Origin of the sequence: Neobacillus piezotolerans (genome assembly GCF_003362805.1) — a bacterium.
In the GTDB taxonomy this organism is placed as follows: Bacteria; Bacillota; Bacilli; order Bacillales; family Cytobacillaceae; genus Bacillus_D; species Bacillus_D piezotolerans.
The window spans coordinates 1-230,686 of record NZ_QNQT01000007.1; the positions used below are offsets into that span (position 1 = coordinate 1).

The 230,686-nt window shown below is 46.2% G+C and carries 226 protein-coding genes, 3 pseudogenes and 1 riboswitch (1 of these 230 cut by a window edge); of the genes and pseudogenes, 57 read left to right on the forward strand and 172 right to left on the reverse strand.

The features are described from left to right. Positions 1–272: 272 nt before the first annotated feature. Positions 273–1,136, reverse strand: a complete 864-nt coding sequence (locus DRW41_RS14855) for a nucleotidyltransferase-like protein (RefSeq protein ID WP_115452804.1) — start codon at positions 1,134–1,136, stop codon at positions 273–275. A 156-nt stretch (positions 1,137–1,292) separates the two neighbouring features. Here DRW41_RS14855 and DRW41_RS14860 point away from each other — a divergent pair, with 156 nt between their 5' ends. Beyond that, positions 1,293–1,640 (forward strand): YgzB family protein, encoded by a 348-nt coding sequence (locus tag DRW41_RS14860; RefSeq protein ID WP_115452805.1) that lies wholly within the window; start codon positions 1,293–1,295, stop codon positions 1,638–1,640. A 50-nt stretch (positions 1,641–1,690) separates the two neighbouring features. Here the strand turns inward: DRW41_RS14860 and perR are convergent, their stop codons facing one another. From perR to DRW41_RS15010, 30 genes and pseudogenes are all read right to left on the reverse strand, one after another. Then, on the reverse strand, positions 1,691–2,131 hold the full coding sequence (gene perR / locus DRW41_RS14865) for a peroxide-responsive transcriptional repressor PerR (RefSeq protein ID WP_115452806.1): 441 nt from the start codon (positions 2,129–2,131) through the stop codon (positions 1,691–1,693). A gap of 106 nt (positions 2,132–2,237) precedes the next feature. Continuing rightward, positions 2,238–2,792: a cob(I)yrinic acid a,c-diamide adenosyltransferase gene (locus tag DRW41_RS14870; protein ID WP_115452807.1), complete on the reverse strand. Its 555-nt coding sequence runs from the start codon at positions 2,790–2,792 to the stop codon at positions 2,238–2,240. Between the two features lie 2 nt (positions 2,793–2,794). Continuing rightward, complete coding sequence (locus DRW41_RS14875; protein ID WP_115452808.1) at positions 2,795–3,742, reverse strand: D-2-hydroxyacid dehydrogenase; 948 nt, start codon at positions 3,740–3,742, stop codon at positions 2,795–2,797. 196 nt (positions 3,743–3,938) lie between these two features. Then, positions 3,939–4,406 (reverse strand): thioredoxin-dependent thiol peroxidase, encoded by a 468-nt coding sequence (gene bcp, locus DRW41_RS14880; protein WP_115452809.1) that lies wholly within the window; start codon positions 4,404–4,406, stop codon positions 3,939–3,941. A 115-nt stretch (positions 4,407–4,521) separates the two neighbouring features. Continuing rightward, complete coding sequence (locus tag DRW41_RS14885; protein WP_245959454.1) at positions 4,522–4,932, reverse strand: potassium channel family protein; 411 nt, start codon at positions 4,930–4,932, stop codon at positions 4,522–4,524. Between the two features lie 255 nt (positions 4,933–5,187). Beyond that, the gene (locus tag DRW41_RS14890) at positions 5,188–5,895 is read right to left on the reverse strand and encodes a sigma-70 family RNA polymerase sigma factor (protein WP_181884569.1); all 708 of its coding nucleotides are present in this window, start codon (positions 5,893–5,895) and stop codon (positions 5,188–5,190) included. A gap of 62 nt (positions 5,896–5,957) precedes the next feature. Continuing rightward, entirely contained in the window at positions 5,958–6,827 is an 870-nt protein-coding gene (locus tag DRW41_RS14895) for a MinD/ParA family protein (protein ID WP_115452811.1), read from the reverse strand. Beyond that, positions 6,787–7,968: a flagellar biosynthesis GTPase FlhF gene (gene flhF / locus DRW41_RS14900; RefSeq protein ID WP_115452812.1), complete on the reverse strand. Its 1,182-nt coding sequence runs from the start codon at positions 7,966–7,968 to the stop codon at positions 6,787–6,789. Before flhF ends, DRW41_RS14895 begins: the two co-directional genes overlap by 41 nt. Then, positions 7,965–9,995: a flagellar biosynthesis protein FlhA gene (flhA, locus tag DRW41_RS14905; RefSeq protein ID WP_115452813.1), complete on the reverse strand. Its 2,031-nt coding sequence runs from the start codon at positions 9,993–9,995 to the stop codon at positions 7,965–7,967. Before flhA ends, flhF begins: the two co-directional genes overlap by 4 nt. Positions 9,996–10,006: 11 nt before the next feature. Then, a pseudogene (flhB, locus tag DRW41_RS14910) lies at positions 10,007–11,089 on the reverse strand (flagellar biosynthesis protein FlhB). Positions 11,090–11,101: 12 nt separating this feature from the next. Then, on the reverse strand, positions 11,102–11,866 hold the full coding sequence (fliR, locus tag DRW41_RS14915) for a flagellar biosynthetic protein FliR (protein ID WP_181884570.1): 765 nt from the start codon (positions 11,864–11,866) through the stop codon (positions 11,102–11,104). 13 nt (positions 11,867–11,879) lie between these two features. Beyond that, a complete protein-coding gene (fliQ, locus tag DRW41_RS14920; protein WP_115452815.1) occupies positions 11,880–12,149 on the reverse strand; it encodes a flagellar biosynthesis protein FliQ in 270 nt (89 codons plus the stop codon). Between the two features lie 11 nt (positions 12,150–12,160). Continuing rightward, entirely contained in the window at positions 12,161–12,922 is a 762-nt protein-coding gene (fliP, locus tag DRW41_RS14925; RefSeq protein ID WP_115452816.1) for a flagellar type III secretion system pore protein FliP, read from the reverse strand. Beyond that, positions 12,919–13,494: a flagellar biosynthetic protein FliO gene (locus DRW41_RS14930; RefSeq protein ID WP_181884571.1), complete on the reverse strand. Its 576-nt coding sequence runs from the start codon at positions 13,492–13,494 to the stop codon at positions 12,919–12,921. Before DRW41_RS14930 ends, fliP begins: the two co-directional genes overlap by 4 nt. Before the next feature lie 14 nt (positions 13,495–13,508). Then, positions 13,509–13,856, reverse strand: coding sequence for a flagellar motor switch protein FliN (gene fliN, locus DRW41_RS14935; RefSeq protein ID WP_115452818.1), 348 nt, complete (start codon positions 13,854–13,856; stop codon positions 13,509–13,511). 60 nt (positions 13,857–13,916) lie between these two features. Then, entirely contained in the window at positions 13,917–14,363 is a 447-nt protein-coding gene (gene fliJ / locus DRW41_RS14940) for a flagellar export protein FliJ (protein ID WP_115452819.1), read from the reverse strand. After that, entirely contained in the window at positions 14,360–15,685 is a 1,326-nt protein-coding gene (gene fliI, locus DRW41_RS14945) for a flagellar protein export ATPase FliI (protein ID WP_115452820.1), read from the reverse strand. The genes fliJ and fliI overlap by 4 nt, the downstream gene beginning before the upstream one ends. Continuing rightward, a complete protein-coding gene (locus DRW41_RS14950) occupies positions 15,678–16,349 on the reverse strand; it encodes a FliH/SctL family protein (protein WP_181884572.1) in 672 nt (223 codons plus the stop codon). Before DRW41_RS14950 ends, fliI begins: the two co-directional genes overlap by 8 nt. A gap of 70 nt (positions 16,350–16,419) precedes the next feature. Next, a complete protein-coding gene (gene fliG / locus DRW41_RS14955; protein WP_115452822.1) occupies positions 16,420–17,421 on the reverse strand; it encodes a flagellar motor switch protein FliG in 1,002 nt (333 codons plus the stop codon). Between the two features lie 11 nt (positions 17,422–17,432). Next, the gene (gene fliF, locus DRW41_RS14960) at positions 17,433–19,019 is read right to left on the reverse strand and encodes a flagellar basal-body MS-ring/collar protein FliF (RefSeq protein WP_115452823.1); all 1,587 of its coding nucleotides are present in this window, start codon (positions 19,017–19,019) and stop codon (positions 17,433–17,435) included. Positions 19,020–19,050: 31 nt separating this feature from the next. Then, the gene (gene fliE / locus DRW41_RS14965) at positions 19,051–19,344 is read right to left on the reverse strand and encodes a flagellar hook-basal body complex protein FliE (protein WP_115452824.1); all 294 of its coding nucleotides are present in this window, start codon (positions 19,342–19,344) and stop codon (positions 19,051–19,053) included. A 15-nt stretch (positions 19,345–19,359) separates the two neighbouring features. Continuing rightward, positions 19,360–19,794: a flagellar basal body rod protein FlgC gene (gene flgC, locus DRW41_RS14970; protein ID WP_115452825.1), complete on the reverse strand. Its 435-nt coding sequence runs from the start codon at positions 19,792–19,794 to the stop codon at positions 19,360–19,362. Positions 19,795–19,801: 7 nt separating this feature from the next. Next, entirely contained in the window at positions 19,802–20,194 is a 393-nt protein-coding gene (flgB, locus tag DRW41_RS14975; RefSeq protein ID WP_245959455.1) for a flagellar basal body rod protein FlgB, read from the reverse strand. Positions 20,195–20,227: 33 nt separating this feature from the next. Further along, positions 20,228–20,596 carry a flagellar export chaperone FliS gene (fliS, locus tag DRW41_RS14980; protein WP_222928852.1) on the reverse strand — a complete coding sequence of 123 codons (369 nt, stop codon included), beginning with the start codon at positions 20,594–20,596 and terminating at the stop codon, positions 20,228–20,230. A gap of 14 nt (positions 20,597–20,610) precedes the next feature. Then, positions 20,611–20,979, reverse strand: a complete 369-nt coding sequence (gene fliT, locus DRW41_RS14985; RefSeq protein ID WP_115452828.1) for a flagellar protein FliT — start codon at positions 20,977–20,979, stop codon at positions 20,611–20,613. Continuing rightward, positions 20,976–21,239 (reverse strand): annotated as a pseudogene (fliN, locus tag DRW41_RS14990) (flagellar motor switch protein FliN); the annotation flags it as partial. The gene fliT and the pseudogene fliN (DRW41_RS14990), both read right to left, overlap by 4 nt. A gap of 85 nt (positions 21,240–21,324) precedes the next feature. Further along, a complete protein-coding gene (fliM, locus tag DRW41_RS14995; RefSeq protein WP_115452830.1) occupies positions 21,325–22,296 on the reverse strand; it encodes a flagellar motor switch protein FliM in 972 nt (323 codons plus the stop codon). 109 nt (positions 22,297–22,405) lie between these two features. Continuing rightward, a riboswitch (cyclic di-GMP riboswitch) is annotated at positions 22,406–22,494 on the reverse strand. 231 nt (positions 22,495–22,725) lie between these two features. After that, positions 22,726–23,517, reverse strand: a complete 792-nt coding sequence (locus tag DRW41_RS15000) for a flagellar hook-basal body complex protein (RefSeq protein WP_115452831.1) — start codon at positions 23,515–23,517, stop codon at positions 22,726–22,728. Positions 23,518–23,532: 15 nt separating this feature from the next. Beyond that, complete coding sequence (locus DRW41_RS15005; protein ID WP_115452832.1) at positions 23,533–23,946, reverse strand: flagellar hook capping FlgD N-terminal domain-containing protein; 414 nt, start codon at positions 23,944–23,946, stop codon at positions 23,533–23,535. 12 nt (positions 23,947–23,958) lie between these two features. Next, positions 23,959–25,281, reverse strand: coding sequence for a flagellar hook-length control protein FliK (locus tag DRW41_RS15010; RefSeq protein WP_181884573.1), 1,323 nt, complete (start codon positions 25,279–25,281; stop codon positions 23,959–23,961). A 136-nt stretch (positions 25,282–25,417) separates the two neighbouring features. Here DRW41_RS15010 and DRW41_RS15015 point away from each other — a divergent pair, with 136 nt between their 5' ends. Then, positions 25,418–26,113, forward strand: coding sequence for a glucosaminidase domain-containing protein (locus DRW41_RS15015; protein WP_115452834.1), 696 nt, complete (start codon positions 25,418–25,420; stop codon positions 26,111–26,113). Positions 26,114–26,187: 74 nt separating this feature from the next. Here the strand turns inward: DRW41_RS15015 and fliD are convergent, their stop codons facing one another. The 11 genes from fliD to DRW41_RS15070 all read right to left on the reverse strand — a co-directional run bounded on the left by fliD (position 26,188) and on the right by DRW41_RS15070 (position 39,741). Continuing rightward, positions 26,188–27,738, reverse strand: coding sequence for a flagellar filament capping protein FliD (gene fliD, locus DRW41_RS15020; protein ID WP_115452835.1), 1,551 nt, complete (start codon positions 27,736–27,738; stop codon positions 26,188–26,190). A gap of 141 nt (positions 27,739–27,879) precedes the next feature. Next, positions 27,880–32,712 carry an OmpL47-type beta-barrel domain-containing protein gene (locus DRW41_RS15025; protein WP_115452836.1) on the reverse strand — a complete coding sequence of 1,611 codons (4,833 nt, stop codon included), beginning with the start codon at positions 32,710–32,712 and terminating at the stop codon, positions 27,880–27,882. Positions 32,713–32,840: 128 nt separating this feature from the next. Next, a complete protein-coding gene (locus DRW41_RS15030) occupies positions 32,841–33,692 on the reverse strand; it encodes a flagellin N-terminal helical domain-containing protein (RefSeq protein ID WP_115452837.1) in 852 nt (283 codons plus the stop codon). 98 nt (positions 33,693–33,790) lie between these two features. Then, complete coding sequence (locus DRW41_RS15035) at positions 33,791–34,288, reverse strand: PilZ domain-containing protein (RefSeq protein WP_181884574.1); 498 nt, start codon at positions 34,286–34,288, stop codon at positions 33,791–33,793. Between the two features lie 124 nt (positions 34,289–34,412). Next, the gene (gene flgL / locus DRW41_RS15040) at positions 34,413–35,291 is read right to left on the reverse strand and encodes a flagellar hook-associated protein FlgL (protein ID WP_115452839.1); all 879 of its coding nucleotides are present in this window, start codon (positions 35,289–35,291) and stop codon (positions 34,413–34,415) included. Positions 35,292–35,315: 24 nt separating this feature from the next. After that, positions 35,316–36,782, reverse strand: coding sequence for a flagellar hook-associated protein FlgK (gene flgK / locus DRW41_RS15045; protein ID WP_115452840.1), 1,467 nt, complete (start codon positions 36,780–36,782; stop codon positions 35,316–35,318). Between the two features lie 11 nt (positions 36,783–36,793). Then, entirely contained in the window at positions 36,794–37,261 is a 468-nt protein-coding gene (locus DRW41_RS15050; protein WP_115452841.1) for a flagellar protein FlgN, read from the reverse strand. Beyond that, entirely contained in the window at positions 37,254–37,520 is a 267-nt protein-coding gene (gene flgM / locus DRW41_RS15055) for a flagellar biosynthesis anti-sigma factor FlgM (RefSeq protein ID WP_115452842.1), read from the reverse strand. The genes DRW41_RS15050 and flgM overlap by 8 nt, the downstream gene beginning before the upstream one ends. 142 nt (positions 37,521–37,662) lie before the next feature. Further along, positions 37,663–38,442 (reverse strand): flagellar hook-basal body protein, encoded by a 780-nt coding sequence (locus DRW41_RS15060; RefSeq protein WP_115452843.1) that lies wholly within the window; start codon positions 38,440–38,442, stop codon positions 37,663–37,665. A 6-nt stretch (positions 38,443–38,448) separates the two neighbouring features. Beyond that, complete coding sequence (locus tag DRW41_RS15065) at positions 38,449–39,288, reverse strand: flagellar hook-basal body protein (RefSeq protein ID WP_115452844.1); 840 nt, start codon at positions 39,286–39,288, stop codon at positions 38,449–38,451. Positions 39,289–39,303: 15 nt separating this feature from the next. Beyond that, positions 39,304–39,741: a YaaR family protein gene (locus DRW41_RS15070; RefSeq protein ID WP_115452845.1), complete on the reverse strand. Its 438-nt coding sequence runs from the start codon at positions 39,739–39,741 to the stop codon at positions 39,304–39,306. Positions 39,742–39,865: 124 nt separating this feature from the next. Between DRW41_RS15070 and motA the strand changes: the two genes are divergently transcribed. Next, a complete protein-coding gene (gene motA / locus DRW41_RS15075; protein ID WP_115452846.1) occupies positions 39,866–40,666 on the forward strand; it encodes a flagellar motor stator protein MotA in 801 nt (266 codons plus the stop codon). Continuing rightward, on the forward strand, positions 40,663–41,388 hold the full coding sequence (locus tag DRW41_RS15080) for a flagellar motor protein MotB (RefSeq protein WP_115452847.1): 726 nt from the start codon (positions 40,663–40,665) through the stop codon (positions 41,386–41,388). The genes motA and DRW41_RS15080 overlap by 4 nt, the downstream gene beginning before the upstream one ends. Before the next feature lie 271 nt (positions 41,389–41,659). Here the strand turns inward: DRW41_RS15080 and DRW41_RS15085 are convergent, their stop codons facing one another. From DRW41_RS15085 to DRW41_RS15095, 3 genes are read right to left on the reverse strand one after another with little or no spacing between them, the layout of a single operon-like run. After that, positions 41,660–42,445 (reverse strand): ABC transporter permease, encoded by a 786-nt coding sequence (locus DRW41_RS15085; protein WP_115452848.1) that lies wholly within the window; start codon positions 42,443–42,445, stop codon positions 41,660–41,662. 2 nt (positions 42,446–42,447) lie between these two features. Continuing rightward, positions 42,448–43,239, reverse strand: a complete 792-nt coding sequence (locus DRW41_RS15090; RefSeq protein WP_115452849.1) for an ABC transporter permease — start codon at positions 43,237–43,239, stop codon at positions 42,448–42,450. A 10-nt stretch (positions 43,240–43,249) separates the two neighbouring features. Further along, positions 43,250–44,263 carry an ABC transporter ATP-binding protein gene (locus tag DRW41_RS15095; RefSeq protein WP_115452850.1) on the reverse strand — a complete coding sequence of 338 codons (1,014 nt, stop codon included), beginning with the start codon at positions 44,261–44,263 and terminating at the stop codon, positions 43,250–43,252. A 214-nt stretch (positions 44,264–44,477) separates the two neighbouring features. Between DRW41_RS15095 and DRW41_RS15100 the strand changes: the two genes are divergently transcribed. Together DRW41_RS15100 and DRW41_RS15105 are read left to right on the forward strand one after the other, a co-directional pair. After that, a complete protein-coding gene (locus DRW41_RS15100; protein ID WP_115452851.1) occupies positions 44,478–45,773 on the forward strand; it encodes a glutamate-1-semialdehyde 2,1-aminomutase in 1,296 nt (431 codons plus the stop codon). 255 nt (positions 45,774–46,028) lie between these two features. Continuing rightward, complete coding sequence (locus tag DRW41_RS15105) at positions 46,029–47,111, forward strand: FUSC family protein (RefSeq protein ID WP_115453017.1); 1,083 nt, start codon at positions 46,029–46,031, stop codon at positions 47,109–47,111. A 324-nt stretch (positions 47,112–47,435) separates the two neighbouring features. Here DRW41_RS15105 and DRW41_RS15110 read toward each other — a convergent pair whose 3' ends face one another. The 6 genes from DRW41_RS15110 to fabL form a co-directional block, all read right to left on the reverse strand. Beyond that, positions 47,436–47,687 (reverse strand): hypothetical protein, encoded by a 252-nt coding sequence (locus tag DRW41_RS15110; RefSeq protein ID WP_142752238.1) that lies wholly within the window; start codon positions 47,685–47,687, stop codon positions 47,436–47,438. A 48-nt stretch (positions 47,688–47,735) separates the two neighbouring features. Then, a complete protein-coding gene (locus DRW41_RS15115; RefSeq protein WP_115452853.1) occupies positions 47,736–49,496 on the reverse strand; it encodes an ABC transporter ATP-binding protein in 1,761 nt (586 codons plus the stop codon). A gap of 90 nt (positions 49,497–49,586) precedes the next feature. Then, a complete protein-coding gene (gene ntdP / locus DRW41_RS15120; protein WP_115452854.1) occupies positions 49,587–50,117 on the reverse strand; it encodes a nucleoside tri-diphosphate phosphatase in 531 nt (176 codons plus the stop codon). Positions 50,118–50,296: 179 nt separating this feature from the next. Then, positions 50,297–50,545 (reverse strand): YgaB family protein, encoded by a 249-nt coding sequence (locus tag DRW41_RS15125; protein WP_439330878.1) that lies wholly within the window; start codon positions 50,543–50,545, stop codon positions 50,297–50,299. A 214-nt stretch (positions 50,546–50,759) separates the two neighbouring features. After that, entirely contained in the window at positions 50,760–51,035 is a 276-nt protein-coding gene (locus DRW41_RS15130) for a gamma-type small acid-soluble spore protein (RefSeq protein ID WP_115452856.1), read from the reverse strand. 74 nt (positions 51,036–51,109) lie between these two features. Next, on the reverse strand, positions 51,110–51,859 hold the full coding sequence (gene fabL / locus DRW41_RS15135) for an enoyl-[acyl-carrier-protein] reductase FabL (protein ID WP_115452857.1): 750 nt from the start codon (positions 51,857–51,859) through the stop codon (positions 51,110–51,112). Between the two features lie 112 nt (positions 51,860–51,971). On the opposite strand from fabL, the gene yfhS reads away from it, so the two are divergent. Continuing rightward, positions 51,972–52,196, forward strand: a complete 225-nt coding sequence (gene yfhS, locus DRW41_RS15140; RefSeq protein WP_115452858.1) for a mother cell protein YfhS — start codon at positions 51,972–51,974, stop codon at positions 52,194–52,196. A gap of 86 nt (positions 52,197–52,282) precedes the next feature. Here yfhS and mutY read toward each other — a convergent pair whose 3' ends face one another. After that, positions 52,283–53,374 (reverse strand): A/G-specific adenine glycosylase, encoded by a 1,092-nt coding sequence (gene mutY, locus DRW41_RS15145; protein WP_115452859.1) that lies wholly within the window; start codon positions 53,372–53,374, stop codon positions 52,283–52,285. 168 nt (positions 53,375–53,542) lie between these two features. Here mutY and DRW41_RS15150 point away from each other — a divergent pair, with 168 nt between their 5' ends. Further along, on the forward strand, positions 53,543–54,523 hold the full coding sequence (locus DRW41_RS15150; RefSeq protein WP_115452860.1) for a metal-dependent hydrolase: 981 nt from the start codon (positions 53,543–53,545) through the stop codon (positions 54,521–54,523). Positions 54,524–54,672: 149 nt separating this feature from the next. On the opposite strand, the gene DRW41_RS15155 is transcribed toward DRW41_RS15150, so the two are convergent. Continuing rightward, entirely contained in the window at positions 54,673–54,942 is a 270-nt protein-coding gene (locus DRW41_RS15155) for a YfhJ family protein (protein WP_115452861.1), read from the reverse strand. A 115-nt stretch (positions 54,943–55,057) separates the two neighbouring features. Between DRW41_RS15155 and DRW41_RS15160 the strand changes: the two genes are divergently transcribed. Then, the gene (locus DRW41_RS15160) at positions 55,058–55,231 is read left to right on the forward strand and encodes a small, acid-soluble spore protein K (protein WP_115452862.1); all 174 of its coding nucleotides are present in this window, start codon (positions 55,058–55,060) and stop codon (positions 55,229–55,231) included. Between the two features lie 54 nt (positions 55,232–55,285). Here DRW41_RS15160 and DRW41_RS15165 read toward each other — a convergent pair whose 3' ends face one another. Continuing rightward, positions 55,286–55,609, reverse strand: coding sequence for a YfhH family protein (locus DRW41_RS15165; RefSeq protein ID WP_181884575.1), 324 nt, complete (start codon positions 55,607–55,609; stop codon positions 55,286–55,288). Positions 55,610–55,704: 95 nt separating this feature from the next. Here DRW41_RS15165 and DRW41_RS15170 point away from each other — a divergent pair, with 95 nt between their 5' ends. Continuing rightward, positions 55,705–56,379 (forward strand): SDR family NAD(P)-dependent oxidoreductase, encoded by a 675-nt coding sequence (locus tag DRW41_RS15170; RefSeq protein WP_115452864.1) that lies wholly within the window; start codon positions 55,705–55,707, stop codon positions 56,377–56,379. Between the two features lie 11 nt (positions 56,380–56,390). On the opposite strand, the gene recX is transcribed toward DRW41_RS15170, so the two are convergent. Beyond that, complete coding sequence (recX, locus tag DRW41_RS15175) at positions 56,391–57,200, reverse strand: recombination regulator RecX (protein WP_115452865.1); 810 nt, start codon at positions 57,198–57,200, stop codon at positions 56,391–56,393. Between the two features lie 102 nt (positions 57,201–57,302). Here recX and DRW41_RS15180 point away from each other — a divergent pair, with 102 nt between their 5' ends. The 3 genes from DRW41_RS15180 (at position 57,303) to DRW41_RS15190 (ending at position 58,720) form a co-directional block, all read left to right on the forward strand. Then, positions 57,303–58,205, forward strand: a complete 903-nt coding sequence (locus tag DRW41_RS15180) for a TIGR01777 family oxidoreductase (RefSeq protein ID WP_115452866.1) — start codon at positions 57,303–57,305, stop codon at positions 58,203–58,205. A gap of 67 nt (positions 58,206–58,272) precedes the next feature. Further along, positions 58,273–58,401: a YfhE family protein gene (locus DRW41_RS15185; RefSeq protein WP_115452867.1), complete on the forward strand. Its 129-nt coding sequence runs from the start codon at positions 58,273–58,275 to the stop codon at positions 58,399–58,401. A 130-nt stretch (positions 58,402–58,531) separates the two neighbouring features. After that, positions 58,532–58,720 carry a YfhD family protein gene (locus DRW41_RS15190; protein WP_053365267.1) on the forward strand — a complete coding sequence of 63 codons (189 nt, stop codon included), beginning with the start codon at positions 58,532–58,534 and terminating at the stop codon, positions 58,718–58,720. 191 nt (positions 58,721–58,911) lie between these two features. On the opposite strand, the gene DRW41_RS15195 is transcribed toward DRW41_RS15190, so the two are convergent. Further along, the gene (locus tag DRW41_RS15195; RefSeq protein WP_115452868.1) at positions 58,912–59,403 is read right to left on the reverse strand and encodes a DoxX family protein; all 492 of its coding nucleotides are present in this window, start codon (positions 59,401–59,403) and stop codon (positions 58,912–58,914) included. 528 nt (positions 59,404–59,931) lie between these two features. On the opposite strand from DRW41_RS15195, the gene DRW41_RS15200 reads away from it, so the two are divergent. Next, the gene (locus DRW41_RS15200; protein ID WP_342771998.1) at positions 59,932–61,011 is read left to right on the forward strand and encodes a M20 family metallopeptidase; all 1,080 of its coding nucleotides are present in this window, start codon (positions 59,932–59,934) and stop codon (positions 61,009–61,011) included. Between the two features lie 70 nt (positions 61,012–61,081). On the opposite strand, the gene DRW41_RS15205 is transcribed toward DRW41_RS15200, so the two are convergent. The 8 genes from DRW41_RS15205 to DRW41_RS15240 all read right to left on the reverse strand — a co-directional run bounded on the left by DRW41_RS15205 (position 61,082) and on the right by DRW41_RS15240 (position 68,999). Beyond that, entirely contained in the window at positions 61,082–61,756 is a 675-nt protein-coding gene (locus DRW41_RS15205) for a GNAT family N-acetyltransferase (protein ID WP_115452870.1), read from the reverse strand. Further along, entirely contained in the window at positions 61,746–62,435 is a 690-nt protein-coding gene (locus DRW41_RS15210) for a GNAT family N-acetyltransferase (RefSeq protein ID WP_115452871.1), read from the reverse strand. Before DRW41_RS15210 ends, DRW41_RS15205 begins: the two co-directional genes overlap by 11 nt. Before the next feature lie 5 nt (positions 62,436–62,440). After that, positions 62,441–63,316: a carbon-nitrogen hydrolase family protein gene (locus DRW41_RS15215; RefSeq protein WP_115452872.1), complete on the reverse strand. Its 876-nt coding sequence runs from the start codon at positions 63,314–63,316 to the stop codon at positions 62,441–62,443. Positions 63,317–63,476: 160 nt separating this feature from the next. Then, the gene (gene argH / locus DRW41_RS15220; RefSeq protein ID WP_115452873.1) at positions 63,477–64,850 is read right to left on the reverse strand and encodes an argininosuccinate lyase; all 1,374 of its coding nucleotides are present in this window, start codon (positions 64,848–64,850) and stop codon (positions 63,477–63,479) included. Between the two features lie 99 nt (positions 64,851–64,949). Next, positions 64,950–66,161 (reverse strand): argininosuccinate synthase, encoded by a 1,212-nt coding sequence (locus DRW41_RS15225; RefSeq protein WP_115452874.1) that lies wholly within the window; start codon positions 66,159–66,161, stop codon positions 64,950–64,952. Between the two features lie 52 nt (positions 66,162–66,213). After that, a complete protein-coding gene (gene argF / locus DRW41_RS15230; protein WP_115452875.1) occupies positions 66,214–67,185 on the reverse strand; it encodes an ornithine carbamoyltransferase in 972 nt (323 codons plus the stop codon). A 404-nt stretch (positions 67,186–67,589) separates the two neighbouring features. After that, complete coding sequence (locus tag DRW41_RS15235; RefSeq protein ID WP_115453018.1) at positions 67,590–68,564, reverse strand: glycerophosphodiester phosphodiesterase family protein; 975 nt, start codon at positions 68,562–68,564, stop codon at positions 67,590–67,592. A 57-nt stretch (positions 68,565–68,621) separates the two neighbouring features. Further along, complete coding sequence (locus DRW41_RS15240) at positions 68,622–68,999, reverse strand: VOC family protein (RefSeq protein WP_115452876.1); 378 nt, start codon at positions 68,997–68,999, stop codon at positions 68,622–68,624. A 308-nt stretch (positions 69,000–69,307) separates the two neighbouring features. Here DRW41_RS15240 and DRW41_RS15245 point away from each other — a divergent pair, with 308 nt between their 5' ends. Next, on the forward strand, positions 69,308–70,465 hold the full coding sequence (locus tag DRW41_RS15245) for a metallophosphoesterase (RefSeq protein WP_115452877.1): 1,158 nt from the start codon (positions 69,308–69,310) through the stop codon (positions 70,463–70,465). Positions 70,466–70,577: 112 nt separating this feature from the next. On the opposite strand, the gene DRW41_RS15250 is transcribed toward DRW41_RS15245, so the two are convergent. The 6 genes from DRW41_RS15250 to DRW41_RS15280 all read right to left on the reverse strand — a co-directional run bounded on the left by DRW41_RS15250 (position 70,578) and on the right by DRW41_RS15280 (position 77,793). Next, entirely contained in the window at positions 70,578–71,600 is a 1,023-nt protein-coding gene (locus DRW41_RS15250; protein ID WP_115452878.1) for a nuclease-related domain-containing protein, read from the reverse strand. A 535-nt stretch (positions 71,601–72,135) separates the two neighbouring features. After that, positions 72,136–73,035 (reverse strand): nickel transporter permease, encoded by a 900-nt coding sequence (nikC, locus tag DRW41_RS15260; protein ID WP_115452880.1) that lies wholly within the window; start codon positions 73,033–73,035, stop codon positions 72,136–72,138. A gap of 18 nt (positions 73,036–73,053) precedes the next feature. Next, the gene (locus DRW41_RS15265; protein ID WP_115452881.1) at positions 73,054–74,058 is read right to left on the reverse strand and encodes an ABC transporter permease; all 1,005 of its coding nucleotides are present in this window, start codon (positions 74,056–74,058) and stop codon (positions 73,054–73,056) included. A 100-nt stretch (positions 74,059–74,158) separates the two neighbouring features. Next, positions 74,159–75,778, reverse strand: coding sequence for an ABC transporter substrate-binding protein (locus DRW41_RS15270; protein ID WP_115452882.1), 1,620 nt, complete (start codon positions 75,776–75,778; stop codon positions 74,159–74,161). Beyond that, positions 75,762–76,799 (reverse strand): ABC transporter ATP-binding protein, encoded by a 1,038-nt coding sequence (locus DRW41_RS15275; RefSeq protein WP_115452883.1) that lies wholly within the window; start codon positions 76,797–76,799, stop codon positions 75,762–75,764. Before DRW41_RS15275 ends, DRW41_RS15270 begins: the two co-directional genes overlap by 17 nt. Continuing rightward, complete coding sequence (locus DRW41_RS15280; RefSeq protein ID WP_115452884.1) at positions 76,780–77,793, reverse strand: ABC transporter ATP-binding protein; 1,014 nt, start codon at positions 77,791–77,793, stop codon at positions 76,780–76,782. Before DRW41_RS15280 ends, DRW41_RS15275 begins: the two co-directional genes overlap by 20 nt. Positions 77,794–78,017: 224 nt before the next feature. On the opposite strand from DRW41_RS15280, the gene DRW41_RS15285 reads away from it, so the two are divergent. Next, entirely contained in the window at positions 78,018–80,246 is a 2,229-nt protein-coding gene (locus tag DRW41_RS15285; RefSeq protein WP_115452885.1) for an MMPL family transporter, read from the forward strand. A gap of 158 nt (positions 80,247–80,404) precedes the next feature. Beyond that, positions 80,405–81,202, forward strand: a complete 798-nt coding sequence (locus DRW41_RS15290) for a YhcN/YlaJ family sporulation lipoprotein (protein WP_115452886.1) — start codon at positions 80,405–80,407, stop codon at positions 81,200–81,202. A 58-nt stretch (positions 81,203–81,260) separates the two neighbouring features. On the opposite strand, the gene DRW41_RS15295 is transcribed toward DRW41_RS15290, so the two are convergent. Both DRW41_RS15295 and DRW41_RS15300 read right to left on the reverse strand, forming a co-directional pair. After that, positions 81,261–82,172 (reverse strand): EamA family transporter, encoded by a 912-nt coding sequence (locus tag DRW41_RS15295; RefSeq protein WP_115452887.1) that lies wholly within the window; start codon positions 82,170–82,172, stop codon positions 81,261–81,263. 287 nt (positions 82,173–82,459) lie between these two features. Continuing rightward, the gene (locus DRW41_RS15300) at positions 82,460–83,224 is read right to left on the reverse strand and encodes a MerR family transcriptional regulator (RefSeq protein ID WP_115452888.1); all 765 of its coding nucleotides are present in this window, start codon (positions 83,222–83,224) and stop codon (positions 82,460–82,462) included. 171 nt (positions 83,225–83,395) lie between these two features. On the opposite strand from DRW41_RS15300, the gene pepF reads away from it, so the two are divergent. Next, a complete protein-coding gene (gene pepF / locus DRW41_RS15305) occupies positions 83,396–85,225 on the forward strand; it encodes an oligoendopeptidase F (RefSeq protein WP_115452889.1) in 1,830 nt (609 codons plus the stop codon). A gap of 50 nt (positions 85,226–85,275) precedes the next feature. Here the strand turns inward: pepF and DRW41_RS15310 are convergent, their stop codons facing one another. From DRW41_RS15310 to DRW41_RS15320, 3 genes are all read right to left on the reverse strand, one after another. Beyond that, positions 85,276–86,700: a PAS domain-containing sensor histidine kinase gene (locus DRW41_RS15310; RefSeq protein ID WP_245959456.1), complete on the reverse strand. Its 1,425-nt coding sequence runs from the start codon at positions 86,698–86,700 to the stop codon at positions 85,276–85,278. 282 nt (positions 86,701–86,982) lie between these two features. After that, the gene (locus DRW41_RS15315) at positions 86,983–90,195 is read right to left on the reverse strand and encodes a M36 family metallopeptidase (RefSeq protein ID WP_245959457.1); all 3,213 of its coding nucleotides are present in this window, start codon (positions 90,193–90,195) and stop codon (positions 86,983–86,985) included. 169 nt (positions 90,196–90,364) lie between these two features. After that, complete coding sequence (locus DRW41_RS15320; protein ID WP_115452891.1) at positions 90,365–92,323, reverse strand: LTA synthase family protein; 1,959 nt, start codon at positions 92,321–92,323, stop codon at positions 90,365–90,367. 232 nt (positions 92,324–92,555) lie between these two features. Between DRW41_RS15320 and DRW41_RS15325 the strand changes: the two genes are divergently transcribed. Then, on the forward strand, positions 92,556–93,338 hold the full coding sequence (locus tag DRW41_RS15325) for an SDR family oxidoreductase (protein ID WP_115452892.1): 783 nt from the start codon (positions 92,556–92,558) through the stop codon (positions 93,336–93,338). Positions 93,339–93,385: 47 nt separating this feature from the next. On the opposite strand, the gene DRW41_RS15330 is transcribed toward DRW41_RS15325, so the two are convergent. From DRW41_RS15330 to DRW41_RS15355, 6 genes are all read right to left on the reverse strand, one after another. Further along, positions 93,386–94,102 (reverse strand): toast rack family protein, encoded by a 717-nt coding sequence (locus tag DRW41_RS15330; RefSeq protein WP_181884577.1) that lies wholly within the window; start codon positions 94,100–94,102, stop codon positions 93,386–93,388. 238 nt (positions 94,103–94,340) lie between these two features. Beyond that, positions 94,341–94,871, reverse strand: a complete 531-nt coding sequence (locus tag DRW41_RS15335) for a methylated-DNA--[protein]-cysteine S-methyltransferase (protein WP_115452894.1) — start codon at positions 94,869–94,871, stop codon at positions 94,341–94,343. Positions 94,872–94,898: 27 nt separating this feature from the next. Further along, positions 94,899–96,569 carry a glycoside hydrolase family 13 protein gene (locus DRW41_RS15340; protein WP_115452895.1) on the reverse strand — a complete coding sequence of 557 codons (1,671 nt, stop codon included), beginning with the start codon at positions 96,567–96,569 and terminating at the stop codon, positions 94,899–94,901. Positions 96,570–96,977: 408 nt separating this feature from the next. Further along, complete coding sequence (locus DRW41_RS15345; protein ID WP_115452896.1) at positions 96,978–97,238, reverse strand: metal-sensitive transcriptional regulator; 261 nt, start codon at positions 97,236–97,238, stop codon at positions 96,978–96,980. 17 nt (positions 97,239–97,255) lie between these two features. Beyond that, on the reverse strand, positions 97,256–97,603 hold the full coding sequence (locus tag DRW41_RS15350) for a sulfurtransferase (RefSeq protein WP_115452897.1): 348 nt from the start codon (positions 97,601–97,603) through the stop codon (positions 97,256–97,258). A 164-nt stretch (positions 97,604–97,767) separates the two neighbouring features. Next, complete coding sequence (locus DRW41_RS15355; protein ID WP_115452898.1) at positions 97,768–99,279, reverse strand: DHA2 family efflux MFS transporter permease subunit; 1,512 nt, start codon at positions 99,277–99,279, stop codon at positions 97,768–97,770. 179 nt (positions 99,280–99,458) lie between these two features. On the opposite strand from DRW41_RS15355, the gene DRW41_RS15360 reads away from it, so the two are divergent. The 4 genes from DRW41_RS15360 to DRW41_RS15375 all read left to right on the forward strand — a co-directional run bounded on the left by DRW41_RS15360 (position 99,459) and on the right by DRW41_RS15375 (position 104,269). Then, positions 99,459–100,379, forward strand: a complete 921-nt coding sequence (locus DRW41_RS15360) for a TetR/AcrR family transcriptional regulator (protein ID WP_245959458.1) — start codon at positions 99,459–99,461, stop codon at positions 100,377–100,379. Positions 100,380–100,530: 151 nt separating this feature from the next. Next, positions 100,531–102,042, forward strand: a complete 1,512-nt coding sequence (locus tag DRW41_RS15365; protein ID WP_115452900.1) for a spore germination protein — start codon at positions 100,531–100,533, stop codon at positions 102,040–102,042. Beyond that, complete coding sequence (locus DRW41_RS15370; RefSeq protein WP_181884578.1) at positions 102,014–103,144, forward strand: Ger(x)C family spore germination protein; 1,131 nt, start codon at positions 102,014–102,016, stop codon at positions 103,142–103,144. Before DRW41_RS15365 ends, DRW41_RS15370 begins: the two co-directional genes overlap by 29 nt. 18 nt (positions 103,145–103,162) lie before the next feature. After that, on the forward strand, positions 103,163–104,269 hold the full coding sequence (locus tag DRW41_RS15375; protein WP_181884579.1) for a GerAB/ArcD/ProY family transporter: 1,107 nt from the start codon (positions 103,163–103,165) through the stop codon (positions 104,267–104,269). Here DRW41_RS15375 and DRW41_RS15380 read toward each other — a convergent pair. The 7 genes from DRW41_RS15380 to yunB all read right to left on the reverse strand — a co-directional run bounded on the left by DRW41_RS15380 (position 104,266) and on the right by yunB (position 109,720). Continuing rightward, on the reverse strand, positions 104,266–104,733 hold the full coding sequence (locus tag DRW41_RS15380; protein ID WP_115452903.1) for a CBO0543 family protein: 468 nt from the start codon (positions 104,731–104,733) through the stop codon (positions 104,266–104,268). The genes DRW41_RS15375 and DRW41_RS15380 overlap by 4 nt on opposite strands. Before the next feature lie 218 nt (positions 104,734–104,951). Continuing rightward, positions 104,952–105,938: a proline dehydrogenase family protein gene (locus DRW41_RS15385; RefSeq protein ID WP_115452904.1), complete on the reverse strand. Its 987-nt coding sequence runs from the start codon at positions 105,936–105,938 to the stop codon at positions 104,952–104,954. A gap of 213 nt (positions 105,939–106,151) precedes the next feature. Then, complete coding sequence (locus DRW41_RS15390) at positions 106,152–106,493, reverse strand: YkgJ family cysteine cluster protein (protein WP_115452905.1); 342 nt, start codon at positions 106,491–106,493, stop codon at positions 106,152–106,154. A 38-nt stretch (positions 106,494–106,531) separates the two neighbouring features. Next, positions 106,532–107,086, reverse strand: a complete 555-nt coding sequence (locus tag DRW41_RS15395) for a DJ-1/PfpI family protein (RefSeq protein WP_115452906.1) — start codon at positions 107,084–107,086, stop codon at positions 106,532–106,534. A gap of 157 nt (positions 107,087–107,243) precedes the next feature. Then, a complete protein-coding gene (locus DRW41_RS15400; RefSeq protein WP_115452907.1) occupies positions 107,244–108,221 on the reverse strand; it encodes a ring-cleaving dioxygenase in 978 nt (325 codons plus the stop codon). Positions 108,222–108,315: 94 nt separating this feature from the next. Beyond that, entirely contained in the window at positions 108,316–108,813 is a 498-nt protein-coding gene (locus DRW41_RS15405) for a DUF1259 domain-containing protein (RefSeq protein ID WP_115452908.1), read from the reverse strand. Positions 108,814–108,892: 79 nt separating this feature from the next. Next, a complete protein-coding gene (gene yunB / locus DRW41_RS15410) occupies positions 108,893–109,720 on the reverse strand; it encodes a sporulation protein YunB (RefSeq protein ID WP_342771999.1) in 828 nt (275 codons plus the stop codon). Positions 109,721–109,845: 125 nt separating this feature from the next. Between yunB and DRW41_RS15415 the strand changes: the two genes are divergently transcribed. Then, positions 109,846–111,762, forward strand: coding sequence for an alkaline phosphatase family protein (locus DRW41_RS15415; protein ID WP_181884581.1), 1,917 nt, complete (start codon positions 109,846–109,848; stop codon positions 111,760–111,762). A 53-nt stretch (positions 111,763–111,815) separates the two neighbouring features. Here DRW41_RS15415 and DRW41_RS15420 read toward each other — a convergent pair whose 3' ends face one another. From DRW41_RS15420 to atoD, 5 genes are all read right to left on the reverse strand, one after another. Beyond that, on the reverse strand, positions 111,816–113,210 hold the full coding sequence (locus DRW41_RS15420; RefSeq protein ID WP_245959459.1) for a sigma-54 interaction domain-containing protein: 1,395 nt from the start codon (positions 113,208–113,210) through the stop codon (positions 111,816–111,818). A gap of 143 nt (positions 113,211–113,353) precedes the next feature. Further along, positions 113,354–114,136, reverse strand: coding sequence for a 3-hydroxybutyrate dehydrogenase (locus tag DRW41_RS15425; RefSeq protein ID WP_115452912.1), 783 nt, complete (start codon positions 114,134–114,136; stop codon positions 113,354–113,356). A gap of 34 nt (positions 114,137–114,170) precedes the next feature. Then, complete coding sequence (locus tag DRW41_RS15430) at positions 114,171–115,607, reverse strand: GntP family permease (protein ID WP_115452913.1); 1,437 nt, start codon at positions 115,605–115,607, stop codon at positions 114,171–114,173. 260 nt (positions 115,608–115,867) lie between these two features. Continuing rightward, positions 115,868–116,515, reverse strand: a complete 648-nt coding sequence (locus DRW41_RS15435) for a 3-oxoacid CoA-transferase subunit B (RefSeq protein WP_281272320.1) — start codon at positions 116,513–116,515, stop codon at positions 115,868–115,870. Further along, positions 116,515–117,174, reverse strand: a complete 660-nt coding sequence (gene atoD, locus DRW41_RS15440; RefSeq protein ID WP_281272321.1) for an acetate CoA-transferase subunit alpha — start codon at positions 117,172–117,174, stop codon at positions 116,515–116,517. The genes DRW41_RS15435 and atoD overlap by 1 nt, the downstream gene beginning before the upstream one ends. Positions 117,175–117,363: 189 nt before the next feature. Here atoD and DRW41_RS15445 point away from each other — a divergent pair, with 189 nt between their 5' ends. Beyond that, positions 117,364–118,221: an MBL fold metallo-hydrolase gene (locus DRW41_RS15445; RefSeq protein WP_115452915.1), complete on the forward strand. Its 858-nt coding sequence runs from the start codon at positions 117,364–117,366 to the stop codon at positions 118,219–118,221. Positions 118,222–118,297: 76 nt separating this feature from the next. Here the strand turns inward: DRW41_RS15445 and DRW41_RS15450 are convergent, their stop codons facing one another. From DRW41_RS15450 to glsA, 3 genes are all read right to left on the reverse strand, one after another. Beyond that, positions 118,298–118,522 (reverse strand): hypothetical protein, encoded by a 225-nt coding sequence (locus DRW41_RS15450; RefSeq protein ID WP_115452916.1) that lies wholly within the window; start codon positions 118,520–118,522, stop codon positions 118,298–118,300. Between the two features lie 323 nt (positions 118,523–118,845). Beyond that, positions 118,846–120,897: a catalase gene (locus DRW41_RS15455; protein WP_115452917.1), complete on the reverse strand. Its 2,052-nt coding sequence runs from the start codon at positions 120,895–120,897 to the stop codon at positions 118,846–118,848. Between the two features lie 296 nt (positions 120,898–121,193). Further along, positions 121,194–122,123, reverse strand: coding sequence for a glutaminase A (gene glsA, locus DRW41_RS15460; protein ID WP_115452918.1), 930 nt, complete (start codon positions 122,121–122,123; stop codon positions 121,194–121,196). Between the two features lie 646 nt (positions 122,124–122,769). Between glsA and ilvE the strand changes: the two genes are divergently transcribed. The 10 genes from ilvE (at position 122,770) to DRW41_RS15515 (ending at position 135,246) form a co-directional block, all read left to right on the forward strand. Next, positions 122,770–123,678: a branched-chain-amino-acid transaminase gene (ilvE, locus tag DRW41_RS15470; RefSeq protein WP_115452920.1), complete on the forward strand. Its 909-nt coding sequence runs from the start codon at positions 122,770–122,772 to the stop codon at positions 123,676–123,678. Between the two features lie 12 nt (positions 123,679–123,690). Next, positions 123,691–125,358: a dihydroxy-acid dehydratase gene (ilvD, locus tag DRW41_RS15475; protein WP_115452921.1), complete on the forward strand. Its 1,668-nt coding sequence runs from the start codon at positions 123,691–123,693 to the stop codon at positions 125,356–125,358. 500 nt (positions 125,359–125,858) lie between these two features. Next, entirely contained in the window at positions 125,859–127,583 is a 1,725-nt protein-coding gene (gene ilvB, locus DRW41_RS15480; RefSeq protein WP_439330877.1) for an acetolactate synthase large subunit, read from the forward strand. Then, positions 127,580–128,101 carry an acetolactate synthase small subunit gene (gene ilvN / locus DRW41_RS15485; RefSeq protein WP_115452922.1) on the forward strand — a complete coding sequence of 174 codons (522 nt, stop codon included), beginning with the start codon at positions 127,580–127,582 and terminating at the stop codon, positions 128,099–128,101. Before ilvB ends, ilvN begins: the two co-directional genes overlap by 4 nt. A 45-nt stretch (positions 128,102–128,146) precedes the next feature. Further along, positions 128,147–129,157, forward strand: a complete 1,011-nt coding sequence (gene ilvC / locus DRW41_RS15490) for a ketol-acid reductoisomerase (RefSeq protein WP_115452923.1) — start codon at positions 128,147–128,149, stop codon at positions 129,155–129,157. Positions 129,158–129,511: 354 nt separating this feature from the next. Then, complete coding sequence (locus DRW41_RS15495; protein WP_115453022.1) at positions 129,512–131,056, forward strand: 2-isopropylmalate synthase; 1,545 nt, start codon at positions 129,512–129,514, stop codon at positions 131,054–131,056. A 40-nt stretch (positions 131,057–131,096) separates the two neighbouring features. Next, positions 131,097–132,203, forward strand: coding sequence for a 3-isopropylmalate dehydrogenase (gene leuB, locus DRW41_RS15500; protein ID WP_115452924.1), 1,107 nt, complete (start codon positions 131,097–131,099; stop codon positions 132,201–132,203). A gap of 14 nt (positions 132,204–132,217) precedes the next feature. After that, positions 132,218–133,636 carry a 3-isopropylmalate dehydratase large subunit gene (gene leuC / locus DRW41_RS15505; protein WP_115452925.1) on the forward strand — a complete coding sequence of 473 codons (1,419 nt, stop codon included), beginning with the start codon at positions 132,218–132,220 and terminating at the stop codon, positions 133,634–133,636. Then, complete coding sequence (gene leuD, locus DRW41_RS15510) at positions 133,637–134,218, forward strand: 3-isopropylmalate dehydratase small subunit (RefSeq protein ID WP_115452926.1); 582 nt, start codon at positions 133,637–133,639, stop codon at positions 134,216–134,218. Positions 134,219–134,235: 17 nt separating this feature from the next. After that, complete coding sequence (locus DRW41_RS15515; RefSeq protein ID WP_245959460.1) at positions 134,236–135,246, forward strand: threonine ammonia-lyase; 1,011 nt, start codon at positions 134,236–134,238, stop codon at positions 135,244–135,246. A 175-nt stretch (positions 135,247–135,421) separates the two neighbouring features. Here the strand turns inward: DRW41_RS15515 and DRW41_RS23050 are convergent, their stop codons facing one another. Then, positions 135,422–135,883, reverse strand: coding sequence for a CD3072 family TudS-related putative desulfidase (locus DRW41_RS23050; RefSeq protein WP_181884582.1), 462 nt, complete (start codon positions 135,881–135,883; stop codon positions 135,422–135,424). After that, positions 135,873–136,451 carry a CD3073 family putative ECF transporter S component gene (locus tag DRW41_RS15525; protein ID WP_115452927.1) on the reverse strand — a complete coding sequence of 193 codons (579 nt, stop codon included), beginning with the start codon at positions 136,449–136,451 and terminating at the stop codon, positions 135,873–135,875. Before DRW41_RS15525 ends, DRW41_RS23050 begins: the two co-directional genes overlap by 11 nt. Positions 136,452–136,662: 211 nt before the next feature. Here DRW41_RS15525 and DRW41_RS15530 point away from each other — a divergent pair, with 211 nt between their 5' ends. Then, the gene (locus DRW41_RS15530; RefSeq protein WP_115452928.1) at positions 136,663–136,857 is read left to right on the forward strand and encodes a hypothetical protein; all 195 of its coding nucleotides are present in this window, start codon (positions 136,663–136,665) and stop codon (positions 136,855–136,857) included. A gap of 1 nt (position 136,858) precedes the next feature. Then, the gene (locus DRW41_RS15535) at positions 136,859–137,059 is read left to right on the forward strand and encodes a YwbE family protein (RefSeq protein WP_115452929.1); all 201 of its coding nucleotides are present in this window, start codon (positions 136,859–136,861) and stop codon (positions 137,057–137,059) included. A 144-nt stretch (positions 137,060–137,203) separates the two neighbouring features. Here DRW41_RS15535 and DRW41_RS15540 read toward each other — a convergent pair whose 3' ends face one another. The 3 genes from DRW41_RS15540 to DRW41_RS15550 form a co-directional block, all read right to left on the reverse strand. Beyond that, positions 137,204–138,592 (reverse strand): MATE family efflux transporter, encoded by a 1,389-nt coding sequence (locus DRW41_RS15540; protein ID WP_245959461.1) that lies wholly within the window; start codon positions 138,590–138,592, stop codon positions 137,204–137,206. Between the two features lie 191 nt (positions 138,593–138,783). Continuing rightward, positions 138,784–140,511 (reverse strand): ABC transporter ATP-binding protein, encoded by a 1,728-nt coding sequence (locus DRW41_RS15545; RefSeq protein ID WP_115452931.1) that lies wholly within the window; start codon positions 140,509–140,511, stop codon positions 138,784–138,786. A gap of 276 nt (positions 140,512–140,787) precedes the next feature. Beyond that, entirely contained in the window at positions 140,788–141,378 is a 591-nt protein-coding gene (locus tag DRW41_RS15550; protein WP_115452932.1) for a vWA domain-containing protein, read from the reverse strand. 97 nt (positions 141,379–141,475) lie between these two features. Between DRW41_RS15550 and DRW41_RS15555 the strand changes: the two genes are divergently transcribed. Further along, positions 141,476–142,006, forward strand: a complete 531-nt coding sequence (locus DRW41_RS15555; protein WP_115452933.1) for a hypothetical protein — start codon at positions 141,476–141,478, stop codon at positions 142,004–142,006. Between the two features lie 48 nt (positions 142,007–142,054). Here the strand turns inward: DRW41_RS15555 and DRW41_RS15560 are convergent, their stop codons facing one another. The 6 genes from DRW41_RS15560 to DRW41_RS15585 form a co-directional block, all read right to left on the reverse strand. Continuing rightward, on the reverse strand, positions 142,055–142,435 hold the full coding sequence (locus DRW41_RS15560; RefSeq protein ID WP_115452934.1) for a RidA family protein: 381 nt from the start codon (positions 142,433–142,435) through the stop codon (positions 142,055–142,057). 205 nt (positions 142,436–142,640) lie between these two features. Next, complete coding sequence (locus tag DRW41_RS15565) at positions 142,641–143,264, reverse strand: GNAT family N-acetyltransferase (RefSeq protein WP_115452935.1); 624 nt, start codon at positions 143,262–143,264, stop codon at positions 142,641–142,643. A gap of 195 nt (positions 143,265–143,459) precedes the next feature. Further along, the gene (locus DRW41_RS15570) at positions 143,460–145,142 is read right to left on the reverse strand and encodes a glycoside hydrolase family 13 protein (RefSeq protein ID WP_115452936.1); all 1,683 of its coding nucleotides are present in this window, start codon (positions 145,140–145,142) and stop codon (positions 143,460–143,462) included. Between the two features lie 183 nt (positions 145,143–145,325). Continuing rightward, the gene (locus DRW41_RS15575) at positions 145,326–146,576 is read right to left on the reverse strand and encodes an ATP-binding protein (RefSeq protein WP_115452937.1); all 1,251 of its coding nucleotides are present in this window, start codon (positions 146,574–146,576) and stop codon (positions 145,326–145,328) included. Between the two features lie 209 nt (positions 146,577–146,785). Further along, positions 146,786–146,941: a DUF1540 domain-containing protein gene (locus DRW41_RS15580; RefSeq protein ID WP_115452938.1), complete on the reverse strand. Its 156-nt coding sequence runs from the start codon at positions 146,939–146,941 to the stop codon at positions 146,786–146,788. Between the two features lie 74 nt (positions 146,942–147,015). Next, complete coding sequence (locus DRW41_RS15585) at positions 147,016–148,650, reverse strand: glycoside hydrolase family 13 protein (protein ID WP_115452939.1); 1,635 nt, start codon at positions 148,648–148,650, stop codon at positions 147,016–147,018. Between the two features lie 248 nt (positions 148,651–148,898). Between DRW41_RS15585 and DRW41_RS15590 the strand changes: the two genes are divergently transcribed. Beyond that, on the forward strand, positions 148,899–149,387 hold the full coding sequence (locus DRW41_RS15590) for an STAS domain-containing protein (protein WP_115452940.1): 489 nt from the start codon (positions 148,899–148,901) through the stop codon (positions 149,385–149,387). Between the two features lie 150 nt (positions 149,388–149,537). Here the strand turns inward: DRW41_RS15590 and DRW41_RS15595 are convergent, their stop codons facing one another. From DRW41_RS15595 to DRW41_RS15630, 8 genes are all read right to left on the reverse strand, one after another. Further along, entirely contained in the window at positions 149,538–150,266 is a 729-nt protein-coding gene (locus DRW41_RS15595) for a response regulator transcription factor (protein ID WP_115452941.1), read from the reverse strand. 82 nt (positions 150,267–150,348) lie between these two features. Beyond that, entirely contained in the window at positions 150,349–151,368 is a 1,020-nt protein-coding gene (locus DRW41_RS15600; RefSeq protein ID WP_115452942.1) for an ABC transporter ATP-binding protein, read from the reverse strand. A gap of 5 nt (positions 151,369–151,373) precedes the next feature. Continuing rightward, positions 151,374–152,375, reverse strand: a complete 1,002-nt coding sequence (locus DRW41_RS15605; RefSeq protein ID WP_115452943.1) for an ABC transporter ATP-binding protein — start codon at positions 152,373–152,375, stop codon at positions 151,374–151,376. A 14-nt stretch (positions 152,376–152,389) separates the two neighbouring features. Then, positions 152,390–153,307 carry an oligopeptide ABC transporter permease gene (gene opp4C / locus DRW41_RS15610; RefSeq protein WP_115452944.1) on the reverse strand — a complete coding sequence of 306 codons (918 nt, stop codon included), beginning with the start codon at positions 153,305–153,307 and terminating at the stop codon, positions 152,390–152,392. Positions 153,308–153,322: 15 nt separating this feature from the next. After that, complete coding sequence (locus DRW41_RS15615; RefSeq protein ID WP_115452945.1) at positions 153,323–154,285, reverse strand: ABC transporter permease; 963 nt, start codon at positions 154,283–154,285, stop codon at positions 153,323–153,325. Positions 154,286–154,451: 166 nt separating this feature from the next. Further along, on the reverse strand, positions 154,452–156,059 hold the full coding sequence (locus DRW41_RS15620; protein ID WP_115452946.1) for an ABC transporter substrate-binding protein: 1,608 nt from the start codon (positions 156,057–156,059) through the stop codon (positions 154,452–154,454). A 16-nt stretch (positions 156,060–156,075) separates the two neighbouring features. Beyond that, a complete protein-coding gene (locus DRW41_RS15625) occupies positions 156,076–157,293 on the reverse strand; it encodes an S-layer homology domain-containing protein (protein ID WP_115452947.1) in 1,218 nt (405 codons plus the stop codon). Positions 157,294–158,207: 914 nt separating this feature from the next. Continuing rightward, positions 158,208–158,555 (reverse strand): hypothetical protein, encoded by a 348-nt coding sequence (locus DRW41_RS15630; RefSeq protein ID WP_115452948.1) that lies wholly within the window; start codon positions 158,553–158,555, stop codon positions 158,208–158,210. Positions 158,556–158,675: 120 nt separating this feature from the next. Between DRW41_RS15630 and DRW41_RS15635 the strand changes: the two genes are divergently transcribed. Next, positions 158,676–158,876 carry a hypothetical protein gene (locus DRW41_RS15635; RefSeq protein WP_115452949.1) on the forward strand — a complete coding sequence of 67 codons (201 nt, stop codon included), beginning with the start codon at positions 158,676–158,678 and terminating at the stop codon, positions 158,874–158,876. A gap of 106 nt (positions 158,877–158,982) precedes the next feature. Here the strand turns inward: DRW41_RS15635 and DRW41_RS15640 are convergent, their stop codons facing one another. From DRW41_RS15640 to DRW41_RS15675, 8 genes are all read right to left on the reverse strand, one after another. Beyond that, positions 158,983–162,420 carry a trypsin-like peptidase domain-containing protein gene (locus DRW41_RS15640; RefSeq protein ID WP_115452950.1) on the reverse strand — a complete coding sequence of 1,146 codons (3,438 nt, stop codon included), beginning with the start codon at positions 162,418–162,420 and terminating at the stop codon, positions 158,983–158,985. A gap of 187 nt (positions 162,421–162,607) precedes the next feature. Continuing rightward, complete coding sequence (gene xylF, locus DRW41_RS15645; RefSeq protein WP_115452951.1) at positions 162,608–163,702, reverse strand: D-xylose ABC transporter substrate-binding protein; 1,095 nt, start codon at positions 163,700–163,702, stop codon at positions 162,608–162,610. Beyond that, on the reverse strand, positions 163,686–165,263 hold the full coding sequence (locus tag DRW41_RS15650) for a response regulator (protein WP_115452952.1): 1,578 nt from the start codon (positions 165,261–165,263) through the stop codon (positions 163,686–163,688). The genes xylF and DRW41_RS15650 overlap by 17 nt, the downstream gene beginning before the upstream one ends. Before the next feature lies 1 nt (position 165,264). Then, positions 165,265–166,701, reverse strand: coding sequence for a sensor histidine kinase (locus DRW41_RS15655; protein WP_115452953.1), 1,437 nt, complete (start codon positions 166,699–166,701; stop codon positions 165,265–165,267). Further along, on the reverse strand, positions 166,698–167,675 hold the full coding sequence (locus tag DRW41_RS15660) for a sugar ABC transporter substrate-binding protein (protein WP_115453025.1): 978 nt from the start codon (positions 167,673–167,675) through the stop codon (positions 166,698–166,700). Before DRW41_RS15660 ends, DRW41_RS15655 begins: the two co-directional genes overlap by 4 nt. Before the next feature lie 216 nt (positions 167,676–167,891). Beyond that, a complete protein-coding gene (locus DRW41_RS15665; RefSeq protein WP_115452954.1) occupies positions 167,892–169,067 on the reverse strand; it encodes a sugar ABC transporter permease in 1,176 nt (391 codons plus the stop codon). Between the two features lie 13 nt (positions 169,068–169,080). Beyond that, positions 169,081–170,601 (reverse strand): ATP-binding cassette domain-containing protein, encoded by a 1,521-nt coding sequence (locus DRW41_RS15670; RefSeq protein WP_115452955.1) that lies wholly within the window; start codon positions 170,599–170,601, stop codon positions 169,081–169,083. Positions 170,602–170,690: 89 nt separating this feature from the next. After that, entirely contained in the window at positions 170,691–171,806 is a 1,116-nt protein-coding gene (locus DRW41_RS15675; RefSeq protein WP_115452956.1) for a sugar ABC transporter substrate-binding protein, read from the reverse strand. A gap of 242 nt (positions 171,807–172,048) precedes the next feature. Between DRW41_RS15675 and DRW41_RS15680 the strand changes: the two genes are divergently transcribed. Both DRW41_RS15680 and DRW41_RS15685 read left to right on the forward strand, forming a co-directional pair. After that, positions 172,049–172,273, forward strand: coding sequence for a YuzF family protein (locus tag DRW41_RS15680; protein WP_115452957.1), 225 nt, complete (start codon positions 172,049–172,051; stop codon positions 172,271–172,273). Positions 172,274–172,362: 89 nt separating this feature from the next. Next, positions 172,363–173,253, forward strand: a complete 891-nt coding sequence (locus DRW41_RS15685) for a manganese catalase family protein (protein ID WP_115452958.1) — start codon at positions 172,363–172,365, stop codon at positions 173,251–173,253. Between the two features lie 71 nt (positions 173,254–173,324). Here DRW41_RS15685 and DRW41_RS15690 read toward each other — a convergent pair whose 3' ends face one another. The 3 genes from DRW41_RS15690 to DRW41_RS15700 all read right to left on the reverse strand — a co-directional run bounded on the left by DRW41_RS15690 (position 173,325) and on the right by DRW41_RS15700 (position 175,589). Beyond that, positions 173,325–174,008, reverse strand: a complete 684-nt coding sequence (locus tag DRW41_RS15690; RefSeq protein ID WP_115452959.1) for an LrgB family protein — start codon at positions 174,006–174,008, stop codon at positions 173,325–173,327. Between the two features lies 1 nt (position 174,009). Further along, a complete protein-coding gene (locus DRW41_RS15695) occupies positions 174,010–174,390 on the reverse strand; it encodes a CidA/LrgA family protein (protein ID WP_281272323.1) in 381 nt (126 codons plus the stop codon). A 254-nt stretch (positions 174,391–174,644) separates the two neighbouring features. Further along, a complete protein-coding gene (locus DRW41_RS15700; protein ID WP_115452960.1) occupies positions 174,645–175,589 on the reverse strand; it encodes a hypothetical protein in 945 nt (314 codons plus the stop codon). Positions 175,590–175,977: 388 nt separating this feature from the next. Between DRW41_RS15700 and DRW41_RS15705 the strand changes: the two genes are divergently transcribed. Together DRW41_RS15705 and DRW41_RS15710 are read left to right on the forward strand one after the other, a co-directional pair. Continuing rightward, entirely contained in the window at positions 175,978–176,766 is a 789-nt protein-coding gene (locus DRW41_RS15705) for a CAP domain-containing protein (protein WP_115452961.1), read from the forward strand. Between the two features lie 336 nt (positions 176,767–177,102). Then, positions 177,103–177,801 carry a class I SAM-dependent methyltransferase gene (locus DRW41_RS15710; protein ID WP_181884583.1) on the forward strand — a complete coding sequence of 233 codons (699 nt, stop codon included), beginning with the start codon at positions 177,103–177,105 and terminating at the stop codon, positions 177,799–177,801. 92 nt (positions 177,802–177,893) lie between these two features. Here the strand turns inward: DRW41_RS15710 and DRW41_RS23055 are convergent, their stop codons facing one another. The 11 genes from DRW41_RS23055 to DRW41_RS15765 form a co-directional block, all read right to left on the reverse strand. Next, positions 177,894–178,127 (reverse strand): LSm family protein, encoded by a 234-nt coding sequence (locus DRW41_RS23055; protein WP_181884584.1) that lies wholly within the window; start codon positions 178,125–178,127, stop codon positions 177,894–177,896. Positions 178,128–178,362: 235 nt separating this feature from the next. Then, a complete protein-coding gene (locus DRW41_RS15720) occupies positions 178,363–179,148 on the reverse strand; it encodes a GNAT family N-acetyltransferase (RefSeq protein ID WP_115452963.1) in 786 nt (261 codons plus the stop codon). Further along, complete coding sequence (locus DRW41_RS15725; RefSeq protein ID WP_115452964.1) at positions 179,117–180,166, reverse strand: polysaccharide deacetylase family protein; 1,050 nt, start codon at positions 180,164–180,166, stop codon at positions 179,117–179,119. Before DRW41_RS15725 ends, DRW41_RS15720 begins: the two co-directional genes overlap by 32 nt. Positions 180,167–180,236: 70 nt before the next feature. Continuing rightward, on the reverse strand, positions 180,237–181,607 hold the full coding sequence (locus DRW41_RS15730) for an O-antigen ligase family protein (RefSeq protein ID WP_115452965.1): 1,371 nt from the start codon (positions 181,605–181,607) through the stop codon (positions 180,237–180,239). Then, the gene (locus tag DRW41_RS15735) at positions 181,601–182,353 is read right to left on the reverse strand and encodes a GNAT family N-acetyltransferase (RefSeq protein ID WP_115452966.1); all 753 of its coding nucleotides are present in this window, start codon (positions 182,351–182,353) and stop codon (positions 181,601–181,603) included. The genes DRW41_RS15730 and DRW41_RS15735 overlap by 7 nt, the downstream gene beginning before the upstream one ends. 55 nt (positions 182,354–182,408) lie before the next feature. Continuing rightward, the gene (locus tag DRW41_RS15740; protein ID WP_115452967.1) at positions 182,409–183,725 is read right to left on the reverse strand and encodes a lipopolysaccharide biosynthesis protein; all 1,317 of its coding nucleotides are present in this window, start codon (positions 183,723–183,725) and stop codon (positions 182,409–182,411) included. A gap of 74 nt (positions 183,726–183,799) precedes the next feature. Beyond that, entirely contained in the window at positions 183,800–184,906 is a 1,107-nt protein-coding gene (locus DRW41_RS15745; RefSeq protein WP_115452968.1) for a glycosyltransferase family 4 protein, read from the reverse strand. After that, positions 184,903–185,724 carry a glycosyltransferase gene (locus DRW41_RS15750; protein WP_115452969.1) on the reverse strand — a complete coding sequence of 274 codons (822 nt, stop codon included), beginning with the start codon at positions 185,722–185,724 and terminating at the stop codon, positions 184,903–184,905. The genes DRW41_RS15745 and DRW41_RS15750 overlap by 4 nt, the downstream gene beginning before the upstream one ends. A 28-nt stretch (positions 185,725–185,752) precedes the next feature. Continuing rightward, a complete protein-coding gene (locus DRW41_RS15755; RefSeq protein ID WP_115452970.1) occupies positions 185,753–186,448 on the reverse strand; it encodes a sugar transferase in 696 nt (231 codons plus the stop codon). Between the two features lie 306 nt (positions 186,449–186,754). Continuing rightward, positions 186,755–187,441, reverse strand: coding sequence for a CpsD/CapB family tyrosine-protein kinase (locus DRW41_RS15760; RefSeq protein ID WP_115452971.1), 687 nt, complete (start codon positions 187,439–187,441; stop codon positions 186,755–186,757). Beyond that, on the reverse strand, positions 187,428–188,171 hold the full coding sequence (locus tag DRW41_RS15765) for a YveK family protein (protein ID WP_115452972.1): 744 nt from the start codon (positions 188,169–188,171) through the stop codon (positions 187,428–187,430). The genes DRW41_RS15760 and DRW41_RS15765 overlap by 14 nt, the downstream gene beginning before the upstream one ends. Before the next feature lie 258 nt (positions 188,172–188,429). Here DRW41_RS15765 and DRW41_RS15770 point away from each other — a divergent pair, with 258 nt between their 5' ends. Further along, positions 188,430–188,885 carry a GNAT family N-acetyltransferase gene (locus tag DRW41_RS15770; protein WP_181884587.1) on the forward strand — a complete coding sequence of 152 codons (456 nt, stop codon included), beginning with the start codon at positions 188,430–188,432 and terminating at the stop codon, positions 188,883–188,885. Positions 188,886–188,952: 67 nt separating this feature from the next. Here the strand turns inward: DRW41_RS15770 and DRW41_RS15775 are convergent, their stop codons facing one another. Further along, positions 188,953–189,564, reverse strand: coding sequence for a class I SAM-dependent methyltransferase (locus DRW41_RS15775; protein WP_181884588.1), 612 nt, complete (start codon positions 189,562–189,564; stop codon positions 188,953–188,955). A 61-nt stretch (positions 189,565–189,625) separates the two neighbouring features. Further along, the gene (locus tag DRW41_RS15780) at positions 189,626–190,594 is read right to left on the reverse strand and encodes an NAD(P)-dependent alcohol dehydrogenase (protein WP_115452975.1); all 969 of its coding nucleotides are present in this window, start codon (positions 190,592–190,594) and stop codon (positions 189,626–189,628) included. Between the two features lie 189 nt (positions 190,595–190,783). On the opposite strand from DRW41_RS15780, the gene DRW41_RS15785 reads away from it, so the two are divergent. The 9 genes from DRW41_RS15785 to DRW41_RS15825 all read left to right on the forward strand — a co-directional run bounded on the left by DRW41_RS15785 (position 190,784) and on the right by DRW41_RS15825 (position 195,222). Further along, entirely contained in the window at positions 190,784–191,599 is an 816-nt protein-coding gene (locus DRW41_RS15785; RefSeq protein ID WP_181884589.1) for a CPBP family intramembrane glutamic endopeptidase, read from the forward strand. A gap of 167 nt (positions 191,600–191,766) precedes the next feature. Continuing rightward, positions 191,767–192,249 carry a hypothetical protein gene (locus tag DRW41_RS15790; RefSeq protein WP_115452977.1) on the forward strand — a complete coding sequence of 161 codons (483 nt, stop codon included), beginning with the start codon at positions 191,767–191,769 and terminating at the stop codon, positions 192,247–192,249. A gap of 31 nt (positions 192,250–192,280) precedes the next feature. Next, complete coding sequence (locus tag DRW41_RS15795) at positions 192,281–192,526, forward strand: hypothetical protein (RefSeq protein ID WP_115452978.1); 246 nt, start codon at positions 192,281–192,283, stop codon at positions 192,524–192,526. A 134-nt stretch (positions 192,527–192,660) separates the two neighbouring features. Next, positions 192,661–193,077 (forward strand): Hsp20/alpha crystallin family protein, encoded by a 417-nt coding sequence (locus DRW41_RS15800; RefSeq protein WP_181884590.1) that lies wholly within the window; start codon positions 192,661–192,663, stop codon positions 193,075–193,077. Further along, complete coding sequence (locus DRW41_RS15805) at positions 193,058–193,279, forward strand: hypothetical protein (RefSeq protein WP_115452980.1); 222 nt, start codon at positions 193,058–193,060, stop codon at positions 193,277–193,279. The genes DRW41_RS15800 and DRW41_RS15805 overlap by 20 nt, the downstream gene beginning before the upstream one ends. After that, positions 193,257–193,637, forward strand: a complete 381-nt coding sequence (locus DRW41_RS15810; RefSeq protein WP_115452981.1) for a hypothetical protein — start codon at positions 193,257–193,259, stop codon at positions 193,635–193,637. Before DRW41_RS15805 ends, DRW41_RS15810 begins: the two co-directional genes overlap by 23 nt. Beyond that, on the forward strand, positions 193,630–193,971 hold the full coding sequence (locus DRW41_RS15815; RefSeq protein WP_142752244.1) for a hypothetical protein: 342 nt from the start codon (positions 193,630–193,632) through the stop codon (positions 193,969–193,971). The genes DRW41_RS15810 and DRW41_RS15815 overlap by 8 nt, the downstream gene beginning before the upstream one ends. Positions 193,972–194,110: 139 nt before the next feature. Then, positions 194,111–194,464 (forward strand): hypothetical protein, encoded by a 354-nt coding sequence (locus DRW41_RS15820; RefSeq protein WP_115452983.1) that lies wholly within the window; start codon positions 194,111–194,113, stop codon positions 194,462–194,464. A gap of 524 nt (positions 194,465–194,988) precedes the next feature. Next, entirely contained in the window at positions 194,989–195,222 is a 234-nt protein-coding gene (locus tag DRW41_RS15825) for a hypothetical protein (RefSeq protein ID WP_115452984.1), read from the forward strand. 182 nt (positions 195,223–195,404) lie between these two features. On the opposite strand, the gene DRW41_RS15830 is transcribed toward DRW41_RS15825, so the two are convergent. From DRW41_RS15830 to DRW41_RS15975, 30 genes and pseudogenes are all read right to left on the reverse strand, one after another. Further along, complete coding sequence (locus tag DRW41_RS15830) at positions 195,405–196,739, reverse strand: TldD/PmbA family protein (RefSeq protein WP_115452985.1); 1,335 nt, start codon at positions 196,737–196,739, stop codon at positions 195,405–195,407. A 2-nt stretch (positions 196,740–196,741) separates the two neighbouring features. Then, positions 196,742–198,130 (reverse strand): TldD/PmbA family protein, encoded by a 1,389-nt coding sequence (locus DRW41_RS15835; protein WP_115452986.1) that lies wholly within the window; start codon positions 198,128–198,130, stop codon positions 196,742–196,744. Positions 198,131–198,306: 176 nt separating this feature from the next. Then, the gene (locus DRW41_RS15840; RefSeq protein ID WP_115452987.1) at positions 198,307–198,756 is read right to left on the reverse strand and encodes a hypothetical protein; all 450 of its coding nucleotides are present in this window, start codon (positions 198,754–198,756) and stop codon (positions 198,307–198,309) included. 13 nt (positions 198,757–198,769) lie between these two features. Beyond that, a complete protein-coding gene (locus DRW41_RS15845) occupies positions 198,770–199,747 on the reverse strand; it encodes an ABC transporter ATP-binding protein (RefSeq protein ID WP_115452988.1) in 978 nt (325 codons plus the stop codon). Further along, positions 199,740–200,738 carry an ABC transporter ATP-binding protein gene (locus DRW41_RS15850; RefSeq protein ID WP_115452989.1) on the reverse strand — a complete coding sequence of 333 codons (999 nt, stop codon included), beginning with the start codon at positions 200,736–200,738 and terminating at the stop codon, positions 199,740–199,742. The genes DRW41_RS15845 and DRW41_RS15850 overlap by 8 nt, the downstream gene beginning before the upstream one ends. A 35-nt stretch (positions 200,739–200,773) precedes the next feature. Beyond that, a complete protein-coding gene (locus DRW41_RS15855; RefSeq protein ID WP_115452990.1) occupies positions 200,774–201,628 on the reverse strand; it encodes an ABC transporter permease in 855 nt (284 codons plus the stop codon). A gap of 4 nt (positions 201,629–201,632) precedes the next feature. Continuing rightward, positions 201,633–202,583, reverse strand: coding sequence for an ABC transporter permease (locus DRW41_RS15860; RefSeq protein ID WP_115452991.1), 951 nt, complete (start codon positions 202,581–202,583; stop codon positions 201,633–201,635). Between the two features lie 110 nt (positions 202,584–202,693). Further along, entirely contained in the window at positions 202,694–204,292 is a 1,599-nt protein-coding gene (locus DRW41_RS15865) for an ABC transporter substrate-binding protein (protein ID WP_115452992.1), read from the reverse strand. Between the two features lie 485 nt (positions 204,293–204,777). Continuing rightward, positions 204,778–205,125: an MmcQ/YjbR family DNA-binding protein gene (locus tag DRW41_RS15870; RefSeq protein ID WP_115453028.1), complete on the reverse strand. Its 348-nt coding sequence runs from the start codon at positions 205,123–205,125 to the stop codon at positions 204,778–204,780. Between the two features lie 41 nt (positions 205,126–205,166). Further along, entirely contained in the window at positions 205,167–205,562 is a 396-nt protein-coding gene (locus DRW41_RS15875; RefSeq protein WP_115452993.1) for a VOC family protein, read from the reverse strand. A gap of 200 nt (positions 205,563–205,762) precedes the next feature. Continuing rightward, entirely contained in the window at positions 205,763–206,296 is a 534-nt protein-coding gene (locus tag DRW41_RS15880; protein WP_115452994.1) for a YehS family protein, read from the reverse strand. 135 nt (positions 206,297–206,431) lie between these two features. Beyond that, complete coding sequence (yiaA, locus tag DRW41_RS15885) at positions 206,432–206,902, reverse strand: inner membrane protein YiaA (protein WP_115452995.1); 471 nt, start codon at positions 206,900–206,902, stop codon at positions 206,432–206,434. A 179-nt stretch (positions 206,903–207,081) separates the two neighbouring features. Next, positions 207,082–207,645: a DUF4256 domain-containing protein gene (locus DRW41_RS15890; RefSeq protein ID WP_115452996.1), complete on the reverse strand. Its 564-nt coding sequence runs from the start codon at positions 207,643–207,645 to the stop codon at positions 207,082–207,084. A gap of 66 nt (positions 207,646–207,711) precedes the next feature. Next, positions 207,712–208,566, reverse strand: coding sequence for a malate synthase (locus DRW41_RS15895; protein WP_115452997.1), 855 nt, complete (start codon positions 208,564–208,566; stop codon positions 207,712–207,714). 389 nt (positions 208,567–208,955) lie between these two features. Next, complete coding sequence (rlmD, locus tag DRW41_RS15900; protein WP_115452998.1) at positions 208,956–210,335, reverse strand: 23S rRNA (uracil(1939)-C(5))-methyltransferase RlmD; 1,380 nt, start codon at positions 210,333–210,335, stop codon at positions 208,956–208,958. Positions 210,336–210,432: 97 nt separating this feature from the next. Beyond that, entirely contained in the window at positions 210,433–211,296 is an 864-nt protein-coding gene (locus DRW41_RS15905) for a DNA-3-methyladenine glycosylase family protein (protein ID WP_181884591.1), read from the reverse strand. Positions 211,297–211,421: 125 nt separating this feature from the next. Beyond that, positions 211,422–212,477 carry a hypothetical protein gene (locus DRW41_RS23440; RefSeq protein ID WP_245959462.1) on the reverse strand — a complete coding sequence of 352 codons (1,056 nt, stop codon included), beginning with the start codon at positions 212,475–212,477 and terminating at the stop codon, positions 211,422–211,424. Between the two features lie 109 nt (positions 212,478–212,586). Further along, positions 212,587–213,174: a uridine kinase family protein gene (locus DRW41_RS15915; RefSeq protein ID WP_115452999.1), complete on the reverse strand. Its 588-nt coding sequence runs from the start codon at positions 213,172–213,174 to the stop codon at positions 212,587–212,589. Positions 213,175–213,283: 109 nt separating this feature from the next. Further along, positions 213,284–213,826, reverse strand: coding sequence for a DUF4871 domain-containing protein (locus DRW41_RS15920; RefSeq protein WP_181884592.1), 543 nt, complete (start codon positions 213,824–213,826; stop codon positions 213,284–213,286). 52 nt (positions 213,827–213,878) lie between these two features. Beyond that, on the reverse strand, positions 213,879–214,475 hold the full coding sequence (locus DRW41_RS15925; protein ID WP_115453001.1) for a hypothetical protein: 597 nt from the start codon (positions 214,473–214,475) through the stop codon (positions 213,879–213,881). 163 nt (positions 214,476–214,638) lie between these two features. Further along, on the reverse strand, positions 214,639–215,424 hold the full coding sequence (gene pdaA, locus DRW41_RS15930; protein WP_115453002.1) for a delta-lactam-biosynthetic de-N-acetylase: 786 nt from the start codon (positions 215,422–215,424) through the stop codon (positions 214,639–214,641). A gap of 193 nt (positions 215,425–215,617) precedes the next feature. Next, on the reverse strand, positions 215,618–217,165 hold the full coding sequence (locus tag DRW41_RS15935) for a fumarate hydratase (RefSeq protein ID WP_115453003.1): 1,548 nt from the start codon (positions 217,163–217,165) through the stop codon (positions 215,618–215,620). A 151-nt stretch (positions 217,166–217,316) separates the two neighbouring features. Further along, a complete protein-coding gene (locus tag DRW41_RS15940; protein ID WP_115453004.1) occupies positions 217,317–217,502 on the reverse strand; it encodes an SE1561 family protein in 186 nt (61 codons plus the stop codon). 63 nt (positions 217,503–217,565) lie between these two features. Continuing rightward, positions 217,566–219,187: pseudogene (gene ggt, locus DRW41_RS15945) on the reverse strand (gamma-glutamyltransferase). A 198-nt stretch (positions 219,188–219,385) separates the two neighbouring features. Beyond that, a complete protein-coding gene (locus tag DRW41_RS15950) occupies positions 219,386–219,784 on the reverse strand; it encodes a PH domain-containing protein (protein WP_115453005.1) in 399 nt (132 codons plus the stop codon). 120 nt (positions 219,785–219,904) lie between these two features. Continuing rightward, on the reverse strand, positions 219,905–220,723 hold the full coding sequence (locus DRW41_RS15955) for a hypothetical protein (protein ID WP_115453006.1): 819 nt from the start codon (positions 220,721–220,723) through the stop codon (positions 219,905–219,907). A gap of 213 nt (positions 220,724–220,936) precedes the next feature. Beyond that, positions 220,937–221,704 carry a YfkD famly protein gene (locus DRW41_RS15960; RefSeq protein ID WP_115453030.1) on the reverse strand — a complete coding sequence of 256 codons (768 nt, stop codon included), beginning with the start codon at positions 221,702–221,704 and terminating at the stop codon, positions 220,937–220,939. Between the two features lie 92 nt (positions 221,705–221,796). Beyond that, entirely contained in the window at positions 221,797–222,432 is a 636-nt protein-coding gene (locus DRW41_RS15965) for a YczE/YyaS/YitT family protein (protein ID WP_115453007.1), read from the reverse strand. 318 nt (positions 222,433–222,750) lie between these two features. After that, a complete protein-coding gene (cax, locus tag DRW41_RS15970) occupies positions 222,751–223,806 on the reverse strand; it encodes a calcium/proton exchanger (RefSeq protein WP_115453008.1) in 1,056 nt (351 codons plus the stop codon). 61 nt (positions 223,807–223,867) lie between these two features. Continuing rightward, positions 223,868–224,257: an OsmC family protein gene (locus tag DRW41_RS15975; RefSeq protein ID WP_115453009.1), complete on the reverse strand. Its 390-nt coding sequence runs from the start codon at positions 224,255–224,257 to the stop codon at positions 223,868–223,870. A 156-nt stretch (positions 224,258–224,413) separates the two neighbouring features. Between DRW41_RS15975 and DRW41_RS15980 the strand changes: the two genes are divergently transcribed. Both DRW41_RS15980 and DRW41_RS15985 read left to right on the forward strand, forming a co-directional pair. Next, positions 224,414–225,601 (forward strand): MFS transporter, encoded by a 1,188-nt coding sequence (locus DRW41_RS15980; RefSeq protein WP_115453010.1) that lies wholly within the window; start codon positions 224,414–224,416, stop codon positions 225,599–225,601. A gap of 177 nt (positions 225,602–225,778) precedes the next feature. Further along, complete coding sequence (locus DRW41_RS15985; RefSeq protein ID WP_115453011.1) at positions 225,779–227,692, forward strand: heavy metal translocating P-type ATPase; 1,914 nt, start codon at positions 225,779–225,781, stop codon at positions 227,690–227,692. A gap of 349 nt (positions 227,693–228,041) precedes the next feature. Here the strand turns inward: DRW41_RS15985 and DRW41_RS15990 are convergent, their stop codons facing one another. Together DRW41_RS15990 and DRW41_RS15995 are read right to left on the reverse strand one after the other, a co-directional pair. Further along, positions 228,042–228,860 (reverse strand): YihY/virulence factor BrkB family protein, encoded by an 819-nt coding sequence (locus tag DRW41_RS15990; RefSeq protein WP_115453031.1) that lies wholly within the window; start codon positions 228,858–228,860, stop codon positions 228,042–228,044. A 34-nt stretch (positions 228,861–228,894) separates the two neighbouring features. Further along, positions 228,895–229,335, reverse strand: a complete 441-nt coding sequence (locus DRW41_RS15995) for a YtxH domain-containing protein (protein WP_181884594.1) — start codon at positions 229,333–229,335, stop codon at positions 228,895–228,897. 228 nt (positions 229,336–229,563) lie between these two features. Here DRW41_RS15995 and DRW41_RS16000 point away from each other — a divergent pair, with 228 nt between their 5' ends. Further along, positions 229,564–229,788, forward strand: a complete 225-nt coding sequence (locus DRW41_RS16000) for a DUF1128 domain-containing protein (RefSeq protein ID WP_115453012.1) — start codon at positions 229,564–229,566, stop codon at positions 229,786–229,788. Positions 229,789–229,970: 182 nt separating this feature from the next. Here DRW41_RS16000 and map read toward each other — a convergent pair whose 3' ends face one another. Beyond that, on the reverse strand, positions 229,971–230,686 hold the 3' portion of the coding sequence (map, locus tag DRW41_RS16005) for a type I methionyl aminopeptidase (protein WP_115453013.1). The gene runs 34 nt beyond the window's last position; the window shows 716 of its 750 coding nt (coding positions 35–750); its start codon lies off the right edge, out of view — the gene reads right to left on this strand; its stop codon occupies positions 229,971–229,973.

Here is a 230,686-nt window from a genome sequence, read left to right on the forward strand (position 1 = left end):
ACTATATTATTGTTTGTTGACGCTTGTTTGTTTAGTTTTCAAAGAACAATATTGCCTTCACTGTGAATTTCATTTTACTAGCAAATTCACCGTATCGCATTGAGGCGACTTTTATAATATATCATAACCTCGTATGCTGTGTCAATAATTTTTTTATCCGCCGCCAGCGAACTTTTAAGTTGTTCGTTTCGCAGCGACGGATATTAATATAACAAGATTCCACATAAAGGTCAATACCTTTTTACTTTTTTAAAATAATAATTTCCCCTTCATTAAACAACCTTGTAATATCTATGATACAAACCAGGGCTTTTTGTTTCAACCGGAACAGTTTCAATCATATGCTTTTCAGCGAGGTATTCGAGAAGGACGCTTAAATCAACCGAATAGTGAATGAGTTCCTCATCCTTCATGATTTCCCCGATTGTCCAAGTATCCTTCTTTTTAAGAACACTCAACAGATGGCTCGCCCCCACCTGTGTCCGGGAGTGTATCAGAAATTCACTCGCGAGGAACAAAAGCTCAAGCCGTTTCTCCATTGTCTCTTCGCTTGTAACCAGTTCTTCATAAAGCTTGAACAGCTGTGGGTCAATTTGCTTCACCTGGTTCCATACAGTCAATTCAGGATGGAGGCCGCTTTCGATGACCGCTAGCCGTGCTAGGTGGTGAAGTGAATGGACAACATGATTATAGGCGTCAAGGTATTGGCCATTTTCAAAGAATGCCTTGCCGTCCAAATAGCGGCGGATCAGCTTTGCAAATTCTATTCCCATTTTTATCTTGCGGCCATAAAAAGGAAAGTCCCTGAATTCCGTTAGCAAATTTTTAATGTACTCATTTCTGTCAAAAACAACTTTGGCGCTGTATAGCCATTCGAAAATTTTCCGGTTCGTGCCAAGGAGCATCCACTCCCTTAACTTATCCTCGGTTATTGTATGAAGGGCGGCTTTTTCTTCCTTATAGGAATAATGTTTTATCGTTATTGGTTCTTCTGCTTCATTGACAATCACGAGAAGGATTGCGTCAAAAAAATCGGTGGAAGGGCTGTACTTTTCTTTTTTTTCCACCAATAAAATCCCAAGTGTATTCGATTGGCTGGCCCTTTCCTGGTAAATGGGGCGAAGGATATCTTCCATGGTCTTTCCTCCAAAACATTGATAGCTATAGTTTCGACAATTATTTCTTTTTTTCCTTCCACAAATATAAACCAATTTTCCTTCTTCCTAAAAAGCTTATCCCAAGTTCCGCCAAATGAGCTTGTATGGTATAGTTAAGAATCGGGAGGGAATCGTATGGGGAAGTATTCAAGTAAAATCAATAAAATTCGCACTTTTGCGCTTAGCCTTATTTTCATAGGATTTATTGTCATGTATGGCGGCATCTTTTTCCGGACATCACCGGTTATAATGACAATATTTATGCTTGTCGGCTTTTTATTTATTATCGCGAGTACAATTGTCTACTTTTGGATCGGGATGCTTTCAACAAAAACAATCCAGGTTGTTTGTCCGAATTGCGGAAAACATACGAAAATGCTCGGCAGGGTTGACATGTGCATGTACTGCCGCGAGCCGCTTACTCTTGACCGGGATCTCGAAGGAAAAGAATTCGATGAAACCTATAATAAAAAGAAGCTTTAAAAAACAACGCCCGGATCTGCTGATCCGGGCGTTTAAGTATGGATTTGGAATTAGTGCGCTTCCTTAGCGGAGCATTCAGGGCATTCCCCGTAAATCTCCATCCTGTGGTGGGCGACTTTAAAGCCTGTCACATGGGAAGCGAGATGTTCGACCTCGTCCAGGCCAGGATAATAAAAGTCGACGATTTTATTGCATTTTTCGCAAATGATGTGATAATGTTCGGATGTTTTAAAATCGAACCTGCTTGAAGCATCGCCGTATGTCAATTCCTTGACGAGCCCCACTTCCTTGAAGACGCGGAGGTTATTGTAAACCGTCGCGACGCTCATGTTCGGGAATTTTCCTTCAAGCGCTTTATAAATGTCATCGGCAGTCGGGTGCGACATGGATTGAATTAAATATTCCAGTATTGCATGACGCTGTGGAGTCATTCGTACACCAGTTTCTTTTAAAACTTCCAATGCTTCCTTTAGATGTTGCGGCACCGACATGCACCTCTCTTCTATACATAAATTCTTAAATTATAATTGTTATAATTAGTTTATATGCAAAAGGGCGCATTTGTCAATATGCCTGCTCCGATAGGCCTATATCCAATCACTGCGATTGATGCAATGTTTTTTCCTCCGCCCCAAGCTTCATGTTCACGTATCTGGCCGTCACAAAAAGGAAATCGGAAAGCCTGTTTAAATAAGCGAGCACCAAAGGATTCACTGAATCACCCAATGAAACAGCCGCCCGTTCTGCCCGCCTAGCTACAGTCCTCGCAACATGGAATGCCGCGCCAGCCGGATGGCCGCCCGGAAGGATGAAATTCGTTAGCTGCGGCAGTTTCGCATCCCATTCATCTATCTGTTTTTCCATTATTTCAATATCATCCCCGGAAAGTGACCATTTTACTTCCTTTCCTTCAGGAGTCGCGAGTTCCGCGCCAACATGAAATAGCTGCGTCTGAATCTTGTGGTACACGGCAACGATTTCATCCTTGCCTTCAAAAAATTCATTTTGTAAAAGCGAGAGGGCGAGGCCAATCGCGGAGTTCGTTTCATCACATGTTCCGTAAGCTTCCACCCGCGCATCATCCTTAGAGACCCTGCTTCCATAAATGAGGGATGTCGTTCCTTTATCCCCGGATTTCGTGTAGATCTTCAACCTTAATACCCCCTCGACAAATCAATTACATTTATATAGCTACCGTGGTTATTCCGGTAAGCTTCGAAATTATGCCTGAAAATTTCGAGCGACCGAGGCAGATAGTTTTCCGTAATGCTTGAAATGTGCGGTGTAACTGTAACATTATCCATTTTCCAAAAAGGATGGCCTTTAGGCAGCGGCTCGGTCTGAAAAACATCGAGATAAGCGTGCGCGATAATCCGCTCCTTCATTACTTTAAGAAGAATTTCTTCCTCTACGAGATTCCCCCTGCCAATATTGATGAAGACTGCCGTTTCCTTCATCAACCGGAAATGCTCTTCATTCAGCAAATGGTATGTTTCGTCCGTGCTTGGCAGGACGGAAACGATGAAATCGGCGTCAGGCAGATACGCTTCAATATTTTGAAATGTATCGGTTTGGTCTGCATCTTTATGTTCTCTGCCGCTTCGGTTGATTCCTGTGACCTTCATTCTGAATGCTTTTGCCAGTCTGGCCGTTTCTCCGCCGATGGCGCCAATCCCAAGGACGAGGAGATGCTTTCCGGCAAGTTCGCCGACTTTGACCTTTCTGTCCCATTCTTCCCGTTCTTCATTTCTCCGGATTGCCGGGAACTGCTTGACATGCTGGAGCATCGTGCCGATTGTAAATTCAGCCATCGGGATCTTATGGATTCCCCTAGCGTTAGTCACTAGGATTCCCCGCCTGGCGCAGGCTTCGAATGGCATTTTTTCCATACCTGCCGACATGATCATAATCCATTTCAGCTTTCTAGCTTTTTCAATATAGTCCTCATTTAAATCTTCCCCGTATGTAACGATAATTTCAGCTTCCGGTAGAAAATCCGCTGCTGAACCAATCCTGCTGAAGTGAATCGCAAAATCGGAATATTCTTGGCGAATGCCTTCCTGGACGGTTTCAGGCGGTACGAATGTAAACAATATGTTCATAAAAACACCCCTGTTTTTTCTCAATCATACCATTCCCAGGTGATTTCTTGAAATATTCAAAACGATTGCAAAATAAAAAAAGAGAGCCGGATTATCCGGCTCTAAAGCTATTGATCTGAGGAGGTATGCCCTACTATAACGTATTCGCTTACAGTCAAATTGCATGGACAGTAGCCTTTTCCTGTAAAAATAGGCCTCAGGCGTTTGCCCTGACAAATTCGAGCGCTTCCTCAACATGTCCCTTCACCTTGACTCCGCGCCACTCCTTGGCAATCCTGCCTTCTTTATCAATTACAAACGTGCTTCTTTCGATACCCATATATTCTTTGCCAAAGTTTTTCTTGAGCTTCCAAACGCCAAATGCCTCCGCCACACTGTGGTCCGTATCGGCCAGCAGCAGGAATGGCAAATCGTATTTGTCGATGAATTTCTTATGGCTTTCGACCGGGTCGGGGCTGATGCCGATGACCACTGCATTCACATCTTCGAAACTTTTGTGATAATCGCGGAAATCACATGCCTGCGTCGTGCATCCAGGTGTCATGTCTTTTGGGTAAAAATAAAGGACTACATTCTTCCCCTTGAAATCCTCCAGGCTTACCTGGCTGCCATCCACTGATGAAAGGCTGAAATTCGGTGCTGCTGCTCCTGTCTGGACAGTCATCACATTCACTCCATTCAAAAATGATTCTGCCTTTAGACTAACCAAATAGAAGTATTTGTACAACTTTGATGCCTTTGAGGCCAGGAAATCCAATTCAAAGAGAATTCATTGTCCCCTATTCCCTTTCCAAAACCGCCCTTGCCACAAAAGCGGCTGGAATCGTATAGCCAACAAGTGCTTCGAGGATTGCAATAAACCGGCCAGCGCCAAGAGGCACCACATCGCCATGGCCAACGGAAAAGAGGGTCATGGCGCTAAAATACACGGCCATTCCCGCTTTTTGCAAAAAGCTGACGCCGCCATTACCGTTCGCCTCCGTTATGACCGGTTCAGCATACAGGCCGAATATGAGGTACACCATCCCAAATCCGACCAGGACCGTAAAATATACCATCCCTAGATAGAGGAAGTTTTCAAGCGATAGGAAATTTCCGCCCCTCATCCTGTTTGGAACGAACAATGTCCGAAGGCTCATAAACAAGCAAACCCCCGTCCCGACCATCAGTGCAAAATACAATAGGTCCACCACCCCAAAATTCTTCAGCCACTTTATCCCACTCTTAAGGGACAGTAAGCCCTAAAGGGCAACTGTCCCTAAAGGTCCGATTGGTTCACCTAACCATCAGCGGAAAAACATCGCTGATGGAAGGTTCACTTTATCCTATGCAAACTTGTCCGGGATTAGAGCCGTTATGGAAGCATAATGGCCAACACAATCAAAGAAAAGCAAAAAGCCCGTTTCCGCCTAAAGCGGAAACAGGCCAACGTCATCCTGTTCATATTACCAATCAAACCCTTGTTGCTCCATCTGCTTGCGAAGGCGCTTGATGGCCTGCTGGTGCAGCTGGGAAGCCCTGGATTTATGCACCCCTAGAACGACGCTCACATCCGTTAGGCTCAGGTTTTCATAATAAACAAGCGCGAGGGTAAGCTTTTCCCTTTCAGGCAGAGAGTCGATCATCGAAGCCAAAATCTGTTTGCGTTCCTTTGACTCGACCCACTCATCCTGCCTGACCATTGATTGGTCTTCAACTTGCCGGAGAGGAGCGTCCTCGTCCCGGTCGGACGGCTCGTCCAATGATTCTTGGTTGATGAAGGAAAGCTGCATTTGGGTTTGTTCAAATTCCTGCTGGCTGATGCCGAGATACTTGCTGACTTCCGTTGTTGTCGGCCTGCGCAAATATACCTGTTCCAATTCCTCGACCGCCTTGCGGATTTTCTTTTCTTTCGTTCTTAAAGTACGTGAAACATGGTCCGTCTGCCGAAGCCCATCAAGGATTTCGCCTCTTATTCTTTGTACGGCGTATGTTTCAAACTTCACGCCCTGCCCCGGGTTATATTTCAGCCCCGCATCCCAAAGCCCTGTCATTCCAAAGGAAAACAGTTCACTTTCATCCGCTTTGTCCGATAATTTCCTCTTCATTTGGGATACAACCATATGAACCAATGGAATATATTGATTTAATTCCTTTTCCGCATTCCAAGTCAATATGCTTCCCCCTTTCCATTGATTCCGAGAGTCCATTGTCTTCAAAGTATGTTTAGCCATCATTAGTGCAGTAATTTTGAGAGGCTTCGGATAAAGCCTTTTATGCCGCCGCTTTCCTGCTGATCAGGGATTCCGTTAACAAACCGTTCAGCAAGCTTCTTTAGCATAGCCGAAGCTGGGGAGCGGGGATATTCTAGATAAAATGGCACCTGCTTCAACACCGACTTGGTAACATGGGAGTCATCCGGCATGGCACCGAAGATTTTTAATTCTTTATTTAAAAAGGATTGGACAGCCATCTTGAATTTTCCGGCTGCTTCCATCCCTTCCCTTTGATGTGAAACCCGATTGACAAGAAGGTGGAAAGATAGGGATTTTTTTTGGCTGTGCAGGATTTTAACGACCGAATAGGCATCCGCCATGGAAGTCGGTTCCGGAGTCGTTATCAGGATGATATCATCGGCCGCCAGATGGCATCGCTGCGCTTCGATAGTCAGACCCGCTCCTGTATCTATTAAAATGACATCAGCATAGCCATGAAGTTTTCCGAGCTCTTCGAAAAAATAGTCCCGTTCTTCGCCTGTCATTTGGAAAAGGCTATGGAAGCCTGAACCACCAGCCAAATATTCAAGCCCAAGCGGGCCTTTCTCCAAAACGGACCAAATGCTTTTGCGCTCTCTGATCATGTCCATCAAATTGGCCTTTGGCGCGGCTCCCATTAAAATGTCCAGATTTGCCATCCCGATATCGAGGTCGATGACGACAACTTTTTGCCCGAACTCCATCAGGGACAAGGCAAAGTTCAACGTAAAATTGGATTTTCCGACTCCGCCTTTTCCACTCGCAATCGTTACAACCCTGGAATGTTTCTCTTTTCCGGGCTTGAGGGTATTAGACAATCGCCTTAAATGATACGCCTGGTCCTGCAGCATTCTCTTCGACCCCCAACAATTTTTTCGCCATAAACTCCGCTTCGGCGGGCACAATGTCCTGCGGAACTTCCTGTCCTGTGCAAATAAAGGCTAAAGGGTACGGATAATGGTATGCCATATTGAGGGCTGCCCCGTAACAGGCCGTTTCGTCCCATTTCGTTAAAATCAATTTATCGATAGGGACTGCTTTCATTTGTTCAACGATGTTCTTCATATCTCTCCACCTTGATGTCATGCTTAAAACCAAGTAATTTTCCTGGCGGGTATCGTAACGCAAAAACTGGCTTACTTCATTAATATATTGTTTCTCCAAATAGTTCCGCCCCGCGGTGTCCATGAAGACAACATGGCGGCCTTTCATCGCTTTCATCGCGGTTTCAAGCTCATCTTCCTTCATGACCACTTCAAGAGGGATATTCAGAATATCGGCATAGGTCAAAAGCTGTTCCACCGCCGCGATCCTGAACGTATCCGATGTCAACAAGCCGACCTTCTGTTTTTTCTGGAAGGCGCGGGCGGCGGCCAGTTTGGCAATGGTCGTTGTTTTTCCTACTCCGGTCGGGCCGACTAGCGTGATTAATGACGGCTGGCCCGCGGTGGCGCCTTTTTCAGGTTCAGTCGCCAATCCTTCCCGTAATAGCTCTGTGACGATTTTGAAAACCAGCCTTCCCATCTCTTCCTCACTGGCTTTTTTACCCGTCTGTTCCGCTTTTTTTACGATATACTGGATAACCTCCCGATCGACTTCCTGGTCCTCCAAGTGTTGCACCCACTTATCGAGGGGCCCTGGCGCCTTTTTCTCTTCGGGAGCATTTTTTATCATGGAATGAATGAGGCCCTTCATCTCGGAAATTTCCCTCAGCACTTCCTTTTCCGGGGGAATTTCCGTTTTGGCGGTATCCGCCGCCATAAAGAAATCCATTCGCTGGGACTCATGTTGCGGTTTTTCCTCAGCGGTAGGGGTTTCTTTCGAAATGTCCGCGGCAGCGACAACCTCGACTTGCTTCCTGCCAAACCATCCAAATATGCCTCCTGACCTGATTTCCTTTGAATTCAGGATGAATGCGCTTGTGCCGAGGTCTTTAAAAATAAGCGGATAAGCCTCAGTCAGATTATTGACGATATACGTTTTTATTTTCATGCCTTCACCACTCCAACACTTTTCACTTCAACGGTCGGCTCGAGTTCATTGTAAGATAGGATCGGAATATCATGGAATGCCCGTTCAAGCAGCTGCCGGACATACATCCTGATTCCCGACGATGACAAGATCACCGGGCGGATGCCCATTTCCGCCATTTGCTGGATTGATTCCGTGAATGTCCCAATCAACTGATTCGCGGATTCCGGATCGATTGCCAGAATGTCTCCCTGCTCGGTCCGCTGAATCGATTCAGCAAGCTTTTTCTCGATTCCCGCCCCGACCTGGATCGCATGGATTACCCCATTTTGAACATGCTGGTAGGTCAGCTGGCGGGACAGCGACTGTCTTACATATTCAGTCAGGATATCAGTGTTTTTCGTATAGGACGCATATTCGGCAAGCGCCTCGAAAATAACGGAAAGACTCCTGATCGAAACATTTTCCTTCAACAGCTTTTGAAGAACCTTTTGCACATCCCCAATGCTAAGGACATTCGGGATTAGCTCCTCAATTAGCGAAGGATGCGTTTCCCTCACATGGCTGATCAGCTGGCTCGTTTCTTCCCGGCCCAAAATTTCATGGGCGTATTTTTTAATCGTTTCAGACAGATGGGTACTAATAACGGAAGATGGGTCAATGACCGTGTAACCGAACAATTCAGCCTCTTCCTTCTGATCTTCCGTGATCCACAAGGCGGGTAGCCCGAATGTTGGCTCTGTTGTTTCAACTCCTATGATTCCATGTTCCTCATCAGCCGGGTTAAGCATGAGGAAATGGTCGAGGAGTATTTCTCCACTTGCAACCTGGTTGCCTTTTATTTTTATTACATATTCATTGTGCTGAAGCTGGATATTATCGCGGATGCGGATGACTGGGACGACGAGTCCAAGCTCCATCGCGATCTGCCTGCGGATGGCCACCACCCGGTCTAGCAAATCGCCTCCCTGGTTTGCATCGGCAAGCATGATCAGCCCAATTCCAAATTCGAATTCAATTGGGTCCTCGCGCAAAAGGTTGAAGACGTTTTCCGGCTTCCGAACTTCTTCAAGTTCCTGTTCAACCTGGTGGCCTTCCAGTTCCGTCTCCCCATTCATCTGGCGTTTTTGGATTTTATAGCCGGCGAACGCAAGCAGACCGGCCATCCCCCATGTAAGGATAATCCCGATTGGCGTCAGCAATCCGAGTAGGGCGATGACCCCCGCTACGATGTAAAGAAGGAAAGGGTAGGAAAACATTTGCTTCGACAAGTCGTCTCCAAGGCTTCCTTCCGATGCTGCCCTTGTGACCATGATTCCCATCGCTGTTGAAATGAGCAAAGCGGGAATCTGGCTGACGAGTCCGTCCCCGACCGAGAGAAGTGTATAGGTGCTTGCCGCTTCCGATAAATCCATACCGTGGGTTGTCATGCCGATTGCAAATCCAGCCGTAATATTAATAATCAGGATGATGATCCCGGCAATGGCGTCGCCTTTTACAAACTTGCTGGCCCCGTCCATTGACCCGTAGAAATCCGCTTCCTGTTCAACTTTCTTGCGGCGCGCCCTTGCTTCCTGGTCATTGATCATTCCCGTGTTCAAGTCGGCATCAATGCTCATCTGCTTCCCCGGCATTGCGTCCAGGGTAAACCTGGCCGCAACCTCCGCGACACGTTCCGATCCTTTTGTTATAACAATAAATTGAATGATTACAAGAATAAGAAAAACAATGAATCCAACAACCGGTTTTCCGCCGATGACGAAATTCCCAAATGCTTCAATGACCTTCCCCGCGTGGGCCTTATCGAGAATCGACCTCGTGCTCGATACGTTCAAGGCGAGACGGAACAAGGTGGTCAGCAAGAGAATGGATGGGAAAATTGAAAAATCCAGCGGTTCCTTCGTGTTCATCGTAATCAAAAGGATCATGATGGCCATCGAAAGATTCAATATAAGCAATATATCCAGCATAACTGTTGGTATCGGGATAACCATCATTACTACAATCAGTATGACAGCCACCAGGACACCCAGGTTTTTCATCGTCATTCCGTCACCCTCTACTTGCTTAAAGTTCCTTTAACCCGATAGACGTAGGCCAATACTTCCGCTACTGCCTTGAAAAGTTCTTCCGGTATTTCTTCGCCGACTTCGACCCCCGCGTAGAGCGACCTTGCCAGCGGCTTGTTTTCCATAATGGTTACACGATGTTCTTTGGCTATTTCCCTTATTTTTAAGGCAAGAAAGTCGGTGCCCTTGGCCACAACGACCGGAACGGCCATTTTTCCGGCTTCATAGGCAATCGCAACCGCGTAGTGGGTAGGGTTCGTGACCACTACCTGCGCTTTCGGAACATCCTGCATCATCCTCGCGCTCGCGATTTGCCTTTGCTTTTCCTTGATTTTCTGCTTTATTAACGGATCGCCTTCTGTTTTCTTGTGTTCATCCTTGATGTCCTGTTTTGACATCCGAAGGTTTTTCGCATGCTCATACCTTTGATAAACAAGGTCCGCCACCGCGAGCACCAAATAAACGGACGACACAATCATTCCCATCTTGAAGGTTAGGCTGGCTAACGTTGAAACAACCAAAAACGGATCCATCTGCGGGAGTTTCAGCACGACTCCCCGCTGATTCCAAAGGTACATCCCGGCAACAGACGCGATCAACACAACTTTAAGGATCGACTTTAACAGTTCGACAAGGCTTCTCATTGAAAAAATCCGCTTCGCCCCGGAGATGGGATCGATTTTTTTCAGGTCGAACTTAATCGACTCTCAGGTAATCAAAAAACCTACCTGGGATATGGTTGAAACGATAGCGGCAAGCCAGGCGATAAACACTATCGGCGCCGCAATCAAAACCGCATCGACCAGGATGTTTTTAAAAAGAAGGGCGGTCGATTCTTCAGTTAAATCCCAAAGAAGGCCGTCTGATAACCCGCTCGTGAAAAGTCTGAGTATCCTTGGCCCCGCGAGTTCCCCATAGAAGGACAGGAATGAAAATGATCCCAGCAGCACCAGGGCATTGGATAAATCCGTACTCTTGGCAACCTGGCCTTTTTTCCTGGCATCCTGCTTTTTGCGGGGTGTTGCTTTTTCGGTTTTCTCGGCGAAACACTGCAAATCAAGCCGTAGGAGCATGATGACCTTCCTTTAAGTGCCCAGGATTTTGAAAATACTTTCAATTGAATGGGTCATGGTGCGGATTAGCTTTCCCATTACAAAAAAGAATACGGGCATGGTTATGAATAACACTATATAGTGGACAAGAAGTTTTATCGGGATGCCGACAACAAACAGATTCATCTGCGGCACCATTTTTGAGAGCATGCCAAGCGCGATATCGACCATGAAAATCGTTCCCATGACCGGGGAAGCAATCAAGACAGCTATCCAAAACATGTTTTTCGTAATGGAAATAGACAGTGCCGCCATGCTTCCCGCCGCTCCCGCCGGCAGCCAAAGCTCCGCCGGTATCCATTGGAAACTTGCCACCGCGCCTTTCAAAAGAATATGGTGGCCGTCGACCGACAAAAAGAACAACATCGCCATGGCATAATAGAAACGTCCTGTAATAGGTTCCTGAACCCCCGTCTGGGGATTGAAGAGCGTTGACATCGCAAGCCCGCTCTGAAGGTCGACAAAGCTTCCCGCGAGCTGGATGGCGTAAAGCAGGAAAGCAGTTAGCATGCCGAGGGATATCCCAACCACGGTCTCTTTCAATACAAGCAGAAGGTAGACTGAATCCAAATCCGGTATATGGGCCGGCTCCACTGTCCCCGCAACCATGACGGTTACAAAAAACGCAAACCCGATTTTAAACTGCGGCGGAATTTGCCGATCCCTCCAGACAGGCGCCGCCAGAAAGAAACTGGCCAGCCGGACAAATACCAGGAGCCAAAAAGGTAGATAATTCATCATTTACACATCACTACCCTATATAACTTGTCAGGTTGGACAGGATATTCCTCGTAAAATCCACCAAATGGGTCAGCATCCATGGACCAAAGAAAAGAAGGCTTACAAATACGGCAACGATTTTCGGCGTGAAGGCGAGCGTCTGCTCCTGGATTTGGGTGACCGCCTGGAAGATGCTGACCGCCAATCCGATAACCAGCGCCACCCCCAAAACGGGCGCCAAAATCATCAATGTCAGGTAAATCGAGCTTTGGGCAAGCCCCATGATGCTGTCAGGTGTCATAGCAATTCTCCTTAACTAAAACTAACAAACAATGATTTTACGACCAGATGCCAACCGTCGACAAGGATGAAGAGGAGGATTTTAAACGGCAGGGAAATGAGTGAAGGCGGGACCATCATCATCCCCATCGCCATTAAAACGCTGGCAACGATCATATCAATTATGATAAATGGAATAAAAATCAAAAAACCCATCTGGAAAGCTGTTTTCAATTCGCTAATGGCGAATGCCGGGACAAGGGATGTAAGGGGTATATCCTCGATGCTGTCAATCTTTCCTGTATCCCTGTATTCAAGAAAAAGCTTAAGGTCGGTTTCCCTCGTTTGCTTTGCCATAAAGACCTTAATTGGGCCGGACGCTTTTTCGAACGCCTCTTCCTGGGGCATGTCTCCGGCCAAAAAAGGCTGAAATGCTTCCTTGTTGATTTCCTGGAATGTCGGCCCCATGATGAAAAACGTCAAAATCATGCTCAGGCCCATGATGACCTGTGCGGGCGGCATAGTCTGCGTCCCAATCGCGGTCCTAACGAAGGACAGGACAATCGCGATCCTCGTAAATGAGGTCATCAACAACAGAATGCTCGGCGCCACCGAGAGGACGGTCAGCATAAGCAAAAGTTTTATGGAAGTCGCGGCGCCGTCCTCGGCCCCTGATCCGCCTATCTCCAAATTGATTCCTGGAATTGGTGTCTGAGCAAAAGCAGTATGCTGAACCAGAAAAAATAGGCACGGGACGAGAATAGCAGCTTTTTTAAAAATTCCTGTTGTATTCATTTTTCGCCGTTCCCCTTGCCTGAATTTGGCTTCCCATCCTTCAGCTGTTTAAGAAGGAGTTCATTCCATTTTTCCTGTGATGTCTTTTTCAGCTTCGCTCCCCAATCAGCAATCGGGTCGCCCTGTTTTTCGGCCACCATTTCAAGCAGGCGTTTTTGTTCCTCACCGGGAGGAACCATCCTTAACAGATTGATAGATTCTCCGACCCCTAGAATGTAGAGCGTGTCCCCTACCATCAATAACTGGACAGAACGGTTGTTGCCAAGGGAATGCCCTCCGATCCCATGGAAGGGCCCTCCCTGGTTAAACTGATTCGTCTTTTTTGAAAGGTACCTTAATACGAAATAAAGAAGGGCTATTATTAATAAGAAAGAAAAGATAAATTTCAAAGCATATGGAAGCACGGATGTTTCTTCCGGCTCATTTATTTGAACACTTTCATTATTTTCATCGTTAGATTTCTTTTCCAACACATCATAAATGCTTTTTTCCTTGGCTGATGCTTGGCTTAACGGCACAAGCAGGAAGAGCAGGCCCGCTGCCAGCAATAAAATCGTTTTTCTCCAACTCACAAGTCCTGATCCTCTCACCTGATCTTTTTCTCTTTATCACGTTCTGAAATGACTTCGGTTATCCTTACTGCAAATTTGTCATCCATTACGACGACTTCACCTGTGGCAATCCGCTGATTGTTTACCAATACATCGACATATTCTCCGGCCAGCTTGTTCAGGCCGACGACCGAGCCTTTCTTGAGCTCGAGTATTTCCCTTACCGTTTTTGTCGTCCTTCCAAGTTCGAATCCCAATTGAAGCGAGACATCGGTAAGCATTTTGATTTCATTATTTCCCGCGGCAGCCTGAGGCTGTTCAATGATCGGCGAGAATTGGACTGATTGAACAGAGCCGTATTGGCCTTTTCTTTTTTCCGCCATGCTCCTTTTCTCCTTTCGCCCATGGGCCTTGCCCAACCTGAATCAGGCTTCCCCTTTTTCTTATAAAGATAGTCTTTGGTGATAATGCCGGATAGCGGCTATTTCATCTAGCGAATCCTGTTCGATTTTTTTCTGTTGTTCCATGTATGAATCCAATGACTTTTCCCGGAGGAGATGCCAGGTTTTTTCTTCCTTTTGCTTTAAAAGAAGCTCTTCCTTCTGTTCGGCAATATCCTGTTCGACTGCCTTTAATTCCGCTTCCAATCGGGTGATTTTCAAATCAAGGAAATCAAGGTATTCATTTTGCTGGAGGATATCCGAAATGAAAGTGCCCCCCTCGACCTGCTCCCATTGGGAGATGCAATCATGCCGCTTTTGCGCGAGGGAATGGAGCTCCTTCTCGATTCCTTCTTTTTTGATTATCAGTAAACCCATCTCGGATAAGGAAAGGTCCTTCTCCCTTTCTTTAAGCGAAAGAATATGCTCGTATGGAAAATGGAACGTCATTGGCTATTCACCCCGAATTGATATAGTAGCTGATTGATCGTCGAATCCATGCTTGAGTTTTCATCGGTCCCCTGTTTAAGGAAACCGTCGATCCAGCCTTTTACATCGATGGCCTGATCGATTTCGCGGTCCGTTCCCCGTTTATAGGCGCCAATCTGGATTAAATCCTCCGCCTTCCGGTAAACGCTCATATGCTTTTTTAACGTTTCAGCGGCGCTCAGATGTTCCTTGCCGACAATATCTTTCATGACGCGGCTGATGCTTGATAAAATGTCAATGGCGGGATAAATGCCTTTTTGGGCAATCTTCCTGTCAAGTACGATATGACCATCCAAAATACCCCTGACCGTGTCAGCGATTGGCTCATTCATGTCATCCCCATCAACAAGAACTGTATAAAACGCGGTGATGCTCCCGTTTGCGTTTGTACCCGCCCGTTCGAGAAGGCGCGGCAGCAAGGCGAATACAGAAGGTGTGTAACCCTTTGTTGTCGGAGGCTCGCCAATCGCCAGCCCGATTTCACGCTGGGCCATTGCGAACCGTGTGACCGAATCGAGCATAAGATTTACATTCATTCCCTGGTCGCGGAAAAATTCGGCGACGGCTGTCGCGATCATCGCGCCTTTTATCCTGATCAGCGCTGGCTGGTCGGAAGTCGCGACAATAACCACAGATCTTTTAAGCCCTTCTTCGCCGAGGTCACGCTCGATGAAATCAAGCACTTCCCTTCCCCTTTCGCCAATCAGGCCGATGACATTCACATCCGCTTCCGTGTTCCTGGCGATCATGCCAAGAAGCGTGCTTTTTCCGACCCCGCTTCCTGCGAAAACCCCGACCCTTTGCCCCTTCCCAACAGTCATCAGGCCATCGATCGACCGGATTCCGACACTTAAAGGCTCGGCGATTCGCGGCCTTGCCAATGGATTAGGCGGCAGGTTGTCCGCGCCCGCTTCAAGGAGTCCGGATGGAAGGCCGCTGCCGTCCATCGGATTGCCAAGTCCGTCAAGCACTTTTCCAAGCAGGTCCATCCCTACCTTTACAGTCAGTGGCTTCCCTGTCGAGACGACATCGCAGCCGGGCGCGATTGAGTGGAGTACATCGAGCGGCATCAGTAAAACTTTGTGGTCCCGGAAGCCGACGACTTCGGCTTTAATTGGCTTATTCTGCTGGGGAGAGTAAATATGGCAAATGTCCCCCAACTTGACATCCGGGCCTTGCGACTCGATGGTCAAGCCAATGACCTGGGTCACTTTGCCGTTCATTTTAATTGGGTTGACTGTTTCAAGAACATCCCGATATGCTTTAATATCCCATCTACTCACTTGTCCTGACCTCCTGCTGATAGGAAAGGAGTGCTTTTTTAATCTCGCTTAGCTGCATATCAAGGCGGGCGTCAATGCTTCCGGATGACGTCCGGATAATGCAGCCCCCCTGTTCGACTGAGTAATCGGGAAAGATTTTAACTTCGACTTGTCCATTGTCGACTGCCAAAAGCTGTTTTCTTTGCTTTTGGACAAAAGGGAAATCCTCCGGCGCCACGCCGATTGAAAAGGCGTCTGTCTCGTATACATCGGCAAGTGTTTGTTTGATCAGGCCAATAAGTACGTCCGGGGCTGTATGCAGCTCCTGCTGGAGGACTTTTTTCGCGATATCAATCGCCAGTTCGATCACAAAAGGCTCAGCTTCCCGTATTAACTGTTCCTTCTCTTGATAGGCCAAATCCAAAATTGATGCAGCTTTCTGAAGTTCCGATATAAATTGTGCCTTTGCATCGTTTCTTCCATCCTCAATCCCAAGCTGGTAGCCTTCCTGATAGCCGCGCCTTTTTTCTTCCTCCAGCTGAATCAGGAACCTTTCGCGCTCACTGCTTATCCATTCTTCCAGTTCAATTCTGGTGTCTTCCCTCTGCTTTTCAAGTTCAAGCGAGATATCCTCGAACACAGCCTCGGGCTGTGCCGTCGCTTCCGGTTCCGTAGAATGACCCATAGGAACGGGAGCGGGAATTCCAACAACAATCCGGGATGTTTCCGTTTTGACATTGAATGATTTAAGAAGTCTAGAAGACAAGGTCTTTTGCCCCATTTCGAGAAATGATGATTGTTCCTTCCTCTTCCAGCTTCCTTATGACAGACACAATCCGGCCCTGCGCATCTTCGACATCCTTCAGGCGCACCGGTTCTGTCGAAGATAGCTCTTCCATGAGGCTCTCCTCACGGCGCTTGGAAATATTCCGGAAGATTGTATCCTTGACTCCTTGTGACGCTGCGCGCAGCGCGAGCGGAAGATCCTGGTTCTGGACATCCATAAGGATACGCTGGATCGAGCGGTTATCCAGATAGGCAATATCGTCAAACACAAACATCCTTTGCTTGATTTCATTGGCTAGCTCCGGCTCTTCCTCCTGCAGCGTGTCAAGGATGTTCTTTTCCGTACCTCGGTCAACGCTGCTCAGGATGCTGACAATGGAGTCGATTCCATTTTGCGCGTCATGCATTTGCGAGCTGGTCATGTTCAGCTTCTCCTCTAAAACCTCTTCGACCTGCTGGACAATAATCGGCGAGGCCGTATCCATCATCGCGATCCGCATCGCAATTTCGATCTGCCGTTCGGATGGGAAAGCCGACAGTGTCGCGGCTGCCTTCTCAGGATCAAGATAGGACAGGACGAGAGCGATTGTCTGTGCATTTTCGTACTGGAGCAGATTGAAAATCTGCATCTGCTCGACATTTTGGATAAATTTGAACGGCTTGTCATCGGCGCTGCCGTCCATCCGCTTCAGGAAGCCCGCCGCCTTATCGGGGCCAAACGTCCGTTTAAGCAGGTCGGTCGCAATATCGATCCCGCCATAAGATACAAGGTTCGCGTCAACGGCAAGCTGGTGGAATTCTTTCATGATTTGATCCTTTACATTAGATGTCACCTTGCGAAGGCTGGTAATTTCCTTTGTAATCGCCTCAATCTCTTTTTCATCCAGGTTTTTCATGATTCCCGCCGAGACGTCCGGCCCTACTGAAAGCAGTAAGATGGCTGCCTTCTGTGTATTTGTGTACTTTTCCATCTTATCGCCCCTTAGTCACCGGAAAGCCAATTCCTGAGCAGGCCAATAAATTCATCAGGCTGCTCTTTGGCCATCCCCTCAATTTGTCTCTTGATAACAACTTTTTGATCCTCAACAGAAACGGCAGCTTCCAATCGGGCAGCTTCAATTTCTGGAAATGGATCATTTTCTTCAAATTCATGTTTATTCCTTCTCTTGACGAGGTATATAACAAGGAGGGCCATTAACAAAACGGCGCCAATAAGGGCATAAATTGCCCAGGCCGGGAATGGACTTCCTGTTTCTTCGGCTTGCGGCAATTCCGCTTTTCCGCTGAATTCCCTTGCGAAAACAGTAATCCTGGATTCAATATCCTGGTCCTGAAGAGAAGGATTATCGCTCAATGCCGTCCGCACAACGTTCCCAAGAATTTGCTGGATGCTTCTTTGCGTGACAAGCGTCAATGAATCCGGATTTTTCGGATCCGGCGGTTCGACGCCGACGTTGATTGTAATATCTTCAATTTTATACGGGCTTTGGACGATTTCATTGGAAATCCTGTTCACTTCATAGTTGACCCGTTTTTCCAATTCCTCGGAACTGTTTTCCTGCCCGCCTCCTGGTGTGGCATAACCCGGTATGTCTGTCTCTCCGGTTCCGGTCGTTGCCGGCGCAGCGTCTCTTCCGTTATATTTTTTCGATATTTCTTCGACGCTGATTGCGATGCCTTCCTTGGACGCATCGTTGGCTGGCTGGACAAGATCTTCTTTTGTCTTGACCTGGTCAAAGTTCAACCTTACATATGTCTGGATCAAAACTTTGTTCTGGCCGATAATCGTCCCAAGCATTTGCTGCAGGCTTGATTGAATATCCGTTTCAATATCCTTTTGGATTTTTCGTTGCATTTCATAGTTGTCGAGTACTTTTGTTGATTCATCCTGGACATTCAGTCCGCGCCCATCCTGGTCCGTCATGACAATGTTTTCTTTCGGAAGGTTGGGAACGCTTTTTGAAACAAGATGGTAAAGCACCTGGACTTGCTGCTGTTCGAGCTGGTAGCCCGGCTCCATTTCAATGACAACTGATGCAGATGCGGACTTTTTATTATCCTCACGGACGAACAGGCTGTCCTGAGGCGTGGAAATAACAACAGCGGCGTTTTTCACGCCATCGACATGCCTCAAGAGATCGGCGACTTCGCTCTGAAGCGCCTCACGTTCCATCGCATCAAGCTGGCGGTCCGTCGCTCCGAACTGAAGGTCTTTGGTCATATCGAAAAAACTGATCGACCCCGTTTTCGGGAGGCCTTTCGCGGCCATTGAAACTTGCAGGTCCGCGGCGTTTTCCCTAGGCACCATGATCCGGGTCCCGCTTGTGTCGAGCTTATAGTCGGCAAAGCCTTCCTTGTCAAGGGCCGCCTTTATGTCACCGATTTCCTTCTGGCTCATTTCATTGCTGTATAAAGGTACATAATCCGTCCGAGTCAGGAAATAAATCGTCAAAGAGAGAATCGCGATAATACCAATAAAAGAACCGATGTATAAATACTTCTGTTTTTTGCCGGTTGCATTCCAATGTCCCTGATATTTTTGTTTGAATTGCAGTAATTGTTGATTCATGGCCGCTCCACTTTGCTACATATTTCCATGATTAGATTTGCATTCTCATGATTTCCTGGTATGCTTCCACAGCCCTGTCACGTACCTGGGCTGTAAGGGCAACCGCGATATTGGCCTTTTGGGCCGCGATTGTTACATCGTGAAGATTTACGGCTTCGCCCCTTGCAAGGGCCGCCGTTTTCCCTTCGAAATCCTTGACTGCCAGATTGGCGTCCTGGATGTATTGGTTCAGCATCGTCCCGAATGAAGCTTCATTTGAGGCGCCTTGCTGCTTGTTAATAGTCAGGAAATTGGAATTGTATGGTTGGATGCTGGAAATATTCATTGTTCAAAATCCTCCTTATCGGCCTATCTCAAGTGCTTTGACAAGCATTGATTTGCCGGCGTTGAACGCTGTTACGTTCGCTTCGTATGCCCTGGAGGCGGACATCATGTCCACCATTTCCTTTGTGATGTCGACATTCGGCATGAATACGTATCCCTGTTCATTGCTGTCGGGATTGGTTGGATCGTAAACGGCTTTAAAAGGTGTCTGGTCTTCGACAATCCTTGTCGCGCGTACGCCGGTCAGCTCTTTCTGCAAATAGTTGGCGAAGGAAGGAGAATTCCCCTGGGACACTTCGACCATTTTTCTGCGGTAGGGCACCCACTCGCCGTTGACGAACTCTCCCCTTGTTGTATTCGCGTTCGCAATATTCGAGGAAATCACATCGAGCCTTAAACGCTGTGTTGTCAATGCAGAGCCGCTAATTGAAAGTGATTGGAAAATGGACATTGCCTAATTAGCTCCTTCCCCTGATTGCGGTTTTTATGAGATTGAACTCCTCATTTATCCCGTACGTCAGTGATTGATACCAAATCGTGTTTTGGCTCAGCTGCGACATTTCATAGTCAATGTCAACGCCGTTGCCGCTATTTTGAAAAATATGACCTTCCTGTTTCAGTTTCGCTGACGGAATCCCGCCCTGAGCACCGATTGCGAAATGCCTTTCGTCGGTACGCTTTCCTGAGAATCTGCTATTCATTTCCTTCTGAAGTATTTCTTCAAAGGCAACCCTTGAAGCCCTAAATTTCGGGGTATCTACGTTGGCTATGTTATTGGATATCGTTTTTTGCCTTAATGCGGAAGCATCAAGCGCGCTTGTTATAAGGCCTATCGTATTCAACTTTTTCACCTGCCGTCCTTATTTCGGGCCGCCGATAACGGCTTACACCGATTTTGCCTGCTTCATTGCCTGCGCCCATGTCGTCCGCAGCTCCTGGAACATGCCTTCTATTTCATTGAGTATCTCTGAATCTTTTGCCATGTTTGCTTCAATCAGCCTGCGCTTCATATATTCGTATAAAGGCAGAATGGTTTTTGAGATTTCATAGTCCATGTTCAGGGTCACCATCAGTTCAGTCACAATATCCTGCACCCTGGTAATATGGGAATGCGCCTTTGCGATATCTTTCTTATCAATCGCGGCCTTCGCCTGCTGCAGGAATTTAATTCCCCCATTGTACAGCATAAGGGTCAATTCCTCCGGCCTCGCTGTTGTAACCTGATTCCGCTGATAAATCTCGCTTGGATTCACACTATTGCCTCCAATCAACTTTTTTTATCGTAAAAATAGCCCTCGTTTGCCGGCATCCAATCATCGTACTGCTTTGTCACATATTGCTCCTGCCTGACATCCCGGATATTTCTGGACATTTTCCGCAGCGTTTCTTTGAATCTGCTATTCAATTCCTTTTCCTTTGCCGATAATTCCTTTAGGAGAAGTTCGACACGGCCATCCGTGAATGGCCCCCCCGGTTCTTTGTCCAGCCCGCTGATGAAGGAAATGCAGGCATCCCTTTCTTCCAGGAGGGAAGCCACATTCTCATTGCTTCCGTTACTGAGAGCTTCGAGCAGTTTGTCGGAAATGGAGCCAAACCGCCTAAGCTGGGCCAGCTTTTCCTCTATTTCGCCACTCATCTTTTGCCAGCTTCTTTCACGGCTGGGCGCATGATTTCCTTAATCCGCACCCCGAAGTGTTCATCAATGACGACAACCTCGCCAATCGCGATCAATTTATTGTTTACATAAACGTCCACCGGCTCGCCGGCCATTTTCTCAAGTTCCACAATCGACCCGCTTGTCAATTCAAGAACTTCGCTTATTTTTTTCTTCGTCCTTCCCAATTCAACGACCACTTCGAGTGGAATATCGAGGAGAAGTTCCATGTTCATGCTATCATCGAAATTCCTGCCTACGACATCAGGCTCCAGTTCGCTGAATTGGAATGCTTCCCCGCCCGTATCACCAAGCAGGGCGTCTATTTCATCTTGTGTGAGTTTCCCATTTTCCGTCATTATTCGTATCTCCTTCTATCACCTTCTCGATTTTCGCAGCGACACGCGACTTCCTCATCCCCGGATGGGCCAGGAATTTCGTTTCCTCATTTACCTTTACATGGAGGGGATCATCGACGAGCTGGTTCAGCTGGATAACATCGTTTTCCGAGAGTCCCAGAAGCTCCTCCATAGTAATCGCCGCCCGGCCCAATTCAACGATGAGAGGTACGGCCAAATGTTCAATCCGTTCCTGCAAATACTCGCTTTCTTCCTTGCTTTTCACCCATTTGTTATGGCCATACCAGTTATGGGATGACAATTTAGGGATAAACGGCTCCAGCAAAATGTATGGAATGCATAGCCGCATTGATTCAATCTTGTTTCCAATGGTTATTTGAAAAATGACAACGATGACCGTTTCTGTCGGTATCGCAAGCTGCAAAAATTGCGGGTTCGTTTCGAGGTTTAATAATCTAAGCTGCAAGGTGATAATGTCATTCCACGCTTTTTGGAGGGTTTTAACAACCCCTTCCAGCAAATGTTTCAAGACATTGGTTTCAATTGGAGTCAAGGAAGTACGTTCTACTTCTTTAGGAGCACCCTTTCCTCCCAAAAGGCGGTCAATCATTCCGTATGCCATTCCGGGATTCATATCAAGAACCATCCGGATTTCCTGCTCCTTCGCTTCAAACACACTCAAGATCGTTGTTGCGGGAAGCTCATTGATGAATTCCTCATAAAGCATTTGTTCAACTGAACCCACTTCAACCTGAACAATCGAACGCAGCTCGGCGGAGACAAATGATGCAAGCTGGTAGGCAAAGTTTTCGTGAATTCTTGTTAAAACCCTTACCTGTTCCATCGAAAAACGCAAGGCCTTTTTAAAATCATAGACTTTAATGGCTGCTGTTCCATCCGGATTCAAACCTTCGTGAGACTGGGAAATTTTCAAACCCACTCTATCAACCTCCTGACTTCAAAAAATAAAAAATAATCTAGCATCAAAAAAGGGCAAGGCTATCCCGAAGAATAGCTTCGCCCTTCGAATTTTTCAGGACTAACCTAATTTCGGCAGCTGGCTAGCATACTGTTTATTAACAATTTAGCCCCTTTAGCTTTGCGTCGCTGGATTTCTCCAGGTTTGCCATTATCGAATTTTTTTTGAACTTTTTAATACAAATTAGAATTTTTTGTGACTTTTTCCAACTTTTTTTGTAATTTAACTGAAATATATCACCTGGTAAAAAATTTTTCAATGGCGTTTTTAAAAAAACGGTCATAAAAACACGAAATGAATCGAATGATATACATATTTTTGACATTTTCTATGAAAATACTCACAAAAAGGGTGACACCAGCTCACGGTGTTCACCCTTTTTACATAATCTTAACGTTTTAGATTCACCAATTCTTCAAGAACGGAATCGGAAACTGTAATTATTTTTGCGTTCGCCTGGAAACCGCGCTGCGCTGTAATCATATCCGTCATTTCCTCGGAAAGGTCAACGTTTGACATTTCAAGTGCGCCGGAAATGATTTGGGCTGTCCTAGGCGCCGTGGCATTTATCTTGGCATTTGGTGTTTCGGAATATAATGAGCCGCCAACCTTACTTAATCCACCAGGATTATCAACTTTAACCAATTTAATTTTACTTGGATACGTGGTGGCTACTCCGTTTGCGTCCACCCCGACAATCGATCCGTCCTTGCTTATTGAAAATGAAACATCGGTCGCATTAATTGTGATGGGATTGTTCGCCTCATTCAAAACGAGCATCCCATTTGGATTAACAAGCTGCCTGTTTTGATCAAGCATAAAATTTCCCGCCCTTGTTAAGTAAGGCTTGCCTGATGCATCTCTTACCTGGAAGAATCCGTCACCATCGATATATAAATCGGTTCCCACGTTCGTTGTCGAAGGGCTTCCAGGAGTGGAAACCGTATCGATGCTCGCTACCTTCGTTCCAAGTCCTACTTGAATTGGATTTGTACCCCCGGATTGGGGTGTAGCGGTTGGGGCACTCGCACCCTTGACCGTCTGGCTAAAAATGTCCTCGAATACGACCCTGCTTTTTTTGAAACCGACTGTGTTGACGTTCGCGATGTTGTTACCAATGACATCCAGCTTTGTTTGGAAGGCTTTGAGGCCTGAAACTCCAGAGTTTAGTGAGCGTAGCATAATGTTTTCCTCCTGTTATTTTTCCAATTCCATGGAAGTGATGGCACTTGACAGAATTTCCTGATCGCCGACTTTGAAATAGACAAGATTGTCTCTATAGTGAACTCCTGTGACAACTCCGCTTTCCTGCGCGTTTGTTTCCGGGTTTGTCCAGGTTACCTTATTTCCCATAACGTATGAGTATTGGCTTATGTTATTTGATGATTCCAAATAGGCTGTAAGCGACTTGTTTAAATTTGAAAGCTGTTCGAGAACACTCAGCTGGGCCATTTGCCCAATGAACTCGCCGTCTTTCTGCGGCTGGGTCGGGTCTTGTTGCTGGAGCTGGGTAACCAATATTTTCAGGAATGCCTCTTTTCCAAGCTCCTGCTTTTTAACAGCGCCTGCCCCTGTAGCTGAGTAGGAGTTTACCGATTGAATCGATGCCAAGTCTCTTCCCCCTTAGGCTGTCGTATTTATTTGTGAATAGGATTCCATATCCAAACCGTAATCCTGGTATTTTTCGTTTGCGGGGATTTTTTCCTCGCCGCGTTTCCTTGATTCCTGTTGTCCCTGTCTCGGGTTAGTATCGCCTCTTTGTGAAAAAGCTCCCATGAAACCTGAACTGGTTTGCTGCTGAATATCAATCTTTCCAACCTGAAGCCCCTGAACTTCGAGGGCTGATCTTAATGCATTTACATGGGTTTCAAGCAGGTCTTTTCCCTGATGAGTGCTAGCAAAAAATTCTGCTTTTACTTGTCCATCCTGGAATTTCACCTTCACCTCGATATTCCCTAAATGCTCTGGCGAAAGTTTGATAATTGCTTCAGTTCCATCCACAAGCTTTTGAAAACTGACGGCCTGTTTCATTCCGTCCTTTCCTTCGGTAGCAGCTTGCTGCTGAAGGGCGGATTGGAAAATTTGTTTAATGTCCTGTTCGAATTGGTTTGCCCTTAGGACCGGAACATCGCTGCCAAAGAGATGCTGCGGTGTATGTGCCGGACGTGAATCATTGGAGTGAATCTGGCCATCCGGATCGGCAACCGCAGGGGCTTCAGCTGCCACATCAGTTTCTGATGGTGTGAAGGCTGCTGCTTCTTTCCCTGTTTCAGCGGAAAGTTTAAACCCTTCCGGAAGCAGTTCCGCTTGATGTTTTTTCCCATTTTGGAAACCCGTCTCTTTTTGCGGGACAACCTGGCTATCCGGTTTCTGCTCAGTCTCTTGCTGGCCAATCGTGATGGATGAGCCATCTGTTGGCCGGTAACCCTCCAGGTCCTGTACCAGTTTTTCAACCGGCACTTTTTGCAGTTCCGCAATTATGGCAACATTGGCATTTGGCATGTTGGCGTTAGGCGTGTTGGCGTTGACATTTAAAGCAGGACCGGTGGCATTTGTGAGTTTGTGCAAAACGGAAAGATTCCACTGCTTTTCGTTCTGCGGGGCAACCTCCTCTTTTGGCTGAAGCCTCAAGAGCCCGGCTTCCGCTTCCGCTCCATCCTGGCCTGTGGCCTTCGTTTCCGCCGCAATTGGCGAAGGATTAGCCTGCGCCGCTAGATTCTTCGGCTGGTTGGCAAGGAGGAATGGAGCTAGCATATCAACCAAACCTTCCCCTGCATCCATCGCTTTTTGTTCCCCCTCGGCTTCCCCGCTTGCCATCTGGAGAAGGAGATCGAAGGACGCCGTGGCGGACGCTTCCGTTCCCTGAGCCTTACCCGGAGCGGCTTTATTTACATTTCCCAATGCAGTTGGCTGTATCATCTTTTCACCTACTAATTGAAATTCCAATGGCAGCAACAAGGATACTAAGTATAGTAATCCACTTCACATAATATGACAATAGTGTAATTTTTTAATAGAGCCTGTTGATTTTGGAAGAAAACAAGTTAAAATAATAGCAGACTAACATGAAGGAGCGAAAATCATGACTGTCGGACCTTTATCCAGCAATTGGTTTTTATATAAAACGCTTATGGACACAGCCCTTTTTAATCAAAGCAGCCGCCTTGGCGCGTTCGGATTATCAAATAGCGCGTTCCAAATTCTTTTGGAGCAGGCCCTTCTTAAAGCCCAGGGCAATCAGATGGAACCCGGGAATGCCGGGATAGCCACTCGCCTTCCGGAGAATCCTTCTTTCGGGCCACCTACTTTGGAAAATGCCCCTGCATCCGGTTTAAGCGGCGCGCAACAGAATCTGGCCAGCACGGGGGTTGAGGCTTCGGCACTCAACAGCCGCCTTGGAGGCATCCTCGAAAACACAGGCGAATTCTTCGTTGAGGCCGGCCGAAAATACGAGATTAGCCCGGCGCTTCTTGCCGCCATTTCCATCCACGAAACCGGGAATGGGACCTCAAACGCGGCGCGGTTTAAGTTTAACGTTGCCGGGATGATGGGCAAGGATGGGTTGAAAACATATCCTTCCGTCAAGGAAAGCATTTTCGATATGGCGAGAAACCTCCGCCAAAATTATCTTGATAAAGGAAAAATGACGATTGCGCAAATTGGCGCGAAGTACGCCCCGATCGGCGCCGCCAATGACCCTACGAACCTGAACAATCATTGGGTGAAAGGCGTTAATAAGCAGTTTGCAGCTTTAACATCTGAGACCGATTTTGCATAAATCGGCCTCTTTTTTTATCCGATTATTCCCTAGCCATCGCCGGAAAGCAGCGCTAGTTGAATGGCAAATTATGCTTACATGCCGCCGGACTGCTGGTACAGCCAGGAGCTTTGCGAGTTGAATTTAGAAATTGCTTTTTCCATTTCGGTAAACTGCCTGTAGTATTGGTCTTCTTTTCGGAACAGCCTGTCGGTTTGGCGGTCAATATCGTTTTGGATTCTGGCCAAAAGCCTTCCGACCGTGCTTTGATCCATTTGCGAACTTCCCGTCACTCCCGCTTTTTTTGTCAATTGGGAAATCGCCGTTTGCATTTCGTCGGCCAGCTGGTTGACAAAGCCGTTTGTGCCCGCGGCCGTATCCCCTACTTGTGAAAATAGCTTTTGAACCGCGTCCGGGTCCGCCTGGATGGCGGCGGTTAATTTTGCTTCATCGATATATAACTTGCCGCGATCCTGATAGCTTTTGGAACCAATTCCGATCGAACTCAGCGAATTATAGGAACTTCCCGTGCTGACAGTTGAATTCATAATGCCGCGCATCTTATTGAGCAACCCGGTTAGAATACTGTCATTCCTGAACAAACCGCTCTTCGCTTTTTCTTCCCATTTCTCGATTTGCTTTTCAGACATGTCCGTTTTCTGGTCATCTAGAAGGGGCCGGTAATCCCGATAAACAGGTTCATTTACAAGCTTATTCAGGCGATCGAGCAGGGAATTATATTTTTCTACAAAATCTTTTATATTCTTAACTTCCGCTTCTACGCTGCGGGTAACTGTGACATTGCTTGTCTGAACGTTCCCTGAACCGTCAAGCGTTGTACTCTTGAAACTGAAGTTTATCCCCATAATGGTCGCATTGTTTGTGGACAAATTAGTTATGTCTTTTCCGTCAAAAATGATGTGTGCATTCTTGCCGGTTGCAACGGGTTTTGTTGTATCCAAACCAAGAGTTTTACCAAGAAAATCAAGGCTGGCCTGATTTGTATTGCCGCTCAGGTCTATTTTTGCCACTTCACCTGTCGCTTTTGTCCTCATTGTGAACTGTTTAAGATTAGCATCGTAAAAAGCCTGGAGCCCTAGGCTTTTTTTGCTTGTATCGTCAATAGCGCCATTGATTTTTGAAACAACATCACCAATTTTATCTGTGGTTAGGATTTTAATCGTCGCCGTTTGGACCGTTGAAGGATTCGCCGGGTCGGTTACGCTTACAGTAAACGAAGTATCCTGAGTAAGTTGGCCAAGCTCCGCCATTGTTTTCGTTGGATCCAGCTGGACATTATTCCCCGTGAACGCCGCCTGGCTGGCCAATTGTTTCACTCCGATTGAGTAAGAACCCTGGACCGAACTTCCTGTTCCTGTACCGGTAATGGCATTCGGGAGGCTGGAGCCCACTTCATAAGTATTGTAGGAGCTTGAAAGTTTCATGTTGAACAGTGTTGAATTCCGGAATGCAAGGAAGTCGGAATTCAATTGGCGGTAGGAGTCGAGAAGCCACGTCTGCTTCTGCTGTTTCTGCTTAAGCTGGTTAAGCGGAATCCTTTCAACATCCATCAGTTTTTTTACAATCGATTCAGTGTCCAATCCGGATGCAAGCCCGGTAATTCTCGTAACAGAGGATGTGTTCATCCACCTTCACCTCGCGCAAAGTGTCTTTTAACTACGTGTATCGGCATAAAAGTTTTGAAAGTAGAGGGGAAAACCGAAAATATTTATGGTCAGGTATTTTTTTGAAAAAAAAGCCCCGGAAAGATTTCCGGGACCCAAGGTTTATTTAACTTTTATTGTTGTTTTCGCTATTACCAAATAGTTATTTTCCAGGTAACCGCGGAGTTCAACGATCAGATCGCCCTTCTCCCATTTGAAATCTTCCCGTTCAAACTTGAAGTGGCCTTTTTCCGCCTGTTTTTGCAAGCCGTTGTTATCCGCTTTTGGAATAACGCCATTCAAGGTAACCGATTTGACATCAAAGTTGAGAGACTGGAATTCTTTCGGCAAGTCCGCTTTTACTGTGAAGATGCCTTTATTCCCTGTGATTACTTTCGGAAGCACTTCAATGGAAATCGGAATGAACACAGTGAATGTTTTTTCCTGGGTGGTTGTCCATCCAGCTGCATCGGTCACCGAAAGCTGGATTTTGTATTCCCCAGGCTGGTCAAGTGTGATGCGGTTACCCTTGGAATATGTTTTTCCATTAACCTTCAGCACATTTGAGGCTACTTCCGAAATTCTGTCAAAAGCCGCATAATCCAGCGTTAAAACAGAACCAAGTTCGTATTCTGTTTCCGTGAAAATCGCCACTTCTGGAGAAGATTTATCGATTTTCACCTCGGCTGTTTTGATTTCTTCGGCATTTTTGGCTTCATCAACAGAATAATAAGCTATTTTCGTAATTCCTTCTTTGCTGATTTTAAAAGAAGTGCCTTCAACAAAATCGGAACCATCGATTGAGTAGTACGTCTTCACATCTTTGCTGATGTTGTCGGCGGAGGTTAATGACACGAGAACATCGTTTTTCACCCAGCCTGAAGGAAGAGTTGCTGTTGTCACAGGTGCCGTTTTATCAATTTTGATTTCAGCTGTTTTGGCTCCTTCCCTGTTACCCGCTAGATCGACCGAGAAGTACTTAATCTTATTGACTCCCTCTTGCTCTACTGTAAACAAAGTGCCCTCGATGTATTCAGAACCGTTAACCGAATAGAACGTCGCTTTAATTCCACTTGCCTCATCTGCCGGTTTTAGGGAAACGCTGACAGCCTCATTTACCCATGAAACTGGGATTTTAGTTTCAGTTGTTGGCGCGGTTCTATCAATTTTCACTTCTACTGTTTTTGCTTCTTCCCTATTCCCCGCCTGATCCACTGAGAAGTACTTAACCGTATTGACACCCTCTTTTTCTACTGTAAAAGAAGTGCCTTCGATGAAATCGGAACCGTTAATTGAGTAGAAAGTATGGCCTATTTTGCTGAGGCCATCGAATCCTGTCAACTCAATTGTTACGCTCTGTGAAAATTCCGGAATCGAATTGATCGCAGTTTCAGGCGCGGTTTTATCAATCCAGACATACGCTGTCTTTACTTGTTCCATGTTTCCGGCATTGTCTACAGAGTGATAGGAAACTTTATTGTAGCCTTCCATTGTGACTAAAATCGATGTTCCTTCTGTAATAGGCCCGTCATTCAAGGAGTAAAATGTCCTTTTCACTCCTGTCTCATCATCGGTAGGATGAAGAGTCACCGAAACATTATCCGTTGACCAGCCCTCTGGCCCTTCAAAAGCAGTTTCTGGAGGCTTTGTGTCAACAATCAGCTTTGCAAGCAAAATTTCCGACGGATCCGATTCCCCAAATGAATTGCTGTAAGATGTAACAACGTATTCGTGATTCGCATATGTCAGGTTTTGCAGCGTGTAGCTGAGGTTGTTGATTTTCCCTGCTACCAGGACTCGTTCTTCGCCAATTAACTCATAGATATTATAACCGTTCGCGTAAGTGACGAAATCCCATGTGATCAGCGCGCTCGTTTGACTTAGCAGTTTCAGGGATGCTGTAGGAACGCCCATAATCGGATACACAATTTTCTGCTCCAAGCGGTTTGAAGGGATGGATTCCCCAAAGCGGGTACTATAAGCCGTTACTTCAAAGGAATGAGTTTCCTCTGTCAGGTTATAAACCTTATAAGTTAGCGCTGGCCCTTTGTAAAGGAGCTCTTTAGTATCTCCCTTAACTTTATAGACCCTGTATTCGTTCGCCCATGTAGCAGATGGCCACGAAAGGGTAATGTTGTTCGCGTCAAACACATTTCCGCTCAGCAATTTAGGTGCCTGGACGACCGGCCATGTGAGATTAAACGTGACGGAACTTCCTTCCGGAGACTCCCCGAAACGGTCACTGTATGAATGGACGACGTACGTATAATCGCCCTCTGGCATATTTGTGAAGCTGGTCGATGTGCCAGTCACGGTTTTGACTAAACTCTTTTCGCCGTTACGAATCTGGTAAATCCGATAACCATTCGCATAAGTGGATCCATTCCAGCGGAGCGAGAAGTCATTTCCGTTTGATATCGTTTGTGTAAAATTTGTTGGCGCCTGCATGACCGGGAAAATGATTTTACTATTTACCGCACTTCCTTCAGGGGATTCACCGAATCGGTCACTAACGGAGTGGACAACATAGGTATAGTCTCCCTCTGGCAAGTTCGCCAATGTCAGTGTCGTGCTCGTTACTGTCTTGGCCAAAACCTTCCCGCCATCGATAACTTGGTAAACCTTATAAGAGGTTGCGTGTGTGGCAACATTCCATTTTATTGTAATATCGTTGCCGTTTGCTATAGTTGCTGTTACGTTGGATGGCTTATCCATAACCGGAAAGATAATTGTACCTTTCATTTCAGCGCTATACGGAGAATCACCGAGCAGTGTTGAATAAGCCCTAACACGGTAAGTGAATTCCCCTTCAGGCAGGTTCGTCACGGTAGTAGATGTCGCGGTAAGTGTGCGAATCAATGTTTCCTTTCCATCCGCCACCTGGTAGACCTTATAGCCGGTCGCATATTGGACGGCTGACCATTTAATCGTTATGTCATTTCCGTTTGCTACTGTAAAAGAAATCGTATCTGGAGCCTGCAGTGCCTGCTCATCCACTTTGACTTCAAAAGAAGTGCCGATTTTCGATTCTCCAAATCTTGTGGAATACGAATAAACTTCATAGCTGTATGGCCCAGGGGCCATGTTGCTGAATGAAACAGTTTTACCCGTTACAGTATTTTTAAGCACTTTTTGTCCATTAACAATTTGATAAACTTTATAGTTCGTCGCATAGTCGACTAAATCCCAGCCCAGCGTAAATGAAGTAGGGCTTGTCATTGTTACCACCGGGTTTTGAGGAGCCGCCATAACAGGGTAATTAATTGAAACGGTGGCCGATGTCCCTTCACCTGATTCTCCAAAACGGGAACTGTATGCATAAATCCTGTAATCATGCACTCCTTCAGGCAAGTTTGTAAGTGTGCTGGAAGTGCTTGATACGGTTGCTTTTAAAATCTTTTTGCCATCGACAACTTGATAGACTTTGTAACTGTCAGCAAACACTACAGGAGACCATGTGAAATAAACATCATTTACATTCTTGAGCTCATACGCCAGGTTTTGCGGCGCCTGAAGGATGATTTGATCCAATGTAAAAGAAATCGTTGTTCCTTCAGCAGATTCACCGAAACGGCTGCTGTTCGCAGTTACAACTATGACATATTCCCCAGCGGCCTGGTTTGTGAAAGTAGTTGTCGTCCCTGTAACCGTCCGCAGCAATGTCCTTTTGCCATCGGCAATTTTATAGACATTGTAATTTTCGGCATTGGCGGCAACGGTCCAATTAAGCACAAAATCATTGCCGTTTTGCACCTTATAGGTTACATCCGCGGGAGGCTGAATTTGAACGGCATCGATTGTAAATGAAACCGCGGCTCCCGTTTCAGACTCGCCAAATTTATCGCTGAAAGAGTAGACTTCGTATTGATAGCTGCCAGCCGGAAGCTTCGAATACGTAATAGCCGTTCCGGTCACAGTGCTTTTCAGAATCCTTTCGCCATTCACAATTTGATACACTTTGTAGGCTGTCGCATATGCTGCGGATGTCCAGCTGAGAGCGGCGTCATTGATATTTTGAATTTTTACTGTCGCACTCCCTGGAGCCTGCATCACGATTGTGCTGACCGTAAGCGTTACCCCGCTACCTTCGGTTGATTCCCCGAATCTGTCACTGTATGAATGCACAATGTAGCTATGGTCTCCCGCTGACACGTTTTTTAGTGTAAGGGAAGTGCTGGTAGTTGTATTCAGCAATTGTTTTTGACCTTCAATCACTTCGTAAACCTTGTAGTTCACTGCATAAGAAGATGCCTGCCATTTTAGCGTTACATCGGTTCCATTGCTGACTGTAAAGGACAAATTCGCAGGAGCCTCCATTACAGGGTTGGTAAGATCTACATTAACCGAATCAGACACCGGTGATTCACCGTACAGGTTATGTGATGCAGAAATTGCAAAAACATAGTTGCCCTCTTGGGCTTTCGTCAGTGTATAAGTCCTGGAAGCCGTGGAAGTAAGTAAGTTTTTCTCTCCCGCTTCATTGATTTGATAAACATTGTAGCTGGTTGCATATAGGGATGCGTCCCAACTAAGTGAAATATCATTGCCATTACGGATGGATGAAGTCACCTTGGCAGGCGCCGCCATATTCGGGTACACAATTTCCACACTTACAGGAGCGGATGGACCCGATTCACCTTCACTCGTTAATGTTGAAACGACATAACGGTAAGATCCTTCCAGTTGGTCATTCAGACTGTAGCTTGTTGAGGACGTAGTACCAAGAGGAACGATTTGGCCATCCTTAATTTCATAGACTTTGTAGCCAGTCGCGCCGAAAACTGTATTCCAGGTCAACCTTCCATCATCTGGAGTGATAGATTGATATGCGAGATTGCTTGGCGGAAGCACGCTTGTGTTAGCAAAAGCAGTCGCATTCCCAAACGGTAAAACCAGTTGGTAGAGGAGAATCAATATTAGTAAAAATACGGGAATTTTTGAGCTTTTCTTTCCCATGGGTTTTGCCTGCCTTTCGTTAAAAAGTTGTATGGTGATGAGGTTTTTTATACATTTTATTTGAATTTTATGTAAAAAAGGGTATAAAAAACGGCCATCGGAAACCCAATGGCCATTTTAAATTAAAATTAACGTAGCAATTGAAGAACGCTTTGTGGCTGTTGGTTAGCTTGAGCAAGCATTGCTTGTGCAGCTTGAGCAAGGATACCGTTCTTGCTGTTTTCAACAACTTCCTTAGCCATGTCAACGTCACGGATACGGGACTCAGCAGCTTGAGTGTTTTGAGAGCTGGAGTTCAGGTTGTTGATAGTGTACTCCAAACGGTTTTGTACTGCACCTAGGTAGGCACGCCCAGTAGATACTTTGTCAATCGCTCCATCAAGAGATGTTAATGATATAGCAGCTTTTGCAGCATCTGTAACATCAAGAGCTTTAACAGTAGTAACAACACTTGCTAGTTCAACACTTTTTGTTGCAGTAAAATCTACAGTGACTGTTTCAGCGCTATTTGCACCAGTTTGAAGTGTAACTACTCCTGCGTTACCCACAGCATCAGCATCAGTTCCACCTGCTAATAGTTTCTGACCATTAAACTGCGTTCTATTTGAAATATCTTCAAGAGTTTCAGCTAGCTGATCAAGTTCACCTTTAATTGCAGTTCTTTCATTATCAGAGTTAGTATCATTCCCTGCTTGAACAGTTAATTCTCTCATACGCTGTAGGATTGCATGCGATTCGTTCATTGCACCGTCAGCTGTTTGAATCATCGAGATACCATCTTGAGCGTTTTGTGCTGCGCGATCCAGGCCGCGGATTTGCGCGCGCATTTTTTCGGAGATTGATAGTCCTGCAGCATCATCCGCGCCACGGTTGATCTTAAGACCGGAAGAAAGCTTTTCCATATTTTTTGCCTGGTTAGTAGTGTTGATGGACATTTGGCGATGAGTGTTAAGAGCTCCGATATTGTTGTTGATTCTCATTTTTATGTACCCTCCTTTTATTGAGGAAATATTTTCCCTCTGTACTTCTATGTATCGACAGTGTTTTTAAAAGTGTAGAGGGTTTTCGATAAATTTTTTTATTTTATTGATATTTTTCTTCTGTTGTTTTCGATGGCGATGATTTCTTTTATGAGCCGGTTTCCATCCGCTTCGGGCATGTCAAGAAACTGGATTCCATAGAGTGAGTGTTTCCTTCCGAGACTTTCGATTTTCCGGACAATCCTGCCGTTGAATTTGAATTGCTCATGGTTCAAAGAGAAATGGAGTATGACGAATATCTGATCCTTTAGAGGAAAATCCTCCTCACAAAAGACGCCCGCCCCTCCCGCGCTGATATCAACGAGTTTACATGTATATTCCTTGTTCACACTATCCGGGCCTATTTTTTTGACCACCATTAACGAATCGTCCTCGTCCACATGGACCCTGAAGTTCTCTCTCTTATTTTCTATTTTTTCCTCATTTTTTGCCTCTATCGGGCTAGTAGACTTTCTGTTTTTTAAAAAAAGAAAAATAGCCGCAATGAGGAATAAAACCACTAAAGCTCCTACTATGATAAGCTGTTGATCTTGCATGCCCAGCACTCTCCCCATAAGGTTACCTAAAAATAAAACATCCCCACTCCTAGTTGGCTGGATGGGGATGTTCACACTATTAAACCGTATTCCCAGTTCCTGCCCGCTCTGCCGAGTGATTAATTTAGCGCAGGAAATCAGCAAGGCTTAGCTGCATCATTTTCGCACCGGCTGAAAGCGAGGCTTTAATCGCCGATTCCTGTAGTGATAGTTCAGTGAATGCTTTGGCGATATCGGTTCCTTCCAATTCGGTCAGCATTTTCTCCGTCAAAAAATGAGCCTGTTCCAACCGGCTCGACGCCTGCTCCAGAAGTTTTTGACTGGAACCGACTGTGGCCCGTTGAGCCAGGACATTGTCCAAATGACCATCAATTTCCGAAAGGAAGTTCTCCGAATTCCCCCCTATTTCCAACTTATCAGCAAGGTCCGTCATCATTTGGAAAAGATCCCTTCCGCCTTCTGTATGGCCGAAAACCGAATCGGCGCTTACCTTCACTTCCGCATTCAAACCTTTGCCAATCTGCCACTTCATGCCTTCCGCACTTACTGGTTGCAAGGCGCCATTCGAAAATGGCTGGCCTTCAATGTCGGTCCCGGAAAACAAATAACCGTTGCCAAACCGGGTGTTCGCGATGGTTCCCGCCTGATTAAGGAGCGAGCGCATTTCGATTGCGATGTTCTTCCTGTCCACCGGGCTGAACGTATCATTGCTTCCTTGGAGTGCAAGCTCACGGACCCGTTGCATAACCCCGGTCACGTCATCGAGCGCGTCATCCATCGCGAGGCTCCAATCAATTCCGTCCTGGGCGTTTTTCTGGTATTGTTCGAGTTTCGCCAAATCGGATTTGTGTGAAAGACTCTTTAAAGTGGCTCCCGGGTTGGATGAAACTTTATCATGAAGTTTTCCTGAAGCGATTTGCCCTTGAATCGTCTCGACCGACCGGTTGTTTTTATGAAGATTCTGTAGGAATTGATTGTTTATCATTATTTGTGTTACGCGCATCCTAATCCTCCTTTCAGCAAAACTTTACTTCATCCCGTTGATCAGCACATTCAGCATGTCGTTCACAGCGGATACATAGCGGGCCGCGGCATTGTACGCCTGCTGGTACCGGACCATATTCGTCAATTCTTCATCAATGGAAACACCGGAAATGGACTGCCGTTGATTCTCAGTCTGTTGGACCATCGCATTCGCGTTAGCGCTCCGATTATTTGCAGCCTGTATGTCGGTCCCAAGATCCCCGATAATTGTCTTATAATAATCGCCAACTGAAGCGATTGTCCCGCCAATTGTTAGTTTTCCTTGAAGCATATCGCTCATCGCTTTAGCATTCGAGCCATCACCGATATTCTCGATGGCGGCCGCGGCAATCTTCGCCGGGAAATCCTTCAGAAGGGGGTTGACCATGATGCTGTCCGCGCTTGAAGGCGGCTGTGTCGGATCGTTTTTATCAACAAAGAACAGCAGCTTATCAGGCTGTACTGTTGGATCGTTTTTCTTTTTATCAAAATACTCCAGGCTTCTCGCATCATCACTTGCATGGATTCCATTGATGCTGTCAGCGATAGCCTTTGCGAGATCATCCAGCTTCGTCTTTAGTGCGGGGATCGTACCGACCGTAGTTCCGCCCGTTGTATAGCCATGGGTTTCAAGCAGGCCCTGAACTTCTCCGCCTTTTAATGTGACAGGAGCTCCCCCCATTGTTGGCGTCTTGGTAATTGGATCAATGGCAAAAGACTTATCCAGGTTGCCGCCATTTATCAATTGCGATCCGCCTATCAACACATTCACTTGGCCATTCGGCCCAGGGTCCGCTTCAATATCAACAAGCCTTGAAAGCTTATCCAAGAGTAAATCACGCTTGTCGAGCAAATCATTTGGCTGATTTCCCCCAGCGACGACTTGGGCAATTCTCAAATTGAGGGAAGCAATTTCCTTCGCGGTGGTATTGATTTCGTTCGCCTTCACACTTAGCTGGTCAGCGATACTCGTTTCAATCATCCCGATATCCGAATGGATTTGGTTGAGCCGGTCGGCAACTTCCTTCCCTGATGCGGCCGCGACAACCCTGGCCGATAAATCGTCCGGCCTTTTCGCAAGCTCCTGCAGGCTTTGCCAGAAACGCTGGATTGACCCATCAAGACCTCCGTCTGACAAATCATTGAAAATACTCTCAAGAGCGGATAGGCTTCCGGATTTTGCATCCCATTTGCCCGCCTCTTGGTTCAGGTTTTGGAATTGCTTATCGAGGAAACCTTCCCTGATTCTCCGGAATTCGGATACTTCGACTCCTGTTCCGAGCTGCATTGGAAGCGTCCCGTTTTGAATGCCCGGAGAGGACAGCGGCGTTGTTGCCCCTAGGACTGCTTCCTGCCTTGTGTAACCTTTTGTATTCGCGTTCGCAATATTATGTCCTGTGACGGTAAGGGCCGTTTGCTGTGAAAGGATGGCCCTTTTCCCTACTTCCAAACCGTGAAAGGTAGAATACATTTCGTTCTCCCCTATGCTTTTGCGTCAAACAGCCGAACGGATTCGTTCATTTCCTTCGGGTTTGCCCCTGCGCTGTAAAGGCCTGGTCCTTCTGATGCAGGCAGGATTTGATTGATCATGTATTGTGTATATGTGAGCGATTGTTCGAGTAGCTGCTGGTTCAAATGGTTGACCCGGCCGATTTCCTCGAACCGCTGCTGAAGTACGCTTAATATCGATTTCAATTTTTCTTTCAGGTCGCCCTCGGGCTGCTGCTCGATCAGCCTCGAAAATGACAGGTTCACATCCTCACCGAGCGCTCTTGTGCGCTCTTCCTCTGCCTGTTTGATTCGTTTAAGGAGCTTGGACTCCTCGGAAATCAAAGGGAGAAGCTGCTGTATGTCCCCTGAAATCAAAATCTCCTGTTTCCTTTTTGCTGTATCCAGAAGCTTGTTATGCAAATCCGCCAATAGCTGCAGTACTTCCAGAAGCTTATTCATCCAGCTTTGCCCCGGAATTCCACAGCGAAATCAATTTATCGGCGATTTTTTCGCTGTCCACTTTGTATGTGCCGTTTTCAATTTGCGATTTCAATTGCTGTATCCTTAATTCTTTATCTTTTTGAATTTGAAGCTGCGCCTCGTTTGATAACTCTACTGTATCAACCTTGTCCTTCTTTGTTCCTTCCGCGCGGCTGGGCTGATTCTTCCGATAAGCCTGATAGGCAGCATCGATTCGGTTGGATGGATTAATTTTCATTACGGCCCGCTCCTTTCAAACTTCTCTTACCTCATGTATCGGCCTGCTATCTTTGGACGACTAGGGGGTTTTCACTGTTTTAAGAAAAAAAATAAAAAAAACGGCGGGCACTATCTTTAGTGCGAACGCCGTATCGTTGATGCTATGTCCTCATGATTCCATTCGCGATTCCCATCATCTGGTCCGCATAGCTAAGCGCCCTTGAGTTTGCCTGGAAACCTCGCTGCGCCTTGATCATATCGGTCATTTCCTGGTCAAGGCTGACATTCGAGCCTTCCAGGAATCCCTGCCTGATCATATACGAATCACCCGGGGCCATGAAAACATTTCCGCCGGTCAGCCGGTAAACGCCACCCTCGTTTTTAAGGAGCTGCGGATTCGCAAAACCAACGAGCCCGATTTGCTGGCCGGTTCCTTCAATCGTGCCGTCGGCTGCTACTGTGAAGGCGCCGTTTTCATTCAGTTCAATCGGATTACCGTTGCGTCCGAGCAGGACATCGCCTTGCGCGTTGACTAGCTGGTATCTCCCCGGACCTACTGGCGATTTCTGAAATGCCCCGTTTCTTGTGTATAAAATTTCAGTCCCGGTCCCGGATGCGCGGCGAACCTGGAAGTAACCGTCGCCCTCAATCATGAAATCGAATGGCTGGTCCGTTTGCTTCGGCGCACCCTGCGCTAGATCCAAAGGCGTCGAGGCAATCCGCGAACCATAGGAAACCCTCAGCCCGTCCGGCGACAGGCGCCCCACTTCCTTCTCCGTTTCCGGCTGGTGCCGGATGGATGCGGCCAAGTTTTCGGAAAACGCCGCTTCCCTGCGCTTATATCCGGCCGAATCAACATTCGCGATGTTGTTGGCAATTGTATCAAGCTTACCCTGGTATGCCTTGATTCCCGACGTTGCGATAAAGAGTGATGAGCTCATAATTTTTTATACCCTTCCAATCGTATTCAACTGCTCTAATGATTTGTCGTATGTCTGGAGAACTTTCTGGTTCGCCTCGTACAAGCGGATGTTGGCCATCATGTCCGTAATGGTCTGCGATAGATCGACATTCGACTGCTCGAGCATTTTCTGATGCAGCTGCACGCCGGCGGGCAGATTGCCTGTGACCATCACCATTCCCGGTTCATCAAGCTCGAATTGTCCATTGGCTCTTTTAATCAGCCTGTTCGGATTTTCAACAATCACCATCCCAATCGATCCGATTGTCCTCGTCCTTTGCGGATCATTCGGAAAAGCGATGATATCTCCGTCCGAATTGATTGATACATCCTTCAACTGCGGGTCAAGCCCCGTAATCCTGTTTCCGTTTTTCCCTAAAACAAAATCCCCCGTGGCCGTAACAAGCTCGCCGTTTTCATTGACGGAAAAACGGCCATTCCGGGTCAGCCTCATAGCACCATCCGAAGTTTGGACCGCAAAAAATGCCGTTGGCTTTACAGTCCGCCCATCCACCTCGATTGGCGCGATTCCCTGATCGCTTATCGCCACATCAAACGGCATGTTCGTTTCCGTAAGCGTCCCCTGTAAAAACAGCGGCAGCGTTTCCTGGTTGTATACGCCCATCGATAAGGTTCCCATCCTTGCCTCCGCCACGCTTTCCTTGCCGCGGATTTGCTGAAGCAAAACCTCTGGAAAAGAACGGAGCGGGCTCGCGTCCTGTTTAAAGCCGGGCGTTTCCGCGTTGGCCAGGTTGTTCGTCAGCGCATCCTGCTTCCGCTGGAGCGCGATCATTCCCGACGCCGCGGAATCAATCCCTCTAAGCATGTTGTCTCCCCCTTTTTACATGTAAATATTTACCAATAGTCCTTTTATCTCGCCCAGTTTGTCAAGCAGGCTTACAGTCGTGGTTTGCTTGTCAAAAACCTGGTCGGATAATTCGAGCAGGTGGGTGTCCACCTGTTTTATTAAAATCAGCTTTTTCTCGCGGCCATTCTGCTGGAAGCTGTGATGTTCCTCGAGGGAAAACCCATTTTGGACAACTTCCTGAAGAAATTCCTTGATTGTCTGCTTGTACGCAAATAAATCCTGGATCGTTCTTGAAACCGCAAGCCGATTTCCATTTCTATCCAATTGGACCAACAGGGTCTGGAGCCGCTCCTGGCTCAGACCAGCTTGCCTGTCCACGAAAATTTGTTGGAATGAGGGCGTTTCCCTGCCCCGTTCCCTTACTGTCAAAAGGCGTTCCTGGCCGATTCCGTGGCTTTGCTGTATCTTCAATTTGGCCCTCCTCTGTCACGCCGGTTTAAAATTTTTTTTAAAAAATACAATTGTCGAATTTTCCCTTGTCCTTTACAATGGCTAGTATCACGTTAAATTAAAGGATAAACCAAAGGAGAAATTCATGTCTAGTATTTTTGGAATTATTTTGGCATTGCTGGCTATTGGTTTTGGGATGGTTTTAAAGGGCGCTCCACTTGCTTCCCTGAATAACCCTGCCGCATTTTTGATAATTTTTGGGGGAACGGCGGCAGCCCTGTATATCGCATTTCCTTTCAGGGAAATGAAAAAGTTCCCTAAATTGTTGAAAATTGCGCTTTTCGAACCAAAGCTTCCTTCCAAAGCAGAAACAATTGCAAAATTAATTGCATGCGCAGAGATTGCCAAAAAAGAAGGCTTTCTGGCGTTGGAGGGAATTGCCGAGTCGACAACGGATCCTTTTTTTAAAAAGGGACTGGAAATGATCATCGATGGATACGAAGCTGAATTTATCGAGGAAGTTTTATTTGAAGAAGTCGAAGCCATTCAAATGAGGCACCAGGCCGGGGCTCTTATTTTTACCCAGGCTGGAACCTATGCCCCTACTCTAGGCGTTCTGGGCGCAGTAGTCGGGTTGATTGCCGCACTTGGTTCCCTTTCGGAAATTGAAAAAATCGGTCATTCTATCTCGGCCGCTTTCATCGCTACCCTTCTTGGGATTTTTTCAGGTTATGTCCTCTGGCATCCGCTTGCAAACAAACTGAAGCGCATTTCTAAGCGTGAACAGGACTCGAAGCTTATCATTATCGAAGGGCTGTTGGCCATTTACGAAGGAATTTTACCCGGCGCGCTGGAGAAAAAGCTGACCGTCCATATTCCTTTGTCGGAACGGAAAGAGTATGAAAACCTGGACAAGGGCGCATTGCTTGAGGAGAAATCGGCATGAGGAAGCGCAGAAAAAAATTTGAACATGGCGATGACGGGCACATCGATGAATCATGGCTTATCCCTTATGCTGACTTGTTGACGCTTTTACTCGCTTTGTTTATCGTTTTGTATGCCGCAAGTACGATTGATGTCGCCAAATACCAGTACCTTATGGAATCGTTCAAGTCTGAACTGACCGGGACGAAGATTCCCGATAAGAACGCGGGGCTGTCACCGCATTTACCAACTCCGGAAACACCAGTGATTGAACCGCCAAAGGAAGACAAAAAAGATACTGAGCTTGATGGGTTGAAAATAAAGCTTGAAAATTATATTAAGAATAATAAATTACAGGCCGTTGTTTCGCTGCAAGAATCTAAAAAAGGGATTGAAGTTTCTTTGAAGGACGTTATCCTTTTTGACTCAGGGAAGGCTGAATTGAAGCCGCGTTCCTTTAAAACCCTCGACGGCATGGTCGGCCTAATCAACACCGTTCCGAACCCGGTCAGCATTGAAGGACATACCGACAACGTGCCCGCCACCAATACGATTTACAGGACAAACTGGGAACTTTCATCCGCAAGGGCGGCGAGCGTCCTTCATTATTTCGAGTCGAAAAACGTAAAGGCCAGCAGGCTTCAGTTTTCCGGTTTCGGGGAATACCATCCCCTGGTCCCTAACGACTCGGATGAAAACCGCCAGTCCAACCGCCGGGTGACAATCGTCATCTTGAGGCAGTAGGATCAACTGACGTTAAAGCTTTTTCAAAATAACAAAACGCCTCCCGATTTGCTAATTCGGAAGGCGTTTTTCTTTTAGTAATAATAGCCGGTCCATACGGCGCTAAGCGGGCGCTTCCGCTTTTCTTGTCTAGCTGCAGCGCCCAGCGCCTAGTGTACTTCGGTCCCCTCGCTACGATAAGTCAACATCGATTCGCTCCGCTCTTCGTGTTTCCTTTATCTCCATCGGGGCCCTCCAGTCCATACGGCGCTTAACGGGCGCTTCCGCTTTTCTAGTTCCCCGCACCCCTATATTGCTTTACTCCCTGATTCCACATGAGTACAGAAACCGCAAAGAAGATAACTCCCATAACCGGCGTGAGAAATGCGTAGCCGTACCACTCTTCCCTACCGAGAAAAAAGGCTGCTGGGTATACGCCGACGAACGCGAACGGCAAAATCCATGTGAGCACAATCCGGATCGCCTTGTTGTAGATGTCGACCGGATAGCGCCCGTAATTCCCAATGTTGTACATCATCGGCATAATCGAGGTCCGGGCGTCGGCCCAAAAGCTGATGCAGGCTAGCATGACAAACACGCCCCCATAAATGAGCGCTCCGCCTGCCACAAACAGCAGGAAAATGAACGGATCGGCCCATGACCATTGCAGGCCGAGATTGTGGCCAGCATAGAGCATGACCGCAATGCCGGTAACCGCGCCAAAGAGCCCTTCAAGTTCAAGCCGCTCCAGGATTATCTGGAACAGGCTATGGATTGGCCTCGTCAAAATCCTGTCCAGTTCCCCTTTGACAATGTACCGCTCATTGAAATCCCAAATATTGAAGAACGCCGAAAAAACCGCATAAGGGACGAGGAAAAAGCCATAAATGAAGATAATTTCATCCCTGGTCCAGCCGTTTAGTAGCGATGTATGGCCGAAGACGACAAGGATGAAGATAAAGTTTACAGCCTGGGACAATAGGTCTGAAAAAATTTCAACTAGGAGGTCAGCCCTGTATTGGAGCCTTGTTTTCATATACTGCGCGGCATATTGAAAGAACATTGATGCATAAAACACGGTCAGCCCCCCTGAATAACAAGCTGTTTTTTGGCAAGCTGCCACAGAATGAAGATTGGAACGAACAGGATGAGCACCCAGACAGCCTGCTGGAGGATCGCCTCAAGCGCCTGTCCATGTGAAAAACCCTTGGTGACAATCATGCTCGGGATATAGCTGATCCCCTGAAACGGCAAATACTTCATGATTTCCTGGGCCCAGCCCGGAAAAAAGCTCATTGGCAAAAGCAGGCCCGAAAACAAATCAATAACCACACGTTTCGCTCGAATCAGCCCAGCATTATTATATAAGAAAAACGTCGTTATCCCTGTTAAAAGATTGATTTGCGTGTTGATAAGGAAGCTGAATAAAATCGATACAGCGAACAATCCCCAGACAGCGGGGTCCCACATCAGCCTTACCGGGAATATGAGCGAGACGATTACCATCCCGGGCACTGAGAAAAACAGCAGCCGGAAAATCCCTTCGCCAAATCCCTGCATTGTTTTCATGCCAAGGTAGCTGTAGGGCCGGATCAATTCTATCGCCACTTTTCCTTCCATGATTTCCAGCGCCATTTCACGGTCCAGGTTATTAAAATAAAACGCCCTCGCCATCCAAGCAATCGCGACGTAGGTTGTCATCTGGCTTACGGAGAGCCCCTGTATGCTTTCCTTGCCCCCGTAAATCGCGGTCCAAAGAAAATAGTACGCGCCAAAATTGATGCTGTAAATAAGTATTCCAGTATAGTAGTTTGTCCGGTAGGCCAGCATCATCAAAAACCGCATCCGAACCATTTCAAGATACTTATCCATCTGCCGCCTCCTATGCAGAACCTTTTTCGTAAATATTGCGGATGATTTCTTCTGTGGATATTTCGTTGATTTTAATATCCTTTATTTTAAATGAAGAAACAACTCTGGAAATTACCTGGGAAATGACTTCGTCGATATCATCTGTCTGGGCAGTGAACACCTGGCCTTTTTCGTCCATTTCCCATTTGACAGGCATTCCCGTAGTTACATGCTGAAGTGCGGACAAATCAACTTTTTCAAGAAATTCGAATTGAAGCTGTTTGCCTTCCGCCCATTTTTCCTTCAGGTCGTTCAGCGGCCCGTCATAAATTATGCTCCCCTCATCAAGCATGATGACCCGCTCGCAAAGAGCCTCGATATCGGAAAGGTCATGGGTCGTCAACAGGATGGTCGTGTTGTATTTTTCATTGATTTCCTTTAAAAAATCGCGGATTCGCAGTTTGACGAGCACATCGAGGCCAATCGTCGGTTCATCAAGGAACAACAGCGGCGGGTTATGGATCAGCGCGGCCGCAAGCTCGCAGCGCATCCTTTGCCCAAGGGATAGCTTCCGGACGGGCTTGTCCAGCAGCGGCCCGATATCAAGTGTTTTGATGACATGGTCCATATGAGAATTGTAATCCGCATCGGAGACTTTATAGACTTTTTTCAAAAGCCGGAACGATTCCTGGACGGCTATATCCCACCAGAGCTGGGAGCGCTGGCCGAAAACGACGCCGATTGTCTGGACGAACCGCTCCCGTTCCTTATGAGGATCCATCCCATTGACGATGATTTTTCCGGAAGTTGGCGTCAAAATACCTGTGAGCATCTTGATTGTCGTCGACTTTCCGGCTCCGTTTTCGCCGATGTAGCCAACCATCTCCCCCTGCTTCACATTGAAGCTGATATCATTCACGGCAGGCACGATTTTATAGTTGCGTGTAAACAAGTCGCGGAAAGCACCCGCGAGGCCGGAACGGCTTGAGTGCGATTTGAACTCCTTCCGCAACCCGGCTACTTCAATAGCATTATGTTGATTCATATTCAGTCCTCCAAAAAGCTGTGCTCTAACAAATCAGTTTATCCAATCACAGCCCACAGTACAACTTTCCCGCATTATTATGAAATATGCGGATATACAATGAATATAGGTAACTTTCTTAAAATTTCAGCTTATCTTAAATTCTGCTGAAAATTCAGCGATGTGAAGAAAACAATGCTATTATAGGAAAGTAAATGACGAGGAGGCTTGCACAATGAACTTTTCCAATTCTGAAAAATTACATAAGGAAGCGCTTGAACATATCGTCGGCGGGGTGAACAGCCCTTCCCGTTCCTATAAGGCGGTTGGCGGAGGTTCCCCGGTTGTGATGGAGCGCGCGGCCGGAGCATACTTCTGGGATGTCGACGGGAACCAGTACATCGATTATCTTGCGGCGTACGGGCCGATCATCGCCGGGCACGCCCACCCGCATATCACGAAGGCAATCAAAAAAGCGGCGGAGAGCGGCGTATTGTATGGAACTCCGACTCCCCATGAAATCACCCTTGCACAAATGCTGCAGGAAGCGATGCCCGGAATGGACAAGGTGCGCTTCGTGAACTCGGGCACGGAAGCGGTCATGACAACAATCCGTGTCGCCCGCGCCTTCACCGGCCGGGATAAAATCATCAAGTTCGCGGGCTGCTACCACGGGCACTCCGACCTTGTCCTTGTAGCGGCAGGCTCTGGCCCTTCCACATTGGGTACCCCTGATTCCGCCGGCGTGCCAAAAAGCATTGCCCAGGAAGTGATCACCGTTCCGTTTAACGAAATTGAACCTTTAAAGGACGCGCTTGAAAAATGGGGCGACAAGGTCGCGGCTGTCATGATTGAACCGATTGTCGGCAACTTCGGCATTGTCGAACCGAAGCCCGGTTTCCTGGAGCAGGTAAAAGAGCTTACCCACGCTGCTGGCGCTCTTCTCATTTTTGATGAAGTTATCACCGCGTTTCGTTTTATGTACGGAGGCGCGCAGGACCTTCTCGGCATCACGCCTGATTTGACCGCGCTTGGCAAAATCATTGGCGGCGGGCTGCCAATCGGCGCGTACGGGGGCAAACAGGAAATCATGGAAAAGGTTGCGCCGCTCGGGCCGGCATACCAGGCAGGGACGATGGCCGGAAACCCCGCATCGATGCTCTCCGGGATTGCTTGCCTTGAAGTCCTTAAACAGGATGGTGTGTACGAATACCTTGACCGCCTTGGCGAAATGCTTGAAAACGGCATACTTGAAGCGGCAAAAAGGCATGGTGTGCCAATTACAATCAACAGGCTAAAAGGCGCGCTGACGATTTATTTTACAACAGAAAAGGTTGAAAACTACGAGCAGGCGGAAAACACGGACGGCGAAATGTTCGCGCGGTTCTTCAAGCTGATGCTGCACCAGGGCATCAATCTGGCCCCTTCCAAATACGAAGCGTGGTTTGTTACCATCGCCCACACGGCAGAAGACATCGAGGCGACGCTCCATGCGGTTGACAATGCGTTTTATTCACTAATGAATGAGTAATTATCGAAACCAGAAGCTATTGCGGCTTCTGGTTTTTTATATCCAGAAACCCACTTTTAATAAAAAATTTACTTGCTTTGCTTCCGTTCCCATAGTATAGTACAAAATTGTTTAACACGAATAAAATAGAGAAAAAGTAAAGGAGAGCCTGCTTCTTTTCAGGGCAGACCGCCTTTTTTACCACAAAGCTGGACAGTAAATTAATATCGGCTATACTTGCTGTAATAGAGAAATGTAGTGAAGGGAATTTTTCCAATGAAGTTAGGTGCGCGTATTTTAAAGACTGGCATCGCTATTATGCTATCGCTGTTGCTCAGCGAGCTTCTGAACGTGCCGTCGCCGGTAATGGCCGGGATTGCCGCCATTTTCGCGGTACAGCCAACAATCTATAGGTCCTACCAATCCATCCTTGAACAGGTACAGGGGAATTTCATCGGGGCGTTATTTGCGACAGCCTTTGTTCTCGTTCTTGGCAATCATATCGTCGTAATCGGCATAGCTGTCATTATAGTCATTACAATTAACCTTAAACTAAAACTTGAAAATACAATCGGACTTTCGCTCGTAACACTCATTTCGATTATGGAGTCACCTGGCGACCAGTTCCTTGAATTTGCGGCAATCCGGTTTTTGACGATTATGCTCGGCGTTTTCTCGGCGTTTGTTGTTAACCTCGTTTTCCTACCGCCGCGGTATGAAAACAGGCTGTACCATAAAATATCCGATGCGACCGGGGATATTATCCGCTGGATCAGGCTGACTGCCCGGAACGCATCCGATCATAATTTGCTTAAAAACGAAATCGATAAGTTAAAGGAAACCCTTTCGAGAGCGGACCTCATTTATACGATGTATAAGGAGGAAAGGAAGTATTTCAAGCGCGATGACGCCGTCAAAGCGCGTAAGCTTGTCATCTACAGGAACATGATTTCCACTTCAAGGCGGGCACTGGAGACGCTAAACCGGCTTCATCGCTTTGAAAATGAATACCATCTGCTTCCGGACCATTTCAAGCAGTCAATCCTGGAACAGCTTGACTGCTTGATTACGATGCATGAACAAATCATGCTCAAATATATCGGGAAAGTGCGTCAGGAGGCTGCGCAGGACGGCCAGGTCCAATGCCTCGACAAACGTGAAGTTTTCCGCCTTTTCATCACAAGGCAAAAGGAGTATGAGGAAGAAGACGATAACCACCTTTACCATACGATGCAAATCTTTTCTGCCATCCTTGATTATGGAGAACACGTCGAGCATCTGGATACGCTTGTAACAAGCTTTTTGTCCTATCATCAGGGCGAAAACGAAGTCGCAATCGAGGAACAGGTTTTGGAATAGTATTTTTGTTGAATGTGAGCACCAGGGTAACCTGGTGCTTCGTTGTTTGAAAAAGGCTAATTTTTTAAAAAGTGTGCCTTCTGATAGGGATCTTTGGACACGGATACCTTAAAAATTCACTTTACTGTCCAAACATCAGGTATCTTTGGACACGCATCCCTTGAAAATTCACTTTACTGTCCAAACATGCGGTATCTTTGGACACGCATTCCTTGAAAATTCACTTTGCTGTCCAAACATGCGGTATCTTTGGACACGCATTCCTTGAAAATTCACTTTGCTGTCCAAACATCGGGGATCTTTGGACACGCATACCTTAAAAATTCACTTTGCTGTCCAAACATCGGGCATCTTTGGACAGACAACCCTTGACAATTCACTTTGCTGTCCAAACATCGGGGATCTTTGCCGTTCGCCGACCTTCGTTTCATAGCCCTCCGGCAATCGCGGTCGCCCTTTGGACACGAATCCTTGAAAATTCACTTTGCTGTCCAAACATGAGGCACCTTCTAATTTACAATTAATTAACCACTCTTGCATTTCAAATACTTTTGCTGTTAATTCAATCTTCGGCATTCCGACCAAACGGAAACCACCCACCACAAAAAAACCAGTTCGGAGCCATTACTCCGTTCCGGTTTTTTGTTCGAGCTGCTGGACCTGGAAAAGTCGGTAGTAGCTGCCTTGCTTCTCCATTAATTCTTCGTGGGTGCCGATTTCCATTATCCGGCCATGTTCAATGAGGACAATTTTATCGGCATGGGTAATTGTCGACAGGCGGTGCGCGACGATGAAGGTCGTCCTGTCCTTCGCGAGCTTTTCTAGCGCCTCTTGGATTTGGTGCTCGCTTTCTAGGTCGAGTGCCGATGTGGCTTCATCGAGGATCAAGATTGGCGGATTTTTCAGGAATACACGGGCAATCGCGATCCGCTGCTTTTGGCCGCCGGATAGCTTGACCCCCCGTTCGCCGACCTTCGTTTCATAGCCCTCCGGCAAATTCGCGATAAATTCCGTCGCGTTGGCTGCCTGGGCCGCCGCTTCCACTTCCTCGTCACTTGCACCCGGCTTTCCAAGCAGGATATTCGACCGGACCGAGTCGCTGAAAAGGATATTATCCTGGAATACGACCCCAATTTTATCACGTAGTGTCTGGACCTTGAATTTCCGGATATCCGTTCCATCGAGCAGAATCCGTCCTTCGGTTACATCATAAAACCTTGGAATCAGACTGACGAGCGACGACTTCCCGCCGCCGCTCATCCCGACCAGGGCAATCGTTTCTCCTTTGTTCGCTTCAAGATTAATATTTTTGAGGACCATTTCCTCCCCTTCGCCATAGGAAAAACTCACATTTTCAAAGGAAATATGCCCGTTGACCGATGTGCAGTCAATCGCTCCCGGTTCATCGACGATATCGTATTTTTCATCGGCGAATTCAAATACACGGTCCATCGAAGCGAATGACTGGGTTATCGTTGTCGATGAGTTCACCAGCCTCCTAAGCGGATTATAAAGCCTGTCAATATAGGCGATAAAGGCGACCATCGTCCCGACCGTCAGCTGTCCTTCGATGACAAGGTAGCCCGAATAGCCGATGACGATGAGCGGAGCGATGTCCGTAATTGTATTGACCACCGCGAACGCTTTGGCGTTCCAGCTTGTATGTTCAAGCGCCTTTTGTAAAAAATTCTTGTTTGTCCGGTCAAATTGCTTTTGTTCATGCTCTTCAATCGCGAAGCTTTTAATAACAGCCATTCCCTGTACGCGTTCATGGAGATAGCCCTGGACCTCCGCGAGCGCCTGAGACCGGTTCCTGGTCAGGCTCCTCAGATTTCCGAAAAAATACTTTACAGATATTGCATAGAGCGGGAACAGGACAAGCGAAACGATTGTCAGCTTTATATTCATTGTAAACATAAAGCCAATGGCGATCAGGATTGTGGCGACATCAAGCCACAGGTTCATTAAGCCCGAAATAACGAATGCTTTCGTCTGCTCCACATCATTGATGACACGCGAGATTACTTCGCCTGCTTTTGTATTCGAGTAATATTTGAAGCTAAGTTTTTGCATGTGGGTATACAATTGGTCCCGTATGTCATAAAGGATTTTGCTGGAGGTCCATTGGGCGTAATATTGGCGGTAATACTCGATTGGCGGCCGCATAACGACAAAAACGACAAGCATGATTCCCATGATCCAAAATAGCTTGTCCAGCTTCTCCGATTTTGGCATAGTTCCGCCAACGATATCATCGACGACATATTTAATAAGCATCGGAATAATAAGCGGAATGGCAAATTTAATGATCCCGATTAGTATTGTCCCGATTATTTGCCATTTGTATGGTTTAACATAGTGAAGATATCTCCGGATGCTGCCCAAACTGGTTCCTCCCCCTTTAAAACAAAATGCGCGAGCGCCTTCACGACAAGCAAAAACCTGTTGATTTAATCAACAGGGCTTTATGGCTGCCTATTTCCTGAATGAGAGATAGCGTTCATACCATGTGTCGATGAAATCCGGCGCGAACGGCCCTTTGCGCTGGCGGATCCACCTGATCAGCTTCTCGACGTTCCTCTTCAGGATTTGGTCGATGACATCAGGATAATTCATTTCACGGCGGTGACGCTCATATTCATCCTCATCAAGCAAATTGAAGGTCATATCCGGAAAAACTTTAATATCGAGGTCATAATCAATATACTTCAATGATTCCCCGTCAAAAATGAACGGTGAACTAATATTGCAGTAATAATGAACGCCATCCTCGCGGAGCATCCCAATCACATTGAACCAGCATTCCGAATGGAAATAGCAAATGGCCGGCTCCCGCGTCACCCATGTCCGTCCGTCGGATTCCGTGACAACCGTCCTGTCGTTGCCGCCGATTACTAGGTTTTGTGTTCCCTTCAGAATTGTGGTTTCATCCCATATGCGATGGATATGCCCATTATGTTTATAGCTGTGTATTTGCATTGGTTCTCCTTCAATGGGTAAACCCATGAATCTCCCCTACTTTCATTTCCCGAACGCTTTGCAACCTATGATAAACCAAAAAAACGACAAAAGGCAACAAAAGGCTATTCCTGTTTTCTCCTATTATAACGGTTTAAGGGTGATTTTAAAACAAAAGAGCCATTATCCGAAGCAAAATGGCCCTTAAAAATATTTCGTTTTTCCCATCAACCGGATACCTCTTTCACATCGCTGTTCCCATGTTGGTAGGAACGGATAACCTCCTCGGTCTGTTCCTCAAATATTTTTTGTATTTCCCTCAGTTCCACTTTCATCGCCCTGATTTCATCCTGGATGGAATCAAGCTCGGTTTCATTTTGCAGGATTTGCAGCTGCGCCTGGATCTCCTGGCAACGTTCCAGTTCTGCTTGCAAATAAAGGAGTTTCTCCATTGTTCTCATTTGTTCGGAAACCATTTGATTGAATGTTTTCAAATTACCACCGCCCCGCTTTAGTCGTTCCCTTATGTATTCTTGATTACAGCCCTATCTCCTTTGACTAGTTCTGTTGCTTCAACGGAAGTTTTGTCGAAGGTAAAAGAGGATCTGTCACCGGAAACGCGGAACTTTTCAGCCCACTTAGAAAAGGAAAAGGCACCCCGTAAAGGGCGCCTCATCGTACATTTTTCGATTAGCTGTTTTGATTTTTATTACCTTCAGCTTGCTGGTTTTGGCGCCTTACTTCCTGAGCGTTTGTTTCGCTCCCGAACTCAGTGCCGTATTGGCCTTGTTGGCCTTGTTGGCCTTGCCCAGCTTGCTGGTTTTGGCGCCTTACTTCTTGAGCGTTCGTTTCGCTCGCGAATTCAGTGCCGTATTGGCCCTGCCCAGCTTGAGCATTTTGCTGCCTTACTTCCTGGATGTTTGTTCCGGAAGAAGTCCTGTTTGCCTGTTGGTTGAATTTTGCCATTGTAATCACCTCCACGATTATTAATTTGTCCATGAAGGGCTGGCTCTATCCTGAATATTTTGCAGGTAAAATTTTTAAACGAGCAGGGAAATTCCGCCGTCAACGATGATGGTCTGCCCGCAAATCATTTTTGACTGTTCGGAGACGAGGAACATGATGGTATCGACGAGGTCATCGATTTCGACCATTCTCCTGGCTGGCGTTTTTTTCCTTGCTTCCTCCAAAAGCTCCTCCCTGTTCGGGAAATGCTTAAGCGCCTCCGTATCGACCGCTCCGCCGGATACCGCGTTGACAATAATGTTTTTCGGGGCGAGCTCGACAGCCAAATAGCGTGTGAGCGCTTCAAGGGCGGCTTTTGATACTCCGACTGTTGTGTAATTTTCCAGATAGCGGATCGACCCGATCGAACTGAGGCTGACGATTTTGCCGCCGCCATTTTTGTCCATTAACCTTGCAGCTTCCTGGGCGCAAAAAAGAAGCGCCTTGCTATTGATGTTCATCGTCCAGTCCCAATGAGACTCCTCGAGTTCCATGGCCGGACGGAGCACACCAGAAGCCGCGTTATTGACGAATACATCAAGGCGGCCGAACTCTTCCTCAACTGCGGCGAACATCGTGCGGATTTTTTCCACATCCCCAACGTTTGCTTTGATGATAACGGCTTTTCGCCCGAGAGCCTCGATTTCAGCGGCGGTTTCGAGCGCGGCGCTTTTGCTGCGCGCATAATTGATCGCAATATCATATCCTTCTTTTGCGAGCCGGATTGCGGCGGCTTTCCCTATCCCACGGCTGCTTCCTGTTACAAGTGCAACTTTTTGCGTCATGTTATGTAATTCCTTTCCTGGTTGATTTGTTTTTATTTTAGCGTTTACGGGTATAGAAGACAATTGAATCCAAACACTAACCATGAATGATCCGCCAGAAAGGAGAATTGCCATGTATGTCGGACGGGATATGACTGAACTGACAATGAAACCGAAAAGCGATTGGGAAGACAGCGAGCTTGCGTTTTTCCACCATTCGCTTCAGCAGGTAGTTCCTTATCTAAATGAAGAAGGCCAGACCATCCACCGGAAAATTGTCGAAGAAATCGAACGGCGCGGCGGCCTTCACCGTGGCGAAGCCGATTATACCCACGGAACAAAAGTAAGCTACGATTAATGATTAGTGTCTGAATCCGTTCTTCTATCAGGCCGGTCTTTCCGGCTTTTTTTATTTTCGCCAATGTCCGTGATTAGAGATTCCATTTACACGCGGGCCGCATAAAGAGCCAGCATTTTCTGGTGAGGGACCGGAAGCGCAAACTCCGCCAGACCTTCGAGCGGGACGAGGCGAAGGCTTTCATTTTCGGCAACCGTCCCATCGAGTTCCGCTGAATACACTATAACATCCCAGATTAGATGGGAAAAAACATGCTGGATCTGGCCAAGCGGTTCTCCAACCTTCATTTCCGCCTGAAAAGCCTCTTTATAAAAATGCTCCAGTTCTGCGCGTGCGTTTCCGATCGGATGATGGACCTCTACGGAAGGAAGCTCCCACAAATTGGCCAAAAGCCCTTCCGCGGAGCGTTTCCTGATCAAAATCCTGCCTTCCCCGTCTACGGCAACGGCAGCTGCGAGGCGGACCTGTTTTGGCTTTTTCTTTTTCGCCTTTATAGGGAGATTATTTTGTTCACCTTCATGAAATGCCTGGCAATGATCCCTCACCGGGCAAAGAAGGCATGACGGCGAGGTAGGCGTGCAAATGAGCGCGCCAAGCTCCATAAGCGCCTGGTTAAAGTCGGAAGGCGACTCATGGGAAATCAATTTTCTGACCGCTTCTTCAAAAATCCTGCGTGAAGACGGTTTTGCGATATCTTCCCGGATAAGCAGAATGCGCGACAAAACCCTCATGACATTTCCATCGACGGCGGGCTCCGGGATGCCGTATGCGATGCTTAAAATCGCTCCTGCCGTATAAGGCCCGACACCTTTCAAACCCGCGATTTCCTTCGGAGAATCCGGGACGACGCCATTGTACTTTTCCTTTACTTCCCGGACGGCCGCCTGGAGATTCCTGGCCCTCGAGTAATATCCGAGGCCTTCCCATGCTTTCAAAACTTTATCTTCATCCGCATCGGCCAGCGCTTCAATCGTAGGAAACTGTTCCATGAACCTGAGGAAATACGGGATAACTGTATCGACCCTCGTCTGCTGGAGCATGATTTCCGAAACCCAGACCTTGTATGGATCTTGGTCTTCCCGCCAAGGAAGGCTTCTTTGCTCGTGCCGGAACCAGGAAATCAAGTCTTCCCGGAACCGATCTATGTCTATCTTTTCAACATTTTCCAAGTGGTTCATCTTGAGATTTATCCTCCCCTATGTTAAAAAACAAAGTAAAGTGGGAATATAATAGTATTATTTCAACAAGGGCTAACTTGCCGCCATATACTAACGTAAAATACGATTTCGCCATTGGCAAGGAATTTTGTATGGGAAACACTTCCCAAAAAAGGAGGAACCGGCACCTTGGATACTGGCACACATGTCGTAATGGGGCTTGCCCTCGGAGGCTTGGCCACTCTTGACCCGGCCGTGGCGCCGCACACAGCAACAGCCAGCAGCGTCATGATCGGAACAATTATCGGATCACAAATCCCGGACATAGATACAGTTTTAAAACTTAGAAATAATGCGGTATATATACGGAACCACAGGGGGATCACCCACTCGGTTCCCGCGGTGCTCCTTTGGCCGCTTTTAATCACAGGAATCATCTTTTTCTTTAACCCGGATGCCAATCTGCTGCATCTGTGGCTATGGACGCAATTCGCGGTCTTCCTGCACGTATTCGTCGATATTTTCAACGCCTATGGAACCCAGGCCTTAAGGCCGTTTTCGTGCAAATGGGTGGCGCTTGGCGTAATCAATACGTTCGACCCGTTTATATTCGGCATCCATGTCGCCGGACTGGTCGTCTGGATTATGGGCGCGCCTCCCGGCTATACATTCCTCGTTGTGTACGGAATCCTCATTTTTTATTATTTGCTGAGGTTCTCGGAAAAGCGTCAAGTGGTGAAAGCCGTCAAACAGATTGTGCCTGACGCAACACAGATTGTCGTCGCGCCGACGATGAAGTTTCATCACTGGAAGATAGCCGTCATGAACGAAAATGAATTTTTCGTCGGCAGGGCGCAAGGAACGACAGTAAGGATCCTTGATAAATTCAAGCGCGTCCCCGTTCCCGACACGCCTGTCATCAATGCCGCGAAAAAAGACACGAATATTTCGGCATTCCTATCCTTCTCACCGGTTTACAGGTGGGAAGTAAAGGAATTCGACGATTACTATGAAGTCAGGTTCATCGACCTGCGCTACCGGAGCAACGGCCATTACCCATTTGTCGCGGTCGCCCACCTCGATCCAGACCTGAATGTCATCAATTCCTATACAGGCTGGATTTTCAGTGAGGAAAAACTGCGGAAGAAGCTCGCCATCCTCCCGAACTGAAACAACAAAACATAACGGCAGCCATTTTCAGCGGGCTGCCGTTTTTCTTATACTAAGAAACATTAAAATTGAACGTTGTGGATAACTCAAAATTAGTCCCCGTCTTAAGCTGGTCGGGGCTGAACAAGGCGCTTGCGCATTTTGTTCTTTCAATGCAATTTGTTTTTATCCTGTTTCAGGTAATGCGCGTATTTCGGGTTTTGCGCGGCGAATTCATGGAGGCTTTTACCGTAATGCTCAATCCACTGGCGGATCACTTTTTCAGTCATTTCACTGCCCTGATACTCCCTGCCCGCCTTCGCATAGGTGGTTTCGAAATCCTCCCATAGAAGCTCGACCCAGGTCCGCGCCTCCCCATAGGATAGATGGTCATTCTTATCAAGCAAAACCTTGGTCAGCCTTTCATGATAGTCGTTCATTATTTTCACCCCCTGGCAGAAATGCAGCTACATATTGATATAAAATGAACAAATACTATTCATACCGCGGAACATTGCGCTCTGCGGCAAAACGTGACGGATGGAGGCAGGATCGATGAGAAACAAGGCAAAGGGCTTCCCGTACGGAAACGATAACAAGTTTGAAGGCGAACCGCGCGCTAAAGCAGAATATGCTTCGAAAAGGGCGGACGGCACCATCAATACCCATCCCCAGGAACGAATGAAAGCCTCTTCGCAAAGAGACCCGGACCAGATTAGATCGTATTAATTTTCGTCCGGCCCACATCCCGGCCGAAACCAGGCATCACTCAGGTGCCTGGCTTCAGCCTTTTTGAATCAGCATCGAGATCGGCAGCGCTTCTTCCTTCCCCGAACCGCCCAGGCGGTATCCCCACGCGAAAACGCCATTCATGTAATCAATTTTAAAATATGTACCTGGGTCGCCATCAATTTCATAAATTTCCCCTGGCTTGAACGTTTTCGGGTCAAGCAAATAGGCTTTCGCCATCACAGCCTTCCGTTCGAGCACGGCATATTCGTTCACCATCCCCATTTGCTCAGCCTTCCTAGCCTTCTCGTTCAAAGCGGCAATCTCCCGCTTCAACTCATATTCGGTCATGGCGCTATACCGTTTTTCCTGTTCCATCCATAAAGCCACCTTCATTGTTATTATAGCTTCAGTATAGTAAATTATAGGGAGTTTTAAAAGAATAGTGCTCTTAATCTGGAAGGAGAATCTATATGGAAACCTTTGTTGTAACAGGCGCGGGCTCTGGGCTCGGACGGGAAACCGCCTTGCTTTTAGCGGAAAAAGGGTGGGATGTCCTGCTCGTGGGAAGGACGATGGAAAAACTCCTCCATGTCAAAGAAGAAATCGAGGCTTCCAACGGCTCCGCCAGTGTTCTTGCCCTAGATGTAGCAGATTCGGATAACATACCTGAAAAGCTTGCCCATGCACTCACAGGTAAAACAGTCCACGGACTCGTCAACAGCGCCGGAATCGGGCATTTCGGGCCTTTTGGAAAAATGGACAACGCCCAAATTGCCGAACTATTCAATGCAAACGCCCTTGGTACCATTTTTATGACCAAAGCGGTCCTGCCCTATCTCGAAAAGAAGGAATCAGGCTATGTGGTGAATATCATTTCAACGGCCGGCCTCCGCGGCAAGGCCAATGAATCCGTGTATGCGGCAAGCAAATTCGCGGTCCGCGGCTTCACAGAAAGCCTCCAAAAAGAGTATGAAGGCAGCCGGATCAAGTTCACCGCAGCCTATATGGGCGGCATGGATACGCCTTTTTGGGAAGGAAGTTCGCATGTGGCAGACTCATCAAAATTCATGCCTCCTCGCGAGATAGCCCGGCGAATTGTTGAAGGCATAGGCGAAAAAGAAATCATCATCGAACGGCAAAAATAGCGCGCGGGACATTATTCCTCGCCGCGCGCTTCAAGATAGCGTTCAATCAGCTCGATTGGAAACCCTTTCCGGAAAAGGGTTTCTTTCATTTTCCGTTCATAGGCGTAGCCTGTTAGCTTTGCATGCTTGCGGTGCGCCTTTTCGCCCTGCAGGCGGATTGCCTCGAGTTCGTCCTCTTCTTCCCTGCCAAAATCGGCTTCGTTCAAGGCGAATTGGATTGCGTCGGTCTGGTAGCCCTTCCGGCGAAGCATTACATCAAGTTTTTGTTTGAGGATCCGCTCTGACTCCGAGGCGTACTTGCGGGCATATTTTTCGGCAAGCGCCTTCGCTTTTTCAAACTGTTCCTCAGGAGTGTATTGCTTGAGCGCTTCTTCAATGAGCGGGTCTGCAACGCCTCTTTCCTTCAGCTCCATCCGGACAACGTATGCCCCTTTATCGGTTGTGCCAATTTGCGTCCTTACATACGCATCGGCGTATTCCTTGTCATTCAGGTAACCTTGCTCAAGCAGCCTGTGGATCACTTCATTGATGGCAGCTTCCTCAAGCTTTTTTTCCTTCAGATGCTTTCGAACTTCTTTTTCAGTCCTCATTTTATGGGACAAATAGTTGATAGCATTGTTATACGCTTTTCGAATTTCGTCATGGTAGCCGACTTCCGCCAGCGCGAACTCGTCAAGCTCCATCCCTTTTCTCAATTTAAATTTAATAATAACGGTTTCATCGGCACTGAAGGCGAATTCTTCTCCCTTGCCGAAATCCATATAAATATTGTATCTTCCTGTATCACGCTTCTGGGTGGTGATTTTCGTAATGGTTGCCATTTACCTCACCTCTTTTCCACTTTACCATACTCCAAGTGTGCCTTTCATATGGGAAGAAGCTAAAATGGAGATAACAGATTTTTTAGAAGGGAGGATGTACGGATGAAAATCGCAATTGCCGGGGGCAGCGGCTTTTTGGGCGGAGCCCTCACTGAATCATTGCTCGCGAAGGGACATGAGGTGTTTATTTTAACAAGAAAGAAAAAAGAAACCGGCCGGGCTGGGGTAACTTATGTTCAATGGCTCTCCGACGGCAGCCGTCCGGAACATGAACTTGCGGGGATCGATGTCTTTGTCAATCTTGCAGGAGAATCACTCAACAGCGGACGATGGACGCCGGAGCGGAAAGAACGGTTATTGACGAGCAGGCTTGCCGCTGCCAACGAAGCCGTCCGGATAATGAGCAGCCTTAAGCAGAAGCCGAAAGTCCATATTGGAGCAAGCGCGGTTGGATTTTACGGCACTTCCGAGAGTAAAACGTTTGTTGAAGGCAGTGCTCCCGGGAAAGATTTTCTTGCCGATTTAGTCAAACGGTGGGAAGATGCAAGTTTGAATGCGGCGGACCTTGGCATCCGGACCGTACTGTGCAGGTTGGGGATCATCCTTGATGATAAAGAAGGCGCGCTGCCCAGGATTGCCCTTCCATACAAATTATTTGGAGGCGGCACGGTCGGATCGGGCCGTCAATGGGTGTCCTGGATCCATCACGATGATGCCGTTTCCGGAATTCTTTTTGCCATCGAAAATGAAAGGGTAAGCGGACCTGTCAATTTCACGGCACCTGAACCTGTTCCGATGAAGGAGTTCGGAAAGACAATTGGCAAAGTTTTGGGCCGTCCGCATTGGCTTCCGGTGCCAGGTCTCGCTCTAAAGCTGCTTCTTGGGGAAATGAGCACCCTCGTCCTTGAAGGACAAAAGGTTTTTCCGAAAAAATTGCTCGACGCCGGTTACAGCTTCCGCTTTCCGGAACTCGGACCCGCACTCAAAAATTTGTACAAAAATTGAATCATTCCCCCTTGTTAAGGAAAGGATTGGAATAGCAGCATACTTTTCTTGAAGGAAGGGATCAGAAGTGGAAAAACCTAAAAAGGATAAGGCTAGGCTTACATTGACCTCAACGCAGGAAGTCCTTTACCAGCGGGAATTTAAGGCGGCGGACAGGGCCGCGGGCTTTGAAGGGCCTAAACTGAAGAAGCGGTAAGGCAGGATTTTGAATCATACTTGGGACGGCTTCCTTTTTCGAAAAATTTCCCACTTATGGCTGACGATGTAGCGGAAATGATAATACTGCGGGGCAATCCGCAATTTATTTCCGAAAGGGGTTTTTCGTGATGGCCCGTTCACGCGGACACAGGAATCGTGACAAAAACACAGCTTCCCTGCCACAAACTCCAAAGAACCTGAAAATTACCGATGGGCGTGACGTAGAATTTGACCGCGACCTTGCCGACCATGACGACCTTGAGGCAATGGCCAGGTCAAAAGCCGCCGACCAAAGGGCGAAAAGCAGGCGGAAATAATCGTTAAAAAAACGGGCATTCGCAAAACTTAGGTTAGCGGATGCCTGTTTTTTATTACTCCATAGTTACCTCGAGGGGCTAGGCGCTGGAGCTGGATTACAATATCTTGTTTCGAGTTATCCACAAGGTTACACTTTATAATTTCCTAGACAATAAAAAAAGAAGCAGGCTCCCCTGCTTCTTTTTAAAAGTTATGCTTTATTCCTTACAGCCTTTTTATTGAATGCAGCTTTTAGATAAGGGACCAAGAATCGGTCAACGCCCCAGTAAGTTGCGCCGCTGCCAGCGAACAAAAGGATGAATGCCACTGTATAAAGGATAGGGTTCGTGCTTGTTGTGCCTGCAAGCATGAAGTTCAGGTTCATGAACGCGCCAGCGATTAAAGCCGGGATTGTCGCTGCTCCAAGAATCAGTCCCAGGCCAACGAGAGTTTCGCCCCAAGGAATTAAGACGTTAAACAAATCTACATTCGGTACTGCGAAGCTTTGCAGGAATTGTGCATACCATCCCTGGACGGCCGGATGGTCGCCGCCAGCGTTGGCAATCGCCCCTTGGATGAATCCGCCTGCGTCAAATCCACCTGTAATCTTGTGCCAGCCTGCTTCGATCCATTGTAGTCCAAGCCAGATTCTGGCGATTGTCCATACTGTTGCTGCCTGAGGTGTTTGATACCATTTTTTCATTTTAACCAGCTCCTATTATTTATTATTTGTGAAACTATTCACATACTTAAAGAAAAAAATTTACTTTAAATATAAGTTCTGTGAATTGGAGTTTAAGTTTGTGAATGTTTTCACTTACTTTCTACACCCTTACTATACTCCCTTGTTTAAAAACTATCAACATGTTTTTATATATTTCACTATGTTTATAGTGAGTATTTGAATAAAATGTGAACGAATGTGGATATTGGGGATATTGTGGGTAAAATTTATGGACATAACAAAATAAAGGGGTGTGGAAATCGGCGTTTGTGTATAACATTTGGGGTTCATTCTGTGGATAAAGTGGATAAGTCTGTGGATGACTGTTAAAATAACGATGTTTTTGTGGATATCTTACTGAGTAATTAAATATTTCCCCAAAAAGACGTTTAAATGGGGATGAGTCCGGGAATTTACTATTTTCTACTCTACATTCCCGGTTTCAATGGCCAAAAACTGGCATTGATGACTTTTTACTAGAATGCTGAAAGGGAGATGGCTTGTTTGGTGTTAAAATTGCTTAACGATTTAATATCGATTAACAGCAGTTCAGTTGAAGGGGCAAATTCAGCAGTAAGTTTTTGCGGAAACTGGCTGGGTGAAAATGGGCTACCGGTTTCTTTTTTCGAAAACAATGGATACACGATGCTGGTTTCCGAAATCGGCAGCGGTGATTTTACCCTAGTCCTGAATGGCCATGTCGATGTCGTGGCCGCCACACCAGGGCAGTTCATCCCATTTGAGCGGGACGGAAAAATTTATGGAAGGGGATCTGCCGATATGAAGGCAGGAATCGCGGCAATGATGGCCGCGCTTGCGCGATTAAATGGCAGGGATCTCGGAATTAAAGTCCAACTGCAAATTGTTTCCGATGAAGAAATTGGCGGATTCAATTGCACAGGCTTTTTAGTTGAAAACGGTTATAGAGGGGATTTCGCTATTTGCGGAGAACCGACGGGCCTTGGCATCGCCAACCAAGCGAAAGGAGTACTGCGCGGGGATATCCTTGTTACCGGAAAGCCGGCACATGGAAGCCGCCCATGGGAAGGCGTTAACGCGATTGAAAAGGCTTATGGCATTTACCGGGAAATTCTTAACCTTCCATTCGCAGGCGAAAGCAGCGATTATTATGAAAAACCTTCGATCAATCTGGCGAAAATAAATGCGGATGGCGCCTATAATGTTGTTCCTGCCCAATGCAAGATGGGGTTTGATATCCGTTATCTCCCCTCCCAGGACAAGGAGGAGATTATCCAGCAAATCAGCGGGGTTGAAGGCGTTCAGTTCTTTCCCGGAATGATTTCGAATCCCGTCAATACAGACCGCAGCCATCCTCTCCTGCAAATCCTTGGCGAAATCGTTCAACGGCATACAGGGAGGGAAGCCGATTATTTTGGCCAGCATGGCAGCGCGGATACTGTCTTTTTCGCGAAATACGGAATACCCGCGATTGAATTCGGCCCAGCCGGCGGAAATTGGCACGGAGATGAGGAATACGTGGAAATTGAGTCAGTGTTGGCTTTCCAAAACATCCTTGTCGAACTGGCTTCTTCTGATAGACTGGCAGAGTTAAAAAAATCGAATTGACTGGTCAGAATCCCATGCTATAAAAAACGCGCTGCCCATCTACTAAAGAGGGCGGCGCGTTTGTATTGCCCTACAAAGGCAGGAGGGCAATCTTTTCTTTTGCCCGCAGGGATTCAACCATATCCACCCATTCCTTCGGCTTGTTGGACAGGACGGAATAATAGGTTGTCAGGAATTCGACGACAAGCGCGGCTTCAACAGTTTCCTGGCTTTCGTCTCCCGGCATGAAGCCGAGGTCCAGCCCAGACACAGCTTCACCATTGTTCTCCCAAGACGGGTGGACATACTCTAGGTCAAGGCGCTTGTAGCCAAGATGGGAAAGCACTTCGCGGCGTACATACGGGTCCATTACCTTAACGCCGCCAAACTCGTATTCTTCTACACGGTAAGGGTCATAAATTTCAGCAAACATGCCGTACAGCTGTTCCTTGCCATTTTTTCCGGCAAGCTCCTTCAAGTCTTTCATCCGGTTCACGGCCAGGAAGCGGCCGATGCCCTTCCCAGGCTGGCCGATAATCGTGAAATCGGTCATGGCGATGTTCCAATTTTCATAATAACGGTATTCAGTCGCGCCGACTACTTCATCACCGTCCACAGCGACAAACACTCGGATGCCCGGATCTTCGAGCGGTTCTTTCCAAAGGTCGTATTCAAGCACTTCCTCCGGAGGAAAAATTTCACCCATCAGGTTGTGCAGTTTTCTAAAATTCGGGTCTTCAATGTTTGTTATGCGCTTAAATTCCATTTCCAGGTACTCCTTCGTTTTTAAATGGGTTTTTCCATTCCATAATGACGGCATAGTTGCCAGATTCCTCGTCTTCAAGGTAATCTTTCACCACGGCAACCGGCACACGGCCGCAGCGAAGCAGGAAGGTTATGACCGGGTCTTTCAGTTCGCCCGCCATGACCTTTTCGAGGTACTGTTCCGGTGTCATCGATGAAGCCTCTTTGTGGTAGCCCGGCATCCTGCCCCCGCCTACGAGCCTGTCGATGCCTTTTTCTATGACAACGTGGTACATGGCCTGCATCATTAATTTTCCGAGTCCAAGCTTCCGGTAATTCGGCCTGACACTGATGTCTACTATATAAAGCGAGTTCCCGTCTGGCAGGTGATTGCGGATATATCCGTTATCCGTCACGTCTTCCCACGTATGGTCCGGGTGGGCTGGGTCAAAGTTTACGCGGAGACCGGTAAGCGAGCCAGCCAGGTTTCCATCCACCGACACGCAGAGCGCTCCTTCGGGAAACAGTTCCACATGGTTGGCGAGTTGCTCCTTGTTCCACCACAGGTCCGAGGGGAATGGCGGCGGGAAGCATTCAGACTGGATTTCAATCAGCCCGTCGAAATCATCTTTCGTATAATTCCTGATACAAACGGAATACGGCTTCCCCTGCTCGTATACAAAAAACTCGCTTTTGTACATTCTCCTCACCCTTCCGATTCAGTTTTTGCCCAATCCACATACAGATCGGTCCTTCGGTCGCGCCAGGTCGTTACAGAGCCTCGCTCGCGGACTTCATATAATAGTTCAAGATCCAAATCCGCGGTCACGATCATGTCATCGTTGATTTCGCCTTCAACCATGAGACCCTTTGGAGGGAAAGGAATGTCATTTGGCGTAATGACGGCAGCCTGGCCAAAATTCAGGCGCATGAAATCGACTGTTGGAAGCGCCCCGACCGTCCCTGTCAACACAACATACACCTGGTTTTCGATTGCCCTGGCGTGGCTTGTGTAACGGACGCGATGGAAGCCATGGCGGTCATCAGTACAGGATGGGCAGAAAATAACATCGGCTCCTTTCGCCTTGGCCATCCGGACGATTTCCGGGAATTCGATATCATAGCATGTAAGAATAGCAATTTTGCCTTTTTCTGTATCAAAAATCCGGAAGCTGTCGCCTTTTTCCATATTCCATTCGTGAACCTCGGTCGGGGTAATATGCAATTTCGCCTGCTCTTCTATTCTTCCATCCGGATAGAACAAATGGGCTGTGTTATAAAGCTTCCCGCCCCTCTCGACGACATGGGTGCCGCCAATAATGTGCATGCCGGTTTTTTTCGAAAAAGAAGCAAACAGCTCCCTGTATTGTTCAGTAAAACCGGGCAGGTCGTTGATCGTCAGCGCCTTGCCCGTACCGTCGCCGATTGAAAGCAGCTGGGTAGTAAAAAATTCAGGGAATAAAACAAACTCCGAACCGAACTCTTCGGCCGTTTTTATATAATGCTCGCATTGAGCAGCAAACTCCTCAAAAGAAGATATAGTATGAAGATGATACTGAACCGCGGAAATCCTTAGCTTCATAGGAAAAACTCCCCCTATCCAATAAATGATTTCCTATATTATGCCTTATTTCGCGCAAAACGGATACCGTTTTGCTTCAAAACAAACCAAAAAGTGCCAGTTACCACCGTGGGGAAAAATGTCTACGGCGGTTCCTGGCACCTTTGTATGACCCCGCTAATCAGTCAAGCAGGGATTGGGCGAGCTGGATTTGGTTTTGGATTTGGCCCGGGGCAGTTCCTCCGTAGCTTTTGCGCGCGCCGGCGACGTGTTCAGGTGTGAGGATTTTGTATATGTCGCCGTGGAAGTGTTCGCTGTACGACCTGTATTCGTCCATCGTCAAATCGAGCAGGTATTTGTTGTTCTGGATGCAGTAAAGGACGATTTTGCCGATTACCTCATGTGCTTCGCGGAACGGCATTCCTTTTCCGGCAAGATAATCCGCGATATCGGTCGCATTCGAGAAATCCTCGTTCAGCGCCTGGCGCATCACATTGCCGTTCACCTTCATCGTTTCAATCATCGGTGCTAGAAGCTTTAACGAGCCTTCCAGCGTTTCCACCGTATCAAACATGCCTTCCTTATCCTCCTGAAGGTCCTTGTTATACGCAAGCGGCAAGCCTTTCAAAACGGTCAGGAGGCCAACAAGATTCCCGTATACCCTGCCCGTTTTACCGCGCAGCAGTTCCGGGACATCCGGGTTTTTCTTTTGCGGCATGATGCTTGATCCTGTGCAGAACGAGTCATCAAGTTCAACAAAACGGAATTCCTGGCTCGACCAAATAATCAATTCTTCGGAAAGCCTCGAAATATGCGTCATGATGATGGAACCAATCGATAGGAATTCGAGGATGAAATCCCTGTCGCTGACCGCATCCATGCTGTTCGGGTAAATCGTTTCAAAACCAAGCAGACCGGCCGTCAGCTCCCTATTGATCGGGAAGGTTGTCCCGGCAAGGGCTCCGGCGCCCAGCGGCATCCAATTTATCCGTTTCACGCTGTCCTTAAGCCTCTCCTTGTCTCGCTCAAACATCCAGAAATACGCCATTAAATGATGCGCGAACGAAACTGGCTGGGCGCGCTGTAAATGAGTATAGCCCGGAATCAGCGTATCAATATGAAGCTTCGACTTATCGACAATCGCTTCCTGGACATTTTCAACCAGGCCGATCAGTTCATTGGTCTTGGTCCTGAGATACAGATGCATATCGGTCGCGACCTGGTCGTTCCTGCTTCTGCCCGTATGCAGTTTTCCGCCAACAGGCCCGATCAATTCAATCAGCTTCTTCTCGATATTCATATGAATGTCTTCATCTTCTATTAGAAATTCAATCTCGTTGTTTTCGGCCATTTCACGGATTTTCAGGAGCCCGCCGACGATTTGCTCAACGTCCTCCATCGGAATGATCCCGCACTCTCCCAGCATTTTCGCATGGGCCAGGCTTCCTTCGATATCTTCCGCGGCCAGCTTTTTATCGAAAAAAATTGATGCCGTAAACTCCTCAACGAGCTTGTTTGTTTCTTTTGTAAAGCGGCCGCCCCATAATTTTGACATAAGCCTGCCTCCTGAAGTAAAGTGCAGGCTTCCCCAATTCGTTAGAGGAAGCCGCAAGTTTAATTTTGAATTTTTCCACCCGTCTCTGTAAAATAAAACCTATTTCAAGACGGACTGCTTGCTATTAACCTGGGAATATACCTTTGTCGGCAAGCCCCAGATTTTGATGAAGCCCTCCGCGGCGAGATGGTCGAACGCGTCTCCCTTCGAATACGTCGCAAGCTCTTCGTTATACAGGCTGTATGGCGATTTGCGGCCGACAGTCATATGTGTTCCCTTATGGAGCTTGACGCGGATTGTGCCGGTCACGACTTCCTGAGTTTGGTCGACAAACGCGTCAAGGGCGGCTTTCAGCGGAGAATACCAGAGGCCCTCATAGACGATTTTGGCCATCTGCTGGTCGACCTGTGTTTTAAATTGGGTAACCTCCCGCGGCAAAGTCAGGAATTCCAGCTCCTTGTGCGCCTGGATCAGGATTAGGGCGGCAGGGTTTTCGTAAACCTCCCTTGACTTGATGCCGACAAGGCGGTTTTCAATATGGTCAATGCGTCCGATACCATGTTTTCCGCCAAGCTCATTCAGCTTTTCAATCAGCTGGACAAGCGGCAGCTGCTCACCATTCAGCGCGGTCGGCACGCCTTTTTCAAAATCAATTTCAACATATTCAGGGGCATCCGGGGCGAGTTCAATTGGATTCGTCCAGTCAAAAGCTGCTTCCGGCGCCTCGGCCCAAGGATCTTCAAGGACCCCGGCTTCGCAGGCGCGTCCCCAAATATTCGCATCGATGGAAAACGGATTGTCAAGGTCGACAGGAATCGGAATCCCTTTTTCCTCGGCATACTTAATTTCCTCATCCCTCGTCATTCCCCACTCGCGGACGGGGGCGACAACCTTCAGGTTAGGGTTCAAAGCCTGGATGGACACCTCGAAGCGAACCTGGTCGTTTCCTTTTCCAGTACAGCCATGGGCCACGGCGGCCGCGCCTTCTTTTTCCGCAACTTCAACGAGCAGTTTCGAGATAAGCGGCCTCGACAACGCTGAAGACAACGGGTATTTCCCTTCATACAGGCAGTTCGCCTTTAATGCCGGGACAATGTATTCTTTTGCTAAAAGTTCTTTCGCATCGATCATATAGGCCTTGATAGCGCCGACATTGAGAGCTTTAGTACGGATGGCTTCCAAATCCTTGCCCTCGCCGACATCGAGCCCGAGCGCGATTACGTCGTACCCGTATTTTTCCTGGATCCATTTAACGGAGACGGATGTGTCCAATCCGCCTGAATATGCCAAAACGATTTTTTCTTTTGCCATCTCTGCACCTCTTCAAGTTTTTAGGTATTAAATAGATATATTTACAATGCCGTTATCCCGCGAGCAGTGCTTTAAGGATCGCTTTTTGGGCGTGGAGCCTGTTTTCCGCTTCGTCAAACACAACGGAGTGAGGGCCGTCGATGATGCCTTCCGTTACTTCCTCGCCGCGGTGGGCGGGCAGGCAGTGTAGGAAGAGATAGTCCTTGTTTGCCAGGCCGCACAGTTCCTCATTCACCTGGAATGGGGCGAAAGTTGCAAGACGCTCCTTTGCTTCCTCTTCCTGTCCCATACTCGTCCAAACGTCCGTGATGACCACATCGGCGCCGGAAATCGCTTCGCGGGGATCCCCGGTTAACAAAATGCTGCTTCCAGAGGTAACGGCCTCTTTTTTCACCTGGCTCACAATCGAGCTGTTCGGTTCATAACCTGCCGGGCTGGCAAGGCTAATATCCATACCCATTTTGACGGCCCCTTCCAGGAGGGAATGGGCCATATTGTTATTGCCATCTCCGATATAGCAAAGTTTCAGGCCTTCAAGATGCCCTTTATTTTCATAAATGGTTTGAAGATCGGCCATTACCTGGGCGGGATGATGGAGGTCTGTCAGCCCGTTGATGACCGGAACGGTAGCATGCTCGGCAAATTCCTCAATTCGTGCGTGCCCGAATGTTCGAATCATTATCCCATCAACATACCTGGAAAGGACTTTCGCCGTATCAGCGATCGTTTCCCCGCGCCCCAGCTGAAGGTCTTTTGTACTTAAAAAGATAGCCTGGCCGCCGAGCTGCATCATCCCAACTTCGAATGATACACGCGTCCTGGTCGACGATTTTTCAAAAATCATCCCGAGGACCTTGCCGCTCAGGAATGGCTGCGATTTCCCCTGCTTTTGCGCCTTCTTCAGCTGAACCGCCGTTTCAAGCAGCCAGCCAAGTTCCTCCTTCGAAAAGTCCGCAAGCCGCAGGAAATCCTTTCCCTTCAAATTCGGCACGAATGATTCTCCTTTTCTGATTGCATTGAGCATGTTCTTCCCCTCCGTTTTAGGAACTTCCGGCCATCACAGCGTCCACTGCCTTAAACCGGGCAATTCCCGAATTATTAGTATCCCATGGCACTAGTATTCCCGGGGTGTCCAGGAACACCATATTCTTACTTGCATATGTCGTTTTCCCGAGCCTTGAATAATTGCTGTGTATAATTAAAACTCTCAATACTGAATTATTATAATTATAGATTAATATTTATGCAACCGTTCATTTCGAAAAAATTTTATTTTTTTGAAAAACAAGCCTTTTTCCCCAACAAACATCTATACAGGCAAAACCTTCGATGCATGAAATTTCATAAAAATGGATTTCCCATATTACTTCCCGACACCAAAAAAACAGGCCGCCGGGAAGCAGCCTGTTACGTGAAAAATCCAGTCCGTTATTTCGAAATCTCTTTTGAAACCCTATCAATCCGGTTTGTCCAAATTAAGCCAGGGAAACCGTCTGGAATTCGTTCCATGTCTTCTTTTGAATCAAATCCCTCTGAAAAACCGCCATCACCAGCGACCAGGATCACCCTCGTTCCGGCGTCCTCTATTCGGCTCGAAAACTTCGCTGGCCAGCCCCAAAGCCACGGCGCGATTTTTTCGGGGATATGAACCTGTGTCCGCTCGCATGTTTTCGGTACATAGCCGGTCCAGCCGACCGCCATATAAGGAAGAAGACAGCTTTTCATTGTAGCCTTCGACATAACCCGCAAATCAGGAAGCTCTTCTTTCAGGGAAGCAATTGGCTCGTCTCCCCCATAAACAGATAACTTGCCAAGCCTATCGTTTGGAAAATTGCCCAAATAATCAGCAAGCATTTCTCCTTCCTCCGGATCATTGCTTTTTATATGGATTAGAAGCTCCTTGTCAGGAAACTGGTTTAACACTTCATCGAGCGACGGCATTAGCCCGTTGCCTTTCCCTCTGAAAGGAAAGGTTTTTCCGTGATCCGCTGTATAGCCATAGCCTATGTCCAGTTTTTTCAGCTCTTCCATTGTAAAATCCCTTGTAACGCCAGAGCCGTTCGTCCTGCAGTCCAATTCCCAGTCATGGAACACTGCAAACTCGCCATCTTTCGTTGGATGAATATCAAGTTCAACCACATCTGCCCCGTCTTTAAAGGCAGCTTCCATTGAGGGGATAGTGTTTTCCAGGTAGCCATGCTCCGGCGGATAAATCCGTTCCGCTGTACATGTTTCATTCGTAATGCCAGCCATGTCAAACGTCTGGGCAACCCCCCTGTGTGCAAGGAACTTTGGGCTCCCTGTTCCGTTGCCGCTGAAGATGGATGTATTGTTTATGAAAAGGAAAACAAGCAGTGCCGCCAAAAAAACCGCTATTCGCCTTCCAACCTTGCGCTTCTTCATAGTATCCCCCTTAGAAAAAACGGCATTGCCCGCCAACTGGACAATGCCTCCTCAAATTTACCCCTGCTGTTTAAAATAGTTCATTGCCCAGTTGACGCCGTTTTTGTCTGTCACCTGGCCGTGGATTGCACCAAAGAAAGTATCCTGCAGTTCAACCGTTACTTTGCCGCCTTCACTTAAAGCGTTATAGACATTTTTGATTTCTTCCTCTGAATCACATGTAAGGATAATCTTGACCATATCGCCGGGAACAGGCTCCTGTTTGAATTTGAATGCAAAATGGATATAGGAACCATTTCCAAAGTGAAGTTCAGCGTGAAGAAGGTTCCCTGCGTGTTCATTCAGGACCTTTACCTCGCCGCCTAGAATCCCTTGATAGAATTCGATTGCCTCTTGGCAGTTGTCTACTAAAACATATGGGCTTGCGCTTTTCATGAATGTAACCTCCTTGAATGTGCATCTTTCTCAAGCAGTATAGCATATTGGAACGGGCGCACAAAACAAGCCAAACCATTTTCGCGGAAATATGTATATAAAAATCTCCATTAACCGGAAATGTGATTTTTTTTATAAAAAAAATGACACACCCTTCCTTTCAGACTTTCTTCTGGATAATTCCTCCAATGAGGACCACGTTTCATTCATTTTTTGAATAGGTGTCTTACCAGTGTGTTTCAGAAGCTTTTTCAGGAAATAATGTTTACACTAGCTTTAGAGTTTTCCCACAGGAAAGGAGCCGCTTCATGAAGTTTAGGATGATTGCCGGTTTTACAATCTTTTTTATCATATATTCCTTGCTTGTTTTATATATCGGCTGGAATGGCTGGGTCTGGCTTGAATCCACCCGCCTGCCCCTGCCTCCAGTGATTCTATATGGAGTAATTTTTTTCATATTGGCCTTTTCCTATATTTTTGGACGGGCGAAATTCAGGATGCCTGTATTCACGATAATCGGTTCTTACTGGTTCGGAATAGTGCAATACGCGCTGCTCCTGCTGCCGTTTGCGGACCTTGCCGGCTATATTTTGATAGAAACAGGCCTTCCTTCAAATAAAGTTGTTTTCTGGATAGGCCTGCTTTTGCTTGCTGCCTTTGCATCGATTTTCGCGTACGGAACCTTTAACGCATACAGCCCGGTAATTAGGCAGTACTCTATCACGATTCCAAAACAGGCTGGCGGACGCAAAAAGCTGAAGATTGCGATGGCTTCAGATATGCATTTTGGCAATCTATCAGGGCTTTCCCATCTCCGCCGGCTAGTGGAGGAAGCAAACAACCTAAAACCGGATATTATTCTTTTGCCGGGTGATATCATTGAGGACGATCCCGAACCGTTTATACGCAAAAAGATGGGTGAAGTAATGAAGGAATTGTCCGCCCCTCTGGGAGTTTATGGGGTGCTTGGCAACCATGAATATTATGGCGGCGCCATTCCGGAGTTCGTGAAGGAAATGGACAGGGTTGGCATCCAAATCCTCCAGGACGAGGTGTTGGAAATAGATGAATCATTCTTCCTTGCTGGCCGCAAGGATAAGACCGATAGATTGAGGCAGGGGATGAGTGACCTTTTGGCTGTGGCCGACCCGTCCATGCCGATCATCATGATGGACCACCAGCCCGCCGAGGTTTCGATCGCCGCCGAAAATGGCGTCGACCTGCTATTATGCGGTCATACGCACCGCGGCCAAATGGCGCCAAACCATTTTATAACGAAAAAATTATTTGAAATTGATTGGGGCTATTTGAAAAAAGGAGAATTACATGCAATCGTCTCATCGGGGTTTGGTTTTTGGGGCCCGCCACTAAGGCTTGGAAGCCGTTCGGAAATTCTTGAAATTGACGTTACATTCGCGGATGAAGCTGTACCGCACCATAACCAAAATGAAGGAGCCATCCTCTAAGGGAAGAGGGGCTCCTTTTTATTGAGAGCCTTCTTTATATCAACTTTAAATCGACGAAGTGCATCTTCTTAACCCACGGGTTATCGAGCATGGTTTCATCTGCTGTTCATGGCTATCTACTATATTGCCCTTTACCACTTTTGGAATTTATGGAGCTGGTTGCCGGCTTGGCAATTGGGGATTCGTAGTAGACGCGGCCTCTTTTTGTGCCGGTAAAAGGGAGGTTCATGGAGTTTAGAATGTTGTACGCTTGTTTATCATTTTCCAATTTTAAAAATCGCCTCATTTCGGAATTTGTCAGGCTCGGTGAAATTAAAAGGAAATAGTCCCGGACTGCCTCCAAATGGGCGGTGTACGAGACGTACCCACAATGAACGCAATGGCATTTTCCGTAATGTATCTTCATCGAATATGAAAGGCATGTGGAGCAAAGGATTCCTGGAAGGATTTCTATTGTGGAAATGGAGAAGTTTTTCAGTATGTCAGGACGGTAGGGTGTGTGCTTTGCGAGGACGTTCTTTTTCAGTTTTTTTAGTTCATTTATCGAGAAAAACTCTTTCTTATGCTGCTTCTCGATTTCAGAAACTTTCTCAACCAGGCGTATTTCATGAATAACTTTTTTGAAAACTTCGTAGTAACCCGGGTCTGCCTTTAGCCTTGAGGAATTGTTGCTCATCACGACAAGGAATTCAATCGGGATGTCCGGGAAGTTATGATTTTTGAGCCACTCCCTTAATCTTAGTGTCTGTAATCTTGCTTGGGAAATGGGGTTTGTATATACCGTCGTTTTACCATCCTTCTCCTGAAAAACCTGGCAAAAATTCTTGTCAAAATGGATATCCCCGCCCCAATTCTTAATTTCTAGAATCAACGCAAAGAACGGTGTGATTAAAAGCGTGTCAATTTGAAAAAAGAAGCCGTTGTTTTTGAGGCGTAATCCTTTGAAAATCATGAATTTCCCTTGATCGAGGAAATTCAGGTAATAATCAACCGATTTTTCACCGTTGTACCCCGCTTTTTGGGTCCGTAACGACTCCTCAACCTCCTTTCTCTTTGGATGGCCGTTCGGCAGCCTCCTTAATAGTGCCTCGAGCATTAAAATAATCAGCGGAATTGCTCTTTCCAATGCAATCAAACTCGTATCCTCCTTTCTATCTGTTCTTATTCTAGTAATTTTTGTATAAACCTGCCGAATTTGACGACCAACTTATGAAATATTTTGCCGTTTTTCGGCTTATGAAAAGTTATCGAAGGTTTCGGGCCACTTATCGAAATTTTTTTGATTTTATCCCCCACTTTTTTGTATTTATCGATAATTTCATGCATGATATCGAAAACTGTCACCTTTCCGCCACATTTACAACCTTCACCCGCCCGGTTAACCACCCCGCCATGGTAACAATCGGTGAACGAACTGCCAGTTTTATAAAAGCACTCTCTTCGGAACAGTGCAACTGCATTTCACCTGGCTGGCTCTTCGGCAACTCACGTGCAAAACCCTGGGAACGAGCCTCCAGTTAAAAAACGCTTCCCAATTTGAAGCGCACACCTCTCAACCCAGCCGGCTCTTAGGCAACTTGGATGCAATCCCCTTGTGAACGAAACCACGCCTAATCGCATAAAAGCTTCATTAGCCGTGAAAAAAGAGGCCGTCTATTCGGCCTCTGTTGTCAACTTTTCATCTTCGGATCAAGCACATCCCGCAGCCCGTCACCCATAAGATTAAAGCCTAGGACCGTCAGCATGATTGCCATGCCCGGGAAAAACAAGGTCCACGGTGCCTGCGTTAAATAGTTTTTCGAGTCGGCAAGCATCCTGCCCCATTCCGGTGCCGGCGGCTGCGCCCCCAATCCAAGAAATCCAAGCGCCGCCGCTTCAATGATCGCTGTCGCAATCGCAAGCGTCGCCTGAACGATGACCGGGGTCACGCTGTTCGGCAGGATATGCCTGAACAGGATGCGCCTGTCCTTCATCCCGACGGCCTTCGCCGACATGATATATTCCTCTTGCTTTACACTCAGTACTTTCGACCGGACCAGCCTTCCAAAATTGGGAATGTTAATGATAGCAATAGCAATAAGCGCATTCCGCAGCGACGGACCAAGGATCGCGACAATCGCGATGGCCAGGAGGATGCTCGGAAAAGCAAGCAGGATATCAAAAACACGGGAAATCAATCCATCAACCCATCGGCCATAATAACCGGCGACAACGCCTAAAAACGTCCCAATTATCGCCGAAGCCAATACGGAGAAGAAACCGACGCCCAAAGAAATCCGCGCGCCGTGGACAACCCTCGAAAATATATCCCGGCCAAAATCATCCGTCCCGAACCAGTGTTTTCCGGATGGAGGCAAAAGCCTGTCGGCCAAAACCTGCTCCCGGAAACTATATGGGGCAATATACGGGGCGATAGCCGCTATGACTATAAAAAATAGCACGATACAAAGGCCAATGAGCGCGAGCCGGTTTTTTTGAAATGAATGCCACGCTTCCTTCCAGGGAGACGCCACTTCCTCCTCAAACGCCTGGGGCGGCATATTGCCCGGATGTTTTGCAAGTTCTGCCACGTTCTCTCCCTCCCATCTTTAATTGTATTTGATACGCGGATCCACGAACGCGTATAAAAGATCGACGATGAGATTGATCAATACGAAAATTCCCGCAAAAATCAATATCCCTGATTGGATAACAGGATAATCGCGATAGCCGATAGCATCGTATAAATACCTACCGATCCCAGGCCAGCCGAAAATCGTTTCGGTCAGGATCGCTCCGCCAAGCAAAAGCCCAGTTTGCAGCCCGATTATCGTTAATACCGGAATGACGGCATTTTTTAAAGAATGCTTGTAGACGACCCAAAACATTGGCAATCCCTTGGCCCTTGCCGTGCGGATATAATCGGATTTCATAACTTCGAGCATTGAGGACCGGGTCATTCGCGCGATAATAGCCATCGGGATGGTTGCTAGCGCCATACTCGGCAATGTTATATGCCTTGCAGCCACAATGAATTGGTCAAACCTGCCTTGCAGCAGAGTATCAAGTAAATAAAAATTCGTTATAGCTGTTATTGGATCCCTTACATTTTCCCTGCCAGTAGTCGGGAGCCAGCCGAGTTCAATTGAAAAAAGCCATTGCCCCATCAAGCCAAGCCAGAAAATCGGCATCGATACCCCAACAAGAGCGATGACCATGGCCGCGTAATCAAACCATGAATTGGAAAACCAGGCGGAAACAATTCCGGCATTCACGCCAATAATGACGGCGATAATCATGGCGGCAAAAGCGAGCTCCGCCGTTGCTGCAAGATACGGCCAAATCTCCTCGTTGATCGGCCCCCTCGTCCGCAGTGAGGTTCCCAAATCTCCCTGTATGAGAGATTTAATATAATCGAAATATTGTATGTACCACGGCCGGTCCAATCCAAGCTGGGCAGTCAGTGCTTCAATCGATTCCTTAGTCGCCCTTTGGCCAAGAATTACCTGGGCGGGGTCGCCAGGAATCGCATGGATGATTGCAAAAACGATGAGAGTCATTCCGATAAGGACAGGAATGAGTGATAAAATCCGCCTTAATGAGTATGTCAGCATCCTTCCCGCACCTCCTCTTCTCCGTCTTTTAAAATTTAGCTATGTTATTTCCCTTTAAGGCCAAAAGGGGAGCAAGGAAGCTCCCCCTTCAGCCGCCAACTTATTTAAATTCGACCTTCATGAGCGATTCAGATCCTGTTGGGTGGGGCACATAGCCGGAAATTTCTTTAACCGCAGCGGAAAGCGGCCTTGAGTGGACAAGCGGAACCCATGGGGCCTCTTCGTGGAGAAGAACCTGGGCCTGCTTGTAAAGCTCTGCCCTCTTTTCCACATCTGTTTCGGATTGGGCCTGGATTAAAATATCATGAAGCTCGTCATTCGCAAAACGGGAATAGTTGCTACCTCCGATGCTATCCTTATCCAGGAGAGTGTACAGGAAGTTGTCGGCATCGCCGTTATCGCCTGTCCAACCTAGCATGAATGCATCAAATTCGCCTTTTTTCGCTTTATCGAGGTACGTTGGCCAGTCAACAGACTTGATTTCGGCCTCGACGCCGATTTTACTGAAGCTATCCTGGATGATTTCGGCTACCTTTTGCCCTTCAGGCATATAAAGGCGCGCTACAGGCATAGCCCAGAGTTCCATTTTGAAGCCTTTTTCGTAACCTGCTTCCTTCAGCAGTTCTTTTGCTTTATCCAAATCGTATGGATATGCTTCAATTTCTTCGTTGTATCCTTTAATGGATGGAGGCATCGGGTTGACAGCCGGCTCAGCCATGCCTGCATAGAACGCCTGGATGATCGACTCCTTGTCAATCGCATGGTTCAATGCCTGGCGGACAAGCTTGTTGTCAAACGGCTTCCTTGTCGTAGTGAAACCAAGATAACCGACGTTCATGGATGGGCGCTCGATCAGCTGAAGTTTGTCATTGCCTTCAACCTGGGCTACTTCCGAATAGTTCAGGCCATCCATCATATCGATTTCCCCATTGGCCAGAGCATTTAGGCGTGCAGTATTTTCAGGTATAACGCGGAAAATGACTTTGTTCAATTTCGGGAAGCCTTTTCTCCAGTAGTTCTCATTCTTTTCAAGAGTGATTGTGTCATTTTCTTTCCATTCGACAAATTTAAACGCTCCTGTCCCTACAGGGTTTTTCCGGTAGTCATCACCGTACTTTTCAAGGGCGGCGGGACTTGCAATTCCGAAACATGACATTGCAAGGTTTACTAGGAAGGTTGCCTGCGGCCGTTTAAGGATGAACTGGATGGTATGCTCATCCACAACCTTAATTTCCTGGATAACATGGCCTTCGTCTCCTTTATAGCCGCCGAACATCGTATAGTAAGGGAATTGATCCTCATTTCCGCCAGCCCAGCGTTCAAAATTGTATTTGACCGCTTCGGCGTTGAAATCTGTGCCATCATGGAATTTAACTCCCTTTTGCAATTTGAACGTGTAAGTGAGGGAGTCATCAGATATTTCCCAGTTCTCAGCCAGTCCTGGCTGGGTGGATGTATCGCTGTCGCCGAAACTTACCAGGGTGTCATAAATATTTTCCGTTACTTTGAAGGTTTCGCCTTCCGTCGTTGTGATTGGGTCAAGCGTTACCGAGTCACCGCCGCGCGCATAAACGAGCGTATCCTGTTTCGGCGTTGCATCGCCCGAGGATTGTTCCTTTCCACTTGAGGATTTCTTTGTGCCTCCCCCGCTGTTGCAGCCCGCAAGCAGCAAACCAACCGCCAGAAGTGCAATCATGAGCACCTTAAATTTTTTGTTCATAGCTTTTTTTACCCCCGTTTTCTAATTTGGTATTTATCACTCCCGCGGCATTCCCCTCGCTATAAAGGTGGCATGCAACGTAATGACCATCATTCGCAATCCCTTCCGGACGGACTGTTGTGCAAATTTCCATACAGACGGAACATCTTGTATGGAAGGCGCAGCCGGACGGCGGATTGGCGGGGCTTGGCAGCTCCCCTTCAATCAGGATGGTTTCTTTCTTCAAATCCGGGTCTGGAACCGGTACAGCGGACAATAGCGCCTTAGTATAAGGATGCTTAGGGTTTTCATACAACTCCTCGCTCCCGGCCAATTCAATAAGCCGGCCAAGGTACATAACCCCAACCCTGTCGCTAATATGCCGGACAACTCCCAGGTCATGTGCGATAAATATATATGTAAGGCCGAATTCCTTTTGGATATCTTTCATTAAATTCAATACTTGCGCCTGGATTGAAACATCCAATGCGGAAACGGGCTCATCGGCAATGATGAGTTTTGGTTTTGTCATAAGGGCCTTGGCAATTCCAATCCGCTGCCTTTGTCCGCCGCTGAACTGGTGGGGATACCGCCTTGCATGGAAACTGCTCAGCCCGACTACTTCGAGCATTTCCTTCACCAATTTTCTCCGGTCATCCTTCGATCCTATTCCATGGACAATTAAAGGCTCTTCCAAAATTTCTTCAACTGAATGGCGTGGATTTAAGGATGCGTAAGGATCCTGAAACACCATCTGAATGTCCCGCCGAACCTTTCTTAATTCCGTTGGCGACATTCTCGTAATCTCTTTATCTTCAAAGAGAATTGAACCGTCGCTCGCTTCTATCAATCTCATGAGCAGGCGGCCTGTCGTTGATTTTCCGCAGCCGCTCTCCCCGACAATGCCGAGTGTCTCACCCTTCCTTACATAAAATGAAACATCGTCGACCGCTTTGACCTCCCCGACCTTCCTGCCGAACAAGCCTCCGGTTATTGGAAAATATTTTTTGAGTCCGTTAACTTCAAGAAGTAACTCTTGCATTTTCCCCGCTCCTCTCGCTCGTTTCATATAAAAAGCAGCGGACTTCATGCCCTGTCTGTCCCATTTTATATAATGCCGGCGTCTCTTCCATGCACCTGCCAAAAACCTCCGCGCACCGGGGGGCGAATCTGCAAACATTCGTAATCGTCCCCGGCCTGGGCACGTTCCCGGGAATGCTGTACAGGCGGTCCTTTTTTTCCCGCAAGTCCGGAACCGACTTCAGGAGTCCCCTTGTGTAGGGATGTTTCGGGTTTTTAAGTATCGTCCTTACATCGCCTTCTTCCACAATCTGTCCCGCGTACATGACAATAACCCGCTCGCAAATTTCCGCGACGACGCCGAGGTCGTGGGTAATTAGGATTACGGTCGTATCCGTTTTTTCATTTAAATCCTTCATCAAGGCGAGAATCTGGGCCTGGATCGTTACATCCAGCGCGGTGGTTGGTTCATCTGCTATTAAAACCTTCGGGTTGCAGGCCATCGCCATCGCGATCATGACACGCTGGCGCATACCGCCCGAAAGCTGGTGGGGGTAATCCCTTAGAATGCCTTCCGCCCTTGGGATTCCTACAAGCTGCAGCAATTGGATGCACCGGACTTTTGCTTCCGCCTTGGAGAGGCTCGTATGGAGGCGGATTGCTTCGGCCAGCTGGTTTCCGATTGTGAATAAGGGGTTTAATGAGGTCATTGGTTCCTGAAAAATCATTGAGATTTGATTGCCGCGGATTTTCCTCCACTCTTTCTCGTGGAGGCCGGCAAGGTCCCGTCCTTCAAATAGAATCTCCCCGTGTTCGATTTTTCCTGGCGGGGAAGGAATTAAGCCCATTGTTGCAAGGGAAGTCACACTCTTGCCGCTCCCCGATTCGCCGACGATTCCGAGGATTTCTCCCTTTTTCACTTCAAAGCTGATGCCGTCAACGGCAGGAATCAGCTTTTTACCGGTTTGGAAGGATACTTTTAAATCCTTTACTTTTAAAATTGCTTCTTTCTCCATTTTGCCGACCCCGCTTCAACCTAAGTTATTAATAGAATATTGTAATTATACTAAATTTATAAACTATTATGACATTTAGATTGTCTTATGTGTGTCTAAATTTGTCAAACATATTAAATTTTTCCCAACCTACGCTAAGATATAATAATATTATGGAACATGGTCCATCCCTGGAAAGCCAGTAAGGACATGATTACGAAGTTGGAAGTAACAGGAGGGAAACTATGGGGGAAAAATTATGGCACTATCCGGGGAATAAAAAAGGCAGGTGGGCGACCCTTCTCATCTGGATTGCGCTTCTGGCAATCCTGAATTTTGCTTTCCCGCAGGCAAACTCGCAAAAAACGGAGACAGCCGGCGATCTCGGGAAGGATGCCCCATCCCAGATGGCAAAGGCGATCGCGGATTCGGAATTTCCCGCTGACAAAGGAATTCCGGCATTGCTTGCATGGCACCGGGCCAGCGGATTGGAAAACAAGGATTTGGAAGCTATCCAGTCAGTGGTCAAAAAGCTTAGCGACCAGCCCGCAAGCAGTCAGGAAAGCATTCCCCCATTCCATCAGATGCCGCCTGAAGCCTTAAGGGGAATGGTTTCAAAAGATGGGACAACCCTCATCATCCCTGTTTCCTTTCAGGAAAATACAGGGCCGGAAGAACTTGAAAAAGGGATTGTGGATATTGAAAGGGCGATTAAAGGCACGTTTGGGGTAAATCCTCTTGAGGTTAAGTCTGGAACAAAAGATAAACTTCTTGCCAGAATAACTGGGCCAGCCGGTATTTCCCTGGATGCGAATAAACTTTTCGGCCAAGGCGACCTGAAATTGTTGTTTGGCACTGTTGCCATTGTTCTTATTCTCTTGCTTGTTATTTACAGGTCTCCTATCCTTGCGCTTGTCCCTCTCGTTGGGGTAGGCATTGCTTACGGGATCATCAGCCCGCTTCTTGGCTGGATTGGGGAGAATGGATGGGCGGAATTTGACAGCCAGGGCCTGTCAATCATGACGGTCTTGCTTTTCGGTGCGGGGACAGATTATTGTTTGTTCCTCATTTCAAGCTATCGAAGCCATCTAGAAAAGGAAGAAGATAAATTTGTTGCCATGCGGCTCGCAATAAGCAGTTCGTCAGGAGCAATCGCGATGAGCGGGCTGACAGTAGTCTTTTCATTATTAGCATTGCTGCTTGCGAAATACGGTTCGATCCATCGATTCGCCGTTCCATTCAGTTTGTCGATCCTGATTATGATGGCGGCGAGCCTGACACTAGTTCCGGCTATCCTTAGCATTCTCGGCCGTGGTTCGTTTTATCCTTTTATTCCAAGGACTCCGGAGATGAAGAAGCAGCGCGCTGAGAAAAAAGGGAAAACCTATTCCCCTCCACATAGGAAAGAAGGCCTCGGGCTTAAAATCGGCGGGATGATTGGGAAAAAGCCTTGGCAGGTTGCATTGGCTACCACATTAATCCTTGGGGTAATGGCGTTTTTTTCTACGAGAATAGAGTATACGTATGATACGCTTTCATCCTTCCCGAAAGATATGCCGTCCCGAGAAGGCTTTACACTGATTGCGGATCATTTCAGCCCGGGCGATCTTGCCCCGGTTCATGTAATTGCGGATACGGGTGGGAAAAACACCGATATCAAGGATGTGCTTGAAAGCCAGCCGTATGTTGCAAGTGTTTCGGGCCCTGAGCAGGGTAAAAATGATCCCGCCATAGAACTATACGAAGTGAAACTCGCCAAAAATCCTTATTCAAATGAAGCAATGGGGCATATTTCCGACATTCGGGTGAAAACAGCTAAGGTTTTGGAGGAAGCGGGGATTGAAGATTCTGCCGGAAAAGTCTGGATTGGCGGCCTGACTGCCGAACAGGAAGACACAAGGGCCATTACTGTAAAGGACAGCAATGTGATCATTCCCGTCATTCTAGCCATGATTGCTGTCCTGCTGCTTGGTTATTTACGTTCCATAACAGCCACCGCTTATTTGATTGGCACGGTGGTCCTTTCCTACTTTAGCGCACTTGGGCTTGGCTGGATCGTCCTCCATTACGGCTTTGGGGTCGAGGCAATCCAAGGATTCATTCCGCTATATGCATTTGTGTTCATCGTCGCTCTTGGTGAGGACTACAATATCTTTATGGTTTCAGGAATTTGGCGAAAAAGCAGGCAAATGCCGTTATGGAGGGCCGTAAAAGAAGGCGTGGCGGAATCTGGTGCGGTCATTACATCTGCCGGGCTGATCCTTGCAGGCACCTTCATGGTCCTGACCACTTTGCCTATCCAGATTCTTGTCCACTTCGGGACGATTACAGCGATCGGCATCCTGCTCGATACGTTCATTGTCAGGCCATTCCTCGTTCCTGCCATTACGGTGATAATAGGAAAATGGGCGTTCTGGCCTTCGAAAAGAAATATGGAAGCAGCTGTTGAACATAGAGAAAGACAGGCGAATTAATCGGAATTTCAGAAAAGGACAAAGCTCGTTATAATAGGAGTAAACTGGTCTCCCCTTCTTAGGGAGGCCTGTTTAATTTTCCCAAAGCGCTGAAGCGAATAGGTAAAACCCCAATCACACAAACTAATTTCCGAACAACAATAAAAGGAGTGAGTTTTGTGAAAAGGAGTTCCAAAGTATTGCTTTCAGCTTTATTGCTTCTCGGAATGGCTGGCTGCGGCGCTGACAATAACGATAACGGAAGAAACAGAGTCCAGTCAAACAGGGCCAGAATCAACACTGTTGACGACAACCAACAGCTTCGGGTATCCGATCGGGCAGCACGGGCTGTTGAACGGTTGAAAGAGGTTGACAGAGCCCATGTCATCATTTCCAACAACAATGCCTATGTCGCAGTACGGACGAATGACAATAATGGACGGAATGGCGCTGGAATGTTCAACAATGGGAATCGAAATGACGGCAACGATATGCTTGATAACGGCCTGATTAATCAGCATGGCAATGACGGATTCATCAATGGCAAAGGCGATGCAGGAAACAAAAACCGCAACGGCAATGCAGGCACTTTCGGAAATAGAAATGATGGCAAGGCATACGGGAATGGTGAAACAGTTGGATACGGAGCCGGGGACGGAATGGCGGGAGGATTTGGCAATAACAACGGCAACCACCTAACCAACAATAACAACGGCACGATTACGGGCTATGGGAACGACAATAACAGAGATGTCATCAGTGATCCAAACTATACAGGAGTCGATACCAAGTTCGAACAAAAAATAGCGGACCAGGTCCGGAAGGCTGACAAGGACATTCATAGGGTCTATATTTCCTTCAACCCTGATTTTTATGACACCATGACCGGCTATGCCAATGATATAAATGATGGAAGGAACCGCGGGGGCCTGTTTAACGACTTTACAGGGACAATGCGCGGAATTTTTGGAAGGTAAAATACGGCGGGCGGCATGATAGGTGCCGCCCTGTTTTTATTTTGCAAAGGAACATTCTTTAAGTACGTTTTTTTGCCAAAATCACAATTGTGCTGATAATGCAGAAAGTTCCGAGCCATTCTTCGAGTCCAAACGAGACGTTTAGCCATAACACGGATACAAATGCGGCGGAAAGAGGCTCCACTGAAGCGAGCAGGCTTGTTTCGGAAGCGCTTATGTATTTCAGGCTTTCAAGATAACAATAAAAGGCAATCAACGTGCCAAAAATGACGACAAACAGTACGGCAAGCATGGATTGGAACGATACGGTTCCTTCAAAAATCCATGGCGGGTTAATGAAACTAAAACATAGTCCGCCTGTGGCCATCCCCCAGCCTGTAACGGTGACGGCACCCCACTTTTCAAGGAGTTTCCTTGGCTGAAGGGTATAGAATGCAAGCGCGGCCGCGGATGCGATCCCCCAAAAGACAGCCAGGCCGGATATCGACAAGGTGCCGATATTGCCTTTTGTCACAAGGAGAAGCGTTCCCGCGAGCGCGAGTATAACCGCTGAAATCTCCCACCTGTTAGGGAGTTTTCTTTCCGTAATCGCCAAATACGCGGCAATCATGGTTGGCGCAAGATATTGCAGGACAGTCGCCGCTGCAGCGTTTGAATGGTCAATTGCCGCGAAGTATGTATACTGTACCGCGAGCATTCCCAGGATGCTGAAGACTAGGAGAGAGACGGCATCGCGGACGCTTTTCCAAATTCTAAATATTTTTGCTGGATCCTTCGCGCCGCCTATGGCCAGCAATATCGAACCGGCAAGAAGGAGCCGGATATCGACAAGCCAGGCCGGACTGAAGCCCTGCCTTTGAAACAAATATTGGGCAACAGTTCCCGATATTCCCCATAACGTTGCCCCGATAAGCACCAGGGCAATTCCTTTCGCCCGGACATGCTGCAAAGCCAGCTGTTCCGCTTTCACCCGTTGCTTCCCCCTTCAACCCCTAATATAGCTTCATGTTCGCCCAACTATAACGAATTTTCAAGGGGTTTCTTTTATTAAAGTTCAATGGTCATAAGAGGGGGCAAGCAGTTTTTTTTAGTGACCGAAGGAACCGCCGGCGACTGGGGTTCGGTCACTAAATCTTCTTTTAGCGCCTGAAGGACTTGACTCGGCTCATTCCTGTTCGGTTACCTTTCAGCTGAATAAATCCTCCAGGCACGTTTCCACCAACATCCATTTATCGGAAGGAACCAACGGAAAACAACTTACTTTTTCATTCCCGTGAAAATTTGAATCGCATCTCGAAGGAATTCCGCTGTCCCGGGATGGCCTTTGTCATAATACTCCCGGAACCGTTCATCATCGACATACATTTGGGCAAGGCCCGCGTGTGCTTCGGGACTGTAGCTTCCCCAGTAATGCATCAGCCATTTTTTATGGAGCCCGGCAGCTTTTTGCGCCAGCTCGCCCGCAGGATCTCCCGTTGCTTTGGCATTCGATAGGACATCCATTATCTCTTCGGCGAGCCTTTCCGCCTCGCGATGCTGTTCCTCTGTCATTCCCTTTACCTTTGCATACGATTGTTCAACCGCTTCTTCCCCATATTTTTCGCGAATTTCTGTTCCGTATTTTTGTTCATTCTCTTCAATCATTTTTTGTTTAAATCCTTCAAACTTTTCCTTGTCGCTCATTTTTGCACCTCCTTTTGCCGCTTCAATTGTTTTATCCACATTTGCCAGCAAGTGGTCGAGCCTGGACCTTCTTTCGAGGAGCTTTTCACGGTGGTCCGTGAGCGCGGCGATGCCATCAAAAGAAGGAGAATCGATTATTTCCTTTATGGCATCCAGGGGGACTTCCAGCTCCCGGTAAAACAGGATTTGCTGCAGTTTGTTCACCTCTGCCCCTCCATAAATCCGGTATCCTGATGAATTGGTCCGGGCCGGCTTCAAGATTCCAATTTCATCGTAGTACCTTAATGTCCTCGAACTGATTCCCGCCAGCCTTGCCAGCTTTTGAACCGTATATTCCAAATTGCCACCCCCTTGTTTTTACTGTACACCTTAACGTTGCGTAAAGGTCAACACCCTTATTCGAAAAAACACTCCCATTTTTGTTTTCCTAAAAGGTAAATAATAGTTGACAGAACTTTCACATATTATAAGATATGTTTAGAGGCACGAAATAAAATGGAGGGATGCTAAATGAATAAAACAATTGAAAAACGCCTTACCCGATCCGAGGTCCCGGAGGAATTAACCTGGGATTTATCCGCCCTTTTTTCAGGAATCGAAGCCTGGGAAGCTGAACTTGAAAGCGTAAGGGAAGACCTTAAAGCTTTTGGACAATTTAAAGGAAAGCTTGGCGACGGCGCATCTGTCCTTTTCGAATGCCTATCCGCGCAGGAACGCCTGGCCATGAAGCTAATTAAATTAATGACCTATGCAAGCCTGAACCAGTCGGCCGACGGTACTGATCCGGCCAACCAGGCAAATTCCTCTCGCGCGGCGCAGGTAAGAACCGAGGCGAATGCAGCGCTGTCATTTATCGATTCCGAAATCCTTTCCCTCCCCGATGGTGCCATTGAAGCATACATAAATGAGGAGCCTGGCCTTGAAGCCTTCCGAAAAAACCTATTTGAACTTCTTGAAACAAAGAAGCACAGGCTTTCACCGGAAACGGAAGAAACGCTTGCCGCTCTGGGGGAGGTCCATTCAGCTCCTTATACAATTTATAACATGAGCAAGCTTGCCGATATGGAGTTCTCTCCTATCCAGGATAAGGACGGAAATGAATTGCCTGTGTCATTCGCCCTTTTCGAGAACCGCTATGAATTCTCCGCTGATACCGATGTCCGGAGGAAAGCATACGATTCTTTTGTAAAAACACTGAAGCAATACAAAAATACAATTGCCGGTACTTATGCCACCGAAGTAAAGAAACAGGTTACACTCGCGCGTCTCCGAAACTATGAATCTGTTACCCATATGCTCCTGGAGCCACAAAAAGTGACTACTGAAATGTACAACAACCAGCTTGACATCATTTTCAAAGAACTGGCGCCGCATATGCGCAGGTACGCGAAATTGAAAAAGGAAGTGCTTGGCCTGGACGAGCTGAGATTTTGCGATCTGAAGGCTCCTTTCGACCCGGCCTTCAATCCGGAAACGACCTACGAAGAAGCTAGCGAAATCATCATTGATTCCCTTAAGGTAATGGGTCCTGAATACAGCGAAATTATTAAGCGCGGATTTGAAGAAAGATGGGTTGACCTTGCCGACAACGTCGGCAAGTCGACGGGAGCGTTCTGCTCGAGCCCGTACGGAGCCCATCCATACATTCTTATTACATGGCAGAACAATATGCGCGGCGCGTTCACGCTCGCCCATGAATTCGGCCACGCGGGCCATTTCTACCTTGCGAACAAAGAGCAGCGCATCATGAATACCCGTCCATCGATGTATTTTGTCGAAGCTCCATCCACGATGAACGAGATGCTGCTTGCCCAGCACCTAATGGACAAAACCGAGGATACACGGATGCGCCGCTGGGTCATCCTGCAATTGTTGGGAACGTACTACCATAACTTCGTAACGCATCTGCTTGAAGGCGAATTCCAGCGCCGCGTGTATGCGTTCGCCGAAAAAGGCGGAGCATTGACCGCGAAAAAGCTGACCGAAATCAAGGGAGATGTCCTCTCTGAATTCTGGGGAGACAGCGTCGTCCTGGATGAAGGCGCAAGCCTGACATGGATGCGCCAGCCGCATTACTATATGGGTCTTTACCCTTATACGTATTCGGCCGGACTTACCGCTTCAACCGCAGTCGCCAAGCTAATCAAAGAGGAAGGGCAGCCTGCGGTCGACCGTTGGCTCGAAGTCCTCAGGGCGGGCGGCACAATGAAGCCGCTTGAATTGATGAAGCACGCGGGCGTCGACATGTCCACTCCTCAGCCAATTAAGGATGCTGTCGCTTATGTCGGCTCGCTTATCGATGAACTTGAAAAGTCCTACGACTCTGCCGGAAGACTTTAATGCACAAGAAGGCGCATGGGAATATTGACCCATGCGCCTTTTTTATATATTCAAAGGCATTCCAATTCAATGCAGACTGTCGTGCCAATCCCCGCCTGGCTGTCAATTTTCATTTCCCCGCCATGTTCCTGAAGGATTTTATTGCTTACGGTTAGGCCAAGCCCTATTCCCTTGTCCTTTGTCGTATAAAAAGGCGTGCCAAGATACCCGATGATTTCAGGATCTATCCCAATCCCTTCATCCATGAACAGGAGGAGCACCCGGTTGCTTTTTATTTTTTCAACCTTAATGTAGACATTTCCGCCATCCTGCATCGCTTCAATGGCATTTTTAAGGAAATTTACAAATACTTGTTTCAGCTGGTTGGGGCTGCACATCAACTCAATGTTTTCAGCCGGGTAATTCGTTTTGATTTGGACATTGTGGAGCAAAGCCTGGGGCTGGAGGATGTTAATCGTACTCTCAATAATCGAATACAGTTGCGCCCTTTTAAACTCGATTGCCTGGGGCTTCGCCAATGACATGAACTCATTCACGATGATATCGATTCGTTCAAGTTCATTTTGGATGATGTCCAAATATTGATCCTGTTTTTCCAGAGAAGTTCCTCCATGGAGGAGTTTCGTAAAGCCCTTCAGCGAGGTAAGCGGGTTCCTGATTTCATGGGCAACCCCCGCTGCAAGCTGGCCGATGATGGAAAGCCGGTCAAGATTCCTTAGAGCGGCTTCATTCCGCACGCGGTCTGTTATATTCCTGGCAACCGCGAGAAACGAATCAATTTCACCATTGTCATTCTGAATCGGCGAAATATTGTATTCGAGATAGATGGTGTCGCCCAGGACCGTCCGCATTTCTTTTTCAAAGAAGATTGGCTCTCCAGTCCTTTCATATGACTGGAGCAACGTTTTAAAAGAATCAGCCTCTTCTTCTGAAATAAAATCATAAAGGCTTCTCCCAACTATTTGTTCCGGCGTCATTCCAAACCACTTTTCATGTGAACTGGAAGCAAATAGAAATGTCTTATTGCGGGTATTTGTAAAAATGCTGATCAAGTCGGTCGTATTTTCGGTGATAAGCCTATACAGCTCCCGGCTTTTTTTCAGTTCCCTCTCAAGAGTTTTGGATTCAGTAATGTCACGGAAAATTCCGATTAAACCCGCCACATCTCCGTTGGTATCTTTAAAAGGGGAAAAAGAGGCCGCAATATCGAGAATATCCCCGTTTTTATGGTACCCTTGCGTTTTCAGATTAGTGAATGTCCTGCCAAGCTTAACTTGCTCGAGGATTTCGCTGTCTCTTTCCGGAAAGGCGAATTCATCAAGCCTTCTTCCAAACAATTCATGTTCCTCATAACCGAAAATGACCGTGTACATTGGATTTACGCGAATAAAGCGGTTGTCCATGTCCAAAACTACAAAGCCATCCGGCGTACAGTTAATAAACAGGTCGGACAATTTATCGGTATCGATATTCACGGAACCGTTTTCATTGCCGAAAAAAGGGGAGCTTTGGGAGATGGTTCGTGCCTCCTTTTTCTAAACGCGGGATTGGCATATATGTACTGAATAGCTGCATTCCTGGCTCTTGCGGCTGCTTTTCCAGAAATAATTAGCAATTCGCTTAAATCACTTCCATTTTACTTAATTTCAAGCCACCTTGTCGATAAAAGATTTGAAAATAAAAAAATGCCAAAAAAGCATTTTCACGCTTCTTTGGCATCTTGCCCCTGCTAGTTTAATTGTATCCTTTTATTCAATTTAATATGGCCGATTGACTGTTAGCACAAAGGGAATATTCGCCCCTGTGTACAGTCCGGCATAAACGTATTTTGTCCCTCCGGGCACAACTCCCGTTTCATTGGCCCCAGAGCTTGCAGCAGATCCAATTTGCACAAAATTTTTGTTGTAAAAATAAACATCGAAATCGTAAGTGGACGGGTCTCCCTGCCCTTCCAGTGTAAACGTATGGATACCATCGCCATAGCCATCCGGCAATGTGATGACATACCCATCCACACCCTGGGTTGACGGCTCCGGATTTTGGGTCGTAATAAATTCATTTTCGGTTACCGCAAGAGATATTGGGAGATCCGCCAGGCTTCCAATTCCTGTTCCCGGGTTACCGGCCATGACTGTCCCTTCGGCAACAAATGGCTCTTCCGGTTCAAGTGTGACAGGTTCTATTTTTGTCCTGCCAGGACCGAAAACTTGAAGTTCGGCTATCTGGACAAATTTAGCGGTATCATCCTGCGCCGATTTGGCAATCAGCTTAACAAACTTCGCTTCGGCTGATGACTTGAGATCCATTCCCTTATAATGGAGGTCTCCTGCCGATGGCCTTGGTTTCCTCGTTATAATTTGGTCTTCAAGCACCTTAGTCCAGGTCTGGCCATCAAGTGAAGTATGAATTTCAAAGTCTTTTAAAGTTGAAAAACGACCCAGTGCGATATCCTTGAACGCACTTACTTCTATATGGGATATCTTTACTGGCTTATCGCCGGCGAGGTCGACAACCAATGCCGCGCCCGTAAACCCTGTTTCTTTCGTTTCAGAGGCAAAGACCGTCCCTTCCGTGTCATCGATCGCATTCTTTGCCGGATGGCTTTCCGATTCACTTGAGGCAACGATTTTCCCGCCATTGAATGACGAGGCCACATTCGGTTCCAAATTAAATCGAAGGGTGCTGTTCTTGCCAGCCGTTATCGATATGTTTTTTATCGTTCTCGCTCCAAAGCCCTTTGCCTGGATTGTAACATCATAGGTTCCTGCCACCATTGGCAGCGCAAACTGGCCTTTTCCGCTGGTCGTTGCCGCCGCGCTCGTCCTAGCTTCAAATTGGCCGATAATAATCCGCGCATTCTCAATCGGTTTCCCGGTCGCCCCATTGACAACCGCTCCCGCAAGAAGGCCATTCCTTACTTGGGCAGGGTGATCAAAACCTGGAACGGGATCAGTGTCGTCACCTCCATTTGAAAACGCGCTGACGCCCAGCCCCCGCTTTGCAAAAGCTCCCCATAGAATGTCGGTGTGCATCCCGCCATACCGTTCAAAGTCCGCTGAAATTATTGCAGTTCTCATGTCAACCATGGACGGGTCTGGAGCTGAAATCGGCATCGCGTCGATAACAAGCTGTTCAGCCACTTGTTCGCCTTTTTCTTTTCCAAGCGATTTTATCAAACTATCCCGGACACTCCAAAGAATACCCGCCCAGATTTCCCCGTCCGCATGAACTTCCGGACCGGTAACATCAAATCCAATGTCTCCGTAATTCAATGGGTTGTCATCAAGGGCCCAGCCGCGTATTCCTCGTTCCGTGTTCCCTGTCACATACGTACCAACGACAGGTTTATCCTGGAGTCCTTTCTTTGCGAGATAATGCATCCCGAACCAGTCTCCCCATGCTTCTCCCATTGAGCCTGCCTGGTGGCTGTTCAATGATTCACCGCCCGCAACCATCCTGTTTGAAAGTGCATGGCTGTACTCGTGATAGATAATTCCCGCATCATAATCGCCATCGGCATAATTCCCGTGGAACGATCCTTTGATCGGTTCCCAAAGGAACATTCCGCTCCAGGCTGGCAGGCCATCCGGCAGTGTCAGCATATAGGCATTGTCGCGGCCTGTATACGTTGGCTCGCCTCCCGACAAAGCACCCGCCTGCACTAAACCAAGGATGGCATCCCCTTCAGCGCCTCCTTTTCCAAAATTCGCTGTTTGAAGGTTTCCGGCAGCCTCATTCCATCCCAGATTATAAAAATAGTCGTGAAACAAGTTATGATGGTAAAAAAGGCTGGTCGCCGCGCTATTTACATCCTGGGCATATGATGGGGGAATGGTCTGTCCATTTGTTTTTTGCCAGGCGTTCGCAAAATAGTAATTGAATTGTCCAAGCGGGCTTACAGGCCGGACAATTTGGTCGGCGGGAGCTAGGAAATTGCTCCAGTTCGCGTAGGTGTTGGCGTTGTTTCCGATTGTCGTCATCCCGGCATCATTTGCTGGAAGGAACCATCCCAACGGCGAGGCTTTAGGGTCGCCTTTAAATGATTTTGAGACTTGCGCTCCGCCCTTCGGCGCACCTGGATAATTTTCAAATACTGCACCTGAAGGGTCAAGATGCTGGACAAGGGAACGCTGGAAAAGCTTTTCCCCGGTTTTTCCGTCAATAATGACTTCATACGCCTTGTCGAGTTTTTCCACAAAAAGAACCCGGAATGCAGGCCGCACCTCATCACCTTTAATAAATACCGCTTTTTTAGCTCTTTGGACAGTCGGCAGGGCATTTCCGGCATCAAACACATCCCATCCATTTTCCTGCGCAAGTGGTTTAAACGACACCTGTAGCGAAGGAATGGACAAAGCAGCAACCTTTTTTATGGCGTCCAGGGAGGATAGGGTGAAATCGACTGCCTGATTTTTGGCGCGGGACGCGTTAGAGGAGACGGATAATATTTTACCGTCCTTGTTTACCGCGACAATGATCCTTCCACCAAAGACTGATTCAAGACCCCCAAACGTCTGTTGGAATGTTACAGGCTGAAGATTTGTCCCTGGCATCTTATAATTCCGTACAACCGCCAGTGAATCAATTTCCGTCTCTGTTAAGCCAAAAAGCGCGCTGTTTTGCTTGAGCCAACCGCGGGCAATCGTTTCTGCGCTGCCGCTAGCCGGTGCGGAAAGATACCCCTTTTCCTTTGAAATGCTGGATGGAGTGCCAAACCGTACATTCCATTGGATTTTTATCCCCGCCCCTGCCATTGTAATCAATTCGTCCGCAGCCCTTAGCTGAGTTTCTGTGGGCAGAAGCTTATTCAATACATTCCTTGAGTCATAAAGCTGTTCCAACGTATTTCCGCCAATCAAACTTGCCTCTTCGACCGGTCCGGCCACCTTCCCGGCAATTGTCCCAAGCGGCGCCATTAGCGACCCCATGAGAACCGCGGTTCCCAAAACGGATAACCATTTCCCCTTCACGGTTGGTTCCTCCTCAAAAAGTATTGTTGAAACATTGCCAAGGGCTTTGCTTCTACTTAATTTATACGGAGGCAGCAACCATTTTTATAGGGTTTTTTCACAGAATACATATTAAGGTGTAGAAAGTTTACCAAAAAGGATTATCCAATACTCCATAAGTAGTAGGCATCTATTTGCCAAACAGTTTTCCGTAAAAATCCGTATCAAGCATCTTCGCGGAATAATGGAACTTTGCTTGGACCATGGACGAAACGGCTTGTATATACTTTTTATCTACAGCCGATCCGTCAGCTGGAGAAAACTCTCCAGTGACGGAGTTATACCTTCCCTTGTCCGTAATGAAACTCTTATCTACAAACATGACCAATGGGTCAGAATCGGAAAAAATATCCCTGCCCATTAGGAGACGGGAGTCATACTCAAGCCCCAGCAGGTTTGATAAGGTAGGAATAATGTCAAGGCTGGAAGCAGGCACATCAATTTTTTCGGGCCTCATTCCTTTTGCATAAAGGATGAAGGGGCTTTTGTATAATTCAAACGTTTTTTCAACCTTGTGCCCGGCCAATTCATCAATGGTTTCGGCGTCAAGCCCATATGGATAGTGGTCTGCGCCAAGGGCAATCAGTGTACGGTCGGCCGCCCCATTCTCTTCAAGCCTTTCGAGCAGCTCTTCAAGTGCGCGGTCAAGTTCGATTTGTGTGGCAAGATAGGCCTTAGCCTGTGTGGATAGCTGAAGGCCCTCAACCAATTTCCTGTTTTTCCACGCAATATAATTGCCTGTGAAACTATATTGCATATGCCCGCTGACGGTCATGTAATAAGTATGGAACGGCTGATTTCCAATATAGTCGGGAACCGTTTTTTCAATCATTTCAAGGTCGGATTCCGGCCAGGTTTTCTTCACTTCGAGCCCCAAGCCAAGAGCTTTATATTCATATCCCATATTCGGATGGGATATATCCCTTCCGTAGTAGGTATATGTGTGATTATGATAGGCCCTTGTATCGTAGCCAAGTTTTTTCAGCTGGTTTCCCAGCACGAAAGGCAGATAGTTCCGGCCGGATTCCCTAAAACTCCAAACACCGCTCTTCGGAATTAGCCCTGTGCAGGCGACATACTCTCCATCGGATGTGCTTACTCCCCAAACCGGATTATAAAAGTTTGTGAAGTTATATCCCTCATGGACAAGTTTATACAATGTCGGGGTAATCTCCTTATTCACAGCGTAAGGCGAAAAACTTTCAGCGGTTATAAAGATTAGGTTGTAACCCTTGAATTTTCCGGTATACGGATTTTTACGTGTCGGTTCAATGCTGCTGAAATAGGAATACATATCCTTCAGGTCAAGGTTCTTCTCCTTGGCAGCTAGTTGCGTGAAATCGATATCCATTACATTGTAGCCCATTTCATCCTGTTCCCCTGACGAATTTTTCGGCGGAGGCCAGATTCCGGAACCTTCCGGCGGCTTTTTAACCGTCGCTGAAAGTTTCGGCTCCCATCCGAAAAGCTGCCTTTGCATATCAATCCTCATTGTTGTCAGCAAGCCGAGCCGTTCCACTGATAGGAGAGGCATACTGCTCCTGAAATAAAGGTCATAGGCTGAGTTTATTTCCTTGCCGCTCGCCATCAGGGTGCCAATCCCTGCCATTTGGGAGAATGCAAAGCAAGCAATCAGGGATATCCTATTCAACTTGTCCTGCTTTTGAAACGTAAAGAAACGACCTAAAGGCAGAAAAAGCAACGGAGGCGCCAGAAAAACAGCCAGCCAGAAGGCATTTTCCCTTGCCAGGTTTCCGATGTCCCTCCAGAACTCCGCAGCCTGCGCGCCGTTTCCTGCTGAATAGACCGTATAAAATGTTTTAAAAAACTTATAGTAAATAAATTGCGATTGGTACAAAAGGGAACAAAGGACGATCAAAAGAAAGGAAACAGAAAACCCCGCCTTCCCTCTAAAAAAGCCAATCATGAAAAAAAGGAAAACCGATATCCCAAGGATGAAAATGACCGAAAGCAGGTAATCCCGGAGCTGAATTTCCTGAAACAGCCCTTTTCTAAACGCAAATTCCATAAGCAGCAATGAAAAAAAGAAAAAAAGAAGAACGCCATCCTTCTTTGTAAACTCAGCCATACTCCCCACCCTTTACCTGTTATCCCCGTACAGGATTCCCCCCTGTTTTGTACGGGCTGATATAAAAGTATACTCAGGCACTCATGGTAAGATTACAGGCTGTTTTTAAATATTTAATTTCCCGATGGCGATCAATCCGGTCATAACGCTCATAAAGGAAACCATCATGTTTCTTTTCCGGTTAGATGGGGATAAGAAATAAGGTAGCAACTTAATAGAGGAGGGGCAGAAAATGGGATTATTGGATAACAAAGTGGCTTTTGTTACGGGGGCAAGTTCGGGCATAGGACGCGCCGCCGCAATCCGGCTTGCCGAAGAAGGGGTTAAAGTCGCCCTGGTTGACGTAAAAGCAGAAAACGGTGAAGAGGTTAAAGGCATTATCGAGGAAAAAGGCGGCAGCGCCATTACCCTTGAATGCGATGTTTCTAAGCCGGAAGATGTTGAAACTGCTTATAAAAATACACTGAAGGAATTTGGACGGCTCGATATTGTCTTTGCGAATGCGGGCATCAATGGGGTTATCGCCCCAATTGAAACACTCGCACCCGAGGATTGGGACGAAACTATTACAACGAATCTGAAAGGAACTTTCCTGACAGTCAAATATGCGATTCCGTATTTGAAGGAACAGGGCGGGAGCATCATCATCACCAGTTCCATTAATGGAAACCGGATTTATAAAAACTTTGGTTTTTCCGCCTACAGCACCTCAAAAATCGGCCAGGCCGGATTTGGGAGGATGGCAGCCCTTGAACTCGCCAAATACAAAATCCGCGTAAACACCATTTGCCCAGGGGCGATTGAAACGAATATCGATAAAAATACATTCCCAGCCGAAGAAGAACTGGAGGAAATTAAAATTCCGGTAGAATACCCTGAAGGAAGCCAGCCGCTCGAAAATGGACCCGGGAAACCGGAGCAGGTCGCCGATCTTGTTTACTTCCTTGCTTCCTCCCTATCAAGCCATATTACCGGTACGGAGATATACATTGACGGAGCGGAATCGCTCTTGTAGTGGACTTATGGAAAAAGGCAGGCTCTCTCCCGGCCTGCCTCCTTTCATTACTCTTCTTTAAAATTAACCTCGCCAATCCCCAAATTCGAATCAATTACAATTACTGTGTCAGAATCCTCAAATGCCTGGTTCACATAAACATTGCCGCTTTTTTTCGTAAAGCCCTCCATGTCCACTTTGCCAATCCCCTTATCCGTGATAAGTTTAATCCCGACTTCCTTTGGCAAAATGATTGTCGTTTTGCCAACTCCGAGATTCAATACTGTATGGAAGCCTTTTTCCCGCTTGCCGCCAAGGTTTATTTCAATATCCCCTATGCCGCCATCAACTTCAAGATTGGACAATTCAATATCCCGCAAATCAAGATTTGCATCGGATACACCTGCATTTACCCGCAAATCGACCGGCACCTCGTCATTCAAGGCAATCTCCCAGTTGTTCTCCGCTTTGCCAAACCCAAAATTCCAAAGTCCGTTCTTTTTCTGCTCAACGATCGCCTTTCCTTTTTTCCCAGAAAGGTGGTAAGATATGTCCGGCTTGAACTTTTTGTTCTCAACCACCGTCCCTTCAAGCCATTCGTCAGACCCTCCGGTTACCGAAAGCTTCCCGACGCCTAAATTCACTTCAACTTCAAGGCTTTCCGCCTTATCCTTTTCAATAAGAAAGTCTTTTTCATTTCCTTTGCCAAAAATGCTTCCCATTGCGTACTTTGCCGTAAACCCAAGTACGGTTGCGATCAGCAAAACAACAAGTAACTTTTTCATCCATATTCCCCCAACCATTGTTATAGTTCCATATTAATCTAGTTGCCGGGTTTCGAATACAGCCCCGTGCCATATTTTTCTATACGGCTTAGGTCTTAGGGGGAATGGGCACTTAGGATTTGGCCTCGTCCGAAAAGTGGATTATGGCACAGCCGGTGGGAAAATTTGTGGGGAAAACTCGGCAGGAGCGGGAAAATATCATAAAAATAGCGGGAACTCCGCGAAGTCCCCGCTTTCTTTATCCTGTGGCCACTTTATTTTTCTTTTCCAATTCAAGCAAAAACCTCTTCATATCCAAGCCTTCACGAAAGCCGGTCATGCTGCCGTCCTTTCCGACCACCCTATGGCAGGGTACAGCGATCAGCACCGGGTTGGCGCCAATTGCGGAGCCCACTGCCCTGACTGCGGTGGGCTTGCCGATGCGGTTGGCGATATCACTGTAACAAACTGTTTCACCGTAGGGAATATGCCTCAGCGCTTCCCACACAAGTTCCTGGAAAGCTGTACCACTGCTATCCAGCTGCCAGGAAAATTCCGTTCTCCGCCCATCAAGATACTCGGCAAATTCGGTTATAAAGGGCCTCAGCGGTTCCGCCTGCTTTATCAGCGAAGCGCCGGGATACCTTTTTTGGATAATGGCCTCGCATTCACCTTCCCCGCTTCCTGGCGACCCGGCAAAGCATAAACCCTTATCCGTAGCCCCGAGCAGCAAAGGCAGTGATTCATTTTTAAAAACTTCCCAATAAATCGTAAGGATTCCCTGTTTCATCCCTGTGCCTCCTCCCTTTTTGGGCCCTTAATCCAAAAAGTAAACCCTCGCCTCAAACGGCTTCAGTGTAAACTCTTTCTTTAACTTGCTTTCAGAAATAGTATAATTGCTTAACGCTAACTTGCTAGTTTTATAAGCGATGAAAGAAGGCATCTTGAAACGGGTCGGTGTCCCATGGAAATTGCAGATTACGATAGCTTTTTTCCTCCCCATTGTCCGCGTGTACACGAACAGCTTCGGATGATTGGGATGGTATAGCTCATATTTCCCGTAAATAAACAGTGGATTCTCTTTTCTCAGCCGGATGAGCTGTTTGTAGAAACTAAGGATGGAATCTTCATCGGTTAGCTGGCTTTCGACATTGATTTCCCGAAAATTCGGGTTTACCCCGAGCCAGGTTTTTGGCCCGGACGTAAATCCCGCCATATGGGAACCATCCCATTGCATCGGTGTCCTCGCATTGTCACGCCCGCGTTTCCAGATGACCTCCATGATTTCCTCGTGGGGCCGGCCCTTTGCCGTTTCAAGCTTATAATAATTGATCATTCCGACATCGTTATAATCATCAATGGAAGGGAACCGGACGTTGGTCATCCCGATTTCCTGGCCCTGGTAAATAAAAGGAGTTCCTTTCATAAGGAAGTACATGACGCCCAGCATTTTAGCGCTTTCCTTCCAATACTTCCCGTCATCCCCCCAAGTTGATACACGGCGCGGCTGATCATGGTTTTCAATAAAGAGCGCGTTCCAGCCCCTGCCTTCAAGACCCTTTTGCCACTTTGTCAGGACGCGTTTAAGCGCCTTTACATCAACTGAGTCCTTCGTTTTTTTATCCCAAAGGTCCAGGAATTCAAATTGGAAAATCATATTGAAATGGCCCTTTTCCTCACCGACCCATTTATCGGCGTCCACCAGTTTCACCCCGTTGGCCTCTCCAACTGTCATAACTTCATAGTTCTTGATTGTCCTGGCAGAAAATTCGGAAAGGAGTTCATCAATTCCGTTAACATTCATCATATAACCGAAGCACGGTACATAGTCGAGGTTTTCTGGATTCGGCATATCCGGGAGGCCAGGCTGTTTTTTTATATGTGAAATCGCATCGATGCGAAATCCGTCAATGCCTTTATCCAGCCACCAGTTCACCATGCTGTACAGGGCTTCGCGGACTTCAGGATTTTCCCAATTCAAGTCAGGCTGGCGTTCGGAAAAGAGATGCATGAAATACTGTTCGGATTTCCCATCGTACTTCCATGCGGAGCCGCTGAAAATTGATTCCCAATTGTTCGGCTCTTTCCCCTCTTTTCCGTCCCGCCAAATATACCAATCGCGCTTTGGGTTGTCCTTTGAAGAGCGGGATTCAATGAACCATGGGTGGTCATCACTCGTATGATTGATGACAAGGTCGAGAATCAGCTTCATACCACGCTTGTGGACTTCCTCAAGCAAATCATCAAAATCAGCCATCGTACCGAACTCTTCCATAATATCCTGGTAATCTGAAATATCATAGCCGTTATCATCGTTCGGCGATTTATACATCGGCGATAGCCAAATAACATCAATTCCTAATTCCTTCAGGTAATCAAGCTTTAAGATGACCCCTCGCAGGTCGCCAATCCCATCTCCATTGCTGTCCATAAAGCTGCGGGGGTACACCTGGTAAGCCACACTCTCTTTCCACCACTTTTTGCTCATTTCCACACCTCGGAGTAAAGAAAATAGTATATATCCAGTTTAGAAATTTCTAAATTAAAAATCCCACTCATTGTAGCATATTTCCAGTAATCATTCACTGTATCTCCTTAAAGTTTCGAGCGAACCGAGGCCTTCAGGAGATTAAAATGCCCGGCTTTTTCCGCCGGGCTTCCTATCATTCCTATTCTATCGTATTGTAAACTAACTTTTTCAACGTTTTTAAGGGGTATTCTTCATTCTCGTATAGGACTGCCGGGACAATAGTGGTACCACTTTTCCTCTTAAACAGAATTACCTATACCCGTATAGGTATATTGTTTTCTAAAAAAAAGAGGGCTTTCACCCTTTTATTCACGAAGAAGTGGACGTACCGCTTGCTTCACTGTTTATTAAAATTATTCCTAACGTTCATCGGCTTTTCACAAGAAGATTTACCGCTTCCTGTATCAATTCGTCAGTCTTTTGGCCATTTTTCTCAGCATCAAGCACACACTCAACAAGATTCGAACTTACCACAACGCCAATTGTACGGTCGACGGCTGAACGGACTGCGGATAGCTGCGTTATAACGTCCTTGCAATTCTTATCTTCTTCCATCATCTTGAGAATGCCGCGAATCTGTCCTTCAATCCTTTTCACACGGTGTTTCATTTGATCATCGTATTTCATATCTGCACCCTTCCTCTTTACTGGCACCCGCAGCCATCCAAAGTATACGCCACGACATTAATGCCTTTTTTCCTCAATTCCCTTATGCCCCAATTTTTTTCGAGGCGGTCCGAAGCAATGATCAGGACCCGATCGCCCGGAATCTCTGAAGCATACCTGTCCAGATAGGCCGCGGGGATGTGCAACGACACCTTAACAGGATTTTTTGAAGAAGTGGAATAATCACGGATATCCACTAGTATATCATTTCCATCTGTCTGCCCTTCAATGATAGCCCTGCACGGAACCCCCAAAACCGGGACATATCTTCTAGATAGCAAAATGGATAAAATCAGGGCAAGCACATAACCACTAACTAAAACCATCCGGGTCCTCCCATTTAGTATTGGTCCTGTTGACATTCATTATAATATACCCCTATGGGTATGTTACCAACCTTTTAATTTCATTTATCTCTCTCTCCCAAAGTAGCGAGAAAAAAGTAAAAAGGCAACCGCCATGATGCGGTCGCCTCCAAGTATTTTTAAAATTAAGCGGGCTGCCCGCCCTTTGAGCCTTCCTGGATAGGGTCTTCCGCCTGTGTGGCGCGTTTTATGAAAAACGCCAGTACAAGCGCGACAACCGCGATGAAAGTTGCAACCAGAAAAGCGAAGTTAATACCATGGAGCATCGCTTCAGCCAGAACCTGCTGTTTCATCTGGGCAAGAACTTCAGGCGTTGGCTGCTGAGTAAGCTTTTTCATCGCTTCCTGGCCAAGTTCCTTCGCCTGTGATTCTGTCCTGTTCGTCATAATCGTGACCAGCAGCGCTGTGCCAATCGCCCCGGCTACCTGGTTGAGTGTATTGTTCATCGCTGTTCCGTGCGGGTATAAACGGGTTGGCAGCTGGTTCAGGCCGTTTGTCGAAACAGGCATCATAACCATCGACATTCCAAGGCTTCGCACGGAATAGAGGATGATGAGATGCGTATAGGATGTCTCCAAAGTAAGCGTGCTGAAGTCATACGTGGTAATAACGATGATGGCCAGCCCGATAATCGCCAGCAGCCTCCCGCCGACTTTATCAAAAAGGCGGCCGGTCACCGGTGACATTACTGCCATCAGGATTGCACCCGGCATAAGAAGCAAACCCGCATCCATCGGGGAAATGCCCCTTAAATTCTGTACATAGATAGGAAGAAGGATCATCCCGGAAAAGAGGGCCATATTCACAACCATTGAAATCACTGACGCAAGGGCAAATGCCGGATAACGGTAAACACGGAAGTTAAGAAATGGTTTCTCCAGCTTAAGCTGGCGCAAAATGAACACAATCAAAGATGCGACTCCAATAATGATTGTTCCATAAACATAAGGGCTGTCCCAGCCTTTGCTCCCTGCCGAACTGAATCCATACAATAGGCCGCCAAATCCAATACTCGATAAAACAAGCGATAGGGTTTCAAGCCGTATATTAACCTTTTCTTTCTTATCCTTTAGAAGAAAAAAGCCTACAAGAATAATGGCAATCGCGATAGGCGTGACAAAATGGAATAGCATCCGCCAGTCGTAATGTTCTATAATCCAGCCTGACAAAGTCGGTCCGATTGCTGGCGCGAACATTAGGATTAACCCAAAAACCCCCATCGCGGTCCCCCGTTTTTCAATCGGGAAGCTGACCAGCATAACATTCATCAACAGCGGCATAAGGATTGCCGAGCCCGATGCCTGCAGCATCCTCCCTGTCAGCAAAACCGGGAAAACATGCGCGGTGCCGGCGACTATCGTTCCAATCGCAAACAGGCTCATTGCGGCCAGGAACAGCCTTCTCACGGAATACTTCTGAATCAGATAGGCTGTCGCGGGAATAAGTATACCGTTGACAAGCATAAAACCTGTCGTAAGCCATTGGACGGTTGACGGTTCAACCTTTAAATCTCTCATAATGGATGGGAGAGCGATATTCAGCAATGTATTATTTAAAAAAGCAATGAAAGCACCAATCATCAAGACCGCAATAATCCCGTACGGCGGCCTGCCTTGCTTATTTATTGTTTGTTCCATTGTTGTTCCTCCTGTAAACTAGCGGTTCATTCATGCAGACTTTGATTACACATGCACTTTATCATATACCATGAGTCTAAAATATTCAATAAAAAAATTCCGCGCCATAAGTGGGTTTGTAAACTATTTAAAAAACATGTTGTATATCTTTTATACAGCAAGTACAATAAGGCCAGGTGATGAAATTGAACAACAGGAAGCAGCGTGTCATTGCGATCGCGCATCAATTATTCGTGGAAAAAGGGTTCCAGGCTACTTCGATCCAGGACATCCTGGACTACAGCGGCATTTCGAAAGGAACATTTTACAACTACTTTTCCTCAAAGAATGAACTATTAATCGAGTTAATCAAATCCATATACAAGCAGCTTAAAATTGACAGGAATGAATTGCTGATTGGGCAAAACCATGCGGATATCGGAATTTTCATCAAACAGGTAGAATTGCACCTAAAAACGAACCGGGCAAATAAGCTCCTCTCCCTGTTCGAAGAAGTCATGATTTCAAATGATCCTGAACTGAAAGAATTCCTGAAGCAGAATCAATTACGGAATGTCCAGTGGGCTTTCCGCCGGTTTACAGACATTTTTGGCGAAGAAAAAAAGCCCTACCTTCTTGACTGCGCCATCATGTTCATTGGCATGCTCCAGCAAAATTTGAAATTCAATTCGATGGCGTTTGGCTCCAGGCTGGGGATACACGAAATCGTCCGCTACAGCGTGGAACGAATCGTAAAAATTGTCCAAGAAGTTTCCGAGGCGGATGACCAATTGCTCGATCCGTCGTTATTGGAACAATGGCTTCCCGGCTGCGTAAAAACAAACAACGAATTCCAGCAAAGGCTTCGCCACTCCATCCATACATTAAAAAAGGCGATTCATCAAACGATTGACAAACCAAAGTATTATGAACTACTTGACTTTATTGAGGAAGAACTCCTACAATCCAAAGAACCAAGGGGATTTCTGATTGAAAGCGCGCTAAACTCGCTTAAAGGCGCGGCTGATTACGACAAGTTCAAGGCCGGCATGGCTGAACTTAAAAGGCTTGAAGAGACTGTTGCCGCTATCCTTTCACATTCCTCCAATCAGGGCGATTAAACTAGAAATTTGCTTCCGGATACCTTCCGGAAGCATTTTTTATATAAAGAGTATGAAAATGGCGCGCTTTCCAGCGGTATACATACTTATCTTTAAAAAATGCATAATAAGAGAGTATCAAGATTAATTAACAAGAAATATGGTGGATCGAATGTTCAAATGGAAAAAGAGCAATACACAAAAGAAACAGGAGAAAAGCCAAAAGAAGCTGAGTGATATACTTGAAGCCGCTAATCGGTCCGCTGATTTCAAGTCGTTCTCCCCTGTGGAAAACGGCCGGATTACCGTCAACTGCTATACGACATTGATAGACGATAAGCTGCTGCGCCGTGTGCTACTTCCCTCCATCCAGGGAAACGCATCAGCGATTACCGATATTTCCGAGATAAAAAACTTTATTCCATTGGAAGGCATTCAACTAACCGAAAATGCAGATGAAGCTGAAAAAAAACTGAATGAAGGCCATGCCATTGTCCAGTTGAATCATGCCAGCAAGTTCGCGCTGGTCAATATCTCCAGCCCTATGAAAGGCCTCCGGCAAAACAACGAAACCGATAATGAATTCAGCGTCGTCGGACCCAAAATAGGCTTTATCGAAAGCATTGATACGAACTTGCACCTGTTGAGGAGGCAACTCGCAACGACTGACCTGATCGTTGAGGAACATGAATTGGGGAGAATCTCCAAAACACGTGTTGCCATTGTTTATTTAAATGGAATAACCAACCCTGAATTTGTCCAGACCGCGAGGGAAAGGATTAAAAATGCTGATTTTGATGTCATCCATGACAGCACGATTGTTGAACAGCTAATTTCCGACAATACTTCAACACCATTTCCGCCATTCCTGGCAACTGAACGGGTGGACAAGGCAGGGCACTCCCTGATGCTTGGCCAGATTGCTATTTTGTCGGACGGTTCGTGTTATGCAATAACCGCTCCTGTTTCCATCCTGGACTTTTTCAATTCTCCCGAAGATTACTATTCAGCATGGATGCAGGGCTCCTTTTTCAGGCTGATTCGTTTTTTCGGGGTGTCATTCTCAGTTTTCGCAACTCCGGTTTATGTAGCCGTCCTGACCTTCCATTATGAAATTATTCCGGAAGACTTGCTTGGACCGATTATATTTTCGAGGGCGAATGTCCCGTTCCCTCCATTTCTTGAAGTGTTGTTTCTCGAAATTACGATTGAACTCCTAAGGGAAGCAGGTGCGAGGCTGCCGAGCAAGATTGGCCAGACGCTTGGAATTGTCGGAGGCATCGTCATTGGCCAAGCTACTGTAGAGGCCGCTTTGACAAGTAATATCCTTCTCATAATCGTCGCTCTAGCCGCGTTGTCATCGTTCACAACACCCATTTACCAAATGTCCAATACGGTTAGGCTGCTGCGATTCCCCTTTATTTTCATTGCGGCTATCTGGGGCGGATATGGCCTTGCAGTTGGAATCGTGCTGCTTCTCGGGCATCTTTTCCGGCTCAAGTCGCTCGGAATGCCTTATATGGTCCCGCTATTTCCATTCAGGGCGGCGGGCATGGGCGATGCCATTCTAAGGCTACCTTATTCAAAAACAAATAAGCGTCCGAGTTACCTGCGGTCATTGAAAAAGAAACGGTATTCAACTTCGGAGGAAAATGATGAGGACAAGGATATCAATACGGAATAAAAGGGTGATCACAATGGGCCGTAAAACGCTGGTGGCTCTATGCCTTCTTCCCTTGGCCCTGGCAGCCTGTGAGAGAATGAAAATTGTTGACCAACTGACCATTGTCAATACAATCGGGTTTGACTCTTATAAGGATGGCCAGCTTAGGTCGACTGTCCTTTATCCCGATTATACGAAGAGCAAAAGCCAAGAGAATATCCAAATAAGGAAAACTCGCGGAAAAACGACCAGCATGCTCCTTTACCGGACCAATGAACAGTCAAAAAATCCGATTGAGCTATCCAAAATACAGGTAATCGTTTTCGGTGAAGACTTTGCGAAAAAGGGAATCGGCCATATTATCGATACTGTCTTTAATAATCCGATGATTGCCACTGATATCCATACGGCCGTCGTCACCCCTTCCGCGCGAAAATATTTGGAGACAATGAAAAAATACGGCTCTCTAGCGATAGCGGATACAATCAATCAAAACTACCAGACATCTTCCCTGCCACGTACAAATCTTCACATTTTTTTAAACAATTATTATGGCCATGGCAGGGATCCATACATGCCAATTTTGAAGCATGGCACGGAAAAAAACGTCTATGTGAACGGTGTGGCGCTTTTCAAGGATGATCAGTTCAAAGTCTCACTGGACAATAATCAGTTTTTCTTCCTTGGCCTCCTTGATGAATACAAGCATATGGGCTACCATGAATTACCTATTAAAAAAGGCTCCAAAAAAGGAACCTTTGTCCTGCGTACAATGAAAAACAAACCCGAATGGTTGAATATTAAACCCGGGCCAGAACCGGAGGTGGATTTATCCTTGAGTCTAAATGTCGTCATTAGGGAGTACCCCGATTGGATAGACTTGCATCACAAAAAAGACATTACCTTACTTGAACGAACGATCAGGTCAAATATGAAATCTGAAATTGCCAAGCTTATTGAAATATGCAAAAAAAACGAAGTCGATCCACTGGGCTTAGGCGACAGGTTTAGGGCGCGCGACAGGAATTGGGAAGAAAAAAAATTTTACAAGGAACAATATAAAAACCTGAAAGTTAATATCGATATAGCGACAACTGTCATCCAGGCAGGAATTAAAAGGTGACGGAAACGGAGTGGAATGATGAAAGCGGTCCAGGAAAGACATAAGGTTTCACCCTTTTTTCTATTTTTCCTGATTCATTGCTCACAGATTGGCGTTGGGTTGTTAAACTTTCAAGCAAAAATAGCGGATGGGGCTGGCCAGGATGCCTGGGTGTCACTCCTTGTTGTCGGAGCCAGCATGAACATTCTGCTTGCCTTTGGCTTTAACGCCATCAAATTAAGTTCTGGGGGCGATTTAGCCTCTTTCCATCTCGAGGCATTCGGGAGGTTCTTCGGGAAACTGGCGAATACAGGGCTTGTATTTTATTTATTGACAGTTACTTTCCTGACCGTCTACAACTATGTCGACCTGCTCCAAACATTCGCATTTGACAGAATTCCTCTTTGGGAGCTGACATTCGCGATTTGCGTTGTCGTATATTATATCGTCTCAGGAGGGTTTAGAGTCGTAACCGGCTTGGCATTTTGGGGAGTCATCATACCGCTTTTCATATTTCTCCCTTTCGCGATGCTTATTCAATACTTTCAATTACGGAATATTATGCCTATCTTCACACATGGCTTTCATGATTATCTGCAATCAGCAAAGAATAGTACATATATATTTTCAGGTTTCGAATGTGCATTTATTTACTTGCCATTCATCAAAAATGGCAGCAAGTCTACGAAATGGGCCCATTTTGGCCTTTTGGCCTCCACGCTTTTCTATTTCGTCGTGACTATCATTACGTTTTTATATTACACACAAGGAAAGCTCCTTAGGACACAATGGGCAACTCTAACAATGATTAAAGTTATTTCTTTTACCGTCGTGGAAAGCTTTGAGTTTATCTTTATTTTTGTATTTTTTATTGTCATTATTTCGTCTGTTTGCATCTTCGTTTGGTCCTGTACGCGTACGCTGAAGATTACCTTTCAATTTAAGCCATCCAGGTCGCTGTTGGGCATCGTTGCGGCTTTTTTCTTTCTAAACATGGGGCTTGAGGACATTATGTTCGGGCAGAAGCTTAATTTACTTGGCACGTATATCTGCCTCTCCTTTTTTTATGGATATATCCCATTCATTTTCCTCATAAGCCTGACCAGAAAAAAGGTATTAAAAAAGGGCCGGCCAACCCAGCCTTAATGCAGCCGAGTTTCCGGTCTCTTTGACATCTTCCTGATCACTTTAAGATTTAACGCGAGAATGATAAAAATAATTGGGTAGGCAATGAGGGAGTACCAAATATTCCACCCCCTATAATTAAAAACATTTGTTTGTATAGAAATATATTCCATTAACCCTACAATGCAAGTGCTGAGAATTATATAAAGTGCTTTTTTCAAAACCCCTCCAGAATGGGGGTAGAAATTAAGGTAAAGAATATTGGCTGCGGGGTATACAAACAACAGTATTAAAAAATATTCCCAATCGACTCTTTTGTTTAAATACCCATACAAGTTAAGCTTTACGCCCAAAAATAAGTCAGTAACCACGCCAAACAAAGATGCAAACAAGGAAGTTGTGTACATTTCCATCACGGAAAGCCGCTTTGGTATGAGGAAGATACAAATAATCGAAATGATAGCAACAGTAACTATTTTTAACAAAGCTTCTCTCCTCCTTGTTTTTTTAGGATGTAGAATTTTTATTACGTTCATTCAAAGAATACGGATGGACCCAGCTCCCTAAATCTCAATTATTCCCATAAACCATGCAATCCATCCCTGCATACTTTCTGTCCCGCTGCAATGCCTGGCGCCTCTTCATTTTCCTGTTGTAATAAAAAAAGCCAGGTCCCTAGTTGTAAGGGTCCTGGCCATTATACTTACCTATTATTCTTTTTATTTTTACCTTTGGACAGCCTGCCCGCCAAAAACGCACCAGCGGCAACCCCAATGATTGTATTCGTCTTTTTGTTGAACACTTGCTTGAATACGAGATTCAGGTTTTGAGGCCTTTCGGCAAGGCGGCGCATAAAGTAGCCGTACCAGTCTTTTCCGAACGGTACGTATGTGCAGAAGTTATAGCCTTCCTTCGCTAGCTGAAGCTGAAGCTCCCTGCGGAATCCGTAAAGCATCTGGAACTCGAATTTGTCATTCGGAATATTGTGCTCCTTAACGAAACGCTTCACATGGTTGATAATGTTATGGTCATGGGTGGCAACAGAAGTGAATTTTCCGTTGAGCAGGTGCCACTCGATGATACGGACATAGTTCGCATCAATGTCCTTTTTGTCCTGGTAGGCGATTTCCGCAGGCTCCTTGTACGCTCCTTTTACAAGGCGGATCCGCATATTCCTATATTTTTCAACCTGCTCCTGGGCATCATGCAAATATGCCTGGATGACAGTGCCGATGTTATCGAAGTCGGCAGAAAGAATGTCAACAAGCTCAAGGGTTGCCCCGAGATGCCCGGAATCTTCCATGTCAACGTTTACAAATATGCCATACTCGTTTGCTTTCGCGACGATTTCCCTTACGTTTCCCACACAGAAATCAAAGTCGATATCAAGACCGACCTGGGTAGGCTTAAGGGAAATATGCGCATCGACCTGATGGTCATGGATTGCCTGAATGACCTTTACTATTTGCTCCTTTGCTTCTGTCGCTTCTTCCTCTTTGAAAACGAATTCACCAAGGTTGTCAACGGTTGCAGAAATCCCGTGCTTATTCAGCTCTTTAATGCTCTCAATTGTTTCTTCAATCGTCGTCCCGGCGACAACATTTTGCGCGCCCATTTTCAATCCATAATTTTTGGCTGCCGTGTTTAGAAGTTGATTTTTAGAAAGTCCAATGAAAAAGTCTCTAAGCATCCCGATTGCTCCTTGCTGTTTTTTCTCTATTATATCATGTCGCTTTTCAAAAATATCATATTAAATTTGTTTAATATTTTTTTGCAATAGCTTTTTCTACCATTTGCACTATGAAAATAACTCCTATTACCAAAATTGTAATCTATAAGCCGAAATGGCCAGTTCTCTCTCTTTGATCGAAACTTGTTTAAATGACGCTATCGGTATAACCAGTTAAAAGTCCTTCCACGTAAAATCGATAGAAAGAATGCCGATCGGTTCGTCAACCGGGCCTACCGTCTTCACCGCCAATTCCGGCTTCCTGAAGCAAGCCATGCCTTTGTAATAGCCAAACATCTGGCATGCTTTCGGCCTTGCCGAATAGATTCCGCATCGGTCTTTTTCCATGTCGAAAAAAATGCATGTGCCATATAATCTGGTTTGGTTCTTCAGGCCATCACGCAGTTTTCCCGGCATCGACCTTACCTTTTTCTTTATTTTCGCTAATTCGTGCCTTGTAATCGCCACGGGTCCGCAGCACAATCCCCTGCATCCTTTGCAATTCAGCTGATTCATGTTTGCCCTCCCCCCGTTACTTTCTATTCGAATTTCGGTTATTGATTTTTAGATAGCTTAAGCGCCATCTTTTCCAGCCTTGGATTTTGCGACAGCAGCCCGAGCCGTTCCAAAATTGCCATCATGAATTCATAGTGGGCATACCCTCTTGCGGAGATGACTGTTTCACCGGCAACGACATCGCAATCACGGTAGCCTTCCTCGCGAAGATAGTTTGAGTATCTGTCCTTAAAATGCGGCATTGTTGTATAATCCCCATCAAGCAGTCCCGCGGACGCAATAAGGATAGTGGAAGCGCAGCTTGCGGCAATAAGTCCCTGGAAGTTTTGCAGGAAAAGATGTAATTCTTTATTTTCGAGAAGTGATGCAGGCATCTCTCCACCCGCCCCTGGAAGAAGGAGCATTGCATACTCTTCCGCTGTCCTGTATTCCAACGGTTGGGACTCCACGTATATGCCTCCATCCGTCCTGACTGGACCTCCCCCGATTGATAATGTTTCAATATCATAGCCATTGTTCCTTAAAAACTTTTGCAGCAAGGCCACCTGCCACATCGCAAAATCTTCAAAAACAATAAATCCAACCTTTGCCATTCCAGCTCCCCCATTCCAACTTTTTCATCCGAAACTATTTTTTCCATAAAAATACATCATTACCAGTCTAATAAAAAAGTGAAAAAAGATAAACTGATAATCTTTTTCATGAAACAGCAAACAGGGACCTACTAGTAGGCCCCTGTTTTGGTGTGGTTTATTCCTTTGTAAACTCTATTGTACTCCTTACAGTATCTATTGGACGTACCATTGCTTCAATTTGTTCCCGTTTCCGCTCAAGGAATGGCGGCAGAGATAATTTTTCTCCCAGTGTTTCGTATGGCTCATCACCCATGAATCCAGGCCCGTCTGTCGCAAATTCAAATAGGATTTGCGGCGCGACCCTTACATAGAGTGATTTAAAGAAATACCGGTCAATCAGCCCGGATGTCTGGAAGCCGAAACTTTCCATCCGTTTCATCCAATACTCAAGCACCGATTCATTTTCGACCCTGAAGGCCGCATGATGGACTGTGCCAAATCCCTGCCTCGCCTGCGGGAGAACTGTATTTGCTTCGACCACAATCCCTGCGCCATTTCCGCCTTCACCGACTTCGAATAAGTGAAAGGATCCGTCCTGAGCAACTTCGTTGAATTCCATTACCTTTTCAACTACTTGCTTAAAATAGTCGTAATGCGCCGTGCGAACATAAATTGGCCCGAGGCCTGTGATGGCATATTCCAGCGGGATTGGCCCTTTTTTCCAAGGAGTACCCGGCGCGACCCCGTTAACAGTTTCGTCCGAAATCAATTGGTATTGCTGATCGTCAAAATCTGCAAATGGAAGCACCTTTCTGCCAAATTGCTCCTTAATGCCGGTGTGGCTTACCCCCATCCTGTCAAAACGCTCTACCCAGTAATCAAGAGCCGCATCGCTTGGGACACGGAAGGATGTTTTATAAATTTCATTTGTACCGTGGATTCCCTTGGGGATGCCAGGAAAGTCGAAAAAGGTCATATCCGTTCCAGGGCTGCCTTCGTCATCGGCGAAAAATAAATGGTAGGTTTGGATATCATCCTGATTGACTGTTTTTTTTACAAGACGCATGCCAAGCACATACGTGAAAAATTCATAATTCTTTTCGGCGCTGCTTGTTATCGCCGTTACGTGGTGTATTCCTTTTAATTCGTTCATTTATAAAAAACCTCCCTGATTTACTTTTAATGAAGATATCTTTAATTCGAGATAAATTTATCACGAATTAAAGTGAATGTCAATAAAGGGCCCCTTATTGCTGGGACCCCGTTGACTGCTGAAGCTGTTTTAGTTCTTTTGTTGCCGCGACTGCGTTAATGAGGGTGTTAGCCTGCTTTACGATATCCCCTTTTCCTTGGACATGAAGAAACATTATCCTCGGCCGTTCGTACATCATATGATTGTGAATAGCGGTTATCTCCAAGCCCCCTTTGCGCAGGGCGTCAATAACAGGATTGACCTCTTCTTGAAGCAAAGCCATCTCACCTATTAATGCTGTCTGGCCATCCACTTTTTCGAAATTAAATCCGAATGAGAGTTCTATTAATTCCGGGGAGACCTTCTTTCCCATATGCGTGACTTCCAGGTTTTTTCGGCCTATCTCGACCTTGCACACTCCCTCTATTTCCCTGACTTTCGTTTTAAAAATCTGTTCGAGTGTCTTGCAATCAGGGCTTTGTTTTGCGGACGTCTCTTCCGGCGGCAAAATAACGCTCATAAACAATCCTATAATCAACAATAGTTTTTTCATAGAGCACCTCCATCCTTAGGATGCCCTCATCGACCTTCCATATGTAAAAAAGTCCCGCGGAATATTATATCCTGCAGGACTATCTCTCTCCATCCGGAATGACAATCGGATTAACGTCATTCCCTTTTCCGCCGCCGTTGTAGTATTGAGGCACTTTTCCAGGCAAGAACAAATCTCCTATCATTACGGAGTTCGTTACGTTTATTTCCTTTTCAATTAAGGGTATGATGACGCTCATTTGAACATGGGTCTTTGCATAAATCTCGAGGTATGTGTTGTTTATCCCAGTTTCCCTTATTTTTGTCTCAATATTGGCTGTGACATCCCCTATTATTTCGAACCGTACCGGGACTTTTGGTCCCAGATTGGAAAATAATGAGTTATTTGTTGCCATCCCAATCGGGATTTCATATATTAATCCCTGGTGTTTTTTTGAATCACCTGCATTAAACTCCTTAAAGGCCTCGAGTTCTTCAATATTGCCTGCCTCAAGCAGGTTTAAATACCGCTGGATCCTTGTGGTTATGTCTGTTATCACCTGTGTATATACCTTTGGGTTAAAACTGTAACCAACTTCATCGGAATTATTATGGACGATAATTAGTTCGTTAACATCTATATTTTCCACTACATTTTGTGAAATGGCTTTGTTCACAGCTTGTGACGCAAACTCCCTCGCCTTCGTCTCAGCAATTTTAATTAGGCTGGGCTCGATATGCTTATTAATTATATTTAAACTTTGGTATGTCATAAAAATAAATGCCACAAACGTAATGATTAGTACATACCTTAATGGCAGCGGTCCCCGCCTGCGATAGTTCCTTCTGATTTTCCTCAAATGGGACCCTCCCCGCACTTTTCGCCTATTACTTGTATATGCTTTAAGTACTTTTTGTAGTACGTGCACGTTGCGGCGTACGCTGTAATGCTGCGTAGATGCTAAATGTTTACAGACACTTACCTATCGTTTTACCAAAGCCCGTAAAGGGAATATTCACTCTAAAGGCAGTTAAGAAAAAAGGTGTGAATGTTATGAAAAAATGGGGCATTTGGTTACTTATTTTATTTATTGCAGGCTCTCCATCCCATGCTTTTGGGAGCGGAAAAGGCAAATCTACCGAGGTCGTAATTTCGTTTGACGGGATGCGCCAGGACTTTTTAGGAACAAATATAAAGCAGGGGATTATGCCTCACTTTAAAGAGGTGGCCGATAAAGGGATGTATGCGGAGAACATCCAAACCATTTTTCCTTCCCTGACGTCAGCATCCCATGCGGCGATTGCAACCGGAACAAAGCCAAGTGAATCGGGTATGGTCAGCAACGAAATCCACAAACCAAACAAAAAGCTGACGAATCGGGATAGCGCTTTTTATTCTCCGCTTGATTCCGAACCTGTATGGTCGGTGGCTCGTAAAAAAGGAAAGACGACCGCGACAATCCTTTTTCCAGGTTCAAACCCAAAATTCCCATATCGCGCGGATTACGCAATTTATTACGGGAAAACGTGGGCTGAAAGCGATTTGGCCAAACTCGAATTCAAAAAAAGCCAATCCAAAAAAACAAGTAAAAGAGCCGTTATTCCCTTGAAAATCAGCAAAAATGATACACGCTCCATTTATATAGATGCCGACAAACCCGCAAAGGGCAGGAAAGGATATACCATTCAAGTTTCATTCAAACCGGATATGAAAGAATCATCTTCCGTACGTTTGAATGAATGGGGTACTCTTTCATTTATGACAAAGACCAATGATTTGGCTGGCTTTACTTTTAAAATAAAAGCTAATAAGCCAGACCTCTCGGATGCCAAATTGTATCGGACAGCAGTGACATCAGCAGTCATTCATGGTCCTGAAGGTTTTAAAAATGAAATCAACAACAAGTTCGGTTACTTCCCTGTTCAGGATGACGATGAAGCATTGGCCAACAGATGGATTACCCGTAAGGAATACGAGGAAATCAACACCCGTTTCGCACAGTGGACAACGGATGTATCATTATATATCAAGGATCGTTATAAGCCGGACATCCTGTTCTTTTATTATCCGCAAGTCGACCATGAATCACATAACTACCTCCTAGTCGATCCTAGGCAGCCTGGTTATTCATATGAAAAGTCGCAACGTTATTTGAACTATATCCGCTGGTCCTACCGCCTGTCTGATAAAATGTTGGGCCAAGTACTTTCGAAATTAAATAAAACGGATCGCATTTATCTTGTATCCGATCACGGGATGGAGCCGGTCCATTCCAGGCTTTCTCCTAATGAGGAATTGGAAAAGGCAGGGCTGCTCGTAAAAGATGGCAGCGGGAAAATTAATTATAAAAAGTCAAAAGCGTTCGCTGTCGCCAGCGGCTCGATCGCGCAGGTTTATATAAACTTAAAAGGGCGGGAAAAAAAGGGGATTGTCGAACAAAGGGATTATACCTCACTTCAAAAAAGAATCGCTGAAATTTTTGAGAATGCCAAAGTTGAAAAAAAGACAATCAAACTCAAAAATTATTTGTCATTCGTCTCGGGACATTTAACGGACAAGGATGCTGCTTTTAATGGAAGTTTTTACGACTCGGCGAAGGCAATTAAAAATACAGGACTTCTCTCTCCTTCAAAATCAAAAGTGTCACCATATGAACAAGTCATCCCGATTCGCAATAGCCATGAAAACACAGGGGATGTTCTATTAGCCGCCCAAAAAGGTTATTATATGGCCCAGGGTGATGGCAGCGAAGTAAAGATGGTCAAGGATTTGGGCAATCACGGGGGCGATCCATCCCGAAAGGAATTAACCCCTATCTTTCTTGCAGCCGGGAATGGGATATCCAAGGGAAGAATTCTATCAAAAATCACCACATTGGACATTGCTCCCACACTCTATGAATTCATGAAAATGGACATACCCGACTTTGTTGAGGGGGAACCAATTGCCGAGCTGACCAAAAACAACTAACGGCGGGGGTAACAAAAAAGTGCCAGGCGCTGACATCTATCAGGCCTGGCACTTTAATTGATGGAGTAGATTCTGCACTTTTCATAGAAACTGGTTTTGCCGATATCAAGGAGTTTGGCTGCCTGCTGGCGGTTTCCGCCGGCTGCTGAGAGGGCGGATTGGATCGCCTGTTTTTCGGCCTCAGCAATTATTTCCTTTAACGGGAGCACCTTTGTTCCGGCCGGATTTGTGGCCGCATCATTTGGCGCTGCATCCTGGTCGCGTAAATACAACGGCAGGTGGTTGGGTTTTATTACACTCCCATCAAGAACATTGATGCACCTTTCGAGGACATTTTCAAGTTCCCGGATATTGCCCGGCCAGGAGTGCTGCTGGAACAGGCGAATCACTTCACGGGAAAGCTCCACAGATTTTTTGTGGAATCGCTTTTCAAGCTTTCGCACAAGGTTCATAGCAATCTGTTCAATATCGTCTTTTCTATACCGGAGCGGCGGGATTTCAATTTTGATGACATTCAATCGATAGTAAAGATCCTGGCGGAATTCCCCCGCCTCAACCATCTTTTCAAGATTCCTATGGGTTGCAGTAATGATCCTTACATCAACCGGAAGTGATTTTTGCCCTCCAACAGGCTGGATTTCTTTATCCTGTAGTACGCGAAGGAGCTTGCTTTGCATTGCAAGCGGCATGTCACCTATCTCATCCAGGAAGATGGTCCCTTTGTTGGCAAGCTGGAAGTGACCCTTCTTTCCTCCTTTTTTGGCACCGGTGAATGCTCCATCCTCATAACCGAACAGCTCTGATTCAAGCAAGTGCTCAGGAATGGAAGCGCAATTGATTGGAACAAACGGGTACGCTGAGCGAAGGCTGTTGGCATGGATGGAATGGGCAAACAGCTCCTTTCCTGTTCCGGATTCCCCCAGAAGCAGGACGGCGGAATGATTGACTGAAATCCTTTCCGCCAGCTCTTTTGCTTCCACAAAATGCCTGCTCGTCCCGATCAGATCCGAAAAGCTATATTTGCTTGTTAATTCCTTTTCCTCTCTCGTTTTATAGTATTTCAACTCTTCAACAAGACTCTGGATTTTTCTTTTGTACAAATGCAACTCTTCGGGATTCTTGAAAATGACCGTTCCCACAGCACCGACCAATTCACCAGAAACAATGAGAGGGAACCTGTTGGCAACCATTTCACTTCCGTTGATATGTTGGACAGCTGCGATTTCTGCCTGGCCGGTCCGTGAAACGATATGCATCCGTGTATTTTCAATCACCTCCTGAACAGGCCTTCTCATCGCCTGTTCAACGGTTGTCCCAAGGAACTCGCAATAAGCTTCGTTAATATAAAGGATAATGCCGTCACGGTCGGTGACAACAATCCGTTCGACAGAAAGGTTCAAGATTTCCTCGAGCCAGTTTATAGGAATATCATCGATTCGCGCGCTCACCATTTCCCCACCTTTATCTGACTATTAAAAATAATTATACCAATTATTTCAGATAATGCGCGGAGCTTTCCAGTAATTTGCATAAAAAATTCCCGCCAGCTAATACGGCGGGAACTGATTCACTATTTTAATAAAGAGAATCTTTACTGTACTGTGTAGCCTCCATCCAGGATAACTGCCTGTCCGGTAATCCCTCTTCCTTTGTCGCTTGCCAGAAAGACTGCGTAATCGGCAATTTCAGATACCGATAAAAGCCTTTTTTGAGGAACAAGCGGATAGATAACCTCTTCCAACACACTTTCCAATGGTACATTTCGAGTCTTGGCTAGGTCTCCCAGCTGGCCTCTCACAAGCGGGGTATCGACATAGCCCGGACATAGGGCATTGACTGTGATTCCATCCGCGGCACCTTCGAGGGCGGCAACTTTTGTCAGGCCGATTACACCGTGCTTGGCGCTATTGTATGCGGCCTTGCCGGCAAACCCGATTACTCCATTTATTGAGGCCATGTTGATGATCCGCCCGAAGCCTTGCTTTTTCATCATCGGGAAAACATTTTTAATTCCGATAAACGGGGCGGTCAGCATTACCTTTACAAGAAGTTCAAACTTTTCAGTCGGAAATTCCTCAATAGGAGAAACATATTGAAGCCCCGCATTGTTGACGAGAATATCAATCTTTCCGAATTTTTCAGCGGCAAGTCCAAGGGCATTTTTATAGGCTTCTTCATTCGTAACATCGCAAGGCGCTGAAAATGCTTCAAAGCCTTCACCCCGCAACGTTTCCGCAACCTCGCCGCTTTTCTCCGTGTTTAAATCGGATATGACAACGTTTGCTCCTTCTCCCGCGAATGCCTTTGCGATTTCAAGGCCTATTCCGCTGGCTGAACCGGTAATAAAAGCTGTTTTACCTTCTAACTGTTTCATAAATTAACCTCCCCAACTTTTACGAATCTCTTTTTTAAGCGAGGCCAAACAACGAGTAGATGCCAATGATGACGAATACGGCAACCGTTTTGATGACTGTTACTGCAAAAATGTCGCGGTAGGACTGTTTATGGGTCAAGCCCGTAACAGCAAGCAGGGTGATGACCGCCCCGTTGTGCGGGAGCGTATCCATTCCTCCGGATGCCATCGAAACGACGCGGTGCATGACCTCTGGCGGAATGTCGGCCGCGGCAATTGCCGCATTGTATTTCTCAGCCATGGCACTAAGCGCAATTCCCATACCGCCGGAAGCGGAACCTGTAATACCTGCAAGGGTCGTAGTTGTCACCGCTCCGTTTACAAGCGGGTTTGTAAATGTATTGGAAATGCCATCGCTTATTTTCGCAAAACCAGGAAGAGCGGCGATGACTCCGCCGAATCCATATTCGGCACCTGTATTCATCGTGGCAAGAAGCGCGCCTGCAATGCTAAGGTTCAGGCCTTCCTTAAAATTAACTTTTACCCGTTTCCAGTCATAAGCAAGCGTTGTGATAATGCCAACGACTAGTGCCATTTCAACTGCCCAGATGGCCATTACGGCAGAAACATCAACCGTATAGGCATTCAGCCCGATTTTTGCAAAATCAAAGCCTTCCGGATACCATTTAGGAATAAGGGTAATAAACAGCTTGTTCGTAACGCCAACGAGGATAAGCGGAACGAATGCCAATAATTGCTTTGCTCTTGATTGCTCAAGTGACATATTTGGAACTGCAACATTCTTCTCGGCTTCAGCCTGTTCCAGCGCAGCAGCATTTTCCGAGTCAAAACCAAAGTAGCCTTCACCCGCATCTGCTGCCTTCTTCCTCCTCCACTCCAGGTAAAGCATTCCCATTGCAAAGACGAAAATCGCACCTATAATTCCCAGGGTGGGAGCGGCATAAATGTTCGTCTTAAAGAATGATGTCGGGATAACGTTTTGGATTTGCGGTGTTCCCGGCAAAGCATCCATCGTAAACGTAAAAGCACCTAGAGCAATTGTGCCGGGAATAAGCCGTTTCGGAATGTTCGACTGCCTGAACATTTGGGCAGCAAAAGGATAAATCGCGAAAACAGCAACGAACAGGCTTACTCCGCTGTAAGTAAGGATCGCGCCTAGCAAGACAATAGTTAAGATTGCCCGCTTTGCACCAAGCCAGCCAACGATCGTCTTGGCAATCGACTCTGCGATCCCAGACATTTCAACAACTTTACCAAAAATTGCACCCAGCAAAAAGACAGGAAAATAAGATTTAATGAATCCGACCATCTTTTCCATGAATACCCCTGAAAAGAATGGCAGCACATGGCTTGGATCAATCAAGACAACAGCCAAAAGTGCGCAGATAGGTGCAAAAAGAATAACGGAAAAACCACGATAGGCCACGAACATCAACAGGCCCAGCGCCAAAAGAATAACAAATAATTCCATATAAATCCCCCTTTGTTTTTTGTAAGCCTCATTCCATCCCCCGATAGAAAGCGTTTACAAAATAAAGCTTACATTCTTTTAGAATGCAAGTTTCGTGCCAACCTTTACTTTTCTAATAATTCCGAATAAACACTTACTCTTATTTTATACAGATATTGATTTTTCCGTTATTCCGGAAAACCGGATGCCGTCATTCCGGAATAACGGAATTTTCTGTCTCTTTATCTATTGTGCCCATCCTTTTTGCCAGTCTCGTGGGTTCAGTTCTGAAGGTTGACAGTATACGATGCTTCTGTTTTTTCACGGACTGTTTCCAATGTAGCACCATCCTGGAGTTCTTCAAGTACAAGTCCCTCCGAAGTCACCCGGAAAACCGCCAGTTCGGTCACAATCATGTCGACGACTCCTTTTCCGGTCAGCGGAAGACGGCATTCCTTTAGAATTTTAGAGGATCCGCTTTTTGCGCAATGCTCCATTGCAACGATGACTTTTTTCGCTCCGGTTACCAAATCCATCGCACCGCCCATGCCAGGGACCATTTTACCAGGTACCATCCAGTTGGCAAGGCTTCCATTTTCATCTACCTCAAGCCCCCCTAGTACAGTTACGTCGACATGGCCCCCGCGAATCAGCTCGAACGAAAACAGACTGTCGAAAAATGCTCCCCCCGGAATGATGCCCGCTGGCTGGCCCCCGGCATTTACAAGGTCGGGATCAATCTCACCTTCAAGAGGTTTCAGCCCCACGTATCCATTTTCCGATTGGAGAATGACGTTTACATTCTGCGGCAAAAAGTTTGGTACCATTGTCGGCAATCCGATTCCCAGGTTCACGACATCTCCGTCCCTCAATTCCTTTGCGACGCGTGAAGCGATTAATTGCTTCGGGCTAATTAGTGTTTCCGCCATTATTTACAGCCCCCTTGAACCAATATTTTATCAACAAGGATTCCCGGGGTCATAACTTCATCCGGGTCGATTTCCCCGACTTCGACCACTTTTTCAACCTGGACGATTACAACATCGGCTGCGAGCGCCATTAACGGGTTGAAGTTGCGGGCTGAGCGGTGATAAACAAGATTCCCCGCCTTGTCAGCCTTATATGCCTTAAGGATCGCCACTTCTGCTCTGAGCGGCTTTTCAAGCAGAAATTCGCGTCCGTCAACAGTAATCTTCTCTTTTCCTTCCTCTACCACTGTCCCAACACCTGTAGGCGTGAGAACCCCGCCAAGCCCGGAACCGCCTGCGCGGACCCGTTCGGCCAGCGTCCCCTGTGGAACGAGTTCAACTTCCACTTCCCCGGCAATCATCTGCCGGCCTGTTTCCGGATTCGTTCCAATATGTGAGGCAATTACCTTTTTAATACGATGGTTAACAATCAGCCGGCCGACTCCCGATTCAACGAAAGCGGTGTCATTCGCGATCAGTGTGATGTCCTTAATATTTTTCTCAAGGATTACCTCAATTAGGTCCTGCGGCGTTCCGACTCCCATAAAACCGCCCGCCATCACTGTCATCCCGTCCCGGAAAAATAAAGCTGCTTCCTCTTTCGAAATAACCTTATTCACTTTTACACACCCCCAATTTTTTGTGGATGTGAGTCCGTTCCACTCACACACCTCAATACGCTGCAAGAAGCATGCCATAGATTAAAATTTTCCAGGATAAAAAATAGCTATTCATCGCTTTTCAAAATGTATTTCACAATTTGGACATACTAACATCGGGTATGTAAATAACCTTCAGGAGGATTAAAGATGGATAAGGAAATGAATTATGGCAATGATTATAAATTTATCCCGGCAACCTCTATTGGAAGTGGGATTGGGATTGATGTTTTACCTGATTTATTTTGTTACACTATCCAGATCGTCAATATCTGTTTAGAGGGCAATCCGGAAACTGGAGATTTTGTTTTAGTGGATGCCGGAATGCCCGGGTCTGCTGATGAGATTATTTCTGTTACCGAAAATCGGTTTGGTGCTGACAGCCGGCCGAAAGCAATCATTTTGACACATGGCCATTTTGATCATGTCGGCGCAATCATTGAACTTGTCAACCATTGGGACGTTCCGGTCTATGCCCACCAATTAGAGATGCCTTTCTTGACAGGTAAAGAAAGTTATCCGGAACCGGACCCAACCGTAGAAGGCGGTATGGTGGCGAAAATGTCACCAATGTTCCCGAACGAACCGATAGACTTGGGAAATAATATACGAACGCTGCCTTCTGATGGAACTGTTCCCCACATGCCAGAGTTTAAATGGATTCATACCCCAGGCCACACTCCGGGCCATATTTCATTATTCCGGGAAAAAGACCGGGCGTTAATCGCTGGGGATGCTTTTGTCACCGTTAAACAGGAATACTTGTATAAAGTGATCACGCAGGAACAGGAGATTAGCGGGCCACCTCGCTATTTAACAACCGTCTGGGAAGCAGCTAAGGAATCCGTCATTAAGCTAAACGCCCTGAAGCCTTCCATCGCCATTACCGGCCATGGATTGCCAATGTCCGGTGAATTACTGACGAAAAGCCTGAATAAACTTGTGAACGAATTTGACCAGATTGCTGTACCTGATTATGGAAAGTATGTAAATAAAAAATTACATTAAACCATGAATCCATTAATGAAGGCAACGCATCGTTCGCGTTGCCCTCAATTTTTTTAGATAATAATTTAGTTTTCTCTTATCTGCTATCCATGGTTTGGATAATTTCTATTTCCCTAATTCTTTTCTCTAATCGTTCGATTTCTTTAGGTAACGATTCTAATAGTTTATAAAAAAGCAGGCCACTATAGTTCAGTCCTGGATAAAGAATGTTGACTGCTTCGACCCCATGCGCATTTAGAAGGTTTAAACGCTCTTTGGTTTCCTCCAATGAGGACTTTAAATTTCCCACCAAATGATTCAATGTGCTTTGTACCTCCTTAAACCGCTCTATGTTGTAATTTACGCTTTGCATTCAGTTTTACTTACCCGATTAGAATAATCATTAAACATATTACGACACAAAAAGTAGTTTTAAAAATGGGTTAATTTGCGCTCCACAAAGAAAAGCTTCAAAAAGTATCGTCAGGAAAGCTCCACAGAAAAAACATCGCAGGGACAGACGCCCTTTGTCTTTCAAGAGACGGTTTTTTCCTGTTACGGGGAGCAAAAAATAATTAAAACAAGAAATCCGCCGGCTTTGGCTCCCAGCGGATTTCGAATTTTTATAGGAAGGGCTTATAAAGATTACTGCACCTCTCTGCCCCAATGGCGGTGAGCTGCGACAGCTTGAATAAATTGCCCGGCAAATTCCGCCGGTTCACTTCCAACCACGACGCCCGGCGCACCGATTATACCGGCTTGCTGCGCTATCTCAGCACCTGCGTGGGTTGCGCCAATTGGCTTGTAATGCTCAAATGCTTCCTGAATGAAGTAGATGGCCTTTTTCTTGAATTTCGGGGTATTCTCTGCCCCGCCGATCACATAGATGGCATCAAAAAGAACTGAGTCGGCAGTCAGGAACGAGTGGTGGACTGGCAATGCGAAATTGTCGGTACCTCGTACGGACCCGAGTTTTTCGCTAATGAATTCCGGGATTGCTCCTTTAGCCTTAAGTGCATCCAGAATCGTTTTTACTTCATTACCACTGAATCCATCAGCCACAAGCACGCCAACCTTGCGCCCCTTTGGCGTTTTGATCGTATTCTCCTGGCTAAGCGCTGGCGACGACTTCTTGGAAGCAGGCTCCCTCGGCTCCGGCACCCTGGCTCCAATCCCCTCGGCAACCGGGGTGACCAGTTCCATGCTCACATTGGCGAACATATCGACAACCTGCTGGCGCACATCCGGTGATTTCACCTTGCCGAGTTCAAAGGTCAACGCGTCAATTATGTGCTGCTTCTCAGGCGGTCTCATGCTGTTCCAGAACATCGATGCTTGTGAGAAGTGATCCTTGAAACTGTCACTGCGAGCGCGGATTTTATGGCCATCGACCTTCTCCTGATAATGGACATAACCGCCTTCCTCGACAGCCGCAGGGGCAGGCGTGTTTTGCGCAAGGGAGTTTTTATGGTAACTCACCTGGCCCCGGTTGATCGTCTGGCGCCCAAAGCCATCACGCTGGTTGTTATGGAACGGGCAAACAGGCCGATTGATCGGGATTTCGTGGAAGTTTGGCCCGCCTAGGCGCAATAGCTGTGTATCCGTATAGGAGAATAACCTGCCCTGTAGCAGCGGATCATTCGTAAAGTCTATCCCAGGCACAACATGGCCAGGATGGAAGGCGACCTGCTCAGTCTCGGCGAATACATTGTCTACATTGCGATTCAATGTCATCTTTCCGATAATCTTGACCGGAATCTCCTCCTCAGGCCATAATTTCGTCGCATCCAGAATATCAAAATCAAACCGGAACTCCTCTTCCTCGGGAATCAATTGGACACCGAGCTCATATTCAGGGAAATCCCCTCTTTCAATGGCCTCGTGCAAATCGCGGCGATGGAAGTCCGGATCCTTGCCGGCAATCTTCTGTGCTTCGTCCCATACAAGCGAGTGGACGCCAAGCACTGGTTTCCAATGGAATTTTACAAAATGGGCCCTACCCTGCTCGTTCACGAACCGAAACGTATGTACTCCAAAGCCTTCCATCATACGGAAGCTGCGGGGAATCGCCCGGTCCGACATTTGCCACAACACCATATGCGCCGACTCCTGGTTGTTAGCGATAAAGTCATAGAACGTATCATGGGCGGATGCACCCTGCGGCATTTCGTTATGCGGCTCTGGCTTCACCGCGTGCACAAAGTCAGGGAACTTGATCGCATCCTGAATAAAGAACACCGGTATATTGTTGCCTACCAGGTCATAGTTTCCTTCCTCTGTATAAAACTTCGTCGCAAACCCGCGCACATCACGAACCGTCTCCGCCGAGCCCTTCGAACCCTGAACTGTTGAGAAGCGGACAAACACCGGCGTCTTCTTTGATGGGTCGTTCAAGAACTTCGCCATCGTGAACTCCTTCATCGACTCGTAAACCTGAAACTCGCCATGAGCCGCGAACCCGCGTGCATGCACAACCCTTTCCGGAATCCGTTCATGGTCAAAATGCGTCATTTTCTCCCGGAAATGAAAATCTTCCATCAACGTCGGCCCGCGCATGCCGGCTTTCAAGGAAAATTCATCCTCCGACACCTTAACACCTTGATTGGTTGTCAGCTTCTTCCCGCTATCATCAACCTTGAATTGTTCCAATTGCTCCTGCTTTTTATTGACATTCGGATCGAGATTCTCTTTTACCACTCATCATCCTCCTAACATTAACTTGGTACCCCACTTCCCTACTACCCCACCATTGGCAAAAAAAACGTTTAATTTAATTCCTTGTCCATGAAAATCGATTTATTAAAACAATGTCCTTGTTATCGCGGCCATATTTTTCCCAATAAAAAAACCGCCTGGTCGTTGTCACCAAACGGTTCATTTTTATTGGTATTGAAATGGCGCGAAACCCGAGCAGTGAGCGGTCGATCCATTTCCGCTGTGAAACATCTTGTGAAACAAGAAAATTCGGGGAGTGACAGGCACTGTTCGCATTTTTAAAACATGCTCAATGAATACCTTTTTGCGAGTAGTTCAAGGAGTTTGATGCCTCCGATGCTGTTTCCTTTTTCGTCCAGTGCCGGCCCGAATATGCCGATGCCAACTTTGCCCGGCACCGACCCCATTATCCCGCCCGAAACGCCGCTTTTAGCCGGAATGCCAATTTTTATGGCAAACTCTCCGGATGCATTGTACATGCCGCACGTCACCATGAACGTTTTGCAAATCCGGGCGACATCATCTGGCATTACACGCTTACCCGTTTGTGGGTGCACCCCGCCCATCGCAAACACAAGCCCAATATCGGCCAAATCCCGGCAATCCATCTCATTTGCGCACTGCTTAGAATACAATTCAATCAGCGGGTCGACATCCTCCGTAATCACCCCATGCTGTTTCAAAAAATAGCACAAAGCCCTGTTCAGATGGGCCGTTTCAAACTCGGAGCGGGCCACTTCCTCATTAACCCCCACCGTCTCATTGTCCGCTAGTTCCCGAATGAAGGCCAACAGACGCTCGAGCCGCGCCTCGACACTATCACCCTTAATCATATGAGTCACAACAAGCGCACCGGCATTGATCATCGGATTCAAAGGCTTTGCCACACCTAAAGCCTCCAATTTCGCGATCGAATTGAACGGGTCACCCGTCGGCTCCATCCCGACCCGCTCAAACACATAATCCTCGCCCCGCTCCATCAATACCAGCGCAAGGCTGATCACCTTCGAAATACTTTGCAGCGTAATCTTTCTTTCGATCTCCCCCGCCGCGACACACTCACCATTCGGATAATGGATCGCAATCGACAAATCACCTGGTTTCGCTTTTCCAAGCGCCGGAATATAATCCGCGACCTTCCCCTGCTTCGCGTACGGCCGAGCCTCCTCAACCAGCGCATTCAACTCTTCGTTTGACTCACACAACATCCACATCACCCATATTAGTATGGACGGAACTTCTCCAAACCACTCTTTTGGAAAAATGCCCGGCGGCCCGCACAACAAGCCTTTCCCCAGGGATAAGGGTTTCTTCCCAATGTAAACGCTTCTTGAATGTTTGTAATACCATTCCACTCGATGTTCGTCCTGGTTTGTCCATCAATTCATTACTCCGGTAAACCACTATCCAGAGGAATTACCTCCCTGCCTTCAAAAAATTCACTTGAATGTAGTCTTTACCACTTTACATGAAACAACAATTTGCCGGCTTCCGTTCCTTAAAGGCAGCCGTCTCGCATCTTCCATTTATAGGAAACAACACAAACTACCTTCCAAACTACGCTGCCAGAAAACCAACTTTTTAAAATTTTTTATAAAAATTATTATCCTTGAATTATCAACAATGTAAACGCTACCAAATTAATAGAATATTTAAATTTGTCAGACTTATGTGTTTTTTCTCTTGAATTAATAAAATAATGGGAGTATCATAAACAGAAATCTCAGAAAAGTTCGTATTTTATTTCACGTATTATTTTTTTGAAATAAAAGATGACGCTTTTCAGGGTCAAACCAATTTAATTTTTTCTTTAAATAGAATTTACAAAACGGGCTACAGGAGGAATGATGTTTTTTGGAAAGCCAATATATTTTTCTAAGCGGCGAATTTGTGAAAAAGGAAGATGCGGTAGTTTCAGTTTATGACCACGGCTTCCTATATGGCGACGGGGTATTCGAAGGCATCCGTGTTTACAGCGGCAACGTCTTCAGGCTGGACGCACACTTGAAGAGGCTTTATGAATCAGCCCACTCCATTATGCTTGAAATCCCTTATACGTTTGAGGAAATGACCGAAATCATTGTTGAAACAGTCCGAAAAAATGAATTATCAAGCGCGTATATACGTGTGGTTGTCTCTAGGGGAAGAGGAAACCTCGGGCTCGACCCATCAACTTGCTCGCAGCCAAGGGTCATTGTCATCGCTGAGCCGCTCGCGCTTTATCCAAAAGAAATGTATGAACGCGGCCTGAAAGTCGGATCGGTCGCAACAAGGCGGAATCGCCCGGACGTTTTAAGTCCGCAAATCAAATCCTTGAACTATTTAAACAATATCCTCGTTAAGCTTGAAGCAAACCAGGCCGGCGTGGACGAAGCGCTCATGCTGAATGACCAAGGCTATGTAACGGAAGGTTCCGCCGACAATATTTTCCTTGTGAAAAATGGCGTCATTTACACTCCTCCCGTCTACCTTGGCGCATTGGAAGGCATCACCCGGAACGCCATAATCGATCTGGCGAAGCGAAACGGCTACGAAGTCCGGGAACAGCCATTCACACGGCATGATGTCTATGTCGCCGATGAGGTGTTCCTGACAGGAACGGCGGTCGAGGTCATCGCGGTAATCGATGTGGACACCCGTAAGATTGGCAATGGCAAACCTGGGCAAATCACAAACCATCTATTGGACGAATTCAGGAAACTCGTTACCGAGGATGGAGTCAAGTGCTATCCGGAAACCAAAGAGAAAGCATTCGTCGGTTAAAGGAGGGCAAATATGCGAAGCGATATGATTAAAAAAGGATTTGACCGGGCGCCGCACCGCAGCCTCCTATATGCAACCGGCGTGAAAACAAGCGACCTGGACAAGCCCTTCATTGGAGTCTGCAATTCCTATATCGACATCATCCCCGGGCACAAGCACTTGAATGTTTTTGCCGAAGTGGTGAAAGAAGCGATCCGGGAAGCGGGCGGCGTTCCGTTTGAGTTCAATACAATCGGCGTTGACGACGGAATTGCAATGGGCCATATCGGGATGCGCTATTCACTCCCAAGCCGGGAAATCATTGCGGACAGCGCGGAAACGGTTATCAACGCCCATTGGTTCGACGGAGTTTTTTACATCCCGAACTGTGACAAGATTACCCCCGGGATGCTGATGGCAGCGGCAAGGACGAATGTCCCTTCCGTGTTTGTATCTGGAGGGCCGATGGAAGCAGGCGTTTCCTCGACCGGAAAGCCGCTCTCCCTCGTTTCCGTTTTTGAAGGGGTCGGCGCTTACAACAAAGGCACCATCACCCAGCAGGAATTGCTCGATATTGAAACGAATGCTTGCCCTACCTGCGGTTCATGCTCCGGCATGTTCACCGCAAATTCAATGAACTGCCTCATGGAAGTACTCGGCATGACAGTGCCAGGCAACGGAACGATTGTTGCCACTTCCGATACGCGGCATGAGTTGATCCGACGGGCAGCGAAACACTTAATCGACTTGGTCAAAAAAGATATCAAGCCACGCGATATTATGACGAAAGAAGCGTTTGACAATGCCTTCGCGCTTGATATGGCAATGGGCGGCTCCACCAACACGGTGCTGCATACATTGGCCATCGCCCACGAGGCGGGAATCGAGTATGACTTGCACGAAATCAACCGGATCGCGGAAAAGGTACCTTATCTTTCAAAGATAAGCCCGGCATCCGATTATTCCATGCAGGATGTGCATCATGCCGGCGGGGTTAGCGCGATCATTCACGAGCTCTGCAAAATCGACGGACTCATTCACAAGGATGCCATCACGATTACAGGAAAAACCCTTTATGAAAATGTAAAGGATGCGGAAATAACAAACGACCAGGTCATCAGAAGAAAGAATAACCCTTACAGCCCGGTTGGCGGTTTGTCCATCCTGTTCGGAAATCTTGCCCCGGATGGCGGGGTCATCAAAGTGGGAGCCGTCGATCCTTCGATTATACGTTTCACAGGCGAGGCCATCGTCTTTGAATCGCAGGAGGCCGCACAAGCCGGAATCGACAGCGGATCGGTTAGGCCAGGCCATGTAGTGGTCATCCGCTATGAGGGGCCAAAAGGCGGGCCGGGAATGCCGGAAATGCTTGCACCTACAGCCGCGATTGCCGGCCGGGGGCTTGAAAAGGAGGTCGCGCTGATTACGGATGGCCGCTTTTCAGGCGCGAGCCGCGGCATATCCGTCGGGCATATTTCCCCGGAAGCAGCCGAGGGCGGACCTATTGCTTTTGTCGAAGACGGCGACCTAATTATGATTGACCTCGAAGCCCGCTCAATCAACCTGATTGTCGACCGGGAAGTTTTAGAGGAAAGACAGAAAAACTTTGTAAAGCCAGAACCAAAAATCAAATCAGGGTATCTCGCCAAATATGCGAAGCTGGTCACATCCGCAAGCACTGGCGGCATCATGAAATTTTAAAAGAACGATAGCGCAAATCGTTGACGGGAACAAAGGAATAAGAGTCTAGTATTCACAGAGAGCCGGGGTTGCTGGAAGCCCGGAAATACTACTTATTCTGACATCGTCCCTGAGTATTAAGCTGAACGGTCTCCCCTACTAGGCTTAATCGGGTGTTTTCGGCACCCGTTACCAAAACGGAGCGGATTCCTTTTCCGCTTCATGAGGCGGCAGTTGCAAGACTCGCCGTGAATTCCGGGTGGTACCGAGGAAAGACATAAACCTTTTCTCCCCGAATATCCTGCTGTAAAAAAACGGCAGGCTGTTCGCGGGAGGAGAGGTTTTTTTGTTGGAAAAATGGTTCGCGATTTTATTAAGCTGTGAAACTTCAAGTTCCACTTAATAATGCAAAACGGGTCCATATAATGCGAGGCTCGGCCCATTATATGCCTAACACGCTAGTAATGAGGCCGCACTGGCAAACTATTGAAGCCTTATTTGAAAAACTGGAGGGATTTCAAGTGAAAGTGGAGACAATGCCGGCCATGGAGCAGGTTGTTAGCCCAAAAACAGGTGCCGATGTCCTGATCAAATCATTGGTGAATGAGGGAGTCGATACGGTGTTTGGCTATCCAGGGGGAGCCGTATTGCCAATTTACGATGCCATCTACCGCGCCCGAGACCAAATTAAGCATTTATTGTTCCGGCATGAACAGGGCTCCATCCATGCTGCCGAAGGATATGCCCGCATTACCGGAAAGCCCGGAGTCGTCATTGCTACATCCGGGCCTGGCGCAACAAATTTAATTACAGGGATTGCAGATGCAATGATGGACTCTTTGCCGCTCGTAGTCTTTACTGGCCAGGTCGCAACGAGCGTAATTGGAACCGATGCATTCCAAGAGGCGGATATAATCGGGATCACGACCCCAATCACAAAGCATAATTACCAGGTCCGGTCGATTTCCGACCTGCCAAGGGTCATTAGGGAAGCATTCCATATTGCTTCAACTGGCAGGCCCGGACCGGTTGTGATTGATATGCCGAAGGATATCTCAGCAAACCCGGTTTATGAAACTGATTTGGATACCGATTTTAATCTGCCGGGCTATCAGCCAACAACAAGGCCGAACCCACTGCAAATCAGTAAGCTTGCCGATGCGTTATCAAAAGCACGGAAGCCCGTCATCCTCGCAGGCGCGGGAATTCTCCACGGAAAGGCAAACCTTCAATTGAAGGCCCTGGCCGAGAAGCACCGGATTCCGGTTGCAACCACCCTTCTGGGGCTGGGGAGTTTCCCAGGCACCCATGATCTGTCGCTTGGAATGGCTGGGATGCACGGAACGTACACAGCCAACATGGCCATTTACGAATGCGACCTTCTCTTAAACATCGGAGCAAGATTCGATGACCGCTTAACTGGAAACCTGAAGCACTTCGCTCCGAAGGCGAAAGTAGCCCATATTGATATCGATCCGGCGGAAATAGGCAAAAACGTACCGACAAGCATTCCGATTGTAGCCGATTCGAGGGAAGCTCTGAATGAACTGCTAAAACTTGAATTTCCGATGGAAAACCATACCCAATGGCTGAACAAGCTTGAAGAATACAAGGACCAATACCCGCTTTGGTATACCGAATATAACGGAAGGCTAAGCGCGCAGCAGGTTATCCAGGCGGTTTATGAAGCGTCGGGCGGCGAAGCGATTGTTACGACCGACGTAGGCCAGCACCAAATGTGGGTGGCCCAGCATTATACCTTGGACAACCCGGACAGATGGGTCACATCCGGAGGGCTTGGAACGATGGGCTTCGGATTCCCTGCTGCTATTGGCGCCCAGCTTGCCGCGCCGAATAAAATGGTCATCGCATTCGTCGGCGACGGCGGGTTCCAAATGACGCTTCAGGAGCTCGGCGTCCTGCAGGAGCTGAAACTCCCTGTAAAAGTCATCATTGTCAATAATGGGGCTCTTGGAATGGTCCGCCAATGGCAGGAGGAATTTTACGAGGAACGCTATTCGGAATCGCTTTTACCCATCCAGCCGGACTTTGTCAAATTAGCCGAGAGCTATTCAATCAAAGGCGCAAAAATCCAAACGGAGGAAGAATTGCTGCGCATCCTTCCCGAAGCGTTTGCGTATGACGGCCCAGTTGTCCTTGATTGCAGAGTCGTCCTGGAGGCAAATGTTTACCCGATGATTGCCCCTGGCAAGGGATTGCACGAAATGATAGGAGTGAAACCATGAAGCGGATCATTACAGCCACCGTCCAAAATAAAAGCGGCGTCCTTAACCGTGTAACCGGCCTGTTGCAGCGGCGGCAATTCAATATTGAGAGCATTTCTGTCGGACCGACAGAAATTGACGGCATCTCAAAAATGACACTGGTTGTCGAAGTTGAAGACAGCCAAAAGGTTGAACAGCTGACAAAGCAGCTTCATAAACAGATTGATGTTTTAAAAGTTTCCGATATTACCGATAAGGCGGTTGTCTCCCGCGAGCTCGCCCTGATCAGGGTTGCGAGCAGCGGCCAGCTCCGCAGGGAAATCAAGGAAATTATTGATCCGTTCCGCGCGTCCGTCATTGATATCAGCAAGGAAAGCCTTGCTGTCCAGGTGACGGGTAAACCGGAAAAAGTCGAAGCGCTGATTGACCTGCTCAGGCCATATGGAATCAAGGAAATAGCACGAACCGGCATTACCGCCCTCTTGCGCGGAAGCCAGCCGCAAGTATCCGAATTACCTTCTTATTCGCTTCAGAGGTAAGAATTTAAAAATACATGCAAAACATATTCGAAAGGATGATAACAAATGGCAAAAGTACTTTATAATCAGGACATTTTTGAAGAAGTTTTAAAATCGAAAAAAATCGCGGTCATCGGCTACGGCTCACAGGGACATGCACATGCATTGAACCTGAAGGAAAGCGGTTATGATGTCGTTGTTGGGCTTCGCGTTGGAAAGTCATGGGACAAAGCCGTCGAGGATGGTGTAGCTGTTTGTTCGGTTGCCGAAGCAACCGCACAGGCGGATGTCGTAATGGTTCTCCTTCCTGACGAAAGACAGCCACATGTGTACGAGGAGAGCATTAAAAATAACCTCAAGCCTGGAGCCGCCCTTGTTTTCGCACATGGCTTCAATGTCCACTTCAATCAGATTGTGCCACCTGCCGATGTGGATGTATTCCTTGTCGCACCGAAAGGCCCGGGCCATCTTGTACGCCGTACATACCAGGAAGGCGCCGGGGTACCTGCCCTCTTCGCGGTCCATCAGGATTATTCCGGACAGGCGAAAGAAATTGCCCTCGCATATGCGAAAGGAATCGGCTCAGCCCGCGCCGGTGTATTGGAAACTACCTTCCAGGAAGAAACCGAAACCGACCTGTTCGGTGAGCAGGCTGTCCTTTGCGGCGGACTGACCAGCCTTGTCAAAGCAGGCTTTGAAACGTTGACGGAAGCTGGATACCAGCCGGAAGTCGCCTACTTTGAGTGCCTTCATGAACTAAAGCTGATCGTTGACCTCATGTATGAAGGCGGCCTCGAAAACATGCGCTACTCCATCTCGGATACCGCCCAATGGGGTGACTTCGTTTCCGGCCCGCGCGTCGTAAACGAAGAAACGAAGACGCGCATGAAGGAAGTACTTCACGATATCCAGACAGGCCAATTCGCAAAAGGCTGGATTCTTGAAAACCAGGTGAACCGTCCGCAGTTCAACGCAATCAATGCGCGGGAAAACAGCCATCCGATCGAAACAGTCGGACGCGAACTCCGCGAGTTGATGCCATTCGTAAAACCAAAGCAAAAGGCAATGGCGCGTTAAATAGGAAAAGCGAAGGCGCCCGTTTAGCGCAGTATGGACTGGAGGGAAGCAACTGCGTTGAGTTACTTCCTTGCAGCTTTGCGACGAGCTGAAGACAACTTCCCTGAATATGCTATGGCGCAGGAGCACCTTGCCCACAGTAAAGGAAACACGATGAGCGAATGCGAATCGATGTTGACTTATCGTAGCGAGGGGACCGAAGTACACTAGGCGCTGGGCGTTGGAGCTAGACAACTTTTATACATTCTTATGTTTTTTAAAAATAATAGAACTAGTTTCATAAAAACCGAGGCCCCTTCCCTTCTATTTACGGAAAGGGGCCCTACCCAACAATGAAGGAAGGGAATTCTTGTGGTGCAGAACATTCACATATTTGATACGACCTTGCGCGATGGGGAGCAATCCCCCGGAGTCAACTTGAATCAGCTCGAAAAGCTGGAGATTGCCAAGCAGCTTGAACGGTTTGGCGTGAATGTAATGGAAGCCGGGTTTCCCGCTTCTTCACACGGAGATTTTGAAGGTGTACGGACCATAGCCCGAACCGTCAGGAACGCATCAATCGCAGGCCTTTCGAGGGCAACGAAAAGCGATATTGATACCAGCTGGGAGGCACTAAAGGAAGCGGAAGCCCCACGCCTCCATCTGTTCATTGCCACATCCCCCATCCATATGACGTACAAACTGAAAAAGTCGCCCGAGCAGGTTACCCAGCTGGCGGTCGATATGGTCCGTTACGCTAAGACGAAGTTTCCGCAGATTGAATGGTCAGCCGAAGACGCCTCCCGCTCCGACCTTGATTTCCTTGTCCAAATCATCGAAAAGGTTATCGACGCCGGAGCGACAGTTATCAACTTGCCTGACACTGTCGGCTATGCGACCCCGGCGGAATATGGCCGGATGTTCCGCTATGTGAAGGATAATGTCCGAAATATTCATAAAGCGATTTTATCGGCGCATTGCCATGATGACCTTGGGCTCGCGATTGCCAATTCCCTCGCCGCCATTGAAAATGGGGCAACCCAGGTAGAAGGAACGATCAACGGAATTGGTGAGCGCGCCGGAAATGCAGCGCTCGAGGAGTTCGCCGTAGCTCTTGGCATCCGCAGGGACCAATTTCCTTTTTCCACAGGATTGAACTTAAAAGAGATCAAACGGACGAGCGATTTGGTCCGGAAGCTTACCGGAATGCCGATTGCCCCTAACAAAGCTGTAATCGGGCAGAATGCTTTTGCACACGAATCTGGCATCCACCAGGATGGAGTATTGAAACACCCGCAAACCTATGAAATTATCAATCCATCAATGGTCGGCATCGAATCGAATGAGCTTGTACTCGGGAAACACTCCGGGCGCCATGCCTTCAAGGAGAAAATTGAGAAGCTTGGATTCTCACTGACTGAAGAAAAATCAGAAGAGGCCTTCAGGCAATTCAAGTCATTAACTGACCGAAAGAAAGAAGTCACCGACGAAGATTTGTTTACAATTCTTACTGACATCCAGACGGCTGTATCCGATGTAAAAAAATATGAACTGCTTGCCTACCAGGTCCAATCCGGCTCTATCAACCTTCCAACCGCTACCGTTGCATTGACAACCCCGGAAGGGCTGCGCGCAGAAACTGCCAGGACCGGAAAAGGCCCTGTCGAAGCTTTATACAATACACTTGAAGCATTGATCAAAGAAGAAATCCATTTGACGAGATACCAATTAAGCTCGGTCGGCCAGGGACGCGACGCACTTGCAGAAGTCCATGTAAAAATGACTGTCAACGGGATGCCGGTAAGCGGGCGCGGATCATCCCAAGATGTGCTTGAAGCTTCAGCTAAAGCATTTTTAAACGCAGTCAACCGCGTCTTTTACGGACAAACCGCGAAAGTTCTACAAACAGCGAATAGCTGATTGGAAGGCATAAAATACAATGATGAAGGAGGCTATTTCCATGAAAAAACATATTGTCATGCTGCCCGGAGATGGGATAGGCCCGGAGGTGATGGACTCGGCCAAGATGGTTTTAAACACAATCGCAGAGGAATTCAGCCATTCCTTCACCTTTGAAAGCCAAGATATTGGCGGAATCGCGATTGACCGGCAAGGCACCCCGCTTCCCGCAGAAACATCCGCCGCCTGCAAAAAAGCCGATGCGGTCCTCCTTGGAGCGGTTGGCGGGCCAAAGTGGGATTCCAACCCTTCCCATCTCAGGCCTGAAAGAGGTTTATTGGGAATCCGGAAGGAACTTGGGCTCTTCGCCAATCTAAGGCCCATCAAAGGTTTTGAAAAACTCCTGCATGCGTCCCCTCTCAAGGAAGAGGTTGTAAAAGGGAGCGATCTCCTTATCGTCAGGGAACTTACCGGCGGCCTCTATTTCGGAACTCCAAGCGAGCGGCGCGACAATGGCCAGTCGGCTGTCGACACTCTTTTCTATTCACGCGCCGAGATTGAAAGGATTGTGGACAAAGCTTTTCAATGCGCCAAGCAGCGCCGCGGCCAACTTACTTCTGTAGACAAGGCCAATGTGCTTGAATCAAGCAAGCTGTGGCGGGAAGTTGTCGAGGAAAAGAGGCAGCAATACCCAGACGTTGCCGTTGAACATGTCCTTGTCGATGCGGCGGCGATGAAATTGATTACGAACCCATCCCAGTTCGATGTCATCGTAACCGAAAACATGTTTGGCGATATTTTAAGCGACGAAGCCTCTGTTTTAACAGGATCGCTTGGAATGCTTCCATCCGCGAGCCTGAGGGAAGATGGCTTTGGCCTTTATGAACCTGTCCACGGGTCAGCTCCGGACATCGCGGGCAAAGGAACTGCCAATCCCGTCGCCATGATTCTTTCGGCAGCGATGATGCTGAGGCATTCTTTTGGGCTGAATGAAGAAGCGAACGTGATTGAAGAAACGGTCGAGTCCATCTTGAATGGCGGTTTCCACACAGCTGACATCAAAGCCGCCGGCGGGCAAAAGGTTGGAACGAAAGAAATGACTCAAAAGATAATCGACTCGATTAAAACAAGAAACGCAGCCAACTGCATTATGGACTGTTACGCCTAAAAAGGAGGATAACCATGCACTCGCCAAAGACAATCATCGAAAAAATATGGGAAAAGCACGTTGTCCATCAAGAGGATGGCAGGCCTGACCTTTTGTATATTGATCTACATCTCGTACATGAAGTAACTTCTCCCCAGGCTTTTGAGGGATTGAGAATGAATGGGCGGACTGTCCGCAGGCCGGATCTTACTTTTGCGACGATGGACCACAACGTTCCCACAAAGGATCAGTCTGTCATTAAGGATTTAATTTCGAAAAAGCAGATAGAAACGCTGATTGATAACTGTCGTGAATTCAACATCCCGCTTGCGGATATTGCCCATCCCGACAATGGGATTGTCCACGTCATCGGCCCGGAGCTTGGCCTTACCCAGCCAGGCAAGACGATTGTTTGCGGCGACAGCCATACATCGACGCACGGTGCATTCGGTGCGCTTGCATTCGGGATCGGCACAAGCGAAGTCGAACATGTCCTTGCGACGCAAACGCTTTGGCAGCAGCGCCCAAAAACATTGAATATCAAAGTGAATGGGAAGCTTGGCTTTGGCGTAACCGCGAAGGATTTAATTTTGGCAATTATTGCCCAGAATGGAGTGAGATTCGGTACAGGATATGTAATTGAATATACCGGCAATGCTATCCGCTCCCTGTCAATGGAGGAAAGGATGACTGTCTGCAACATGTCGATCGAGGCGGGTGCCCGCGCAGGATTGATCACTCCTGACGAAACTACGTTCAACTATCTTCGCGGAAGAAGATTCGTGCCTGATGGCGCCGAGTTTGACAAGGTTGTTGAGCAATGGCGCGCGCTTGCAACGGACGAAGGCGCAGTTTACGACCATACAATCGAAATCGATGCCTCTGCAATCGCTCCGCAGGTTACCTGGGGTACGAACCCCGGAATGTGCATCTCTGTCGATGCTATGATTCCAGCACCTGAATCCGGCTCTACTGAAAGTGAAAAACAGGAGATTGAGCGCGCCCTTGACTATATGGGCCTTGAAGCTGGACAGCCAATCACCTCTGTCACTGTCGAGCATGTGTTTATTGGTTCGTGCACAAATTCAAGGCTGAGCGATTTACGCAGGGCCGCTTATGTCATCCAGAATCGACATGTTAATCCGGGTGTCCGCGCAATCGTTGTGCCGGGTTCGAAAAGCGTGAAAGCGGCCGCCGAACAGGAAGGCCTTGATGTTATTTTTAAAACCGCGGGCTTTGAATGGCGTGAAGCGGGCTGCAGCATGTGCCTTGCGATGAACGATGATATCGTCCCGCCAGGCGAGCGCTGCGCATCGACATCCAACCGGAACTTCGAAGGGCGCCAGGGAACCGGGGCGCGTACCCATCTTGTCAGCCCTGAAATGGCCGCCGCGGCAGCAATTGAAGGCCGCTTTGTGGACATTCGCCAATATGCCGCAGTGGAGGTGGTATAAATGGAACCAATTACAATCCATACCGGTCTAGCCTTCCCACTTGACCGTAGCAATGTGGACACCGACCAGATTATTCCGAAGCAATTTTTAAAACGGATCGAGCGCCAGGGATTTGGGCAGTTCCTATTTTACAATTGGCGGTTCGACCATTCGGGCAAGCCGATTGAGGATTTCCCGCTCCATGATAAAAAATATGTGGGCGCGTCTATCCTGCTGGCTGGAGACAATTTCGGCTGCGGCTCTTCCCGGGAACATGCTCCTTGGGCCCTACTCGACTACGGCTTCAAGATTATCATCGCTCCAAGCTATGCCGATATTTTTAAAAACAATTCGGTCAAAAACGGGATTCTGGCCATTGAAATGCCTTATGAGCAAATCCAGCAGCTTATGCAAAAAGCGGAAGCGGGAAACTATTCGTTGACCGTTGACCTCGCCGCCCAAACTGTCCAGGACGGAGAGGGATTCTCGTATCATTTCGACATCGGCGAGTATTCAAAGGAAATGCTCTATAACGGCCTTGATGATATCGGAATCACCCTTTTGCACGAGGAAAAGATTACTGAATTCGAAAACAGGCATTAACATCCAATTTACGAAAAATGAAGGAGCGTGAACCCCTTGGGGATTCTTTAACGACTAACATGATTTCCGATGCAATGGAACAATTGGCGAAGACGGTTTACCGCACTCCGCTTACGACCTCTACATTCCTCAATAATCTGGTCGGAAAAAACGTCTTTTTTAAAATGGAAAATCAGCAAAAGACCGGGGCTTTTAAAATCCGCGGGGCGAGCTATAAAATGTCGCGCCTGACAGAGAAGGAATTGCAAAAAGGCGTTATTGCCGCATCAGCAGGCAACCATGCCCAAGGCGTCGCTTTCGCCGCTTCGAGGAGAGGGGTAACAGCAAAAATCTTCATGCCCGAAAATACGCCCGAAGCCAAAATCAAGGCGACCGAAAATTACGGTGCGAAGGCTGTCATTACTGGGGCTTCGTTCCAGGAAGCATACGAAGCGGCCCGCCTGGAGCAGAAGATGACAGGGAGCTTTTTCCTCCATCCATTCGATGACTATGATGTGATGGCCGGTCAGGCTACGATTGCGATCGAAATGCTAAAGCAGCAGCCGTTTCTTGATACGCTAGTCGTCCCGGTGGGCGGAGGCGGCCTGATTTCCGGAATTGCGGTTGCTGTAAAGCATCTGCAGCCGAAAATCCGCGTTATCGGCGTCCAGGCAGAAGGAGCGAAAGTAATCCATGACCACTTCCATCGCCTCCCCTCCCCTGGCCTGCCCTTCATGGGAACCATCGCGGAAGGCATTGCCGTAAAGGAACCCGGTATCTTGACCCTTCCAATCATCCGGCACTATGTAGATGATATGATTTCTGTAAGCGAATCGGATATCGCCCAAGCCATTGTTTACATGCTTGAAAGGAAAAAAAACTTAGTCGAAGGGGCTGGCGCGGCAGCCTTTGCCGCCCTCCTCGCAAACCGAAGCACCATCCGCTCCAAAAACTGCGGCATCATCGTCAGTGGCGGCAACATGGACCTATCCAGGCTAGGCTTCATCCAGCAACTGGCCCAGGGTGGTTCTTTGCCGTGTTTGGCATGAGTTTCATGAATATATAATAGAAGAAAGCCAACTCTAGGTGGTTGGCTTTCTTCTATTATTATTAAAAGTCATAAACCCCGTCAGAATCATTTCACTCGTAAAAAACGCCAACATCTCATTTTGATTTTATAAACGAAGAAAAACAGCCACCAACTTACCGATGGCGTGGTGATAATCATAATTTATGAACATCCCCATCGAAGACAGGATTCTCATTGTTTGGGAGGTACCAAAGCGTTTTAAGTGGGATTCCGTTTTCTAAGAACAATTGGTGCAGTTCCTCCATAAATACGCCTCGCGTTTGGTCGCATGATGGACTGCTCTGGATGCCGAGAATTCCTTCAATGATGAATCCGTTTCTCAAGTACTCTTTAACCTGTTCAATAATCGGTTCCAATATGTGCCTGCAATGTTCGCGGTATTCCCTCGTATCATATTCCTCATATGTCATTGGCGGGCGCTCAAGACCCAAAAAGGTGAATTCCGGACAAGGCAACTGCAGGATTCCGTATCCTCTTTCCACAATCCAATGGACAGCAGATGGGATTGCCCCTAGTGCCCTGGCTTCTCCGTCAATGACAGTGTTTTGATTCACAATGCAGTGGGATGTCAGGATAATCCGTTTACTACGCGGCATTATTCTTTTTCATTCCTTTATAGGTTTTGCTAAAGACGGGCAGCTTACTGATAATTGCCATCACTAGCAGGCAGGTAATTATTTTATCAACAAGATTGCTTGAAATTCTTGAAATGAATGTTGAGGCGAAAATGCCTTCCCCAGCCGCTCGCAGCCAGAGAACTATTACATCCATCCCGCTCCCGTTCAACCCGCCGAAAACGGCAACCGCAATTGGTGTTCCAATAAGCGGGGCAACAACCGATAGAATTAGGCCCGTAGCCAGGGCAATATACCACCTAGTAAAATCAAACCTTCGAGCCGCAAAACCGACAACAAGTGCAATTGCAACATTGACAAGGCCAAAAAAGATAGCTGTCGGACCAGTTGTAATACCAAGCACAAGATTTGTCAAAACGCCGACAAGCGCCCCCCACCAAGGGCCAAAAAGGACTGACATTAAAACCGTACCGATTGTGTCAAGGAACAAAAGCGGTATTTTCATCCATGATACTACAGTTCCAAGCACAACATTCAGCGCTATGCATAGCGCCCCGAATGTAACTATATTCGTTCTGCCAACTTTCATCCAGTCTCCCCCTCTTCCTCTTCATACTCTGATTCTACTGCCATATCAATTTTTTACCAGAAGATTTTTTTGATACAAATCTCTCTCTTTTATAGATAAAAACGATACTAGCAATAAGAAATTTTCAGATTTTCCCTTGGACCCTATTTCCCAAACAACTGAAAATGGATTATACTTTATTGACTATCACTATTAAAAAGGAGACTTTCCAATGACTGAAAATACAAATCCTGAAACTGAAAAAAAGAAAATCAGCCTGCAGGAGGCTATGAAGCAGCAGCTTGCCAACAAGAAAAACCAGGCTGCCGCGGCCAAGGGGAAGGGCGCCACTGACACTTCGGCAAAAAAGATGAAGAGCCAGATGACGAAAAAACCAAGCAATACACGCAGGAAAATGGGCTCTTAAAATGGATGGACAAAACCGGAAGGACATTACACCAGGAATTACAGTCGACATTGTCCTGAAAGAGGACCAGAGAACTGGCAGGCTGACGAGGGGAATCGTGAGAGATATTCTCACAAAATCCCCAAACCACCCCCACGGCATTAAAGTTAGGCTTACGGACGGACAGGTCGGCCGGGTCAAGAAAATCCATTCAGAAAACTAAAAAGCATTCAGGGACTGAAAATCCTTGAATGCTTTTTTACGTTCACTTATTAAAATTGTTCACGAAATTAGTATCTACCCCAACAGCTTTAAAGAGCTTTTCCATCCTGCCCATAAGGGTGAAAATCCTAAAAATCCTCCGTGCTTATACTGTTTGCGCGGTTTTTTCGACAAGGGACTTGCTTTCCCATACACGGCTCTTCCACCTGAAGTACATGACAATCCCCCTGAACCATTCATCAGCAATGAAAGCGATCCAAATCCCAACCAGGCCCATTTCCATCGTAATCCCAAGTAGATAAGCAACAGGTACGCCGATTCCCCACATCGACACAAACGCCATTTTCACCGGGAAATTTGCATCCCCGGCGGCCCTCAATGCCGCGATAATCACGATATTGAATGTCCTTCCCGGCTCAAGGATGATACCCAGCAGCAGCAGTTTCGCCCCTTCGGTAATGATATCATGATTATCCGTAAAGATATCGAGAAGGGACTCCCTGAATAGGACCATAGGTATAACGACTGCCACCGTCATCAAAAGGCTCCATTTCAGGCTTTTCAATAGCCTGTGGTAAGCTCCGTCATAATCCCCCGCCCCTACCCGATAGCCAACCAGGATTTGTGTCCCTGCCCCAAGCGCGATTGCGAAGAGCATCATGAACGACATAATGTTCCATGTATAGACCCTGGTCGTTAAAGCCATCGCGCCAATCAGGGCGATGATGGCGGTCATCGCTATCTGGCTTGTATTGTAGACAAGGTTTTCCCCGGCGGATGGAACCCCGATTTTTAGGATTTTTTTAATAAAAACAGGGCTGAAATCCGTATAGTCTTCTTTTCTTATTTTTACCGGGAGGCGCTTGCAGAGCAGCCAAAAAATCATCACAACCGCGATTGCCCGGCTGATGGCTGTCGATATCGCCACCCCCTGGATACCAAGCTGCGGCATGCCAAAGAGCCCATAAATAAAAATGCTGTTCCCCGCAAGATGGATGATATTCATCAGAATCGAAATCATCATCGCTTCCTTTGAAAAGCCATTTGCGCGAAGAATTGATGATGCTGTTACGAGAAGGGCCTGGGAAAACAAGGTTGCCCCTACAATCGCCAGGTATTGTTCAGCAAGCCGGTGGATTTCCGGCGTAAGGCCGAAAAGGTTCAAGAAATACCCTTTGAACAGGACGACAAACGCGCTGATTGCAATTCCAAAAATGAGATTCAGAGATATGGAGATTCCAGATATCCTTCTGGCATCCTTTATGAGGCCGGCTCCTAGATTCTGCGAGACAAGCACCGTTGTTCCGGTTGCTACAAATCCAAATATCAGAATCGTGAAAAACACAAGCTGATTGGCGACCCCAACGGCCGCCACCGCTTCATCTGACACATAAGAAAGCATGAATGTATCCGTGCTTCCCATTAACATATGCAAAAATGACTCAATGAATATTGGCCATGTTAAAGCAAACAGTCCAGGTTCTATGAAGCTTTTTTTCTTGGCTGCTTCCGCCATGTATTCCACCTTCTTCACTTGCGGTTTTTTTACGCAACTTCCCTACTCTAGAGCATTCTCGAGTTTAAGTCTATACTTTTTTAAAAAACTGCTTTGTATTTGGCTGGTGATTAATAATAAAGGGGAGCTGGAACAACAGCATCATCGTACCTTTTTAAAAAACAGCCCACTGTAGCAACCGTTTTGGCTTGCATCCAGCGGGCTGTCGTTTAGTTGGATAAAGATGTTTCAAACTGTACTTTATGCAGGTTGGCAAAAATGCCTCCCTGTTCAATCAGTTCGTCGTGGCTTCCTTCCTCTGCGATGCCTTCTTCCGTTACGACGACAATCCTGTCTGCGTTGCGGATTGTCGCGAGCCTGTGCGCAATGACAAGCGTTGTCCGGTTTTTGGACAGGTCGGTAAGCGCCTTTTGAATAATCCGCTCGGTTTCGGTATCTAGCGCAGATGTCGCCTCATCAAGGATAAGGATCGGCGGATTTTTCAGGAACATCCGGGCAATTGCAATGCGTTGCTTTTGGCCTCCTGAAAGTTTCAGCCCGCGCTCACCAATCTGGGTTTCATAGCCATCAGGGAGCGAAGCAATAAACTCTTCTAGATGGGCTTTTCTCGCGGCATCTTCAATTTCTGCCTGTGACGCTCCAAGCAATCCATACGCAATGTTCTCGCGCAGTGTTCCAGTGAACAGGAAGACATCCTGCTGAACGATGCCAATTTGCGAGCGGAGCGATTTTTTCGTCATCTCTCGTATGTCGATGCCGTCAATGTATATGCCTCCATGATTCACATCATAGAAACGCGGGATCAATGAACAAATTGTCGTTTTCCCAGCGCCTGAAGGGCCAACGAATGCGACCGTCTCCCCGTGGTGGATATCGAGATTAATCCCTTCAAGGACGGGCTTATTCGAATCATAGCTGAAGGTAACATCCCTGAACGTGATATCCCCACTTAAATGGGGAACTGCTATGGCATCCGGGGCATCGACCACATCCGGGCTCTGGTCCATCAGCTCGGTAAACCGTTTGAAGCCCGCCATGCCTTTCGGATACAACTCAAGAATGGCACTGATTTTATCAATCGGCTTGAACAGGACGTTTACATATAGAACGAATCCAACCAGTTCTCCGTAGCTTAGTGCCCCTGTAAAACTTAGCCATGCTCCATAGACAAGGACCACAAGGACCATCAGCCTTGTCGACATGTAGATTCCGGAAGAACTGAACGACATCACCTTGTAGGCAGCCAATTTCGCCCTGCGGAACTTCCGATTATTTTTCGTAAACCGCTTGATTTCGAAATCTTCGTTTGTAAAAGACTGGACGACGCGGATTCCGGCAACGCTGTCTTCTACCCGAGCATTCACGTCCGCGATATCATTGTACATGTTTTTCCAAGCGGCATTCATCTTCCTGTTCGCATAGGAAATTAGCCAAACCAAGAATGGAGCGATAATCATCGCTGTCAGGGCCAGCTTGACATTGATTGTCAGCATAATCCAAAAAGCGCCCACAAACGTCATAACCGCAATGAACAAGTCCTCCGGGCCATGGTGTGCAAGCTCTCCAAGATCGAATAAATCATTGGTGATCCTGCTCATGATGTGTCCGGTTTTCGTGTTGTCAAAAAAGCGGAACGATTGCTTCTGGACATGCTGGAACAATTCCTGCCTCATATCTGTTTCGATATTGATCCCGAGCTTATGCCCCCAGTAGTTGACAATAAATTGGAGCATCGTACTCACAATATATAATAGAAGAAGCCCGATGCTAACCCCGATGATTGCATTCCAGTCCCCGCTGGGCAGCAATTTATCGATGAACCAGCTAACCGCTAGCGGGAAAGCGAGCTCAAGCGCCGCCACTATGACAGCACTGCTAAAGTCGATAATAAATAGCCTTTTGTGAGGCCGGTAATATGTAAAAAAACGCCTTATCATTCTCCATATCCCCCCTGCTCTTCCTGTGATTATATGCCAAATCGGGCAGAATCCACAACACCTTTTTTCGGAACCCGAAATACAAATACGAACAGTGCCTGTCACTACCCGAATTTTGTCGAAATACGAACAGTGCCTGTCACCATCCGGTTTTTGTCGAATAGATTAGACCATTATTAAAAGGAGCGGCCATGGCTGGCCGCTCCAAAACTGTTCAGTATTTTCCGCCTAAACAAGACACCGTTTTACGTTTGCTTTATAGTCTTTAGTTTACTTTCAGATTCTATTTCTTCTCGCCTCCGAAACGGCTTCCGCAGCCATTTCATACATTCGTTCAACTCCTGTATGGGATGCCTCGAAACGATAAGCGTGTGTTGGCTGGATGCCAAGATTGCCCGCCTCCTGTGCCGCATCGATGTTCGCTCCCATGAAGATGAACTCCCAGCTGTATTTTTCCTGTTGGTGCCGGATAAGCTCTTTTACTTTTTCATAGGTGAATTCCCGGCTAGCATTTTCCATCCCATCTGTGGTGATGACAAAAATAACTTTTCCTGGCCGCCGGTTCTCCTCCGATTTTGATAATCTGCAGCCGACATCGACAATTGCCCTTCCTACCGCGTCAAGGAGAGCGGTCGACCCTCTCACAAAATATTCTTTTTCCGTTAGCACGGCGCTCTTCGCGTTGATTCCTTCCCACACTAGTTCATACTTATCGTCAAACAGGACCGTCGATACAACCGTTTCCCCTTCAAGGGTTGTTTGCCTTTTCAAGAAGGAATTAAAACCGCCAATCGTATCCTGCTCAAGCCCGGCCATTGAACCGCTCCGGTCAAGAAGAAAAATAATTTCTGTTAAATCTTTATTCATTCTTCCGTCAACTCCTTTGGTTTAATTGGTATAATAATAACTTGATAAGCCAATCATTTGGTCGCCTGCGGGGCGACAAATATGGAGGTCGGCCAGGATGCTCGATCAAACGTTTTTTATAGAATTACAGAATTATATAAATGACCACATGGAAATACGATTTTTAGAAGAAGCCAATAGCAGTCATGAAATCTTTAATCGTGATGAAATCTTTAAACGGGATGGGATCTTGGAAAGCATCTCGCCCATCGAGATTGATGAGTTTATCAAAGAGAAACGGCAGCCTGTCCTGAGGGAAGTCCTTTTCAGCTTCATTGACAGGAAAGGGGCCACCGATGCCGAAATTTATAAAAAAGCACAGGTTGACCGCCGCCACTTTTCAAAAATCCGTTCCAATACGGACTACCGACCAGGTAAAAATACGGTAATCGCGCTCGCGCTGGCGTTGGAACTTGATAAAAAAGAAACCGGCAAGCTGTTAAGCTCCGCCGGCTATTCCCTGTCGGACAGTGATACTTCCGACCTCGTGATTCAATTTTGCATTGAAAAAAGGATTTTTGATATTCATCAGGTGAACGAGGCTTTGGTATATTTCAGCCTCAAACCGCTAGGTGGGTCCATGGTTTAAAAAGAAATCCAGGGAAATATGCCCCCTGGATTTTTGTATTATGTGAAATTAACGCCTCTTCGCAATCATTTCAATTTCCACTTCGGCCCCCAGCGGCAGCGCCAATATGGCGACTGTCGTCCTCGCGGGGAAAGGCTCGGAAAACTGCGTTTTATAAACATCATTCATTTCTGAAAAATTATCCATGTCCGTCAAATAGACATTTACTTTTATTACATCATCCGGCGTCAGCCCGGCGGCTTCAAGTACGGAGAACAGATTCGCGAAGCACTGCTTCGTCTGCTCCCCGATGCCTCCTGAAGACAATTCCCCGGTCGCTGGGTCTATCGGCGTCTGGCCGGATAAATAAACCAGCTCACCGGCGTCCACCGCGTGGGAATAAGGCCCAACCGCCTTCGCATCCTTTGATTCATATACCTTCCTCGCCATTAAACCATCTCCCTTTCCGATTGTGTACTTTCTTGGTTCAAGACACCATTCCACTTTTAATTAGTTCGAGATAGCTTGCCCTTTTCCTCCAAAGGGGGCGAAGATTTCATGCTTTTGCCACGTCGGGAAACAAAAAGGCGTCAAGCAGCGAAGCGGGACCTTCCCTGTCACCCTTGGCACCGTGCCCGTTGATAGCTTCTTTTTTTCATCCCTGTTTTATAGTTTTTACTACTTTCCTTATTATATCGTTTGTATGGGGTATGTCAGTGTGGATGTAAGCCATGGCGGATGTAATGGCTTGTCTTATTTTCGCTTCTGTCAGCATGCTTTGATTTCCAACTGCCCTGAAGTAGAGGTACATCGGGAGGGAACCATCTTTTGTTGGGAGCTCATAATCGATCCCAACTCTTGCTGCTCCGTTTTTCTCATAAAACCGTATTCTCCTTTTTTGAATTTCCTGTTCCGCCTCGTCCTCTTCCCCGGGAATTTCAACCTCGAGAAAAACACCGAGAAAGTCATCCTCCTGTTTGTAACTAGCAATGGAATTAAAAAGGGCCGACCCATAGCCCGAATTTCGGAATTTTATATCCACAGCTATGTAATCAAGCCAAAGGGCATTGATTTCTTCAATCTCATATATGCATGAATATCCAATTAACTCCTCAAAATGTTTATGGTAAGCAAGAAGTAATTTATATTTCCCCATAGCAACCAGGCGTTCAAGCTGGCCAAAGTCCTTCAGTTCCTCCGGAGCAAAATCGCGTTGAAACAGCCCGTATATAAGGCGAAGATCATCCAGGTTACCTTCTATCAACTTAATTTCGTTCATTTTGCTGTCGATCGCTCATCTCCCCCTCTCTTAAAATTCTATCTATCATCCAAATATAAATACCTCAAAAAATGGAGCCTCTTAAAAGGGCCCCATCTATAAATATATTAATTAAGGTGTGACAGTTCTATCATCGGGGTCACTCCCACAATGTTTTTGCGTTTGGCATCAAGGGCACTGGCAGCTGCCTTTTCATTATTTTTTTAAAAAAACAACCGTTTCATACGGCCTTAGGACAAGCCTGGATTGTTCCAACTGGACCTCTTTGTAATTTTGGACAATTACTTCCGCACCCGTTGCCTCGTGAATAAGATTCTCTTCATCCAGTTCGATTTCTTCATCCCCGAAGTTGCAGAGCACAACAAGCTTTTCGTCCCCAGACCTGCGTTCATAGGCAAACAGAGCGGGATGGGAGCGGTAGAGCAAGTTGAAGTCTCCGGTTGTAATAATATCCAGTTCCTTCCGCAATCCAATAAGATGTTTGTAATGATAAAAGATTGAGTCCTTATCTTCCAAAGCTTTTTCCACATTAATTTCCTTATAGCGCGGGTTCACGCCAATCCAAGGGGTTCCGTCTGTGAATCCCCCATTCGGCCCGCTGGTCCATTGCATCGGTGTCCTGGCATTATCACGGCCCTTCACATAAATCGACTCCATGATTTTCTCATGAGGAATGCCTTGGCCCCGCTTTTCCCTGTACATGTTCAGCGTCTCGACATCCTTATACTCATCAATGGACTCAAACCGTACATTGGTCATGCCGATTTCTTCGCCTTGATAAATATAAGGGGTCCCATGAAGCATATGCAGGCAAGTCGCTAGCATCTTGGCGGAAAGAACCCGATGCTCCCTGTCATTTCCAAACCGGGAGACAATCCGGGGCTGGTCATGGTTATTCCAATAAAGGCTATTCCATCCGACTCCATGGAGCCCTTTCTGCCATTTTTCAAAATTCTCCTTAAGGTCGACGAGGTCCAATTTCTCTAAGTTCCATTTTTCCCCAGGTCCGCTGTCAAGCCCCATATGCTCAAAGGTGAAAATCATATTCACCTCTTTGTTTTCCGGAGCCGTATACGCTTTCGCATGATCGACCCTAACCCCTGGCATTTCACCCACCGTTAAAATATCATACTTGGAAAGTACCTCTTCATTCATTTCCCGAAGGAACTCATGGATTCTTAGGCCATTCATGAAATATGGGCTTCCATTCCCATAAAGAGCCCCTTCCTCGACCGCGCCATCCGGAAGGCCATCCACTTTGGAAATGAAGTTGATAACATCCATCCGAAATCCGTCAATTCCCTTATCGAGCCAAAACTTCATCATCCTATAAACCTCTTTGCGCAATGGGGGATGTTCCCAATTCAAATCGGGCTGCTTTTTTGAAAAAAGGTGCAGATAATACTGTCCGGACGCCTCATCGTATTCCCAGGCTGGCCCGCTGAATATGGAACCCCAATTATTCGGCTCCCTTCCTTCCTTTCCGTCCCGCCAATAATAATAATCACGATAAGGGTTATCCCGTCCGCTTTTCGACCTGACAAACCACTCGTGTTCATCCGATGTATGATTCACGACAAGATCCATGATGATTTTGAGCCCGCGCTCATGAGCAGAGGCCAAAAGGAAATCGAAATCGGCCATTGTCCCAAATTCATCCATGATTTTGTAATAATCGCGTATATCGTAACCATTGTCGTCATTCGGGGAATCATAGACCGGGCTCAGCCAGATGACATCAACTCCAAGCTCCTTCAGGTAATCCAGTTTTTGGGCAATCCCGGCGATATCGCCAATACCGTCTCCGTCAGCATCATAAAAACTTCTGGGGTAGATTTGATAGACAACGCTCTTTTTCCACCAATTCGTTTGCTCCATAACGCCCTCCCACTTATATGTATTTAACTATTACATTTTCATTAAAATTTCCTGCGTGTTTGGCAATCGTATAAATTGTACCATTCCAGACCGGTTTTTTCCTCCCAACCGGCTTCTTGTTCGGGGAACGCTGAACTTCAACAAAAAAACTGCCTGGACGGCAGCATCACGTTAAATCTATTATTAATTTGCGCGATATGCAGGCAATTGGATTATGAATTTCGTCCCTTGCCCCAGCTTGCTTTCCACTTTAATCGTTCCTTTAATGGAGTGGATGATTTTATACGATACCGAAAGGCCAACCCCTGTCCCTTTATCCTTTGTTGAATAAAAGGGCGTGCCAAGATACCTTATCTGTTCCTCTGACATACCGGCGCCATTATCTTCTATGGTTACAATGATATGAGTCCCCTTTTTCCAGGCTTTTACGTTAATTTCTCCTTTGGACCCAATCGCTTCTATACTATTTTTTATTAGATTCACAAAGACCTGTTTGATTTCGGAACTGTCGGCTTTTATGAAAATCCCCTCTTCGATTGAGGAAGTGATTGAAATGGTTTGAAGGTTCGTATAGGATTTCATCAGCTCTATAATCTTATGAAGTTCATACTGCAAGTCAAGTATCCCTAAATCCGTGTTGGCCGGTTTTGCCAGCGATAGGTATTCTGAAAGGATAGCCTGGGAATGGTTTAATTCTTCAATGGAGATATCAATATATCTTCGCTGTGAATCTGTCAAATTGTCATCTTTTTTCATTAATTGCAGGAAGCCCCTTACCGCTGTCATGGGATTTCGGACCTCATGGGCAACGGAAGCGGCCAGCTGGCCAATCACATTGTACCTTTCCGCCCTGTGCACCTTTTCTTCCATTTCCATCTGTTTCTTTAGGTTTTCAAAGATAAAAACAACAGACATGAGCGTGAGCCAGGCGATAAATGAAAAAATGAAAACCAGCCCAATTTCATTTGTATGCTTAGTAACAATAAGCCATATTTCACGGGAGAACGTAATAATCCAGTGGACAGTGCTGATGGCAATCACCTTGAATCTTAAAGAGTGATCCCTGAATTTCTTTGAGATGAACGCCAGCAAGACACCCGCTATCGTAAAATTAAGAACGGTAATCAAAGGCTCGCCATTTTGGAATAAAATCTTGTATACCATAGCGATTACCAGAAGGATCGAACCGGTTAAAGGATTTCCATACAAAAATGCAATAATGATTGGAATCAATTTTAAATCGTAAATGAGCTTGTCGGAATAATTAACAGAGAAAGTAAGCGTCAGGACGAGGGAGAGGGATAGCACAATCAATAGCCTTGGTTTCAGGCCATTTTCCTTTTTTCCGTTTTTATGAAAAAACAAATGGTAGAACCATATCGGAAACAGGACAACGAGTACCTGGTTTAAAACATGTCCAATATTCGCAAGCATTGGCTGTTCTCCTTAACCATTAATAAATTGCACCTTTTTACATATTAATCTACATTCTCTAAAAAAATTCCATCTCCTGTCTAACTCACTTAAAAATTTAAAAAATTTGGTGGTTTTTAAAAAATTTGGCACCAAGAACTGAATTCATTTTTTTATGAACATAAAAACCAGGAAATCCCTATAAAAGGATCGTTCCTGGTTTAAATGTTTTATTCCCTCTTTTCAAAAGTTTTGCAGGCTGTTTCTTCTACATTGGCAGCCTCCCTGCCAGTTTGGCCGATGACAAAGATTGAGTCGGCGACGCACTCATCGCCTTCCGCCCAATACTTGCAGTTTTCCACATTGCATTTCACTTCTATTTTCAAGGGAAGCCCTCCTTAAAATAAGGTTACAATGCTTTACCCCTTTTAAAAGAAGGATAATCTTTTGGTGTCCCGACCTACTGCATAAACAAGTAAATCCGCGCCTCAAACGCCTTCAACTGCAACGTATTTCCTTCATCGCCATCTCTCTCATAATTGCCAATCAGCAATCGGCCATCTGAAATGTTCAACTCTCTAGGCAGCACGGCATTATGGACGCTTTTCCGGAAGTTCGAAACGAACAGAAGTGTTTTTCCTTCATACGTCCTGGTAAATGCGTACATTTGATCTTCACTTTCAAGAAGCGACTGATAATCACCGTAAACAAACACTTTATAAGCCTTTCTTAACTCTATCAATTTTCTGTAAAAATAAAAAATGGAATTGGAATCATTCAAAGCATTTTTCACATTTATTTCCTTATAATTCGGGTTGACCCGTATCCATGGCTGACCGGTTGTGAAACCCGCATTCATACTAGAGTTCCATTGCATTGGTGTACGGCTGTTATCCCTGCTTAAAGGCTGGAGGACGGATAGAGCCTGTTCAGCATTCATTCCCGCACCAACTAATTCCTGGTATTTATTTTTCATCGCAATGTCTTTGTAATCATCAATCGATTCAAATCGCACGCCAGTCATGCCGATTTCCTCGCCTTGATAAATATAATGTATGCCTGGCAAAGAGTGAAGCATCGCCGCAAAAAGCTTTGCCGATTCAACTCTGTATTCCGCATCATTCCCGTATCTGGTGACAAGCCTTGTATGGTCATGATTATTAAGGAATTGGGAGTTCCAGCCTCTTCCCCATAATCCATCGTACCAGCGTTTTTGGATTTCCTTAAACCGTTTCAGATCCCAAATCGGCATTTCATCACATACTTCAAAATGGAACAAGGTATTTAATTCTTTTCTCTTTTCATCGACATACAGCAGCCCCTCTTGCGGGGAAACAAACGCCACTTCTCCAACGGTCAAGATATCATAATGACTGAATACTTCCCTGTTCATTTCCTGCAGATAATCATGAACTCCAGGGTTATTGGTTAAATAGCTGATGTCCTCAGGATTCTTCGCATTCGGAAACCCTTCCTGTTTGGCTAAAAGCGCGATGGCGTCCAGGCGAAAACCATCAATACCCTTTTTAAGCCAATAATGCATCATTTTGTAGATTTCCTTACGCATTTCTTCGTTTTGCCAATTCAAATCGGGCTGTTCAACAGCGAAGGAATGAAAATAAAATTGGTCTGTTGCGGAGTCATATTCCCAGGCGGTTGGGCAAAAATACGAGCGCCAATTGTTCGGCGCCCCTCCTTCAACCCCATCCCGCCAAATATACCAATCCCGCTTCGGGCTTTCCTTTCCGGACCTTGATTCAAGGAACCAAGGATGCTGGTCCGATGTATGGTTGACCACCAAATCCATAATGACCTTTAGCCCGCGCCTGTGCGCCCCATCAAGGAGTTCCTCGAAATCACGCATTGTCCCTGCCTTTGGCATGATGGAATAGTAATCGGAAATGTCATATCCATTGTCCTTATCCGGCGAAGCATAAAATGGATTGAGCCAGATGACATCAACGCCAAGGCCCATAATGTAGTCCAGCTTTTCGGTTACCCCCCGCAGGTCGCCGTATCCGTCCCCATCGGTATCATAAAAACTCCGCCAATACACCTGATAAACAACGCTTTCTTTCCACCAACGAAATTCCATTTCAATCCTCCTTTTTATGTTTGTAAGATTAAAAACTTTTGTATTCTCTTCAACCGTCCATCTTTATCCGAATCGGTAATAACATTCCTTTTTTCTTCAACAATTTTTGGTACCCACTTATTTATGGATTAAACAAGTTCTACTAAATCTTCAATACACAAACCCAGGAATCTCTTTAATTTTCCTAATTTTCCAAAACGGTATATACTAGAATCATTGAACTACAAATATAATAGCGTGAGGTTCCTATGAGTGATTATAAAAATGAAATGGAATTGCTTCGGGAAGAAAATAAAAGGCTGACAGACAGGATTTCGGAATTGGAAAACTTGGTAAGGAAAGTTTCAATTCCCATTATTCCCTCGGTTATACCCGGAGTTGTCCTTATTCCTATTGCTGGCGAAGTTTCAGTTTCGAGGTTCGACTTAATTATACCTCAACTGCTTGAACATGCGGGCGCAGATGAGATTGACACTGCCATTATCGACTTCACCGCCATCAGTGTTGAAGGATTGGTTGACCTTACTATTTTGGGACACTATTTGATTAATTTAACCTCTTCATTAAGGCTTGTCGGCTGCAAGGTTTTGGTTGTGGGCATTTCTCCCGGCTTTGCCTTGGAATTGACCAAATCGCAATTGCAATTCATTAAAGAATTACGTACTTTTTCCACTTTTAAATCAGCCCTTCAATATTTAATGAAAGAAAAAAGATTATCTTTAACAAAAATAATATAATTTTTTATAAAAATAGGTTTAAGGCTCGCAACACGCGGGTATTACATAATCGGGGCATTGAGCGGCACCAGAGACGGAAAATAAAAAGACTGTAGGAAAACCCGATTCCATCGGAGTTTCCTACAGTCTGAAACCCCTGTTTCAGGGGTTTCACTTTTGTGATTCAGCTGGTATTCCAATGGATTCTACTACATCCACTTCCTCGTTTTGAAGTTTATATCCTATTCCCCACACTGTTTTGATTGTCAAGTTGACTTCGTTTTGCTTAAGTTTCTTACGGATTCTGTTAAGATGCGTATCGATCATCCGATCATCCTCCAGATGTTCGTAGCTCCAGACAACTTTAAGGAGTTCTTCCCTTGTAACGACCACATCCTGTTTCTTTGCAAGGGCCCAAAGGATGGCGAATTCCTTTTTCGTGAAATTCAATTCCTTTTTCCCGTGGTACACTTTATAGTTGTTCCGGTTCATCTTAAGCTTTCCGAATTGAATTACTTCTTCCTCGCTGCTCCTCTTCATGGCAACATGGTCAAGCAAAACTTTGATTTTACACAACAGGACGGAATAACTGATTGGGTTAAGGACAACATCATCCGCGCCGGCTTCAAAGTACTTGATAATTTGGTCTTCTGGTAAAGGCTTGCCAATAATGACGATTATCGTTTGAAACTTTTGGCGGATTTGGCGGCAGAGTTCGATACTGTTCACATCTATTAATGAATGATTGATAATGACGACGTTTGGCCTCCACTCAATCGCACTGATTAAACCCTGCAAACCATTGTTGTAGGAGGTGACTGAGAAGTAAGATCCGAAAAATTGCAAAAGTTTTGCGCATCTCTGACTATCTTCTTCTATTATTAAAATCTTCTTTTCCATTTAGTACGCCCCCAAACAGCACTAAAGGCAGATAGGCCTCTTTTATTATTATAGCAGTTGCTTTGATGGCGGTAAATATTACCTAAGATAATGGATAATGGCAAGCAACAAAATGTTCGTTATCCGTTTTAGCAAGCGCTGGTGCTTCTTCCCGGCACTTGGCCTGGGCAAATGGGCATCGTGTATGGAAATAGCAGCCTGAAGGAGGGTTTATCGGGCTCGGAACATCCCCTTCAAGGACAATTCTATTCTTCTGTTCTCTTAATCTCGGGTTCGTAATAGGGTTTGCGGAAATCAATGCCAATGTATACGGATGCTTTGGATTATCAAAAAGCTCGTCAACGTCCGCCAGTTCTACTAGTTTACCTAAATACATTACCCCAACCCGCTTACTAATATGCCTCACAACATTCAATCCATGGGAAACGAAAAGATATGTAAGGTCCATTTCTTTCTGAAGTTCTTCCAAAAGGTTGATAATCTGAGCCTGGATTGAAACATCCAATGCGGAAACAGCTTCGTCAAGGACCAGGAATTTTGGGTTTAGGGCCAAGGCTCTCGCAATGCCAATCCTCTGCCTCTGGCCACCACTGAATTCATGTGGATATCTTCTAATATGGTAAGGGCTTAAGCCAACAATCCCCATTAGTTCCTGAACGCGCTTTTCCCTTTCTGCCGGGTCTTTCATGCCGTGGATCTTCAGCACCCGACCAATCGTATCACCGACACTCAGCCTTGGATTGAGCGAGGAATACGGATCCTGGAAGATCAGCTGCAGATCCTTTCGTGTCTGGCGCATTTGTTCATTTGATAAATCAAAAATATTTTGGCCTTCAAATTCAACGCTTCCAGCAGTTGGCTCAAGCAAATTGAGCATAACACGCCCGATGGTTGACTTGCCGCATCCGCTTTCCCCTACTAGGCCAAGTGTTTCACCGCGATAAATATCCAGGCTCACGCCGTCTACAGCCTTTACATATCCCTGCACCCGGCCAAGCAGACCGCCCTTGATAGGAAAATGTTTTGTAACGCCACGGGCGCTTAGAATGACTGAAGACTCTTTATTTGTGTCTAGTTCCCGCTCCAACATAGTATTCAGCATGCTTCTTATGCCTCCCAGCGATTAGTATATTTCCAGCAGCGTACTTGTTCTTCTTCCGAAATGACGACTGTTTCCGGCATTTCCGCGCGGCATAGGTCTGTTGCATATTCACAGCGAGGCGCAAAGCGGCAGCCAGGCGGCAAATTCAATGGATTGGGCACAACTCCATCAATGGCATATAGTTTCCCTTGCTTCTTTTCAGGGGTCGGCATTGATTTCAGAAGGCCTTCGGTATATGGATGTTTCGGATTTTCAAAAATTGAGAATACATCGGCCTGCTCTACAATTTGCCCTGCATACATAACAACTACGCGATCCGCCATTTCAGCCACTACCCCAAGGTCATGGGTGATAAGCATAATAGACGTGTCAAGCTTGGCCTTAAGGTCTTTCATCAATTCCAAAATCTGATTTTGGATCGTAACATCTAGTGCGGTAGTCGGTTCATCCGCGATTAAAAGCTCAGGATTGCAAGCCAGTGCGATCGCAATCATGACACGCTGCCTCATGCCGCCGCTCAACTCGTGCGGGAATGCCTGGACACGTCGCTCAGCCTCTGGGATCCCAACCAATTTCAACAGATTAATAGATTGCTCCATTGCTTGCTTAGGAGTCATTCCCTGGTGCAAAATAAGCGACTCGGAAATCTGGTCCCCAACACGGAAAACCGGGTTTAGCGATGTCATTGGCTCCTGAAAAATCATTGAAATTTTATTTCCCCTGATTTGGCGCATCTCATCTTCGGTTTTTTCCAAAAGGTTTTCCCCATCATAATTGATTTCGCCGGCGACAATTTTACCGGGTGGGGAGGGAATGAGGCGGATAATGGACAGTGAGGTCTGGCTTTTTCCGGAACCAGACTCGCCGACAATCGCCAGCGTTTCACCTTTTTTAATTTTAAAACCAACGCCATCCACAGCCGGGACAACACCATCTTCAGTGAAATAATGGGTCTTTAAGTTCTTAATTTCCAAAAGAGTTTTTTTCTCTGTTATCGTTGTACTCATGCTCGTCCTCCCTCCTAGTTCTTGTTACGCGGATCTAAAGCATCGCGTAAACCATCTCCGACAAAGTTAACAGACATTACTGCAATAATAATGAATAGCCCTGGGAAAATCGCCACCCATGGATACATCAACAACGTTGAAAGATCCTGTGCCTGGGTTAGCATATTTCCCCAGCTTGGCGTAGGAGCCTGTATTCCGAGCCCAAGGAAACTAAGTCCTGCTTCGGCCAGGATATTTCCTGCAATATCCAATGTAGCAATTACTGTAATAGGTGCAATTGCATTCGGTAGGATATGATAGAAGATAATGCTTGGCTTCACTTCGCCGGTGGCGCGGGCTGCTTCGACAAAATCCCGCTGCTTCAAGGTCAAAATCTCACCACGTACAATACGTGACATGCCTGTCCACCCTACGATACTTAAAACAAATACAGTAGTCCATATAGTAGGGGGGATAATCGATGCAATGATAAGCAGCAAAAACAGGGATGGAATTGATTGAATGGCATCAACAACCCTCATCATTACGTTATCGACAACTCCACCAAAATATCCAGCAACCGCCCCATACGTAATTCCGATTAACAATGTGAATACCATCGCAGATAACGCAACAGTCAGCGATATTCTTGTTCCATAAATCGCACGGCTGAACACATCCCCGCCAAGGCTATCTGTGCCAAACGGATGTTTTATGTTTGGGGCGGTGTTGGCTGCTTCATAATCATTGATGTAAGGGTCGTGCGGAGCAACCAATGGGGCGAATATCGCCAAAAGGATCAAACAGCTAAAAACGATAAGACCTGTTACAGCCAATTTATTTTTTTTAAATCTTTTCCAGATGGCAGCTGAGCGGGTCTCAATTTTCCCCTGCTCCTGCCATTCAGTTAAAATTAATGATTCCTGATTATCGGCCAACTTTGGGACACTCATCTTAGGTTACCTCCTCTAGTTCTTTCCATATTGGATGCGCGGGTCCACGACTGCATAAAGGATGTCGGCAAGCAAGTTGCCCATTACAACCAATACCCCCGCAAACATTGTTGTCCCCATGATTACCTGATAGTCCCGGATAAAAATCGCATTTACCGCCAGGCGGCCCATCCCCGGCCACGCAAATATATTTTCAACAAATAGTGAGCCACCAAATAATGCAGGCAGTTGGAAGCCCAGGATTGTTATGATGGGAAGAAGGGCATTCCTTAATGCGTGCTTGTAAATAACCTTGTTTTCCGACACACCTTTTGCCCTTGCCGTCCTTACATAGTCCTGTTTAATGACTTCAAGCATACTTGACCGCATATAACGCGATTTGTTGGCAATCAATCCAACCGCCAATACGGATGCTGGCAGGACAAGGTGCTTCAGCCTGTCCAAAAAGTCAAAGCGGTCATAAACCGACATCATGTCACTTGGGGGAAACAAATCAAGCTTCAAGGAAAAAACCAAGATCGCCATTAATGCCAAATAGAATGAAGGTACCGCAACCCCTACATAGGTAAAAGTGGTGAAAAAGTTATCAAATAAAGAGTATTTTTTAACTGCCGAGTAAACCCCGATCGGTATGGCAAGAATAAATGAAATTACAATCGACACTCCCATCAGGAGCATAGTTGCTGGAACCCTTTCAAGGATTTTCTCCGTAACAGGACGGCCATCTTCAAATGAATAGCCTAAATTGCCTTCTAAAACCAACAGCTGCATCCATTTAAAATACTGAACGTAAAGCGGCTGGTCCAGACCCAGTTTCGCTTCAATAGCGGTAGTATCTACTGCATCCGCACCTTCACTGCTTCTGTACATATCTAGAGGGCTCCCGGGAGCCAATGTCATTAAAAGGAATGTGATTATAGAGATGATGATTAATAGAGGAATAGCTTGGAGACTACGCCGTATGATATACTTCCACATTTAAACTTCCCCCACTTTCCATTGCACGAATGGTGATTTATTTAACCTTTTAAGAATAAGAGCCGTAGGGACTAGACTGTCACCTACGGCTGCTTATGTCAGGTCATTTCTAGTTATTATGTGTTAATTTCAATTGATGCGGATTTGCTTTGGGCTAAAATTCGAACTACTTCCTCTTCTTAGGGTCTTTCCAGTACCAATCTGGAATGTTGAAGTAACGGGAATATAGTGAGAATTGGACTCCAGCCAGGTCTTTGTGCATACCCGCGAATCCTTTCGGATGGTGCAGCCACAGGCTGTATGCCTTATCGTTCAGGATTTTGTGAAGTTCCTGGTAAAGGGCGTTACGCTTTGCGGCATTTGGCTCTTTACGGAATGCTTCCATGATTTGGTCAACGCGCGCATCCTTAACGGCTTGGTTGTTATTGCTTGGGTACTGGCTTGAATGCCATAGGCCATACTTGTCAGGGTTTGTTCCAAGCGACCATGCGCTAACGTGTGCAGTTACTTCGCCTGCGTCGATCTTCTCGAGCCAGATTGAGAAGTCGTAAGAACGGATAGTCGTTTTTACGCCAATCTTCTTCCAATCCTGTTGGGCAATCTTCGCGATGTCTTCACGAACTTTGTTACCATTGTTGTAAGTTAGGGTGATTTCCATTACTTTTCCATTTTTTTCACGGTAGCCGCTTGAACCCATCTTCCAGCCGGCATCATCAAGAAGGTCATTTGCTTTCTTCACATCATAAGCAAGTGGCTTAACATTTTTGTTATATGGAGCTTCCATCGGATGAATCGGCCCGCTTGCAAGCTGGGCATTCTTCAATAGGATTGTGTTAACGATTGCCGGGCGGTTAAGACCATAAGATAGCGCCTGGCGAACTTTCATATCAGCAAACAGTGGATCTTTCTGGTTCAAGCCGATATAGTCATAACGGCCCTGGTCATACTTAACAATTCTCAGGTTCTTGTTCTTTTGAACTGTTGCCACACTTTTCGGGTTGATGGATTCAACGAAGTCTACCTGATACTTCAGAAGGTTAACTACTTCAACGTTTGCATCAGGAAGGATTTTCATCGTTACTTGATTCATGTAAGGGCGGCCATCCCAGTAGGAAGTATTTGCTGTAAGAACGACGCGCTGGGCTGTTTTCCACTCTTTGAACTTGAACGGTCCGGAACCTACAGGGTTGCGGTGGAAGCTTGAGTCGTTGAAGCTCTTAACTCCATTCGGGAACTTATGCTTCGGAATGATCGCATAGCCCACTGTGTACAAGAAAAGAGGTGATGGATCTTTTAAATCGAAAACAACTGTGTAGTTGTCTTTTGCTGTTACTTTATCAATCATTGAAATGGAACCCTTGTAAGGGTTGATTGAATCTTTGTGCAAAAGCATTTGGAATGTAAAGACTACGTCATGGGCAGTCAAAGGCTTGCCATCATGGAACTTTACATCTTTACGAAGGTTGAAAGTGTATCTCTTTGTATTGTTTTCAATTTTCCAGCTTGTAGCTAAGCTAGGGATGATATTGTTTTTGATGTCGGTTGATACCAGTCCATCAAACATCATGCCCTGGAGTCGGTTGGATACCGCGTCGCTTGTCGTACCAGGTGTCAGGCGGGTGGCATCAGCAAATGTACTGAACACAAGATTTCCGCCGACTTTGTTTTTATCAAACCCTTTACGGGCAGCTGCATCAACAGGCATCGCGAATGTGGATAGAACCACGGCTGCCGCTACCCCTGAAATCAATAAAGATTTAAACTTTTTGAACAAGTTGATTCCCCCTCAATTATTTTTTCGTTGTTGCGTCGATGGTAAGAACTGAACCAAACTTTTCAGCAGTAAGGGTTGCTGTAAGAGCGCCCTTCAAATCTTCAAGCTTGGCTTCTTTGCCATCAAGGGTGACTTTCACTTCATCGTTGATTGCAAATGTCTGTTTGTATGCGGCTGAAAGAGTAACTGTCAATTGCTTTCCATTAATGGCGATATCTTTATTCGTCACTTTGGAAACGTAAGGATAGATCGCAGTTACTTCGTCATCCTTCGTAAAGAATGCCTGTGCACCGAATTCCGCGCCATTCTTCAGGTATTCGTCGATCAGCTTGATTGAGAATTCTGCTTCCTGGTTGTTCGGCAGGGAAGCAACGAATGCATCAAGATTTACTTCCTTCGTGAATGTTCCGATATTCCATTTCGCATTTGTGAGTTTCAGCGCGCCTTCTTCAGCGTCAAGCAGTTCGCCGCCGTAGTATGCAGCTTGGCCCTTTTTATTCAGGATGACTGTAGCCGGGCTTCCAATCTGGATATCCTCGGTTGTTACAGCCTGCCCGCTAACAAATGCAGAGATGTTGGAAGCAAAAGTGTAGTCGGTTGTACCAGAAGCGGAGTTCAAAGTGAATCCTTTATCCGTTACTGCTACGACAACGCCCTCATCCGTAGTAAAGTTGCCTTTAAGGGTAATGAACTTATCAAACGCAACTGCGGCTGCTTCCCTTGTTACAACTTCATCAAGGTCGACATCGATATCAAGGACATCTTTGCGGACCAGGTAGAATAAGAAATCGATCGGGCGATTTGTCCATGCTTTCTTCAAGCCCAAGCCTTGTGCCAATGCTTTGCTCATTTCCGCATATGTAACACCCTTTTGTGGCTGGACATTCCCCTTGCTCAAGGAAAGATATCCATTATTAACCAATTTGAGAGTATTCGTATAATTGGAGTTCTTTGAAGACAAATCTTTGAAAGCGACTTTCTTGCCAGTGCCCAAAGACATAACTTGGTTGACAATGTATGCGAACTCAACCCTTGTAAGTTCACCTTCAGCATCGAATACATCGCCAGGGTTTTTGATTACCCCTAGGGAAACTAGCTTGTTAATGGATGTTTCACTTTGGGAACCCGACGTATCGGCAAATTCCACTGCGTAGGCATTGTTCACTGCTGCGAAGCTAGGTAAGATCAGGGAGCATGATAATGCTCCGACTACAAGCAACTTCTTAAAATTCATTTTGTGGTTTCCCCTCTCTTGAGTTTCTTCTCTTTTTCTTGATACGAATATTTCTAAAGCGTTTAGCCCTCCTTTTTGAATTTTTTGTACTTATTGGAAAATTGCGATACTTCTATAGTATTTATAACATATATTTCCTTGGAAAATACTCTCGTTTCGCTTAAAAAAGATTAACAATTATCAAACATATTCGAAAAACGAAAGATTCTGTATTTTATAGTTAAACAGGGAGATAGGAGATAATTTACTAGAAAATCCCTTCTTTTTTCAAAAATTATGGAGGTGTCAATACAAGAATTCAACTTAAGTTTAACAAATATCTAACGAAAAATTCACTTTTTTCTGATTTTTCTTTAAAAGGAGAAAAAATAACAGGGAAAAATCTATTTTTATTTTTAAAGATGAGTGATAAAAATAGGAAAAATTACCCTCAATTGTTACATTTACAGGAAGTTAATTTTCTCTTTTATAAGAATATAATTTCTTCCTTTCCCGCCATAAAATCCTATTTGCAGGCTTCTGACTATTTCTGCAAACTAAAGGAATTAAATAAAAAGAGCCATTTTTTCTCTCTTGGGAAGTTTATGATGATTGAACAGGAAAAAGTTACATTTCCCCATAGGAGTTTATATAGTAAAAAAGAACCATCCTTTAATTGGTTTTATGCTTGCATATGCTCTGAAGTTAATCAATCCTTCTTCCACTGTCTAATTTGCGGTAGAAAATGTCATTCCCTCCTCAGTCAGATCTTATAAATATTAGTTTTTTTATTTATTTATTTACATCCTTTCTCCTACTATCGCCGTAACGAATTTCTAAAGCTGGCTTTTCATTTGAACTTCAGTTTATTTTTTTATTTTCGTTAATTTGTTGGAGTCTGCGAACCAATTAAGCTTCTTGTCATACTGGTGCGTTTACAAGGTATATCCGCATTTTCCCAACGAATCTGTAAGTTTTTCTACACCCTTCAACATAAAAACCCACCGATTGCACATGGCAACACTTTCATATTCCTCCATCGCTTCTATTTCATCAGGATACCTCCAAAGAATGGACTCGATTGCATCAAGGACATTTTGCCATCCCTTTCTTCTTGTACCTCTAGGCTGATAAGATTCCGATAACCAATATTCCGTTCTTCCGCACTTACTTTCTTCTATAATATTAAACTCCTGCTGTACGCCGAAATAAATAAAACCGTCCGGTATACGCTCCAGCAGTTCATTTATGCCTGCAGTAATAAGGAACTCCAATATATACATCACTAATTATTCCGTTAAGGCCGTTTTAAGAAAATTTAAATTGAAATGGGACATGCCCTATACAGCTTGTACAAAAGGCGCATAGTATATTCCAACAAAAGATGGAAGGAGGGAAAAATAATGGGACGCAAATTCCACAGAGAAAACTTTGAAGAAGAATTTGAGTTTGAAAATGTGGCAGGTATTTTTGAGGAAGAAGATTTCAGGAGACCTATTAGGAGCCGTAACTTTTGCCGTGAGGTTCGACGCTGCTTAATCGAAGATCTTCTCGCAGCAGAAAATAGACGCCGCCGCCGCCGTAGACACCGCTGCCGCTCGTAAATGTTTTCTCTCTTTTAAGGAGGGGCCAGGGTATAGTTTGCCCTGGCCTTCCTTTTTTATAAAGAAAATCACCCAGTTTATGGTGACCGGGTGATTACAGTGTTTTCTATTGGGCCTGCATGGCTAGCGTCCAGTCAGTTGACAAGGAGTATTTCACGACATTTTTTTTAGGAAGAAGCGCTCCCGCCTCTGCCTCTTTAAAGGTGACAAGCAGGCTGCTGCTTGTTACTGTCAGGTAATTGATATCATATTTCAATTCATAATGCTTAATTCTTTCAAAGGTGGAGTACTCATAAATATCGAGTCCTTTGCCAGAGCTTGCATAAATCCGGTTGTTTTTAATATCAAAGGCGATTTCCTCGAAAGGGCTGTACAGTTTCCCCGCATACTTCATATCTTCGCCGTACCCGGAGCCGGTTTGCAGGACAACTCCGGATCCATTGAAAATATATTTCCCATCGGGGGAGACCTCCATATTTACGTTAAAGGAATAGTGCCCATGATAAGGTGAATCATAGGTGGAAGATTCCTTTCCATCCGTGAACTGATACATCTGGATATCCCGTGGGCTTGTGCCGCTATCGGTCGCATAGATTTTGCCCCCGACTGGAATGATGGCCATGGTAGAGCCCCTCAAGACCGAGGTGAATTTCCCGGTTTCTTCAAAAGTAGCGCGGGAATAGGCCCTCAAGTCAGTCCAGCTGAAGCCTCCGTTATTGGAAATGTAAATATACCGATCATCGGCGACAATATCCGCTGGGTCCATTGGAATATCGAGCTGCTTTACTAAAGAGAAACTGGTTGCATCTACAACGGCGAATGCCCCTTCAATCGCCTCTCCATATACATAGCCTTGCCGCTTTTTGAGGGTAACGTATAGCTCGTTATTGGCAAAAAACAGCTGGCCAAGCGGGTACGTGAAAGTAAGTTTCCTTATTTGCTTTGTTTCAAGATTGTATTCAACCAGATCGTATCCGTTCAATCCATAAAGGACCGGCTTCTCCGGATGATGGATTTCCTCATTAATATTAATCGGCAATGCCGCCTTGTCGAACGACACCGGGACCTTTGGAAGCGACAGCCCTGTATTGACAATAGCGACAGACTGCTCGGCAGGCTCTTTTGTCCCTGCGGAAGGGATTGTCAATAGGCCTTCAGGGGTTAATGGATAAATGTTTATTAATTGTTTCGGCAACGTGTTGGTGGTGTCCTTATAAATAACAATTAGCTGCCTGTCCCGGACAAACATTTGATCCACGTCATATTGGAGCGTATAACTGCCAAGCTTTTGGAATGTTGAGTAATCATACACATCTATTCCATTTTTGTTGCTTGTATAAAAACGGCTGTTCGCAATATCAAAAGCGATTTGTTTATACGTTTGAGGCAGTTTTGCCAAGTAAGTCAAGTCTGTGCTCCTTGAAACCGATGCATTGAAGACCACTCCAGACCCATTGAACAAATACTTTCCGTCCGGTGATACAGTCATGTTCGTATCAAGCGGGTAGTTGCCATGATACGGGGAATCATATTTTCCGGCACTTTTTCCGTTAATAAACTGATAGGATTCAACATCCCTCGGGGACGATTCTGTCGTGATCGAATATACCTTATTTCCTTCTGGATGCATCTCCAGGAAGGATCTTTCACGAACGCCCCAAACGTTTGCTGTTTCGAGGAAAGTTTTCCTCGAGAAAACTTTCATATTCGTCCATTGGCCAGAGCCGCTTATGATGTAAATAGAATCTGAATCTGCGACAATATCAAATGGATCCAATGGAATATCGACCTGCTCAATAAGTGTCATTGTTTCCGCATTGATAACCGCAAAGGCCCCCTCCTGGTCCTCTTCCCACCAATAGGAGCTGTGCTGGCCCTTCGGGAGGGTAACGTAAAGTTCATTATTTGCGAAAAAGAGACGCTCTGGCGCCAGATTCAGGGTGATTTTCCTTGCCTGTTTTGTTTCAATGTTGATTTCCATGACATCCCTGCCATCCGTAAGGCCGTACAAAATCGGTTTATCGGGATTCATGGCAACCTCGCGAAGCTTTATCCTGGGTGCGATTTTCTCCACGCTGTCAGGGAAAGGCCCTGATGGAGTTGTTGATGGCGGAGGCTGAGTGCCTGGATTGGCAGGCGGATCTCCTTTTGTTTCTTCTTCTGAATAGTTAGGCAGTGCATCATACGGGATGATGGCCAGCTTTGAAGAAGCTTGGTTTTTATATGCCTGGATCCAGGCTGCTGCATGGTTGATTCCCACGGCAAAATTCAAATCGCCGGCATCGAATCCAGCGGCTGTAACCCCGATGACTTCCCCATATTTATTAAATAGGGCTCCGCCCGAGCTTCCATGTGTTATTGGAGCTGTAAATTGAATAAGATTCGTCGTTATGCCCTCGTTCACCGATTTATGGAGATTACTGATAATTCCGGTCGATACGGTATTCATCAACCCTTCAGGGCTTCCAATTGCCACAATCGGATCACCTTTTTCCAGGTAGTTGATGTTCCCGATCTGCAACCCAGTCGATGACAGGTCGCTCGTTGTTCCGAGCAGGGCAAGGTCGTTGTGCGCATCGTATTTTACTACACCTCGTATTTGAATCTCTTTTCCGTCATTCGAAAAGGCTCTTACACGGTAACCTCCCTCGACTACATGAAAGTTTGTGAGGATCGTGCTTTTTCCAACCACAAATCCGCTGCCTTGGCTTAAAGGCTCGCCACTTTTCCCATAAACCTCCAGGTAAACAATGTTGTTCTCGCTGGCGATGATTTTTTTCATTATGATTGTTGGCATGCCATTTGCTGACAGCCCCTTTTGTTTTAAAAGAAGCTCATAGGAATCCGCGAACGGATGGTAGAGGGACGGATTCCCGCCGACAGTTCCCAATTGTGTGTTCATCTTTTCTACCTGGCTGAAAATCGTTCCGTTTTTTCCGGAATCCATCACCGTCGCAAGCAAATTCAATTCGCCTTTTAAAACCGCGGCAGAACGGGTTTGGTTCAAACTTCCCTCGGGAGCAGGTTTATATTTTTTTGAAAGGGCGTCCCTAGTCGATTTCCCGTAAACAAGGCCAATCGACCTCGCAAATTTCCCCAATTCAAACTTCAAAGAATTATAGGCTTTAAAAGTCCCGTCACTGGACGGGTTTTTCCCATAAGCCGACATAAGTGTTTGGGACATGAGCTTCATCCGCTCGCCGACGCCGATAGTGTTGTTGTAGGCGACTGCCCTCGCATAAGTACCTTCAGCCGCGGTGATTCGCGCCTCAAGCTTCCGTCGGGTGGTGCCGCTTTTCAGTTTTTTAACTGCCGCCGCGGCATTTGCCAGGCTGGTTTTTGTACTGGCCATCAGCTTTACTGGAACAGCTTTCACCGTTTTGCTTTTTTCATAGTTTATCAGCGGTGAAATCTGTCGTATGTACGACTCGGAAATGCCGACAAGCTGGTCCGGCGTGTACGTTTTTGCCATTCCCTGCAATGTTCCGACAGTACCCGTAAAAAAGAAAATTGTCATCATTATGACTGCGATTCTGTGTTTCATCGATGTCCCTTCCTCGCAAATTGCTAAAATTACCTGAATCGGCAATTTATTTTAGCACCTAAAAGAAAAGGAAGCACTGGGAAAATGAGGTAATACCCCGCATTCTTAAACAAAGCGGAAAAACATATTATAAGTTACAGGGATGGCGCCCAAATAAAAGTGAAGCAGGAGATATCCGCCCCCTGCTTCACTGCTTCTTCCGATAAACATCCTCCCTTGAGTGGAAACCGTCGGCGATGATGGTTTGGTCTATGTTTTGTCTATCAACCGCGATTGGGGATAGAAGAATGGATGGTACTTCAACTTTTCCGTTGTTCATTTTTCTGTCTGCTTTGATATGCTCGCCTTTTGCGATCATGACCGCCAACTCTGCCGCTTTTTCAGTCAGGGCATTTATCGGCTTGTAAACCGTCATCGTCTGGGTGCCGTCGACGACCCGCTGGACTCCAGCAAGCTCCGCGTCCTGGCCAGCAACCGGTATTTTGCCTGCAAGCCCCTGTGCTGACAGCGCTTTAATTACGCCTCCCGCTGTTGCGTCATTTGCAGCAATGACTGCGTCAATATTATTATTATTTGCCTTAAGGGCTGCTTCCATGTTTGCCTGCGCATTCACCGGGGTCCAATCCTTGCTCCACTGGTCGAATACCACTGTAATATCTCCTTTGTCAATTAGGGGCTGAAGAACCTTAAAAACACCTTTTTTAAATAAATGGGCATTGTTGTCCGTACTTGCGCCACCGATGTAAACATATCTGCCTTTTGGAACCAATTCGGTTATGGCTTTTGCCTGGAGTTCCCCAACCTGCTCGTTATCAAAGGAAACATACAGGTCGATATTGGCGTTTTTAACAAGCCGGTCGTAGGCCATCACTTTGATTCCAACCTTGTGGGCTTTGTTGACAATTGTTGCGGTTGCCTCGGCATTATGCGGAACGACAACCAGCAGGTCAATTCCTTGGCTGATTAATGTCTCCGCTTGGGCTATCTGCAGGGCATCATCGCCGTTTGCAGCCAAAATTTCCACCTTCGCGCCGAGCGCTTCCACCGCTGCTTTAAATAAATCACGGTCTTTTTGCCAGCGTTCCTCCAATAATGTATCCATAGAGAAGCCGATTTTAAGAGGTTCACTCGCTATTGCTTTCTCGATTGGCTTGGCATGTTGATTTGATTTTGGCTGTTTTTTTGCCGAGGTCCGGCTCTCCACTTTCTCGCAACTGGCTGCGGTAAAAATAAGAACAAGCGCAAGCAGAACAAGCCTACATCGACTAATAGCCCTTTCCATTGGCATCGCTCCTTTTTCCTTCAACCTTTTTCCCCAGCAGCAATCCTCTGTATTCAGTCGGTGAAATACCGCACAATTTCTTGAACACCTTGCTAAAATAATTCGGTTCATGGTAGCCAACCTCTATGGCAATTTCCTTAAGGCTCGTCCCGGGATTCGCCATTAGTTTCTTTGCCTTCTCAATCCGGCACTCTGTTAAAAAATCGATATAATTGACACCAAGCTTCTCCTTGAACATTTTACTTATATAAATCGGGCTCAAGCCAACCTTCTTCCCCAGCGTATCCAATGAGATGTCTTCATGAGAGTGGCTGATAATATACTGTTTGATCCTGTGGATTGTATCCGCCTCGAGCCGACCAGCATTCTCCTCATAGGATTGCTTCATCCGGTCAAGCAAATGCCGGGTTTCCACACGCAGCTGCCGGAAATCCTGGGCTTGGAAAGAATAGAAAGGAGAATCTGCCTCTACCCCTATTTCCGTTAATATTCTTGATGCGATCCAAAGCAATTCAAGAATTCGCTGCTGCGCCTGCAAAAGGTCGGCGGATTCATTCTCATAACGAAGAATCAATTCCATTATTCCCGCATTGATTTCCTCCCACCTGCCAAGCCTAATATGGTCAAAAAATAGCTTTTCCCTTTGTTTAGCAAGCTGGAAGTCAGCGGCGGTATCTATGGTAGGAACATCTGAATAGAAGCGGTACTTTGCGGGCAATGTAGTGTCCATCGTTGCAATTAGCGACTCTTGGTATGATTGCCTAGTTTGATTTAGCGAGTTGCATGTATTTCCGATTCCGACAAACCAGTCCGATTCCCTGTCTGATTGCGCAAGAGATAAAATTTCCCTGGCAAGGAATATAGCCTGGCTGCGAAACCGCTTGTCCTCCTTACGAAAAACAATAATTGGAAGCTGACGGCCATACAGCGCGCCGACCCAAGCGCTTCCCGACTTCCTGACTTTCTCCTTAATTGCTGCATAGAAGTTCTCCCCTCCGGGAGGAATGAGAACGCTCATTACAAAATGCTCATTCGTTGAGCGGATGTCCAGCATTTCAACGAGCATATCCAAATGGACTTCATGTACATGGTCGAACAGAAGCTGCGTAACGATATCTGTCTCGGCGAGCGACAACGCTTTTTGCAGCGTGGCTTGCTGCAGCCTTTCCGCCGAGATTTTTTCCTGCTCTTCTTTAATTTGTTCAAGTACTTTGCCCACTGTAGCGACAATTTCGCTCACCTTGCTTGGCTTTAACAAATAATCCTTGACGCCAAGCTTAATTGCCTGGCGGGCATACTCAAAGGTGTCAAAGGCCGTGACCATTACAAATTTTATCTCCGGGAAGTCCGCACTGATTAGCTCTACCGCTTCAAGCCCTGTCATTCCAGGCATCTTAATGTCCATCAGAATTAAATCCGGCATGAACTCTGCCGCCATTTGGATAGCGATTTTCCCATTCCTCGCCTGGCTGATGACGAGTTCGGGGAATGCTTTTTGCAAAATAGCCGCCAGGCCCTCCCTCTCAATTTGTTCGTCATCTACAATAAGGAGTTTTATCATGCTATTCAATTCTCCTTGTTTTCGGTATTTTCATCACTACCGTCGTGCCTTTTCCTTTGCTTTCAATTGCCAATACATCCTCCAGGCTGTAAAATAGCCGCAGCCTTTTCACCACATTCACAAAACCGATTCCTGTTGACTCACCATCCGTTTGGAAGTCATTCTCCTGTAGGATTTGCTTAATTTTTGTGCTGGGGATTCCGGGACCGTCATCGGCAATCTCAATTCTTACAAAGTCGCCTTCATCCAGGATCCGAACCAATATGCTGCCGCCTTCCTCCCTTGGCTCGACTCCATGGATTACTGCATTTTCAATGATGGGCTGGAGCGTCAGGCCAGGTATTTGTACATCCAGGCAGGATTCGTCTATATCCATATAAAGATGTAGCCGGTCGGTGAACCTTGCTTTTTGAATATCCATATATTGGCGAAGCACCACCAATTCCTCATTCAATGTAACCGGCTTATCCATTCTTTTTAGGTTGTAGCGCAGCAGGCCAGCAACGCTGACAAGCAAATCGCTCGTTTCCTCCGAGCCGTCTAGATAGGCCTTTTTTGACAATGTGTTTAGGGTATTGAATAAAAAGTGCGGGTTAATCTGGCTTTGCAGCCCGCGGAGCTGGCTTTCCTTCAGCAACAGCTTGCTTTGCTGGAGCTCATGTTCCAGCTGCGCTTTTTGCTGGATTTCAGAAATCAGGTTATTGATGTTGATCCGCATCCGGTCGAAGGTTTCAGCCAGAAAGGAGATTTCGTCATTTGAATCTACTTTTATTTCCAAATCAAAACGCCCCTTTGACAGCTCGTTGGCCGCTTGGGTCAGCTTTTGCACCGGCCTCGTGATACTAAGCGAGAACCAGTATGTCAATAGGAGCAATAAGAACGTAATCAGCAGCAGCAGCCAAATGCCCAGCTTCTTCAAGTCAGCGGATTGTTCAATGATTTGCCGATAAAAACGGTCATAGGTTTTCAGTTCAGTATCAATCAGCGTGAGAGTCATTTCTGATATATACTTGGATATCCTCGTCGCTTCCGAGAATTCCTTTGCGGAAGCTTCTGCTTCATTTTCCGACTTGTACATAATGGACCTGTCAGTCGTTTCTATAAGGCTATCAATTAAATTTTTATAGTTTGTTAAGGCGAAATCATTTTCGGAGTTTCGCAGACTGGTAATCTTATATTTTGACTTCCGGAAATCTTCTTTGCTTCCATTCAGTCTTTCCAGATTGGCTGGGGTAGGAATGAGCAAATAATTATTTAAATCGGTTATTAGCTGCTGGCTTGCTGTCGTCACTTCATTCATCTGTAAATACCTTTGCAGGATATCATTATATTTATTTTGCGTTTTTTGATTGTAAAAGGTAAGCGTTATCCAAATTGCAGCCATGATAAACAGAACGACAGCGGCAAGCATCCATATTTTCTTTTGAATTTTATTCATCGCATGTCAATCGCCTTCAATACCTTAATATCGGTAAGATACCCGTCCATGTCAAGGGGCACAGCATCACCGTCAAGCCATTTTATCAATAGTTCAACACTTGTTTTCCCCATATCCACAGGTGATTGCTCAATCATTGCATCAAGTTTCCCCTGCATAAGCAATGATAGCGATTCCGGACCGTCATCAAAGGAATAAAGATAATATGGCGCAACCTGGGACCGCCTTCCGATTTCCTGGATCATCGGGCCGACTATCGTTGCATTAACGGCGATAAAGCCATCTACATTCGGATATTCGTTTAGCACTTCCTGAGTTGCAGCAATGATTTGTTCCCTAGTGTTCGCTGTGTCCACGGTAATCGTCTGGATATTCGGATATTCCTTCAAAACCTCCCGGATACCATTCAGCCGCTGCTCCTGATAATACTCATGGTGGCTGTCGTACATAAGGGCCACATCGCCGGTAGCCCCCATATCAGCGATAAGCTGCTCCGCAATCATCTTTCCCGCTAATAATTGGTCTGAGCCTACATAGGTTCTCCGTAAACTCTCCGACTTTGGTACATCGTTCGCGACAGTGATCACCGGGATTCCGTAAAAAGCCGCCTTTACTTTCGTCAAATCCTTAAACTCTTTCGTATCAAGTCCCTGGACGATTATGCCATCCACCTTTGACTGAATGGCGATTTCAACCTTTTTCAAAAACTCCTCCTCGTTATTGCCATAGCTCCCCCATATCTCGATACTTGTGCCCTCTTTTTCCGCCTGTTGCAGAGCGCCTATGCCAACCTTATCCCAGAATGGGGTTTCCAGTTCCTTTGTTATCAAAACAAGGCGGTATTGCTCCTTTTTTGGTACGGAGGCCTGGGGAAGCTTCAAATCGGAACGAAATGCTTTCTCAGCAGATAAGAATGTAAAATAACTTAGGATAATGCCAGCTATACAAAGTGCGATCATGCCTGTTTTTCGCAAAAGAGAAGTCTCCTTTTTCCAGTAATCGACTATTTTCATCATATCATCTACCCGCATTTTCTCAATAGTATCTGAGGTGTTTAAAAAAGAGCCACCCTGGAATTACGGAGTTTTACCCTGGGAGTAGGTTGCTCCCCGAAGGAAACTCAATAAAAAGCAGGGGTACCCTATAAATAAGGTACCCCTCTTGCCCTTATTCAGCTGCGCGGTTTGGCTTTAGCCTCGCTTCTTCCGGGTCATAACATCAAAAATAACTGCGCCTGCCAGGACTCCTCCGCGGATTATGTACTGGTAGGAGATTCCAACGCCCAACAAGTTCATCCCGCTTGAAAGGGAGGCCATAACAATTGCTCCAATTATCGCCCCTGAAACCTTTCCAACACCGCCCGCGGACGATACACCTCCGACATATGCGGCAGCAATAGCGTCAAGCTCGAAAAGCGTCCCTGCCGTTGTCGTTGCGGATTGAAGCCGGGAGGTGAACAGAATTCCTGAGAGAGCCGCAAGCATTCCCATAGACCCAAATACGATATACGTAATTTTGTTTACGTTAATCCCGCTTAGATGCGCCGCTTCCGGATTGCTTCCTACCGCGTAGATGTGCCGGCCAAGCACGGTTTTCTTTGTAAGGAAATGATAGATGGCCACGACAAGCAGCATAATGACAACTGTCCATGAAAAGCCGTTATATCCTGCCAAAATCCACGTAATATACGCGATAATAAAGGAAACTAAAACCAGCTTCAGCGTAAAAATCCCTTTTGAGACAACTTCAAACTGATATTTAATCTTGTTTTTGCGAGTGGACAATTCACTATATATATAAAATACAATGAACAATGCGCCTAAAATCAAGGAGAGCAGGTGGAGGCCATTAACTTCCATTATAGAAGGGAGATACCCGTTGCCGATGGCATTAAAGGCTTTATCCCTAATGATGATTGTTCCTGTCTGTTCGGTTACTTGGAGAAGCGCACCCCTAAAGATAAGCATTCCGGCAAGGGTCGCGACAAAGGCGGGAATCCCAAACCACGCGATAAGCAAGCCATTGAAAAGGCCGATTACGATGCCAAGGGCAAGGATAATCGGAATGGTAAAATAAACGGGCACCCCGGCTTTTGTAAGAAGAATTGCAGCGATCGCCCCCATGAATCCAGCAGCGAAACCAACGGAGAGGTCAATGTGCCTGATGACGATAACGAGCGTCATGCCTACAGCAAGGACCGCAATGTAACCTGTCGAATCCAATAGATTGCTAATATTGCGGGACGACATGAACAATCCATCCGTCATGAACGAGAAGGTAAGCATGATGAAGAGTAAGGCAATATACATGCCGTAGTCACGAATATTTTCTTTGACTAATGATTTTGCTTCAGTAAAAAAGTTCACAGGATTTTACCTCCTATTGCGTAGCAAGCTGCATGATATTTTCTTGGTTTGCCTCTTCAATTGACAACTCGCCTTTAATTTCGCCCTCTGCCATGACATACACGCGATCACTCATTCCCAGCACTTCGCCAAGCTCTGAGGAAATCATGATAATGCTCATGCCTTCGTCAATCAACTGGTTCATAATCGTATAAATTTCAAACTTGGCGCCAACATCAATTCCGCGTGTCGGTTCGTCCAAGATAAGCAGCCTTGGCCCGACAAACAGCCACTTTCCAAGTGAAACCTTCTGCTGGTTGCCCCCGCTTAGATTGCCAACGACCTGTTCAAGGGAATGTGCTTTAATGTACAAATTATTTTTATACTCCGTTACTTTCCTGACCTCTTCGTTCTCGTTGATGATACCCTTATCGGAAACCTTTTTCAGGTAAGCGGCGGAAACATTGTTCTTAATATCCTGGATTAAAAACAGCCCGTCACCCTTCCGGTCTTCAGTAACATAGGCAATCCCTGATTTGATGGCGTCACTTGGATGCGTGAACGATTTTGGCGAACCGTCCACCAGCAGTTCCCCCTGTACCTTATAAGACTTGGGGTTTCCAAAAATGCTTAATGCCAGCTCCGTGCGTCCCGAACCCATCAAGCCGGCTATCCCGACAATCTCCCCCTTTTTTACGTGGAAATTGACGTTTTTTACAACCTGCCTGCCTAATTGTTGGGAATAAGCGGACCAATTCCGCAGTTCAAGTATTTTCTTACCAAAATTCTTGTTTGGCCTTTTTGGGTAAATATCATCGATTTCGCGTCCGACCATGTTTTTAATAATGACGTTTTCGGAAACTTCTCCATTGGAGGCATCGAGTGTACAAATCGTGCGTCCATCGCGCAGAACCGTTGCCTGATCCGAAATTGAAATGACTTCCTTCAGTTTATGGGAAATCATTATGCAGGTAATACCTTGATTCTTCAGCTCACCGAGCAGCTTCAACAGGTTTTCGCTGTCGTCCTCATTGAGCGCCGCAGTCGGCTCATCCAGAATCAGCAGCTTGACATCCTTGCTAAGCGCTTTGGCGATTTCGACCAATTGCTGCTTCCCTACACTCAAATCTTTTACAAGAGTTTCAGGATTAACGTCCAGTTTTACCTTCCGCAGCATTTCCTTCGCTTTGGCAATTGTCTGGTTCCAATCCACAATCGCGCCGCGCTTCACTTCGTTTCCCGCAAAAATATTTTCATAGACAGTGAGATCCGGAAACAGCGCAAGCTCCTGATAAATAATCACGATGCCCGCTTTTACACTGTCGCTAATTTTCTTGAATTGCTGTACCTTTCCCTCGAACACGATATCGCCTTCATAGGTGCCATATGGATGCACCCCGCTCAGTACTTTCATCAGTGTTGATTTGCCTGCCCCATTCTCGCCTATCAGGCAGTGAATCTCGCCTTTTTTTACCTTAAAATTGACGTTGGTGAGCGCTTTGACCCCGGTAAACTCTTTGGAAATATCTTTCATTTCCAGAATATATTCGCTCAACACGATCCCTCCCTGCAAACAGCTATCGCAATGGCGAAAAAGTGATAGACGTATCTATCACTATTCCGCAACATGCCTATGCTTTTATCTTAGAGTCCAGTGAAGTCACTTGCCTTGTAGTAATCGGAATCAATCAATTCTGCCTTTACGTTTTCCTTATCAACGACAATGACATCCGTTTGCTTTGCCTTTACATCGATGCTGCCGTTATTATAAGAACCTGTTGTTTCAGGGTCTTTTTTATCAAGAAGGTTGACTGCCATGCCCATTGCATCCTTAACAAGTGTGCGGACATCCTTAAAGACAGTCATGGATTGCTTGCTATCAAGAATGTACTGGATTGACGCTTTTTCCGCGTCCTGGCCAGTTACTGTGAAGCTGGTAATTTCATTATCAGTTGCAAATACGTCCGCAATTGATCGGGCAGTTCCATCATTCGGAGCAAGTACTGCGACATCGCCTTTCATATCCGCTGCAGCTGCAGTCAAATGCGTCTGTGCTTTGTTTTTCGCTTCGTTTGCATCCCAGTTGGTTGTAACCTGGCCGATAATCTTGCTTAACTGGTCGCGTGTAAGTTCAGCAGTATCCTTGAGCTTAATCGCTTCGCTTGAGTTGGCAATTTTGAAGGTTCCATCAGCTATTTTTGGCTGAAGAACGCTCCATGCGCCCTGGAAAAACAAAAATGCGTTATTGTCGGAAGCAGCACCCGCATAAAGGTAAAGAGGTACGCCGGATCCGTTTGCTTTGTCAATCAGGTATTGCGCCTGTGCGGCACCTACCGCGAGGCTGTCAAATGTAACATAGTAATCAATCGCATCTGTATTAGTTATCAGCCTGTCATAGGAAATAACCTTAACGCCTTCTTTTTTGGCCTCTTCAACCGCTGCAGCAGCTGCATCGCCATCATGAGGACAAATAATTAGAACTTGGATTCCTTTATTCAGAAGAGTTTCAACGTTTTCTTTTTCCTTGGCCGAGGATCCCTGGCTGAACAGGATTTCAGTCGTATAATCCGTGCCTTTCAGCGCGTCCTTAAACCTTTGCTCATCCTGTACCCACCTAGGCTCATCCTTCGTTGGCAGAACAATCCCGACACTCACCTTACTTTTGCTTTTACCGCCAGTTGACTCGTTGCAGCCTGTTGCAATAACCATGAACATCATCACAGCAATAAGTAAAGAAATAACCTTCCAGCTTCTCTTCATCATAATCCTCCTTTTAAAATGGCATTCAGTGCCTATAAACCAATTATTCTATAAAAAAATACACTATGAAAGCGCTATCAATAGTATTCTTTTAATATTTGCTGTACTTTTTTAACCTAAAAAAAATGTGAAGCAGGGGACGTATCTCCTTCTTCCTTTTTCCAACCATTATTGTCGATTTCAAATATATATTTTCATCCTCAAACATATACTTCCTTGATATGAGTACAGGAGGGGGAAAAATGGACAATATTGAATGGAAAATAAGCGATCCTTATGTATTTCAGGCTCTTTCAGGAATCGTAGGTTCAAATGTTGCAGTGGAAACCTCGAGAGGATCAGTGCGGGGAAGGCTCGCCAGCGTACAGCCCGACCATATCGTTGTGGAACTCGGCAGAAACGCCTTCTTCATCCGGACAGCCCAAATCGTCTGGGTCGTCCCAAACCCCGAATTGGTGATGGAGTAAAGCTTGCTTCATTCGTTGATGAAACTGGGAAAAGCTCTGGTTCATTCAGGTACGGACCGATTTAAAATACCTTTTTGGAGGTGGCCCATATGATGAAGCGCGTGAATAGGATTGCAATTGAATTGCCGAGGCCCGAACATGGCGATCCGAATGCGGCAGCCGCAGTCCAAGAGTTGATGGGCGGAAAGTTTGGCGAAATGTCGACCTTGAACAATTACATGTTCCAGTCCTTTAATTTTCGGGGCAAAAAGAAGCTGAAGCCTTTTTATGATATTATCGCAAGCATCACAGCCGAGGAATTCGGCCATGTTGAGCTCGTTGCGAATACGATTAACCTGCTCTCTTTCGGCACTACATTTGAAGCCGATCCGGATTTGGCTCCGCTCATGAACGGAAAGGATGCGCGCTACTCCCTTCATTTTACAACGACTGCCCAAACAGCTTATCCAGGTGACGGGATGGGACGGCCATGGAACGGGGAATTTGTTACGAACAGCGGCAACCTTGTTGCGGATCTTCTTCATAATTACTTACTTGAAATCGGCGCGAGGACACATAAGATGCGGGTTTATGAGATGACAACCAACCCTGTTGCAAGGGAAATGATCGGCTACCTGCTTGTCCGCGGAGGCACACATATCATCGCCTACGCAAAGGCCCTTGAAGTTGCCACCGGTGTAGAAGTCGGCAAAATGCTCCCTGTGCCAAGCCTAGATAACAATAAATTCGATTATGCCAAAAAGTTTATGGCACAGGGGCTGTATAATGTCCTGTACACGTGGGGCGAACCCGAATACCGGGATATTGCCCGTATCTGGAAAGGCCCGAACCCGGAGACAGGCGAGCCGCTCCACGTCATCGACGGTATGCCTGAAGGGGCTCCCGTTCCAGATTTCGAGGAAAAGCCCGAGCAATTCGCTCCCGGCATCGACCGGGACGACTACGAACGCATCCTTAAAAGGCTTATGGCCAATATGTAGAAGCATAGTGAAGCAGGGGGCGGACCCAGTGATTCGTAAAGATCCCAAATGGATCGTAAGAACGCCCCCCTTTATTTTATTAGCGGGTAAAGCCACGGTAAAATAAGGGATGTTATAACAGCTGCCATTCCCATGCCGATGCTTGAGGCGGCCCCTTGCAGTGCACCTTCTTTCATGACCTGGCCGGTTCCGATTCCGTGGGAAACAGTCCCGATCCCAAGGCCCCGTGCAAACGGGTCCGTTATTCTCGCAACTGTTAAAATCAATGGCCCGAAAACCGCTCCGAAAATTCCCGCTGCCATGACAAATGCCACCGCGATAGCGGGATTTCCGCCAATCAAAAGCGCCGCCTCTATTGCAACCGGCGAAGTGACCGCCTTTACTGCCGCCGCAGCTTGAAGTCCTTCAGAAAGCCCGAGCGCTTTTGAAAGCAAAACCGCCGAAAAAATGGTGGTTAGCGTCCCAGTGAACAACCCCGCCATGATAGACTTGAATCTCTTGATGAGAATCTTCCTTGCCTTATACAAAGGCAAGGCGAGCGCCACCGTCGCGGGACCTAGCAAAAAAGTCATCCACTCCTTCGCTGGGGTATAGTCCTCGTAGTCGATATCCATCAATGATAGAACTAGAATAATCGCCGCCGTCGAAGTCATGACAGGCGAGGTGAGAGGGGATGGGACCTTTCGTGAAAGAATCATAGCCCCGCAATAGGCCGCTATTGTTAGAACGATGCTAAAGAGTGTTATGCCGTTCATGCTAGTTTCGTTCCTCCCCTGAAAAATAATGGGCGAGCCCTCCAGTAACCAATAGCCCCAATACAGTACTTCCCGCAATCATTACCAAAATTTGCAGACCACTAGCCTTAATCAGCCCGCCAAAGTCCATTAATCCGACTGTTATAGGAATAAAGAAGAATCCGAGGTGCCTGTTCAAAAAAGACCCCGCAAGTTCTACATAATGAAGCTTCACAATTCCGGAGCACAGGAGCAAGAATAAACCGGCCATGCCCAGAACACTCGCGGGGATAGGCAAATGAAAAATACGTGTAACCTGGACAGACGTGCTATATATTATCCATATAAAAAACAGCTGTAAGAAAAAAAGAAGCGCTTGTTTTACACGCAACAACCACTTCACCCCCTAGGTAAGTTTCATAGTTAATTTGGCTCTTGGGCGAGTTTTTGTCGCTTATCCGGATTTGAGCGACACCTTTTCTCGTCTACCCAAATCTTTGTCGTTCATCTGCATTGAACGACATCTTTGCGGGAGTTTACCCGAACAATGCCACTCACATTTTTACTTTGGTGGCACCTAACGGAATTTTCGCCGCCCCTCCTTATTATAGACAGTGAATCCTATATAGCAAAAAAGCTGCCCCACTTACGGACAGCTTATTCATACGGGATATTATAATACTTTTTGCTCTCCGGGTCGAATTGAAAAAAAGTATAAAAATCTTCCGGACTCCCCTCATTGTATTCCATATCAACTTCGATAAAATCCCATTCTTTTTCAGAAATCCTATCCGTGGACATAGGTATTCTTTTTTCGATGATCAATTTTTTTATATCTAGTGAAGCGCCCAAATAGCTGTTTCCATAATAGAACGGGCCAATCACCTTATCCTTCCCATTTTTAAGATAAAAAATGAATTCCCACTTAAAGCTTTTGGAGGCTGTGGAGGAAAAACCATCCTGTGAAAGGTAACCGTTAATGCCAACATTCTTAACGTCCGCCCAAGGAATACTCTCCATCTTCCCCAGTTTCTGCGTTACGATTCCATCCTTTCTTACTGCTTCAAAATCATTGTTTGTCAAAAGAATGATTGATGCGGTAAGCAGGAAGCTGAAAGAAAAAATAGCAATCGAGGATCTCTCCACTTCTTTTAACCCGGCGACAAAGATGCGCCCCGCCATTATAAAGGAAAGAAGTCCAGTAATAATCAAGAAATAGTCCAGCCACATATACGATGCGGGAAACAGCCAAATATCTTTAATGTTTGCTAGTTTTTGATATTTCCCTAGGTTCCAGAATTTCATCAAGGAGTAAAAGCAGGGAATGGCAATTGTAATATACAGATACACCCGCAGATTTGGGCTGTACAGCTTTTTTAACGTAAAAATGTATTTCCCCTTTGAATATCGGTAAAAGATTTGTTTGCCTCTCATAAGAATGAATCCCACTAGAAACGGAATTAATCCAAAAAGGACATACATCGCGAGCAAGGAATAATCCCGTTCCCCTATAAACTCTCCTATCGCGATCAGCCCCATCACATGGGCGATAAAAATAATGAGATAAGCAAAAAACTTTTTGCCTTTAAGCATTAATGCCAATTCCATTCCCCCCTTTCCCGGAAAATGCAGATGGAAGAAGGTGGCTGGTCTGCCACTTCACTATACCTATGCGGTTTGTTACATATCTCTAAACAAACTGTAACATAAAAGGAGATTTAAAACGGCTGTCAACCCCTTAAACCCCGTAATTATTGGAACCGCTGCTAGACTTTGAGAAAATTGGGCAAACTGTCTGGCTGCTCCATTGGTCTCTTAAAATCATTTATATCAACGTTTAAGGTCCCTTTCAAGGGTAAGCCATATACTTACTGGCCAACTGTTAGCAGGATTAACCACAAATATGACAAAAAACATATGTTACGATAAACGTGCTTGCGGCAACAAGCAACTTAACTATTAGTTTAAACAAAACAGGAGGTATGGATAGATGAAAAAGAAAAAGATCATTCTTTCTTTTGCAGTGGCTTCATCCCTGTGGATGGCCGGACAAATGCCGGAGAAAGCGGAAGCATCGTCTCCCGCCCCGACTGTCCAAGAGCACGTGTACGTTTATCAAAGCAAGAATATCAATACAATTGAGATGAATAGATATATAGAAGAAACACTTAAACGCTTTGGATTGCAGGATTTCTTAAAGCAAGTTCAAAAACCTGCGTATGCTCCCGCAAAGCAGGCTGCTCCCGCTCCTAAGGCACCGGCAAAACCAGCAGCGCCGAAACCTTCCCAACCATCATCAGCGGTGAAAGCACCTGTGAAAGCACCTACGAAAGCTCCTGCGAAAGCACCAACTCCGGCTCCGGTGAAACAATCCGCGCCTGCAGAACAGAAATCAAGCGTGTTGAGCGCATATGAGCAGCAGGTCGTCACACTTACAAACCAGGAGCGCGCAAAAGCAGGCCTGGGCGCGCTAAAAGTAGACGCCAATTTAAGCAAAATGGCCCGTGAAAAGTCCCGGGATATGTCCGCGAACGGCTACTTTGACCATAACAGCCCGACGTACGGTTCTCCATTTGATATGATGAAGAAATTCGGCATTTCCTACTCATCTGCTGGGGAGAATATCGCAATGGGCCAACGCACGCCTCAGGAAGTTGTCACTGCCTGGATGAACAGCGAAGGGCACCGCAAAAACATCCTCAATCCTAATTTTACCCACATTGGGGTTGGCCACATCGCCCAGGGGAATTACTGGACTCAGGAATTTATCGGCAAGTAATAGTGAACCGGGGGACGGAGCAGGCGCTTCATTCAGTTTTCGAATGAAGCAGCAGCACGTCCCCTGCTTCAGGTACTGGCCGCCCCATTCCTTACCAAAAATACGAATAGAACTAAAATAAGATTCGTAAATTTTGAATATGGATAAAAAGGGAAGAGATTCGGGCCAGTTCATATGGGAAAAACGGGGATAGCGGTGGTTTGTTAAAAGAATAGCGAGCAGAGATGGTTAAAACGAGGTTGGGCATTGGACTAAATTGGCAAGAACCTTCTCAAATCTCCTTTCATATGATGTAAATAAGCTGAATTGAGGAGGGGGTTTCCAATTGGGGCTTCAATGTATTTAGATTTTTTGTCCAAATTTGGCATTGGCGGTGCTCATCCAGGTGGCTTAAATCTTACCAAGGAAATGCTAATGGGAGAGCAAATCGGCCAAACCTCCACCATTTTGGATGTTGGCTGCGGTACAGGGCAGACAGCCGCTTTCCTTGCTTTGCAATACGGAGCTGACATAACCGGCATGGACATTAATCCCATAATGGTCGAAAAAGCCAAAAATCGAATGGCCGCGCATCAGGTTCCCGTAAAAATCATTCTTGGATCAATTGAGGATATCCCTCTGGAGGACGGGAGTTTCGACTTTGTTCTTTCTGAATCGGTTCTTTCCTTTGTAAATAAACAGAAGGCCCTTCAGGAAATATATCGGGTATTGCGAAGCGGCGGGCGATTCATCGTCAATGAATTGACCGTTAATAAACAGCCCGATCCTAAGGATGCCGAAGAAATAAAAGCATTTTATGGTTTCGATTCCCTTCCATTGGAATTGGACTGGAAGGTTTTACTCGAACAGGCAGGCTTTAAAAACATCGCGATCAACCGGAACGGCCAGTCCATTCTCCAAACACATCAGATGCCTGAATTTCATTACTCGGATGTTATCGAACCGAATCTTTTCGAAGTATTCAACCAACACTATATGATTATGCTGAAATACCAGGACATCCTTAGTTACCGAGTCCTCACTTGTACAAAATGATTGGATTTTCACAGGGCATGCAGTTGTTTAAAACTTGGAATATATTTAAAAAGGCTCGCAGCGAAGGTTCCCGCTGCAAGCCTTTTTGTTCCTCAAATAAAGAATGGGAAAAACGGCCCGAATGCACGAATCCCAAAGAACAGGAATCCAAAGAGCCCGAATGGCCCGAAGAATGAAAAGAGCCTGCTTTCATGCACCGATTCCGTTCGCATGCCCTTATGGTGCATATTTGGCATGATGAGGTACATCTTCTCCTTGTTATAACTATGAAGGATGCCTTGGTAGACTGCCCCATCCTTCAATTCCACCTGGATAAATTGATACAATTGCTTTTTGCACTTTTCATAGAAATCTTTGATGTGCTCCCGCTGAAAATCAATAGCATTCGAATTGCTGTTTTACTGCATTTCCCTATCTCCTTTACTCCACTACAATGACAAACTATTCCCAGCGGCCTGTATACGTTCCGGGTATTTGAAGCAGCGAATTAGTGAAACGTAAAGAAGGATCCCAAAACCTGTTTCCAAGCGAAAAAGTGAAGCAAAAGTCACGTTTCCTGCTTCACTTTCGAATGAGTTCGGGCTGGTTGCGCCATTTTAGTTTGAGGAGGAGGATGAGGAGGTTTCCTTTTAGGCTATTGGGGATAAAGCTTCGGTATTCCACGATTTCTTCTCCGCCAAAGCTCCTTTTGAATTGATTGATATTTTGCTGGTCAACATCGTGTTCATCAAGGGATAGACCGAAAAAGTCATATAGCATGTATCCCCTCTTTTTAAAATTGAGTATGTCCCTCCAGTGAAGAAACCGGTTGGCCCGCCCGATTTCATTTTTAGGGATGCCGTTGTCCGTAAACCTGCCGGAGCACGAATAAAACATCCTGGCCCTGGAGCCGTCGGAAAAATACAAATGGCCGGCGAGCCTTTGCCCACTTTTATGGTAGACATATGTAATTGTCACCATGCCGAGGGCGTGGATGCCCTTTATCCGCTCGTCCTGAAAAAGCTCAATTCCTTTCTCTTTGGCATAGGGATTAAAAAACGCTTTGAAGGATTCAATCTCGTCCTTGTCCGGGTCGCTAATGAACTCGACAGACAATTCCTCCCTTGCCGCTTTGTTGATTTGGTAACGGGTCGATTTATTCAGCTCTGATTTCAGCTGCTCCTCATCTTTTTTTAAGTCGATGCAAAGAGTTAGTCCCCGTTTGTGGATAGCATTCCATCGGCCTGGTTCAACTGGTTGGGTTTGCTGAAAATAGGCATACATATCAGCGGCGGGCAGCTCGGCCCCGCCATCCAGTCCGTAGATTTCATTTATCTCAAACAGTCGCTTCTTCCATTGGATGTGCATCCTTAAGCTCCTCCCCAGGCGTATTTCCGACCGTTAGTTCATCCGCAAGCTCAATCATATTCCTGCTCCTGAAACCATATGTCCGCCGTAAATACTCAAAATGCTTTAGTATCTCTTCCAGGAAGCCTACATTATCCCTAATATTCCCCCCAAAATCATGCGGGTGCCACCAAAGATGATAGGCCTCGCCTGATTTCGCGGCATAGGTCATCTCGCCCTTGATCCGTTTCAGCCGCAAACCCTCAAGCAATTTAAGCCGCTCCGATACCTTCGCCAAATACCTGCTTGCTCTAATATTGACAGGGATGGAACTGTCTTCCCCTGCAATGGGCCGAAATGTGTGCTGGCCAAAAATGGGTATATACCGGTCAAATAATCGGAAGGCTCGTTTCGCGTATCTCCTTCTTTCCGAAGATTCCATCCGGTATGCCCAGCTTTCCTCATTTCCACGGTAGGCAGCCATGCCGAGCCGTTTGCATTCTTTTAAATACTCATCGTCAACCTGATTGCGCGGAAACACAATCGATTTTATTTCCCAGCCGCGCTTCCGGTTCAGCTCCCGCGCCGTCCGCAAATCACAGGAAAACTGCTCCAATGTTTGTCCTTCTTCCAAACAGTAATAATGGGAAAATGTATGGGTAGCCACCTCCTGAAAGGGAGCGGAAGCAATACGTTCAACGAGATGGGGGGCAAAAAACAAATTCAAATCGCTTTCTCCAATCGGGTGAGTTTCCATGTAATAGTACGAAGACAACCTTTTCTGGCTATAGGATGGTTTAGTGGCCGGAATCATCTTTTTTAGCTGTTTCATATTTTCAAAATAAATCATGCCGACGATAGCCCACGTGGCATGTATCTTGTAGCGGGAGAACAAATCCAGAAGCGAAACGACAACCGCATGCGCACCACGGACATTCTCTTCATAGTCTTTCTTTTCATAAACATCATGTACTCCCCAAAATAGTTCGAAATCCAGAGAGATGATGAATGTGCCGATTCGCTTGCATTCCAATGCCATCAACCCCTATCTTTTAAAAAATTTTTAAGTTTCCCCTTCCAACGTAAGCTGCTTGTACTGCATCCCTATTTCAACGCGAATCCTGTTTTTTGGAAACGACCGAATAACAGCATAGCCCAAATAAAATCCAGAAATGCCTCCAGTGAAGGGCATCCACAACAAGGATATTCACAAACGAACCGGCCATCGCGCACAGAAAGACGAGATGAAAATTGAACTTGTTTTTCCCGCATGACAGGCTCCTCACAAACAGGGTGGCGGCCAGGACTACAAGGAGCAGCAGCAGAGAGGTGCCTGCAATCCATCCGTATTCGGCAAACAGGCGAAGGTACGTATTATGCGGGTCCATATAATAGATGGATGTCATTTCACCGGGACCTATGCCAAAAATATTGCTTTTCAGCACCTTTAACGCGAAAAGCTGCGCATTGAAACGTTCGTTGTCATAGTTTTGGAGTGTGGTCCTTTCCATAAGCAGCTTGATGAACCTTGCCGTAATGGCGGGAAACATAAAATAGACAGACACGAGCAGGGATGAGGGGATTAGGAACGATTTGACTACAAAGCCTGGCTTCAGTTCCCCCTTCAGCACCTTAATAACAAGGTACACAACAAGTGATACTACTAGATTGATCCAGCCGGCCCGGGACATTGCCAGCACAACCGCGCCCGCCAATAATGCAATTGACGAATATTTGAATACCCTGGATTTAAATAATGCGGGATTCAGGGTATCTTCAAGAACAAGCAAAAGCGCAATAATTAAGTACGGACTAAAAATATTCGGATCCTGGAAAAATCCTTCCAGCCGAGTGCTATTGCCAAGATTTTCATTGGCGAGGTAACCGGCTATGCCAAGGACGCTGTTGGCAACAGCCCCCGCGATATATCCTTTCAGAAAAAACTCCAAATGCTTATTATTTTTGATGGCCAAAGCGAGAAAGAGCCCGCTGCATACCAAAAACACCGTTATCCCATGCCAGGCAGCCGCCTTTGAAAAATTTGCCGCGAAGAACAGGGAAACCGTCCCGAAAACCAGAAAGATGAACAGCAGGAAGGCCAAAAGATGCTTGAATATGTTCCCATTTAACTGAATCCGCCTAATCAAACCACTAGCCGCCAATATGAAAAACATCAGTTCATAAGGGGAAGGGTCGTACAACTGAAAGCCGGCGCTCAACGCAAAAACGAACAGGATATGCTCCCACCTTAGCAATAGCAGGAAAGTTGCCGCTGAAAGGCCAAAGATACTCGCCATAGCAATTAAGGGAAAGCTGGCGCTGGATGTCGGTCCCCCAGCAAGCGGGAAGCCAATCGCCATCCATCCCAGAAGCAAAGCCGCCAACCCGATCAGTACAGCTCTTAAGAATATAGGCTTTGCGGAATGCATGGCATCATCTCCCTTTATGAATAGCTGTTTACCGGTTTTTCCTTTTACCAATGGCTCTTTAAATTCCTTACCTTTAGCACCAGTTTTCCGGCAGTTGAGTATGGAAGGTAGCCCGAATACTCCGTTTTGATGGTTCCCCCGAATTCAAGTTTGAAATTCCGCACATTTGGGTCTGGCGTTAAGCCGCCCGAATCATAAATCAAGTACCCATTGTTTTTAAACCAAAGAATATTCTCCCATTTAAGAAGCCGGTGGGCCTTGCCGACCAGCCTCCTGAATTGGCTGTCACCCGTTAGCCTGAAGTGGGAGGCAGAGTAAAAAGGCATTGCTCGTTCCCCGTCGGCTGCGTATACCCTGTAACAAAGAGCTCCCTCCCCTTCCCCTTCAATCTTGGTCATAACTAGCGCTTTTTGGTCCCTCAGCAGCTTTAATTTTTCTACATGAAAATCGGTACAGCGGTCGGTATGTTTCCTATCTGCCGCCTTATTATAAAATTCCTGGAAAACGGTGATGTCTTCATCAGAGGGATTGACATTAATGAAAGTAAAAAGGCCAGAAGTCTTTCCCGCCTGCTTTATCTGCTGCCTTGCTGATTTGGATATTTCCCCAAACAATGCTTCTTCGCGTTTGGATAAATCCTGCTGGAGCGTCTCGATAGGCTTCAACCCTTCAATCGGAACAATGGACTGTGTGATGCCAACGAGGTCCGTCGAAGGACGGACATGAAAATCCGGCTCTTTCGGAAAATAGATTTGCTGGATTTGGATACCCCATCTTGTTCTGGAAATCGATAACACCCCTGGTCACTCCTTATAGGGAAAACCCGCAAAATTAGAAAATACACATCGCACCTCAGCTCTCAATTCGTTCACCGGATACAGATCGCCCTGCTTTCCGGAAATGCTTTCTCACGATATGCCAGGATACAATCCCGTATGCCAGATAGCCTATTGAAGAAAGACAACTAATCACAAGAATGGCTAAAGCGGCCCTTTCAATGTAAAAATAGGAAATGATCATCGACAGGCATATTAATGAAAACCGAATCAATTCACTGACTATTTGAAGCCCTTGCGATTCCAATACATAAAAATTCGAGGCGATTGGATTTACGACTATCCTCATAAAGAACAACAGTGCGATGATATGCAGATAAGAGCCGGCTTCTTTCCACTCTTGGCCAAATAGCATTGGGATGAATGGCGGGACAGCTAGCGCGATTATCCCGATTATCCCTCCGCCGATAAGGGACATTTTCTTGACAGTCATCCAAAAAAGCGAGCTGAATTCTTCCCCTCTTGCATGAAGCCTGGACGATTCCGACATATACACCTGCTTTACCGAATAGCCCAACAATGCTTCTGGTACGGTCAGGATTTTCTCGGCAAGCAAATACCAGCCAGCCACTGCGGGTCCATAATGGGCAGCGAGGAAAATAGCCGGAATCCTCGCGCCAGAAATATTAATAAAGGCCGACCAGCTTGAAATGAGCGGGAAATTTTTATAGCGGATGATTGCCCTCTTTACACCTTGGAAACAAAAAAGCGTTACCTTTGGCTTGTTTTTAAATAGATACTTTAAAAAGGTTACGAAGCCTGAAATCCTTCCAATCACCTCACCGGCCAGCAGTCCGAAAATGCCCGCCTGGAAAAAGCCCAAAGTGATTTGCGATACCATTTGCCCGCTGTTCATATTGATTTTTGACCTCGAAATGGAGGAAAAGTCCCGCATCCGGATGCTCCATGAATTGAAGGCCTGAAACCAGCCAATCCCAAAGACACTTACAGCGAGCATCCAGGCGTAACGGTCAAGTTCAGGCGCTCCAACCCATTTCCCAATCGGAATAATAAGCGCGCAAACAAAAACGATGATGCTGATGATAACCGCAATCATCAGGGATAAAACGAGCGCATCCCAACCCTCCTGGTCATCCTTCGGCAGCGGAATGGCCTGGTCATACATAAGGGAAGCGATGACAGAGAGACTGTACAGAAGCGATAAATAAATCGAGAAAACCCCAAATTGCTCCGGTGAATACAAATGGGTCAAAATCGGGGTTGTTAAAAAAATAAACAAATGGGAAATGGCAGTTCCGGCGGCAAGGATTGAAATGCTCTTCATAAAGGGGTTATTGATGAGCGAGTTTTTCAAGTTCACTAGCTGCTTCATTATGTCGGACCTCCGATTTGTTCAGCGGCAAAAAGGAACTGCATTCCTTGGTTGTGATGGAAGGCCGCGGAAATTTACTGGCCATAAGCCTCTTCCAATCGTTGGATCATTGTCTGGATGTGAAAACGCTCTTTAAACAGCATATAGCTGTTCAATTGGCATTTCCCCATGCCCTGTTCATCCTCCATCAATTTCATGATATAAAACACAGCTTCTTCAATGTTTCCCGGACAGAATAAATACCCATTATACCCATGGACGACAAGTTCATTATTGCCTTCCACATCCGTGGCAACGACCGGCTTTCCCACCGCCATCGCTTCAATGACCGAATATGGCAAGGCTTCGTGCAGGGAGGTTGATAAGTAAATATCGACGTCTTTCAAATAATCGTCAATGGAGCTTATGAACCCGCGATATTTTATTTTTGGGTTTTCTTCTGTCACCTTTAGAAATTCTTCCTTACAATAATCGCCGCTGCCCGCATACCAAAACTCGACGTTTGGGTTTAAGCGGACAACCGCTTTTGCTATCTCCAAAAAACTTAAGGGATCCTTGGATTGGTCGAATCTTGCCAAAGTCCCTACAATAATCCTCCCGTTATTTTTTACCTGTTTTACAAAACCTTTATCTTCGGCCCCGTTGTATATAATTGTGCTTTTTTGATACCGAAATAGATTGTAGCGCCGGCCGGCCTCATACTCCCCTTTTGAGACATTGATTGTACAGTCCGTTATCCTGCCGAGATTCCTCTCGATTAAACCATACAGCCTCCTTTTGTTCCTGCTGATATATGGATACTGCATAATATAGCCATGCGGAGTGTAAAAAACTTTCGACTGCCCGCTTAACAGGGCTGCTATCCTCCCTGTTCCGCCCGCCTTGGAACTATGGCAATGGATAATTTCCGGCTGGAACTCCTTGATAATCTTTTTTAATTGGAGAATCGCCTTTATATCTTCAATAATGCTTACTTCCCTCACAAAACTGGAAATGGCGTAAAACGTAAATTTCTCCTTGTTTTCTTTAATAAACTCCCAAAAAACCGAGTCCGCCCGCCCTTCGCCATAGGCTATGGCAATGTCGAACTTTTCACGCGATAAATGTTGGAGTACTGTAACGATATGTTTTCGCACCCCTCCGCTTAGTGCCTCACAAATTAGCAGCACCCTTTTTTTCATGGCTCCCCCTCATTTTCAGATTGAACCAGGACAGAACCTGAGGACTTTACCCTCTCTATGAAGCTTCTCGGGATCATGAACAGGGCAGCCGTTTTAAAAATCCCCAGATAACTGTAAACTTCGGTGAAATCAAAATATTTTAGCTGCACTTTCAGTCTGCTGAATAACTGCTGCCTTCTCCTTGTGGCCGAAATTCCTGTGTCGTTGAATTCCTCCTCGAGCAGGACGTCATCCAGATTCGCCGTTTGGTATCTGTTTACAATCCTAAAGAAAAACTCGTAGTCCTCTGCGCTTTTGTACGCTAAGGAATATGGACCGACCTTATCAATTAAGTCGGCCCGGAACATGACAGCAGGGTGGCTGAAACAGGAATTCATGTGCATTTTTCTTTTGATTGCCTTATAAGTTTTTGGAGGTTTATACGTAAAATGCAAGGTTCCTTCTTTTGTTTTAAAATTCGAATAAGAGCCTGCCAAAGCAATTTCCTTATTTTCCGATAAAAAAAATGCCTGTTTGCTGAAACGGTTTTTCAATACCCTGTCGCCGGCGTCTATTCTGGCAATATATTCGTAGTTCCCTCCACGAATCGTATTCAGACCATGGTTCAAAGCATATTCAATCCCCTTGTTTTCCGCCATTCTGACAACATGGACAGCATGCTGGTTTATCTTGTCAGGGCAAGTAATGGCAGGGGTGCTCCCATCATCTACAACATAAATGTCAACAGCTTCTTCCTTTTCGTTAACAAATGAAGCAATCGTAAGCAACAGGCCTTCCTGGTTATTAAAGACGGGTATTAACACAGCTATCCTGTTCATTCAAGCCTCTCCTAGCCAAGAAAATAGTTTAATAAGCGCCTTTTTTTGATAGAACAACAAGAATGGTCAGAAAGAGAATTTTTATATCCAATAACAAAGACTGGTTATACACATAATGAAGTTCCACGGCAACCCGCTCAGGATAACCGACGCTGCTTCTGCCGCATACTTGCCAGTAGCCTGTCATTCCGGGTTTTACCGACAGAAACTCTTGTTTTTTATGTTTGTATTCTTTTAACTCTTCTTCAACAACCGGACGCGGCCCTACCAGGCTCATATCCCCCATTAACACGTTAATTAGTTGGGGAATCTCGTCCAAGCTCGTTCTTCGTAAAAATTTGCCCAACTTTGTAATTCTCGGATCCTCCTCTGGTTCAAGTTTGTAATTATTTTCTACATACCATCTATATAGGGCGGGGTTTTGCTTAAGATATTCCTCGGCATTTACAACCATTGACCTGAATTTATAAATCCAAAACAGCCTTCCATTTCTTCCATACCGCTGCTGCCTGAAAAGGAGCGGTCCTTTGTTTTCCCCAAAGCAATAGAGTATGCGGAGAACCAGGAAAAGAGGGAGCGCGAGGATTAAACCGAAAAGCGCGCCAAAAATATCCAACCCTCGTTTTCCAATTAGGTAAATAACCGAAATTGGTATCAGTGCCTCTTTGGAAGCCGCCGAAGCATGAGGCGGTGATTTTAATTCTGTACTTTCCGTTCGGAGCATTAAGCTGTCACCTGCCGTCTAAGTTGTTCTCAATATCAAACCCTTATGGGTAATGCTGCCTAACTTGCCTGACGGGTATGTACTCCTTTCTGTTTATAGATTGCAGCACGGGAGGGTTTTCCGTGCTCATGCGGCCGCATCCAAGGTTCATTTCAGTTTATGGGGCTCCCAGCCTGATTATTACCAGGTTTTTCTTAGGAATTAATTCTTTGGTTATCCACCGCATCTATACTTTCCGGGCGTAATAACGAACAAAAAAAAGGCTCCGATTGTAAAGTGGAGCCTTTAAGGGGCAGGTAGTATTTCTCACGTATAGTAATAATGCCCCTCTATTATCTGGGCATCATTCAAAATTGTCCCAAGCAACTTTCCATTAGCGGAATGAATCATTTGGATTGCTTTCCGGGCATCTTCAATCTCGGTCTTCTTGCTGCGGATAACGAGCACTGTTCCATCCCCGAGCGATACGAGAATTTGCGGGTCCGTGACCGCCAGCAACGGTGGCGTATCCACAATGACAATGTCATACACTCTCCTGGCGGCTTCCAAAAATTCAAGCATTTTATGGGAAGCCAGCAATTCTGAAGGGTTCGGCGGGATTGGTCCAGATACGAGCACATCAAGATTTTCAATCCCGCTTGGCAAAATTGTCTCTTCAAGCTCTGTGTTTCCGACTAATGTTGTACTCAATCCTTTATGGTTTTCCAATGAAAAGGTGTAATGTACGGTTGGTTTCCGCATATCCCCATCTGCAAGGAGGACATTTTTCCCTTGCTGCGCGTAGACGACGGCTAGGTTCACCGCGCTCATGGACTTCCCCTCGGATGGAGAGGCCGAGGTAATAATAATTATTTGAATTTTTTTATCGACCGCCGCAAATTGGATATTCGTCCTTACTGTCCGGTACTGTTCCGCAATCTCTGATTTTGGGTTAAGGTTTGACAGTAAATTCTTTTGTTTGTTGTTCCAGTGGTGGATTCTACGGTACGTCAATTGCGTTCCTCCTCCCATTTTGCCGGCCAGCCCGCGACCTTCTTACCGATGCAAAGTCCTGGTCCTTTATATGTGAAATCACCCCGAGCACAGGTACATGCAGTTTTTCCGAAATATCCCTTTCCGTTTTAACAGCGCTGTCCAGATACTCAAGCGCATAGGCGATTCCTGCCCCTGCTATCGTGCCAATAATAATCCCGATTGTAATATTTAAGCCTTTATTAGGAAAAACCGGCTGGGAATCCGCCTCCACCCTCGCTTCCGATATTATTTTCACATTATCCACATTCATCAATTGGGGGATTTTCATTTGAAAAATCCTCACAGTCCAATTTGCAATGGCAGCGGCACGTTCCGGATCCGGGTCGGCGACTTTGACTGTTACCAACTGGGAGCTTTCCTCGCTTAATATATTTATTTTTTCCCTAAGTTTTTCGGCGGGCATCTTTAGTTTCAACTCTTTGATAACCCCGTCCAAAATAATCGGGCTATGAATGATCCCCTTATAAGTATTGATCAATTCCACATTTGTCCGGATATCATCCCCTGTCACTCCACGGGGGCTTTTTTGATTTACCAGGAATTGTGAACTGTATTCATATTGAGGCTCCAAGACAAAGAAACTCAAAATTCCCGCCACAAGCGCTGTTGAAAGCGACAAGGCAATTACCAGCCACAGCCGCCTCCGCAGAACCCCCGCGGCTTCCCTCAACGACAGCCTCTCCACCATTACCGCACCCCCCAAATAACCTCTGCCTATTTATATGGCTGTCCAACGAAAATCATGACAGAGTGAGGGAGTGATGGTGCTTCATTTTTGCTTCCATTGAACCTATTAAGCCGGGGACGCATCCAGAGCTTCAATTCACACGGCATGCAGTTCCTCAAGGGAGGGCAAATAAATACCCCACTGCCATCAGCCCGGATAGGCACGCTGAGGCTGGCCAGGGGATATAGTATTACATATTCCTTTCCTTCGAGGTGCTGTATGACGATAAGAAAAGCCAGCAAGTTAGAGACGGACTATATTCTTAGATTCGCAGGACAAGTGGTCGAGGAAAGTACGGTAGGATACGCCCCCAATAATATGCAGAACGCCTATAATATGTTTCAGCCCATAGTAAAAAACGGGGCCTATTACCTGGTTGACGACCACAACCGCGCGATAAGGGGCTGGATTCTGATTGGGTCTGATTGGAACCCTTTGACCGGGAAAGTGACCGGCAACCTTCTCCACTTATACGTGTTTCCCCAATATAGAAACTTTGGCATTGGAAGGAAGCTTATGGAGGCCGCTATCCAGGAACTTCAATCCCGAGGCATCGCCACGGTCCAGCTCAACGTTTTTGCGGGGAACCCGGCCAAGTCCTTATACAAAAAGCTTGGTTTCAGGGAAATTTCAACGTTAATGGAACTCGATTTTTTCAAGAAGATTTTTGGTTGAGCGGTGGCTGGCTCCTCACGTCTTTTGCCAAAATAAAAAAGGGAAGGCCCATTCAAGGATCCTTCCCTTATTTATTTCTTGGACTTGCCCAAATCAGGTGAACAGAATTCAGCCAAAAACTCTCGATTTTATTAATCCGCAAAGAGGATGCACCCACCAGCTTTAAAATATCCCTATTTTGATGACAACCAAGCCTTTTCAAAAGAAAAGGATTGGCTTTGTTCTGCAGCCAGGCAAATACGGGATTCGTGCTGAGCCCATGCTCCATTAAAAGAATTTGGCCATCCGGCTTTACCCAGTGAACCATCCGCGCAAGTACCTTTTCGGGATTCGGATAGGAGCATAACGATAAGGTTGAAATGACCGTATCAAACCGGTTGTCCTCTAGTTCAGCTTCTTCGACATTGGCTTTTAAAAACACCACATCAAGCGTTTCCTGCGCCGCCCTTATTCTGGCTCTTTCAATCATGATTGGGCTGAAATCGACAGCAGTAATTTTAGCGTCCTTCGAATAAAACTGAAAATTTGTTCCTGCTCCGACCGATAGCTCCAGGATATCTCCATTAGCCGATTGCAAAAGTTTTTTCCTCAAACGGTAATTGAATGAGTTTTGATTGAGTGGCTTCGCATACCGCTTAGCTTGTTTATCAAACAATTGAATTTGGCGGTTGATTTCCACTTCCCACCCTCCTGATTGGCTCATTCCTTTAATCCGGCCAAAAGAGTATCTTTTTTAAACTTTACATCGTGATGACCACTTTTCCTTGCGAATGCCCCTGTGAAAAATACCTGAAAGCTTCGGGTACCTCCTCCAGGGTGTATCTTCTATCAATAACCGGCTTCACTTTGCCTTCCTCGATCAGTTCCTTCATATAATATAAATCCTTTTGGTTGGCCCTTTGCAAGAAACTCCCTATCTTCCTGCTTCCTGCCATCGAAATCCATGGACCTAAAAGCATGGCCTGCGCCAATTGGGCGCCGGAGCCCCCGACATGAACAAAAATCCCGTCCGGGTTCAAACACCGCTTATAAGCAGAAATCGGGTGATGTCCGTTAGCACCAAGAATGAGGTCATACCGCTCCGGTTTCGTTGTAAAATCCTCTTTGGTATAATCAATTGCATTATCCGCCCCAATCGATTGAACGATCTCCACATTTCTGGTGCTGCAAACTCCGGTTACCTCCGCACCGTAGGATTTGGCGATTTGCACCGCAAACGTTCCTACACCGCCAGAGGCCCCATTGATTAATACCTTCTTTCCCGACTTGATCTCGCCCTTATCCCGCAGGCTCTGAAGGGCTGTCACCCCTGCCATCGGAACCGATGCGGCCTCCTCAAACGACAGGTTTGATGGCTTTGGCGCAAAGGCTTGTTCCGGAGCAGCTACATATTCCGCAAAACTGCCCCATCCGCTCCCGGATAAGTCACCAAACACTTCATCTCCAGGCTTGAACTGCTTGACACCCTTTCCAACTGCCTCCACCCGGCCAGCAATGTCTCCTCCGGGTATAGCGTATTTCGGTTTTAAAAGGCCGAAAGCAAACCGGGCCAGGAACGGTTTACCTGTTAAAAGGACCAGATTCCCGTAATTCATCGATGCCGCATGTACCTTGACCAATACTTCATTTTCCTTAGGCTCTGGCTTCTCCACTTCTTTTACTTCCAAAACATCCGGGGGGCCATACCTACCATAAACAATTGCCTTAATAAAGATTCCTCCTACCCCTTGGTTTTATCTTGCTAAAAAGATTAATCAGGTTAAAGATATTTATCTTAGAAGGAATTATGAATCTTTATGTATTTTTATTATGGTTTAAAAATCCATTAATTGAAAGTTTTAACTATTTATTCACAGTGATATTATAGAGAATATCTTATTCGGATGGCGGGTGGTTTTTTGAAAAAAACTAATGAAACAACAATCCATTTCATAAAAGCTTTGGCCGGATTTTTTCTATTGGATGTGTATTTAAATGTGGCAATCGCCAAATCGGGCAATATGGTTGTTCAGCTCCTGCTGGTTTCCGGCTTCTTCCCTCTCCTTTATTTATTGTTAAAATGGACTCGGCTGAACGGTTTTAAGGATGCCGGGATTCGGTTTCATGAAAAATGGCGCAGTAACCTGGCAATCGGCTTTGGGACTGGTTTCTGTTTTTGGCTTATCAGTTATGCCCTTTCCTGGGGATTTGGCGCATATGAAATAAGAGGGGTTAAACCGTTCGGGGAATCGATCCTAACGGTGGGGCTGGTTTTGGGAACTTTCTTTATTGGTTCTTTTTTAAATGACATTATTACGAGAGGTTTTATATTTGCCCAATTGCGCGGCCGTGTTCCTGTAATGTGGATCTTTGTTATTTCGATAGCGGTTTATTCCTTTGATGACATCTGGAATGAAGGCTTCAGCCTTTCCAATACGTTGTTTTCCATCCTTGTCGGTTTATCGCTCACCTATGCCTTTTACAAGTCCGGTTCTATTTGGGCCAATACAGGAATCCATTGGGGGCTGAATGTGTGCTACGGCCTTTTTAACGGAACGCTCGGACAGGATAACGGCGGCATTTTCTATCTTTCGGAGCACCACATAACATCCCTTCTACTAGAGGCAAAAAATTATCTCATCCCATTTGTGATGTTTCTATTTGTCGTAGTAATTTTGAAAAAGCTTGATTCCCGAAGCAAACCCTTTCCTGAGGCGCCATCTTCTACGATGTAGCCGAGCTAAGCAGCCCTGTATAAAAATCGCCGGCAAATGATATTTACTCCCCAATCTGGTTTGTACCTGGACTGGAAAAATCTCATCTCTCCTTTGAATAACGAACTTTTTTTAGATATATGGCATATTCTACACTATATATTTGCCATAAAAACCAGGGGATTGGTATGAAGATGGTACGGAATCGAATGAGGAACCGGGTCATTGTCGACCAGGTCAATGTAAATGCCATTGATACGGCGTCGGGCATTTTTGTCGGAATTAATTATGCCAATAACTGGTCTTCCCACCGTAAAACGAATTACGGCTTTGGATCAATGAGCAATTGCCGGGTTTCCGGAAACTATAGTTATGTTATTGACAATGATATTGTCGATACTCCAATAAACAGCAATGCGATAAGCATCATGGAACGTGAGCCCAATAGCAGCCTCAACCATGTGGACGTTGTTGGGATAAACGTAAATGTGCTGGATTCCTGCGCTGCCCTTGCTGTTGGCGAAAATGACCTGAACGGCTGGAGCACACACAGTAAACGGAATGCCGGACAGGGCAGGCTGATCGGCAACATACAGAATGCCAAAAATGCAACCTATGTTTCAGATCATGATATTATAGATTCCCAGATTAACCATTTAACACATTTCTAACTTTCCGCTGGCCTCTAAAGGAGGGAACCAGGTGGCCATTACCTTCGGAGTTGGCGCCATCAATATTAATTCCCAGAATACGAATTCAACCGTTGCAATTGGACAGAATCAGCTCCCCGGCTGGGCCGCCCACCGGAAGGTAAATAACGGGCAAGGATTTTTCGCGGGGAATGTAGTAAATACGGCCAACGGATCCGTCATTAACGACCTCGATTTCATTGATGGCCAAATGAACAATGCGAACGTATCGCCAAGCGCGCAAGGACAGACAATTTAATGAAGCAGCATAGCCGCCCGTTTGGCTATGCTTTTTTCATGCAGGTATTTTTTTACTGGGAGTCGGTGGCATGACGCCTCTTTTTCTACATATAAGTAGTAATGAAACCTTTCCATACGAAAGGGAGTGACCGAGTGAAAGGCAAAGCGAATCGTTCCAAAATAACAAAAACATTAGGCAGCGATTTCATGGAACTTTTAACAGAAGTCGCTCCGTTAATCGGGCCCAGGATTGATTGCATATGGACCGAAAACTTGCTTTATATTACTGCGGACCTTGCCGGTGCCAGGCCTCACGATATAAATCTCGGAATAAACTCCGGCAGCCTTATTATAAGCGGAGTGATTCATCCCCCGGCTAATATCCCTGCTAAAAAAATTATCAGGCAGGAACGGTTTTTTGGCCCTTTTCAAAAAAAAATCAAACTGCCTGTACACTGTTTGCCCGACCGATTAAAGGCGGAATTGGAATACGGCATATTAACAATTACGATCCCCTTATTTTCAAAAACTTCAGCCCAGGAGGAGAGCCATGACGACCATTCGGTATAAGGAATTGAAAATTAACAGGATCCATTCTTCATCCGGGCTTTTTTTAGGGACAAACATCCAAAACGGCAGGGTCAGCAGAATAGAAGTAAATGAAGGATTTGGCGCCATCAAGGGGAAAAACAGCCAAGCAGCAAACAACCATACTCTGTTTTCAAACAATAAAAAAGGATCTGATTCCAATGAGTACGGAAAAAATCATTGAAAGCCTGGTGAAGTTCGCTGAAAGATTGGACAGGCTTGAAAATGCTCTGAACGATTCACAGAAAAGCAAAATCCATTTCGATATTCATATAAACGATCTCCATTTAAATGAACTTAACCTTGAGGAACTCGCCTTTCATCTCGAACGGCTGGATATCCAGGAATTAAGCGGAATGCTGAATCTGGGTAATACTTTTTCGCCAAAGGTGCATGGAAAAGAGAAATTGAATGAACCTGTGCCTGAAGACAGCCCGGAATCATCATCAGAAGAAAAAGACGATCGGGACATTCAGATTATGATTAATGGCGAGCAGGTATCCTATTTACTTATGGACGGAAAGGACAATCATGATGAATAAATTTTCCCCAGCTTTTTTTATCGGAAAAATTACGATCGGTACTGTGGAAGGCGCGTCTTGCGTCAATCTTGGCAATAACCTCCCGAGCGGCTTTACGAGCTATAAGAAGCACAGCCAGGGATTCGGCACTGTATCTGGTGACAATGCCGATATCCACGACCTTTTCGCTTCCCTGGAGGAACGGGATACCCATGATTCTTTCAATTATGAATTGGGGGAGGAATCCGGCCAGGACACACTGACACAATACGCCCAGGGAATCATTGGGAAACAGGATGTTGATATACAGGAGGTTGTGGAGGAAGATGAGCTGGATGGCCCGGTGGACGAATAATTTCCGACTTTCTTTCGTTACTTCTTTTTAATATAGCGAACAAAACTGTAACCTGTCCGAAAAGGGACTGTAATTTCCCCGTGATAAAATTAAAGGACATACTTTCTTGTCCATTATTACATGCAGAAGGAGACAGGTTATGGATTCATCATACTTGAATAAATCATTGAATGAATGGAAAGAAGAGATTTTGGATTTGCTGTCTGAAATTGATAAGGAATACGACAAGGTTAAGCAGGAGCTGATGGTGTATAATTACAAATTCAGCATTACGAAGCAGGTCACCCAGTCGACAGTGAACGAAGAAATTATCCGGACCATCCGCGAAATCTACCACAAGCCGTTTGAGGAACAATTCAATAGGCTAAAAATGGAAATAAAAGACCTTGAAGAAAAGAAAAGGGTATTCAGCATGTTTGTCGATAAAATTGACAAAGTCCAAGGCAGGGACGAACATCAATCCAGCGCCGAATACATAGCCCAAATCTCCTAAAAAAATATTCCCAAGCAGGGGGCGGATCTAGTTTTTCATTGAAGAACTAGATGCGTCCCCTGCTTCATTCGTTTAAACTAACCCATTGCCGAAGGAGCGGTTCTAGTTCCGTGGCTAGTTCCTCTTTTTTGCGGGGCCCGTGTAGGAAAACGGTTCAATACACACACGTCCAACCACGTATAAGCACCAACTAAACGCCAAGCTGCACACCAGATAAATTTATAATCCCGGAATCAGTCAAGTAAGTTGCCTTCCGATTGCCTGCATTCATAAAGAGCATAACAAATAAACCTAAATAGCTTAGGCGCTTTTCGCTCGATATGAAATTAAAATGATTGTTGATTTCATGAACTTACTTAACCCCGAAGATTTTTTGATTATGCCAAATAAGCATTTTTTTGTTCAAATCCTTGTCCTTTAAATTGTGATTGCCAAAATATCTCCCCAACCTAGGCATTTGACCATTCCTGCCCACCCATTAAAACATAAGATGTGTTGAACATATTTGAGGAGGAGAGAGAAACATGGATATTGAAAGACAATTCTTTGGAGGAATGGGTCCGGGGATGGGCTATGGCGGATATCCAGGGTATGGTATGGGGTTCGGCGGCTATCCGGGGTACGGACACGGCTATGGCGGCTATCCATGGCACGGCATGGGATTCGGCGGCTATCCGGGCTATGGATATGGCTATGGCGGCTACCCTTGGCACCATCATCATTGGCACGGGGGCTATCCATTCCACCATTGGCATTAATAATTCGGTAAAACAAAAATTGGGGCGGCCCGCATCCTCATTGAGGCAGCGGATCCGTCCCTTGCTTCATTTATGCTTGTTTTGCTTGTTTTAAGGCAAATTATTGTTCAACTTCTCCCTGGAAGCTTGGCGAGACGGCTTCTTGGAAACAGCATATCGCGCCTCGAAACGCCGACCGACCTTTATTCAACCGTAACGGATAAGGATTCCACCAAGAGCGACGGTGAACCAATCGGTGAGAGCGGGAAAGTCAGGTCGGAGCCTATTTCCACAACACCCTTAAGCATTTCGTAAAAATTCCCCGCTATTGTCATTAAGTTGACGGGATATTGGACTTTCCCATCCTTTACATAGAACCCATTCGCAGCCACAGAGAAGTCGCCTGAAACGGTATTGGCGCCGGAATGCAGCCCCGATAGTTGTGTAATCAAAATTCCTTCGTCCATCCCGCTGATCAATTCGCTAAAGCCCTTTAATGACGGCTCAATGTAAAAATTGGACGGGCCGACCTTAACTGCTGACTTATAGGGGTTTTTATGGGCATGCCCGGTGGTGGATGTTTTGTCCTTCCTGGCTGTCTTTAAATTATGGAGCAAGGACTGGAGCACCCCTGATTCAACAACTGTCAGTTTTCTGGTGGCTACTCCCTCACTATCAAAAGTCCGGCAGCCAAGCCCACCTTCAAGAAATGGGTCATCCACAATCGTTACCTTGGCGGACGCAATTTCTTTTCCCTGTTTATTCTTCAATGGCGACGTGCCGGCCTGCGTATTTTCAGCGGAAAAATTGCCTGAGTATACAGCCAAAAGCTGAGCGGCGGCATCGTTACGGAGCAGAACAGGATATTTCCTGCTTTCGATTGACCTTGATCCCAATTGCGCGAGTGCTTCCTCTGCGGCTTTTTGGGCGATTTCCCTGGCATTTAACTTATGAAAGTCCTTCGTCACTTTATATTCAAACGAGGTTTTCTTTTCCTCGCCCTCCTTCACAATCGCCTGGACATACACATATAAAACATTCAACTTGTCACTTACATTTAAACCTTTATTATTAACAAGCGTTTTTATAACCGATTCTGTTCGGATGCCGCAGAAATCCGTTGGCTGGAATCGCGGGTCGGCTGCAAGGAGTTCCTTCTCCACATCCATAATAAATTGGATTTTTTCCGGTATCGCAAGTTCCTGCAATGATTCGGAGAAAAAGTCGCCTTGTGCGTAGCTTTCACTTCCGGGAAAAATCTCTTCCCCCTCATCATCATTAAGGACCGCGGCATTTTCCATTGCATTTTCGATCAGATAAGAGATGGATGCCTCGTCGATTTTTTCTGTATAGGCATAACCCATCTTCCCATTAATCTTTCCGCGAAACGACACGCCTCCATCTTCGGCAATCTCGTATTGGTCAATTTCGCCATTGTAAATTTGGCAGCCAAACACTTCTTTCTTTTCAAAATAAATCTCCACATCTGTGAATCCTCTATTTTCAGCCTCACGAAACAGCAATTCCTGAAAATTCATCTCTATTCCCCCTTAGTCCCGCCGACGGTGATTTCACTGACACGGATTGTCGGCTGGCCAACGTTTACCGGGATGCTTCCACTCTGGGAACCGCACATCCCGGCCCCATGGCTCAAATTGTTGCCAACCATATCAACCATTTGAAGCGTTTTAGGCCCGTTTCCAATTAGGGTAGCCCCTTTCAACGGCCGTCCTAGTTTCCCGTTCTTCACTTCAAACGCTTCCAAGACCGCGAAGTTGTAATCGCCGGTCGCGGGATTAACCTGTCCGCCGCCCATATACTTTGCATAAATGCCATGCTCGGTATTGGATAAAATTTCCTCAGGACTTGAGTTGCCAGGGGCAATATAAGTGTTCGTCATCCGGGAAGTTGGCGCGAACCGGAACGATTCCCTTCTTCCTGAACCGGTTGAGGCCATGCCCATCCGCCGCCCGTTAAATTTATCAATCAAGTATCCTTTTAAAATTCCATTTTCAATCAGGATATTTTTGCGCGCTTTTTCCCCTTCATCGTCGATATTGATGGAACCCCACTCATTCTGAAGCGTTCCGTCATCGATATATGAAACGATTTCCGGCGCTACCCGCTCGCCAATCCGGTTGGCAAACACCGAAGTATCTTTAGCCACGGCCGTCGCTTCAAGCCCATGGCCGCAAGCTTCATGAAAAATAACCCCGCCGAATTCATTATCGATAATGACAGGGAATTTCCCGCTTGGGCATGGGATCGCATCCAGTTTCGTCACGGCGATTCGAGCCGCCTCACTTGTATAATGGCCGAGATTGAGGTTTTCAAAGAATTCGAATCCCTGATGGGCGCCAGGGCCGTAAAATCCCAATTCCATTTGATTTCCCCGAACGGCTACAGCCTGAATTGCCAGCCTTGACCGGACCCGTTTATCTTCAGTGAATGTACCTTCCGAGTTGGCAATCAGTACATTTTGCTCCTCATCCATATATCGAACGGTTACCTGCGAAATCGAGGAATGATAGTTTTTGGTCATCCCAAACGCGTTATGTAACATTTCTGCCTTGCGTGATTTTCCCACATCCCGGGGCATAATCTGAATCGGATGAATGGAGTACGCTGCTTGGCTGACAAATGGGGCAAGCCTGGCAGCTGTTTCTCCTTTAATTGCTTGGGCGGCATTTGCCGCTGCCTTCAAAAGGCCTTCCCGGCTAGAATCGGTTGTATACGCATAAATGCTCCGTAAGCCTTTAAACACCCTGATCCCAACGCCAAAGTCACGTCCGGATAAGGCTGTTTCGATTTTCCCGCTCTGCAGGGTAAGGTTATTGGTAAACCGGTCTTCAATAAAAATTTCCGAAAAATCCCCGCCTGTTGTTAAAGCTGCCGCTAGTACATCTTCAATTACATGTTTGCTTAGCATATAAACCTCCCGCTTTAAAAAATAAGGTACCAAAAATCCACTTTAACATTGAATATTCTTTCTTGCCAAAAGTTATTCCTCTAAAATCAGGTTAAAATTTCCATACCCCGATTATCTTCGGGCAAAAAGAAAACTGCCACCTATTCAGTGGCAGTTGCACAGACAATTCTATCCTTTTATTCACCTGGAGGATTAATCAAAGCGATTCTTAGTTCATACATGCTATCGTTTTGATTTTCTTCGATTATCTCCCAGTTGGCTGAAATGATTTCTTTGAGTTCCTTCAGCTGATTCCCCGACAGCTTCACTTGATCGAGGTAATAGCCGCCGTCACGGAATGCGACATCTCTTTCCAGCCCGAACTTAATCCCGAGGAGCGACTTCAGCGCGCCTTTTGTTAAAAAGGTAATCCTGTAGCCCGTTTGGATTGCATTTCTGAGCTTATCGGGATCGCCATTGTAAAAATCAATCAGCGTCTGCCAATCCGGGATTCCTTCTCCAAACCGTTCAAACCCTGCCGAATTCCCATTTTCAAGCATTTGCAGGAATTCACTGTCCTGGACGCCATTCGAGCGAACCATTTCAATCATCAGAGCATGGTTCAATGCCAGCCTTTCTTTTTGCATCATTTTCCCTCCCCTATTTTCCTCCATAAAGATAACATGCAACTTGATGGCCGTCACCTGCATCCAGCATCGGCGGTTCGACTTGGGCACAAATCTCCATGGCATACGGGCACCGGGTGCGGAACTTACAGCCTGATGGCGAGTTCAAAGGGCTTGGCACCTCGCCTTTCAGGATAATGCGTTCACGTGCAGCTTTTGTCGTATCCGGTTCCGGAATTGCCGATAGCAGCGCCTGTGTATAAGGATGCAACGGATTTTTGTATAGCTCGTTGCTTTCCGCGATTTCAACCATATTGCCTAAATACATGACGCCGATTCGGCTTGAGATGTGCCGGACCATTGACAGGTCATGGGCAATAAATAAGTATGTCACGCCGGTATCCTGCTGGATATCCTCAAGCATATTGACCACCTGGGCCTGAACCGAAACATCGAGGGCCGAAATTGGTTCATCACACAGGATGAAATCCGGCCGGACCGACAGCGCCCTTGCGATACTCACACGCTGGCGCTGCCCGCCGCTGAACTCATGTGGATATCGGTATAAGTGATCCTTCTTCAGTCCGACCCGCTCGAGAAGGTCCAAAATGACTTCCTTCCGTTCAGAAATAGATGAAGAGTTATGAATTTTCATAGGTTCACTAATCAATTCGAATACATTCATGGTCGGATTGAGGGATGCATAAGGGTCCTGAAAAACGGCCTGCATACGGCGGCGGTATTTCTTAAGGTCCTTCTCTTTTAAAGGAGCAATGTCATTCCCATCAAAATATATGTTTCCCGAGGTGATATCATGGAGCCTAATGATGCTTCTGCCAACCGTCGATTTCCCGCAGCCTGATTCGCCAACAAGGCCGAATGTTTCCCCTTTTTGGATAGAAAAACTTACACCGTCGACAGCCTTCAGATACTGTTGGTTCCGTCCAAGAATGCCGCTTTTGACAGGATAGTATTTTTTAAGGTCCTTTACTTCCAAAATCGCCTCATTCATGAACTTCACCTTCTTCTCTGCTTTCGTCGTGAAGCCAGCACATTGTCTGCCTTCCTTCACCGGCATCAAAATAAGGCGGCATCTTTTCCTGGCAAATCCCCATCGTATAAGGGCAGCGGCCGGCAAATGGACAGCCCTTCGGCGGATTCAGAAGATCTGGAGGGGTGCCCTGTATCGGGATGAGCCTTTCCTTCCCGGTATCGGAACGTTTTGGCAGGGACTTCAGCAATCCTTCGGTATACGGATGCTTCGGATTTTGAAAAAGGTCCTTTACCGGTCCTTCCTCCATAATCAGCCCGCCATACATGACGAGGACCCGTTCACAATTCTGCGCCACTACTCCAAGATCGTGGGTAATCAGCAATATCGCCATGTTTTCCTTTTCTCTCAGATCCCTCATTAAATCCAGGATTTGCGCCTGAATCGTCACATCAAGCGCGGTAGTCGGTTCATCCGCGATCAATACTTCGGGATGGCAGCTGATTGCCATCGCAATCATGATTCGCTGTTTCATCCCGCCGCTCAATTCGTGCGGGTATTGTTCCAGCCGTTCCTCAGGAGAAGATATGCCGACCTGGCGGAGCAATTGAGCCGCGATTCGTTTGGCTTCCTTTTTCCCGACTCTGCGGTGGCGAATGATTACTTCCGTCAATTGCTTGCCGATTTTGACAACAGGGTTCAGCGCGGACATGGGGTCCTGGGAAATCATTGCGATCTCGTTACCGCGAATTTTTTGCAGATCCTTTTCCTTTTTTAGCAGAAGGTTTTCGCCACGAAGCCGGATCGAGCCTTCCTTTATTTTTCCCGGAGGCTGAATGAGGGATATAATAGATTTTGCCATAACGCTTTTTCCGCTCCCGGACTCCCCTACGATCCCGTACACTTCACCCTTTTTCAAGCTGAAGCCAACACCGCGGACTGCCTGGACTTCCCCTGCTTCTGTATAAAAAGAAGTTTTTAGGTTTTCGATTTCAAGAAGCTTCTCTGGCACTTTGATTACTCCCCTTTATTTAAAACACATGTGCGTTATTTTTTTTGCAGTGTCGTTCCCTTTGGCTCGAACGCGACTCGAAGAACATTTCCAAGGACATTAAAGCTTAGGACGGTTAATAAGATCAGAAATCCCGGGAACAACGTCAGGTGCCAGGCATCTCCGATATACCCCTGGGCATTGTTCAGCATGCTGCCCCACGATGAGTTCGGCTGCTGGACGCCCAGTCCAAGAAAACTTAAGGAGGACTCCATCAATATCGCGGTCGCAATGTTAAGAGTCCCGGCAATGATGATGGTCGATGCGATGTTCGGGATAATATGCTTCAGGATAATGAACACGGAAGACTGTCCGGACGCTTTTGCGTACATGACATACTCCCGTTCTTTTACCGAAAGCGTCTCAGACCTCACAATTCTCGAAATCTCCATCCAGGTCATCAAACCAATAATAATGACGAGCGTCCTAATTCCTGGTTTCATATAGGCATTTAAAAGCAGCATCAGGAAAAAGGATGGAATCGACATCAGCACTTCTACAATCCTCATCAGGATATTATCAATCCATCCGCCGAAATATCCAGAAATGGTGCCGACGGCTGTCCCAACTGTGACTGCGACAATCATGGACAGAAAACCTACCGCAAGCGATACTCGCCCGCCATAAAGCGCCCGAGTTAAGTAATCGCGGCCGTAATCATCCGTTCCAAACAGATGCTCAGCGCTCGGAGGCTGCAGACGATCCGGTATCGACATTTTATTAGGATCAAACGGCGACAAAAACGCCAACAGCGAAAGAATTGAAAAGAGTATAAGGATTATCAGGGCCATCAAAGCAAATTTATTTTTTATCAGTTCTTTTTTAACATTATTCCATCTTCTCTTGTTCATTGGCTTACCCCCTCAGCCTTATCCGCGGATCGACAACACTGTAGAGAATGTCCGCAAACAAGTTCCCGATCACAAGCATTAATGAAGAAAACAGAGTAATGGCCATGATCACGGGATAATCGAATGAGAAAATTGAAGTGACGCCCAAAAGCCCCAATCCCGGCCACGAAAAAACAGTCTCTGTGATGAATGCCCCTCCAACCAGCCCAGGTATCGACAATCCGATAATCGTAATGATTGGCAAAAGGACATTCCTCAGGACATGGCGGAACAGCACCGTTGTCTTATTGGCCCCATAAGCGTACTGGATTTGGACATAGTCCTCTTCCAGTTGATGGATGGTACTCGAACGGATATACCTCATATAGACTGAAACATTCTGAAAAGCGAGAACGGTGCACGGAAGAATTCCGTGTTTGATAATATCCCACACAGAATCGCTGCCAACCGTACGCATCCCCATGCTTGGCAGCAGCCCCCATTTGAGTGAAAACAGGTAAATCAGCATTAAGGCAAACCAGAAAATCGGGATCGAAATGCCTATATATGAGATTAAATTTGCAATCCGGTCAAAGAGCGAATTCTTTTTCACCGCCGTAAACAATCCAAGGGGAATGGCAATAATCAAGGTTACGATAAGTGAAACCCCCATCAGCCCGACCGTCGCTGGCAGGCGCTCAAGAATCATGTCCAGCACCGGACGCTTGGTAATCATGGAATAGCCAAAATTTCCAACAAAAATATTCTGAAGCCATAAAAAATACTGAATATATATCGGCTTATCAAGACCGAGGCTTTGGCGTATTCGCTCTACATCTTCAGGGGCCATATCCGGGGTGACAAAGCTCCTCACCGGGTCGCCCGGGGCCAGTTTGATTAGCAGGAAGGCTATCATGGAAATGATGATCAACAGCGGAATTGCATTGAGCAGCCTCTTCACTATTATTCTTTTCACGCGTGTACCTCCTTATGGAATGCCAAAAGCCCTTTGGCAGGCTGAGTACCGCCCATACGTATTAAAACCGCAAAAAAGCTGATGCTTTTATCAGCTTTTTTGCAAAGGAACTATTCAACTTGATAAATTTTCGAGAGATCTTCAACCATCGTAACAGGAATCAGCTTTGCTTCCTCAATGCCGGCAAATTTCTTATCAACGGCTAGGCTTGCCTTTGGATAGGCTAGCGGGAGATAAGGAACGTCCTGTGCCACGGTTTCTTGGATTTGCTTGTATAAATCCGCGCGTTTTTCTTTATCCGTTTCTACTGCCGCTTGATCCCAAAGCTTATCGAATTCAGCATTTTTGTAACGGGCAAAGTTGTATGCGGCATCGCTCTGGAACAGTGTCTTGTAGACGTCCGGCTCTGGTCCCATGATGTATCCGCCGAAGCTGATATCATAGTCGGTGGTTGCCATATCCAGTGTCTTCTGGCCATACGCGCTTGGATCCATCGGCGTCAGCTCCACCTTCAAACCAATTTCCTGAAGCTTCTGCTGTGTGTAAAGCGCAAGGCTTTCCATGATTTTATTGTTGTTTGCGTAAATAACACGGAGCGTATGCCCTTCTTTAATACCGCCCTTTTTCAAAAGCTCTTTCGCTTTTGATTGGCTATAATCATATGTCGTAATGTCCTGGGTGTGGTGCATTGTATCAGGAGTAAGGACCGATGCAGCAGGCTCGGCAAAATCGGCCGAAATAAACGCTGAATCAATCAGCTCCTTTTTATCAAGCGCATGGGCTACAGCCTGGCGAAGTTCCTTGCTTTGGACAGCCTTGCTGTTCAGGTTGAATGCCATGTAAAAGAGCCGTCCTTCAGGGAATCGATGCATATTAAACTTTCCTGTTGCATCCAGCTTCTTATAATCCTGTGGGTCAATAAGCCTCATGTTTACTTCGCCATTTTGAAGTGAAATATTCGCAGTGTTTGGATCCTTCACAACCCTGTAAACGATGGAATCCAATTTTGCCTTTCCTGCAAAATAATCATCGAAACGGTCAAGCTGGACATATTGGTCCGATTTGAACTCCTTGAATTTGAAAGGACCGGAGCCGACTGGCGCCTGGTTCTTTTCACTCTTCATCAAATCGGTTTCCCCTTCAAACACGTGCTTAGGAATCGGGAAGAAATCGTTCAATGCCCCTTCAAAGGAAGCAGTTACCTGCGGAAGGATGAACTTTACTGTCAATTCATCCACTTTTTCCACTTTTAAGGGCTGGCCGTCGAAAACAAGGCTGCCGCGAATCGAACTGCTCTGTTTTTCATCCAGAATTGAATCGATTGTAAACACAATGTCATCCGCTGTTATCTTTTGTCCATCATGCCATTTCAAATTGTCTTTTAGCTTCAATGTCCATGTCAGTTGGTCCTCTGACGGTTCAAAGCTCTCTGCCAGGACAAACTTCTTTTTGCCGCCATCCTCCATGAAATAAAGAGGGGCATAAAGCGCTTGTTGTACTGTAAGTGTAACGCGGTCATTCGCATAAAGCGGGTTCATCACCTGGGGATTGTCGGAAACCGCAATTGTCAGCGTACCGCCTTCTTTAGCGGTACCTTTTCCCTCATTCCCGCTAGATGGTTTGGATGAATCTTTGTCCCCTGAGCAAGCTGCCAACGTTAGCAACAATGCTAAAATCAAGGCGGATAAAGATAGTAATCTCTTATTCATTTTTTTGCCTCCTATGAAACTATTGATGCCTTTCATCTAAAACTTAATTCCTAGTTTTCCAATAAGATTAATTTATCACCAGAGGAAATAGAAGTCAATCTATCTTCGCATTGAAACTTTATACACTATACCACCAAATTCGCTACATATTAAACAATTCACAAATTATTACCAATCTGTATTTTCTTTGAAAATGCCAGATAGGAATTGAGAAATTAGATACATGTTATTCAGTATTCATAATCCTCTCGCAAAAAAGGACACCTCCTTTGATTTGTATTTCTTTTAATGAGATAGTGTTAAACGAGTAAAGGAGAAAACATCTTGTCGTTAAAGTATGAGTGAGTTTTGAAAAGTATGATTCAGCATGTCAGCCTGTCAAAACCGAATAGCCGGCGATTCCGGCTAGCTTAACCAAATAGGTTTTCACAATCACAAAGGGAGAGCACCAATGAATAGGATGCTCTCCCTTTAACATTAATCCTTCACTTCTCCACTGAATCCATCCACTGCTTAACCATACGCTTCGGTGCAGCCCGCAAATAGGCTTCATGAATTAGGCCGGCCAATTCGTTCCACTGTTCCCCAGCAGGATTTTGAATGGATACCCAGCCATGATGCCCTATGTACGGAGTTTTGAAAAAATGCTCTTGCTGAAGCAAAAACTCCTGAGTTTCCCGGTCCGACTTGAATGACACGTTGAATCCATTTTTGCCTTCACCTGAAATCACAAATGATTTTCCGTTGATTTTAAACGTCTTGTGGCCAAAGCCATCAACGATTTCAACGGCTTCCGGAAGTGAAAGGCAAATCTTCCGAAGAGATTCCAGCATGCCCTCGTTTTCTTGTGAAATCATCGCTTTATTACCGGATCCTATTTTGCATTCTCATCAGGCTGATGGATTCCAAATACATTTCCTTCAGTATCAAGATAGTATCCTTGCCACGCCATTCCAGGAAGGGGATGCTTCGGCATTGCGACTTTGCCGCCATTTTCAAGAATTTTCGCCTCAGTGGAATCGTAATCTCCTACTCCCATTGTACAAGCGAAACCATTCATAGCTTGGTTAGGCACAGGCCGGGCGCCTTGCCGTTTCATTAAAGCCCCATTGATACCCATTTCATCATCGGAACCAGTCACGGCTCCAAAGTACGGCATGCCTGCATACTCGCTCCAATCCTGGAATGTCCAGCCGAAAACCTCGCCATAAAACTTTTTTGCCCGTTCCATGTCGTCCACATGGATTTCGAAATGAATCAATCTTCCCATCATCCCACACCCATTCAATTAAAATTATCCTCCGCCATCAATCGTTTCTCAAGGTGCTATTGATAATTATACCCTTAACCAACAGGAATAAATACACTATTCAGAATTGCCGGTCATTTATTTTATTAAAAAACAAAAAGTGCCTGACCTCACGTTTGTCACAGTAAGCAAAAGAGGTTACAGGCACTGTTATTTAAGAACTATCCTCTATACTTAAAAGCCAGTCCTTTCAAGAAGTTCCGGGCGTATTTATCTCCGCATTCTTTATAATTCTTATGGCCCTTTTTCCTTAATAACGCACCAAGCTCCCCTTTTGTGATTGTCACCCCGGTCGAAGACAAAATATCAATCATGTCTTCACTTGTTAAGGCGAGGGCGATTTTCAGTTTCTTTAAGAGCACATTGTTTACGGGTTCATTGCTCTTTAAAGCCGCAGGAGTTTGTTCGGGCTGTCCAGGTTTTTGTTCCTGATGCCCTCTTTTAAAAATAATCAGACCGTTCAAGAAGGACTCAAGCTTACCGTTATTGATTTTTATAATGCCTTCTTCCTCGAGGGAGTCTTCATCCTCATAACCGTCCTTTGGTTTCGTGAGCATCTTCTTGACTTCATCCCTGGTGGTTTCAATACCGCCCAGTTTAAAAATCTTCACCATATCAATATCTTTAATATCCAGTGCATACCGAATTCTAATTAATATATCATTGTTTTCCAACGAAAAACCTCCTGTGTCCATCCTGTTTCTTCTATTATTACTCAACTAGCCTACAGAATTCTACTTCAGTTAAGTGAATCGCGCAACTATCCTCATAACGACAAATGGTATCCGAATGCACCCATTCGAATACCATAGTATTTTTAAAAATAAGAATCAATCTCTTTCCCTAACCCTCTGCGTATCGCGGATGTTCTTTTGGATCGTAATGGCCGCAAACAGGCTAAGTACAAATGACATTCCATAAAAGCCCTTCTCGCTTAAATCAATGCTTCCCGCATTGTATAGACCGATGGCCATTAATGAAATCGCTACAATAAGCGCAAACCAGCTGATACCATAATAAATGTTCGTAACTGGTATTCCTTCATCCTTATCCCTTACCGCTTTTTGCAAGGACACGGCGGAATAAAGGCCGAAAACCAAAACAGCAAAGTAATAACCCTTTTCATTCAGCTGCATCCCCGCATTCCATAAGCCAATAAGATAAGCTGTAACACCAACTAAAAGTGCTGCCCAGGAAGCACCCACAAAAGCCCCAGTCGGTTCCCCCTCTTTCCGCTCCACCTTCTTTTTCAAATCAGGCTGTTTCCCTTTATCCAACACAACCTCTTGCTCAGTTGCCATTGAAAGCCTCCCCTCCGCCTTTTCCAATAATAATGGAGCACCGCAGATACACTGGAGTGCTCCTACATACATCCATTATATAGAAAATTCTAACAATACGTAAATGTTTTTCCTTATTATGTAGCTTATTGGAAAAGGCAGCCGAGTAGGCAACGCAAGGCGGGGAGCCATTTTCAAATTCAGATCCTTAGCAATCCCCGGAAACCCCTGGCGGCATAATAGGATTCCGCTCCGTTGTGATACACAAAGACAGTGTCGTAACGGCGGTCACAAAAGATTGCGCCACCGAGTTTTCTAATTTTCTCAGGTGTTTTTACCCAGCTTGATGTTTTCGTATCGAAGCACCCAAGTTTCTGCAGCTCCCGGTATTGTTCTTCCGTTAAAATTTCAATACCGATGTCAGCAGCCATGTCCACGGCACTAGTTTGTGGTTTGTGCTGTTTCCTTGACTCCAGCGCTTCACGGTCATAGCAAACACTTCTCCGTCCTTTTGGGCTCTCCGCTGAACAATCGCAAAAAATGTACTCTCCCGCCTTTTCATCGAAACCAATCACATCCGGCTCGCCTTCGGTTCTCTCCATTTCGTTAAGCGACCACAGTTTTTCAGGGTTAGCTTCTAGCTTTTCTAGTACGTTATCCCATTCAAGTCCGTTATGGCGATTCATGTTTTTCTCAAATCGGGATTTCAATGTTCTTAGTATTTCTTTATGTTGTTCCGGGGACAAATATTTTTCAGTTTCCATATCAATTCTCCTGGTATACGCTGATTTTATCTGTTTTTAAAAAATTCCTTATTGCTTGGCTGACAATTAAATACGCAATAAAGCGCCATTCGGCTTTGGCAGCTCTTGTTCTGTTATTTGATTCATTTTACAAAAATGTTCAAAAAATTGTTGTGCCAGCGCCCGTTCCTCCGGTTCACTTTTCAACGCAACAATATCAAACAAAATTTGAGCCATCCATGAATTATCAAAATAACGGTATTTACCTGTATTCCATGTCATCTTTTTGGGGAACTTCTCATTTACGTAATATTTCCAGAAAAGCATCTGATTCGATTCTTGTTCGGTAAGTTGGAGTCTGTATGTTGAATGAGCAGGAATATATCCATCTTCACAAAGCTTACCAATAAAGTCTTCATTCACCATATAGACACCTAAGATACGTCTGTCTTTTTCAGGCATCCCGGCATCTATTGCTGTTAAAAGGACAGCGCTATTTTGGTGCAAGCGGATGGGTTTGTTCGGCTTTCCCTGGTTTTTACCACTTTTTATTTCGCCTGAAAAAACCTTCCACTCTGAAAATGAACTATTCTGTTCTTCTGTGTCACACCAAAAAACCATTTGTGATTCGGGATGGAGTTTATTATTTTTCATAAGTTTTTCATGTTCCAAGCGAAGTTCCTGGTTTTTTCGCTGCAGTTTTTTCTCCTCTTCCCTCTTCCATTCTTCCTCCTTTCGTTCGAGTTCCTTTTCTTGAATTATTTTTTCAAGTGAATTAGCCATAATCTTATCATGCAGTTTTAAGTGCTTTCCAAATACATCGGGAAAAACAAACTTTTTATTTTCCGATGCGAAATTAATTTCAATAACAGAATCATTATGTCTGACTATATTACCCATGCCAAAACGCTCGTGTGTAACTTTCTTATTGATTAGATTCATTCTTTTAGTCCTCCTAACAGAATAAAAACTCGATTACGATTGGAGAGTAAAACCCACACAACTGTTTGATTATTTCTTCGGCCTAAAAAAGATAGTAAAAAAACGTATCCTTAATTCTAACTGCAATTAATACAGCAGAATTCGGAATACGATCAAAAAAGCAATTATAAGGCTATTGTAACATTTTTGCGAAAATATCGCAAATTTATTGTTGACAACCCGATTTATAGTAATGTAAAATAAAAGTTTTGTTATATGGAATAACCTCAAATAACTATAAAATAAAGCCCCCAAAAAGCTGCAAAACTTCTTGAGGGAGCTTATAAATATTAGCGGTTTACCGAGCAAAAAATGGATTAGCCAAGAAGGTAAAGATCTTGCCTCTACTATTATTTTAATATCAACTGCGTGATGCACTCAACATGAGCGGTTTGTGGAAACATATCAACCGGCTGGATGTATTCAACTTTGAATTTTGGGCTTAGTGTCTGGATGTCCCTTGCAAGCGTGGATGGATTGCAGGACACATAGACAATTTTTTGAGGTTTGACTTTTAACAGTGTTTCCAGCAGTTTGCCGTCGAGGCCTGTCCGCGGCGGGTCGACGATGACGACGTCGGGCCTCCAGCCTTCTTTTGTCCACTTCGGCAGCCATTCTTCCGCCTTGCCCGTTACATAAGTTGCATGCTCCATGCCATGTCTGGCGGCGTTTTTCTTTGCGTCTTCAATCGATTCGGGGATGATGTCCATTCCACGGATTTCGCCAGCCTGGCCGGCGACCCAAAGTCCAATCGTTCCAACCCCGCAGTACGCGTCAACGACTTTTTCCACCCCGGTCAGCATGGCCGCTTTTTTCACTTCATCATAAAGCTTAATAGTCTGGACGGGATTCAGCTGAAAGAACGTACGTGCTGAAAGCTCGAACTGCAAGTCCCCGAGTGTCTCCTGGATGAAGTCACTGCCGGACAGTGTGGCTGTCTCTTTTCCAAAAATGAGCGAAGTCCGTTCCCCGTTGATATTTTGGACAATTGACTTAACACCTGGAAGCCTTTTCGTAATTTCCTCTATTATTAATTCTTTTTTCGGAAGATCCTTTTGCGTCGTAATCAGGACAACCTGGAGCTCCTTGGACTGGATGCCAACACGGGTGACAATGGTCCGGACGATTCCTTTCCGGGTTTTTTCATTATAAATCGGGATGCGGAGATCCTGGAGAATCTGCCTTACCTTTAAAGTCGCATCAGTCGTGGCGGAATGTTGGACGGCGCATTGCTCGATGTTGATGAGTTTATGTGAATTCAGACCGTATAGTCCGGCGAGCACATTGCCCTTTTCGACGCCAACCTGGAAACTGCTTTTGTTCCGGTAAGCCCACGGGTCTTCCATGCCGATCATCGGGCGGACATCGATTTCTTCGAGGTTCAGCTTAGTATGCCGCTCTAGTGACTGAAGGACGATGTCGCGTTTTTCGACAAGCTGCCGTTCATACTTGAGATGCTGGAGCTGGCAGCCGCCGCACTGTTCATAAACCGGGCATGGCGGCGCCACCCGGTATGGCGACGCTTTGCGGATTTTTTTGATACGGGCTTCGGCAAACTTCGGATTGATTTTGGTCGCTTCGACGACGACTTCCTCGCCGGGCAGCGCGCCGGGAACAAATACGACCTGCCTTTTGAAATAGCCGACGCCCTCCCCATTGATTCCGAGCCTCTTAATCGTCAGCGGGAAAGTTTGCTTTTGTTCTATTTTAATTGCCTGTTCTTTTTTCATGTTGGTCAACTCCGTTTATATCCCTCTTATAAAATGAAACATGGGGTACGTATCTTGCTTCACTTTTTAAAATAAAGCGTGGGATGCGTCTCCTGCTTCATTCAATGCTTCTCCATAGGTAGAGGGAGGCGTAGCTTAGGTATGGTTCCCAGCCTATTTTGTAGCGTTCCATTTCTTCGTTGGTTGGTTTCCGTTCGAGCTGGTATAGTTTCTTGAGTGCGTTTTGTATGCCTATGTCGGCCATTGGAAACAGGTTTTGTCGGCCGAGGCCGAACAGCAGGAAATTCTGGATGGTCCATGCGCCGATGCCGCGTATTTTAATCAGTTTGTCAAAAATTACTTGTTCACCCTCATGCTTTAATGCGTCGATATCCAAACCGCCTTCTGTTACCGCCCTGGCAATGTCGATGCAATATTCTGCTTTCCTGCCGCTGAATTGCAATTCCCTAAGTTCTTCAACCGAGAGCGCGGCGACTGTTTCCGGTGACGGATAAAACCAGGCGCCGTTTTTTTCAAAACCGTATGTTTTCACAAAACGTTCTGTGAGCTTGATGGCGAACGCCATATTTAGCTGTTGGTGGATGATGCATTTGAGCAGGCACCCAAACGGATCGAAATCAAGGATGAGCGGCGTGCCGACATGTTCGTCAAATATGATGTTGAGGTCAGTTTTACCAAAATGCTCATGAATATCCTTTAATGGCACTTCCCACTGGAAAACCTCGGCTATCCGCTTTATGATAAGCTCTTTATCGCCGTTTTTTGCCTCAATGATGAAGCTTGGCTCATCGGTCTTACCTGTCGCGGTGACGGTTGCAGTGTAAGCTTCGCCGCCAAGTTTGATTGGTACCGTGATTGTCCGTTTTTCAAGGTTGAGGGTGTTGAGCGGATCCATTGATAACCGGTCAAGCACCATGTCAAAATTATATGGGCCATCTATTTGAATTATTTCCTGCCACACACTGGTTTCCCCTTTGCCTATTTTTCCCCTGATTATAGCATGTTTTCCTTGGAAGGCCTAAGACCCTGTGAACAACTAAAAAAGATGCCGGCCAAGAATAGTATCCTTGACCAGCATCCAATCATTTATTTAGGTGCAACCTCTGGTAAATGTATTTCTAAAACATCGCCATTGAGCGAATACGATCCGGTTAAATTAAAAAATTCGAATAGATCATTAAGGGAATACGGATTTCTTTTGTCTGTATAGGATTGTGCTTTATCGATAAAGCCACCATATTCCAGTGTCTTATCTGTCCATGGCGCTCTTAATACGATTTTTTCATAATAATCAGAGTTGATATTATTCATGTCCAAATAAACCTTTTCGGGGAAGGAATTTACGTAAAAAGCACTTATCCTGCCCTTTAATCCCCCAGGAAGTGTCTCGTTCTTAATAGTAAATTGATTGCTTAGCAATCCAAACAGTTCATTTAAGTATTGAGTCTTCACATATAATTCATTTCCAAATTTAAGGTTTCCACCAATTAACATCCTATTATCCGCGAACAAATATGTTTCCCCATCACTTAATTTAACAACGATTTTATTAATGGTAATCTTATTTTGAGTTCTCAATTTATACAATTCATGATACAGGATTTGTTGTTCAGTTTGATTTTTCAATTTGCTAATTTCCAGTGCAAATGGATACAAACTATTATAGAAATCGTTTTCCTTTAAAAAACTGATTTTAAATTTATTCATATTAATCCATACATCTTTAGCGGCATAAGACTCCAGCGGTTCTGGTGTTTTCGTACTCCAAACACTGATGCACTTAACCGCCTGGAGTTTGGCTTTACTCGGGGTTTCATATTTAACCTTTGTATCTCTTTCTACAAAATATCCTCCGCCTACACTCAACATTCCAGGTTTAAAAGCATATATACGGTAAAACTCCCCTTTTTTCAAAGTTCTCGATAATACCTTCTTTTCGCCAGAAACTTTAAACAGTGGGGTATCTTTAACAACATTTAGCCTGCCTATTTGTCCAGACTTTAACTCCATTCCATTCCACCAAACGGTTTTAACATTTTTGAATTGATCACAATAATTTCCCGCTTCAGCCGCTTTGGCCCTTTGAGTGTCGGAAATGGCAATCAAAAAACAAGCAACAAGTAATATGGCAATTTTTCTCATTTTTCCCTCCAGTAATTAGTATACTAGAAGAATTATATGGAAAAATTGTAAATTTAAAAAGGGTTTTTAGAGATTTACCGCTAATTACCAAATGATCAGATACACCAGATCATTTGGTCCCGTCGATCACAATATTTGCCCGTTCATGCGGTTTATGGGCGTCGACATATAACTGTTCCGCAACCATCCAGTCATTCACCCATCTATCCCTAGCTTCTTCGCCATCCCGCTCAATCCCCCGTTGAAGCCTTACTTCATACGGGCAATCCACGAAAATCGTCAAATCGTAATAATCCGCCAGCTCATGCCGAGTCGAAGATATCCCTTCAATAATGACAACTCCGCCAACAGGGACAGTATGCCATTCGGCAAGCCGGTCACTGTTCCAATCATAACGCTGGTAGCTTCCTTCTTTATTTTGGCTCAGCGGCAGCAGCACCTGATTTAATACCCGCCGCCAATCAAAGTCAGCGCCAACAGGTTTTTCCTCCGGCCGCCCTTGAATAAGCTGACTGGATGGAAAATAAAAATCGTCCATGTGGACAACGGTGGCATCTTTCCTTGCCTCCTTCAGTTTTTTGGCCAAAGTGCTTTTCCCAGAGCCTCCGCATCCATCAACCCCGATTAGCAAGGTTGATTGCTTTCTTGGAAGTGTATCAATCGCCGCTGCCAATTGTTCGAAATTCTCTATTTGCATATAGCTAGCTTCCCCTTACCAAGTTCTTTTCCTCTGCATTTTGGGCATTCCGTTCCAGTTATCGCGTGATCCATTTTTAAACCTCCCTTGAATACTCAATGGACAGTTTCTATTTCCCTTTAACATCGACCACGATTGCGCCAAAATAGTTACCACCAATGGATACTTCCAAGCGCCACAACCCCGGCCTTGGTAATGACAAATTGGAGGGCCTTGAACTGTCAGAACCCCTAACACCATTAGGACGGTAATCCAATTTTCCATAATTCCAAACCTTTTTGTCGTTCACTGTGCCTGCATTTTCAACAAGTACTTTCTCTTTTATCCCGGTTTCCTTGTGTATCGCGATCACTTTGAAATCGCCGCCTTTTATTGTCTGTTCATCACCCCAAAAATGCCAAAGCCATTTGTTCGTTTCGCCCGCGATAAACTCCGGCCCAAGAATCCCAACTTTCCCTTCTTCCCCAATTAGATAATCTCCATCGGGAGTTTCAAATTCGGGTGACAGTTCCCATAGTTGGGTTTCTCCTTCTACCGTCCCAGCCTGGGCTTCCACGCGGGTCTTCTCTTCGTTCTTCTGTATACACCCTGTTAAAACCAAAATGAATAGGAAGAAAAAACAGCAGGCAATTGCCACTATGGAATTTTTCAAACCGGCACCTCCCTGAATATTTTACGTTTTTTCAAATCTGCTTGATTATTTTTCATTCATAATAATTGTCCGTAACCTTCACTTGGCTTCTTTCAAGTTTCACCAAAATTCTTTTCTCGTTTCTCCTTAGGTCGGAACCATATGGAACTACGATATGCCTGTTGTCCGGCATGATGAACTGATAGCTATCCAAATACCTCGCGTTGTTGGTCGGCCTATTGGCATATACTTGTTTCACTTCCTTAAAACTGCTCCAATCATAAACCGTTGTTTGATTGAATGAATCAAGTTCATTGTAATGAAGGCCATTCTCATCAAAATAGTAATAATGTGCCGACCCGAACATGAACAGGGGGATGCTTAAAGAGAAAAGCGCCAAGGCAATCCACCTTATGAATTTCATCTGATATTTGTACTGAATGAAGACATAAAGAAAAAGGACAAAGGAAATCCAAAACATACCCGCCATGAAGGTGACATAACCTTGGCCGGGCGCGATAAATAACCACTGGTTGGGATTTTTGAAAAAAGAACTGTGAATGATCGAAACGAGAATAAAAGGGATAAATGAGCTGCTGACGAATAAAATAATGGCCCACACAACAATCATGATAGGACTTTTTTCGTTTTTTAAAATTATGGTACCCATACATGACCTCCATTTTTAACTTTTTTTAGGAATGATACAGTTTGGCGAGGTACGTAACAGAGGAATTAAGTGGTTTACAATACCAATAATACCATTAATTTACCAAAAACTCGAAAATTGTCCCATATGACAAAAAAGAACTGCATCGCTGCAGTCCTTTCGCTTACTTTGCCTTTTGCTGTTTTGCCAAATGGTCGAGGCTTTTGAATTTATAACCTTTTGCCTTTAGGTCGACAATTACTTTTTCAAGGGCATCTGCATTGTCTTTTGATACAGAGTGAAGCAGGATGACGGCTCCCGGATGGATTTGCCGCATGATATTGTCATACGAGTATTGCCAGCCGCGCTGTTGGTTCACATTCCAGTCCACAAATGCAAGCGACCAGAACACATGCGTATAGCCTGCTTCCTTGCTTACCGCCATGGACCTGTCGCTAAACGTTCCGCGAGGCGGGCGGACATAGGTCATTTTCTTTTTGCCTGTCAGTTCCTGATATGCCGCGCGGACACGCTCAAGCTCATCCTTGATTTTTGCGTCAGGTATCTTTGTGAAATCAGGATGGCCCCATGAATGGTTCCCGACGATGTGTCCTTCTTTTACCATCCGTTCAACATATTCCGGCGCGCTATCAATGTAGTGTCCGGTCACGAAAAATGCGGCAGGCACTTTCTCTTTTTTCAGGACATCCAGAACCTTTTCTGTATAACCGTTCTCATAGCCATTGTCGAACGTCAAATACACATTTTTCTCCTGAGGGCTTCCTTTATAAAATGCACCGTTTTTTTCGAGGAGAGCTTCGTATTGCCATCCGGCATCCGCCTGCTGTTCGTTTTGCCCGCGTTTAAAGCCCCAGCCAAACGATGTTGAAGATGTTTCACCATGTGTCATTTTTGGGATCATTGCCATGACGATGCAAATGGCGATAAGTAGCATATACAATTTTTTCATCGATGGATTCCTCCAAACCCAATTTTCCTTAGTGTTTGGAATCGTTGTCGATTATACTGCTGGCAATATTTTCTCCGTTTCCGACAGATTTTCCCGGCATGCGAATTTCCCGGGAAATTCCGGCAAAATCTGTTGGCTGGCCAAAAAAAACGACAGCCTCATAAAGAAAGGTTGTCGTTTTGTCAGAATATTCTTATTTAAACACTGGTTCTTTAAACTGCCCAAGCTTCTCGAGCGAGGACTTGTCGACATCCGCGTGAAGGCTGTTCCCATGGGAGTCCATTGTGACAACAGCGGTGAATCCTTCAACCTTAAGATGCCACATTGCTTCCGGAATGCCGAACTGCATCAAGTCGACTCCTTCGACAGATTTAATGCAATCGGCGTAATATTGCGCCGCTCCTCCAATTGCGTTCAAATAAACCCCGCCATGCTCCTGAAGAGCGGCAAGAGTTTTCGGACCCATTCCGCCTTTTCCAATAACGGCGCGGATGCCGAATTTCTTCATGATATCGCCCTGGTAAGGCTCCTCACGAATGCTTGTTGTCGGGCCGGCAGCTTTAACGTGCCATGTGCCGTTTTCGTCCTTCAGCATAACCGGGCCGCAGTGGTAAATGACCTGGCCGTTCAGGTCGACTGGGGAATCGTTGGTCGACAAGTATTTATGGATCGCGTCACGTCCCGTATACATCATCCCATTGATTTGAACAACGTCCCCAACCTTCAGGCCGCGGATTTGATCCTCGGTAATCGGCGCCTGTAATGTAATGACTCCTTCAGATGCCGCGGCTGTTTCCTGGGCCGCAACCGTTTGATCCTGCCTGAAGTCGATCAGTTCGCCCTCCTGATACATCCAGTCAACGATTTCCCCTGTTTCAGGGTGGACATTGACTCCCAGGCGGCGGAATGCCCAGCAGTTATAGGCAACCGACACAAAGAAGCTTGCCGGAATCCTGTTCATGACGCCAATTTTACAGCCAAGAAGAGTTGTTTCCCCACCGAAGCCCATCGTGCCGATGCCAAGCTTGTTGGCATTATCCATGACATATTCCTCCAGCTTGCGAAGATCCTCATTCGGATTTACGTCATCATTGGAACGGAAAAGCTGTTCTTTGGCAAGGTCGTAGCCCGAAGAACGGTCGCCGCCGATGCCAACACCGATAAATCCGGCGCTGCAGCCCTGCCCTTGGGCCTGGTAAACGGAATGCATGATGCATTTGCGGATTCCGTCAAGGTCGCGGCCCGCGCGGCCTAGCCCTTCCAGCTCGCAAGGAAGGCTGTACTGGATATTTTTATTTTCACAACCTCCGCCTTTCAAAATCAAGCGGACATCGATATAGTCTTTTTCCCATTGTTCAAACTTGATGACAGGCGTACCGCCGCCAAGGTTGTCCCCGCTGTTTTCACCTGTCAGCGAGTCGACCGAGTTCGGTCGAAGCTTGCCATCCTTTGTCGCCAATGCAATCGCATTTTGGATTGCGGCTTTCATTTGGATTTGGTTCGCGCCAACCGGGGTTTTGATCTTGAATGTTGGCAGCCCGGTATCCTGGCAAATCGGCGAAACCTGTTCATCGGCCATTTTGATATTGTTCGTAATTGTCGCAAGGCTCATCGCCGAACGCGTTCCGGCATTTTCCCGTTCTGCCGCGCCCTTGATTGCCCGGCGGACATCCTTAGGCAGCTTTGTAGACGTTTCCACAATCAGCTTGTACATGCTTTCCTGAAACTTTTCTATGTTCACCGTCTTCTCCCCCTTGTATCAACAGCTAAACTATGTAGTTCAAATAATTCCCATCATTGTTCATTATACTCCGAATAGGTAGGGGATTAAAGTATGTTTGTTCCTTTTTACGCAAACGATTCAAAGTAAAAACCCTGCTCGGCGGCAGGGTTTAAATGTCGCGATTATTGAATTCGCGAACTTTGGATTCAATTTCGTCAATAATCTCGAGCAGGCGGTCGATGTCCTCGACATCAGCCTCTTCTGGTTCAATCGCCTCAAGCAAGTCCATGAACATATTCAGGCGCTGTTTCAGGAAAGTTACTTGCGTATCTTTGTCGATAATGTCTTTGCCCAAGTGGTTCGCTCCTTTCGTCTCGTTTACCATCCTATCTGAAAACGATGCTCTTTTCTAGTCCTATTATTCCTCTTTAGGCAAAAAATCAATCCCGACCGCGGTTCCCTCCCTGCTTGAATCGGCCGCTCCATACATCCTTCCCGTTTCCTGGTCGAACCGGATTGCCTGGACATTCCCGATGACGTGCGGCTCATCCCCAAATTCAAAGTTCATGGATTCAAGCATCCCTTTGGCCGCCATGTCGATCCCTTTTTCCCACGATAGCAGCATTCCCGGGGTAGAGAAAATACGCGGTTCTTCAATCGCGTCCTTTAGATCCATGCCAAAATCGATGAGATTCACAATCGTCTGGAAAACGGATGCGATTATTGTCGGGCCGCCCGGCGAACCAAGCGTGAGGACAGGTTCCCCATCCTTGAATAATATGGTCGGGCATTTACAGCTGACCGGCCTTTCCCCGGCCCCGGTTCGTTTACTCCGCCTGGAATCGCATCGAAATCCGTCAGTTCATTGTTGAGGAAAAATCCATAGCCAGGCACCATGATGCCTGTCCCGAATGGGTGTTCCACCGTTGACGTGCACGCTACAATATTCCCCCACCTATCAGCTACTGTAAAGTGGGTCGTTTCACTCTTTTCTTCGTCATTTGGCTGCCTGACAACCGTACCTTTTCGGCCATCTTCATATTTCCACGGATTGCCGAAATCGATGTCCGGGTTCCGGAATTTAAAGTTAATATAATTTAATCGCTCCGCGAGATATCGTTCGTCCGCCATCCCCTTCAATGGAATTTCATTAAAACGAGGATCGGCGATATAAGCTATTTTATCTGAAAACGCCAAGCGCATTGCTTCCACGAACAAATAGTACTTTTCCCAGGAACGCGGCCCATATGAGCTGAGTTCAAACTTTTCGAGCAGTTTCAGGATATAAAGCAGGCTTGGCCCTCCGGCAGTCGGCGGGCTTGCTGCGGCGATTTCGTACCCTCTGTATGAGCCCCTTGTTGGTTCATCCACCGTATGCCGGTATTTTTTCAAATCCTCCTTCGTCATGAAACCGCCGAGGCTTTGGATTGTTCCAACAATCGCGTCGGCAATTTCCCCTTCATAAAAAGCTTCGATGCCTTCTTTTTGCAAGATCCGAAATGTTTTGGCAAGATCCCGCTTTTTCAGGGGATGTCCCTCTTTGAATCTCCCCTCTTTCGATAAATAAATTTTCTTCGCTTCATCGCCAAGCCGATACCCGAACTGATCAAGGGAATTCATGAATACCCAGTTAAGCGGGATTCCTTCATCACACGCTTTTGCCGATGGCTCGATAAGCTCGGCAAGCGGTTTGCTTCCATATTCCTTAAGAGCTGCTTCCATTGCTTTCAGAATGCCCGGTATGCCAACGGCGGTTGCGTGGGTCGACCGTTCCCTGAAAGGAATGACCTCTCCGCTCTCATCAAGGAACATATTCGGGTGGGCTGCTGCAGGCGCTTGTGAATGCCCGTCAAAAATTTTTATTTCCCCGGTTTCTTTATGATAGACCATAAAAAAGCCGGAACCGCCAATACCTGTCATCATCGGCTCGCCGACATTCAGGGCAAACTGGATGGCGACCGCGGCATCAACAGCATTTCCTCCTTCTTCAAGCACCTTCGCGCCAATTTCGGTTGCTAGCGGATGGGCTGTTGCCACCATCCCATATTTTCCTGTTGCAGTTTCCCTTTCTATTGAACACCTCTCTGATCGCGCCAAATGCTCATCTCCCCTTTCCGTCCAATGTCTTATACCAAGCAAATACCCGATTGGCTTTTTAGTAAAACTGGACTTCAATGGCAAATGGGCAAGTAGGCTTTTTTTATAAAAAGAAAAGACAGCCCCGCGGCTGCCCGAAATCTAGTTTTCATTTATTCGAATGGAAGGGTTAACTTCTTTAAGGGATTTTATAAAACCCTCCTCATCCTTTGGGGATACATAGACAAGCCCATATTTAGAAAACCTTAACTCCAGCCGTCTGATTGATAGTGCATAGGATGCGAGCAGGCTATTGCTTTGCTTAACTTTCTCTATTTCCTTGATTGGAATTTTTCTTTTGAACGGACCGCTCCTGACAATCAGCATCCCGCCTTCCACTGTATAGCCTGTTGAAAACCATAGCCAAAGCAAAAATCCGGCAATCGGCACAGTGATAGTAGGCGCGCCATTTGCCTTTGAAAACAGTGGAAGAAAGCACACCAGGATAGATAACCAGATAATCAGAGTGACCCAAACATCCTTTTTTGACGGAAAATACACGAATAAATGCCTCCTAATTGTTCTGTTAATCCAAACTTACCCTTTGCCGTTAAATTCTTCAAGCTAATTTTCAAAAAGAAAACCGGCGGGAAGCCCCGCCGGCCGATTTGCATTTTTTTATTAATACTTTTCATCCTCATCATGGTTCGGCGACTCTTGTCCGCCAGTTGTGTGCTTGCCTTTGTCGTTGGAGTAGCCTAGTCCCCCTGATTTTTCCGATTCAAAGGAATCGTCACTCGCTGACATATCCACCGATTCGGACGACACGGAAGAGTTGCCATATCCATACTCCGTGTTCTCGTTGTGAACCGAGGTTACATCTGAACCGGTCGTTTCATAAGTCGCGTCCATTCCGGTGTCGTTAAAGGAGTCGGTACCTCCTCCAAGCCCGGTTGAACCGGTCAATGCACCGGACGCCTTGCCAAGGTAAGTTTCAGACATACCTGAATTCATTGTGCTGTCAGTTGTTGACGAAGTACCCGATCCCGTTGGAGCGGCTGCCTTCAATTCAGAGCCCGCTTCAGCCACCTTTGAACCGATTTGTTTCACTTCGCCCTTAAAGCCCATGACCGTGTCGAGGGCATCTTTTGAAATATCCTTCACTTCGGTAACCTTGCCGAACAGGTCGTTGTTCAGGCGGTCGTAGAGCTGCTGCGCGTCCGCGATTGCTTCCTTAAGGACGTTGGACGCCTGCTGGAACTGTGAAACCATCTGGTCTTTTACCTCAGTGGGGTTTTGCTTTACTTCCGTGAACATATTTTTAGAGGTGTTCTTAAGGTCAACGGCTGTATCCTTCAGGCTGTTGCGCGTCGAAGAATCGAGTAGGGTCAATACCCCTCCGATTACGCCGCCGATTACGATCCCTTTCAGCAATTTGCTGTTTTTTTCATTTTCAGAGTAGCCATAGTTCTGGTTGTTTTGGTTTTCGTATTCGTTCATTGCCAATTCCTCCTTAATTCATTTAAAAGTAAAGTTTCGCCTGTTTGTGTATTTCCCGGTATAGTACTTGCCTAAACAAGGAAACGATGGATTTCCAGGATATACAATTGTTTGAAGCTACCATTTCCTTTGGGCTTTACGGTGAATTGAAGCACATTATCTCAAATAAAAAAGGCCACTCCGGTTACCCGAAATAGCCTTTAAAAAAATATTTCACCTCGGCCTTTCACTTGCCGCGAAGCTAAAGGAAACATAGTCCTGGATCGGAATCCATGCGCCAATTCCCTGGGAAGTGACATTTTTGATCACCAGCGATTTTTTATTGCCCTTCAGGACGAGGTACACTTCGCCGTAGGTGATTTTCCCCTTTTCATTGATGGCTGGGGCGTAGGCGTATAGATAGCCAAGCCGCTTTCTTGGGATATTGTAGATTTGGTCCTTCTTAGTGCCAAGGCCAATGACGGTTTCAAAAGCAAGCGGCAAGTTTGTTTTGCCGGCCGCTTTGATCAGCATCATTTTTTTCACTTCATCTGCGTTCGGTACTTTCGCCGTCAGCCCGCCATTGATGACCTTCTGCGCTTCCTGGACGTAATGGATTTGATAGGGCTTCTCCCCGCCGCGGTTGTCGTAATAATTTGTGTTGATCCGCTGGTATTCCCAATTTGGCGATGTTTCCGCCGATTCATAATTGAGCGGCCACTGGCCAAGATAGATGATGGCCTTGTAACCGAGTGCAAACGGCGTCGTGCTGATTGACGTCTCGTTCAGCATCCTAATTAAATTAGGGTTTTCAATTTTCACCCTTGAAGACTGAATAAGGTTTTTTGCAAGGTCGCTTGGCTGGAGGAGCGGCTCATCCTGGTTAGGGTTTGGGTAGGTGTTTTCTTTCGTAATATTCATAACCCCTTCCGGAATCAGCTTTTTCTGCGGCGCCTTTTCGGCTTCAGCCGGCGAAATGAGAGAGAGTGCCAATGTAAACATGATGAAAATGCCAAGTTTTTTTCCCACTAAAAAAGAACTCCTTTCACAAAGGTGCATGTGTTTGCACTTATTGTTTTCGGAGTTCGTCGATATTATCCAATTTCCGGGTTTTTTTCAGTCGAAGTAATCAGCTTGTTTAGCAACTTTTCAAACGTCGGGAAGAAAAGCTGGATGACCGGGCCAATTGCGAACGTGATAATCAGCGTTCCGAGGCCGATCGGCCCTTTTAAAATCAGCGCCAGGAAAAGGGCAATCAGTTCCCCAATTGTCTTCGCCGTCATGATGTTGACGTTCAGCCGCTTTTTGATTCCCATCATTAACGTATCAATTGGATTGAGCGGAAACTTTGGCTGCAGGTAAATCGCGGCGCCAATGCCAATCACAATGATGCCGCCAAGGAACATCGAAAGCTGTTCTATCAGCCCTGACGGTTCCCAGCCCCCCAAAAACAGGATCATCCATAAATCAATCAACGAGCCGATTGCTACAATAATACCAATCGCAAGAAATTCCGGCTTATTTTTATGAAGAAGTGCATTCACGAAAATCAGGAGGGCTCCGACAATCATTACCCAGCGCCCTATCGAGAGGCCAACCGTTTCCGTTAAAGCCACATTCAGCGCATCCCATGCCCCTGCCCCGAAGTCCGCGACGATCGTCATGCAGATGCCGAACGTTAAAATGATCAATCCTATGAAAAAAAATAAGAAACGATAGAGTAACGCCATTTTTTTCTCCTTTAAAAAATAGTGAAAGAACAATATTCAGAATGTTTACAAAAATTAAATAATAGTGTATAATGACTATACTTTAATAAAAAGGAGGGCAGGATCAACTCGCTGGTAAACTTTCCATTAAAGGAGGCAGGGATACACTAATTTATGATGACAGAGAATGATTTTACCATACTAAGCATGAAAGTTGGTGGTTGTCCCCGAAATAAAAGCGAATTGATTGCAGACCCTTATCGGCGAACAAACTGATATTCGGATAAGAAATGGCTCCAGGCATAGCGCCTTGAGCCATTTTTTGCTTGAGGAAATAAATTAAAGCAGGAAGAAGCCGATTCCCATTATAATGTATGCCGCCAAAAGTGTCAGCCCTTCGAACCAGTTCGATTCCCCGTCGTTTGAAAGGATGACTATCAATAGAACAGCCGATGACATCGCGACGAGTTCAGGGAGGCTGAATACAAGCGGCATCGCTTCATTGAAAAGAAGCGAAACTAGGACAAGGACCGGCGCGACGAACATCGCGATTTGCAAAGTGGAGCCAATTGCGATTTCGACAGCAATGTCCATTTTATTTTTCCAGGAAAAAATGATTGCCGATGCGTGCTCGGCAGCATTCCCGACAATCGCGACGATAATAATCCCGATAAATAACTCGGTCCAGCCGAACGATTCGGCAACCGTTTCAAATGTATGCACCAGGTTTTCCGAAACATACGCCACAGCTAGGGTGGCAAGCGCGAGGGTAAAGATTGCCCTCTTCTTGCTCCATTCAGGCTCTTCATGTTCTTCCGCTTCCCCGTTTTCCTTCTGGTACACCCCTCGGTGAGTAACGAGCTTAAAGAACAAGGCGGCCAAATAGAGCGCAATCAGAATGAGCGATATACCAACGCTCAAGGAAATGGTTTCCGTCATGTCCATTTTCATTGAAAACACTTCAGGAATGACAAATGCCACAAGGATTGCAAAAACAAGCAGCCCTGAATTATGGCGCGCGTCATAGACGCTGAAGGTTTGCCGCTTGAACTTCAAACCACCGATAAAGAAGGACAGCCCTGCCACCAGAAGCAGGTTTCCAAGAACCGAACCCGTCAGTGAGGCCAGGACAACCCCCGTCAAACCTTCCTTCAAAGCAAAAATGGAAATGATTAGTTCTACCGCGTTCCCGAATGTTGCATTCAAAAGGCCGCCTATCCGGGGCCCCGCAATGATGGCCAGGCTTTCTGTCGCCCTTCCCATATAGCTGGCCAGCGCGATAATCGTTAAACAATATATACCAAACATAATGGTGCTTGGCCAATGCAACAGGCTTCCAATGATGGACAACGGAACGCCGGCAAAAGTCATAATCATAAAAATCTTGTTTGCCACTAAAATTCCCTCTCAATCTTAGTACAGATTCTAATTCTACCTTTACCCGCGTTACCTTCATTTATTCCCTGTTGACGAGTTCGAATGTTTCCTTGATCTCAATGCTGTCCTTAACGGATTGGGCCATCGAACAATTCTTACCGACAAGCTCGAGCGCCTTTTGGATTTGCGATTCCTCTAACCCCCTGCCCGCAATGATGAAATGGAGATGGATGGTTTCAATTCTGTTTACCTTCTCCGGATTCCGTCCCACTTCGGTTTTGATTTGGATATCGTCAATATGCAGCCTCTTTTTCTCAAGAATTGTCCTAAGGATTCCGCCGCTGCATACGGCAACCGACGCCGCCATCAGCTGATATGGCCGGAAGCCCGCCTCCTCATTCCCCGACACATCAAGGCGCCCGTACGGCAGATCCGTGTAAAAGCCCACTTCTTTCATTTTAAAAATCATCATTACCACCTCTTCTATTATTTTTGCCAAAGCATCTTGTTTTGAGCGTAACTCAAAACGTTTTCGCGGAAAAGTTTTTTACTCCTTCCTCTTGCAAAAAAGGGCATGAACGGCTACCATCAATTTTAATAATTCTAGCAAACTGAGGTTTTCATCATGAAAAAAAATCCCGCTGCCCATTTTTGGATCCTAGTCAGCACAGTCGGCATTTCCGGCATCTCCCAGGGCATGCTGCTCCCCCTTGTCGCGATTATTTTTGAACAAGATGGGCTCTCTTCATCCTTGAACGGGATGAATGCAACTGCCCTTTATATCGGAATATTGTTGGCTTCTCCATTTATGGAGGCGCCGCTTAGGAGGTTTGGATATAAGCCGATCATCCTTGCCGGGGGATTGACCGTCGCGGTGGCGCTCGCTTTGTTCCCTGTCTGGAAAGGTTTTTGGTTTTGGTTCATGCTGAGATTCCTGATTGGCATCGGCGACCATATGCTCCATTTTGGCGCGCAGACATGGATTACGGCAACTTCGCCGGAAAACAGGCGCGGCAGGAATGTGTCCGTGTACGGACTATTCTTCGGCATTGGCTTTGCAGTTGGGCCGCTATTGACACGGCTCGTCGAAATAAATGAAGCTCTTCCTTTCATTATTTCTTCGGTGCTGTCGGTAATCTCGTGGCTGTTCGTCTGGCTTCTGAAGAATGATTCCCCTGAAATGGATGGAGCTGGTTCAGCCGGAACTTATTTGGGTACCTTTTCCCGTTTCGGGAAGGTTTTGAAAATAGCGTGGGTTTCACTGCTCCCCCCTCTTGGGTATGGTTTCCTCGAAGCCTCCTTGAATGGTAACTTTCCCGTTTTGGCTTTGCGGAATGGGCTGGATATTTCATCTGTTTCAATCATCCTGCCCGCATTCTCGATTGGCGGGATCCTCTTCCAGTTCCCGCTTGGGATTATGAGCGACAGGTTCGGAAGACGGAACGTCCTGATGGGGATTATGCTAAGCGGCTTTATATTTTTTATCGCCGCCGGTATTTTTCATAAAACGGCGCTTGGCCTTCTTATTTGCTTCTTTTTGGCCGGAATGGCGGTTGGCACCACATTCTCGCTCGGCATCAGCTATATGGCCGATTTGCTGCCGAAGCAGCTCCTGCCAGCCGGAAACCTGATGTGCGGGATATTCTTTAGCATCGGAAGTGTGACTGGGCCGTTTATCGGAGGTCTCGCAATCCAGTATACAGAAGGCGCGACGTTCTTTTATATGATCAGCGCTTTGCTGCTTATGATATTTGCCGCGCTTTACTTTTTCAAACAGCCGCGCCCTTTGGAAACAAGGCCAGCCGCGGGTTGACAGGGTTTCACAGTATTCCGGGATATTTCCCTTTTCTTTACTTCAATCCTATGATAGAATTATTCTAAATTAGAAAACAAAGTATTACGCTGCTATCGCTTGTCGGTGGCAGCTTTCGTCATTTTATATGGGTATTGATTATGATTCTTTTTCTCAATTAGAAGGAGGGAAACGAAAATGGAAGCGGAAGCAAGAGTGAATGAGCGGGAAGGCATCCATGACTCTTTTTTACAAAAAATTCTCCCATATGCGGAATTGATAGCCGCCGCAGTTAGCGGAATCCTGATTATTGCCGGATGGCTGCTTGGAAAAAATGGCCTTGAGGCAGCGAGTGTCATATCCTATCTGTTCGCGTTTGTGATCGGCGGTTTCGCAAAGGCGAAGGAAGGCATCGAAGCGACGATCGAGGATAAAGAACTGAATGTCGAAATGCTGATGGTGTTCGCGGCGATTGGTTCAGCCATCATCGGCTATTGGGCGGAAGGCGCGATTTTGATTTTCATCTTCGCTGTCAGCGGCGCACTTGAAACGTACACAATGAACAAGAGCCATAAGGAAATCTCTTCGCTGATGGAGCTTCAGCCCGAGGATGCGCTCCTGATTACAAGCGGGGGAGATCGGAAGGTGCGTGTATCCGAACTGGTTGTCGGTGATGCGATTTTAGTAAAACCGGGTGAGCGCGTTCCGGCGGACGGCATCATTGAAAAAGGTGAATCAAGCATCGATCAGGCCGCGATTACCGGTGAATCCATCCCTGTTGTAAAAGGTCTCCGTGATGAAGTATTTGCAGGTACGGTGAACCTGACAGGCGCGATAACCGTAAAAGTCTCAAAAGCGAGCAACGAAACTCTTTTCCATAAAATCATTCAGCTCGTCCAGTCCGCGCAGAGTGAAAAATCGCCTTCCCAGCTGTTCATTGAACGGTTTGAAGGAACATATGTAAAGGTTGTCCTCGCGGTTGTCGCGCTGATGATGGTTGTTCCGCACTTTGCTCTTGGATGGGGGTGGCAGGAGTCGTTCTACCGGGGAATGATCCTTTTGGTCGTAGCCTCGCCATGCGCACTCGTAGCCTCGATCATGCCGGCGACACTTTCAGCGATTTCCAACGGAGCCCGGCACGGAATCCTTGTCAAAGGCGGCGTTCACTTGGAAAACCTGAGCAATTTGAATGCGATCGCGTTCGACAAGACCGGTACTCTGACGAAAGGCAAACCCGAAGTGACTGAATTTATTATCGGGGAAGGTTTTTCCGAAAGTGACCTGCTCTGGAAAGCCGCTTCGGTTGAAAACCAATCCAATCATCCGCTCGCAAAGGCGATTGTAGCTTTTGCAAAAACACGCTTTGAAAAAAATATGATTCAGCCTGATAAAATGGAAGATATGCCTGGTTGGGGCATTGCGGCCGAGATCGGCGGTGAGTCGTGGAAGATTGGCAAACCAGGGTTTATTGGCGAAGGGGCGGCTCAGCTAGGCGGCGAACTTGCTGAAAGGCTTGCGGCGGAAGGAAATACGCTAGTGTATATCAGTATAGATGGCGTTCCTGCCGGGATGCTGGCCCTGAAGGATGTTGTGCGAGAGAAAACGATGGCCGCGATTGGCGAGCTCGCGAACGAAGGAGTCTTTACGGTAATGCTGACGGGCGACAGCCAAACGACCGCGAAGGCGATTGCGGCGGAGAGCGGAGTAGATGAGTATTTTGCGGAATGCCTGCCCGAGGAGAAGGTCGATAAGCTGAAAGGGCTCATGAAACGGTTTAACACTGTCGCTATGGTCGGAGACGGGATTAACGACGCGCCCGCACTCGCGACCGCGAACGTTGGGATTGCGATGGGAGAAGGAACGGATGTTGCGCTTGAAACTGCTGACATCGTCCTGATGAAAAATGACCTTCCAAAGATTGCGGAAGCGATTCGGCTATCGCGCCGGATGAACCGGATCATCAAGCAAAACGTTGTGTTTTCGATTTTGGTTATTATGGTTCTCATTGCCTCGAACTTCCTTCAGGTGCTCGATTTGCCATACGGGGTCATCGGCCACGAAGGGAGCACGATCTTGGTTATTTTGAATAGTTTGCGGCTTTTGAGGTCGTAGACTTGTGGTTTAGTTTGAAACAGCTGGCACTCTAATCGGTGCCGGCTGTTTTTTGTGGTTTTAGGGGGGGTAACCTCTATGCTTGATGACTAGTTTTTTACCTATTAAATATAGCCAGCGCCTGATACCTGCTACTTATCGGAACGCTGGATAGTGAAAATTCACTAGCCACCCACGGCCGTCCATTGGATTTCTCACTAGTTATCGCAGAAACTTCACTAGTGAGCGTCTGACACCTACTATTTTCCCGAAAAAATGATAGTGAATTTTCACTAGTAAACTACAGCAACAACCCTGCCAAACTAAAAAGATGCCGCACCTTTTCAATGGCGCAGCATCTTTTCAACTATTAACATGCTTTCGCTTTTTCCGAATAAAACGCGTTTATTTCTCCACCGAGAAGAATAATTAAACCTGTGAGGTAAAGCCAGATCATCAGGATAATGATTGCCCCGATGCTGCCATAGGTTGCGGTGTAGTTGCCAAAGTTATTGACATAGAACGAAAAGAGAAGGGAAACGATTGTCCAACCAATGGTTGCGAAAAACGCTCCGGGAACCGCCGCTTTGCACTTCATCTTCACATTTGGGGCCACCCAGTAAATCACTGTGAATATCCCAAAAAGTATCAGCGCGCTGACAATCCAGCGAATGGCAGACCAAACGGCCAGGAATTGATCATCAAGGCCAAATTGGGAGAACAAAAACAGCCCGATTGTTTTACCGAATACGGGCAAGGCCAGCGCGACGATAAAGACGGTAATCATTCCAAATGTAAAAACGATTGCCATACCGCGTGCCACAATGAAGGGGCGGCTCTCTCGGACATTATACGCTTTGTTGAAAGCCCGGACGAGTGCATTGATACCGTTCGAAGCGGACCAGATTGTCCCGATTATCCCGATGGACAATAGCCCGCCACTTCTTTTTTCCATTACGCTATTAAGGCTTGTCTCAATCAGTGCCATCGCCTCTTCCGGAGCATACCTGCTGATCGCCCCAAGGATATCATGATGGGGAATCGGCAAATACGGAAGAAGCGTCAACAAGAAAATCAGCATTGGAAACATGGAGAGTAGAAAGTAGTAGGCCAGTTGCGCTGCCAGCCCCGGCAGGTCATCCTCCTGGATACGATGCCAAAGCTGTTTAAAGATATTCTTGCTGAACAAACGGCTGACATTCTCGACTCTTTCCTCCAATGCCTCATGTGCCAACAGTATCAGCTTCCTTCAGGACTACTTCGCTTAATACCGGCTCATTGCCATCACTATCGGATTTCGCGCCTCCCGCCATGGCTGAAACAGTTTCAGGAGCTCCGCTGTCCTCTTTTTTCACAAAAGCTTCCTTCGTCTCCTTCAGGATTCCGACAAGCTGCGGAGTAGTGCCTCGCAGTTCATCCACTTTTCCCGCGATATAAGCGATGTCATCATTCATCTGTTCAACAGTGTTTTGGATTTTTTTTGCGGCTTCACGTATTGAATTCGTGATTTCATGCGGGTTTTTCACCGCATACGTTAAATTGCTTGAGGTCCTTTTTGCCCCTTCTACTACGGCTTTCCGCGTATCTTTGTTCATAAGGCTAATTGCTCCGCCAGCAAGCGCCCCCAAGATCATTGACTTCCAAAATTTCCTTGTACCTGCCATCAGCAATCTCTCCTTCTACTGTCCGTTTTTCCATATAATTTTTTATAAGTTTGAAAAGTCCGTTTCTGCCCCAGATTCTTTGTACTATCCTTCCCGCTTTCAACAACAGGCAAACATGGGGCGCCCCTTCCGCGCCGCGGTGGGCGGCCATTTAAATCGCCTTAGCTGTTGACAATTCCCTTCCACCATGGAAAGATGAAACTACGAAAATAGGGAAGGGTGGATGAAATGGACTTATCGAAAAAATCAGCTGAAAATGTTGAATATATGATTGAAAAAATAAAAGACAAACTTAAAGTTATGAACCTGGGAGCAATCAAGCCCTCCCACTTCGATGAAAATATGTATGAGGAACTAACCGAAATCTATGAAATGGTCATGAGGAAAAACACTTTCTCCACAAGCGAAATGCAGGCGCTCGCGGAAGAACTCGGAAATCTCCGCAAACAGTAAAGGGAAACTTCCATCTAGTTGAACGAATCGGACCTTAAGGGACAGGTACCCTTTATGGCTTACTGTCCTTAAGTGTGGTGTAAAGCGGAGCCTGCGAGCAATGCTTTTAGAGGTGCCAGGCATCCAGCCGTGGACAGCAAATGTCCCGCTATGGGGCCTGGCACATTTTTTATAGCAGCCTTCTATTCCTGGTTGGTCAGGATAAGCGGGCCTTCTTTGGTGATGGCTATTGTGTGTTCATATTGGGCGGAATAGGTGCCGTCGACGGTTCTGGCGGTCCAGCCATTCGGGTCCATTTTTGTCGCCCACGCCCCGATGTTGACCATCGGTTCAATGGTAAAGACCATTCCTTCTTTTAACCTGGCGCCTTTGCCTGGCAGTCCGAAGTGCGGCACATCTGGTTTTTCGTGAATGGCCGACCCAATCCCATGGCCGATGAAATCACGGACAACCGAGAACCCCTCCCCTTCGACATATTGCTGGATAGCATGGCCGATGTCACCGATCCTCGCCCCGATGACGGACTGTTCGATTCCTTTATACAATGCTTCCTTCGTCACATCCAAAAGTTTTTGGACTTCATCGCCTACCTTGCCGACCGGATAGCTCCAGGCAGAATCGGCAAGCGCTCCGTTCAAGTTGACAACCATATCCACGGTGACGATATCGCCTTCCCTGAGCGGCTCTTTTCGCGGGAAGCCGTGGCAAACTTCATCATTAATGCTTGCGCACGTAGCGTATTCGTATCCCCGGTAGCCTTTCTGCTCCGGAGTGGCTCCATGTTTTTTCAAAAATTCTTCAGTGAATTGGTCGATTTCCCATGTTGTGATGCCTGGTTTGATCAAACCGGCAAGCTCTTTGTGGCAAGCGGCCAGAACCTCGCCCGCCTTTTTCATCA

Coding starts and splice junctions, on each gene's coding strand:
- DRW41_RS15565 (WP_115452935.1), bottom strand. CDS start 143,264: ATGAACGAAATTAAGTTGATAGAAGGTAACCTGGATGATCTTCGCCTT.
- DRW41_RS15745 (WP_115452968.1), bottom strand. CDS start 184,906: ATGAAAAAAAGGGTGCTGCTAATTTGTGAGGCACTAAGCGGAGGGGTG.
- DRW41_RS15855 (WP_115452990.1), bottom strand. CDS start 201,628: ATGAACAAGAGAAGATGGAATAATGTTAAAAAAGAACTGATAAAAAAT.
- DRW41_RS15325 (WP_115452892.1), top strand. CDS start 92,556: ATGGGATTATTGGATAACAAAGTGGCTTTTGTTACGGGGGCAAGTTCG.
- DRW41_RS15355 (WP_115452898.1), bottom strand. CDS start 99,279: ATGGAACAAACAATAAATAAGCAAGGCAGGCCGCCGTACGGGATTATT.
- DRW41_RS15280 (WP_115452884.1), bottom strand. CDS start 77,793: ATGGAGAAAGAAGCAATTTTAAAAGTAAAGGATTTAAAAGTATCCTTC.
- yfhS (WP_115452858.1), top strand. CDS start 51,972: ATGTATGTCGGACGGGATATGACTGAACTGACAATGAAACCGAAAAGC.
- fliT (WP_115452828.1), bottom strand. CDS start 20,979: ATGAGTGGCGAAATAGAGGAAAAGCTGGCCCAGCTTAGGCGGTTTGGC.
- flgM (WP_115452842.1), bottom strand. CDS start 37,520: ATGAAAATTAATCCATCCAACCGAATCGATGCTGCCTATCAGGCTTAT.
- DRW41_RS15415 (WP_181884581.1), top strand. CDS start 109,846: ATGAAAAAATGGGGCATTTGGTTACTTATTTTATTTATTGCAGGCTCT.
- DRW41_RS15975 (WP_115453009.1), bottom strand. CDS start 224,257: ATGATTTTTAAAATGAAAGAAGTGGGCTTTTACACGGATCTGCCGTAC.
- fabL (WP_115452857.1), bottom strand. CDS start 51,859: ATGACGCAAAAAGTTGCACTTGTAACAGGAAGCAGCCGTGGGATAGGG.
- DRW41_RS15240 (WP_115452876.1), bottom strand. CDS start 68,999: ATGAAAAGCGCAAGCCCATATGTTTTAGTAGACAACTGCCAAGAGGCA.
- DRW41_RS15550 (WP_115452932.1), bottom strand. CDS start 141,378: ATGAATAAAGATTTAACAGAAATTATTTTTCTTCTTGACCGGAGCGGT.
- DRW41_RS15405 (WP_115452908.1), bottom strand. CDS start 108,813: ATGAAAAAACTATTGTTGATTATAGGATTGTTTATGAGCGTTATTTTG.
- DRW41_RS15335 (WP_115452894.1), bottom strand. CDS start 94,871: ATGAAACAGGGAATCCTTACGATTTATTGGGAAGTTTTTAAAAATGAA.
- DRW41_RS15965 (WP_115453007.1), bottom strand. CDS start 222,432: ATGGCGTTACTCTATCGTTTCTTATTTTTTTTCATAGGATTGATCATT.
- DRW41_RS15595 (WP_115452941.1), bottom strand. CDS start 150,266: ATGGAAAAGAAGATTTTAATAATAGAAGAAGATAGTCAGAGATGCGCA.
- DRW41_RS15015 (WP_115452834.1), top strand. CDS start 25,418: ATGACTGTCGGACCTTTATCCAGCAATTGGTTTTTATATAAAACGCTT.
- DRW41_RS15810 (WP_115452981.1), top strand. CDS start 193,257: ATGAGTACGGAAAAAATCATTGAAAGCCTGGTGAAGTTCGCTGAAAGA.
- DRW41_RS15880 (WP_115452994.1), bottom strand. CDS start 206,296: ATGGACACAGGAGGTTTTTCGTTGGAAAACAATGATATATTAATTAGA.
- DRW41_RS15825 (WP_115452984.1), top strand. CDS start 194,989: ATGGATATTGAAAGACAATTCTTTGGAGGAATGGGTCCGGGGATGGGC.
- DRW41_RS15160 (WP_115452862.1), top strand. CDS start 55,058: ATGAGAAACAAGGCAAAGGGCTTCCCGTACGGAAACGATAACAAGTTT.
- fliN (WP_115452818.1), bottom strand. CDS start 13,856: ATGGCGGAAAAAAGAAAAGGCCAATACGGCTCTGTTCAATCAGTCCAA.
- DRW41_RS15720 (WP_115452963.1), bottom strand. CDS start 179,148: ATGCACATCCAATGGAAGAAGCGACTGTTTGAGATAAATGAAATCTAC.
- rlmD (WP_115452998.1), bottom strand. CDS start 210,335: ATGAAAAAAGAACAGGCAATTAAAATAGAACAAAAGCAAACTTTCCCG.
- DRW41_RS15570 (WP_115452936.1), bottom strand. CDS start 145,142: ATGGAGCAAACGAATTGGTGGAAAAAGAGCGTTGTCTATCAAATCTAC.
- DRW41_RS15680 (WP_115452957.1), top strand. CDS start 172,049: ATGGACAATATTGAATGGAAAATAAGCGATCCTTATGTATTTCAGGCT.
- DRW41_RS15080 (WP_115452847.1), top strand. CDS start 40,663: ATGAGGAAGCGCAGAAAAAAATTTGAACATGGCGATGACGGGCACATC.
- DRW41_RS15655 (WP_115452953.1), bottom strand. CDS start 166,701: ATGAATAAAATTCAAAAGAAAATATGGATGCTTGCCGCTGTCGTTCTG.
- leuC (WP_115452925.1), top strand. CDS start 132,218: ATGCACTCGCCAAAGACAATCATCGAAAAAATATGGGAAAAGCACGTT.
- DRW41_RS15225 (WP_115452874.1), bottom strand. CDS start 66,161: ATGGCAAAAGAAAAAATCGTTTTGGCATATTCAGGCGGATTGGACACA.
- pepF (WP_115452889.1), top strand. CDS start 83,396: ATGAATAAAACAATTGAAAAACGCCTTACCCGATCCGAGGTCCCGGAG.
- DRW41_RS15960 (WP_115453030.1), bottom strand. CDS start 221,704: ATGTTTACATTGGCACTCTCTCTCATTTCGCCGGCTGAAGCCGAAAAG.
- yiaA (WP_115452995.1), bottom strand. CDS start 206,902: ATGGCAACTGAGCAAGAGGTTGTGTTGGATAAAGGGAAACAGCCTGAT.
- fliF (WP_115452823.1), bottom strand. CDS start 19,019: ATGAATCAACAATTACTGCAATTCAAACAAAAATATCAGGGACATTGG.
- DRW41_RS15650 (WP_115452952.1), bottom strand. CDS start 165,263: ATGATAAAACTCCTTATTGTAGATGACGAACAAATTGAGAGGGAGGGC.
- mutY (WP_115452859.1), bottom strand. CDS start 53,374: ATGAACCACTTGGAAAATGTTGAAAAGATAGACATAGATCGGTTCCGG.
- DRW41_RS15050 (WP_115452841.1), bottom strand. CDS start 37,261: ATGAATAAGCTTCTGGAAGTACTGCAGCTATTGGCGGATTTGCATAAC.
- DRW41_RS15955 (WP_115453006.1), bottom strand. CDS start 220,723: ATGAACGAATACGAAAACCAAAACAACCAGAACTATGGCTACTCTGAA.
- DRW41_RS15890 (WP_115452996.1), bottom strand. CDS start 207,645: ATGGAAACTGAAAAATATTTGTCCCCGGAACAACATAAAGAAATACTA.
- DRW41_RS15895 (WP_115452997.1), bottom strand. CDS start 208,566: ATGAATCTAATCAATAAGAAAGTTACACACGAGCGTTTTGGCATGGGT.
- DRW41_RS15765 (WP_115452972.1), bottom strand. CDS start 188,171: ATGGTGGAGAGGCTGTCGTTGAGGGAAGCCGCGGGGGTTCTGCGGAGG.
- DRW41_RS15270 (WP_115452882.1), bottom strand. CDS start 75,778: ATGAACAAAAAATTTAAGGTGCTCATGATTGCACTTCTGGCGGTTGGT.
- DRW41_RS15865 (WP_115452992.1), bottom strand. CDS start 204,292: ATGAATAAGAGATTACTATCTTTATCCGCCTTGATTTTAGCATTGTTG.
- DRW41_RS15640 (WP_115452950.1), bottom strand. CDS start 162,420: ATGAAACACAGAATCGCAGTCATAATGATGACAATTTTCTTTTTTACG.
- DRW41_RS15090 (WP_115452849.1), bottom strand. CDS start 43,239: ATGGATAAGTATCTTGAAATGGTTCGGATGCGGTTTTTGATGATGCTG.
- pdaA (WP_115453002.1), bottom strand. CDS start 215,424: ATGAAAAAATTGTATATGCTACTTATCGCCATTTGCATCGTCATGGCA.
- bcp (WP_115452809.1), bottom strand. CDS start 4,406: ATGACTGTCCAGACAGGAGCAGCAGCACCGAATTTCAGCCTTTCATCA.
- DRW41_RS15275 (WP_115452883.1), bottom strand. CDS start 76,799: ATGCAAGAGTTACTTCTTGAAGTTAACGGACTCAAAAAATATTTTCCA.
- DRW41_RS15035 (WP_181884574.1), bottom strand. CDS start 34,288: ATGCAAGATCAACAGCTTATCATAGTAGGAGCTTTAGTGGTTTTATTC.
- DRW41_RS14895 (WP_115452811.1), bottom strand. CDS start 6,827: ATGCTGCAGGACCAGGCGTATCATTTAAGGCGATTGTCTAATACCCTC.
- DRW41_RS15525 (WP_115452927.1), bottom strand. CDS start 136,451: ATGAAAGTTGGCAGAACGAATATAGTTACATTCGGGGCGCTATGCATA.
- fliG (WP_115452822.1), bottom strand. CDS start 17,421: ATGGAAAAGTACACAAATACACAGAAGGCAGCCATCTTACTGCTTTCA.
- DRW41_RS15425 (WP_115452912.1), bottom strand. CDS start 114,136: ATGAAACAGTTAGAAGGTAAAACAGCTTTTATTACCGGTTCAGCCAGC.
- DRW41_RS15385 (WP_115452904.1), bottom strand. CDS start 105,938: ATGCTTAGAGACTTTTTCATTGGACTTTCTAAAAATCAACTTCTAAAC.
- DRW41_RS15395 (WP_115452906.1), bottom strand. CDS start 107,086: ATGGCAAAGGTTGGATTTATTGTTTTTGAAGATTTTGCGATGTGGCAG.
- fliQ (WP_115452815.1), bottom strand. CDS start 12,149: ATGACACCTGACAGCATCATGGGGCTTGCCCAAAGCTCGATTTACCTG.
- DRW41_RS15870 (WP_115453028.1), bottom strand. CDS start 205,125: ATGCTGGAATCTCTTCGGAAGATTTGCCTTTCACTTCCGGAAGCCGTT.
- DRW41_RS15815 (WP_142752244.1), top strand. CDS start 193,630: ATGAATAAATTTTCCCCAGCTTTTTTTATCGGAAAAATTACGATCGGT.
- DRW41_RS15265 (WP_115452881.1), bottom strand. CDS start 74,058: ATGCTGACATACTCATTAAGGCGGATTTTATCACTCATTCCTGTCCTT.
- DRW41_RS15190 (WP_053365267.1), top strand. CDS start 58,532: ATGGCCCGTTCACGCGGACACAGGAATCGTGACAAAAACACAGCTTCC.
- DRW41_RS15690 (WP_115452959.1), bottom strand. CDS start 174,008: ATGAACGGCATAACACTCTTTAGCATCGTTCTAACAATAGCGGCCTAT.
- argH (WP_115452873.1), bottom strand. CDS start 64,850: ATGTCAAAATTATGGGGCGGCCGCTTTACAAAAGAAACAAACAAGCTC.
- DRW41_RS15095 (WP_115452850.1), bottom strand. CDS start 44,263: ATGAATCAACATAATGCTATTGAAGTAGCCGGGTTGCGGAAGGAGTTC.
- DRW41_RS15805 (WP_115452980.1), top strand. CDS start 193,058: ATGACGACCATTCGGTATAAGGAATTGAAAATTAACAGGATCCATTCT.
- DRW41_RS15025 (WP_115452836.1), bottom strand. CDS start 32,712: ATGGGAAAGAAAAGCTCAAAAATTCCCGTATTTTTACTAATATTGATT.
- DRW41_RS15820 (WP_115452983.1), top strand. CDS start 194,111: ATGGATTCATCATACTTGAATAAATCATTGAATGAATGGAAAGAAGAG.
- DRW41_RS15705 (WP_115452961.1), top strand. CDS start 175,978: ATGAAAAAGAAAAAGATCATTCTTTCTTTTGCAGTGGCTTCATCCCTG.
- DRW41_RS15585 (WP_115452939.1), bottom strand. CDS start 148,650: ATGGAATTTCGTTGGTGGAAAGAAAGCGTTGTTTATCAGGTGTATTGG.
- DRW41_RS15560 (WP_115452934.1), bottom strand. CDS start 142,435: ATGGCGAGGAAGGTATATGAATCAAAGGATGCGAAGGCGGTTGGGCCT.
- DRW41_RS15390 (WP_115452905.1), bottom strand. CDS start 106,493: ATGAATCAGCTGAATTGCAAAGGATGCAGGGGATTGTGCTGCGGACCC.
- leuB (WP_115452924.1), top strand. CDS start 131,097: ATGAAAAAACATATTGTCATGCTGCCCGGAGATGGGATAGGCCCGGAG.
- DRW41_RS16000 (WP_115453012.1), top strand. CDS start 229,564: ATGGACTTATCGAAAAAATCAGCTGAAAATGTTGAATATATGATTGAA.
- DRW41_RS15845 (WP_115452988.1), bottom strand. CDS start 199,747: ATGAATGAGGCGATTTTGGAAGTAAAGGACCTTAAAAAATACTATCCT.
- DRW41_RS15345 (WP_115452896.1), bottom strand. CDS start 97,238: ATGAAATACGATGATCAAATGAAACACCGTGTGAAAAGGATTGAAGGA.
- DRW41_RS15615 (WP_115452945.1), bottom strand. CDS start 154,285: ATGTGGAAGTATATCATACGGCGTAGTCTCCAAGCTATTCCTCTATTA.
- fliP (WP_115452816.1), bottom strand. CDS start 12,922: ATGAATACAACAGGAATTTTTAAAAAAGCTGCTATTCTCGTCCCGTGC.
- DRW41_RS15205 (WP_115452870.1), bottom strand. CDS start 61,756: ATGGAATTTAAGCGCATAACAAACATTGAAGACCCGAATTTTAGAAAA.
- DRW41_RS15840 (WP_115452987.1), bottom strand. CDS start 198,756: ATGCAAAAAGAAAGGCTGGCATTGAACCATGCTCTGATGATTGAAATG.
- DRW41_RS15195 (WP_115452868.1), bottom strand. CDS start 59,403: ATGAAAAAATGGTATCAAACACCTCAGGCAGCAACAGTATGGACAATC.
- opp4C (WP_115452944.1), bottom strand. CDS start 153,307: ATGAGTGTCCCAAAGTTGGCCGATAATCAGGAATCATTAATTTTAACT.
- argF (WP_115452875.1), bottom strand. CDS start 67,185: ATGCTCAATGCAATCAGAAAAGGAGAATCATTCGTGCCGAATTTGAAG.
- ntdP (WP_115452854.1), bottom strand. CDS start 50,117: ATGGGTTTACCCATTGAAGGAGAACCAATGCAAATACACAGCTATAAA.
- DRW41_RS15060 (WP_115452843.1), bottom strand. CDS start 38,442: ATGAGCTCATCACTCTTTATCGCAACGTCGGGAATCAAGGCATACCAG.
- DRW41_RS15535 (WP_115452929.1), top strand. CDS start 136,859: ATGGATGGACAAAACCGGAAGGACATTACACCAGGAATTACAGTCGAC.
- DRW41_RS15530 (WP_115452928.1), top strand. CDS start 136,663: ATGACTGAAAATACAAATCCTGAAACTGAAAAAAAGAAAATCAGCCTG.
- fliJ (WP_115452819.1), bottom strand. CDS start 14,363: ATGACGTTCCATTTTCCATACGAGCATATTCTTTCGCTTAAAGAAAGG.
- flgL (WP_115452839.1), bottom strand. CDS start 35,291: ATGCGCGTAACACAAATAATGATAAACAATCAATTCCTACAGAATCTT.
- flgC (WP_115452825.1), bottom strand. CDS start 19,794: ATGTCCATTTTCCAATCACTTTCAATTAGCGGCTCTGCATTGACAACA.
- DRW41_RS15630 (WP_115452948.1), bottom strand. CDS start 158,555: ATGTATATATTGGAGTTCCTTATTACTGCAGGCATAAATGAACTGCTG.
- DRW41_RS15400 (WP_115452907.1), bottom strand. CDS start 108,221: ATGAACGAATTAAAAGGAATACACCACGTAACGGCGATAACAAGCAGC.
- DRW41_RS15030 (WP_115452837.1), bottom strand. CDS start 33,692: ATGAGAATCAACAACAATATCGGAGCTCTTAACACTCATCGCCAAATG.
- DRW41_RS15235 (WP_115453018.1), bottom strand. CDS start 68,564: ATGAAGAAGCGCAAGGTTGGAAGGCGAATAGCGGTTTTTTTGGCGGCA.
- ilvN (WP_115452922.1), top strand. CDS start 127,580: ATGAAGCGGATCATTACAGCCACCGTCCAAAATAAAAGCGGCGTCCTT.
- DRW41_RS15105 (WP_115453017.1), top strand. CDS start 46,029: ATGAAGTTAGGTGCGCGTATTTTAAAGACTGGCATCGCTATTATGCTA.
- DRW41_RS15435 (WP_281272320.1), bottom strand. CDS start 116,515: ATGGCGGAAACACTAATTAGCCCGAAGCAATTAATCGCTTCACGCGTC.
- DRW41_RS15210 (WP_115452871.1), bottom strand. CDS start 62,435: ATGTACAAAAGCGAGTTTTTTGTATACGAGCAGGGGAAGCCGTATTCC.
- DRW41_RS14860 (WP_115452805.1), top strand. CDS start 1,293: ATGGGGAAGTATTCAAGTAAAATCAATAAAATTCGCACTTTTGCGCTT.
- DRW41_RS15625 (WP_115452947.1), bottom strand. CDS start 157,293: ATGAATTTTAAGAAGTTGCTTGTAGTCGGAGCATTATCATGCTCCCTG.
- DRW41_RS15995 (WP_181884594.1), bottom strand. CDS start 229,335: ATGGCAGGTACAAGGAAATTTTGGAAGTCAATGATCTTGGGGGCGCTT.
- DRW41_RS15360 (WP_245959458.1), top strand. CDS start 99,459: ATGAAATTGAACAACAGGAAGCAGCGTGTCATTGCGATCGCGCATCAA.
- DRW41_RS15215 (WP_115452872.1), bottom strand. CDS start 63,316: ATGAAGCTAAGGATTTCCGCGGTTCAGTATCATCTTCATACTATATCT.
- DRW41_RS15100 (WP_115452851.1), top strand. CDS start 44,478: ATGAACTTTTCCAATTCTGAAAAATTACATAAGGAAGCGCTTGAACAT.
- ilvD (WP_115452921.1), top strand. CDS start 123,691: ATGCGAAGCGATATGATTAAAAAAGGATTTGACCGGGCGCCGCACCGC.
- DRW41_RS15125 (WP_439330878.1), bottom strand. CDS start 50,545: ATGGTTTCCGAACAAATGAGAACAATGGAGAAACTCCTTTATTTGCAA.
- DRW41_RS15320 (WP_115452891.1), bottom strand. CDS start 92,323: ATGGCTGAGTTTACAAAGAAGGATGGCGTTCTTCTTTTTTTCTTTTTT.
- DRW41_RS15000 (WP_115452831.1), bottom strand. CDS start 23,517: ATGCTACGCTCACTAAACTCTGGAGTTTCAGGCCTCAAAGCCTTCCAA.
- DRW41_RS15110 (WP_142752238.1), bottom strand. CDS start 47,687: ATGCCGAAGATTGAATTAACAGCAAAAGTATTTGAAATGCAAGAGTGG.
- glsA (WP_115452918.1), bottom strand. CDS start 122,123: ATGTTGTGTGAGTCAAACGAAGAGTTGAATGCGCTGGTTGAGGAGGCT.
- DRW41_RS15875 (WP_115452993.1), bottom strand. CDS start 205,562: ATGGGAAGATTGATTCATTTCGAAATCCATGTGGACGACATGGAACGG.
- recX (WP_115452865.1), bottom strand. CDS start 57,200: ATGGCAACCATTACGAAAATCACCACCCAGAAGCGTGATACAGGAAGA.
- DRW41_RS15165 (WP_181884575.1), bottom strand. CDS start 55,609: ATGGAACAGGAAAAACGGTATAGCGCCATGACCGAATATGAGTTGAAG.
- DRW41_RS15065 (WP_115452844.1), bottom strand. CDS start 39,288: ATGCTTAGAGGGATTGATTCCGCGGCGTCGGGAATGATCGCGCTCCAG.
- DRW41_RS15340 (WP_115452895.1), bottom strand. CDS start 96,569: ATGAGCAAAAAGTGGTGGAAAGAGAGTGTGGCTTACCAGGTGTACCCC.
- DRW41_RS15430 (WP_115452913.1), bottom strand. CDS start 115,607: ATGGAATTATTTGTTATTCTTTTGGCGCTGGGCCTGTTGATGTTCGTG.
- motA (WP_115452846.1), top strand. CDS start 39,866: ATGTCTAGTATTTTTGGAATTATTTTGGCATTGCTGGCTATTGGTTTT.
- fliD (WP_115452835.1), bottom strand. CDS start 27,738: ATGAACACATCCTCTGTTACGAGAATTACCGGGCTTGCATCCGGATTG.
- DRW41_RS15830 (WP_115452985.1), bottom strand. CDS start 196,739: ATGAATTTTCAGGAATTGCTGTTTCGTGAGGCTGAAAATAGAGGATTC.
- DRW41_RS15155 (WP_115452861.1), bottom strand. CDS start 54,942: ATGAACGACTATCATGAAAGGCTGACCAAGGTTTTGCTTGATAAGAAT.
- DRW41_RS15285 (WP_115452885.1), top strand. CDS start 78,018: ATGGGGGAAAAATTATGGCACTATCCGGGGAATAAAAAAGGCAGGTGG.
- DRW41_RS15685 (WP_115452958.1), top strand. CDS start 172,363: ATGATGAAGCGCGTGAATAGGATTGCAATTGAATTGCCGAGGCCCGAA.
- fliR (WP_181884570.1), bottom strand. CDS start 11,866: ATGAATTATCTACCTTTTTGGCTCCTGGTATTTGTCCGGCTGGCCAGT.
- DRW41_RS14855 (WP_115452804.1), bottom strand. CDS start 1,136: ATGGAAGATATCCTTCGCCCCATTTACCAGGAAAGGGCCAGCCAATCG.
- DRW41_RS15545 (WP_115452931.1), bottom strand. CDS start 140,511: ATGATAAGGCGTTTTTTTACATATTACCGGCCTCACAAAAGGCTATTT.
- DRW41_RS15710 (WP_181884583.1), top strand. CDS start 177,103: ATGTATTTAGATTTTTTGTCCAAATTTGGCATTGGCGGTGCTCATCCA.
- DRW41_RS15365 (WP_115452900.1), top strand. CDS start 100,531: ATGTTCAAATGGAAAAAGAGCAATACACAAAAGAAACAGGAGAAAAGC.
- DRW41_RS15600 (WP_115452942.1), bottom strand. CDS start 151,368: ATGCTGAATACTATGTTGGAGCGGGAACTAGACACAAATAAAGAGTCT.
- ilvC (WP_115452923.1), top strand. CDS start 128,147: ATGGCAAAAGTACTTTATAATCAGGACATTTTTGAAGAAGTTTTAAAA.
- DRW41_RS15675 (WP_115452956.1), bottom strand. CDS start 171,806: ATGAAGAGAAGCTGGAAGGTTATTTCTTTACTTATTGCTGTGATGATG.
- xylF (WP_115452951.1), bottom strand. CDS start 163,702: ATGGAAAGGGCTATTAGTCGATGTAGGCTTGTTCTGCTTGCGCTTGTT.
- DRW41_RS15985 (WP_115453011.1), top strand. CDS start 225,779: ATGGAAGCGGAAGCAAGAGTGAATGAGCGGGAAGGCATCCATGACTCT.
- DRW41_RS14950 (WP_181884572.1), bottom strand. CDS start 16,349: ATGGGTCATTCTACGGAACCGGAAGCGACGGCACAGCCCGAGGCTGTG.
- DRW41_RS15605 (WP_115452943.1), bottom strand. CDS start 152,375: ATGAGTACAACGATAACAGAGAAAAAAACTCTTTTGGAAATTAAGAAC.
- flhA (WP_115452813.1), bottom strand. CDS start 9,995: ATGACGATGAAAAACCTGGGTGTCCTGGTGGCTGTCATACTGATTGTA.
- DRW41_RS15790 (WP_115452977.1), top strand. CDS start 191,767: ATGAAGATGGTACGGAATCGAATGAGGAACCGGGTCATTGTCGACCAG.
- fliE (WP_115452824.1), bottom strand. CDS start 19,344: ATGAATATTTCCAGCATCCAACCATACAATTCCAATTTCCTGACTATT.
- DRW41_RS15925 (WP_115453001.1), bottom strand. CDS start 214,475: ATGGGTACCATAATTTTAAAAAACGAAAAAAGTCCTATCATGATTGTT.
- DRW41_RS15375 (WP_181884579.1), top strand. CDS start 103,163: ATGAAAGCGGTCCAGGAAAGACATAAGGTTTCACCCTTTTTTCTATTT.
- DRW41_RS15590 (WP_115452940.1), top strand. CDS start 148,899: ATGAGTGATTATAAAAATGAAATGGAATTGCTTCGGGAAGAAAATAAA.
- DRW41_RS15915 (WP_115452999.1), bottom strand. CDS start 213,174: ATGCAAATAGAGAATTTCGAACAATTGGCAGCGGCGATTGATACACTT.
- DRW41_RS15515 (WP_245959460.1), top strand. CDS start 134,236: ATGAAGGAGCGTGAACCCCTTGGGGATTCTTTAACGACTAACATGATT.
- DRW41_RS15770 (WP_181884587.1), top strand. CDS start 188,430: ATGACGATAAGAAAAGCCAGCAAGTTAGAGACGGACTATATTCTTAGA.
- perR (WP_115452806.1), bottom strand. CDS start 2,131: ATGTCGGTGCCGCAACATCTAAAGGAAGCATTGGAAGTTTTAAAAGAA.
- DRW41_RS15330 (WP_181884577.1), bottom strand. CDS start 94,102: ATGAAAAAGTTACTTGTTGTTTTGCTGATCGCAACCGTACTTGGGTTT.
- DRW41_RS14875 (WP_115452808.1), bottom strand. CDS start 3,742: ATGAACATATTGTTTACATTCGTACCGCCTGAAACCGTCCAGGAAGGC.
- DRW41_RS23440 (WP_245959462.1), bottom strand. CDS start 212,477: ATGAGAAAAATTGCCATATTACTTGTTGCTTGTTTTTTGATTGCCATT.
- DRW41_RS15180 (WP_115452866.1), top strand. CDS start 57,303: ATGAAAATCGCAATTGCCGGGGGCAGCGGCTTTTTGGGCGGAGCCCTC.
- DRW41_RS15445 (WP_115452915.1), top strand. CDS start 117,364: ATGGATAAGGAAATGAATTATGGCAATGATTATAAATTTATCCCGGCA.
- DRW41_RS15725 (WP_115452964.1), bottom strand. CDS start 180,166: ATGGCATTGGAATGCAAGCGAATCGGCACATTCATCATCTCTCTGGAT.
- DRW41_RS23050 (WP_181884582.1), bottom strand. CDS start 135,883: ATGCCGCGTAGTAAACGGATTATCCTGACATCCCACTGCATTGTGAAT.
- DRW41_RS15835 (WP_115452986.1), bottom strand. CDS start 198,130: ATGCTAAGCAAACATGTAATTGAAGATGTACTAGCGGCAGCTTTAACA.
- DRW41_RS15130 (WP_115452856.1), bottom strand. CDS start 51,035: ATGGCAAAATTCAACCAACAGGCAAACAGGACTTCTTCCGGAACAAAC.
- DRW41_RS15635 (WP_115452949.1), top strand. CDS start 158,676: ATGGGACGCAAATTCCACAGAGAAAACTTTGAAGAAGAATTTGAGTTT.
- DRW41_RS15755 (WP_115452970.1), bottom strand. CDS start 186,448: ATGCTCCGAACGGAAAGTACAGAATTAAAATCACCGCCTCATGCTTCG.
- DRW41_RS15740 (WP_115452967.1), bottom strand. CDS start 183,725: ATGAAGCAGCTAGTGAACTTGAAAAACTCGCTCATCAATAACCCCTTT.
- DRW41_RS15980 (WP_115453010.1), top strand. CDS start 224,414: ATGAAAAAAAATCCCGCTGCCCATTTTTGGATCCTAGTCAGCACAGTC.
- DRW41_RS15245 (WP_115452877.1), top strand. CDS start 69,308: ATGAAGTTTAGGATGATTGCCGGTTTTACAATCTTTTTTATCATATAT.
- DRW41_RS15350 (WP_115452897.1), bottom strand. CDS start 97,603: ATGGTTTTAGTTAGTGGTTATGTGCTTGCCCTGATTTTATCCATTTTG.
- DRW41_RS15170 (WP_115452864.1), top strand. CDS start 55,705: ATGGAAACCTTTGTTGTAACAGGCGCGGGCTCTGGGCTCGGACGGGAA.
- DRW41_RS15555 (WP_115452933.1), top strand. CDS start 141,476: ATGCTCGATCAAACGTTTTTTATAGAATTACAGAATTATATAAATGAC.
- DRW41_RS15370 (WP_181884578.1), top strand. CDS start 102,014: ATGAGGACAAGGATATCAATACGGAATAAAAGGGTGATCACAATGGGC.
- leuD (WP_115452926.1), top strand. CDS start 133,637: ATGGAACCAATTACAATCCATACCGGTCTAGCCTTCCCACTTGACCGT.
- flgK (WP_115452840.1), bottom strand. CDS start 36,782: ATGTATTCTACCTTTCACGGTTTGGAAGTAGGGAAAAGGGCCATCCTT.
- flhF (WP_115452812.1), bottom strand. CDS start 7,968: ATGAAAATAAAAACGTATATCGTCAATAATCTGACTGAGGCTTATCCG.
- DRW41_RS15575 (WP_115452937.1), bottom strand. CDS start 146,576: ATGCTTGCGAATATTGGACATGTTTTAAACCAGGTACTCGTTGTCCTG.
- DRW41_RS15750 (WP_115452969.1), bottom strand. CDS start 185,724: ATGAACAGGATAGCTGTGTTAATACCCGTCTTTAATAACCAGGAAGGC.